This window comes from Actinokineospora iranica, assembly GCF_900101685.1.
In the GTDB taxonomy this organism is placed as follows: Bacteria; Actinomycetota; Actinomycetes; order Mycobacteriales; family Pseudonocardiaceae; genus Actinokineospora; species Actinokineospora iranica.
The window spans coordinates 1-227,055 of the sequence record NZ_FMZZ01000006.1 but is presented as its reverse complement, the minus strand read 5'-3'; the positions used below and the strand labels follow the sequence as shown (position 1 = coordinate 227,055).

General features: G+C 71.2%; 214 protein-coding genes, 1 rRNA gene, 1 other RNA gene and 2 pseudogenes (1 of these 218 only partly in view). 132 read left to right on the top strand and 86 right to left on the bottom strand.

Going from position 1 to position 227,055, the window contains the following annotated elements; all coding sequences use genetic code 11:
- The 4 genes in view from BLS56_RS14770 to BLS56_RS14755 are tightly spaced (at most 57 nt apart) and all read left to right on the top strand, a layout consistent with a single transcriptional unit that may run on beyond the window.
- Nucleotides 1–605, top strand: partial view of a thiamine ABC transporter substrate-binding protein gene (locus tag BLS56_RS14770; RefSeq protein WP_091450633.1) — the 3' portion only. It extends 430 nt beyond the left edge of the window; 605 of the gene's 1,035 nt are visible here — the last part of the coding sequence; the start codon falls outside the window, past its left edge; it ends in the stop codon at nucleotides 603–605.
- A complete protein-coding gene (locus tag BLS56_RS14765) occupies nucleotides 569–2,170 on the top strand; it encodes an ABC transporter permease (RefSeq protein WP_228771644.1) in 1,602 nt (533 codons plus the stop codon). Before BLS56_RS14770 ends, BLS56_RS14765 begins: the two co-directional genes overlap by 37 nt.
- 57 nt (nucleotides 2,171–2,227) lie before the next feature.
- Complete coding sequence (locus BLS56_RS14760; RefSeq protein WP_175482832.1) at nucleotides 2,228–2,881, top strand: VanZ family protein; 654 nt, start codon at nucleotides 2,228–2,230, stop codon at nucleotides 2,879–2,881.
- Nucleotides 2,868–3,872 (top strand): ABC transporter ATP-binding protein, encoded by a 1,005-nt coding sequence (locus BLS56_RS14755; protein ID WP_228771643.1) that lies wholly within the window; start codon nucleotides 2,868–2,870, stop codon nucleotides 3,870–3,872. Before BLS56_RS14760 ends, BLS56_RS14755 begins: the two co-directional genes overlap by 14 nt.
- Nucleotides 3,873–4,075: 203 nt before the next feature.
- Here the strand turns inward: BLS56_RS14755 and BLS56_RS14750 are convergent, their stop codons facing one another.
- The 3 genes from BLS56_RS14750 to BLS56_RS14740 are packed head-to-tail and all read right to left on the bottom strand — an operon-like array spanning nucleotide 4,076 to nucleotide 7,016.
- Nucleotides 4,076–4,933 carry an ABC transporter permease gene (locus tag BLS56_RS14750; protein ID WP_091450626.1) on the bottom strand — a complete coding sequence of 286 codons (858 nt, stop codon included), beginning with the start codon at nucleotides 4,931–4,933 and terminating at the stop codon, nucleotides 4,076–4,078.
- Nucleotides 4,930–5,946 carry an ABC transporter ATP-binding protein gene (locus BLS56_RS14745; RefSeq protein WP_091450624.1) on the bottom strand — a complete coding sequence of 339 codons (1,017 nt, stop codon included), beginning with the start codon at nucleotides 5,944–5,946 and terminating at the stop codon, nucleotides 4,930–4,932. The genes BLS56_RS14750 and BLS56_RS14745 overlap by 4 nt, the downstream gene beginning before the upstream one ends.
- On the bottom strand, nucleotides 5,943–7,016 hold the full coding sequence (locus BLS56_RS14740; RefSeq protein WP_091450622.1) for a LolA family protein: 1,074 nt from the start codon (nucleotides 7,014–7,016) through the stop codon (nucleotides 5,943–5,945). The genes BLS56_RS14745 and BLS56_RS14740 overlap by 4 nt, the downstream gene beginning before the upstream one ends.
- A gap of 129 nt (nucleotides 7,017–7,145) precedes the next feature.
- Here BLS56_RS14740 and BLS56_RS14735 point away from each other — a divergent pair, with 129 nt between their 5' ends.
- From BLS56_RS14735 to BLS56_RS32280, 3 genes are all read left to right on the top strand, one after another.
- Nucleotides 7,146–7,877, top strand: a complete 732-nt coding sequence (locus BLS56_RS14735) for a response regulator transcription factor (RefSeq protein ID WP_175482831.1) — start codon at nucleotides 7,146–7,148, stop codon at nucleotides 7,875–7,877.
- Nucleotides 7,878–7,909: 32 nt separating this feature from the next.
- Nucleotides 7,910–9,214: a sensor histidine kinase gene (locus BLS56_RS14730; RefSeq protein WP_228771642.1), complete on the top strand. Its 1,305-nt coding sequence runs from the start codon at nucleotides 7,910–7,912 to the stop codon at nucleotides 9,212–9,214.
- A 689-nt stretch (nucleotides 9,215–9,903) separates the two neighbouring features.
- The gene (locus tag BLS56_RS32280; RefSeq protein WP_228771662.1) at nucleotides 9,904–10,293 is read left to right on the top strand and encodes a (deoxy)nucleoside triphosphate pyrophosphohydrolase; all 390 of its coding nucleotides are present in this window, start codon (nucleotides 9,904–9,906) and stop codon (nucleotides 10,291–10,293) included.
- Between the two features lie 49 nt (nucleotides 10,294–10,342).
- Here BLS56_RS32280 and trpS read toward each other — a convergent pair whose 3' ends face one another.
- The gene (gene trpS, locus BLS56_RS14720; protein ID WP_091450619.1) at nucleotides 10,343–11,308 is read right to left on the bottom strand and encodes a tryptophan--tRNA ligase; all 966 of its coding nucleotides are present in this window, start codon (nucleotides 11,306–11,308) and stop codon (nucleotides 10,343–10,345) included.
- Between the two features lie 189 nt (nucleotides 11,309–11,497).
- On the opposite strand from trpS, the gene BLS56_RS14715 reads away from it, so the two are divergent.
- Nucleotides 11,498–11,797, top strand: a complete 300-nt coding sequence (locus tag BLS56_RS14715) for a YciI family protein (protein ID WP_091450617.1) — start codon at nucleotides 11,498–11,500, stop codon at nucleotides 11,795–11,797.
- Nucleotides 11,798–11,825: 28 nt separating this feature from the next.
- Here the strand turns inward: BLS56_RS14715 and BLS56_RS31415 are convergent, their stop codons facing one another.
- The gene (locus BLS56_RS31415; RefSeq protein ID WP_175482830.1) at nucleotides 11,826–11,984 is read right to left on the bottom strand and encodes a hypothetical protein; all 159 of its coding nucleotides are present in this window, start codon (nucleotides 11,982–11,984) and stop codon (nucleotides 11,826–11,828) included.
- 214 nt (nucleotides 11,985–12,198) lie between these two features.
- On the opposite strand from BLS56_RS31415, the gene typA reads away from it, so the two are divergent.
- The 10 genes from typA (at nucleotide 12,199) to BLS56_RS14665 (ending at nucleotide 24,755) form a co-directional block, all read left to right on the top strand.
- On the top strand, nucleotides 12,199–14,118 hold the full coding sequence (gene typA / locus BLS56_RS14710; RefSeq protein ID WP_091450616.1) for a translational GTPase TypA: 1,920 nt from the start codon (nucleotides 12,199–12,201) through the stop codon (nucleotides 14,116–14,118).
- Nucleotides 14,119–14,522: 404 nt separating this feature from the next.
- Nucleotides 14,523–16,181, top strand: coding sequence for an ABC transporter family substrate-binding protein (locus tag BLS56_RS14705; protein ID WP_091450614.1), 1,659 nt, complete (start codon nucleotides 14,523–14,525; stop codon nucleotides 16,179–16,181).
- A 235-nt stretch (nucleotides 16,182–16,416) separates the two neighbouring features.
- The gene (locus BLS56_RS14700) at nucleotides 16,417–18,213 is read left to right on the top strand and encodes an ABC transporter family substrate-binding protein (protein WP_091450612.1); all 1,797 of its coding nucleotides are present in this window, start codon (nucleotides 16,417–16,419) and stop codon (nucleotides 18,211–18,213) included.
- A 120-nt stretch (nucleotides 18,214–18,333) separates the two neighbouring features.
- Nucleotides 18,334–19,332, top strand: coding sequence for an ABC transporter permease (locus BLS56_RS14695; RefSeq protein WP_091450611.1), 999 nt, complete (start codon nucleotides 18,334–18,336; stop codon nucleotides 19,330–19,332).
- 52 nt (nucleotides 19,333–19,384) lie between these two features.
- A complete protein-coding gene (locus BLS56_RS14690; protein WP_091450609.1) occupies nucleotides 19,385–20,263 on the top strand; it encodes an ABC transporter permease in 879 nt (292 codons plus the stop codon).
- Complete coding sequence (locus tag BLS56_RS14685; protein ID WP_091450608.1) at nucleotides 20,263–21,447, top strand: ABC transporter ATP-binding protein; 1,185 nt, start codon at nucleotides 20,263–20,265, stop codon at nucleotides 21,445–21,447. The genes BLS56_RS14690 and BLS56_RS14685 overlap by 1 nt, the downstream gene beginning before the upstream one ends.
- Nucleotides 21,444–22,433, top strand: a complete 990-nt coding sequence (locus BLS56_RS14680) for an ABC transporter ATP-binding protein (protein WP_091450606.1) — start codon at nucleotides 21,444–21,446, stop codon at nucleotides 22,431–22,433. The genes BLS56_RS14685 and BLS56_RS14680 overlap by 4 nt, the downstream gene beginning before the upstream one ends.
- A 195-nt stretch (nucleotides 22,434–22,628) precedes the next feature.
- Nucleotides 22,629–23,510, top strand: a complete 882-nt coding sequence (gene mshB / locus BLS56_RS14675; RefSeq protein ID WP_091450604.1) for an N-acetyl-1-D-myo-inositol-2-amino-2-deoxy-alpha-D-glucopyranoside deacetylase — start codon at nucleotides 22,629–22,631, stop codon at nucleotides 23,508–23,510.
- On the top strand, nucleotides 23,507–23,944 hold the full coding sequence (locus tag BLS56_RS14670; protein WP_091450602.1) for a hypothetical protein: 438 nt from the start codon (nucleotides 23,507–23,509) through the stop codon (nucleotides 23,942–23,944). Before mshB ends, BLS56_RS14670 begins: the two co-directional genes overlap by 4 nt.
- Complete coding sequence (locus BLS56_RS14665; protein ID WP_091450600.1) at nucleotides 23,937–24,755, top strand: hypothetical protein; 819 nt, start codon at nucleotides 23,937–23,939, stop codon at nucleotides 24,753–24,755. The genes BLS56_RS14670 and BLS56_RS14665 overlap by 8 nt, the downstream gene beginning before the upstream one ends.
- Before the next feature lie 118 nt (nucleotides 24,756–24,873).
- On the opposite strand, the gene BLS56_RS14660 is transcribed toward BLS56_RS14665, so the two are convergent.
- Complete coding sequence (locus BLS56_RS14660; RefSeq protein WP_091450599.1) at nucleotides 24,874–25,584, bottom strand: GNAT family N-acetyltransferase; 711 nt, start codon at nucleotides 25,582–25,584, stop codon at nucleotides 24,874–24,876.
- A 135-nt stretch (nucleotides 25,585–25,719) separates the two neighbouring features.
- Between BLS56_RS14660 and fdxA the strand changes: the two genes are divergently transcribed.
- The 4 genes from fdxA to BLS56_RS14645 all read left to right on the top strand — a co-directional run bounded on the left by fdxA (nucleotide 25,720) and on the right by BLS56_RS14645 (nucleotide 29,081).
- Complete coding sequence (gene fdxA / locus BLS56_RS32275; RefSeq protein WP_228771641.1) at nucleotides 25,720–26,040, top strand: ferredoxin; 321 nt, start codon at nucleotides 25,720–25,722, stop codon at nucleotides 26,038–26,040.
- On the top strand, nucleotides 26,037–27,146 hold the full coding sequence (gene dapC, locus BLS56_RS14655) for a succinyldiaminopimelate transaminase (RefSeq protein WP_324187523.1): 1,110 nt from the start codon (nucleotides 26,037–26,039) through the stop codon (nucleotides 27,144–27,146). Before fdxA ends, dapC begins: the two co-directional genes overlap by 4 nt.
- Before the next feature lie 85 nt (nucleotides 27,147–27,231).
- On the top strand, nucleotides 27,232–28,413 hold the full coding sequence (locus BLS56_RS14650) for an AAA family ATPase (RefSeq protein ID WP_091450879.1): 1,182 nt from the start codon (nucleotides 27,232–27,234) through the stop codon (nucleotides 28,411–28,413).
- Between the two features lie 41 nt (nucleotides 28,414–28,454).
- Nucleotides 28,455–29,081 carry a class I SAM-dependent methyltransferase gene (locus tag BLS56_RS14645; RefSeq protein ID WP_228771640.1) on the top strand — a complete coding sequence of 209 codons (627 nt, stop codon included), beginning with the start codon at nucleotides 28,455–28,457 and terminating at the stop codon, nucleotides 29,079–29,081.
- A gap of 73 nt (nucleotides 29,082–29,154) precedes the next feature.
- On the opposite strand, the gene BLS56_RS14640 is transcribed toward BLS56_RS14645, so the two are convergent.
- Together BLS56_RS14640 and dapD are read right to left on the bottom strand one after the other, a co-directional pair.
- Complete coding sequence (locus BLS56_RS14640; RefSeq protein WP_091450595.1) at nucleotides 29,155–30,006, bottom strand: CHAD domain-containing protein; 852 nt, start codon at nucleotides 30,004–30,006, stop codon at nucleotides 29,155–29,157.
- A gap of 8 nt (nucleotides 30,007–30,014) precedes the next feature.
- Nucleotides 30,015–31,007 carry a 2,3,4,5-tetrahydropyridine-2,6-dicarboxylate N-succinyltransferase gene (dapD, locus tag BLS56_RS14635; RefSeq protein ID WP_175482829.1) on the bottom strand — a complete coding sequence of 331 codons (993 nt, stop codon included), beginning with the start codon at nucleotides 31,005–31,007 and terminating at the stop codon, nucleotides 30,015–30,017.
- Nucleotides 31,008–31,043: 36 nt separating this feature from the next.
- On the opposite strand from dapD, the gene dapE reads away from it, so the two are divergent.
- The 3 genes from dapE to BLS56_RS14620 all read left to right on the top strand — a co-directional run bounded on the left by dapE (nucleotide 31,044) and on the right by BLS56_RS14620 (nucleotide 33,647).
- Nucleotides 31,044–32,111 carry a succinyl-diaminopimelate desuccinylase gene (gene dapE / locus BLS56_RS14630; protein WP_091450593.1) on the top strand — a complete coding sequence of 356 codons (1,068 nt, stop codon included), beginning with the start codon at nucleotides 31,044–31,046 and terminating at the stop codon, nucleotides 32,109–32,111.
- A 217-nt stretch (nucleotides 32,112–32,328) separates the two neighbouring features.
- On the top strand, nucleotides 32,329–33,111 hold the full coding sequence (locus BLS56_RS14625) for an LOG family protein (protein ID WP_091450592.1): 783 nt from the start codon (nucleotides 32,329–32,331) through the stop codon (nucleotides 33,109–33,111).
- Nucleotides 33,112–33,119: 8 nt separating this feature from the next.
- Entirely contained in the window at nucleotides 33,120–33,647 is a 528-nt protein-coding gene (locus BLS56_RS14620; RefSeq protein ID WP_228771639.1) for an LOG family protein, read from the top strand.
- Nucleotides 33,648–33,654: 7 nt separating this feature from the next.
- Here the strand turns inward: BLS56_RS14620 and BLS56_RS14615 are convergent, their stop codons facing one another.
- Nucleotides 33,655–34,323, bottom strand: a complete 669-nt coding sequence (locus BLS56_RS14615; protein ID WP_091450590.1) for a lysophospholipid acyltransferase family protein — start codon at nucleotides 34,321–34,323, stop codon at nucleotides 33,655–33,657.
- 216 nt (nucleotides 34,324–34,539) lie between these two features.
- On the opposite strand from BLS56_RS14615, the gene folP reads away from it, so the two are divergent.
- Nucleotides 34,540–35,355: a dihydropteroate synthase gene (gene folP, locus BLS56_RS14610; protein WP_407640521.1), complete on the top strand. Its 816-nt coding sequence runs from the start codon at nucleotides 34,540–34,542 to the stop codon at nucleotides 35,353–35,355.
- A 46-nt stretch (nucleotides 35,356–35,401) separates the two neighbouring features.
- A complete protein-coding gene (locus BLS56_RS14605; RefSeq protein WP_091450876.1) occupies nucleotides 35,402–36,307 on the top strand; it encodes a glucosyl-3-phosphoglycerate synthase in 906 nt (301 codons plus the stop codon).
- 17 nt (nucleotides 36,308–36,324) lie between these two features.
- Here the strand turns inward: BLS56_RS14605 and BLS56_RS14600 are convergent, their stop codons facing one another.
- Genes BLS56_RS14600 through BLS56_RS14590 form a run of 3 tightly spaced genes read right to left on the bottom strand, consistent with a single transcriptional unit; the run spans nucleotide 36,325 to nucleotide 37,654 of the window.
- The gene (locus BLS56_RS14600) at nucleotides 36,325–36,678 is read right to left on the bottom strand and encodes a hypothetical protein (RefSeq protein WP_091450588.1); all 354 of its coding nucleotides are present in this window, start codon (nucleotides 36,676–36,678) and stop codon (nucleotides 36,325–36,327) included.
- 3 nt (nucleotides 36,679–36,681) lie between these two features.
- Complete coding sequence (locus BLS56_RS14595) at nucleotides 36,682–37,149, bottom strand: DUF6247 family protein (protein WP_091450587.1); 468 nt, start codon at nucleotides 37,147–37,149, stop codon at nucleotides 36,682–36,684.
- 19 nt (nucleotides 37,150–37,168) lie between these two features.
- Nucleotides 37,169–37,654 carry a GNAT family N-acetyltransferase gene (locus tag BLS56_RS14590; RefSeq protein WP_091450586.1) on the bottom strand — a complete coding sequence of 162 codons (486 nt, stop codon included), beginning with the start codon at nucleotides 37,652–37,654 and terminating at the stop codon, nucleotides 37,169–37,171.
- Between the two features lie 98 nt (nucleotides 37,655–37,752).
- Here BLS56_RS14590 and BLS56_RS14585 point away from each other — a divergent pair, with 98 nt between their 5' ends.
- Genes BLS56_RS14585 through BLS56_RS14575 form a run of 3 tightly spaced genes read left to right on the top strand, consistent with a single transcriptional unit; the run spans nucleotide 37,753 to nucleotide 39,079 of the window.
- Nucleotides 37,753–38,061 (top strand): DivIVA domain-containing protein, encoded by a 309-nt coding sequence (locus BLS56_RS14585; RefSeq protein WP_091450585.1) that lies wholly within the window; start codon nucleotides 37,753–37,755, stop codon nucleotides 38,059–38,061.
- Nucleotides 38,058–38,525 carry an SRPBCC family protein gene (locus BLS56_RS14580; RefSeq protein WP_091450584.1) on the top strand — a complete coding sequence of 156 codons (468 nt, stop codon included), beginning with the start codon at nucleotides 38,058–38,060 and terminating at the stop codon, nucleotides 38,523–38,525. Before BLS56_RS14585 ends, BLS56_RS14580 begins: the two co-directional genes overlap by 4 nt.
- Nucleotides 38,522–39,079: a DNA-3-methyladenine glycosylase I gene (locus BLS56_RS14575; protein ID WP_091450583.1), complete on the top strand. Its 558-nt coding sequence runs from the start codon at nucleotides 38,522–38,524 to the stop codon at nucleotides 39,077–39,079. The genes BLS56_RS14580 and BLS56_RS14575 overlap by 4 nt, the downstream gene beginning before the upstream one ends.
- On the opposite strand, the gene BLS56_RS14570 is transcribed toward BLS56_RS14575, so the two are convergent.
- The gene (locus tag BLS56_RS14570; RefSeq protein ID WP_091450582.1) at nucleotides 39,066–39,845 is read right to left on the bottom strand and encodes an enoyl-CoA hydratase/isomerase family protein; all 780 of its coding nucleotides are present in this window, start codon (nucleotides 39,843–39,845) and stop codon (nucleotides 39,066–39,068) included. The two genes, BLS56_RS14575 and BLS56_RS14570, sit on opposite strands and share 14 nt — an antisense overlap.
- A 22-nt stretch (nucleotides 39,846–39,867) precedes the next feature.
- A complete protein-coding gene (locus BLS56_RS14565; RefSeq protein WP_091450873.1) occupies nucleotides 39,868–40,668 on the bottom strand; it encodes a PaaX family transcriptional regulator in 801 nt (266 codons plus the stop codon).
- 181 nt (nucleotides 40,669–40,849) lie between these two features.
- Here BLS56_RS14565 and BLS56_RS14560 point away from each other — a divergent pair, with 181 nt between their 5' ends.
- Together BLS56_RS14560 and BLS56_RS14555 are read left to right on the top strand one after the other, a co-directional pair.
- Nucleotides 40,850–41,017 carry a DUF3117 domain-containing protein gene (locus tag BLS56_RS14560; protein ID WP_018684035.1) on the top strand — a complete coding sequence of 56 codons (168 nt, stop codon included), beginning with the start codon at nucleotides 40,850–40,852 and terminating at the stop codon, nucleotides 41,015–41,017.
- A 51-nt stretch (nucleotides 41,018–41,068) separates the two neighbouring features.
- Nucleotides 41,069–42,574 (top strand): leucyl aminopeptidase, encoded by a 1,506-nt coding sequence (locus BLS56_RS14555; RefSeq protein WP_091450581.1) that lies wholly within the window; start codon nucleotides 41,069–41,071, stop codon nucleotides 42,572–42,574.
- On the opposite strand, the gene BLS56_RS14550 is transcribed toward BLS56_RS14555, so the two are convergent.
- Entirely contained in the window at nucleotides 42,496–43,011 is a 516-nt protein-coding gene (locus BLS56_RS14550) for a GtrA family protein (RefSeq protein ID WP_139190689.1), read from the bottom strand. The two genes, BLS56_RS14555 and BLS56_RS14550, sit on opposite strands and share 79 nt — an antisense overlap.
- A gap of 36 nt (nucleotides 43,012–43,047) precedes the next feature.
- Complete coding sequence (glgA, locus tag BLS56_RS14545) at nucleotides 43,048–44,226, bottom strand: glycogen synthase (RefSeq protein WP_091450579.1); 1,179 nt, start codon at nucleotides 44,224–44,226, stop codon at nucleotides 43,048–43,050.
- Between the two features lie 128 nt (nucleotides 44,227–44,354).
- Between glgA and glgC the strand changes: the two genes are divergently transcribed.
- Nucleotides 44,355–45,572: a glucose-1-phosphate adenylyltransferase gene (gene glgC, locus BLS56_RS14540; protein WP_091450578.1), complete on the top strand. Its 1,218-nt coding sequence runs from the start codon at nucleotides 44,355–44,357 to the stop codon at nucleotides 45,570–45,572.
- A 33-nt stretch (nucleotides 45,573–45,605) separates the two neighbouring features.
- Here glgC and BLS56_RS14535 read toward each other — a convergent pair whose 3' ends face one another.
- A complete protein-coding gene (locus BLS56_RS14535; RefSeq protein WP_091450577.1) occupies nucleotides 45,606–46,250 on the bottom strand; it encodes an O-methyltransferase in 645 nt (214 codons plus the stop codon).
- Between the two features lie 265 nt (nucleotides 46,251–46,515).
- Here BLS56_RS14535 and sigE point away from each other — a divergent pair, with 265 nt between their 5' ends.
- The 4 genes from sigE to tatB all read left to right on the top strand — a co-directional run bounded on the left by sigE (nucleotide 46,516) and on the right by tatB (nucleotide 49,843).
- Nucleotides 46,516–47,088: an RNA polymerase sigma factor SigE gene (sigE, locus tag BLS56_RS14530; protein ID WP_091450576.1), complete on the top strand. Its 573-nt coding sequence runs from the start codon at nucleotides 46,516–46,518 to the stop codon at nucleotides 47,086–47,088.
- Nucleotides 47,089–47,131: 43 nt separating this feature from the next.
- On the top strand, nucleotides 47,132–47,752 hold the full coding sequence (locus BLS56_RS14525; protein ID WP_139190687.1) for a zf-HC2 domain-containing protein: 621 nt from the start codon (nucleotides 47,132–47,134) through the stop codon (nucleotides 47,750–47,752).
- A 120-nt stretch (nucleotides 47,753–47,872) separates the two neighbouring features.
- Nucleotides 47,873–49,423 (top strand): S1C family serine protease, encoded by a 1,551-nt coding sequence (locus BLS56_RS14520; RefSeq protein ID WP_091450575.1) that lies wholly within the window; start codon nucleotides 47,873–47,875, stop codon nucleotides 49,421–49,423.
- Nucleotides 49,424–49,468: 45 nt separating this feature from the next.
- Nucleotides 49,469–49,843: a Sec-independent protein translocase protein TatB gene (tatB, locus tag BLS56_RS14515; protein ID WP_091450574.1), complete on the top strand. Its 375-nt coding sequence runs from the start codon at nucleotides 49,469–49,471 to the stop codon at nucleotides 49,841–49,843.
- 286 nt (nucleotides 49,844–50,129) lie between these two features.
- Here tatB and BLS56_RS14510 read toward each other — a convergent pair whose 3' ends face one another.
- A complete protein-coding gene (locus BLS56_RS14510; protein WP_091450573.1) occupies nucleotides 50,130–51,275 on the bottom strand; it encodes an Mrp/NBP35 family ATP-binding protein in 1,146 nt (381 codons plus the stop codon).
- Between the two features lie 137 nt (nucleotides 51,276–51,412).
- Between BLS56_RS14510 and BLS56_RS14505 the strand changes: the two genes are divergently transcribed.
- Nucleotides 51,413–51,865, top strand: a complete 453-nt coding sequence (locus BLS56_RS14505) for a MarR family winged helix-turn-helix transcriptional regulator (protein WP_091450572.1) — start codon at nucleotides 51,413–51,415, stop codon at nucleotides 51,863–51,865.
- A 16-nt stretch (nucleotides 51,866–51,881) separates the two neighbouring features.
- Here BLS56_RS14505 and BLS56_RS14500 read toward each other — a convergent pair whose 3' ends face one another.
- The 3 genes from BLS56_RS14500 to BLS56_RS14490 form a co-directional block, all read right to left on the bottom strand.
- Nucleotides 51,882–52,418: a DUF1003 domain-containing protein gene (locus BLS56_RS14500; protein WP_091450571.1), complete on the bottom strand. Its 537-nt coding sequence runs from the start codon at nucleotides 52,416–52,418 to the stop codon at nucleotides 51,882–51,884.
- Complete coding sequence (locus BLS56_RS14495) at nucleotides 52,411–53,670, bottom strand: magnesium transporter MgtE N-terminal domain-containing protein (RefSeq protein WP_091450570.1); 1,260 nt, start codon at nucleotides 53,668–53,670, stop codon at nucleotides 52,411–52,413. Before BLS56_RS14495 ends, BLS56_RS14500 begins: the two co-directional genes overlap by 8 nt.
- A gap of 76 nt (nucleotides 53,671–53,746) precedes the next feature.
- Entirely contained in the window at nucleotides 53,747–54,616 is an 870-nt protein-coding gene (locus tag BLS56_RS14490) for an aminoglycoside phosphotransferase family protein (protein WP_091450569.1), read from the bottom strand.
- 115 nt (nucleotides 54,617–54,731) lie between these two features.
- Here BLS56_RS14490 and BLS56_RS14485 point away from each other — a divergent pair, with 115 nt between their 5' ends.
- The 13 genes from BLS56_RS14485 to BLS56_RS14430 all read left to right on the top strand — a co-directional run bounded on the left by BLS56_RS14485 (nucleotide 54,732) and on the right by BLS56_RS14430 (nucleotide 67,172).
- Complete coding sequence (locus BLS56_RS14485; RefSeq protein WP_091450568.1) at nucleotides 54,732–55,823, top strand: HpcH/HpaI aldolase/citrate lyase family protein; 1,092 nt, start codon at nucleotides 54,732–54,734, stop codon at nucleotides 55,821–55,823.
- Nucleotides 55,816–56,685, top strand: coding sequence for an HpcH/HpaI aldolase/citrate lyase family protein (locus tag BLS56_RS14480; RefSeq protein WP_091450567.1), 870 nt, complete (start codon nucleotides 55,816–55,818; stop codon nucleotides 56,683–56,685). Before BLS56_RS14485 ends, BLS56_RS14480 begins: the two co-directional genes overlap by 8 nt.
- A gap of 55 nt (nucleotides 56,686–56,740) precedes the next feature.
- Nucleotides 56,741–57,862, top strand: coding sequence for an AAA family ATPase (locus tag BLS56_RS14475; RefSeq protein ID WP_091450566.1), 1,122 nt, complete (start codon nucleotides 56,741–56,743; stop codon nucleotides 57,860–57,862).
- Nucleotides 57,855–57,983, top strand: a complete 129-nt coding sequence (locus tag BLS56_RS32270; RefSeq protein WP_228771638.1) for a DUF4276 family protein — start codon at nucleotides 57,855–57,857, stop codon at nucleotides 57,981–57,983. Before BLS56_RS14475 ends, BLS56_RS32270 begins: the two co-directional genes overlap by 8 nt.
- 136 nt (nucleotides 57,984–58,119) lie before the next feature.
- On the top strand, nucleotides 58,120–58,305 hold the full coding sequence (locus tag BLS56_RS14470) for a hypothetical protein (RefSeq protein WP_139190685.1): 186 nt from the start codon (nucleotides 58,120–58,122) through the stop codon (nucleotides 58,303–58,305).
- Nucleotides 58,306–58,471: 166 nt separating this feature from the next.
- Entirely contained in the window at nucleotides 58,472–59,668 is a 1,197-nt protein-coding gene (locus BLS56_RS14465) for an acyl-CoA dehydrogenase family protein (RefSeq protein WP_091450564.1), read from the top strand.
- A 48-nt stretch (nucleotides 59,669–59,716) separates the two neighbouring features.
- The gene (locus tag BLS56_RS14460; RefSeq protein WP_091450563.1) at nucleotides 59,717–60,244 is read left to right on the top strand and encodes a general stress protein; all 528 of its coding nucleotides are present in this window, start codon (nucleotides 59,717–59,719) and stop codon (nucleotides 60,242–60,244) included.
- A 160-nt stretch (nucleotides 60,245–60,404) separates the two neighbouring features.
- Nucleotides 60,405–61,679 carry an ABC transporter substrate-binding protein gene (locus BLS56_RS14455; protein WP_091450562.1) on the top strand — a complete coding sequence of 425 codons (1,275 nt, stop codon included), beginning with the start codon at nucleotides 60,405–60,407 and terminating at the stop codon, nucleotides 61,677–61,679.
- Nucleotides 61,676–62,614 carry a carbohydrate ABC transporter permease gene (locus BLS56_RS14450; RefSeq protein WP_091450561.1) on the top strand — a complete coding sequence of 313 codons (939 nt, stop codon included), beginning with the start codon at nucleotides 61,676–61,678 and terminating at the stop codon, nucleotides 62,612–62,614. The genes BLS56_RS14455 and BLS56_RS14450 overlap by 4 nt, the downstream gene beginning before the upstream one ends.
- Entirely contained in the window at nucleotides 62,614–63,441 is an 828-nt protein-coding gene (locus tag BLS56_RS14445; protein ID WP_091450560.1) for a carbohydrate ABC transporter permease, read from the top strand. Before BLS56_RS14450 ends, BLS56_RS14445 begins: the two co-directional genes overlap by 1 nt.
- Nucleotides 63,442–63,444: 3 nt before the next feature.
- Nucleotides 63,445–64,626: an ABC transporter ATP-binding protein gene (locus BLS56_RS14440; RefSeq protein WP_091450559.1), complete on the top strand. Its 1,182-nt coding sequence runs from the start codon at nucleotides 63,445–63,447 to the stop codon at nucleotides 64,624–64,626.
- 141 nt (nucleotides 64,627–64,767) lie between these two features.
- A complete protein-coding gene (locus BLS56_RS14435; protein ID WP_091450558.1) occupies nucleotides 64,768–65,145 on the top strand; it encodes a peptidase inhibitor family I36 protein in 378 nt (125 codons plus the stop codon).
- 1,067 nt (nucleotides 65,146–66,212) lie between these two features.
- Entirely contained in the window at nucleotides 66,213–67,172 is a 960-nt protein-coding gene (locus BLS56_RS14430) for an acyl-CoA desaturase (protein ID WP_228771637.1), read from the top strand.
- Between the two features lie 49 nt (nucleotides 67,173–67,221).
- Here BLS56_RS14430 and BLS56_RS14425 read toward each other — a convergent pair whose 3' ends face one another.
- From BLS56_RS14425 to BLS56_RS14415, 3 genes are all read right to left on the bottom strand, one after another.
- Nucleotides 67,222–67,677 (bottom strand): SPW repeat domain-containing protein, encoded by a 456-nt coding sequence (locus tag BLS56_RS14425; RefSeq protein WP_091450556.1) that lies wholly within the window; start codon nucleotides 67,675–67,677, stop codon nucleotides 67,222–67,224.
- 247 nt (nucleotides 67,678–67,924) lie between these two features.
- Nucleotides 67,925–68,764, bottom strand: coding sequence for a ParB N-terminal domain-containing protein (locus tag BLS56_RS14420; RefSeq protein WP_091450555.1), 840 nt, complete (start codon nucleotides 68,762–68,764; stop codon nucleotides 67,925–67,927).
- The gene (locus tag BLS56_RS14415; RefSeq protein ID WP_091450554.1) at nucleotides 68,754–69,422 is read right to left on the bottom strand and encodes a metallophosphoesterase family protein; all 669 of its coding nucleotides are present in this window, start codon (nucleotides 69,420–69,422) and stop codon (nucleotides 68,754–68,756) included. The genes BLS56_RS14420 and BLS56_RS14415 overlap by 11 nt, the downstream gene beginning before the upstream one ends.
- Nucleotides 69,423–69,644: 222 nt before the next feature.
- On the opposite strand from BLS56_RS14415, the gene BLS56_RS32755 reads away from it, so the two are divergent.
- The 3 genes from BLS56_RS32755 (at nucleotide 69,645) to BLS56_RS14400 (ending at nucleotide 72,616) form a co-directional block, all read left to right on the top strand.
- Entirely contained in the window at nucleotides 69,645–70,775 is a 1,131-nt protein-coding gene (locus BLS56_RS32755) for a WXG100 family type VII secretion target (protein WP_091450553.1), read from the top strand.
- 597 nt (nucleotides 70,776–71,372) lie between these two features.
- The gene (locus BLS56_RS14405) at nucleotides 71,373–71,795 is read left to right on the top strand and encodes a hypothetical protein (protein WP_091450552.1); all 423 of its coding nucleotides are present in this window, start codon (nucleotides 71,373–71,375) and stop codon (nucleotides 71,793–71,795) included.
- A 5-nt stretch (nucleotides 71,796–71,800) separates the two neighbouring features.
- A complete protein-coding gene (locus BLS56_RS14400; protein ID WP_228771660.1) occupies nucleotides 71,801–72,616 on the top strand; it encodes an ESX secretion-associated protein EspG in 816 nt (271 codons plus the stop codon).
- A gap of 331 nt (nucleotides 72,617–72,947) precedes the next feature.
- Here BLS56_RS14400 and BLS56_RS14395 read toward each other — a convergent pair whose 3' ends face one another.
- The gene (locus BLS56_RS14395) at nucleotides 72,948–74,030 is read right to left on the bottom strand and encodes a magnesium and cobalt transport protein CorA (protein WP_091450550.1); all 1,083 of its coding nucleotides are present in this window, start codon (nucleotides 74,028–74,030) and stop codon (nucleotides 72,948–72,950) included.
- 378 nt (nucleotides 74,031–74,408) lie between these two features.
- Between BLS56_RS14395 and BLS56_RS14390 the strand changes: the two genes are divergently transcribed.
- Both BLS56_RS14390 and BLS56_RS14385 read left to right on the top strand, forming a co-directional pair.
- A complete protein-coding gene (locus BLS56_RS14390) occupies nucleotides 74,409–74,912 on the top strand; it encodes a MaoC family dehydratase (protein WP_091450549.1) in 504 nt (167 codons plus the stop codon).
- A gap of 40 nt (nucleotides 74,913–74,952) precedes the next feature.
- On the top strand, nucleotides 74,953–76,065 hold the full coding sequence (locus BLS56_RS14385; protein ID WP_091450548.1) for a DUF2332 domain-containing protein: 1,113 nt from the start codon (nucleotides 74,953–74,955) through the stop codon (nucleotides 76,063–76,065).
- A 16-nt stretch (nucleotides 76,066–76,081) separates the two neighbouring features.
- Here the strand turns inward: BLS56_RS14385 and BLS56_RS14380 are convergent, their stop codons facing one another.
- The gene (locus BLS56_RS14380) at nucleotides 76,082–76,546 is read right to left on the bottom strand and encodes an NUDIX hydrolase (protein ID WP_091450547.1); all 465 of its coding nucleotides are present in this window, start codon (nucleotides 76,544–76,546) and stop codon (nucleotides 76,082–76,084) included.
- Between the two features lie 101 nt (nucleotides 76,547–76,647).
- On the opposite strand from BLS56_RS14380, the gene BLS56_RS31405 reads away from it, so the two are divergent.
- Genes BLS56_RS31405 through BLS56_RS14365 form a run of 4 tightly spaced genes read left to right on the top strand, consistent with a single transcriptional unit; the run spans nucleotide 76,648 to nucleotide 78,937 of the window.
- Nucleotides 76,648–76,812 (top strand): hypothetical protein, encoded by a 165-nt coding sequence (locus BLS56_RS31405; protein ID WP_175482826.1) that lies wholly within the window; start codon nucleotides 76,648–76,650, stop codon nucleotides 76,810–76,812.
- A gap of 19 nt (nucleotides 76,813–76,831) precedes the next feature.
- Nucleotides 76,832–77,407, top strand: a complete 576-nt coding sequence (locus BLS56_RS14375) for a PH domain-containing protein (protein WP_091450546.1) — start codon at nucleotides 76,832–76,834, stop codon at nucleotides 77,405–77,407.
- 44 nt (nucleotides 77,408–77,451) lie between these two features.
- The gene (locus tag BLS56_RS14370) at nucleotides 77,452–78,315 is read left to right on the top strand and encodes a PHP domain-containing protein (protein WP_091450545.1); all 864 of its coding nucleotides are present in this window, start codon (nucleotides 77,452–77,454) and stop codon (nucleotides 78,313–78,315) included.
- A gap of 1 nt (nucleotide 78,316) precedes the next feature.
- Nucleotides 78,317–78,937 carry a MarC family protein gene (locus BLS56_RS14365; RefSeq protein ID WP_091450544.1) on the top strand — a complete coding sequence of 207 codons (621 nt, stop codon included), beginning with the start codon at nucleotides 78,317–78,319 and terminating at the stop codon, nucleotides 78,935–78,937.
- Here BLS56_RS14365 and BLS56_RS14360 read toward each other — a convergent pair.
- Nucleotides 78,934–79,290 (bottom strand): arsenate reductase family protein, encoded by a 357-nt coding sequence (locus tag BLS56_RS14360; RefSeq protein WP_407640516.1) that lies wholly within the window; start codon nucleotides 79,288–79,290, stop codon nucleotides 78,934–78,936. The two genes, BLS56_RS14365 and BLS56_RS14360, sit on opposite strands and share 4 nt — an antisense overlap.
- Before the next feature lie 74 nt (nucleotides 79,291–79,364).
- Between BLS56_RS14360 and BLS56_RS14355 the strand changes: the two genes are divergently transcribed.
- Together BLS56_RS14355 and BLS56_RS14350 are read left to right on the top strand one after the other, a co-directional pair.
- Entirely contained in the window at nucleotides 79,365–80,171 is an 807-nt protein-coding gene (locus BLS56_RS14355) for a RecB family exonuclease (RefSeq protein WP_091450543.1), read from the top strand.
- Nucleotides 80,168–80,545 carry a hypothetical protein gene (locus BLS56_RS14350; protein ID WP_091450542.1) on the top strand — a complete coding sequence of 126 codons (378 nt, stop codon included), beginning with the start codon at nucleotides 80,168–80,170 and terminating at the stop codon, nucleotides 80,543–80,545. The genes BLS56_RS14355 and BLS56_RS14350 overlap by 4 nt, the downstream gene beginning before the upstream one ends.
- A 283-nt stretch (nucleotides 80,546–80,828) precedes the next feature.
- Here BLS56_RS14350 and BLS56_RS14345 read toward each other — a convergent pair whose 3' ends face one another.
- The 3 genes from BLS56_RS14345 to BLS56_RS14335 are packed head-to-tail and all read right to left on the bottom strand — an operon-like array spanning nucleotide 80,829 to nucleotide 84,828.
- Nucleotides 80,829–81,692, bottom strand: coding sequence for an alpha/beta fold hydrolase (locus BLS56_RS14345; protein ID WP_091450541.1), 864 nt, complete (start codon nucleotides 81,690–81,692; stop codon nucleotides 80,829–80,831).
- Nucleotides 81,693–81,725: 33 nt separating this feature from the next.
- Nucleotides 81,726–83,084 carry an Rv3212 family protein gene (locus BLS56_RS14340; RefSeq protein WP_091450540.1) on the bottom strand — a complete coding sequence of 453 codons (1,359 nt, stop codon included), beginning with the start codon at nucleotides 83,082–83,084 and terminating at the stop codon, nucleotides 81,726–81,728.
- Nucleotides 83,085–83,088: 4 nt separating this feature from the next.
- Nucleotides 83,089–84,828, bottom strand: coding sequence for a DEAD/DEAH box helicase (locus BLS56_RS14335; RefSeq protein ID WP_407640520.1), 1,740 nt, complete (start codon nucleotides 84,826–84,828; stop codon nucleotides 83,089–83,091).
- Between the two features lie 341 nt (nucleotides 84,829–85,169).
- Between BLS56_RS14335 and BLS56_RS14330 the strand changes: the two genes are divergently transcribed.
- Nucleotides 85,170–85,841 carry a ferritin-like fold-containing protein gene (locus tag BLS56_RS14330; RefSeq protein WP_091450539.1) on the top strand — a complete coding sequence of 224 codons (672 nt, stop codon included), beginning with the start codon at nucleotides 85,170–85,172 and terminating at the stop codon, nucleotides 85,839–85,841.
- Between the two features lie 106 nt (nucleotides 85,842–85,947).
- Complete coding sequence (locus BLS56_RS14325; RefSeq protein ID WP_091450538.1) at nucleotides 85,948–86,172, top strand: DUF3107 domain-containing protein; 225 nt, start codon at nucleotides 85,948–85,950, stop codon at nucleotides 86,170–86,172.
- Between the two features lie 484 nt (nucleotides 86,173–86,656).
- Here the strand turns inward: BLS56_RS14325 and BLS56_RS14320 are convergent, their stop codons facing one another.
- A complete protein-coding gene (locus tag BLS56_RS14320; RefSeq protein ID WP_091450537.1) occupies nucleotides 86,657–86,977 on the bottom strand; it encodes a DUF4873 domain-containing protein in 321 nt (106 codons plus the stop codon).
- An 11-nt stretch (nucleotides 86,978–86,988) separates the two neighbouring features.
- Nucleotides 86,989–87,738, bottom strand: coding sequence for a TetR/AcrR family transcriptional regulator (locus tag BLS56_RS14315; protein WP_091450536.1), 750 nt, complete (start codon nucleotides 87,736–87,738; stop codon nucleotides 86,989–86,991).
- A gap of 67 nt (nucleotides 87,739–87,805) precedes the next feature.
- Between BLS56_RS14315 and BLS56_RS14310 the strand changes: the two genes are divergently transcribed.
- Genes BLS56_RS14310 through BLS56_RS14300 form a run of 3 tightly spaced genes read left to right on the top strand, consistent with a single transcriptional unit; the run spans nucleotide 87,806 to nucleotide 90,550 of the window.
- Nucleotides 87,806–88,717 carry an AurF N-oxygenase family protein gene (locus BLS56_RS14310; RefSeq protein WP_091450535.1) on the top strand — a complete coding sequence of 304 codons (912 nt, stop codon included), beginning with the start codon at nucleotides 87,806–87,808 and terminating at the stop codon, nucleotides 88,715–88,717.
- Nucleotides 88,687–89,610: an alpha/beta fold hydrolase gene (locus tag BLS56_RS14305; RefSeq protein WP_091450534.1), complete on the top strand. Its 924-nt coding sequence runs from the start codon at nucleotides 88,687–88,689 to the stop codon at nucleotides 89,608–89,610. The genes BLS56_RS14310 and BLS56_RS14305 overlap by 31 nt, the downstream gene beginning before the upstream one ends.
- Before the next feature lie 13 nt (nucleotides 89,611–89,623).
- The gene (locus BLS56_RS14300) at nucleotides 89,624–90,550 is read left to right on the top strand and encodes an alpha/beta fold hydrolase (RefSeq protein WP_228771636.1); all 927 of its coding nucleotides are present in this window, start codon (nucleotides 89,624–89,626) and stop codon (nucleotides 90,548–90,550) included.
- On the opposite strand, the gene BLS56_RS14295 is transcribed toward BLS56_RS14300, so the two are convergent.
- Nucleotides 90,547–91,242: a hypothetical protein gene (locus BLS56_RS14295; protein WP_091450533.1), complete on the bottom strand. Its 696-nt coding sequence runs from the start codon at nucleotides 91,240–91,242 to the stop codon at nucleotides 90,547–90,549. The genes BLS56_RS14300 and BLS56_RS14295 overlap by 4 nt on opposite strands.
- A complete protein-coding gene (locus BLS56_RS14290; RefSeq protein WP_091450532.1) occupies nucleotides 91,230–91,949 on the bottom strand; it encodes a PP2C family protein-serine/threonine phosphatase in 720 nt (239 codons plus the stop codon). Before BLS56_RS14290 ends, BLS56_RS14295 begins: the two co-directional genes overlap by 13 nt.
- A 497-nt stretch (nucleotides 91,950–92,446) precedes the next feature.
- Here BLS56_RS14290 and BLS56_RS30630 point away from each other — a divergent pair, with 497 nt between their 5' ends.
- The 4 genes from BLS56_RS30630 (at nucleotide 92,447) to BLS56_RS14270 (ending at nucleotide 95,543) form a co-directional block, all read left to right on the top strand.
- Nucleotides 92,447–92,656, top strand: coding sequence for a hypothetical protein (locus BLS56_RS30630; protein ID WP_139190683.1), 210 nt, complete (start codon nucleotides 92,447–92,449; stop codon nucleotides 92,654–92,656).
- Between the two features lie 236 nt (nucleotides 92,657–92,892).
- The gene (locus BLS56_RS14280; RefSeq protein WP_091450863.1) at nucleotides 92,893–93,486 is read left to right on the top strand and encodes an RNA polymerase sigma factor; all 594 of its coding nucleotides are present in this window, start codon (nucleotides 92,893–92,895) and stop codon (nucleotides 93,484–93,486) included.
- A 347-nt stretch (nucleotides 93,487–93,833) separates the two neighbouring features.
- Nucleotides 93,834–94,742, top strand: a complete 909-nt coding sequence (locus BLS56_RS14275) for a hypothetical protein (RefSeq protein WP_139190681.1) — start codon at nucleotides 93,834–93,836, stop codon at nucleotides 94,740–94,742.
- Nucleotides 94,743–94,997: 255 nt separating this feature from the next.
- On the top strand, nucleotides 94,998–95,543 hold the full coding sequence (locus tag BLS56_RS14270) for a hypothetical protein (RefSeq protein WP_091450529.1): 546 nt from the start codon (nucleotides 94,998–95,000) through the stop codon (nucleotides 95,541–95,543).
- A gap of 104 nt (nucleotides 95,544–95,647) precedes the next feature.
- Here the strand turns inward: BLS56_RS14270 and BLS56_RS14265 are convergent, their stop codons facing one another.
- The gene (locus BLS56_RS14265) at nucleotides 95,648–96,283 is read right to left on the bottom strand and encodes a TetR/AcrR family transcriptional regulator (RefSeq protein ID WP_091450528.1); all 636 of its coding nucleotides are present in this window, start codon (nucleotides 96,281–96,283) and stop codon (nucleotides 95,648–95,650) included.
- A 186-nt stretch (nucleotides 96,284–96,469) separates the two neighbouring features.
- Between BLS56_RS14265 and BLS56_RS14260 the strand changes: the two genes are divergently transcribed.
- The 7 genes from BLS56_RS14260 to BLS56_RS14230 all read left to right on the top strand — a co-directional run bounded on the left by BLS56_RS14260 (nucleotide 96,470) and on the right by BLS56_RS14230 (nucleotide 106,390).
- Entirely contained in the window at nucleotides 96,470–97,450 is a 981-nt protein-coding gene (locus tag BLS56_RS14260; RefSeq protein WP_091450527.1) for an alpha/beta fold hydrolase, read from the top strand.
- A gap of 55 nt (nucleotides 97,451–97,505) precedes the next feature.
- Complete coding sequence (locus tag BLS56_RS14255; protein WP_091450526.1) at nucleotides 97,506–98,549, top strand: DUF3152 domain-containing protein; 1,044 nt, start codon at nucleotides 97,506–97,508, stop codon at nucleotides 98,547–98,549.
- A gap of 104 nt (nucleotides 98,550–98,653) precedes the next feature.
- Nucleotides 98,654–99,832 (top strand): adenylyltransferase/sulfurtransferase MoeZ, encoded by a 1,179-nt coding sequence (gene moeZ / locus BLS56_RS14250; protein ID WP_091450525.1) that lies wholly within the window; start codon nucleotides 98,654–98,656, stop codon nucleotides 99,830–99,832.
- A 144-nt stretch (nucleotides 99,833–99,976) separates the two neighbouring features.
- Nucleotides 99,977–100,771: a TIGR02569 family protein gene (locus tag BLS56_RS14245; RefSeq protein WP_091450524.1), complete on the top strand. Its 795-nt coding sequence runs from the start codon at nucleotides 99,977–99,979 to the stop codon at nucleotides 100,769–100,771.
- A gap of 236 nt (nucleotides 100,772–101,007) precedes the next feature.
- Nucleotides 101,008–103,059: a molybdopterin oxidoreductase family protein gene (locus tag BLS56_RS14240; protein ID WP_091450523.1), complete on the top strand. Its 2,052-nt coding sequence runs from the start codon at nucleotides 101,008–101,010 to the stop codon at nucleotides 103,057–103,059.
- A 70-nt stretch (nucleotides 103,060–103,129) separates the two neighbouring features.
- A complete protein-coding gene (locus tag BLS56_RS14235) occupies nucleotides 103,130–104,647 on the top strand; it encodes an FAD-dependent oxidoreductase (RefSeq protein ID WP_091450522.1) in 1,518 nt (505 codons plus the stop codon).
- 201 nt (nucleotides 104,648–104,848) lie between these two features.
- The gene (locus tag BLS56_RS14230; protein ID WP_091450521.1) at nucleotides 104,849–106,390 is read left to right on the top strand and encodes an MFS transporter; all 1,542 of its coding nucleotides are present in this window, start codon (nucleotides 104,849–104,851) and stop codon (nucleotides 106,388–106,390) included.
- 77 nt (nucleotides 106,391–106,467) lie between these two features.
- On the opposite strand, the gene BLS56_RS14225 is transcribed toward BLS56_RS14230, so the two are convergent.
- Nucleotides 106,468–107,235: a hypothetical protein gene (locus BLS56_RS14225; RefSeq protein WP_139190679.1), complete on the bottom strand. Its 768-nt coding sequence runs from the start codon at nucleotides 107,233–107,235 to the stop codon at nucleotides 106,468–106,470.
- A gap of 227 nt (nucleotides 107,236–107,462) precedes the next feature.
- On the opposite strand from BLS56_RS14225, the gene nirB reads away from it, so the two are divergent.
- The 9 genes from nirB to BLS56_RS14180 all read left to right on the top strand — a co-directional run bounded on the left by nirB (nucleotide 107,463) and on the right by BLS56_RS14180 (nucleotide 114,932).
- The gene (gene nirB / locus BLS56_RS14220; protein ID WP_091450519.1) at nucleotides 107,463–109,982 is read left to right on the top strand and encodes a nitrite reductase large subunit NirB; all 2,520 of its coding nucleotides are present in this window, start codon (nucleotides 107,463–107,465) and stop codon (nucleotides 109,980–109,982) included.
- Nucleotides 109,979–110,323, top strand: a complete 345-nt coding sequence (nirD, locus tag BLS56_RS14215) for a nitrite reductase small subunit NirD (protein ID WP_091450518.1) — start codon at nucleotides 109,979–109,981, stop codon at nucleotides 110,321–110,323. Before nirB ends, nirD begins: the two co-directional genes overlap by 4 nt.
- A 20-nt stretch (nucleotides 110,324–110,343) precedes the next feature.
- Entirely contained in the window at nucleotides 110,344–111,477 is a 1,134-nt protein-coding gene (locus BLS56_RS14210) for a uroporphyrinogen-III synthase (RefSeq protein ID WP_091450862.1), read from the top strand.
- Nucleotides 111,474–112,160 (top strand): sirohydrochlorin chelatase, encoded by a 687-nt coding sequence (locus tag BLS56_RS14205; RefSeq protein ID WP_091450517.1) that lies wholly within the window; start codon nucleotides 111,474–111,476, stop codon nucleotides 112,158–112,160. Before BLS56_RS14210 ends, BLS56_RS14205 begins: the two co-directional genes overlap by 4 nt.
- 195 nt (nucleotides 112,161–112,355) lie before the next feature.
- Nucleotides 112,356–113,339 carry a pirin family protein gene (locus BLS56_RS14200; RefSeq protein WP_091450516.1) on the top strand — a complete coding sequence of 328 codons (984 nt, stop codon included), beginning with the start codon at nucleotides 112,356–112,358 and terminating at the stop codon, nucleotides 113,337–113,339.
- Nucleotides 113,336–113,695 (top strand): tetratricopeptide repeat protein, encoded by a 360-nt coding sequence (locus BLS56_RS14195; RefSeq protein WP_091450515.1) that lies wholly within the window; start codon nucleotides 113,336–113,338, stop codon nucleotides 113,693–113,695. The genes BLS56_RS14200 and BLS56_RS14195 overlap by 4 nt, the downstream gene beginning before the upstream one ends.
- A 96-nt stretch (nucleotides 113,696–113,791) precedes the next feature.
- Nucleotides 113,792–114,127 carry an ArsR/SmtB family transcription factor gene (locus BLS56_RS14190; protein WP_228771635.1) on the top strand — a complete coding sequence of 112 codons (336 nt, stop codon included), beginning with the start codon at nucleotides 113,792–113,794 and terminating at the stop codon, nucleotides 114,125–114,127.
- On the top strand, nucleotides 114,120–114,560 hold the full coding sequence (locus tag BLS56_RS14185) for an SRPBCC family protein (RefSeq protein ID WP_091450513.1): 441 nt from the start codon (nucleotides 114,120–114,122) through the stop codon (nucleotides 114,558–114,560). The genes BLS56_RS14190 and BLS56_RS14185 overlap by 8 nt, the downstream gene beginning before the upstream one ends.
- Nucleotides 114,561–114,740: 180 nt before the next feature.
- Complete coding sequence (locus BLS56_RS14180) at nucleotides 114,741–114,932, top strand: hypothetical protein (protein ID WP_091450512.1); 192 nt, start codon at nucleotides 114,741–114,743, stop codon at nucleotides 114,930–114,932.
- Nucleotides 114,933–114,991: 59 nt separating this feature from the next.
- Here the strand turns inward: BLS56_RS14180 and BLS56_RS14175 are convergent, their stop codons facing one another.
- Together BLS56_RS14175 and BLS56_RS14170 are read right to left on the bottom strand one after the other, a co-directional pair.
- Nucleotides 114,992–115,327, bottom strand: coding sequence for an MGMT family protein (locus tag BLS56_RS14175; RefSeq protein WP_091450511.1), 336 nt, complete (start codon nucleotides 115,325–115,327; stop codon nucleotides 114,992–114,994).
- A gap of 3 nt (nucleotides 115,328–115,330) precedes the next feature.
- Nucleotides 115,331–116,101, bottom strand: a complete 771-nt coding sequence (locus BLS56_RS14170; RefSeq protein ID WP_091450510.1) for an alpha/beta fold hydrolase — start codon at nucleotides 116,099–116,101, stop codon at nucleotides 115,331–115,333.
- Between the two features lie 76 nt (nucleotides 116,102–116,177).
- Between BLS56_RS14170 and BLS56_RS14165 the strand changes: the two genes are divergently transcribed.
- The 4 genes from BLS56_RS14165 (at nucleotide 116,178) to BLS56_RS14150 (ending at nucleotide 125,001) form a co-directional block, all read left to right on the top strand.
- Nucleotides 116,178–119,366, top strand: a complete 3,189-nt coding sequence (locus BLS56_RS14165; RefSeq protein ID WP_091450509.1) for an ATP-dependent helicase — start codon at nucleotides 116,178–116,180, stop codon at nucleotides 119,364–119,366.
- 66 nt (nucleotides 119,367–119,432) lie between these two features.
- Nucleotides 119,433–119,990 (top strand): Uma2 family endonuclease, encoded by a 558-nt coding sequence (locus tag BLS56_RS14160; RefSeq protein WP_091450508.1) that lies wholly within the window; start codon nucleotides 119,433–119,435, stop codon nucleotides 119,988–119,990.
- Between the two features lie 307 nt (nucleotides 119,991–120,297).
- Nucleotides 120,298–123,618, top strand: coding sequence for an ATP-dependent helicase (locus tag BLS56_RS14155; protein WP_228771634.1), 3,321 nt, complete (start codon nucleotides 120,298–120,300; stop codon nucleotides 123,616–123,618).
- A 54-nt stretch (nucleotides 123,619–123,672) separates the two neighbouring features.
- Nucleotides 123,673–125,001, top strand: a complete 1,329-nt coding sequence (locus tag BLS56_RS14150) for a ribosomal protein L7/L12 (RefSeq protein ID WP_091450507.1) — start codon at nucleotides 123,673–123,675, stop codon at nucleotides 124,999–125,001.
- Nucleotides 125,002–125,008: 7 nt separating this feature from the next.
- Here the strand turns inward: BLS56_RS14150 and BLS56_RS14145 are convergent, their stop codons facing one another.
- On the bottom strand, nucleotides 125,009–125,386 hold the full coding sequence (locus BLS56_RS14145; protein WP_091450859.1) for a DoxX family protein: 378 nt from the start codon (nucleotides 125,384–125,386) through the stop codon (nucleotides 125,009–125,011).
- A 111-nt stretch (nucleotides 125,387–125,497) separates the two neighbouring features.
- Between BLS56_RS14145 and BLS56_RS14140 the strand changes: the two genes are divergently transcribed.
- From BLS56_RS14140 to BLS56_RS14130, 3 genes are read left to right on the top strand one after another with little or no spacing between them, the layout of a single operon-like run.
- Nucleotides 125,498–126,562, top strand: coding sequence for a potassium channel family protein (locus BLS56_RS14140; protein ID WP_091450506.1), 1,065 nt, complete (start codon nucleotides 125,498–125,500; stop codon nucleotides 126,560–126,562).
- 57 nt (nucleotides 126,563–126,619) lie between these two features.
- Nucleotides 126,620–127,042, top strand: coding sequence for a hypothetical protein (locus BLS56_RS14135; RefSeq protein ID WP_091450505.1), 423 nt, complete (start codon nucleotides 126,620–126,622; stop codon nucleotides 127,040–127,042).
- Between the two features lie 27 nt (nucleotides 127,043–127,069).
- The gene (locus tag BLS56_RS14130; RefSeq protein ID WP_091450504.1) at nucleotides 127,070–127,549 is read left to right on the top strand and encodes a DinB family protein; all 480 of its coding nucleotides are present in this window, start codon (nucleotides 127,070–127,072) and stop codon (nucleotides 127,547–127,549) included.
- Between the two features lie 19 nt (nucleotides 127,550–127,568).
- Here BLS56_RS14130 and BLS56_RS14125 read toward each other — a convergent pair whose 3' ends face one another.
- Nucleotides 127,569–128,732 (bottom strand): neutral zinc metallopeptidase, encoded by a 1,164-nt coding sequence (locus BLS56_RS14125; protein WP_139190677.1) that lies wholly within the window; start codon nucleotides 128,730–128,732, stop codon nucleotides 127,569–127,571.
- 179 nt (nucleotides 128,733–128,911) lie between these two features.
- Here BLS56_RS14125 and BLS56_RS14120 point away from each other — a divergent pair, with 179 nt between their 5' ends.
- From BLS56_RS14120 to nudC, 4 genes are all read left to right on the top strand, one after another.
- The gene (locus BLS56_RS14120; RefSeq protein ID WP_228771657.1) at nucleotides 128,912–130,645 is read left to right on the top strand and encodes a DUF2207 family protein; all 1,734 of its coding nucleotides are present in this window, start codon (nucleotides 128,912–128,914) and stop codon (nucleotides 130,643–130,645) included.
- An 89-nt stretch (nucleotides 130,646–130,734) separates the two neighbouring features.
- A complete protein-coding gene (locus BLS56_RS14115) occupies nucleotides 130,735–132,018 on the top strand; it encodes a M16 family metallopeptidase (RefSeq protein ID WP_091450501.1) in 1,284 nt (427 codons plus the stop codon).
- Nucleotides 132,019–132,541: 523 nt separating this feature from the next.
- Entirely contained in the window at nucleotides 132,542–133,897 is a 1,356-nt protein-coding gene (locus tag BLS56_RS14110; protein ID WP_091450500.1) for a M16 family metallopeptidase, read from the top strand.
- Nucleotides 133,898–133,941: 44 nt separating this feature from the next.
- Nucleotides 133,942–134,922 carry an NAD(+) diphosphatase gene (gene nudC / locus BLS56_RS14105; protein WP_091450499.1) on the top strand — a complete coding sequence of 327 codons (981 nt, stop codon included), beginning with the start codon at nucleotides 133,942–133,944 and terminating at the stop codon, nucleotides 134,920–134,922.
- 42 nt (nucleotides 134,923–134,964) lie between these two features.
- Here nudC and BLS56_RS14100 read toward each other — a convergent pair whose 3' ends face one another.
- Nucleotides 134,965–136,326 (bottom strand): GntT/GntP/DsdX family permease, encoded by a 1,362-nt coding sequence (locus BLS56_RS14100; RefSeq protein WP_091450498.1) that lies wholly within the window; start codon nucleotides 136,324–136,326, stop codon nucleotides 134,965–134,967.
- Nucleotides 136,327–136,385: 59 nt separating this feature from the next.
- The gene (locus tag BLS56_RS14095) at nucleotides 136,386–136,859 is read right to left on the bottom strand and encodes a gluconokinase (protein ID WP_091450858.1); all 474 of its coding nucleotides are present in this window, start codon (nucleotides 136,857–136,859) and stop codon (nucleotides 136,386–136,388) included.
- 105 nt (nucleotides 136,860–136,964) lie between these two features.
- Here BLS56_RS14095 and BLS56_RS14090 point away from each other — a divergent pair, with 105 nt between their 5' ends.
- Nucleotides 136,965–137,657, top strand: coding sequence for a FadR/GntR family transcriptional regulator (locus tag BLS56_RS14090; protein WP_091450497.1), 693 nt, complete (start codon nucleotides 136,965–136,967; stop codon nucleotides 137,655–137,657).
- 6 nt (nucleotides 137,658–137,663) lie between these two features.
- On the opposite strand, the gene BLS56_RS14085 is transcribed toward BLS56_RS14090, so the two are convergent.
- The 6 genes from BLS56_RS14085 to BLS56_RS14060 form a co-directional block, all read right to left on the bottom strand.
- On the bottom strand, nucleotides 137,664–138,377 hold the full coding sequence (locus tag BLS56_RS14085) for a cation transporter (protein ID WP_091450496.1): 714 nt from the start codon (nucleotides 138,375–138,377) through the stop codon (nucleotides 137,664–137,666).
- Entirely contained in the window at nucleotides 138,374–138,724 is a 351-nt protein-coding gene (gene cmtR, locus BLS56_RS14080) for a Cd(II)/Pb(II)-sensing metalloregulatory transcriptional regulator CmtR (RefSeq protein ID WP_091450495.1), read from the bottom strand. The genes BLS56_RS14085 and cmtR overlap by 4 nt, the downstream gene beginning before the upstream one ends.
- Nucleotides 138,725–138,807: 83 nt before the next feature.
- A complete protein-coding gene (locus tag BLS56_RS14075) occupies nucleotides 138,808–140,073 on the bottom strand; it encodes a DUF2399 domain-containing protein (RefSeq protein ID WP_091450494.1) in 1,266 nt (421 codons plus the stop codon).
- Nucleotides 140,070–144,230 carry a TIGR02680 family protein gene (locus tag BLS56_RS14070; RefSeq protein ID WP_228771633.1) on the bottom strand — a complete coding sequence of 1,387 codons (4,161 nt, stop codon included), beginning with the start codon at nucleotides 144,228–144,230 and terminating at the stop codon, nucleotides 140,070–140,072. Before BLS56_RS14070 ends, BLS56_RS14075 begins: the two co-directional genes overlap by 4 nt.
- Complete coding sequence (locus BLS56_RS14065; RefSeq protein WP_091450493.1) at nucleotides 144,227–145,459, bottom strand: TIGR02678 family protein; 1,233 nt, start codon at nucleotides 145,457–145,459, stop codon at nucleotides 144,227–144,229. Before BLS56_RS14065 ends, BLS56_RS14070 begins: the two co-directional genes overlap by 4 nt.
- Entirely contained in the window at nucleotides 145,449–147,017 is a 1,569-nt protein-coding gene (locus tag BLS56_RS14060) for a DUF2397 domain-containing protein (protein WP_228771632.1), read from the bottom strand. The genes BLS56_RS14065 and BLS56_RS14060 overlap by 11 nt, the downstream gene beginning before the upstream one ends.
- Nucleotides 147,018–147,121: 104 nt before the next feature.
- On the opposite strand from BLS56_RS14060, the gene BLS56_RS14055 reads away from it, so the two are divergent.
- Nucleotides 147,122–148,054: a cobalamin biosynthesis protein gene (locus BLS56_RS14055; protein WP_091450491.1), complete on the top strand. Its 933-nt coding sequence runs from the start codon at nucleotides 147,122–147,124 to the stop codon at nucleotides 148,052–148,054.
- Nucleotides 148,055–148,119: 65 nt separating this feature from the next.
- On the opposite strand, the gene BLS56_RS14050 is transcribed toward BLS56_RS14055, so the two are convergent.
- The 9 genes from BLS56_RS14050 to BLS56_RS14010 all read right to left on the bottom strand — a co-directional run bounded on the left by BLS56_RS14050 (nucleotide 148,120) and on the right by BLS56_RS14010 (nucleotide 160,503).
- Nucleotides 148,120–149,463, bottom strand: coding sequence for an ADP-ribosylglycohydrolase family protein (locus BLS56_RS14050; protein WP_228771631.1), 1,344 nt, complete (start codon nucleotides 149,461–149,463; stop codon nucleotides 148,120–148,122).
- Nucleotides 149,460–151,604 carry an ADP-ribosylglycohydrolase family protein gene (locus tag BLS56_RS14045; protein WP_091450489.1) on the bottom strand — a complete coding sequence of 715 codons (2,145 nt, stop codon included), beginning with the start codon at nucleotides 151,602–151,604 and terminating at the stop codon, nucleotides 149,460–149,462. Before BLS56_RS14045 ends, BLS56_RS14050 begins: the two co-directional genes overlap by 4 nt.
- Nucleotides 151,605–151,632: 28 nt before the next feature.
- A complete protein-coding gene (locus tag BLS56_RS14040; protein ID WP_091450488.1) occupies nucleotides 151,633–152,064 on the bottom strand; it encodes a hypothetical protein in 432 nt (143 codons plus the stop codon).
- A 13-nt stretch (nucleotides 152,065–152,077) separates the two neighbouring features.
- On the bottom strand, nucleotides 152,078–152,527 hold the full coding sequence (locus tag BLS56_RS14035) for a hypothetical protein (protein WP_091450487.1): 450 nt from the start codon (nucleotides 152,525–152,527) through the stop codon (nucleotides 152,078–152,080).
- Nucleotides 152,524–158,454, bottom strand: coding sequence for a WXG100-like domain-containing protein (locus BLS56_RS14030; protein WP_091450486.1), 5,931 nt, complete (start codon nucleotides 158,452–158,454; stop codon nucleotides 152,524–152,526). Before BLS56_RS14030 ends, BLS56_RS14035 begins: the two co-directional genes overlap by 4 nt.
- A gap of 56 nt (nucleotides 158,455–158,510) precedes the next feature.
- Nucleotides 158,511–158,831 carry a WXG100 family type VII secretion target gene (locus BLS56_RS14025; protein ID WP_091450485.1) on the bottom strand — a complete coding sequence of 107 codons (321 nt, stop codon included), beginning with the start codon at nucleotides 158,829–158,831 and terminating at the stop codon, nucleotides 158,511–158,513.
- The gene (locus tag BLS56_RS14020) at nucleotides 158,828–159,403 is read right to left on the bottom strand and encodes a YbaB/EbfC family nucleoid-associated protein (RefSeq protein WP_175482824.1); all 576 of its coding nucleotides are present in this window, start codon (nucleotides 159,401–159,403) and stop codon (nucleotides 158,828–158,830) included. Before BLS56_RS14020 ends, BLS56_RS14025 begins: the two co-directional genes overlap by 4 nt.
- Before the next feature lie 99 nt (nucleotides 159,404–159,502).
- Nucleotides 159,503–160,291 (bottom strand): SURF1 family cytochrome oxidase biogenesis protein, encoded by a 789-nt coding sequence (locus BLS56_RS14015; RefSeq protein WP_091450484.1) that lies wholly within the window; start codon nucleotides 160,289–160,291, stop codon nucleotides 159,503–159,505.
- A gap of 41 nt (nucleotides 160,292–160,332) precedes the next feature.
- Nucleotides 160,333–160,503 carry an arsenate reductase/protein-tyrosine-phosphatase family protein gene (locus BLS56_RS14010; RefSeq protein WP_407640515.1) on the bottom strand — a complete coding sequence of 57 codons (171 nt, stop codon included), beginning with the start codon at nucleotides 160,501–160,503 and terminating at the stop codon, nucleotides 160,333–160,335.
- Between the two features lie 127 nt (nucleotides 160,504–160,630).
- Here BLS56_RS14010 and BLS56_RS31400 point away from each other — a divergent pair, with 127 nt between their 5' ends.
- The 3 genes and pseudogenes from BLS56_RS31400 to BLS56_RS14000 all read left to right on the top strand — a co-directional run bounded on the left by BLS56_RS31400 (nucleotide 160,631) and on the right by BLS56_RS14000 (nucleotide 162,149).
- On the top strand, nucleotides 160,631–160,792 hold the full coding sequence (locus BLS56_RS31400; RefSeq protein WP_175482823.1) for a hypothetical protein: 162 nt from the start codon (nucleotides 160,631–160,633) through the stop codon (nucleotides 160,790–160,792).
- Nucleotides 160,789–160,875 (top strand): annotated as a pseudogene (locus BLS56_RS33010) (helix-turn-helix domain-containing protein); the annotation flags it as partial. The gene BLS56_RS31400 and the pseudogene BLS56_RS33010, both read left to right, overlap by 4 nt.
- 401 nt (nucleotides 160,876–161,276) lie before the next feature.
- Nucleotides 161,277–162,149, top strand: coding sequence for an RNA-guided endonuclease TnpB family protein (locus BLS56_RS14000; protein ID WP_175482822.1), 873 nt, complete (start codon nucleotides 161,277–161,279; stop codon nucleotides 162,147–162,149).
- 19 nt (nucleotides 162,150–162,168) lie between these two features.
- On the opposite strand, the pseudogene BLS56_RS13995 reads toward BLS56_RS14000, so the two are convergent.
- Nucleotides 162,169–162,474: pseudogene (locus BLS56_RS13995) on the bottom strand (arsenate reductase/protein-tyrosine-phosphatase family protein); the annotation flags it as partial.
- A 23-nt stretch (nucleotides 162,475–162,497) separates the two neighbouring features.
- Between BLS56_RS13995 and BLS56_RS13990 the strand changes: the two are divergent.
- The 5 genes from BLS56_RS13990 to BLS56_RS13970 all read left to right on the top strand — a co-directional run bounded on the left by BLS56_RS13990 (nucleotide 162,498) and on the right by BLS56_RS13970 (nucleotide 166,564).
- Nucleotides 162,498–162,698 (top strand): hypothetical protein, encoded by a 201-nt coding sequence (locus tag BLS56_RS13990; protein WP_091450481.1) that lies wholly within the window; start codon nucleotides 162,498–162,500, stop codon nucleotides 162,696–162,698.
- A gap of 125 nt (nucleotides 162,699–162,823) precedes the next feature.
- Nucleotides 162,824–163,888, top strand: a complete 1,065-nt coding sequence (cobC, locus tag BLS56_RS13985) for an Rv2231c family pyridoxal phosphate-dependent protein CobC (RefSeq protein ID WP_091450480.1) — start codon at nucleotides 162,824–162,826, stop codon at nucleotides 163,886–163,888.
- Between the two features lie 11 nt (nucleotides 163,889–163,899).
- On the top strand, nucleotides 163,900–164,739 hold the full coding sequence (locus tag BLS56_RS13980; protein WP_091450851.1) for a Nif3-like dinuclear metal center hexameric protein: 840 nt from the start codon (nucleotides 163,900–163,902) through the stop codon (nucleotides 164,737–164,739).
- Nucleotides 164,736–165,473 carry a zinc ribbon domain-containing protein gene (locus BLS56_RS13975; RefSeq protein WP_091450479.1) on the top strand — a complete coding sequence of 246 codons (738 nt, stop codon included), beginning with the start codon at nucleotides 164,736–164,738 and terminating at the stop codon, nucleotides 165,471–165,473. Before BLS56_RS13980 ends, BLS56_RS13975 begins: the two co-directional genes overlap by 4 nt.
- Nucleotides 165,431–166,564: a bifunctional RNase H/acid phosphatase gene (locus tag BLS56_RS13970; protein WP_091450478.1), complete on the top strand. Its 1,134-nt coding sequence runs from the start codon at nucleotides 165,431–165,433 to the stop codon at nucleotides 166,562–166,564. The genes BLS56_RS13975 and BLS56_RS13970 overlap by 43 nt, the downstream gene beginning before the upstream one ends.
- Before the next feature lie 46 nt (nucleotides 166,565–166,610).
- On the opposite strand, the gene ssuE is transcribed toward BLS56_RS13970, so the two are convergent.
- Entirely contained in the window at nucleotides 166,611–167,165 is a 555-nt protein-coding gene (gene ssuE / locus BLS56_RS13965; protein ID WP_228771630.1) for an NADPH-dependent FMN reductase, read from the bottom strand.
- A gap of 117 nt (nucleotides 167,166–167,282) precedes the next feature.
- On the opposite strand from ssuE, the gene rnpB reads away from it, so the two are divergent.
- The 10 genes from rnpB to BLS56_RS32260 all read left to right on the top strand — a co-directional run bounded on the left by rnpB (nucleotide 167,283) and on the right by BLS56_RS32260 (nucleotide 176,346).
- An RNA gene (gene rnpB / locus BLS56_RS13960) (RNase P RNA component class A) lies at nucleotides 167,283–167,665 on the top strand.
- 373 nt (nucleotides 167,666–168,038) lie between these two features.
- Complete coding sequence (locus tag BLS56_RS13955; RefSeq protein WP_091450849.1) at nucleotides 168,039–168,326, top strand: hypothetical protein; 288 nt, start codon at nucleotides 168,039–168,041, stop codon at nucleotides 168,324–168,326.
- Nucleotides 168,327–168,344: 18 nt separating this feature from the next.
- Complete coding sequence (locus BLS56_RS13950) at nucleotides 168,345–168,911, top strand: hypothetical protein (RefSeq protein ID WP_091450476.1); 567 nt, start codon at nucleotides 168,345–168,347, stop codon at nucleotides 168,909–168,911.
- Nucleotides 168,895–171,843 carry an ATP-binding protein gene (locus BLS56_RS13945; RefSeq protein ID WP_091450475.1) on the top strand — a complete coding sequence of 983 codons (2,949 nt, stop codon included), beginning with the start codon at nucleotides 168,895–168,897 and terminating at the stop codon, nucleotides 171,841–171,843. The genes BLS56_RS13950 and BLS56_RS13945 overlap by 17 nt, the downstream gene beginning before the upstream one ends.
- Nucleotides 171,840–171,974, top strand: a complete 135-nt coding sequence (locus BLS56_RS32750; protein ID WP_267463912.1) for a hypothetical protein — start codon at nucleotides 171,840–171,842, stop codon at nucleotides 171,972–171,974. The genes BLS56_RS13945 and BLS56_RS32750 overlap by 4 nt, the downstream gene beginning before the upstream one ends.
- Nucleotides 171,971–174,013, top strand: coding sequence for a magnesium transporter (locus BLS56_RS13940; protein ID WP_175482821.1), 2,043 nt, complete (start codon nucleotides 171,971–171,973; stop codon nucleotides 174,011–174,013). The genes BLS56_RS32750 and BLS56_RS13940 overlap by 4 nt, the downstream gene beginning before the upstream one ends.
- 3 nt (nucleotides 174,014–174,016) lie before the next feature.
- Nucleotides 174,017–174,643, top strand: coding sequence for a hypothetical protein (locus tag BLS56_RS13935; RefSeq protein ID WP_091450474.1), 627 nt, complete (start codon nucleotides 174,017–174,019; stop codon nucleotides 174,641–174,643).
- Nucleotides 174,640–175,647, top strand: a complete 1,008-nt coding sequence (locus BLS56_RS13930) for a C40 family peptidase (protein ID WP_091450473.1) — start codon at nucleotides 174,640–174,642, stop codon at nucleotides 175,645–175,647. Before BLS56_RS13935 ends, BLS56_RS13930 begins: the two co-directional genes overlap by 4 nt.
- Nucleotides 175,648–175,663: 16 nt before the next feature.
- Nucleotides 175,664–176,134: a hypothetical protein gene (locus BLS56_RS13925; protein WP_407640514.1), complete on the top strand. Its 471-nt coding sequence runs from the start codon at nucleotides 175,664–175,666 to the stop codon at nucleotides 176,132–176,134.
- Between the two features lie 2 nt (nucleotides 176,135–176,136).
- On the top strand, nucleotides 176,137–176,346 hold the full coding sequence (locus BLS56_RS32260; RefSeq protein ID WP_091450472.1) for a hypothetical protein: 210 nt from the start codon (nucleotides 176,137–176,139) through the stop codon (nucleotides 176,344–176,346).
- Between the two features lie 254 nt (nucleotides 176,347–176,600).
- Here the strand turns inward: BLS56_RS32260 and BLS56_RS13915 are convergent, their stop codons facing one another.
- A complete protein-coding gene (locus tag BLS56_RS13915; protein WP_091450471.1) occupies nucleotides 176,601–177,674 on the bottom strand; it encodes a M48 family metallopeptidase in 1,074 nt (357 codons plus the stop codon).
- Between the two features lie 243 nt (nucleotides 177,675–177,917).
- Between BLS56_RS13915 and panB the strand changes: the two genes are divergently transcribed.
- The 4 genes from panB (at nucleotide 177,918) to pip (ending at nucleotide 181,114) form a co-directional block, all read left to right on the top strand.
- The gene (gene panB / locus BLS56_RS13910; protein WP_091450470.1) at nucleotides 177,918–178,802 is read left to right on the top strand and encodes a 3-methyl-2-oxobutanoate hydroxymethyltransferase; all 885 of its coding nucleotides are present in this window, start codon (nucleotides 177,918–177,920) and stop codon (nucleotides 178,800–178,802) included.
- Nucleotides 178,803–178,978: 176 nt separating this feature from the next.
- Nucleotides 178,979–179,569: a hypothetical protein gene (locus BLS56_RS13905; RefSeq protein ID WP_091450469.1), complete on the top strand. Its 591-nt coding sequence runs from the start codon at nucleotides 178,979–178,981 to the stop codon at nucleotides 179,567–179,569.
- Nucleotides 179,526–180,155 (top strand): hypothetical protein, encoded by a 630-nt coding sequence (locus BLS56_RS13900; protein ID WP_091450468.1) that lies wholly within the window; start codon nucleotides 179,526–179,528, stop codon nucleotides 180,153–180,155. Before BLS56_RS13905 ends, BLS56_RS13900 begins: the two co-directional genes overlap by 44 nt.
- A gap of 14 nt (nucleotides 180,156–180,169) precedes the next feature.
- Nucleotides 180,170–181,114, top strand: a complete 945-nt coding sequence (gene pip / locus BLS56_RS13895; protein ID WP_091450467.1) for a prolyl aminopeptidase — start codon at nucleotides 180,170–180,172, stop codon at nucleotides 181,112–181,114.
- Here the strand turns inward: pip and BLS56_RS13890 are convergent.
- The 4 genes from BLS56_RS13890 to BLS56_RS13875 all read right to left on the bottom strand — a co-directional run bounded on the left by BLS56_RS13890 (nucleotide 181,107) and on the right by BLS56_RS13875 (nucleotide 186,288).
- The gene (locus BLS56_RS13890; RefSeq protein ID WP_091450466.1) at nucleotides 181,107–181,871 is read right to left on the bottom strand and encodes a helical backbone metal receptor; all 765 of its coding nucleotides are present in this window, start codon (nucleotides 181,869–181,871) and stop codon (nucleotides 181,107–181,109) included. The two genes, pip and BLS56_RS13890, sit on opposite strands and share 8 nt — an antisense overlap.
- Nucleotides 181,871–182,539 (bottom strand): NADPH-dependent F420 reductase, encoded by a 669-nt coding sequence (gene npdG / locus BLS56_RS13885; protein ID WP_091450465.1) that lies wholly within the window; start codon nucleotides 182,537–182,539, stop codon nucleotides 181,871–181,873. The genes BLS56_RS13890 and npdG overlap by 1 nt, the downstream gene beginning before the upstream one ends.
- A 542-nt stretch (nucleotides 182,540–183,081) precedes the next feature.
- Nucleotides 183,082–184,479 carry an RNB domain-containing ribonuclease gene (locus tag BLS56_RS13880; protein ID WP_407640519.1) on the bottom strand — a complete coding sequence of 466 codons (1,398 nt, stop codon included), beginning with the start codon at nucleotides 184,477–184,479 and terminating at the stop codon, nucleotides 183,082–183,084.
- A gap of 72 nt (nucleotides 184,480–184,551) precedes the next feature.
- The gene (locus BLS56_RS13875; protein WP_091450463.1) at nucleotides 184,552–186,288 is read right to left on the bottom strand and encodes an NAD+ synthase; all 1,737 of its coding nucleotides are present in this window, start codon (nucleotides 186,286–186,288) and stop codon (nucleotides 184,552–184,554) included.
- A 147-nt stretch (nucleotides 186,289–186,435) separates the two neighbouring features.
- On the opposite strand from BLS56_RS13875, the gene BLS56_RS13870 reads away from it, so the two are divergent.
- On the top strand, nucleotides 186,436–188,013 hold the full coding sequence (locus BLS56_RS13870; RefSeq protein WP_091450462.1) for an AMP-binding protein: 1,578 nt from the start codon (nucleotides 186,436–186,438) through the stop codon (nucleotides 188,011–188,013).
- Here BLS56_RS13870 and BLS56_RS30620 read toward each other — a convergent pair.
- The 6 genes from BLS56_RS30620 to secA2 all read right to left on the bottom strand — a co-directional run bounded on the left by BLS56_RS30620 (nucleotide 188,010) and on the right by secA2 (nucleotide 192,864).
- Complete coding sequence (locus BLS56_RS30620; RefSeq protein WP_139190671.1) at nucleotides 188,010–188,636, bottom strand: hypothetical protein; 627 nt, start codon at nucleotides 188,634–188,636, stop codon at nucleotides 188,010–188,012. The genes BLS56_RS13870 and BLS56_RS30620 overlap by 4 nt on opposite strands.
- On the bottom strand, nucleotides 188,633–189,331 hold the full coding sequence (locus tag BLS56_RS13860) for a WXG100 family type VII secretion target (protein WP_091450460.1): 699 nt from the start codon (nucleotides 189,329–189,331) through the stop codon (nucleotides 188,633–188,635). Before BLS56_RS13860 ends, BLS56_RS30620 begins: the two co-directional genes overlap by 4 nt.
- 1 nt (nucleotide 189,332) lies before the next feature.
- Nucleotides 189,333–189,656, bottom strand: coding sequence for a hypothetical protein (locus BLS56_RS13855; protein WP_091450459.1), 324 nt, complete (start codon nucleotides 189,654–189,656; stop codon nucleotides 189,333–189,335).
- On the bottom strand, nucleotides 189,653–189,934 hold the full coding sequence (locus BLS56_RS13850) for a hypothetical protein (protein ID WP_091450458.1): 282 nt from the start codon (nucleotides 189,932–189,934) through the stop codon (nucleotides 189,653–189,655). The genes BLS56_RS13855 and BLS56_RS13850 overlap by 4 nt, the downstream gene beginning before the upstream one ends.
- Complete coding sequence (locus BLS56_RS13845; protein ID WP_175482820.1) at nucleotides 189,921–190,280, bottom strand: YbaB/EbfC family nucleoid-associated protein; 360 nt, start codon at nucleotides 190,278–190,280, stop codon at nucleotides 189,921–189,923. Before BLS56_RS13845 ends, BLS56_RS13850 begins: the two co-directional genes overlap by 14 nt.
- Nucleotides 190,281–190,515: 235 nt before the next feature.
- Complete coding sequence (gene secA2, locus BLS56_RS13840) at nucleotides 190,516–192,864, bottom strand: accessory Sec system translocase SecA2 (protein ID WP_228771629.1); 2,349 nt, start codon at nucleotides 192,862–192,864, stop codon at nucleotides 190,516–190,518.
- Nucleotides 192,865–193,003: 139 nt separating this feature from the next.
- Here secA2 and BLS56_RS13835 point away from each other — a divergent pair, with 139 nt between their 5' ends.
- Both BLS56_RS13835 and BLS56_RS13830 read left to right on the top strand, forming a co-directional pair.
- Nucleotides 193,004–194,545: an alpha/beta hydrolase gene (locus tag BLS56_RS13835; RefSeq protein WP_091450455.1), complete on the top strand. Its 1,542-nt coding sequence runs from the start codon at nucleotides 193,004–193,006 to the stop codon at nucleotides 194,543–194,545.
- A 15-nt stretch (nucleotides 194,546–194,560) separates the two neighbouring features.
- Nucleotides 194,561–196,111, top strand: a complete 1,551-nt coding sequence (locus tag BLS56_RS13830; RefSeq protein ID WP_091450454.1) for an alpha/beta hydrolase — start codon at nucleotides 194,561–194,563, stop codon at nucleotides 196,109–196,111.
- A gap of 12 nt (nucleotides 196,112–196,123) precedes the next feature.
- Here BLS56_RS13830 and BLS56_RS13825 read toward each other — a convergent pair whose 3' ends face one another.
- From BLS56_RS13825 to BLS56_RS13815, 3 genes are all read right to left on the bottom strand, one after another.
- On the bottom strand, nucleotides 196,124–197,110 hold the full coding sequence (locus tag BLS56_RS13825) for a DMT family transporter (RefSeq protein WP_091450453.1): 987 nt from the start codon (nucleotides 197,108–197,110) through the stop codon (nucleotides 196,124–196,126).
- An 88-nt stretch (nucleotides 197,111–197,198) separates the two neighbouring features.
- Entirely contained in the window at nucleotides 197,199–197,873 is a 675-nt protein-coding gene (locus tag BLS56_RS13820; RefSeq protein WP_091450452.1) for a PhzF family phenazine biosynthesis protein, read from the bottom strand.
- Nucleotides 197,870–198,724, bottom strand: coding sequence for an AraC family transcriptional regulator (locus tag BLS56_RS13815; RefSeq protein ID WP_091450451.1), 855 nt, complete (start codon nucleotides 198,722–198,724; stop codon nucleotides 197,870–197,872). The genes BLS56_RS13820 and BLS56_RS13815 overlap by 4 nt, the downstream gene beginning before the upstream one ends.
- A 208-nt stretch (nucleotides 198,725–198,932) precedes the next feature.
- Here BLS56_RS13815 and BLS56_RS32255 point away from each other — a divergent pair, with 208 nt between their 5' ends.
- The 4 genes from BLS56_RS32255 (at nucleotide 198,933) to BLS56_RS13795 (ending at nucleotide 204,902) form a co-directional block, all read left to right on the top strand.
- Nucleotides 198,933–199,361: a DUF2000 family protein gene (locus BLS56_RS32255; protein ID WP_407640518.1), complete on the top strand. Its 429-nt coding sequence runs from the start codon at nucleotides 198,933–198,935 to the stop codon at nucleotides 199,359–199,361.
- A gap of 139 nt (nucleotides 199,362–199,500) precedes the next feature.
- Complete coding sequence (locus tag BLS56_RS13805) at nucleotides 199,501–201,102, top strand: PhpK family radical SAM P-methyltransferase (protein WP_175482818.1); 1,602 nt, start codon at nucleotides 199,501–199,503, stop codon at nucleotides 201,100–201,102.
- Between the two features lie 9 nt (nucleotides 201,103–201,111).
- Nucleotides 201,112–201,867, top strand: a complete 756-nt coding sequence (locus BLS56_RS13800) for a thioesterase II family protein (RefSeq protein ID WP_091450449.1) — start codon at nucleotides 201,112–201,114, stop codon at nucleotides 201,865–201,867.
- A gap of 125 nt (nucleotides 201,868–201,992) precedes the next feature.
- Entirely contained in the window at nucleotides 201,993–204,902 is a 2,910-nt protein-coding gene (locus BLS56_RS13795) for a non-ribosomal peptide synthetase (RefSeq protein ID WP_175482817.1), read from the top strand.
- Nucleotides 204,903–205,072: 170 nt separating this feature from the next.
- On the opposite strand, the gene BLS56_RS13790 is transcribed toward BLS56_RS13795, so the two are convergent.
- The 13 genes from BLS56_RS13790 to BLS56_RS13730 form a co-directional block, all read right to left on the bottom strand.
- On the bottom strand, nucleotides 205,073–206,236 hold the full coding sequence (locus BLS56_RS13790; RefSeq protein WP_091450447.1) for a pyridoxal phosphate-dependent aminotransferase: 1,164 nt from the start codon (nucleotides 206,234–206,236) through the stop codon (nucleotides 205,073–205,075).
- On the bottom strand, nucleotides 206,233–206,835 hold the full coding sequence (locus tag BLS56_RS13785; RefSeq protein WP_091450446.1) for a nitroreductase family protein: 603 nt from the start codon (nucleotides 206,833–206,835) through the stop codon (nucleotides 206,233–206,235). The genes BLS56_RS13790 and BLS56_RS13785 overlap by 4 nt, the downstream gene beginning before the upstream one ends.
- Nucleotides 206,832–208,340, bottom strand: coding sequence for a M81 family metallopeptidase (locus BLS56_RS13780; protein WP_091450445.1), 1,509 nt, complete (start codon nucleotides 208,338–208,340; stop codon nucleotides 206,832–206,834). Before BLS56_RS13780 ends, BLS56_RS13785 begins: the two co-directional genes overlap by 4 nt.
- Nucleotides 208,340–208,999, bottom strand: coding sequence for an RraA family protein (locus BLS56_RS13775; RefSeq protein WP_228771627.1), 660 nt, complete (start codon nucleotides 208,997–208,999; stop codon nucleotides 208,340–208,342). The genes BLS56_RS13780 and BLS56_RS13775 overlap by 1 nt, the downstream gene beginning before the upstream one ends.
- Before the next feature lie 289 nt (nucleotides 209,000–209,288).
- Nucleotides 209,289–210,401 carry an o-succinylbenzoate synthase gene (gene menC, locus BLS56_RS13770; RefSeq protein WP_175482816.1) on the bottom strand — a complete coding sequence of 371 codons (1,113 nt, stop codon included), beginning with the start codon at nucleotides 210,399–210,401 and terminating at the stop codon, nucleotides 209,289–209,291.
- 73 nt (nucleotides 210,402–210,474) lie between these two features.
- Nucleotides 210,475–211,818 carry a hypothetical protein gene (locus BLS56_RS13765; protein ID WP_091450443.1) on the bottom strand — a complete coding sequence of 448 codons (1,344 nt, stop codon included), beginning with the start codon at nucleotides 211,816–211,818 and terminating at the stop codon, nucleotides 210,475–210,477.
- Complete coding sequence (locus BLS56_RS13760; RefSeq protein WP_091450442.1) at nucleotides 211,815–212,744, bottom strand: aminotransferase class IV; 930 nt, start codon at nucleotides 212,742–212,744, stop codon at nucleotides 211,815–211,817. The genes BLS56_RS13765 and BLS56_RS13760 overlap by 4 nt, the downstream gene beginning before the upstream one ends.
- Before the next feature lie 34 nt (nucleotides 212,745–212,778).
- The gene (locus tag BLS56_RS13755; protein ID WP_091450441.1) at nucleotides 212,779–213,537 is read right to left on the bottom strand and encodes a TenA family transcriptional regulator; all 759 of its coding nucleotides are present in this window, start codon (nucleotides 213,535–213,537) and stop codon (nucleotides 212,779–212,781) included.
- A gap of 60 nt (nucleotides 213,538–213,597) precedes the next feature.
- Entirely contained in the window at nucleotides 213,598–214,536 is a 939-nt protein-coding gene (locus BLS56_RS13750; RefSeq protein WP_091450440.1) for a beta/alpha barrel domain-containing protein, read from the bottom strand.
- 1,000 nt (nucleotides 214,537–215,536) lie between these two features.
- Nucleotides 215,537–217,039 (bottom strand): hypothetical protein, encoded by a 1,503-nt coding sequence (locus BLS56_RS13745; RefSeq protein ID WP_091450439.1) that lies wholly within the window; start codon nucleotides 217,037–217,039, stop codon nucleotides 215,537–215,539.
- Nucleotides 217,040–217,786: 747 nt separating this feature from the next.
- Nucleotides 217,787–218,554 carry a GNAT family N-acetyltransferase gene (locus BLS56_RS13740; protein ID WP_091450438.1) on the bottom strand — a complete coding sequence of 256 codons (768 nt, stop codon included), beginning with the start codon at nucleotides 218,552–218,554 and terminating at the stop codon, nucleotides 217,787–217,789.
- A 274-nt stretch (nucleotides 218,555–218,828) separates the two neighbouring features.
- On the bottom strand, nucleotides 218,829–220,403 hold the full coding sequence (locus tag BLS56_RS13735; protein WP_091450437.1) for an MFS transporter: 1,575 nt from the start codon (nucleotides 220,401–220,403) through the stop codon (nucleotides 218,829–218,831).
- The gene (locus tag BLS56_RS13730; RefSeq protein ID WP_091450436.1) at nucleotides 220,400–221,110 is read right to left on the bottom strand and encodes an LppX_LprAFG lipoprotein; all 711 of its coding nucleotides are present in this window, start codon (nucleotides 221,108–221,110) and stop codon (nucleotides 220,400–220,402) included. The genes BLS56_RS13735 and BLS56_RS13730 overlap by 4 nt, the downstream gene beginning before the upstream one ends.
- 308 nt (nucleotides 221,111–221,418) lie before the next feature.
- On the opposite strand from BLS56_RS13730, the gene glnA reads away from it, so the two are divergent.
- From glnA to BLS56_RS13715, 3 genes are all read left to right on the top strand, one after another.
- On the top strand, nucleotides 221,419–222,762 hold the full coding sequence (gene glnA / locus BLS56_RS13725) for a type I glutamate--ammonia ligase (RefSeq protein ID WP_091450435.1): 1,344 nt from the start codon (nucleotides 221,419–221,421) through the stop codon (nucleotides 222,760–222,762).
- Nucleotides 222,763–222,852: 90 nt separating this feature from the next.
- Nucleotides 222,853–226,422: an FkbM family methyltransferase gene (locus BLS56_RS13720; RefSeq protein ID WP_139190669.1), complete on the top strand. Its 3,570-nt coding sequence runs from the start codon at nucleotides 222,853–222,855 to the stop codon at nucleotides 226,420–226,422.
- 467 nt (nucleotides 226,423–226,889) lie between these two features.
- A 16S ribosomal RNA gene (locus BLS56_RS13715) occupies nucleotides 226,890–227,055 on the top strand; the annotation flags it as partial.

The following is a 227,055-nucleotide window of genomic DNA, read 5'->3' as shown; positions in this document are numbered from 1 at the left end:
GGAACCTGCCGGTGCCCGCGGCGTACGAGGATCTGGCCGACCCCAGGTACAAGGACCTGCTGGTGGTCGAGGACCCGGCGACGTCGTCGCCGGGGCTGGCGTTCGTGCTCGGCACCGTCGCCCGGTTCGGGGAGCCGGGCTGGGTGGGCTACTGGGAACGGCTCAAGGCCAACGGGGTGAAGGTCGTCAGCGGCTGGGAAGAGGCCTACACGCAGGAGTTCTCTGGCTCGTCCGGCAAGGGGCCGCGGCCCATCGTGGTGTCGTACGCGTCTTCTCCGTCGGCGGAGGTCGGCGCGGACGGGCTGCCGCGCACCGCGGCGGTCCTGGGCACCTGTTTCCGCCAGGTCGAGTACGCGGGCGTGCTGGCGGGCGCGAAGAACCCCGACGATGCCCGCAAGGTGCTGGACTTCCTGCTGTCGGAGCCGTTCCAGGCGCAGGTCCCGGACAAGATGTACGTCTACCCGGCGCGTGAAGGCGTCGCGCTGCCCGAGGCGTGGCGGAAAGCGGCGCCGCTGCCGGAGAACCCGGCAGTGCTGCCCGCGGGCGACATCCAGGCGAACCGGGAGCGGTGGGTCGAGCAGTGGCGCGCGGCCGTCCCGCGGTGATCCTGGCGGCGGCGCTGCCGCTGGGGTTCCTCGCGGTCTTCTTCGTCTGGCCGGTAGCGGCGATCATCCGGCTCGGCTTCACCGGCGGCGGGGTCGGCGCGGTGCTTGCCGACGCGGACACCTGGGACCTCGTGGTGTTCACCCTTGGGCAGGCGGCGGCGTCGACGCTGGTCGCGTTGGTCGCGGGCCTGCCGGTGGCGTTTCTGTTGGCGCGCTGCGCGCTGCCGGGGACCGGGTTCGTGCGGGCGGCCATTCTGGTGCCATTCGTGCTGCCGACCGTCGTCGTCGGGCTGGCTTTCCGGTCGCTGCTGCCCGACGGCGGTGTGGCCGCGATCGTGTTGGCCAACGCGTTCTTCAACGTGGCGGTGGTCGCGCGCACCGTCGCCGGGCTCTGGTCGCATGTGGACCGTCGCGCCGAGGACGCCGCCCGCGCGCTCGGCGCGTCCCGGCTGCGGACGTTCACCTCGATCACGCTGCCCGCGCTGACCCCCGCGATCGGGTCCGCTGCGGCGGTCGTGTTCCTGTTCTGCGCCACCAGTTTCGGCGTCGTGCTGCTGCTCGGCGGCGCGCGGCACCGGACACTGGAGACCGAGATCTACCTGCGCACGGTCGAACTGCTCGACCTGCCGGGCGCGGCGGCGCTGTCCCTGCTCCAACTCGCCGCGGTCGTGGCGGCCCTGGTCGCCGGGGCGGTGGCGCGTCGGCGGCGGGAGACCTCGATGCGGCTGCGCGGGCGGGCGGAGACAGCGCGCAGACCGGTCGGCGGCGAATGGGCCGTGGTGGCCGTCGCGTATGCGGTGGTGGCATTGTTGCTGGTGCCTATCGGTTCCCTGGTCTTGCGGTCGTTGTCCACAAAGGACGGCTGGGGTCTCGACGGATACCGCGCCCTGGCGGGAACGGGATACCGCGGGTCGCTGCAAGTGTCCGGAGTGGACGCCGCGATCAACTCGGTGCGGGTCGCCACCGACGCGACTCTGCTGGCCCTGCTGCTCGGCGTGGTGGCCTCGGTGGTCTTGGTGACCCTGGGCAGGGCGCGATCGCGGCTGGTGGAGGCCATGGACACCGCGCTGATGCTGCCCTTGGGCGTGTCCGCGGTGACGGTCGGGTTCGGCTACCTGATCACTCTCGACGCCCTTCCCGGCGACCTGCGGACCTCGGCGGCCCTGGTCCCGCTGGCGCAGGCGCTGGTGGTGACCCCACTGGTGATCCGCATGGTGCTCCCGGTCCTACGCTCGATAGACGACCGGCTCCGCCAAGCCGCCGCCACCCTCGGCGCATCCCCATGGCGCGTCTGGCGGGAAGTCGACATCCCGTTGGCGGGCCGCTCATTCCTCGCCGCCACAGCTTTCGCCTACGTCGTCGCCCTCGGCGAGTTCGGCGCCACCAGCTTCCTGGTCCGCCCGGACACCGCGACCCTCCCGGTCGTCATCGGCAGACTCGTGTCCCGCCCCGGCGAGCTGAACAACCAGATGGCCTACGCCGCCTGCACCCTGCTGATGCTGGTGACAGTCGCCATAGTCATGCTGGTCGACTGCCTCCGCGTCGGCTCGGTCGGGGAGTTCTGACCAGGTGCTGACCGGAGCGGGCTGGGACGGGACGGTCTTGAGGGGGCGAAGAGTTCGGTGACGTCGTTGCTGCGTTCGTTCGGCAATCCGGTCAGTTTCTCTGCCGGAATCGTGTTGCTGGCGCTGCTGGTTGCCGGATGGGCGTTGGCCCGTCGGTGTCCTGGGGCGGGCTCGGTGCGCGTGGTGGCGGGTGCCGCGATAGTGGTGTGGTTGTCGGTCGTGGTGTACGTGACGGTGGTGCTGCCTTCGACATCGCTGCTTGAGGCCAGGTTCAGCCTCGTTCCCCTCGTGGATACCGTGCGGGGGTTGCTCTCGCCCAGCTTCGGCAATGTCGCGGTGGCCACCGCGGCCAATACCGCCCTTTTCGCGCCACTGGGGGTGGCGCTGGGGCTGATCTCGCTGCCTGAGGGGGTCGCGACCCGTGACTGGGTGAAGCCGGTGGTGTTCGCGCTGGCGGTTTCGGTGGCCGCGGAGTCGTTCCAGGGGTTCGTGACCGAGCGTGGGGCTGTGGCAGCCGACGACCTGATCGCGAATGTGGTGGGGGCGTGGCTGGGGTGGCTGCTGGCGCGCAGGGTGGGCCCGCGCGACGTGTCCCGCGTTCATCGCGGTGCGGGAACTGCCTCCGATGACCTGGAAGGCCCTGTTGTGGGAACCTCGGAGTGCCCCGAGGCCACCCGCGGGGCAGGGGAGGGGCGGCGTGCTGCGGGTTGAGGAAATCACCGTGCGGTATGGGGCGCTGACCGCTGTGTCCGATGTGGACATCGAGGTCGCCGACGGTGAGGTGGTGGCGTTGCTGGGGCCGTCCGGGTGTGGGAAGTCGACGCTGTTGCGGGCGGTGGCGGGGTTGGAGCGGCCTGCCGCGGGGGTGGTGCGGTGGGACGGGGTCGATCTTGGGAGGACTCCCGTGCACAGGCGCGGGTTCGGGTTGGTCTTCCAGGACGGGCAGCTGTTCCCGCACCGGGATGTCGCGGGCAATGTGGCCTTCGGGCTGCGGATGCGCGGGGTCGCCAAGGGGGAGCGGGTGGCGCGGGTGGGGGAGTTGCTGGAGATGGTGGGGCTCGCCGGTTATGGGGCGCGGCGGGTCACCGAGTTGTCCGGTGGGGAGCAGCAGCGGGTGGCATTGGCCCGGGCGTTGGCGCCTCGGCCTCGGTTGCTGTTGTTGGACGAGCCGCTGTCCGCTTTGGACCGGGCGTTGCGGGAGAACCTGGCTCTCGACCTGTCCCGCGTTCTGCGCTCGGCTGGCACCACGGCCTTGCTGGTCACCCACGACCACGATGAGGCGTTCACTCTCGCCGACCGGGTCGCGGTGATGCGGGGCGGGCGGATCAGCCAGGTGGGGCGGCCGGACGAGGTGTGGCGGCGGCCGGTGGACGAGGAGACCGCGCGGTTCCTCGGGTGCGGCATCGTGGTCGACGCTGAGGTCACCGCCGGGCGGGTGACCTGCGAGTTCGGCGCGGTCGGGCTTCCGTGGGCGCCCGACGGCGATGTCCGCCTGGGGCTGCGGCCCACCGGTCTGCGGGTCGGCGGCGGCCCGGTCGAGGGGACCGTCACCGCCCGCGTCCACCGCCGCGACCACGTGCGGCTGGTGGTGGACACCGGGACCCGCGTGGTCGACGCGGTGGCCGGGGTCGCGGGCGCGCCGGAGGTCGGCGCTGCCGTGCGCCTGGCCCTGGACCCGGATGGGCTGGCGATCCTGGGCTGACCGGTGCGCCCGCGACCCCCGGCAAGCGGCCGTGCGGTCGGCTCCCCCCGGTGCCGACCGCACGTCCACCCGCCCTCGGCCCGGCCAGCCTGCCCCGGATTGAGCTGCCCGGATTGGGCCGGGTTGGGCTGAGCCGGTCCCGGGCAGGCCCGCCCGGGTTGAACCGCCCCGGGCTGGTGTGCCAGGGCTGAGCCGCGTCGGGGTCAGCCGTCGCGGGTGAGTATTCGGGACAGCGCCAGTGAATAGCCGATCACGATGTAGCAGGCCGCGCGGAGCAGGCCCTCGGTGATCGAGCCGGTGGGCAGCGGGTCGCGGACGACGTCGCTGACCGACTGCCAGCTTGTGGTGATCAGCACCGGGTCCAGCCAGTCCAGCGCCGGGATGACGCTGAGCACCCCGGACACGATGACCAGCCCCAGCGACACCACCACGACGATCAGCGGGTGCTCGGTCCACGCCGACACCGCCAGCGCGACCGCGGCCAGCGCCCACACCTGCACGGTCACCAGGACCACGGTCAGCAGCACCCGGCCCACGCCGTCGAGGAACGGCAGCTGGGTGCCCGACGAGGTCAGCATCCCCTCGCCGCCGAGCAGCAGGATGCCCGCGATGGTGCCGGTGACCGCCATGAGCAGGGTCGCCAGCAGGCTGACGGTGGCCACGCCGAACGCCTTCACCGCGAGCAGCCGGGCCCGGCCGACCGGGGCGGTGAGCAGGTTGCGCAGGGTGCCGTGCGCGGTCTCGCCCGCGAGGGCGTCGGCGGCCAGCATCGCCCCGGTCAGCGGCAGCAGCATGTTCAGCGACACGACCAGCGCGAACACCGGCAGCAGCAGCCCGTTGCCCGCCACCAGCGTCTCCAGGCCCTGCCCCATCGGCTCGTCGCTGTTGGCGTCGGTGGCGATCGCGATGCCGATGCCCGCGACGACCGGCACCAGGGCCAGCAGGCCGAGGCCGATGAGGGTGCGCGGGCGGCGCAGCATCATCCGCAGCTCCGAGCGCATCAGCCGCGGCAGCGGGGCGCGGCGGGCGGTGAGCGGGGCGGGCACGGTCATGGCGGTCATCGGGCGTCCTCGGGGATCAAGGTGGCCAGGTCGTCCAGGGCGGCGTCTTCGATGACGTTGGTGTCCTCGGTGAGCCGGGCGAACAGGTCTTCCAGGCCGGTGCGCTGCCTGCGCACCTCGTGCACCGGGACGCCCGCGTGGACCAGCGTCTCCACGACCTGCGGCGCGGTGGTCGCGGTGAGGTCGACGCGCAGCCCGTCGGGGACGGCGCGGGCGGGGATGCGGTGGTCGCGCAGCGCCTCCACCGCGCGGGTCACCTCCGGGGTGGTCACCAGCAGGTTCGCGCTGCCCGCTTCCAGCAGCGCGGCCAGCTCGCCCTGGGCGACGACGGTGCCCTGGTTGAGCACCGCGACGTGCGTGCAGGTCGCCTCGACTTCGGCGAGCAGGTGCGAGGACACCAGCACCGTGGTGCCCGCAGCGTGCAGGTCGGCGATGACCGCCCGCACCTCGCGGGTGCCCGCAGGGTCCAGGCCGTTGGTGGGCTCGTCGAGGATGACGAACCGGCGCGGCACCAGCAGCGCCGACGCCAGGCCGAGGCGCTGCTTCATGCCCAGCGAGTACCCCCGGTAGCGCCTGCCCGCCGCGCGGGTCAGCCCGACCCGCTCCAGCGCGTCGGCGACGGCCCCGGGGATGCGCGCGGACGCCAGCAGCGGCTCGGCCGCGGCGACCCGCATCAGGTTCTCCCGGCCGGACAGGAACGGGTGGAACCCCGGGCCCTCCACCAGCGCGCCCACCTCGGGCAGCGCCAGCGCCGCGCCGTCTGGCATCTTCTGGCCGAGCAGCTCGACCTCGCCCGCGGTGGGCGTCACCAGGCCGAGCAGCATCCGGATGGTCGTGGTCTTGCCGGAACCGTTGGGGCCGAGCATCCCCAGCACCGCGCCGGTGGGCACCTCAAGGTCCACGCTGTCCACCGCGACCGTGCCCCGGTAGACCTTGCGCAGCCCCCGCGTGCGGGCGGCGGGCGGGACGGCCGCGGCGGGCGCCGCGACCGTCCCCTCGGAAACGCCGCTCACTTCTGCCCGAGCGCGTCGACGAGCACCTGCTGCGGGACCGCGCCGAGCGCGACCCGGCCGTCGGTGGTGACCAGCGCCGTGCCGACCTTGGTGGTCACCACGTAGCCGGAGCCGAACGGTCCGCTGACCTCCTTGCCGACCTGCTTGAGCAGGTCGAGCCCGGTGGCCGGGCCGCGGTCGCCGCGGCCGTTCTCGGGCGCCTGCCGGGTCAGCGCGTCGGCGGGCAGCTTGCCCGTCAGCACGGTGTCCCAGCCTTCGCCGACGTGCTTGAGGTCGAGGCCTTCGAGCGCGTCGGTGCGCTCCTGCTTGGACGGCCGCTCGCCCCGCTCGCCCTCGGTCACCTTCGCCCCGGCGGGCGGGGTGAACGAGAACAGGCCCGCGTCCTGCGCGCCGGTGGCGAACTCGGTGAAGCCGACCCGCAGCGCGGGCTCGGCCTGGCCGTTGGCCAGCACGTCCAGCCGCAGCGGCAGCCGGGTCTCGGAGTCGACCGCGATCCGCACCTCGCGCAGCAGCGTGCGCTCGGTCGGCTTCGGGGTCAGCACCAGTTGGTAGGCGGGCCGGTCGGCGACGCGGGCGGTGCCGTCCACGGTGACGGTGCTGTCCTTCTGCATCAGCGCCACGAAGTCGCGGGCCGCGGTGGCCGGGTCGGCCATCCTCTCGGCGCGCTCCTCGTCCGGGCCGCCCTCCAACTTCTGCACCGAGCGGGTGGCCGAGTTCCAGATCCAGGTCGTCGACCCGTCGTGCACGATCGTGCGCTCGGAGCCGCCCTCGTCCAGCGACAGCCGGGCGCGGCCCTGGCCGTCGGCGTAGATCCGGGCGACGTCCTCGCCCGGCTTGCCCTGCGGCAGGCCCGGCAGGGGCAGCCCGAGGTCGTTGCGCAGCTCCACCGCACCGGCCATCGCGGGCGCGTCGGCGTCGAGCACGGACTGCACCAAAGCCTCGGCGCTGATGTCCGGCAGCGCGGGCGGGGCCTCGCCCGCGCCTGCCGGGCTCGCGATCAGGACCAGCCCGACCACCCCGGTGGCCGTCCCCGCCGCTGCGACGGCCAGCGCCGTCCTTTTCCTGTTCATTGCTTCTCCCTGTTCGGGTCGTTGTTCCCGCCCTAGAAGAGTGCGCCGGAGGACCTGAGATGGCGCTGAGAGCGCCCTGGCTGCTGAGAGACCGCTGAGAAGCCGTGCCGGGATGCCCGTCGAACGGCCATGATGGCAGACGTGAAGCCTCGGGTGCTGGTGGTCGACGACGAGCTCGGCGTGCGCCGGGCGCTGCAGCGCGGGCTCACCGCGGAAGGCATGGACGTGGTGGTCGCGGGCGACGGGCCCAGCGCCCTGCGGATCGCGATGACCGGCACCTTCGACGTGATCCTGCTCGACATCATGCTGCCCGGCCTGTCCGGCTACCGGGTGCTGGAGCGGCTGCGGCACGAGGGCGTGCGCACCCCGGTGCTGCTGGTCTCGGCCAAGGACGGCGAGATCGACCAGGCCGACGGCCTCGACCTCGGCGCGGACGGCTACCTGGTCAAACCGTTCTCCTTCGTCGTGCTCGTCGCGCAGGTGCGGGCTGTGCTGCGCCGCGGCGCGGAGGACGGCGGGCGCAGGCTGCGGCTGGGCCAGCTGGTGATCGACCGCGGCGCCCGCGAGGTGAGCTTCGCGGGCGCCCCGGTCGCGCTGAGCCCACGCGAGTTCGCCGTCCTCGACGCGCTCGCGGGCCGCGCCGGGGCGGTCGTCACCAAGGACGAGCTGCTGCGCGCGGTCTGGGGCGACGAGCAGGCCGCCACCCGCAACGCCGTCGAGGTCTACGTCGGCTACCTGCGCCGCAAGCTCGACGCGGCTGGCGCGGGCGGCATCGTGCGCACCGTGCGCGGCCATGTCTATCTCGCCTCCACCACGGAGATCGACGCGGCCCTCGACCCGGCGGGCGCGCCGCCGAGGTGATCCGCCCGCGCAGCCTCTGGCTCCGGCGCTCCATGCGCTTCCGGGTCACCACGGTCGCCACCGCGGCGACCCTGGCGGTGCTCATCGGCCTGGCCTGGCTCACCAGCGGCATGATCGGCCCGCTGCTGGTCGGCGCCGCCGACGCCGAGCTCACCGCGGCCATGTCCGCTGCCACGGCCCACGTCGAGCAGGGGAAGCCGGTCGAGCCGGGGTCACCGAACATCCAGGTCCGCGTCCTGGACACCGCGGGCGCCCCGGTCGACGGCGGCCCGCAGCCCGCGCTGGCCCCCGCGGACGTCCGCGTCCTCAAAGCGGGCACCCCCGTGCTCCGCGAAGGCGACACCCCACCAGCGCGCTGGCTTGGCACCGTCGCCACCGCCCCCGACGGCTCCCAGCGGCTGGTCGCGGTCGGCACCGGCCTGGTCGGCTACGTGGCCGCGCAGGGCCACGCGCTGCGCTGGCTGATCGTGGGCGCCGTCCTGGCCGCGGCCACCGCGGCCCTGGCGACCTGGTTCGCGGTCCGCTCGTCCCTGCGGCCGGTCGAGCGGATGCGCACCGCCGCCGCCCGCCTCGGCGCCGGGCGCAGGCTTCCGCTGCCCGAGGCCCAAGACGAGCTGCGCTCCCTGGCGGGCGCGCTCAACGACCTGCTGGCCCGGCGGGACGAGGCCGCCGACCGCCTTCGCCGGTTCACCGGGGACGCAGCGCATGAGCTGCGTTCACCGGTTGCCTCGATTCGGGTGCAGGCGGAGGTCGCCGTCGCCCACCCGGACCCGGAACTGTCCCAGGAAGTGCTGACCGAGGTCGTGCGCGAGTCCGAACGCCTGTCCGCGCTGGTGGACGGTCTGCTCACCCTGGCTCGGTCTGACGCGGGTGAGCTTCCGCCCGCCGAGCCTGTCGATCTCAGCGTCGCGGCGGTTGACGCGGCCGCCCGGTGCTCTGGGGATGGGCCTGCTGTCCAGGTGCACGTGCCGCCGGGGCCGTGCTGGGTGCTGGCCGCTCCGTCCGAAGTGGACCTGGTGCTGGACAACCTGCTGCGCAACGCTTTCCGGCACGCGCGTGCGAGCGTGACGGTCACCGTGCTGGCGGGTGTCACGTCTGCTCGGATCGTGGTGGACGACGACGGGCACGGTATCGCCCCGGAACATCGTGCGCGGGTGTTCGATCGCTTTTACCGGGTGCAGGATGACCGTGCGCGGAGCAGTGGTGGGACAGGGTTGGGGCTGGCGCTGGTCGCTGAGGTTGTTCGGCGGCGCGGTGGGGCTGTGCGGGTGGGGGAGTCGCCGGAGGGTGGGGCGCGGTTCCTGGTGAGCTGGCGGGCCATCGCTCGGCCTCAGTGAGCTGCTTGTGGGGGTCTGCTCGATGGGGTGGAGTGGTTTCTTCGGGGCCCCTACGAAGGAAGATCGCCCGTGTGAAAGAGGGTGGGAAGCCTGCGGCATCACACGCGCGGCCAGCTTAGCGATCTTCCTTCTCCCCCGAAGAAACCACTCCACCCCATCGAGCACTTGGCGGGCGTTGGTTCGGCCTGGCAGGGGGCGGGTTGCTCCTCCACTCCGTCGAGCGCTTGGCAGGTTGGGCGCGGTTGGCAGGAGGCGGGGGTCCTGCGGTCTGGCAGGGGGTGGCAGGTTGGCTGCTCCACTTCATTGAGCACCTGACTGGGTTGGGCTTGGTCGGTTGGCGGCAGGATCTTGGTATGTCCGTTCATCGTGTTTCTGTTTTGGTTCCCGCTCCTGTGCGCGCGGTGTCGGCCGCTTCGGGGGAGGCGGCTGTGGTTGGTCTGTGTGGTGGGGATCGGCTGCTTGCGCCGGGGGACGAGGTGCGGGCGCGGGGCACGCGGTTGCGGGTCGTCGAGGTGGGGGTGGGTGGGTTGCGGGCGGTGGCGGTGGGTGGATTGCCTGGAGTGAGCGCGCTGGAAGTGGTGGTTGAGCCGTTCGGGGCGGGGGCGCGGGTGAGTTGTGTGGTCGACGGGTGGAGGCCGGAGGCTTGGGCGCGTTCGGTGGTGGAGCGGGTCGCCGGGCGGGCGGTCGAACTGGCGTCGGCGGCGGTTGTGGTGGGGGCGGCGGTTGTGCGGGACGGGCGGCTGCTCGCCCAGGAACGCGCGTATCCGGTGGACGCTGCGGGCAAGTGGGAGCTGCCGGGCGGGCGGGTCGAGCCGGGGGAGTCCGATGTGGACGCGGTGCGGCGGGAGTGTGCCGAGGAACTGGGGATCAGTGTGGCGGTGGGGGAGCCGGTGGGGCCGGACGTCGTGCTGACCGACGCTCTGGTGCTGCGGGTCTACGCAGCCACTCTGGCCGGGGGTGAGCCGGAGGCGCGGGATCACCGGAGTGTTCAGTGGCTTACCGAGGGGACTCTTGACACCGTTGACTGGCTTCCGGCAGACCGTGTCCTGCTTCCCGCTCTGCGTGCCCTCTTGCGATAAGAGGGTGGCCTTGACCGGGGCGGGGCGACCCCGGTCAAGGCCATGGCGTTCAGCCGACGCCGGACAGGCGTAGGGCCGCGGCGAGGCGGTGGGCGCCGCGTTCGGTGGCGCGGGCCGCGCCGTGCGCGCGGACTCGGTCCAGTTCGGCCGGGTCCCGCAGCAGATCCATCGCCCGGGTGCGGATCGGCCGCAGTTCCTCGATCACCGCTTCGGCCGCGGCGTTCTTGACCTCCCCGTAGGACCGGTAGGCGGCGGCGGCCTCCCGTGGGGACTTGCCCAGGCAGGCCGCCAGGATCTCCAGCAGGTTCGCCAGGCCGGGCTGCTCATCGGGGCGGTACTCCAGGCGCGCCTCGCCGTCGGTCACCGCGCGGCGGATCTTGCGGCGGATCAGGTCGGGATCGTCTAGGACGAACACCGTGCCCGCCGCGTCCTGTGTGGACTTCGACATCTTCCGGCCGGGGTCGGACAGGTCCATGACCCTGGCCGCGGTCGGCGGGGTCACCGCCGTCGGCACGGTGAAGACCTCGCCGTAGGTGGTGTTGAAGCGCCGCGCCAGGCTCCTGGCCAGTTCGACGTGCTGGGTCTGGTCCTCGCCGACCGGGACCTCGTCCGCGCCGGACAGCAGGATGTCTGCGGCCATCAGGACCGGGTAGGTCAGCAGGCCGAGCCGGACCATGCCCTGGCTGTCGGACTTCTGCTTGAACTGCGTCATCCTGGCCGCCTCCCCGAACGAGCACGCGCACTCCAGCACCCAGCTCAGCGCCCCCAGTTCCCGCACCAGGTCGGACTGGACGAACACCTGGTCGGCGTCGATGCCAGCGGCGACCAGCACCGCCAGCAGCTCGCGGGACAGGGCGCGCAGCCGCGCCGGGTTGTAGGACACCGTCATGGCGTGCAGGTCGCTGACGAAGTACAGGTCGCCGGGACGGCCCTCGCAGGCCCAGCGCCGGACGGCGCCCAGGTGGTTGCCGATATGGGCGTGGCCGGACGGGGTGATCGCGGACAGGCGGGTCATCTTCGGGTTTCTCCTTGTCAGAGCCCACCCGAACAGCGAAAAGGCCGCCCGAGTGGGCGGCCTGGGGTTGCTCAACGCATGGCTGTCAGGGCCGCCGGTCGGCGGCCTGCCACAGGGAGACGTTGAGAGTTCGCATCGATGCGACGTTAGCGCGCGCGGAACCGGAGCGCCACGGTTTACCGTGAAACCATGTTCGTCGTACTGATCACTTACACGGCTCCGCTGGAAGAGATCGACTACGCGCTGCCAGACCACGCGGCATGGCTGAACAGGCAGTACGAGGCTGGCTACTTCCTGGCCTCGGGGCGCCGGAACCCGCGCACCGGCGGGGTGATCATCACCCGGCCGATGAGCCGGGACAAGCTCACCGCCCTGCTGGCGACCGACCCGTTCTCCGAGCGGAGCCTGGCGCACTACGAGATCATCGAGTTCCAGGCGAGCCGCACGTGCCAGGAACTCGCGCTGCTCAACGAGGCGCTGACGGGGTGACGCGACCCTGACGCCGGTGGCGTGCGGCTCAAGCGGCCTTGCGCAGCTCGGCCTTGACCCGCTTGAGGGCCAGGACCGGGCACTTCTTGCAGGCCGACTTCGAGCGGCAGCACTTCTTCTTGACTTTGCCCTTTTTCATGAGCTTCTTCACCGCGTCGGCGGGCGTGCCCGCGTGCTTCGCGCCCATTCCCGCTGCTCCGTTCGTCGGTGAACCGTTCGCCTTAGGGTAGGTTAACCTTCCTTGATCGCCGGGTGGTGCTGGTCACACCGGGCCGGGAGGTATCCTGTTGTAGCCAGTAGCAGCTTGTTTGCTGCGCCGGGCGCCCCCTTCAGCGTCGACCCGCTGTTGACCGGATCTGTGGGCTGCCCTCAACGTCTGAGAAGGAACCAGGAGCACGCGCGTGCCCACAGCGACCGCCAGCGCCCCGCTGACCGCGACCGAAACCCGTAGGAACGATCTTCGCAACGTCGCGATCGTCGCGCACGTCGACCATGGGAAAACCACCCTGGTCGACGCGATGCTCCGCCAGTCGGGGGCCTTCGCCGCCCGCGCCGAGCTTGTCGACCGGGTCATGGACTCCGGCGAGCTCGAGCGGGAGAAGGGCATCACGATCCTGGCGAAGAACACCGCCGTCCGCCGCCAGACCCCAGACGGCCCGGTCGTCATCAACGTGGTCGACACCCCCGGCCACGCCGACTTCGGCGGCGAGGTCGAGCGCGGCCTGGCCATGGTCGACGGCGTGCTGCTGCTGGTCGACGCCAGCGAGGGCCCGCTGCCGCAGACCCGCTTCGTGCTCCGCAAGGCGCTGGCCTCCGGCCTGCCCGTGGTGCTCGTGGTCAACAAGGTCGACCGGCCAGACGCCCGCATCGCCGAGGTCGTCGAGGAAACCCACGACCTGCTGCTCGACCTGGCCTCCGAGCTGGACGACCTGGACGAGTCGGTCCTCGACCTGCCGGTCGTCTACGCCTCAGCGCGCGCCGGGCGGGCCAGCCTCACCCAGCCCGAGGACGGCGGCCTGCCCGACAGCGAAAACCTCGACCCGCTGTTCGACCTGCTGATGGAGAAGGTGCCCGCGCCGCTGGCCGACGCCTCCGCCCCGCTCAGCGCCCTGGTCACCAACCTCGACGCGTCCAGCTTCCTCGGCCGCATCGCGCTCTGCCGCATCCACGCGGGCCGCATCCGCAAGGGCCAGACCGTGGCCTGGTGCCGCGAGGACGGCTCGGTCGGCAACGTGCGCATCACCGAGCTGCTGATCACCGAAGCCCTCGACCGCGTGCCTGCGGAAGAGGCGAGCGCAGGTGAGCTGGTCGCCATCGCGGGCATCCCCGAGATCACCATCGGCGACACCCTGGCCGACCCGGAGCACCCGATCGCGCTGCCCCGGCTGACCGTGGACGAGCCCGCGATCTCCATGACCGTCGGCGTGAACACCTCGCCGCTGGCGGGCCGCAACGGCGGCAACAAGCTGACCGCGCGGATGCTCAAGTCCCGCCTCGACAGCGAACTGGTCGGCAACGTCAGCGTCCGGGTGCTGCCCACCGAGCGCCCCGACGCCTGGGAGGTCCAGGGCCGAGGCGAGCTCGCCCTGGCCATCCTGGTCGAGCAGATGCGCCGCGAGGGCTTCGAGCTGACCGTCGGCAAGCCCGAGGTCGTCACCCGCCAGATCGACGGCAAGCTGCACGAGCCGTTCGAGCGGCTCACCGTGGACGCGCCAGAAGAGCACCTGGGCGCCATCACCCAGCTCCTGGCCGCCCGCAAGGGCCGCCTTGAGCACATGGGCGGCCACGGCACCGGCCGGATCAAGGTCGAGTACGTCGTCCCGTCCCGCGGCCTGATCGGCTTCCGCACCGACTTCCTCACCGAGACCCGCGGCACCGGCATCGCCAACGCCATCTTCGAGGGCTACTTCCCCTGGGCGGGCGAGATCCGCAGCCGCCACTCCGGCTCCTTGGTCGCCGACCGGCAGGGCCCGGTCACGGCTTACGCCATGCTGCAACTCGCCGACCGGGGCACCTTCTTCGTCGAGCCCGGCGCCGAGGTCTACGAGGGCATGGTCGTCGGCGAGAACCCCCGCGCCGAGGACCTGGACGTGAACGTCACCAAGGAGAAGAAGCTCACCAACATGCGCTCCTCCTCCGCGGACGTCATGGAGACCCTGGCCAGGCCCCGCAAGCTGAGCCTGGAAGAGGCCCTGGAGTTCTGCGCCAACGACGAATGCGTCGAAGTCGCCCCCGACGTCGTCCGCGTCCGCAAGGTCATCCTCGACGCCACCACCCGAGGCCGCCAGCGCTCCCGCGACAAGGCCAGGGACCAGAAGTAACTCCCGACTCGCGGCGCAGGCACCCCCTGCGCCGCGAGTTATCCAGCCGCGAGTTGTCCACAGGCAAGATCGTTCCCACCTGGATTGTCGGCCTGCCCCGGTAGACTGGAGCAGGGCAGGCCCCCAGGGTGGGTGGGGTTTGTTGTGGGGGCTGTGGGGCGGCGGATAGAGGTCTTTCGCGGGCATGGTGCGGCCTGCGCGCCTACCCACCTGCCTGGCCTCACCAAGCTCGCCAAGTGCTCGACGGGTGGAGTGGCAATCCCGCCCTCCTGTCAACGAAACCCGGCCCTGCGAGCAGACCCCGCAAGCCGCAGGCAACCAGCAGCAAGCAAAAGGCCACCTGCAACCCCCGCACCCGAATCTGAAAGCATGGTCGGACCTGGGGGAGGAGGACTGACGTGCGGATGAGGACCTGGGCCGCCCTGGCCGCCGCCGCGGCCTGCTTAGCAGGCTGCACCAACGCGCCCCCGCCGCCGCTGGTCACGACCGAGGTGGCCCGCACCGCGCCCACCCGCCAGCCCAACCCCGGCGAAGCCGTCGTCGGCGTCGACAGTCTCCGCGGTGGTTACAACCCGCACAAGCTGTCCGACCAGTCCACGATCACCACCGCGCTCGCCAGCGTCCTGCTCCCCTCGGTGTTCCGCCCGGCCGCCGACGGGACGCCCACCCTGGACCGCACGCTCATGGTCTCCGCCGAGGTCACCAAGGCCGAGCCGTACACGGTGACCTACCGGCTGCGCCCGGAAGCCTCCTGGTCGGACAGCGCCCCCATCGCCGCGGAGGACTTCGTCTACCTGTGGGAGCAGCTTCGCGAAGAGCCGGGTGTGGTCGACGGCGCGGGTTACGCGCTCATCGAGAACATCTCCGCGCGGGAGGCGGGCCGGGTTGTCGAGGTGACCTTCGCCAAGCCCTACCCGGGGTGGCGGAGCCTGTTCACCGGTCTGCTGCCCGCCCACCTGCTCAAGGACATTCCTGGCGGCTGGGCGAACGTGCTGCGTGACGGTTTCCCGGTCAGCGGCGGCCCGTTCGCGATGAAGGGGCTTGACCGCGACCGCGGCGAGGTCGTGTTGGAGCGCAACGACCGCTACTGGGAAGAGCCGGTGCCGCTGGACCGGATCATCTTGCGCCGCGGCGATGTCAACGGCATCGCGGGCGCCCTGCGCGCTGGGCACAACCAGATCGCGCTGACCACGCTCGACGCCGAGGGCAGCGCCGCTTTCGCGAGTCTGCGGCCCGCGGCGACCACGCAGACCGTGCCGCGGCCGACCGTCGCGACGGTCCTGCTCCGGCCGGTCACCTCGGCCATGAGCGACCAGCGGGTCCGCGCCGCCGTCGCCGCGCTGGTCGACCGGGCCGCCGTGGTGCGGGCGGGCACGGACGGGGGGCAGGCGGGCACGCTGCCCGCCAACGCCCAGGTGCTCGCCCCCAGCGCGCCCGGGTACACCGCGACCGCGCCCGCCGGGCCAGACCCGGCGTTGGCGGAGAGCCTGTTCACGGAGGCGGGCTACACCAGGGTCAACGGCAGTTGGGCGCTCGGCGACGCCCCGCTCAACCTGGTCATCGGCGCCCCGGAGGAACAGCCGGAGTATGTGGCGATGGCGCGGGAGGTGCAGCGTCAGCTTTCCGCCGGTGGCGTGCGGTCGCGGCTGGTCACCCCGTCCGGGGAGGGGCTGTTCACCGACCTGCTCGCCCCCCGCGCGACCGCCCCGGCGACCCAGGTCGACCTCGCCGTGGTCCCGCAGCCCGCCGCAGGCGACCCGGCCACGGTGCTCGCCACCCGGTTCGGCTGCGCGCGGACCGAGCCCGCGACCCCGGCCAACCCGGCGGGCTTCTGCGACCCGACCGTCCAGCAGACCATCGACGCGACGCTGACCGGGGCCATGGCGCTGCCGGACGCGCTGACCCAACTGGAGCCCGCCCTGTGGGACCTGGCGGTGGCGATCCCGCTGTATCAGGAAGCTGACACGCTCGTCGTCCGACGCGAGATGACCGGGGTGACCGTGGGGCCGCCGTTCGTCGGCCCGTTCGCGACGGCCCCGCTGTGGCGGCGGACGATCCAGTGAGCTAGCCCACCCAGAGCAGCGCCGGTTTTCGTTACCTACTGTCTGGTAACAGTCGCGTTTCGTGTCCGCACCGGGAGTCACCCTTTGGTCACGATCGACCGATGACCGGTGACCGGGACCACGCTCTGTTCCTAGCGTCCCCCTCTAGTGCGCCGCCCAACGGTCGTTGGGGGCGTGATGGGTTGGGCTCCGATCGGTCGGACCGGCCGTGTTGGGCCCTGTGCTAGGAGGGCACGTGTCGACTAAGCGAAGCTCGCTGCCTATCGCGGCGGTCGTGGGTACCTCGCTCTTACTGAGCGCTTGCGGCGGTACGACGGGGGACGGCGGCGGCGCCACCGAGCCCACGGGCGACGTCGCGGCGATGGCGGTCTCGAAGGGCCAGTCGGGCGACGAGTACACCTCGCCCGAGGTGCCGCAATCCAGCGACACGTTCATCGTGTCGACCGACAACCCGTACACGGCGTACAACAACCAGACCTCGGACGCCAACAACTCCTACAACGCCTTCGCGCTGACCATGGTGCTGTCCGGCGCGTACAAGCTGGACGGCAACAACAAGGTCTTGCTCAACAAGGACGTCATGGAAGGCGTCGAGGTGACCAGCGAGTCGCCGCAGACGGTCTCCTGGAAGATCAAGCCCGGTGTCGTCTGGTCCGACGGCGAGGCGTGGGACTGCGACGACTTCTACCTGACCTGGCTCAGCCAGGCGGGCAAGGCGAAGGGCGCGGACGGCAAGGACCTGTTCCTCGCCGCGGGCACCACCGGCTATGAGCTGGTCGACAAGGTCGAGTGCAAGACCCCGACCGAGGTCGTCACCACCTTCAGCACCACCTACCCGGACTACAAGGGCCTGTTCGGTGTGCGGAACGACATCCTGCCCGCGCACGTCCTGGAGAAGGCGACCGGTGTCGCGGACGTCACCACGCTGACCCCGACCGGCGGCGACCAGGCCGCGCTGGCCAAGGCCGCCGAGTTCTGGAAGACGAAGTGGAACGGCTTCGACGCCGCCCTGATGCCCTCGTCCGCCCAGTACGTCATCACCGCGTTCGAGCAGGACAGCTCGGTCACCCTGGAGCGCAACCCCAAGTGGGCGGGCAAGCCCGGCGGCCCGGCGAAGATCGTGCTGCGCGGCATCTCCGACCAGGTCGCCCAGGCCCAGGCCCTGGAGAACGGCGACGTCCACGTCAACTCCATGGCCCAGCCCGACGTCAACGCCGCCGAGCGGCTGCGCGGGCTGTCCGGCCAGAAGGTGGTCTTCGGCGCGGCCAACGGCCTGTCCTTCGAGCACCTGGACCTGAACTACAAGAACAAGTGGCTCGCCGACGCCGCCGTGCGCAGGGCGTTCATGCAGTGCGTCAACCGCGAAGAGTTGACCGACAAGCTGATCCGGCCGGTGCTGGAGAACGCGAAGCCGCTCGGCTCGCTGACCTTCTTCCAGGGTGAAGAGGGCTACACCGACAACTACGCGCAGTACAAGGGCGACGCGGCCGAGGCCAAGAAGACCCTGGAAAGCGCGGGCTTCACCTTCGGCGGCGACGGCTTCGCGGCCAAGAACGGCGAGAAGGTCACCCTCAAGATCAGCCATACCGCGATCCCGCGCCGCAAGCAGACCGTCGAGCTGATCCAGTCCCAGTGCAAGGCGGCTGGCTTCGAGATCGTGGACGACACCGACTCGAACTTCCTCGACACCCGGGTCAGCAAGGGCGACTACGACATCGCGCTGTTCGCCTGGTCGGCCGCGCCGTTCAAGTCCCAGCAGAAGTCGATCTACGAGACCGGCGGCGGGCAGAACTGGTCGGCCTACAGCAACCCCAAGGTGGACGCGGCGTTCAACGACGGGGTGAGCAACCTCGACGAGGCCAAGAGCCGGGCGGCTTACCAGGAAGCCGACAAGCTCCTCGCCGCCGACAACTACTCGCTGCCGCTGTTCCAGCTCCCGAACATGTGGGCGTTCAAGAGCATCGACAAGGTTTACTTCCAGTCCTACAACGGCGCGCTCTGGAACGCCAACGAGTGGGTCAAGACCTCTTAACCCGCGCCTCTTAGCCGACGGTAGTGGTCGGCGAGTCGTTCCGGACGAGACAGGCGGGGCCGGACCACAAGTCCGGTCCCGCCTTCCGGGCGGAGCGTGCCCCATCCGAGGAGGTCTGACGTGATTCGCTTCATCACCAGACGGCTGCTGATCTCCGTCCCGATCCTGCTGGTCGGCAGCTTCCTGTGCTTCTTCATGGTCGCCGGGGCCGGGAACCCGGTGGCCGAGTTGCGGGCGAAGCCGGGCGTCACCGAGGCCCAGGTCCGCGCCCTGGAGGTCAGCCTCGGGCTCGACCAGCCGATCATCGTGCGCTACTGGACGTGGCTGGTGAACTTCCTGCGGGGCGACTGGGGGCAGAGCATCGCGCTCGGGCAGGCCAAGGTCGACATCTTCGACTCGGTCATGCGCGGCCTGTGGGTCACCGCCCGGCTGGTGATCGGCGCGGAGGTGCTGGCCATCGTCTTCGGCGTCGCGGTCGGCGTGCTCGCCGCCGTGAAGCAGTACTCGATTTTCGACTACATCGCCACGTCCAGCGCGTTCCTGATGTTCTCGATGCCCGTGGTGTGCGTCGCGGTCATCCTCAAGACCTACGGCATCCAGTTCAACAACCTGCTGGAAAGCCTGGGCATGGACCGGTGGCTGACCACCGTCAGCCCGGCTGAGGGCGGGTTCAGCGGCGGCTTCGGCGACTGGCTGTTCTCCTACACCGGCACGTACCTGCTGCCGACGCTGACCCTGACGCTGATCAGCTTCGCCGCCTACAGCCGCTTCCAGCGCGCGTCGATGCTGGAGACGCTGAACTCCGACTACGTGCGCACGGCCCGCGCGAAGGGCATCTCGCAGCGCCGGGTGATCTTCCGGCACGCGTTCCGCAACGCGATGATCCCGGTGACCACGCTGTTCTCGCTCAACGCGGCCGTGCTGTTCTCCGGGGCGATCATCACCGAGACCGTGTTCGGCTGGAAGGGGATGGGCAACTTGCTGGTGCAGTCCGTCCGGACGTTCGACCCCAACATGCTGATGGGTTGGCTGATGGTCACCGCCGCGCTGGTCGTCGTGTTCAACCTGGTTGCCGACCTCATGTACGGCATCCTCGACCCGAGGATCCGCCTTGCCTAGCGACCCGAGAGCCAACCCCTCGCAGCCCAGCGGCGTCCCGGCCGCCGGAACCGTGGTGACCGGCGAGTTCGACGCCACCAAGGCGCGCAAGCAGAGCACCCTGGTGCTGCGCCGCTTCTTCCGCCACCGCCTCGCCGTGGCGAGCCTGGCCGTGTTCACCCTGATCGTGCTGTTCGGCCTGCTGGGGCCGCTGTTCTGGACGATCCCGGTGGACGACACCACCAGCCGCGGCTACCTGCCGCCCAGCCCGGCGCACCCGCTGGGCACCAACCAGACCGGCAAGGACATGCTGGCCCAGCTCATCGTGGGCACCCGGCTGTCGGTGCAGATCGCGTTGGTCGTCGCGCTCGGCTCCACCATTGTCGGCGTCGCTCTAGGCGCTCTCGCCGGATATCTGCGCGGATTCGTGGATAGCGCTATCAGCCGGTTTACCGACCTCATGCTCATCATCCCGCAGATCGCGGTCGCCGCGATCCTGGTACGCGCGTTCGACGGGAGCTGGTACACCGTCGCGTTCATCCTGGCCGCGTTCGCCTGGATGCAGACCGCCCGGATCACCCGGGGCGAGACGCTGTCGCTGGCGCAGCGCGAGTTCATCGAGGCTGCCCGCGCGGCGGGCGCGCGCACCCGGTGGATCATCTTCCGGCACCTGGTGCCGAACATGGTCGGCACGATCACCGTCAACACCACGCTCGCGGTCGCCACCGCCGTGCTGTCGGAGGCGGCGCTGTCGTTCATCGGGCTGGGCGTGCAGCCGCCGGACACCTCGCTGGGGCTGATCATCAACGAGAACTACTCGCAGATCACCAGCAGGCCGTGGCTGTTCTGGGGGCCGTTCGTGGTGATCGTGCTGCTCTCGCTCGCGGTGAACTTCATCGGCGACGGGCTGCGCGACGCGTTCGACCCGAGGCAGACGAAGGTGCGTGCCTGATGACCGCGACCATGACCGACGCGACCATGACCGACTCGGTGCTCGCCGTCGAGGACCTGTCGGTGACCTTCCCGACCGACGACGGCGACGTCCACGCGGTGCGCGGGGTCTCCTACCGCCTGCGCCCGCGCGAGGTGCTGGGCATCGTCGGCGAGTCCGGCTCCGGCAAGTCGGTGTCGTCGATGGCGGTGCTGGGCCTGCTGCCCGCAGGCGCGAAAGTCACCGGCTCCATCCGCTACCGCGACCGCGAGCTGGTCGGTTTGTCCTACAAGGACATGCGGAGCGTGCGCAACAACGGCGTCGCGATGATCTTCCAGGACCCGATGACGTCCCTGAACCCGGTCTACACGATCGGCTGGCAGCTCGCCGAGGCCTACCGCGCCCACCACGCGGTGTCGAAGAAGGCGGCGTGGGCCAAGGCCGTCGAGGCGCTGGACCTGGTCGGCATCCCGCGGCCGGACCGCAGCGCCAAGCAGTACCCGCACGAGTTCTCCGGCGGGATGCGCCAGCGCGTGGTGATCGCCATGGCCATCATCAACGACCCGGACGTGATCATCGCCGACGAGCCGACCACCGCGCTCGACGTGACCGTGCAGGCGCAGATCCTGGAGACGCTGCTGCGCATCCGCGACGAGACCGCGACGGCCATCGTCATGATCACCCACGACCTCGGCGTCGTGGCGGGCATGGTCGACCGGGTGCAGGTCATGTACGGCGGCACGGTGGTCGAGTCCGGGCCCGTCGACGAGCTGTTCGACTACCCGAGGATGCCCTACACCGTCGGCCTGCTCGGCTCGCTGCCCAACCCGGCCGCGCTCGGCAAGCGGCTCACCCCCATCAAGGGCGCGCCGCCGTCGCTGATCAACCTGCCCACCGGGTGCGCGTTCTCCCCGCGCTGCCCGCTCGCCGAGGACGAGTGCCGCACGGCCGAGCCGCTGCTGCTGCCCACCGAACGGGCCGACCACGCCACCCGGTGCCACCGCTGGCAGCACCTGTCGACCCTGAGCCGCCCGCAGTCGCTGTTCGAGCACGAGGAGATCGGCGTGATGGAGAACCCGGCCGCGCTCACCACGGCCGACCCGGACATGCCGGTGATCGAGGAATCCCCGTCCGGTGATTCCGTCGTGGTCGATTCCAATGCGGTTGATTCCATTGCTGCGGAAGAGAAAGGCGGGCGGGCATGACCGGGGAGCCGCTGCTGCGCGTCGACGCCCTGGTCAAGTCGTTCCCCGTGCGCGGCGGCGGGATCATCCCGCGCACGGTCGGGCACGTCCAAGCCGTCTCCGGGGTCAGTTTCGACCTGCGCGAGGGCGAAACACTCGGCCTGGTCGGCGAGTCCGGCTGCGGCAAGACCACCACCGGACGCGCGATCCTGCAGTTGCACAAGCCCACTTCCGGGTCCGTCCGGTTCTCCGGCCGCGAGCTGACCACGCTCACCGCCGCGCAACTGCGCCCGCTGCGCCGCGACATGCAGATCGTCTTCCAGGACCCCTACGCCTCGCTCGACCCGCGCTGGCAGGTCAACGACGTCGTCGCCGAGCCGCTGCGCATCCACGGCCGGGCCACCGGCGTCCAGCACCGGGTGGACGAACTGCTCGAACTGGTCGGCCTCAACCCCGAGCACCGCAACCGCTACCCGCACGAGTTCTCCGGCGGCCAGCGCCAGCGCATCGGCATCGCCCGCGCCCTGGCGCTGGACCCGAAGCTGATCGTGCTGGACGAGCCGGTGTCCGCGTTGGACGTCTCCGTGCAGGCGGGCGTGGTGAACCTGTTGGAGGAACTGCAAGAGCGGCTCGGTCTGGCCTACCTGTTCGTCGCGCACGACCTGTCGGTGGTGCGGCACATCTCTGACCGGGTCGCGGTGATGTACCTGGGAAAGATTGTCGAGATAGGCGACCGGGACGCCATTTACGGCCACCCCAGCCACCCCTACACCCAGGCGCTGCTGTCCGCGGTCCCGGTGCCCGATCCGCGCCTGGAGCGGCAGCGGCGGCGCATCGTGCTCACCGGCGACGTCCCGAGCCCGGTCTCCCCGCCCTCTGGCTGCCGGTTCCGCACCCGCTGCTGGAAAGCCCAGGACATCTGCGCGGAAGAGGAACCGCCGCTGCGCGCGCACGGCGCCACCCTGTCCGCTTGCCACTTCGCCGAGGAACGGGCTGTCTTGCCATAGTCTGTCTCGCCGCAGAGCACTGTTTGCCTTACCGCAGTGTTCTTCCGTGGCGCGGCGTGCGGGCGTAGTACTGTCTGCCAACGGGGGACACCTCCCCCGCCACGGTGCGCGGCGCTCGTTCGCGCGCAGGCGATTGCCCTACCTGTGCAGCGCCCGCCCGCAGCGGCAGGCGAGGAATCGCGAAGGCTGAACCCGATGCTCACTGCCCCACCACGACTGCTGCTCGTCCACGCGCACCCCGACGACGAGAGCCTGTGGACCGGCGGGACCATCGCCCGCTACGCCGCCGCGGGCGTCCAGGTCACCCTGGTCACCTGCACCCTCGGCGAAGAGGGGGAGATCATCCCGGAGTCCCTGGCCCAGCTCGGCGCGGCCGCGGCCGACCAGCTCGGCGGATACCGGGTCGCCGAACTGCGCGCGGCCTGCGCCGCGCTCGGCGTGTCCGACCACCGCTACCTCGGCGGCATGGGCCGCTGGCGCGACTCCGGCATGGCGGGCGTCCCAGCCAACGACCACCCGCGCGCGTTCGTCAACGGCGACCCGGCCGAGCAGACCGAGGCGCTGGCGGCGATCCTGCGCGACGTCCGCCCCCAGGTCGTGGTCACCTACGGCCCCGACGGCGGCTACGGCCACCCCGACCACATCCGCGCCCACGAGATCACCGTGGCCGCGGCGGCGGGTGTGCCCGAGGTCGCCCGCCTGTACTACGCCGTGGTGTCCAGACGTGCCGTCGAAGAGGGCCTGGCCGCCCTCGCGGATGTCGCGGACCTGCCGTTCCGGCTGCCCGAACCCGGCGAACTGTCGGTGGTGGACGACGCGGAGATCACCACCACGGTCGCCATCGCCGACCACCTGCCCGCCAAACTGCGGGCCCTGCGCGCCCACGCGACCCAGGTCAGCGTCTGGCAGGGCCAAGACGGCCTGCACAGCTACGCCCTGTCCAACGGCGTTGCCCACCCGGTCATCGACCACGAGTCCTACATTCTGGCCAACGGCACGTCTGACAGCGTCACCGCGGCCACCGCCGACGTCTTCGGCGGCCTGGCCCCCGTCGAGCACGTGGGCGCCGACCGGTGAACATCGGCGAGGCGGCCCGCTACGGCTGGCTGCTGGTTGTGAGCGCGGTGCTGGCCCTGTTCGAGGTGCTGTTCCTGCCCCTGCGCCTCGACGGCCGGGTGCTGCCGGACCTCGGCGGCATCCCGTTCCCGATCACCATCGTCGTGGCGGCGCTGACCTTGCCGTGGCTGGTCGTCCGCGCGGGCCGGATCAAGCGCAGGGCGGTGGTCGCGGGCGGCCCGCTGTTCGTCTGGCTGGCCACCCTGCTGGCGTTCCTGGTGGTCGTCCCGGGCGGCGACATGATCATCCTCGCCGACTGGCGGACCCTGCTGCTGCTGGCCGGGGGAGCCTTCCCGGCCACGATCAAAATCGGCGACGTGCTCGCCCAATCGGTGCTCGCACCCCCGATCGACAAGACTGGGAGGCGACCGGCGAAGGGAACCACCCGTGGCTGACAGGATCACCGACAAGCAGGTGGTGACGGTGCTGCGCCCGTTCGTCCGCGCCACCACCCCCATGCTCGACGCCCTCCGCGACGCCAACCCCCTGGGCGCAGCCCGCCGCGCGTTACCCACCCACGCGACCCCGGTCGACCACGAAGACGCCCAGGAGTTGGCCAAGGTCAAGCGCGGCCTGCGCAGAAGGCTGCTGCGCGGCCTGGAAAGCGTCCAGTTCCCCGGAACCACGGCCTGGGAAACCATGACCGTCGACCAACGCGACCGCTGGTGGGTCAACCGCGTGGGCCGCGTCACGGTGCTACTGGCGTCCATCCCCGGCCTGGGCGGCGCCCTGGCGGACCGCCTCCCGATTCAAAACGCCCTGGCCACAGCAGGCCAGGCTCTCATGCTCACCGCCATAGCCGCAGAACACGGCGTCACCGACCAAGCCGAACGCGTCCGCCTCATCGCCAAGGTCCTCTTCAACCGCGACATAGACCCCCACCTGGCCGCAGGCCACGGCGACCACCTGACCCCAGCCCAGGAAACCGAAGCGGCCAAGAAACTAACCGAAGACCTGGACGAATCCACCAAACGCCACGGCAAAGTCACGGTCAAGGCCACCGCCCGAGCCCTCCGCCGCCTAGCCCAAACCCTCTGGTCCCTAGGCGACGAACTCGACAAGCGCCCCCAAGGCCGCTTCTACCACCGAGCCCTCGGCTACCTCCCCATAATCGGCATGGCCGCCGACTACCTAGGCGAACGCAGCGCCCTCAAACGCGCCGCCAAAAAAGGCCGCAAATGGCTGGCCGCCCACCCGCCCACCTGACCCACCCTCCTGCCAGCCAAGCCCAACCCTGCGATGTTCCCGACGGCGCGCGGGACGACAGCGAACCCGCCCTCCTGCCAACGAAACCCGGCCCAGCCAACCCACTCAAGCAAGCCCCCTACGAAGCCCCCCAATACCGATAGCAATGCGACCGCCGATACCCCAACCCCGCGTACAACCCCAACGCCCCCACGTTATCCACCGAAACCTGCAACACCCGCCGAACAGCCCCCGCCTCAGCCCCCCAAACATCCAATCCAGCCAACAGAAACCGCCCCAACCCCCGCCCCCGCCACTCCGGCTCCACCTCCAACACCGAGATATGCAGCCATTCCCCCACCACACACCCCCGAGCCACCCCCACGACCCGACCAGCACCCCGCACAGTCGCGAACCCGACCTTCGGCCCACTGGTCAGCACATGCCGCTGCGCCGCCGTCAGCTCACCAGCGGCGGGCCACTCGGCGGGCAGGGACGAAAAGACCTCCGCCCCGGGCCCGGCGACGACGAGCGGACTGGTCAACACCGCTGACTCGGCCCCCTTGGGGTGCGCGAGATTGACCGCCCACCCGGCGGCGGCGAACTCGGCCTCCCAGCGCGACCCGGTGACCACCTGCGCATAGGGCCGAATCCCGTGCCGGGAAGCGAACTCGACCACTGTGTCCAACGCCACTGGCGTCCGCACCCCGGGAGACCCGCAGATCAGCGCGCTGTTCGCCCGCCCCGTGTAGCCCCCGGCCGCCCGCAGGCGCCAGTCGCCGAGTCGGGTCTCTACCAGCGGTGGCCACGCGTCCGCGCACACGGTTTCCAGTTCGTCGATGCTGTCCACCCCTGAAGTGTGCTGACCGCCATGTGAGCTAGGCGGCACCGGGTGCGTGCCCGCGTCCGGCGCGAGAGATACTGTCGAATGGTCGCGCATCCTCCCGAGTGCGCGCTGAACACCATGAAGGACCAGGAGAGCGCAGTGACCTACGTGATCGCCGAGCCCTGCGTCGACGTTCTCGACAAGGCGTGCATCGAGGAATGTCCCGTCGACTGCATCTACGAGGGCGACCGGATGCTCTACATCCACCCCGACGAGTGCGTGGACTGCGGTGCCTGCGAACCGGTCTGCCCGGTCGAGGCCATCTACTACGAGGACGACGTCCCGGACCAGTGGACGGCCTACACCAAGGCCAACGTCGACTTCTTCGACGACCTCGGCTCGCCCGGCGGCGCGTCGAAGACCGGCAAGGTCAGCGCCGACCCGGATTGGATCAAGGCGCTTCCCCCGCAGGGCGAGTGACCGCCATCCCCCGCTTCCCGGACCTCCCGGACTTCCCCTGGGATGCTTTGGCAGGCCACGCCGAGCGGGCGCGCGAGCACCCGGGCGGCGTGGTCGACTTGTCCATCGGCACCCCGGTCGACCCGGTGTCGCCGCTGATCCAGGCGGCGCTGGCCACCGCGTCGGAGATCCCCGGCTACCCCACCACCCACGGGATTCCCGAACTGCGGGAGGCCGCCGTCGCGGCCCTGGCCCGCAGGCACGGTGTCACCGGCATCGATCCGGCCGCGGTGCTGCCCACGATCGGCTCCAAGGAGCTGGTCGCCTGGCTGCCGACCCTGCTCGGCGCCCGCGGCGGCACCGTGGTCATCCCGGAGTTGGCGTACCCGACCTACGAGGTCGGCGCCCGCCTCGCCGGGGCGACGGTGGTCCGCTCGGACAGCCTGGTCGCTCTCGGCCCGGCGGCCCCGGCCCTGGTCTGGGTCAACTCCCCGTCGAACCCGACCGGCCGCGTCCTCCCGGTCGAGCACCTGCGCAAGGTCGTCGACTGGGCGCGTGAACGCGGCACCATCGTCGTCTCCGACGAGTGCTACCTGACCCTGGGCTGGGAAACCGAGCCGGTGTCGGTGCTGCACCCGTCGGTCAGCGGCGGCGACCCCACCGGCATCCTCAGCGTCCACTCGCTGTCCAAGTCCTCCAGCCTCGCCGGCTACCGGGCGGGTTTCGTCACCGGCGACCCGGCCCTGGTCAAGGGCCTGCTGGAGGTCCGCAAACACGCGGGTCTGATCGTCCCCCGCCCCGTGCAGGCTGCGATGACCGCGGCCCTGGCCGACGACACCCACGTCGCCGAGCAGAAGGCCCGCTTCGCCGCCCGCCGGGCCGCGCTGCGTGCCGCCCTGGAAGCGGCGGGCTTCACCATCGACCACTCGGAAGCGGGCCTCTACCTCTGGTCCACCCGAGCGGGCGAGAGCGCGTGGGCGACCCTGGACTGGCTGGCCCAGCGCGGCATCCTCGCCGCCCCCGGCACCTTCTACGGCCCCACCGGCGGCACCCACGTCCGCATAGCCCTGACCGCCACCGACGAACGCATCACCGCCGCCGCCGAACGCCTCCACACCGACCACTGACGTCGGTGAATCTCGGCACGGACAGGCGTGCCGGGTGAGGGTCGAGTCGACCGGTCGGCAAGGATGAACGTCAGGAGGTGTGGTCGTGGATCGTCGTCTGCTCGCGCTGGACGTGGAGAACTTTCGCAGCCTGCGCGACGTGTCCTTGCCGCTGCGCCCGCTCAACGTGCTGGTCGGGCCCAACGGGGCGGGCAAGACGAACGTTCTGGAAGTGTTCCGCTTCCTCTCCGACGTCATCCGCGCTGATCTCGAACCAGCGCTTGCCTGGCGCGGAGGGTTCGACGGTGTCGTGTTTCGCGGCGGGGTCACGCCGCCCGAGTCCATCGGCATCAAGCTGACGGCGACGTGGACGGCGCACAGCACCATCAAGGCGCCCGACAAGTACGTATTGCGCATCGAGCGAGGCGGAGTGGCCCGCCGCGAGAGGTTCGAGTTCACCAGAGCCGGGGGGCGTGGCAGGCGCATTGAAGTCCGTCACACGAAGGTCACCATCGCTGACACCGGCGGGGGCCAGGTCGAGGAGCGGACGGTGGGACTCCATAGGCTCAGCAGCGGACTGTCCACCTTGCCCCGGTTGTCGGATGAGGAGGGCGGCCCGGAGGTAGCGGTGCTCGCAGGCGGTTTCGCCTCGTGTCGAGTTTTTGACGTCGATGTCGCCACGGTAAGGAGGCCCGCCCGGATCGTGGGCGGCACTCAGGAACTTCTTGAGCACGACGCGGCCAACCTCGCTGCTTTCCTGCTGAACATGCGCGGCCGACATGAGACCGCATGGAACGAACTGGTCGATGACGCGGCCCAAGTCCTTCCCCAGTTGCGGGACATCGACTTCGAGTTTCCCTCTGGTGCGGCTCGTGAGGCCATCGTCGTGCTCAACGAGCGTGGGCTGCGCCGTCCGACTCAGTTGGCAGACGCTTCGTACGGCACCATCCGGCTGCTCGGGCTGCTGGCGATGCTCTACGACCCGAATCCGCCCGCCCTGACGTGTGTCGAAGAGATCGACCATGGTCTGCACCCACAGGCATTGGAGTTGTTGGTCCACCGGTTGCGCGAGGCCAGCGCGCGCACCCAGTTCCTCATCGCCACGCATTCACCCGCCATGGCCGATCGGCTGAAGCCCGAGGAATTGGTCATCTGCGAGCGCCACGATGACGGATCCTCAGTGATCCCCGCTATTTCCACCGAGAAAATGCGGGAGATCGTTCGGGAGAGCGAGGACACCCCGCTTGGCGAACTATGGTTCTCCGGCGCGCTAGGCGGTGACCTGTGAGCCGCCGTGGCGGCACTGGCCTCCGCGCGACTCGCAAACCCGTGGTCGTGGTGGCGGGCGAGGACAGCACTGACCGGAAGTGCCTGAGAATCCTCCTTGAAGCGTTCTGCCCCAGCATGGCGGGGCGGATTGTCGAGATCAACGACGCGGTGCGACTGCGACAGGCAGGTGATGCCGCGCTTGCGGCGCGGGTCGACAGCCTGGCCAACAAGGTGCGCGCCCGCGCCGCGCGGGAGGACGCCGAGGTGGCGTGTGTCTTTGTGCACGAAGACTTCGACGCCTGCGACAGTGACCACTTCCCGATTGTGCGTGATCGGGTCCAGCGTGCGTTGGACCAACGGTTCGGCAATGCGCACTACACGCTTGCCGTGTGGGAGATCGAGGCGTGGCTGTTGTTGTTTCCGGGCGCGCTCCACTCCCTGGTGTCCGGGTGGAAGGTGCCCAAGCAGTTGCAGGGAAAGGACACGGGGCGGCTGAACGACCCGAAGCGGGTCCTCAAGACACAGCTTGGCAAGGCCAGAGCCTACCGGGAGACCGACGCTCCCGACGTCATCGAGAAGGCCGTGGATCTCGGGGCGCACACCGCGCCGTTGGGGACGAACAGGTCGTGGGACTTGCTCCGCGGCGATGTTCAGACCTGCTGTGCCCAGCATCTGGGTTCGCGATGAGCGACCGCCAATAGATGACTGGGCATCGGTGGAATGGTGTGATGCCGCCCGCCTGCTTGGCGCGTGTGACCGGTCAGGCCGTGACCGTCGCCGAGGCCAGCACGGCCTGGGCGCAGGTGTCGACCTCGGCCAGGGCTGAGCGCCATTCGGCGCGAGCAACCGTCTTGCGGGCGCGTTGGCGTTCGACCAGGCGGCCCGCGACGAAGACGACGTCGACGGGGATGCCGTCGCCGATCTCGTTGACGAGGCGGCGGATGGTGGCTTCCGCGATGGTGGCGTCCTGGTGGTCGCCGAGGATGTCCTGGAACCTCTTCGTCGCCTTCACCAGCGGGCGGACCTGCTTCTTCGCCGTTTCCTCTGCCATTTCCGCCGCGTAGCGCAAGCGTTTGCCGTGGATTCTGAGTTCGTGCAGGTCGTCGTCCGGCGGGTCTTCGCCGAGGGCGGTCGCGGCCTTCATCAGCTTCCGGTGCGGTTTCCGGATCACGCTCAGCAGCGCCGTGGGGGTCTCCTCCGGTGGAGCCTCCGCCGCGGCCGTGGTGCGCAGGGACTCCAGCAGCGCCTTGTACCGCTTGCTGCGCAGGGTGCCCATCATCCGGCGGCGCGCCGCGCGGCGTTCGGCGACCAGGCCGCGCAGCAGTTCCTCCACCGCGCCCAACTCGTCCGGGGAGAAGCCCTCGGCCTGGGCGCGCAGGTGGTCCAGCTGCACGTCCAGGTCGCGGACCGCGCCGAGCGACGTGCCCAGCCACCGCAGCTCCGCGTCGAGCTCCGGCGCGTCCAGCCCCGCTTTGAGGGCGGCGCGGGCCCGGCGCACGGCCACGCGCATCTGGTGGACGTCCTCCATGGCCTCCGCGCCCTGGTGGCGCACCAGGGCGTCGGCCTGTTCGTGGAGGCGGGCGCGGACGCGGTCGCCGAGGGTGGCTGGCATGGGCGCTCTCAGTCGTTGGCGTGCAGGGCGGCGTTCAGCTCGACTCCGGTGCCCTTGCGGGAGACCACCTCGACGGCGCCGGTGGTGGAGTTGCGGCGGAACAGCAGGCCGGACTCGCCGGACAGCTCACGCGCCTTGACGATGGTGCCGTCGCCGAGGACGACCTTGGTGCCCGCGGTGACGTAGAGGCCCGCCTCGACCACGCAGTCGTCGCCGAGGGAGATGCCGATGCCCGCGTTGGCGCCGAGCAGGCAGCGCTCGCCGATGCTGATCGTCTCCTTGCCGCCGCCGGACAGCGTGCCCATGATCGACGCGCCGCCGCCGACGTCGGAGCCGTCGCCGACCGCGACGCCTGCGGAGATGCGGCCCTCGACCATGGACGCGCCCAGGGTGCCCGCGTTGAAGTTCACGAAGCCCTCGTGCATGACCGTGGTCCCCACGGCCAGGTGCGCGCCCAGCCGCACCCGGTCGGCCTCGGCGATGCGCACGCCTGCGGGCAGGACGTAGTCGACCATGCGCGGGAACTTGTCGACGCCGAACACGGTGACCTGGCCCTTGCCGCGCAGCCGCAGCCGGGTCGCCTCGAAGCCCTCCACCGGGCATGGCCCGTGGTTGGTCCACACGACGTTGGCGAGCAGCCCGAAGATGCCGTCGAGGTTCTGCCCGTGCGGCCGGACGAGCCGGGCCGAGAGCAGGTGCAGCCGCAGGTAGACGTCGTGCGCGTCGGCCGGTGGGCTCTCCAGGTCGTCGATGGCGGTGCGCACCGCGATCACCTCGACGCCGCGGGCCGGGTCGGGGCCCAGCAGCGCGGAGACCCCCGCGCCCAGCTCCTCGACGGCTTCGTGCTCGGAGAGCCGCTGGGTGCCGGGCACCGCGGCCGCGCCGAGCTTGGGGTTCGGGAACCAGGTGTCGAGCACGGTCCCGTCGGTGGTCACCGTCGCCAGTCCGACGCCGTGCGCACCCTTGCTCTCAAACGCCTCTGCACTGCTCACAGTCGACACGTTAGCCAATGCGGCGCCGGAGTAGCGTGACGGGCCGTGACCGTTGAGCTGGATCTCACCACCGACCCCGTCGACCTCACCGCGGCCCTGGTCGACATCCCCAGTGAGTCGGGGGACGAGGCCGCGCTCGCCGACGCCGTGGAACGGGCGCTGCGCGCGCAGGCCCCGCACCTGGAGGTCGTCCGCTCGGGCAACACGGTGCTGGCCCGCACCCGGTTGGGCCGCCCGTCCCGGGTGGTCTTCGCGGGCCACCTCGACACCGTCCCGGCCAACCGGAACCTGCCGTCCCGCCGCACCGACGGCGTCCTGCACGGCTTGGGCACAGTCGACATGAAGGGCGGCGACGCGGTCATGCTGCACCTCGCCGCGACGGTGCCCGATCCCAAACACGACCTGACTTTCCTGTTCTACGACTGCGAAGAGATCGACGCCTCCCGCAACGGCCTCAACCGCGTAGAGCGCGATTACCCGGACTGGATGACCGGCGACCTCGCCATCGTCTGCGAACCATCGAACGGGGTAGTCGAGGCAGGCTGCCAGGGCACGATGCGCGCCGAACTGCGCACCACGGGCGTCCGCGCCCACTCCGCGAGGGCATGGATGGGCGTCAACGCCATCCACGCCCTGGGTGACGCCCTCCGCGTCCTGGCCGCCTACGAGCCCCGCGTGGTCGACATCGACGGCTGTGTCTACCGCGAGGGCCTGCAAGCGGTGCACATCGCGGGCGGGGTGTCCGGCAACGTGGTCCCCGACGAGGCCATCATCCGGGTCAACTTCCGCTTCGCCCCCGACCGAACCCCCACCCAGGCCGAAGCCCACGTCCGCGAGGTCTTCGACGGCTACGACCTAACGGTGGTCGACAGCGCCCCAGGCGCCCTCCCCGGCCTCACCGCCCCCGCCGCCCAAGAGCTGATCGCAGCCGCAGGCGGAACCCCCGTGGCCAAACTCGGCTGGACCGACGTAGCCCGCTTCGCCACCCTCGGCATCCCCGCCGTCAACTTCGGCCCCGGCGACCCGCTACTGGCCCACACCCAACAGGAAAACGTCCCAACAGACCACATAACCCGCTGCGCGGACGTCCTGCGCCGCCTGGTCACCTCCTGACCTACCCCCCCATAAGGAAGAAGGGGGAGGGGAAGGAAGAGCGCCCCCCAACCGCGCCTAACCTGCCAGGTGCTCGATGGCCCGGAGCAGCAAACCCGCCCCACAGACCGCACCGGCCCTGCCGGCAACCCCCGCGACCCAGCCCGGGACCCACTCCACCCCATCGGGCCAACCCACCCAAGCAGACCAGCGACCGACAAACCCTAGACTCGCCGAAGTGACGATCGACGGACCAGAGGTCCCCGCCAACGACGAGCACCCCCGGGAACGCCAACGCGGCCCGGTCACCCTGCGGCGCGGACGCAGCGACGAGGCCACCACCACCGACCAGCGGCTGCTCGACTCCCGCGGCCCCAGCGACTGGGTGCACACCGACCCCTGGCGGGTCCTGCGCATCCAGGCCGAGTTCGTCGAGGGCTTCGGCGCGCTCGCCGAGGTTCCCCGCGCGGTCACCGTCTTCGGCTCCGCCCGCACCAAGCGCGAGGACGCCGAGTACCGCCTTGGCCGGGAGATCGGCGCTGCGCTGGCCAACGCGGGTTTCGCGGCCATCACCGGCGGCGGTCCTGGCGCGATGGAGGCCGTCAACCGCGGCGCGTCGGAAGCGGGTGGGCTGTCGATCGGCCTGGGCATCGAACTGCCTTTCGAGCAGGGCCTCAACCCGTGGGTCGACCTGGGCGTGAACTTCCGCTACTTCTTCACCCGCAAGACGATGTTCATCAAGTATTCGCAGGCGTTCATCTGCCTGCCCGGCGGCTTCGGCACTCTGGACGAGCTGTTCGAGGCGTTGACCCTGGTGCAGACCAAGAAGGTCACCAAGTTCCCGGTGGTGCTGTTCGGCACGGAGTACTGGGGCGGCCTCTACGAGTGGCTGCGCAGTTCCGTCCTCGGCGGCGGCAAGATCGGTGAGAAGGACATGGCCCTGCTGCACCTCACCGACGACGTGGACGACGCCGTCGGCGTGGTCGAGAAGGCGTACCAGGCTTGGAGTGACACGCATTGAGCCGGGCGGTGAGCGTCTACTGCGGTTCCCACTCCTCCGTCCCGCGCGGCTACCTGGACCTGGCGGACGCGGTGGGCTCCGGGCTCGCCGCCCGGGGCTGGTCGCTGGTGTGGGGTGGTTCGCAGGTGTCGATGATGGGCGCGGTCGCCCGCGCCGTCCGCCGCGGCGGGTCGACCACGGTCGGGGTCATCCCGCGCGCGTTGGTCGACCTGGAGAAGGCCGACCCGGAGGCCGACGAGTTGGTCGTGGTCGACACGATGCGTGAGCGCAAGCGCGAGATGGACGAGCGCGCGGACGCGTTCCTGGCCCTGCCCGGCGGGCTGGGCACGTGCGAGGAGCTGTTCGAGGTGTGGACGTCGCGCTACCTGGGGATGCACGCGAAACCGGTGGTCCTGCTCGACCTCGACGACCACTGGGAGGGCATGTTGACCTGGGTCCGCGAACTGCGTGCCCGCGGCTTCGCCAGCCAGCTCGCCCTGGACGCCCTGGTGGTCGCCCGGACCGTGGACGAGGCCCTGGACGCCTGCGCGGCCTGAGCTGGTCTCAGGCCGCGTTGGGCCGCTTGTGGTAGGAGTCGACGTACTCCTGGCCGGACAGCTCCAGGATCGAGTACATGACCTCGTCGGTGACCGCGCGGCGGATCGGCAGTGAGTTGGCCATGCCGTCGTAGCGGGAGAAGTCCAGCGGCTCGCCGAAGCGCACGGTGATCCGGTGCGGGCGCGGCATCTTCTTGCCGGTGGGCTGCACCTTGTCGGTCCCGATCACCGCGACCGGCACGACCAGGGCCTTGTGTTCGAGGGCGAGCTGGGCGACGCCGGTGCGGCCGCGGTGCAGCTTGCCGTCGAGCGAGCGGGTGCCTTCGGGGTGGATGGCGAACGCGCCGCCCTTGTCGAGCACGGCGCCCGCGACCTCAAGGGAGGCGAGCGCGGCGCGGCTGTTGTCGCGCTGCACGGGGATCGCCCCCAGGGCGCGGAACAGCACGGCGGTCATGCGCCCGCGCGGTGAGCGGCCCTCGAAGTACTCGGCCTTGGCCAGGAAGGCGACCTTGCGGGAGAGCATCATCGGGACCACGAAGCTGTCGATCACCGCGAGGTGGTTGATCGCCAGGATGACCGGCCCGTGCGCCGGGACGCGGTCCGCGCCCTCCACGACCGGCCGGAGGAACATCCGGGTGACCAATGAGAGCACGGCACGCAACGCGCGGTAGAACACGACGAGTCCTCCTAGGTCCGCCACCACTGTAGCCAGGGGCGGCCATGGTCACGTTCCCGGCGCGGCGACGTGAGCTGTACGGCCCAGCGGTCTGCCCTGTCCGGCGGAGACACCCCTCACCGTCGGTGGCCCGCCGCGGCGGGCATGGCACCATCGGTAGGCGTGACTGTCCTCCGGTTCGGCGAGCGCCCCGTGGCGTCCGATCGCGCCCTGGTGATGGCGATCGTGAACCGGACCAGGGACTCCTTCTACGACCGCGGCGCGACCTTCGCCGAGTCCGCCGCGCTGGAAGCGGTGGACCGGGCGGTGGCCGAGGGCGCCGACATCGTGGACATCGGCGGTGTCCGCGCGGGCGCGCACGGCGAGCCGGTGGACGCGGCCGAGGAGGCGCGCCGGGTCGTGCCGTTCGTCGCGGCGGTCCGGGAGCGGCACCCGGGGCTGGTGCTCAGCGTCGACACCTGGCGGCACGAGGTGGGCCGCGCGGTGTGCGCCGCGGGCGCGGACCTGATCAACGACACCTGGGCTGGCGCGGACCCCCGGCTGGCCGAGGTCGCCGCCGAGTACGGGGTGGGCATCGTCTGCTCGCACACCGGCGGCGCGGCCCCGCGCACCGACCCGCACCGCGTCCGCTACACCGACGTGGTGGCCGAGGTCGTCGCGGAACTGGTGGCCCGCGCGGAGCGGATGGTCGAGCTGGGCGTGCCGCGCGCGGGCGTGCTGATCGACCCGACCCACGACTTCGGCAAGAACACCTGGCACGGCTTGGAGCTGCTGCGCAGGCTGGACGAGCTGGTCGGCACCGGGTGGCCGGTGCTGATGGCGTTGTCCAACAAGGACTTCATCGGCGAAACCCTCGGCGCGGACGTCGACGACCGGGTGGAGGGCACCCTGGCGGCGACGGCGGTGGCCGCGTGGGCGGGCGCGCGGGTGTTCCGCGCGCACCAGGTCCGCCGCACCCGGCAGGTGGTCGACATGGTCGCAGGCATCGCGGGCACCCGCCCGCCTGCCCGAGCGGTGCGGGCGCTGGCATGAGCGTGATTCGGTGCAGGCGGATTCGCCGGACGTGTGCGGTGGCCGCGTGAGCGGACTCGACCGGACCACCTGGCAAAGTCCAGAGTGGACGGTGTCGGAACTGGTGCGCGCCAAGGGAACGCGCACGGTCAGCGTCGTGCTGCCCGCGTTGGACGAAGAGGCCACCGTCGCGGGCGTCGTCGCGTCCGTCCTGCCGCTGCTGGGGTCCCTTGTGGACGAACTGGTCGTCGTGGACTCCGGCTCCACCGACCGCACCGCCGCCGTCGCCGCCGCCGCGGGCGCCCGCGTCGTCCACCGCGACAAGGTGCTGCCGGACCTGGAACCGCGCCCAGGCAAGGGCGAGGTGCTGTGGCGCTCGCTGGCCGCGACCACCGGGGACCTGGTCGTCTTCCTGGACTCGGACCTGGTGGACCCGGACCCGGCGTTCGTCCCGTCCCTGCTGGGCCCGCTGCTCACCACCTCGGGCGTGCACCTGGTCAAGGGCTTCTACCGCAGGCCGCTGCGCCTGGAGGCGGAGGAGATCGGCACCGGCGGCGGCCGCGTCACGGAGTTGTTGGCCCGCCCCGTCCTGTCCGCTCTCCGCCCCGAACTCTCCGGCGTCATCCAGCCGCTGGGCGGCGAATACGCCGCCACCCGCGACTTCCTGTCCGCGGTCCCCTTCGCCGCGGGCTACGGCGTCGAGATCGGCCTACTCCTCGACGCCCACACCCGCTACGGCCTCGACGGCCTGGCCCAGGTCAACCTCGGCGTCCGCAAACACCGCAACCGCTCCCTGCTCCAACTCGGCGTCATGGCCCGCCAGATCCTCGGCACCGCCCTGACCCGCTGCGGCATCGACTCCCCCTCCGGCGACCTCACCCAGTTCGTCCAGGTGGCCGGAGAATGGCTCCCCGACCGCATCCACGTCCTGGTCGAAGACCGCCCCCCAATGGCAAGCCTGACAACCGGCTGACGTTCCGAGCGTTCTCGCTAGTCCGTCGCTTTCGGATGAGCGGCGCTTGCCTCGACAACCCAGACGATCTTGCGCTCCGGGTCCGGGCAGTACCAGATTCGGCCACCCGAGGTCACCTCGTACTGCCACTGGTCAAGCTCACGTCCGCCCACTGTTCGGCTGCCGAGCACTCCTCGAAGGCGATGCTGCCGGGCGGGATTCTCGGGAGTCACGGGACGCTCCGTGAGGATCACCCACGCTTCCCAGGTGTTGGAGCGGGCCGTCTGGCACAAGTCTTCCCAGCCCTTGGCCGCGTCGTTCGTGGCGAAGCGAGCTTCCCAGCCACCGGTCTTGGCTGGCGGCGCGACGCGGTCACCGCGTTTGGCTCCCACCGTTCACGCCTCCGTGGGAGCGGGGATCGTGCCGAAGTCGTCATCGATCGGACGGGTGAGGTTCGCGGCCAGTTCGGGGTCAGCGTGGATGGCGGCGGTGCTTCGCCACTCCCGAATCGTCTGGTCGAGCAGTGCCCACTGGCCGATCTCAGCCGAGGCGGAGAAGGCTCGCGCGAAGTCGGCGACGAACTGGCGCCGGTCGGCCTCCGGCAGGGCGTCAGCCCAGGGGAACTCGTCGATCAGGGATCGCGCCGCCGCTCCCCACGCGGCTTCGGGCAGGTGCGCGAGCAGGTTGCGCAGTGCCCGGGCGGCCACCACTGCTCCATCCGCTGTCGCAGCCGCGCGATCCACCCTGGTGAGCAGCAGGGCCGCGCCGTCGCGCCGCCGCACCCGCACATCCCCTTGGTCGGCGAGCGCGGCGACGCTCTTGGGGTCGCGTTGCAGTTCGCTCCACTGGACCTCAGTTGTCACAGATCCATTCTGAACTTATTCAGAAGTCCTGGCAAGCGAGGACCGGGTGAACGAGTTCCAGTTCCCGCAGCGCCGGATTATGCGGGTGGTCGTCATCGCGGCCGGTGAGGGTGAAACCGAGCCGTTGGTAGAAGCGCAGGGCGCGGGTGTTGGTTCCCACCGCCCACGCGGTCACCTGGGTCGCGTTGTGGGTGTGGGCCCAGTCGATGACGGCGGTGACGACCTTGGCGGCGAGGCCAGTGCCCCGGGTGTCCGGGTGCGCCCAGACCGAGATCATCTCGACCTCCGTGCCGGGGATGCCCGCGGCGATGGCCGCTGGGCGGTCGGCGAGCCAGCCGAGGAAGACGGCGTGCTTGGCGGGCCACTCGCGCCACCGGGCCTCGTCGAAGCGCAGTTCCGTGGCCAGGGTGGACCCGAAGGCGTAGGGGGCGTCGGTGAGGGCGGCCAGGCGGACGGCGCGCAGGTCTTGCCAGTCCGCGGGGGTCGCGCGTCGCACCGTGGGCATGTGGGCAGGGTCGCTGGGACGGTGGTTCTCGGCAACCGGATTTCCCCGGGTCCGGTGGGCGGTGCGCGTACCCGGGCAGTCGTGACACCATGCCTTGGGTGACCACCGTGCTCATTTACCTCGTCGTCATGGTGCTCGTGGCGGCGGTGGTGTTCCTGCTGGCCTCCGTCGTGTTCGGGCGGGGCGAGGAACTGCCCGCCCTGCCGCCCGGCGCGTCCCCCACCCGGCTGCCCGGGACCGGGGTCACCGGCGACGACCTGCGCGACGTCCGCTTCCAGTTGGTGCTGCGGGGCTACAAGATGTCCGAGGTCGACTGGGTGCTGCGGCGCGCGAGCGACGAGATCGACCAGTTGCGCGCCCGGGTGGCCGAGTTGGAGGCGACCGCCCCGGCGGGCGACGCCAGGTGATCGAGGTCACCGAAAGCGTCGACGTGGCCGTGCCCGCCGCGGCCACCTGGGCGGCTGTGACCGACTGGGACCGGCAGGGCGAGTGGATGCTCGGCACCACCGTCCGGGTCACCGAGGGCGACGGCAGCGGCGTCGGCTCCCGGCTCGCGGCGTTCACCGGGGTCGGCAAGGGGGTCGGCAAGGGGGTCGGCAAGGTCGGGTTCACCGACACCATGGACATCACCGTCTGGGACCCGCCGCGCCGCTGCGAGGTGCGGCACACCGGGAAGGTCGTGCGCGGGTCCGGCGTGTTCGAGGTCGATGAGCGCGGCCCGGCGGCGTCGACCCTGGTCTGGCGCGAGCGGCTGGACCTGCCGTTTGGCGCGCTGGGCAGGGCGGGCTGGGCGGTCGTCGGCCCCGGTTTCCGCCTCGGCCTGCGCCGGTCGCTGCGCCGGTTCGCCGCGTGGGCGGAGCGTGCGGCGTGATCGACCGCCCCCGCTGCGCCTGGGGGGACTCGTCCCCCGACTACGCCGCTTACCACGACGACGAGTGGGGTGTGCCGCTGCGCGGCCGCGACGAACTGTACGAGCGGGTCAGCCTGGAGGCGTTCCAGTCCGGCCTGTCGTGGATCACGATCCTGCGCAAGCGCCCCGCCTTCCGGGCCGCTTTCGCGGGCTTCGACCCGGACAAGGTCGCGGCGTTCACCGAGGCCGACGTGGCCCGCCTGCTCGCCGACGCGGGCATCGTCCGCAACCGGGCGAAGATCGAGGCCACCATCCGCAACGCCCGCGCCATTCTCGACTTGGACCAACCGCTGGACGACCTGCTGTGGTCCTTCGCCCCCACCGGCCCCCGCGTCCGCCCGGCCACCATGGCCGAAGTCCCCGCCGTGACCCCCGAGTCGAGAGCCATGGCCAAGGAACTCAAGCGCCGCGGCTTCGCCTTCGTCGGCCCCACCACCTGCTACGCCCTCATGCAGGCCACCGGCATGGTCGACGACCACGTGGCCACCTGCTGGCGGGCGGTCAGCGGCCGGTGAAGTTCGGCTCGCGCTTGGCGATGAAGGCCTCCACGGCCTCCCGGTGATCGGCCGTGCCGCCCGCTTCGGCCTGGGTGCGGCCCTCGGCGGCCAGGCCGTCGGCCAGGGGGCCGCCAGCGGAGGCCAGCATGGCTTCCTTGATCTTGGCGTAGGCCGTCGTGGGGCCCGCGGCGAGACGGCTGGCCAGGGCGTGGGCGGTGGGCAGCACCTCGGCGGCGGGGACGACCTGGGTGACCATGCCGATCCGCAGGGCTTCGTCGGCGGTGACGGGCTTGGCGAGCAGCATCATCTCCATCGCGCGGCCGTAGCCGATGAGCCGGGGCAGGGTCCACGCCGCGCCTGAGTCGGCGGTGAGGCCGACGTTGGCGAAGGCCATCAGGAACTTGGTCGTGTCGGCCGCGATCCGCAGGTCGCAGGCGTAGGCGAAGGACGCGCCCGCGCCCGCCGCCATGCCGTTGACGGCGGCGATGATGGGCTTGGGCATGGTCGTGATGGCCGTCACAATCGGGTTGTAGTGCTTCTCGACCGTGGACAGCGGCGCCGGGTCGTTCGCGCGGAGCAAGGCGACGTGCTCTTTGAGGTCTTGCCCCGCGCAGAACGCCTTACCGGCGCCCGTCAGCACTACCGCCCGCACAGAGTCGTCCGCGGCCGCTGACGTGAGGGCGGTAAGCAGCGCTTCCTTGAGTTCGGTAGTCAGCGAGTTGAACGCCTCCGGCCGGTTCAAGGTCAGCGTGCGCACCCCGTCGCGATCCTCGGTCAACAGCACGGGCTTCTACCTTCCTGCCGGTTTACGCGGGAGTCCTCTGCTTACCACCTCGGCCCAGGCATTCGTCCAGGAACTCGGTCACAGCGGGGGCCAGCCGCGCGGTGTGCTCGTCGAAGAACGCCGCGGCCGCCGTTCCCGGCCAGTCCGCGGGCAGCAGTTCCGCGGGCAGCCCGGGGTCGCGGAAGAGGAACTTCCGCCACGCGTGCAGCAGTCGCTGGGACGCGGCGAAGGCCGCCGCGGGAGCCGTGCCGTCCACAGCGGACATCACCGGCGTCCACTCGGCGACGAACTCGCGGTACTCCGCGCCCAGCGTGCCCAGGTCCCACGCCCGCGCGGCCAGTTCGGCGGCGGAGCCGTCGTGCGCGCCGAGGAAAACACTGGCCGTGGCGTCCTCGGCGGCCAGCACGTCGGCCAGTTCCGGCGACGGGCGCGGCGCCACCCAGGTCGACGGGCCGAGCGGGCCGTAGCCGAGCAGCCGCAGCGACGACGCGAGCCGGTCGCGCGCGCCGCGTGCCGGGATTTCCTCCAACACCACCACGTGCCACGTCCGCTCCCAAGTGGAGGGACCGGTGCGGTAGATCCGCGCGCCCGCCTCGTCCAGACGCCTTTCCGCGCGGGCGGTAAGCGCGTAGCCGGGGCCGTCGGCCAGCCGCACCGGGGTGAGCCAGCCCTGACGGACCATTCTGGACACCGCGGTCCTGATCGCGGGCGCGCCGAAGCCCAGCGGCTCCAGCAGCCGCACCAGGGCGGCGACGGCGGCGGCGCCTCCCCGCTGCCTGAGGTAGCCGCCGTAGAGGTCGAAGAGGGCGGAACGAGCGCGCACGACCCCCGAGTCTGACAGCCCGCCGGGCGGCCCCGCCACTATCGTGCCCGGTCACGCGACACGCGATGATCGGTTCGATTTCACCGCCGCGAGTCGATAGGGGAGAATGGCCGCGACCCGGTCGGTTCACCACGACGTGGACCGGTGTCGGGTGGGCAGGCTATGACGGAGGGAGCACGCTATGGCGGCCATGAAGCCCCGGACCGGGGATGGTCCCCTCGAAGTGACGAAGGAGGGCCGGGGCATCGTGATGCGCGTCCCGCTGGAGGGCGGCGGGCGTCTGGTGGTGGAGATGACCCCGGAGGAGGCCAGCAACCTCGGGGACGCGCTCAAGTCCGCCGCGGGCTGACCCCGCTCGTTTTTTCCCACGAAGATCGGCCCGAGTAGCACGGAGGAACGCTTGCCCACGCCGGTGCCGACCTTGCCGACGACGCTGCCCGACGTGGAGGTGTCCGCGGGCGCCCGCGGCGGCGTCCCGGTGGCGGTGCTCAGCCGTGCGCCCGAGGGCGACGGCCCGCCGCTGCTCGGTCCCGGTGGGGACGTGCTCACCGCCGACTGGGTGGACAGCGTGGCTCTCACCGGCAAGGCAGGGGAGACCCAGCCCGGTCCAGCGGGGTCGGGCGTGCGGTGGGTCGTCGGCATCGGCGAGGGGCGGGCCGAGCACTGGCGCGCGGCGGGGGCGGCCCTGGTCCGCGTGATCGAGGCCAGACTGGCCGACGAGACCGGGGCCGGGCGCAAGGGGCAGTCGGTCCAGGTCGAGTTGCCGCCGGACGCGGGGCCGGACGAGGCGGCGCAGTTCGTGCGCGGTCTCCTGCTCGGCGGATACCGCTTCCGGGTGACCCGGGACGAGCCGAAGCCGCGCCTGCGGTCGGTGCGGCTGGTGGTGTCCGACGCGGACCGTCGCGAGGGGATCACCGCGGCGGCACGCCGGGCGGGCGCGCTGGCCGCGGCGACCGCCTTCGCCCGTGACCTGGCCAACACCCCGTCCAACGTCAAGGACCCGGCCTGGCTGGCCCGCACGGCGGCCCGCGCCGCGGCACGGGAGTCGGGCCTGGACGCGGTGGTCCGCGACGAGAAGTGGCTGGCCGCGCACGGCTTCGGCGGCCTGCTCGCGGTGGGCGGCGGGTCCGACCGGCCGCCGCGCCTGCTGCACCTGACCTGGTCACCGGCCGGGGCGAGCGGCCCGCACCTGGCGCTGGTCGGCAAGGGCATCACCTTCGACACCGGCGGCATCTCGATCAAACCCGCCGACGGGATGCACCTCATGCGCACCGACATGGCGGGCGGCGCCGCGGTGATCGCCGCGATGCTCGCCATCGCCCGGCTGGACCTGCCGGTGCGGGTGTCCGCGCTGGTCCCGTGCGCGGAGAACCACGTCTCTGGGTCCGCTTACCGGCCCGGTGACGTCGTGCGCCACTACGGCGGCCGCACCACCGAGGTCACCAACACCGACGCCGAGGGCCGCATGGTCCTGGCCGACGCCCTGGTCTACGCCGACACCGACCTGGGCGCCGACGTCCTGGTCGACGTGGCCACGCTGACCGGCAACATGAAGGTCTCCCTCGGTCTGCGCACCGGCGGCCTCTTCGCCACGGACGACGCCCTCGCCACCCGCGTCCGCACCGCGGGCGAGCGCGTCGGCGAGGCCTGGTGGCGGATGCCGCTGCTCGACGAGTACGCCGACGACGTGGCCAGCGAGATCGCCGACGTCCGCCAGTGCCCGCCCGGTCCCGGCGGCATCACCGCCGCCCTGTTCCTGCGCGAGTTCACCGGCAACCGCCCGTGGGCCCACCTGGACATCGCCGGTCCGGCTCGCGCGGACAAGACCTACGACGACGTGGTCCCCGGGGCGACCGGGTTCGCCGCGCGGACGCTGGTCGAGCTGGTGGACTCGTACCGGTCCTGACCGAACACCCGGTCGAGCACGGCGAACTTCGCCACGAACACCGGCAGGCCGCTGAGCACGTAGGTGACGTTCAGCACCAGCGTGCGCAGGTTTCGGTCGGCCACGAGCGGCCCGACCAGCCAGTCCACCGCCGTGGTCAGCCCCACCGACACCGCGCCGCCCAGAGCCGTGACCACCAGGTACCCGACGAGCTGCCTGCTCAGCCGGGGGATGCCGCGCTGCCCCCAGGCCCACCAGCGGATCATCACGAAGTGCGGGAGCGCGCCCGCGGCGAACGCCACCGTGCTGGCGGCCATCGCGTCCATCCCGCCGGAGGCGTAGAGCGCGAACAGCACGAGCTGGCTGATGCCGGTGGCCACCAGCGAGGCGACTGTGTACCGCGTGAAGCGCACCCCGCTTCGGCGGAACCAGCGCCCCATCACGCTAAGACCCTCCACAGTGCTCACACTACGAGTCGGTGGCTGACCGTTCTCTCAGACAGACTGTTCTGACGGAGATTCCCCGAGCGCTGTGCGATACACCTCAACGGTCTGCTCGGCCACCGACGTCCAGGAGAACTCCCTCTCGGCCCGCTCCCGGCCCGCCGCACCCATGGCCGCCGCCCGCGCCGGGTCGCCCAGCAGGGCGTTGACCGCGTCGGCCAGTCCACTGCGGAACGCCGACGGGTCGGCCTCGTCGTAGTGCACCAGCAGGCCGGTCTCGCCGTCGGCGACGACCTCCGGGATGCCGCCGACATCGGAGGCCACCACGGCCGTCGCGCACGCCATGGCCTCCAGGTTCACGATGCCCAGCGGCTCGTACACCGACGGGCACACGAACACCGTGGCGTGGCTGAGCAGCTGCCGCACCTCGGCGGCCTGCAGCATCTCCTGGACCCAGAACACCCCCGGGCGCGCCGCCGCGAGCTCCGCGACGGCCGCCTGGGTCTCCTCCGCGATCTCCGGGGTGTCCGGCGCGCCCGCGCACAGCACGATCTGCGCGTCCGGGTCGACGTGGTGCGCGGCGGCGACCAGGTGGGCGAGGCCCTTCTGCCGGGTGATCCGGCCGACGAACACGACGGTCGGCCTGCCCGGGTCGATGCCGAAGCGGCGCAGCACGTCGTCTTCGGAGACCGGGCGGTAAGCGGCCGCGTCGATGCCGTTGCGCACCACGTGCACCTTGGCCGGGTCGAGCGCGGGGTAGCAGGCGAGCACGTCGGCGCGCATACCGGCGCTCACCGCGATGATCGCGTCGGCGGACTCGTATGCGGTCCGCTCGACCCATGACGACAGCCGGTACCCGCCACCCAGTTGCTCGGCCTTCCACGGCCTGCGTGGCTCTAACGAGTGCGCGGTAACCACGTGCGGCACGCCGTGCAGCACGCCCGCGAGGTGGCCTGCCAGGTTCGCGTACCAGGTGTGCGAGTGGACAAGGTCCACTGTGTCCACCGCCGCGGTCATCGACAGATCCGCCGACAGCGTCCGCAGCGCCGCGTTCGCGTGCTCAAGCGCGGCGGCCGGGTTGTGCGCCGTGGCGTCAGCGCGCGGCCCGCCGAAGCAGTGGACGTCGACCTCCACGAGCTCGCGCAGCCTCGGCACCAGGAAGCCGACGTGCACACCCGCGCCGCCGTAGACCTCCGGCGGGTATTCCCGTGTCAGCAGTCCTATGCGCACCCCGGCTACGTTAGTCGTGGCTAGGCCGCCAAACACCGTGAGGCGCGCGGGTGAACGGCGTGTCAACCAACCCCGACACGGACCGCGACGTCTGGCAGGACTCCCACCGCGACAGTTAGGGTCGGACCGTGAAGGGCCAGCCGCGCGTACTCGGAATCGTGTTGGCGGGCGGCGAAGGCAAGCGGCTATGGCCCCTGACCGCCGACCGCGCCAAGCCCGCCGTCCCGTTCGCGGGCAACTACCGGCTCGTGGACTTCGTCTTGTCCAACCTGGTGAACGCCGGTTTCCACCAGCTCTGCGTGCTCACCCAGTACAAGTCGCACTCGCTGGACCGGCACATCTCCACGACTTGGCGCCTGTCGACGGTCCTGGGCCAGTACGTCACCCCGGTCCCGGCGCAGCAGCGGCTCGGCCCGCGCTGGTACACCGGCAGCGCGGACGCGATCTACCAGTCGCTCAACCTGGTTTACGACGAGCAGCCCGACCACATCGCTGTCTTCGGCGCGGATCACGTGTACCGGATGGACCCCGGGCAGATGCTCGACCAGCACGTCGAGTCCGGGGCGGGCGTCACCGTCGCGGGCATCAGGGTCCCCCGCGCCGAGGCCCGCGCGTTCGGCTGCATCGACTCCGACGAGCACGGCAAGATAACCCGGTTCCTGGAGAAGCCGGCCGATCCGCCGTCTGTCCCCGGCCACCCCGACGTCACCTTCGCCTCGATGGGCAACTACCTGTTCTCCACCAGCGCCCTGATCGAGGCCCTGCGCGCAGACGCGGTCGACAAGGACTCCCTGCACGACATGGGCGGCGACATCATCCCCATGCTCGTCGGGGCGGGTAGCGCGCACGTCTACGACTTCGCGGACAACGTCGTCCCCGGCGAGACCGAACGCGACCGCGGCTACTGGCGCGACGTGGGAACCCTGGACGCCTACTACGACGCGCACATGGACCTGGTCTCGGTGCACCCGGTCTTCAACCTCTACAACCGCCACTGGCCGATCCGCACCGCGACCCCGCCGCTGCCCCCGGCCAAGTTCGTCAACGCGGGCTCCGCGGTCGAGTCCATCGTCGGCCCCGGCACGATCATCTCCGGCGCGTCGGTGGTCGACTCGGTCATCAGCGCCGACGTGCTGATCGAGGACGGCGCCCAGGTCGAGGGCAGCGTGGTCCTGCCCGGCGCGCGGATCGGCAAGGGCGCGGTGGTCCGCAGGGCCATTTTGGACAAGAACGTCGTGGTGGCCGACGGCGTCCGCATCGGCGTGGACCCCGAAGCCGACCGCGCGCAGCACACGGTCAGCGGAAGCGGCGTGGTGGTCCTCGGCAAGGGCGCCAGGGCCGAGTAAGCCTCGCCGGGTAAGCCTCGCCGGGTAAGCCGATCAGCCTGCCTTGGCCGCGACCAACAGGCCGTCGCCCAGCGGCAGCAGCAACGGAACCAGTCTCTCGTCGTCGCGGACAGCGCTGACCACCTCGCGCAGCGCCACGGTCTCCGCGTCCCGTTGGCCCGGGTTCGCGCGGCACAGGACATTGTCGAACGCCAGGACGCCGCCCGGACGCAGCAGGCGCACGCCCTGCTCGTGGTACGCGGGGTACTCGTGCTTGGCGGCGTCGACGAACAGCAGGTCATAACCGCCGTCGGTCAGCCGGGGGAGGACGTCGAGGGCGCGGCCCATGATCAGGCGGGTGCGGCTGGGGGCGATGCCCGCCTGCCGGAACGTGCGCTTGGCGACGGCCTGCACCTCGGGCTCGACGTCGATGGAGGTCAGCACGCCGTCCGGGGCCATGCCCGCGAGCAGGTAGAGGCCGCTGACGCCGACGCCGGTGCCGATCTCGACCACCGCCCGCGCCCGCAGCGCGCTGGCCAGGAAGCGCAGGGCGGCCCCGCAGCCGGGGCCGATCGGCGGGCACCCCTGTTGCCCGCCGTGGGCCCTGGCCGCGGCGATCGCCTCGTCCTCGGGGGCCAGGCCCGCCTCGACGTACTCGCATAGCTCCGCCGAGTGCACGGCAGGCGATTCCGGTCCCACGGAGACGCAGATTAGCGGCGGCGGTGGCCAAACCGGGTGAACCCGCCCGGTAGGTCCCGCCGGACCCTTTTTCTCAGGCTCGTCTCAGCAGGTTCTCACGGTCACCATAAGGGGGTACCCCACAGTTGGACCTATGGCGGGGATGGTCGGGAAAGCGGGGAACGCGGTGAGCGTCGGAGACACGATGGTCGGGAACAACGCGGGGCGCGCGCGCGTTGACGGGGCTAGTGGGCAAGACGGTCTTCAGGAGGTGCCTATCTCCACGATGCAGAGTGTCGCCGAGGTGAAGCCGGTCGACCTCGACGCGGCGGCGTGGACGCCGCCGTCCTGGGACGAGATCGTGCGCGAGCACGGCGACCGCGTGTACCGACTCGCTTACCGGCTCACCGGTAACGCGCACGACGCCGAGGACCTGACCCAGGAGACGTTCATCCGGGTGTTCCGGTCGCTGGCGTCCTACAAGCCCGGCACCTTCGAGGGCTGGCTGCACCGCATCACCACGAACCTGTTCCTCGACATGGCCCGCCGCCGCTCGCGGCTGCGCATGGAGGGCCTGCCGGAGGACACCGACCGCCTCGCGGGCGACGACCCGAGCCCGGAGCAGGTCTACGCCGAGACCCACCTCGACCCCGACCTGCAGGACGCGCTCGACGAGTTGCCGCCCGAGTTCCGCGCCGCGGTCGTCCTCTGCGACGTCGAAGGACTGTCGTACGAGGAGATCGGCGCGACCCTCAACGTGAAGCTGGGTACTGTTCGCAGCAGGATCCACCGGGGCCGGCAGGCCCTGCGCGCGTCGCTGGAGCGGCGCCGGGAACTTGCCCAGGAGGCAACGGCATGACCCGCGTGTGCACCGCGGCCGACTTCCGCCCGGAGGTCGGCCCATGACGTTCGAGCGTGCCTGGGGGCTGCCTGAGCAGCACCTCATGCCCGACGCCGTGGTCGCGTTCGTCGACGGCGAGCTTGGCCGCACCGCGCACGACCGCGCGGTGGCCCACCTGGCTGGCTGCCGGTGGTGCGCGGCGGAGATCAACGCCCAGCGCCAGGCCCGCGCCGCGGTGCGCGCAGCAGACGTCCCCTCGATGCCCGCGGGCCTGCTCGCCTCGCTGCGCGCGATCCCGCAGGAGGTCGAGCTGCCCGCGACGCCGGACGGGCTCGCGGTGACCGAGGACGGCCAGCTGGTGGCCATCCAGCGGCCCGAGCGCGCGCAGACCACCGGCTTCGGCTCCAGCACGCCGCTCGGCTCGTCCGCCAAGCTCGGCGAGGGCCGCGCTGTGCTGGGTCGCCGCTCCGGCAAGCGCGCGGCCCAAGGCGCTGGGGTCGTGGTGTCCGGCCTGGTCCTCGGCGCGTTGGCCCTGGTCAACACCACCGGCGCGGCGCCGACGACGGAACGTGCTGAGCCCGCTGTCCCGATCGTGGGCGGCGGCGTTGAGCCGGTCGGTTTCGTCGGCAACCGCATCGCCCACGTCGTCTCACCGAGCTTCGGCCTGGTCTCGGCCCGCTGACCGGCTTCCGCGAAGGCCCCCCGCAGTGCGAAGGCCCTTCGCACTGCGGGGGGCCTTCGCGCGTGCTGGGGTTGGGGTCGCAACGCTTACTTCACCGTGGGTTTGGCACTCTGGGGAACGATGAACCAGCAGAACTTCGACCCTGAGATCGCGCGGGCTGACGAGCAGCCGCCGCGGAACGGGGTCGTGCCAGCGGGCGCCGAGCAGCGAATCACGCCGCGGCCGTTGGACCGGCCTGCCGTCGATCCCACCATGGCCGCCGCGTTCGGCAGGCCTGCCGGGGTCGCGGGCGCGTTCTCGCCGTCCGCGGCCACGCCACCCGTGCTGGGAGAGTTGACCACCGCCCCGCCGCCGCCGGAGTCCCTGGCCGCCGCGTTCGGGCGGCCACCCGGCGAGACCGAGGTCTTGCAGCGCCCGCCGGGGCAAGGCGCCGAGTCCGACGAGTCCGACGACGCGCTCTGGTCCCCGGACGCCGACCCGTGGCGCGATCCGGCCGCGGGCGCGGTCATCGGGCCGCCCGCGGTCGACCGGCCGGACGAGACTGACCCGGACACGGGTAAGAGGCCGTCCGGGGCCCTCTTGAGTCTGTCCGACGTGCTCTTCGGCAGGCGGGTAAAGCCACTTGCCTTGGCCGCTCTTGGCCTTGTCGCGGTTCTTGTCGGCGCGGCGGGCGGGTTGGTGGGGTGGTTCCTCGCCCGCGGCGGCGACCAGCTCACCAGCGACGTGACCCTCGCCCAGACCCAGCCCGGCAAGGAGCGCCCGGCGGGGTCGGTGTCCGACATCGCCAAACGGGTGCGGCCCGCCGTGGTGTCCATCGAGGTGAAGATGGACCAGGGCGGCGGCACCGGTTCCGGTGTGCTCATCGACGGCGCGGGCTACATCGTCACGAACTGGCACGTCGTCACCCTCGAAGGCCGCGCGGACAAGACCGCCAAGATCACCACCGTGTTCACCGACGGCACCCGGACCGAGGCGGCGCTGGTGGGCGTCGACGCGAAGACCGACCTCGCCGTGATCAAGGTGAACGTCACCAACCCCACCGTGCTCCAGTTCGGCGACTCCGACCAGCTCCAGGTCGGCGACTCGGTCCTGGCCATCGGCTCGCCGCTGGGCTTGGCCGACACGGTCACCGAGGGCATCGTGAGCGCCCTGCACCGCCCCGTGGTGGCAGGCGGCGACAACGGGGAGGCGCCGATCACCTACGACGCCATCCAGACCGACGCAGCGGTCAACCAGGGCAACTCCGGCGGCCCGCTGGTCGACTCGACCGGTTCCCTGGTGGGCATCAACTCCGCGATCCGCAGCAGCGAGGGCAACACCGGCAGCGTCGGCCTAGGTTTCGCCATCCCATCCAACGACGCCAAGCGCATAGCCGAGGCCATCATCCGCGACGGCCAGGTCAAACACGCGGACCTCGGCGCCAACGTCCGGTCGGTGTCCGCGGAGACAGCCGAGGGCGCGCAGGTCGTCAACGTCACCGAGGGCGGCGCGGCAGCGGCGGCGGGTATCGTCGAGGGCGACGTGATCCGCAAGGTCGGCGACCGGCAGGTCCGCAACGCCGCCGAGCTGACCGTGGCGGTGCGCATGTTCCAGCCGGGACAGGTTGTTCCCCTGGTGTTGGCCCGGCAGGGGCGCGAGCTGACCATCGAGGTAACCCTGCGGTCTGATTGACCGGCTACTCTGGTGCGGTAGCGGCCTAGTTCGGAGGTAGCGAGGGTGTTCGAGAGCATCGGCTGGGCCGAGATCCTCGTACTCGGCATCGCCGGTCTGTTCATCCTGGGCCCCGAGCGCCTACCCGCAGCCGCAGCATGGTTGGGCCGCTCCATCCGCAAGGCCCGAGAGTTCGCCACCGGCGCCCGAGACCAGCTCAAAACCGAATTGGGCCCAGAGTTCGACGAACTACGCAAACCCTTGCAGGACCTGCAACAGCTCCGCAACTTCGACCCGAAACAAATCGTCGCCAACCAACTCTTCGGCGACGACACCAACGGCGGCGTCAAACCCAACGGCTACGCGAGCACCCAGCCCCCCGTGCCCAAGCCGGACCCCCCCAAACCAGAACGCCCCCCGTTCGACCCCGACGCAACCTGACCGAGGGTCACTCAGCCACCAGCCCAGCCAGCCGCCAGATAGGCGGACGAGCGAACCCGCCTTCCTGCCAACCGGCACCGGCCCTGCCAGGTGCTCGATGGGGCAGAGCGGCAAACCGGCTCTCATGTCAACCGGCACCGGCCCGCCGGGTGCTCAGTGGGAGCGGACCAGCACACCCGCCCTTCTACCAGGCCGGACCCGGCCCTGCCAGGTGCTCGCGGGAGCGGAACAGCGAACCCACGTTCCTGCCAGGCCGCACCGACGCCCGCCCAGTGCTCGATGGGCCTCAGCGACCAGCAGGAGAGACCGACAGCATCCGCCCGGCAAGCCCCCGGGCCCGAACCGACAGCTTCGTCGCGACGTCGATCAGAACCTTGGCCGCCGCCGCGTCCGGTGTCGACTTGACCAGCGGCTCCCCAGCGTCCCCACCTTCGCGCAGGCGCGGGTCAAGCGGCACCTGCCCAAGCAGCGGAACCTTGGCCCCCATCGCCTTGGACAGCGAATCGGCGACAATCTGACCGCCACCGGAGCCGAACACGTCCATGCGGCTGCCGTCCGGCATCTCCAGCCACGACATGTTCTCGATGACCCCCGCGACCCGCTGCCGGGTCTGCAGCGCGATCGCGCCCGCGCGCTCGGCGACCTCGGCGGCGGCCTGCTGCGGCGTGGTGACGACGAGGATCTCCGCGTTCGGGATCAGCTGGGCCACCGAGATGGCGATGTCGCCGGTGCCGGGCGGCAGGTCGAGCAGCAGCACGTCCAGGTCGCCCCAGAAGACATCCGCGAGGAACTGCTGCAGCGCGCGGTGCAGCATCGGGCCGCGCCACACCACGGGGGTGTTGCCGGGGGTGAACATGCCGATGGAGATGACCTTCACGCCGTTGGCCTGGGGCGGCAGGATCATCTTCTCGACCTTGGTCGGCTTTTCCGCCGTGCCGACCATGCGGGGGATGGAGTGGCCGTAGATGTCGGCGTCGACGATGCCGACCTTCACCCCGCGCGCGGCCATGGCGACCGCCAGGTTGACGGTGACGCTCGACTTGCCCACGCCGCCCTTGCCGGACGCGACGCAGTACACCCGCGTCAGCGAGCCCGGCTCGGCGAACGGGATGCGCGGCTCTTCCGCGTCGCCGCGCAGGGACTTGCGCAGGGCGGTGCGCTGCTCGTCGTTCATGACGTCGAGTTCGACGGTGACCGCGCGCACGCCGGGCAGCGCGGACACCGCGGCCGTGACGTCCTTGGTGATCTTGTCCCGGAGCGGGCAGCCCGCGACGGTGAGGTAGACGCCGACGTCGACCCGGCCGTCCGGGTGCACGACGATGTCCTTGACCATGCCCAGGTCGGTGATCGGCTTGTGGATCTCGGGGTCCTGCACACCGGCCAGGGCCTTGCGCACGGCCTCGACACCGGGAACCTGTTCGGTAGTGGTCACCCCATCATGCTACGGGCGGGTAGCGGGCAGGCGTCGGGCGGATGGCACGCGCCACATCCGATTGTCAAGGGCGCTGTGCGCTCGGGTGGACGCGTTCCGTAACATCGTCCACCTGTTTCGGGCCTCGAGGAGGAACCTTGACCGTGCCGGACCAGTCCGCCCGGCCCACTCGCGAAGAACTCCACGCGTGGCGCACGTTTTTGCGCGCTCATGCTCGGATAACTCGCTCGCTGGAGACCGAACTGGTTGCCGAGCAACGTCTGTCCCTGGGCGGATACGACGTTCTCGTCCAACTCGCGGAAGCTCCGGAACGCAAGTTGCGAATGGCAGAACTCGCTGATGCCGTCCTGCTTTCCAGATCCGGCGTTACCCGTTTGGTCGATCGTCTGGAACGCGCTGGAATGGTCGCGCGGGAACGCGTCGCGGGCGACGGGCGCGGCGTCGTCGCCACGCTCACCGAACATGGCCTCGACGTGTTGCGCACGGCTTCGCGCACCCATCTCGCGGGCATCGTGCGCCATTTCGTCGCCCGATTGGACCGCGACCAACTTCGCTACCTCGGGGAACTCTGCGGAAAGCTGGTGGACTAAGCCTGTCTCGAAAAACCTAGGGCTTGACCTCGTCCCACCTCGGGTCGTCACGCGCCGTGTCCGCCGCGGGCCGTGACTTGCCGCGCTTGCCCTTGAGGTCGCCGCGCAGCTTGTCGAGTTCGCCGCGCAGGTAGTCCCGTGTGGCCACCTCGCCGACGGCGAGCCGCAGCGCGGCGAGCTCCCTGGCCAGGAACTCGGTGTCGGCTTTGGTCTGCGCCGCCCGCGCCCGGTCTTCCTCCAGCGACACCCGGTCCCGGTCGTCCTGCCGGTTCTGCGCGAGCAGGATCAGCGGCGCCGCGTACGCGGCCTGGGTCGAGAACGCCAGGTTGAGCAGGATGAACGGGTACGGGTCCCAGCGCAGCGACACCGCGACCAGGTTCACCGAGATCCACGCCACCACGAGCAGCGTCTGCCAGAACAGGAACCTGCCGGTGCCCAGGAAGCGCGCCAGCCGCTCGGAGAACCGCCCGAAGGCGTCCGGGTCGATGGAGAACCGCAGCCCCCGGGGAGCGCGCGGCTGGTCCAGCCGCCTGCGGTACGTCGGCTCAGGCATCGGCATCCTCCGGCTCGGACGCGCGTTCCCGCCAGTTGTCGGGCAGCAGGTGGTCGAGCACATCGTCCACGGTCACCGCGCCGACCAGGTGGTCCTCGTCGTCCACGACCGGCGCGCACACCAGGTTGTAGGTCGCGAAGAACCGGGTGACCTCGATCAGGGAGTCGGTCGGCCGCAGGCTCGTGAGTTCGGTGTCCACGGCCCCGGCCACCAGCTCGAACGGCGGTTCGCGCAAGAGCCGCTGGATATGCACGCAGCCCAGGTAGCGGCCGGTAGGCGTCGCTGACGGTGGGCGGCAGACGAAGACCATGCTGGCAAGCGCCGGGGGGATGTCGGGGGTGCGCACCCGCGCCAGCGCCTCGGCGATCGGCGCGTCCGGGGTCAGCACGATCGGCTCGGGGGTCATCAGGCCGCCCGCGGTGTCCGACGAGTACGCCAAGAGCCGCCGCACCGGCGCGGACTCCTCGGGCGCCATCAGCTCCAGCAGGCGGTTCTTGTCGCCCTCGGGCAGCTCGGCGAGCAGGTCGGCGGCGTCGTCGGGGTCCATCGCCTCCAGGACGTCGGCCGCGCGTTCCTCGTCCAGGTGCCGCAGCAGGTCCTTCTGGTCGTCCTCGGGAAGTTCCTCGATGACGTCGGCGAGGCGCTCGTCGTCGAGGGCGTCGGCCACCTCGTAGCGGCGCTTCACCGGCAGGTTCTGCAGCGCGGTGGCGACGTCGGCCGCGCGCATGGTGTCGAACACCGCGAGCAGCTGGTGCGCGGCCTGCGGCTGCCCGGTCAGCTCGGTGATCCCCGGCGCCCGGATCTGCGACCAGGCCAGCACCTCGATCGGCCCGCGCCTGCCCAGCCGTCCCGTGCGCTCGCGGATCGCGACCCGGCCCAGCACCCAGTCCCTGGTGCGGGTCGGCTCCATCGCGGTGTCCACCACGACCGCGGACGCGCCGGTCGACACCACCTCGACCCGCGCGTCCAGCAGCTGCCCGACCACCAAGACCTCGTTGGGGCGCTGGGTGAAGTGCCGCAGGTTGACCGAGCCGGTGGCGAGGGTGATCGCGTTCGGCTCGATGCTCGCCACCCGCAGCATCGGCACGAAGATCCGCCTGCGGGTCGCCAGCTCGACCACGATGCCCAGCACCCGCGGCGGCTGCCCGTCGACGCGCAGCCCGGCGACCAGGTCGCGGATCTTGCCGATGGACTCGCCGTCCGGCCCGAACACGGGCAGACCCAGCAGTTGCGCGGCGAAGACCTTGCTCATGCCTGGCACGCGGCCAGGCTAACCGCACCTCGGTAAACCCACCCTTCGACGTGCTTATCAGCACTCAGGCAAGCGGCTAGGCCAGGGCTTTGGCGATGGCCGCCGCGCGGGCGGCGGCCGGGTCGATCGGGTTGTCCTCGTCCTCTTCGGCCCCGAGCCAGTTCTCCACCGCGCGCACGAAGGTCCAGCGCCGGGCGCGGTCGGGGTCGGCGCCGGTCAGGTCGACCAGGTGGTCCAGGCGGTCGGTGACGGCGTCGGTCCAGCGGTTCCACAGCAGCGCGATCAGACCCCACTCCGGGTCGCCCGCGATCGGCTTGGGGTCGATCACCAGCCACGGCTCGCGCTCGCCGCGCAGCACGTTCTCGTAGTGCAGGTCCTGGTTGACCAGCCGGCTCGCCGCGGTCGGGCCGAGTTCGGCGCAGTAGGCCACGGCCTGTTCGACCAGGTCGGGCGGCACGGGGAAGTCCTCTTCTTCGTTGTCCTCTGGCAGCTCGTGGACCATCCGCGCCGCGACGTCGCGCAGGGTCACGACCCGCGGCGGGGCGGGGCGGTCGAGCCTGCGGATCAGGCCGCCGATGACGTCGAGGGCGGTGTCGATCGGCTCGTCGAGCAGCGAGTGGTCGCCGTGCAGGCGTTCGAGCAGCATCGCCCAGTCGCCCGGGTCGTGCTCGAACAGGCGGACGGCGCCCTGGCCGTCCCACAGGGACAGTGCCAGCGCCTCGTGCTCTGCCTCCGGGTGCGGCCATCCCAGCTTGAGGACCGCCGGAGTCCCGTCGGCGCGGCGGACCGGGAGCACCAGGGCGACGAACCCGTGCCACGGGCCGCCGTCGCGGGTCAGGTCCCAGCGGTCGAGCAGGCGGTCGGCGAGACCGGGCAGCCCGGCCAGCCAGCGCAGCTCGCCCTCCTCGGTGAAGTGCTGGCCGAAGGTGGGCGGGACGATCGTCATGGGGGCTGATCCTCACGTGTCGCACTGGCCACAATGGCGGTCCAGTGGGCGGCGTGGTCGACTACAACTCTTACACGGTTACCGGCTGGTTAACCCCGTACCGAACGGAGGCTCGATGCGTTCACCGAAGGACTTCTTCCGCCCGCTCGCGGTAGGTGCGCCCGAGCCGGTGCGGGAGATCCCGTTCCGGCCCTCCCGCATGATCCACTTCTTCGACCCGAGCAACGAGAAGATGGCCGCGAAGGTTCCCGACATGGCCGCGCAGGCCGACGTCGTGCTGGGGAACCTGGAGGACGCGGTCCGCGCCGACCGCAAGGAGGCCGCGCGCGCGGGCCTGGTCAAGATCGCCCGCGCGACCGACTTCGGCGACACCCAGCTCTGGACCCGGATCAACAGCCTCGACTCGCCGTGGGTGCTCGACGACCTGATCACCCTGGTCACCGAGATCGGCGACAAGCTCGACGTGATCATGGTCCCCAAGGTCGAGGGCGCGGCCGACATCCACTACGTCGACCGGCTCCTGGCGCAGCTGGAGGCCCGCGCGGGCCTGACCCGGCCGCTGCTGGTGCACGCGATCCTGGAGACCGCCAGCGGCGTGGCCAACGTCGAGGAGATCGCCACCGCCAGCCCCCGGATGCAGGGCATCTCGCTCGGCCCGGCCGACCTGGCCGCGAGCCGCCGGATGAAGACCACCCGCGTCGGCGGCGGCCACCCCGGCTACCTGGTCCGCGAAGACCCGACCGGCGACGACCTCACCACCGGCCGCGCGACCTACCAGCAGGACCTGTGGCACTACACCGTCGCGCGCATGGTCGACGCCTGCGCGGGCGCCGGAATCCTGCCCTACTACGGCCCGTTCGGCGACATCGCCGACGTCGTGGCCTGCGAGGACCAGTTCCGCAACGCGTTCCTGCTCGGCTGCGTCGGCGCGTGGAGCCTGCACCCCAAGCAGATCGCGATCGCCAAGAAGGTGTTCTCGCCCGCCCCCGCCGACGTGGCGTGGGCGCGCCGGGTCATCGACGCCATGGGCGACGGCACCGGCGCGGTCATGATCGACGGCAAGATGCAGGACGACGCGACCGTCAAGCAGTGCCGCGTGGTGGCCGAACTCGCCGACGCCCTCGCCGCCCGCGACCCCGAACTGGCAGAGGCCTATGTCGCCGAGGCCGCTGCTGTGAAATCTCAGGAGGCTCTGGCCAATGGCTGAACTGCGACCCCGCCGCTCGGTGCTCTACATGCCGGGCGCTAACGAGCGCGCGTTGGAGAAGGCCAAGACCCTCGACGCGGACGCTCTTATCCTTGACCTAGAGGACTCCGTAGCACCTGACGCCAAGGCTGACGGCCGTAAGAGGGTCTGCGAGGCCGCTGCGTCCGGGGAGTACGGCCGCCGCGAGCTGACCATCCGGGTCAACGGCCTGGACACCGAGTGGCACGCCGACGACATCCGGGCCGCCGCCGAGGCGGGCCCGGACGCGATCGTCGTGCCGAAGGTCAACTCCGCGGCCGAGGTGCACGCCATCGAGCGGTCCCTGGAGGCCGCGGGCGCCCCCGACAAGACCGCCATCTGGGCGATGGTCGAGACCCCCATCGCGATGCTGCACGCCTACGACATCGCCGCGGCCAGCGAGCGGCTGTCGGTGCTGGTGATGGGCACCAACGACCTGGCCAAGGAGTTGCACGCCGAGCACGTCCCCGGCCGCGCCCCCCTGCTCGGCGGCCTGTCGCTGGCGCTGCTGGCCGCCCGCGCGACCGGCAAGGTCATCCTCGACGGCGTCTACAACGACGTGAAGGACCTCGACGGCTTCGCCGAGGAGTGCCTGCAGGGCAGGCAGTTCGGCTTCGACGGCAAGACCCTGATCCACCCCGGCCAACTGGAGCCGTGCAACCGGATCTTCGCCCCCTCCGACGCCGAGATCGCCCACTCCGAGAAAATCATCGAGGCGTTCGAAGCCGCCACCCGCGAAGGCCGAGGCGTAGTCACCGTCGACGGCCGCATGATCGAAAACCTGCACGTCGACAACGCCCGCCGAGTCCTCGCCGTCGCCGCCGCCATCCGCGACCGCGCCTGACCCGAACGGCTGGCGGCGAAGCCCAGGCTTCGCCGCCAGTCGTAGAGTTGATCCCATGGCGGACGGCGTGCTCAACGAGATCGAGGTCGAGGGCTACACCTCGATCGAGCACGCCACGATCCGGTTGGGCAGCCTCAACGTCCTGGTCGGCGCCAACGGCGCGGGAAAGAGCAACTTCATCCGCGCGCTGGAACTTCTGGGGCGTATCGCGGACGCCGAGCTAGGGCTGTTCGTCGGCCTTAACGGCGGGGCGTCGGCCCTGCTCAACCGGAAGGCGTCCGACAGGGGCATCAAGCTGCGGCTGGACGGAGCCAAGAACGGCTACGAGGCGCTGCTTGTCCCCGCCGCGAACGATGAACTGATTTTCTTGTCGGAAACGGTGGCCTTCCGGGGCGCAGGTCACCTCAAGCCGTACACGAAGTTGCTTGGGCGCGGCCACCGGGAAAGCCGGCTCTTGGAGGCAGGCGGCGATGGGCCGTCCGTCGCCTCGTACGTGCTCGATCTGCTCCACGACTGCCGGGTGTTCCACTTCCACGACACGAGTCGGGACGCCCCGGTGAAGCAGTTGGTGCCGACCGCGGACAACCTCGCCCTGAGGAACAACGCGGGCAATCTGGCGGCGGTTTTGCTCGCCCTGCGCGACCACGACGACACTGCCTCTCGTGCCGCATACCGGCGCATACTCGCCGCCATCCGGCAGGTAGCCCCCTTCTTCAGGGACTTCGTCCTGGCCCCAGAAGCGGGCGACCGTATCCGCCTCCGATGGCGTCAGACGGACTCGGACGCGGTCTTCTCCGCCGACCAGATGTCGGACGGAACACTGCGCTTCGTCTGCCTCGCGACCCTGCTGCTACAGCCCAACCTGCCAGCTCTCCTGGTGCTGGACGAACCGGAACTGGGCCTGCACCTTTACGCCATCGTGCAGTTGGCCGGACTCCTTCGCCAAGCCGCGACCCGCAGCCAGGTGCTCCTGGCCACCCAGTCGGTCACGCTGATGAACCAGTTCCAGATCGACGACCTGATCGTGGTCGAGCGGGTCGACGGCAATTCCGTGTTCAGCCGTCCGGACCGCGAGCGCCTGAGCGCCTGGCTGTCCGAATACTCCCTGGGTGAGCTGTGGGAGAAGAACCTGATCGGCGGCCGCCCCGGAGCCGGAGGAACCAGCCTCCATGGCTGATCGAGCCAGGCGCCTGCACTTCCTGGTGGAGGGACAGACCGAGGAGACGATCGTCCGGGACCTGTTCCAGCCGCATTTCCACGACCACGGCTGGGTGAGCCGACGATTGTTAACTTTGTAGTGGTCTGCCGCGTTGGCTACGGAATGGTCACGGCGCAGGTCAGGGACGTGACAGCGCGTGAAAGGTTGCGGTGACATAACGCACAGAACACGGAACGGTCTTGCGGTACACATGTCCGGTGATGTGCTCTATGCCCATGGGTAGACACAGCCTTCCCTCCGAGTCGCGCGGAGTCCTCAGCATGTTCAGCGGCCGTCGTCGGCAGCGGGACGACCTGTTCGACCGGAGCTTCCGCTCTTGTGACGACTGCGGCGCCGATGTCTATGTCCTCGCCGAGGACTGCAAGGACTGCGGCACCGCCCTGGAGTTGCGCGCGGGCTGAGGCGTCCCGTCAGATCGTTCCGGCCCGGAGGCCATCGGCTTCCGGGCCGCTTGCTGTCCATACCGCCTGCGTCACGCAGTGGCACGCCCCACTTCCGGGGCGCGAACGACCGTTAACCGGGGGATACTGCCCGGTAACTCACGCGCCGTCTCACTAGGGAGCTCGCATGGCCCGCCTCGCCCAGACCGCTGGACTGACCGATGTCCAGCGCGAAATCCTGTCCACGGTCAAGGACTTCGTGGACAAGGAGATCATTCCGCACGCGCAGGCGCTGGAGCACGCCGACGAGTACCCCAAGGACATCGTCGAGGGCATGAAGGAGATGGGCCTGTTCGGGCTCACCATCCCCGAGGAGTACGGCGGCCTCGGCGAGTCCCTGCTGACCTACGCCCTGGTTGTCGAGCAGATCGCGCGCGGCTGGATGAGCGTGTCCGGCGTCATCAACACGCACTTCATCGTGGCGCACATGGTCAAGCAGCACGGCACGGCCGCGCAGAAGCAGCACTACCTGCCGAAGATGGCCACCGGCGAGATCCGTGGCTCGTTCTCCATGTCCGAGCCGGACCTGGGCTCCGACGTGGCCGCCATCAAGACCCGGGCCAAGCGGGACGGCGACGGCTACGTCATCGACGGCGCGAAGATGTGGCTGACCAACGGCGGCAGCTCCAACCTGATCGCCCTGCTCGCGCGCACCGACGAGGGCGCGGAGAAGCCGCACCAGAACCTCACCACGTTCCTGGTCGACAAGCCCGAGGGCTTCGGCGAGGTCGCCCCCGGCCTCACCATCCCCGGCAAGATCGACAAGATGGGCTACAAGGGCGTCGACACCACCGAGGCCGTCTTCGAGGGCTTCCGCATCGGCGCGGACAAGGTCCTCGGCGAGGCGCCCGGCAAGGGCTTCTCGTACATGATGGACGGCGTCGAGGTCGGCCGGGTCAACGTCGCTTCCCGCGCCTGCGGTATCGCGATCCGCGCGTTCGAGCTGGCCGTGGAGTACGCCCAGCAGCGCAAGACCTTCGGCAAGGCCATCGCCGAGCACCAGGCCATCGCGTTCAAGCTGGCCGAGATGGCCACCAAGGTCGAGGCCGCCCACCTGATGATGGTCAACGCCGCCCGGCTCAAGGACTCCGGCGAGCGCAACGACGTCGAGGCTGGCATGGCCAAGCTCATCGCCTCGGAGTACTGCGCCGAGGTCACCCAGGACGCCTTCCGCATCCACGGCGGCTACGGCTACTCCAAGGAGTACGAGATCGAGCGCCTCATGCGCGAGGCGCCGTTCCTGCTCATCGGCGAGGGCACCAGCGAGATCCAGAAGACGATCATCTCCCGGGGCCTGCTCCGCGAGTACAAGTCGAAGAACTGACACCCCGTCGGGTTCGCAGGGTTCGCCCGGGGTTGGCAGGATAGAGATATGACCGGTGCGTTCTCCGGCCCTGGACGAGCGAACCAGGGTCTGCCCAAGGTGCCCACCCCGCCAACCGGGTGGCCCATCGGGTCCTATGACACCTACCAGGAGGCACATCGCGCGGTCGAGCACCTCGCGAGCAACGAGTTCCCGGTCGAGGAGGTCACCATCGTCGGGGTCGACCTGATGCTGGTTGAGCGGGTGATCGGGCGGCTGAGCTGGGCGAAGGTGCTCGGCACCGGCGCGCTGTCGGGCGCCTGGTTCGGCCTGTTCGTCGGCCTGCTGCTGGGGCTGTTCAACACCCAGCAGGCCTCCTTCGCGCCCATCCTGGTCGGCTTGGCCGCGGGCGTCGTCTTCGGGCTGGTGTTCGCCGCCGTCGGTTACGCGAGCACGCGCGGACGCGGTCGGGAGATCGCGTCCGCCACCCAGCTCGTCGCAGGGCGCTACGACGTCCTCGCCCAGCCGCGCAACGCCGAGAAGGCCCGTGACCTGCTCGCCAAGCTCGCCATGGGGCCGGGCGGGCGCACCGACTGAGCCGCCTGGCCTACTCCTTCCGACCGAATTGCGGCCGGTGATCATCAGGCCTAGTTTCAGTGGACCCGGTCGCGGGCGTGGGAGCACCCTGCGGCCGGTGGCACGTCGACGGGCGAGGGTCAGCTGACGTCCGACGTGTCCGTCGGAAGGAGGCAGGACGATGAGGTCTGGCCATCATCGGGTCCGTGGCCGCCGACGCCTCGGGGTGGCGCTGGGCGCCGCGCTGATCGCGTCCCCACTGCTGGGGGCCTGCGGCTCCGACAGCGGCGGCGTCACGGTCAACGTCTACTACGCGGCCGAAGAGAACTTCGACAAGGTCGTCGCCCAGTGCGACAAGGCGGCGGGCGGGCGCTACCGGGTGATGCTCAACGGCCTCCCGCGCGAGGCCGACGGGCAGCGCGAGCAGATGGTGCGCAGGCTCGCGGCAGGCGACACCGACATGGACGTCCTCGGCCTCGACGTCACCTGGGTCGCCGAGTTCGCCGAGGCGGGCTGGATCGCCGAGTGGACCGGCCAGGACAAGGCCGAGGTCGAGAACGGCACGCTGGCGGGGCCGCTGGAGACCGCGCGGTGGAAGGACAAGCTCTACGCCGCGCCGAAGAACACCAACGTGCAGCTGCTCTGGTACCGCGACGACCTCGTGCCGGAGCCGCCGGAGACCTGGGGCGAGATGCTGTCCACCGCCGAGCGCCTGCGGTCGGAAGGCAAGCCGAGCACGGTCCTGATGACCGGGGCCCAGTACGAGGGCCTGGTCGTGCAGTTCGCCACCCTCGTCGCGGGCGCGGGCGGCAAGATCCTCTCCGCCGACAGCACCCGCGCCGTGGTCGACGACGGCGCGGTGAAAGCGTTGGGGGCGCTCAAGGATCTCGCCACCTCACCGGTCGCGAGCGCGTCGCTGTCCAACGCCAAGGAAGACGACGTCCGGCTCGCGTTCGAGTCCGGCAGCGCCGCATTCCAGCTCAACTGGCCGTTCGTCTACGCCGCGATGCGCAAGGCGAACCCGGAGCTGGCGAAGCGGTTCAAGTGGGCGCCCTACCCGTCGATCGAGCCGGGCAACACCGGCACCGCCACCATCGGCGGCTACAACCTCGCGGTGAGCGAGTACTCCACGCACAAGCCGGAGGCGTTCGAGGTGGCGAAGTGCCTGCGCGACGCGGCCAGCCAGAAGTACTCGGCGATCAACTCCGGTGTCCCGCCGACGATCGAGTCGGTGTACGACGACCCGGAGATGGCCGAGCGGTACCCGATGCGCGACACCATCCTCGCCCAGCTCAAGAAGGCCGCGGTCCGGCCGATCACCCCGGCGTACCAGAACGTCTCGACGCTGATCTCCACAATCCTGTCGCCGCCATCGGCCATCGACCCGCCCGCGACGGCCGCCCGGCTGCGCGCCGAGTTGCAGGACGCCCTCGACTCCAAGGGAGTGCTGCCGTGAGCCACACCGTCCAACAGACCCGGCCCGCCCGGCCGGACAAGGGAAAGCGCGCGGTCAGCGAGGGCAAGAAGGCCGAACGCAAGCTGGGCCTGCTGCTCTGCGCGCCCGCCGCACTGGTGATGCTCGCGGTCACCGGCTACCCGATCGTCTACTCCATCTGGCTTTCCTTGCAGCGCTACGACTTGCGCTTCCCGGACCAGCAGAAGTTCATCGGCATCGACAACTACGTGACGGTGCTGACGAACTCCTACTGGTGGACCGCGTTCGGCGTGACGACCCTGATCACGGTGATCTCGGTGGCGATAGAACTGGTGCTGGGCATGGGTTTGGCGCTGGTCATGCACCGGACCCTGGTGATGCGCGGGCTGGTCCGCACGGTCGCGCTCATCCCGTACGGCATCGTGACCGTCGTCGCGGCGTTCTCCTGGCGCTACGCCTGGACGCAGGACACCGGTTACCTGGCGCGGCTTTTCGCCCCAGAGGCCGCGTTGCTCACCGAGCGCGTGCCCGCGCTGGCGATCATCGTGCTCGCCGAGGTGTGGAAAACCGTGCCGTTCATGGCTTTGCTGCTGATGGCGGGCCTGGCCCTGGTGCCGGACGACCTGCTCAAGGCCGCGTCGATGGACGGGGCGTCGGCGTGGCAGCGGTTCACCAAGGTCATCATCCCGGTGATGAAACCCGCGATCCTGGTGGCGCTGCTGTTCCGCACCCTGGACGCGTTCCGCGTCTTCGACAACATCTTCGTGCTCACCAACGGCGCGCAGCAAACCGGGTCGGTGTCGATGCAGACGTACAACAACCTGATCAAGGGCCTGAACCTGGGCATCGGCTCCACCATGTCGGTGCTCATCTTCCTTGCCGTCGCGGTGATCGCGTTCCTGTTCATCAAGGTGTTCGGCACGTCCGCGCCCGGCGGCGACGGGGGGAAGCGCTGATGGCCGCCATCGGAGCCAAGACCCGCTGGGCGCTGATCGACATCGTGGTGGTGGTCTACGCGCTGGTGCCGGTGCTGTGGATCGTGTCGCTGTCGTTCAAGACCAAGGAAACCCTGACCGACGGCAACTTCGTCCCGCGCTCGTGGACGCTGCAGAACTACGTGGACATCTTCAACACCACCGTGTTCCTGCGCGCGCTGGTGAACTCGATCGGCATCGCGCTGATCGCCACGGCCATCGCGGTCGTGCTCGGCACCATGGCCGCCTACGCGATCGCCCGCCTCGATTTCCCCGGAAAACAGGCGCTGGTCGGGGTGTCGCTGCTGATCGCGATGTTCCCGCAGGTGTCGCTGGTCTCGCCGCTGTTCGAGATGGAACGCGGCCTCGGGCTGTTCGACACCTGGCCGGGGCTGATCCTGCCGTACATCACCTTCGCGCTGCCGCTGGCGATCTACACCCTGTCCGCGTTCTTCCGCGAAATCCCGTGGGAGCTGGAGAAAGCGGCGAAGATGGACGGCGCGACCCCCGCCCAGGCGTTCCGTCGGGTCATCGCGCCGCTGGCCGCGCCGGGGGTGTTCACCACGGCGATCCTGGTGTTCATCTTCTGCTGGAACGACTTCCTGTTCGCGATCTCGCTCACCTCGACCGAGGCCTCGCGCACGGTCCCGGCGGCGCTGTCGTTCTTCACCGGCTCCTCGCAGTTCGAGGACCCGACCGGGACCATCTCCGCGGCCGCCGTGGTGATCACCGTCCCGATCATCCTGTTCGTGTTGTTCTTCCAGCGCCGCATCGTCGCGGGGCTGACGTCCGGTGCGGTGAAGGGCTGAGCCATGGCTGAGATCGTCTTGGACAAGGTGACCAAGCGCTACCCCGACGGCGCCCTCGCGGTGTCCGATGTGGACATCCAGATCGCCGACGGCGAGTTCATCATCCTGGTCGGCCCCTCCGGCTGCGGGAAGTCGACAACGCTGAACATGATCGCGGGCTTGGAGGACATCTCGGCGGGCGAACTGCGCATCGACGGCGAACGCGTCAACGAGCGCGCCCCCAAGGACCGAGACATCGCGATGGTGTTCCAGTCCTACGCGCTCTACCCGCACATGAGCGTCCGGGAGAACATGGCGTTCCCGCTGCGTCTGGCCAAAGTGGACAAGGCGACGGTGACCAGGAAGGTGGAGGAAGCCGCGCGCATCCTCGACCTGACCCAGCACCTGGACCGCAAACCCGGCAACCTGTCCGGCGGCCAGCGCCAGCGGGTGGCGATGGGCCGGGCGATCGTCCGCAACCCCAAGGCTTTCCTCATGGACGAGCCGCTGTCCAATTTGGACGCGAAGCTGCGGGTGCAGATGCGCACGTCGGTGTCGAAACTCCAGAAACGCCTTGGCACCACGACGGTCTACGTCACCCACGACCAGACCGAGGCCATGACCCTGGGCGACCGGGTGGTGGTCATGCGCGGCGGCCACGTCCAGCAGATCGGGTCGCCGCAGTTCCTCTACGAGCAGCCAGCGAACCTGTTCGTGGCGGGCTTCATCGGCTCCCCGTCGATGAACTTCCTCCCCGCCACCCTGGAAAACAGCGAACTCCACACCCCACTGGGCGCCATTCCCCTCACCGACCGCGTCCGCCGCCTCGCCGAGGCGGCCAACGCCCCCCGCGAGGTCATCATCGGCCTGCGCCCAGAGCACTTCGAGGACGCCACCCTCCTCGACGACAACGAGAAATCGCGCGGCGGCACCTTCAACGCGACAGTCGACGTCCTGGAATCCATGGGCTCGGACAAGTTCGCCTACTTCACGGTGGAAGGCGAAACCGCCACCTCAGCGGAACTGGACGAACTAGCCGCCGACGCGGGCTCAGCCGACCTGACCGACGGCGGCGCCCAGATCATCACCCGCCTCTCGGCCGCATCCCAGGCCACCGAGGGCGCCGAAACCACCATCTGGTTCGACGCGGACAAACTCCAGATGTTCGACCCCTCCGACGGCCGAAACCTCACGTACACCGAATAACCCCACCCGGCAACCCCCACCCGAAACCTGTGGACAGTTCCGGGCCATGTGGATAACTCTCCGCACGGCCCGGACTCTTTCGCCACCCTTGGTCCCAACGGCCCTCACCCCGAGGTGCCCACTCCACAAGGGACCAAGCACATGACCAACCGCATCCGCACCACCCAAGCCGTCCTGCTCGCCATCCTCGCCGCCCTGACGGTGGCACTGACCCCCACCACGGCGTCAGCCACCACCCCACCCCCATGCGACAGCGGCGAACTCTGCCTCTGGCCCTCCCCCCAGTACAAGGGCGTCCCGCTCCGAATCAGCCTGACCACCACCAACCCCGGCGAATGCGTCCCTCTACCCGAATCCGACGACACCCGCTCCTTCGCCAACCTCCTGACCCGCCCCGTGACCCTCTACCAGGGCCGCGAATGCGACACCGAAGGCGAGTTCGACACCTATCCGGGCAAGGGAACGTACGTCCCACACTCCCCGTTCGTGGTCCGCGCTATCCAAATCTGGTCCACCTGACCACCCCGGACCGCCACACCCGAACAGCAGGGCCGGGGAACAACTGATTTCCTGGCCCCGCCAGCCCGCCAGCCCGCCAGCCCGCCAGCCCGCCAGCCCGCCAGCCCGCCAGCCCGCCAGCCCGCCAGCCCGCCAGCCCGCCAGCCCGCCAGCCCGGCGGTTCGGCGGTTCGGCGGTCCGCCAGTCCGGGGGTTCGGCGGTCCGGCGGTTCGCCGGGGAGCCAGGAGGGCGGGTGGGAGGTCTGCCCGGCAGACCCCCAGGTGATGGCCCGGCGGTCTGGCAGCTAGCTGGCCCAGCCGGCCGTAACTTCACCTGCTCCGCCGCGCGGCGCGGCGGGCCGACCCACTGGTGGGTCCCGTTAGCCGCTGGGCAAGCCCGCTTGTCTTCCGGCAGAACCGCTTGGCATTCCGCCAGGCCGGCAGCCCGCCAGGCCGCTGGCCTGCCGGTCCGGCGGCCGGTAGTCGGGTGGTTCGTAGTTGGGCGGCCGACGGTTCGGCGGTGGGGTGGTTGGCGTACTCGGGCGGGCACCTGCTCGGGCGGAATGGCGGCTGCTCGGGCAGCAGGCACTTGGACACTCAGTACTTCAGGAAGTGCTGAAGTGCTGAAGTGCTGAGTTCACCGGTCCCCGCCGCTTGCCCAACGGGTTCGCTGGCCGGTCGCCATCCGCGGCTGATCGGCAGACCCACTGGTTCGCCTACCCGCCACCCCGGCCAGCAAAGCCGGCGTAAGTGCTCGCACTCCGGGCCGCGGCAGAGGCAGCGACTCAAGTCAGGAGAAGGAAACATGACCCGCATTACCCACGCCCCTTCCACCGCACACCCCTCCCGCGCACCGTCGGGGAACAGCTGTTCCAGCTCCACCGCACCACGGTTCCGGCACCAGCATGACGACGTCTTCCGCAGGTCAGAGGCCCGGGAGTAGGAAGGGCGGAACGAATCCCGGGCATGGGGCGTTGGGATAGGTATACGAGCGCGTCTTGCTCGCGGGTTCGCGGTCTTCGCGGACATAGTGATCGCTTGGCATCCCGGCGGCACTCAGAACAGCCGAGTTACCGGGAGGTAGCCCACTTGACCAGCACGTTGACGCCCGAACAACCGACAAGCACCGCCGAACCCGTATTCGCGGGGCAGAAATCCGCGACCGAGACCTTCCTGGTCAAGTTGTTCGCGGTGGTGCCGTTCCTGGCCCTGATCGCCGCTGTTCCGCTGGCCTGGGGGTGGGGGCTCGGGTGGGTCGACATCGGTCTCGCCGCGCTGTTCTACAGCCTCACCTGCCTTGGGGTGACGGTCGGCTTCCACCGCCACTTCACCCACGGCGCCTTCAAGGCCAACCGGGGGCTGCGGGTGGGTCTTGCGGTCGCGGGCAGCATGGCGATGCAGGGCCCGGTCATCGGCTGGGTCGCCGACCACCGGCGCCACCACGCCTACGCCGACCGCGAGGGCGACCCGCATTCGCCGTGGCGCTACGGCACGTCCCCGGCGGCGCTCGCCAAGGGGTTCTGGCACGCGCACATGGGCTGGATGTTCGAGCGGGAGAAGACCAATCCCAAGCGGTTCGCCCCCGACCTGCTGGCCGACCGCGACATCGTGGCCGTCGACCGCCTGTTCCCGCTGCTGACCGTCGCGACCCTGCTTGCGCCCGCTGTCCTCGGTGGACTGATCACCATGTCCTGGTGGGGCGCGCTGACGGCGTTCTTCTGGGCCAGCCTGGTCCGGGTCGCGGTGTTGCACCACGTCACCTGGTCGGTCAACTCGATCTGCCACCTCGTCGGTGACCGGCCGTTCGAGGCCAGGGACAAGGCGACCAACTTCTGGCCGTTGGCGATCCTGTCCATGGGCGAGTCGTGGCACAACACCCACCACGCCGATCCCACCGGAGCCCGGCACGGCGTGCTGCGCGGGCAAATCGATATTTCCGCCCGGCTCATCTGGGTCTTCGAGAAGCTGGGTTGGGCCACCAAGGTTCGATGGCCCAAGCCCGAACGTCTCGCGAAACTGGCTCGGACACCGGACCCGCGATCTGCCTGAATCGATTAGTCCGAATGTGGCACTGGGCTGACTGCGAATGCCGCTTTGTTCAGTACGCCCTTCGCTCGGCCGTGCGTAGTCGATAGGTGAACACCGCGCTCATAGTGCCGAGGGCGACCAGGCCGGTGCCGACGACTTCGTTGGAGATAATGGCTCCCACCATGTGCTCCTCCGCGTAATCGAGCACGAAGGGCGCCGCCAGCAGCCACCCGCCCAGCGCCGCGATGATGACGCTCAGTCCCGGAAGGTCGCGCGGAGCGACCATTCTGACCAGCGCCAACGACCCGACGATGAGGGCGACCAGCATGTCGTTCAGGTCGCCGACGCTGGTGCTGGCCGGGAACCGGTAATGCAGGACGAAGGGCGCGAAGCCCAGCCAGACCGATAACAGGAAAGCCAGCGAACTGGGGAGGCTGGGTGTCAGTCGTCCCTCGGTGTCCGGCCCTACCCAAAAGTGTGGTGTCACGGAAATGTTGTGGTCACCGCGCACCTGTTGACCCGCCATGTCGGCTCCTAGGTCGGGGAAGTGAAGAACCTGCCTGTCGGTTATACGCCGCAAGTTTCGTCAAGAACAACGGGCTATCGAGTGATGGGGATCACGCGCTTTGTCACTCGCTGTGTTCGCCGGTAATTCTGGCTCGGAAACGCGCTCAGGGTTCACATTCATTTCGGGCAAATCGCCAATAGTGGTGCTATTTGCCCGCGATGGCAGCGGCTAATATGAAGTGACTTTCCAGTAGGGGCTGGGCGGGTCAGGCGCGGGCGCGCAGGGCGGTGATCACCGCGTCGTCCCAGCGGTGCGTGCGGATGAGCCGGTAGCGCTCGGCGATGACCCAGAGATACGCCTCGGCCTCGGTCTGGCTGGCGATCATCCCGGCCTGCCGCACCATGGTGACCACGGGGACGAACTCCTCGGCATACCAACGGTTCGCCACCGTGGCGCGGTCCAGGAACCGCCGCTCGTCCTGCATGAGCCGGAAGCCCCACGCCTCGACGGCCTCGCTCAGTGCCGCGTAGTCCCACGGGTCCGTCAGGCTGATCGCGTCCCGCGCCTGGTCGTCGAGGGGGACCCGGTCCAGGAAGATCCGCCGGAAGTCCTTGACGATCAGGTCGCCCCGGTACCTGATCCCCTCCGCCGAGATGCGGGTGACGATCTCGGTCACGTACGCGTCGATGGTCCGCAGGCCCATCGCGTGCGCCACCGACACGCGGTGGTGCCCGTCCACGACGAAATGGAGTTCGCCCACCCGGAAGACCTCGATCGGCGGGATCGCCTCCCCGCGCCGCTGCGCCAGCGCCAGGCGCTCCCACCGCTGTCGGGACATGCCAGACGTCGGCCGGAAGCGGCGGTCGAAGTCCCTGGTCCGGTCGACGCTGCCGATGATCGAGTCGAGCGGGATGACCCGCAGCCCCAGCCGCCGCTCGCCGACCCGGCCGAGGGCGGCGACGACCTCGTCGAAGGGCAGCATGATGTTCACGTCGTCCGGCTCCCGGCGCAGCCACGCGCCCAGCCTGCTGAGGACCTGCCGCCTGCGCATCCGCAGGAAGTCGTTCTCGGCGTCGGCGACGGGAAAGCCGGTGTCACGTGGCATGGCTGTTCTCCGGGATGTCCAAGATGCGGTAACCCACAGTGTTGACGACTCGGGTGTCACCCATGTTCCGGTCCGGGACCGGTTCCCCGTGCGGGTGGATGTGCCCGTGCACCAGCAGCGCGGGCCGCAGCCGCCGAACCGTCTCGTGCAGGCAGTCGAACCCCCGGTGCGGTGGGTCCTCACGGTCGCCCACCCCGCGCGGCGGCGAGTGGGTCAGCAGCACGTCCACGCCCCGGCCGTCGCGGAAGCGGCGCGCCGCCGCCCGCAGGCGCAGCCCGCGCGCCCGGCGGGCCATCTGCCGCTCGGTCCACTGGTTGGGGCCGGTGTTGTACCGGATCGACCCGCCCAGCCCCGCGATCCGCAGCCCGGCCACATCCGCGATCCGGCCGTCGACGTTCACCGCGCCCGTCGGCCCCGGGTAGTCGGCGGGCAGCCCGTCGCGGGTCCACAGGCCGTGCGAGTAGACGTAACCGGTGAGGTCCCGGTCGTGGTTGCCCGGCACGAACACGCAGGGCCGGTCGAGCGCGTCGGCCAGGAACTCCAGGTAGTCGAACGGGAGGTCGCCCGCGGCGAGCACCAGGTCGACGTCGTGCTCGCGGACCTTGGTGGTCCACAGCCGCTCGACCACCTCGTCGGAGACCGCGAGCACCCTCGGCATGGCCCGAGCGTACGTGTGCGGACGGCGGGAAGTCCGACGAGCGGCCAGGGCGGGTATCGATCCGGGCTTGGCTGGCGAGGAGTCATGCGGAGGGAACGGTTCGTGCTCGCCGGGCGTCGGACGGCTAGCGTGATCGTCGGAAGCGATCGTCTGCGGGTGCCGAGGGTGCGGCATCCACCACGGGTGCGGTGGCGTGGCCTGCCACCGAGGGGAGTTCGTGCGATGGGAACTGGGCAGGCGGACGACCGGTACGTCACCGGCGGGGTGAACTGGGAGTCCTACTCGCTGGAGGATCTGGTCAAGATGGTCGCCGAGCAGGCGAGCGCGCCCCAGTTGGAGCGCCTCGCCGACGACTGGCGCGCCGCGGGCGCCGAGGTCGTCGACGCGGCCGACGTGCTTTCCGCCGCGCTGGAAGAGCTGATGACCTTCTGGTCCGGCGCCGCCGCCGAACAGGCCCGCACCGACGTGGCGCTCAACGCGCAGTGGGTGGCCGACCTGGGGGAGACCGCCCGCCAGATCGGCGACCCGATCCAGGAGGCGGCCGGAGCGCTCAAGGCGGCGCAGGACGCGATGCCCGAGATCCCGCCCAAGCCCGCCGTGCCACCCGCCCTCGCCGCCGACAGCGCCGCGGCGGGCCTCGACTCCGGCGGACCGCTCGCCTCGGCCATCGCCGGGACCGCGGCGGGCTCCGAGAGCGCGTTCACCGCCCAGCAGGAAGAGGCGCGCCTCAAGGCGATGGCCGTCGAGGCGATGAAGCGCTTCGAGGGCGCGGCCATCGGCATCGACCAGGCCACCCCCCAGTTCGAGGACCGCGGCACCGCGCTGCGCCCCCGCCCGGTGGAGCCGTCCCCACCGCGGTTGCCCCACGACTGGCTGGACACCACGGTCTCGTACACGACCGATGTCGAGATGCGCTGGTCAGCGCTGACCGCGGGTGAGCCCGGCACGTCGGTGCAGGGTTTCGAGGACGCGGGAAGCCGCTATACCGGGGGCGCGGTAAGCGGCTCCGGTGGTTTCGGCGGTGGTGGCTTCAGCGGGGGCGGACTGGGCAGCGCTCCCGGCGCCGGAGAAGGCTCGGGCGGCGCGACCACGCGCCCGCCGCTGCCACCCGGCGTCGCGGTTGGCGTCACGGAGGCGGTGCCCGGCGGCCTCCGGCCCGGCGCGGGCGGCGCCGTGGCCGCCTCGGCGGGCACGCACGGGGGCGGCATGGGGATGGGCGGTATGCCGATGGCCGGTGGCCTGGGCATGGGCCAGGGCGGCGCAGGCAACGAGCACCGCAGGCGCTACCCCTACGACGCCGACGACCCGTTCGCACTGGACCAGAAGGCGTCGCCGCCCGTGATCGGCCTCTAAGGGGAAGCGCAAACGATGCGAGAGCAGTTCGACCAGGTCAGCGCGGTGGAGGACCAGTCGATCGCGGCCAGACTCCACGGGACCGCCGACACCCCGCCCCCCATGCCAGTCCCAGACCCGGCCCCCGCGCCGCCACCGCCGAACCCCTTCCAGCCACCCGACCCCAACCCGGTCCCCACCCCGCCCGCCCCGACCCCGGCGCCCGGTCCCGATCCGATTCCCGTTCCGCCACCGAACCCCGCGCCACCCCCTGCACCCGCACCAAGCCCGACACCCGGGCCGAACCCGGCCCCCGCGCCTGGTCCCGATCCGGTTCCTGTTTCACCAGTTGGCCCCGGGCCAAGCCCGGCTCCCGTGCCTGGTCCAGATCCGGTTCCCGTTGCGCCACCTGTCCCCGGGCCGAGCCCGGCGCACGGCCCGAACCCGCAACCTGTGCCCGGTCCCGGGGCAAGTCCGGTCCACGGCCCCATTCCCCCTTCGCCGCCTGGCCCGGCCGCGGGCCCCGCTCCGCTGCCTGGACCGAATCCCGCGCCCGGGTCGGGTTCCGCGCCGGTTCCGCGGCCCGCTCCCGCGCAGCCCGCTTCCGGGGCTCCGCCAGTGGGTTCGGATAAGCCCGACTACCCGCCCAGCAAGGGCGATCTCGGTAAACCAGGCGGTCCCGCCGACGACACCGGCGCTCAGTCCAAGGGGTACTGGGACGTCGACCTGACCAGGCTGCACGGGTTCAGCCTCGCCGTCGCCTCGGCTCGGTTTGGGTTGGCGGCTGTGCAGGCGCGGGTCGAGCGGATGCAGGGGGAGGCGTACACGCCGCGGTTGGGGACCAGTCCGGTGGGGCGGCAGCTCGCGAAGAAGTTCGACGACCGGCTCAACGGGGCGGAAGGGCTGCGGGGGTTGCTCGCCGAGGCGATGCGGCGCATGGACCAGTTCATCGAGAGCGCCGAGCAGGTCCGCGACCGCTACCGCGAGGCCGAGGACGGCAACGAGGGCGACATCGCCCGGACCGGGGGTGGCCGCACGTGACCGAGATGCCCAGCGGTCTGGGGGCCGACCCGGGGTACCGGGACGCGGCGGGGGCGTGGCTGCATCCGGCGGAGGTCGACCTGCTCTGCGCGTTCGCGGAGGTCGCGCCGCCGTTTCCGTTGCGGGTGCACGCTTACGGCGGCACGCTCGATGAGCGGCGCGCCCATTTCCAGCGGGCGCGCGCCGAGCTTGCCGGGCGCGGGCTGGCCGACCACCGGGGTCCGCGCGGGGTGGCGGCCGATTTCGTGCACCTGCTGCGTGAGGGTGTTGGCTCGGTGGACGTCATGGTGGCGGGCCGCGAGCGGGCGCGTGCGGCGCTGGTGCTGGCCCAGCGCGACGAGGCCCTGCTGGTCAGCCAGGACACGCGCGGCCCGGTGCGCCTGCTGGCGCTGTCGGTGCGCGACGCCGTGGAGCGGCTGGTGGGCATGGTGCCGGACCTGAGTGCGGCGATGGCGGCCCCGTTCAGCCTGCCGCGCCGTGCCGTCGAGGGGGCGCACCGCGACATCCTCGGCGCGACGCACCGGCTCACCGCGGACGAGATGGACCGCGTGTTGCGCGCGCACGGCCTCGACGAGCAGACCGCGCGCCGCATGGTGACCCACCTGCAACCGGTCCTCGGCAACGGACAGGCAGGCGTGGCGGTGCGGCGCGGCTACGCGGGCGAGTGGACGCGGTCGGGTCCGGAGGTGCGCTGGCTGGACACCGCCCGCGGCCGCTTCAGCCTGGGGGCCGACGCGGGCGACTGGATGAGCGTCAACCCGCTGACCCGCGACGACCTTCGCGGCCACCTGCGCGCGCTGGCCCGCGAACTGTGGCTCTGACGCAAAACAAGTGAGCCGCAGAGGACTGTCGCGGCGAATCGCCCGCGCCGCTGGGAATGCGCAGAACGCGTGCGCCCACCGGGACGACGCCATGAGCTGTCTGTCCACAGTGGCCACTCGCGGTGGCGCTCCCGTCGCGGGCGGGTGAAAACCTTATGTCGCAGGGGTTTCCGCGATGATCACGGTCACCACCGTGATCCAGGTGACGATCACCGCGAGGAGCCAGAACTTCACATTGGTCAGCAGCCGGGTCATGGGGAAACCTCCCATCGGAGTACGAACGGGGGACCTTGCGAGAGGGCTGGGCGGCTCGAAGAAAACGAGCCCCCAGCTATAGCCATCGGTTCTTGCGGAAGATTCGATACAGCACGATGCACGCGAAGAAGATGACGATCATCACCAGCGGATACCCGAACCGCCATTTGGTCTCGGGCATGTTCTCGAAGTTCATGCCGTAGACGCCGACCACCATGGTGGGCACGGCGATGATCGCCGCCCACGAGGTGATCTTGCGCATGTCGGAGTTCTGCTGGAGCGTGATCTTCGCCAGCGTCGCGTCCACCAGCGTGGTCAGCAGCTCGTCGAAGCTGGTCACCCGCTCCGACACCGTGGTCAGGTGGTCGTCCACGTCGCGGAAGTAGGAGCGCACCTCGTCCGGGATCAGCGGCGAACACCCTTCCGCCAGCCGCCGCAGCGGGTTGGCCAGCGGGCCGACCGCGCGGCGCAGTTCGAGGATTTCTCGCTTCATCAGGTACATCTGCTCGGCGCTGACCGGGCTGCGCGGGGCGAACACGGCTTTCTCGATGAGGTCTATGTCGTTCTCGAACGCGTCGGCCACCGCGAGGTAGGTGTCCACGACGTGGTCGGAGATGCCGTGCAGCACCGCCGCGGGACCGCCGCGCAGCCGCTCTGGCGCCCGTTCGAGTTCTTCGCGGAGCTGGTGCAGCGCGGAATGCTTGCCGTGCCGGACCGTCACCACGTAGTCCCTGCCGAGGAACGCCATGATCTCGCCGGTCTCCACGATCTCGTTGGCCGAGGTCGGGGACTCGTGCTCGACGTAGCGGACCGTTTTGAGCACCATGAACAGGTTGTCGTCGTAGCGTTCCAGCTTGGGCCGCTGGTGGGCGTGCACGGCGTCCTCGACGGCTAGCTCGTGCAGGCCGAAGGTCTCCGCGACGCCCTGGATCTGGCGCTCGTCGGGCTCGTGCAGGCCGATCCAGACGAATCCCTCGCCGCGCCTGCGCACCTCGGCGATCGCGTCGATGTGCGTCCAGCGGCCGGGCAGCCGCGCGCCGTCGACGTAGACGCCGCAGTCGACCACGTAAGCCGATAGCGGCACGGAGATCGGCGGCGGGGGCGGGCCGACTCGGTTCGTGCGGCCGCGCAGGGCGCCGAACGAGGGAAGGGCGGGCATCGGACCTCCAGCGACTCACGTCGGGGGACCGGAGGGACTCCACGGCCGCTCCGGCGACGGAGCGTCCCAGCCGAAACGGCGAAGCCTGCCTTAGCGGCGGGCTCCTTCGGAGGGGACGCGGGTACTACTGCAACCAGTCGCGTTGTCATGACCATGTGGGTCGCTCATGCGTCCTCACCTCCTTGCCGTAGGCGGCGGTCGGCGCATGGCGCGCGGACCCACCGAGAGCACAGCGTACTCCTCGACCTTGGGTATCCCGTGGCCAGGCGGGGAAACCTGGCGCGGCTCACACCCGGTGCACTCCCTCACAGACCGGTTGCACCGTCCGGTCGGGGGCCGTACACAGTTCTCCTACTCGTCGGTCACCTAGGAGGAACAGTGCAGTTCGGTCGGTACTACGAGGAGTTCGAGGTCGGCGCGGTGTACAAACACTGGCCAGGAAAGACGGTGACCGAGTACGACGACCACCTCTTCTGCCTCATCACGATGAACCACCACCCGCTGCACATGGATGTGAACTACGCGGAGAACACCACCGACTTCGGCAAGAACGTGGTGGTCGGCAACTACATCTACTCGCTGCTGCTGGGCATGTCCGTCCCCGACGTCTCGGGCAAGGCGATCGCGAACCTGGAGATCGAGTCCCTCCGGCATGTGAAGCCCACCTTCCACGGTGACACCATCTACGGTGAGACCGAGGTGCTCGACAAGACGCCGTCGAAGTCGAAGGACGACCGGGGCGTGGTCTATGTCGAGACCCGAGGCTACAAACAGGACGGAACGGTTGTCTGCGTCTTCCGTCGCAAGGTGATGGTGCCCAAGCGCTCCTACGGTGAGGCGCGCGGCGGCGAGCAGCCGGGCCGCCCCGAGCCCAGGGTGTAAGACAGCGTAAGACAGGTAAAATCAAAACGGAGGAAACGCCGTGACCGTGTCCCTGGACGAGATCAGGCAGCGGTTGCGGCGTTTCGCCGAGAGCGAGGCCGCCGGGGTCTCCCCGCTGTACGAGCACCTGGCCGCGCGGGCCGCCGAGGACGACGAGGTGGCAGGCCTGCTGACCGCGGCCCAGCCGGGCGCGGAGAAGGCGACGCTGCTCTTAGCGGCCGTGCATCGCGCGGTCCAGGCCGAGCCGTTCCACGAACTGGTGAACTACTACCCCTCGATGGGCGGCAGCTACGGCCTCGACGCGGGCACCTGGCCGCTGTTCCGGTCGTTCGTGCTGGAGCGCGCGGACAAGATCCGCGGGCTGATCGCCGCGCACACGACGCAGACCAACGAGGTGCGCCGCGCCGCCCTGCTCTACCCGGCGGTGGCGCTGGCCGCGAAGCAGGCGAAGGCCGCGGTGGGCCTGCTGGAGGTCGGGTGCAGCGCGGGGCTGCTGCTCAACCTCGACCGGTACGCCTACCGCTATCAGACAGAGCAGTCCGGCCAGATCGTCGCCGGGCCCCCCAAGACGCCGCTGGGGCTGCACTGCGCCCTGGAAGTGGCCCCGGGCGCGGCGATGCCCGTGATCCCCAAGAAGCTCGCCGTGGCCGAGCGGGTGGGCCTGGACGCCAACCCGGTCGACCTGGCCGACGAGGACGCCGCGGCGTGGCTGGAGGCGTGCGTCTGGGCCGACCAGCCCGAGCGGCAGCGCCTGTTCAGCACCGCCGCCGCGCTCCAGCGCAAGAACCCGCCCCAGTTGGTCCAGGGCGACGCGGTGGCCGACCTGCCCGCCGCGGCCGAGCGGGTCGCCGAGGGCGTGCCGCTGGTCGTGATCACCAGCAACGCGCTGGTTCACCTGAGCCAGGATGAGCGGGTGGCCTTCATCGCCGCGCTCGCCGAACTGGCGGAAAAACGACCTCTGTGGTGGGTGAGCCACGAGTCCTACGGCGCGGCCCTGTGTCACGTGCTGCCAGGGCGTGACGACCTGGTCCCCGCGCAGGGGCGGCCGACCTTCGGCGTGCTGGGCCTCACCCGGTGGGACGGCGGCCGCCCGGACGCGGTCGCGCTCGCCCGCACCGCGATGCACGGCGAGCGCATGGCATGGCTCGTCTGAGCGGCGCTGACCTGCTCTAACGGGGGAGCGCGCCCCACGTCTCCAGGGTCTGGAAAAGGGCCTCCACCAGGGCGTTAGCCCGTTCCAGTGTGGTGAAGATCGCAAGGTCCGCCCAGCGGGCCTCCAGGGCGTCGTCACCGGCCACAAGGTCACCGTCGGTGACGGTGCAGGCGTAGTCGTGGATCTCGAACACGCCGCGCGGGCCGGGGCGCTCGACCGTTCCGACAAGATCGCCCACCGCGACTGTGAGGCCGGTCTCCTCGCGGATCTCCCGGACGACCGCCTCGGGGTCCGTTTCGCCCCGCTCGACCTTTCCGCCGGGCAGGGACCACAGACCCCGGCCCGGATCACGCGCGCGGCGCACTAGCAGGACCCGCCCCGTGCTGTCACGAACGATCCCGCCAACACACCTGATCTTCCGAATGTCGGACGCCCACACGAGCACGTAGAGTAGCTGTGGGACGTCGGTGACGCTCCGCATTGACCCAAGCGCGGGACTAGGCTCCCCAACCGCCGCCGAGTGCGGTACAACGGTTTTCAACAAGCGCCATCTCGGGTGCGTATGGAACGGGGTAGATCGCAGTGGACGTCAAGAAGGTCTTGATCATCACCGGGGCAGCGCTGCTCGTCTTCTTCCTGGTGACGCAGCCGGTCCAGTCCGCGGGCATCGTCAACTCGATCATTCAGACTCTGCGCGAAGGCGCCGAAGCGGTGATCACCTTCGTCCGCACTGTCTTCCAGGGCTGAGACGAAGTAGCGTCGGAGTATGTTCGCGCCCAGGGACCCAGACGAGTACCTGCTCGACTCCGAACGCCGGGTCATCCGGGTGCGCAGGCACTGGGCCAGCCTGGCGTGGGAGGTCTTCGAGGCCGTCGCGCTCCTCGCGGTGTGCGTGATGGTCTCGTACCTGCTGCCCCCGGCGGCATGGCTCGTGCAGAACATCCTCTGGTACGTCGCGCTCGCGGTCGTGCTGCGCTTCACCTACCAGGTGATCGAGTGGTGGGTGGAGCGCATCGTGGTCACCGACAAGCGCTTCATGATGACCACCGGGGTGTTCACCACCCGGGTGCTGATGATGCCCATCAGCAAGGTCACCGACCTCACCTACAAGCGCACGGCCACCGGCAGGCTGTTCGGCTACGGCACGATGGTGGTGGAGTCGGCGGGCCAGATCCAGGCGCTGAACAACATCGAGTACCTCCCGCGTCCCGAGCAGGTGTACGACGCCATCTCGGAACTGGTCTTCGGCGACAAGAAGGCCCAGGCGGAGCGGTTCTCGATGATCAAGGCGCAGCGGCTGGCCCGCGGCACCCGCACCCGCAAGAAGAAGGCCGTGGGCTGACCCGGCCCAGCCCGTGACGCGCGTCATCGTGAACACTGGCTGACGTGCGGATCGACCTCCACTGCCACTCCACGGCCTCCGACGGCACCGACAGCCCGGCCGAGCTGGTCGCCGCGGCGGCGCGGGCGGGGCTCGACGCGGTCGCCATCACCGACCACGACACCACCGCGGGGTGGGACGAGGCGGTGGCGGCGCTCCCGTCGGGGCTGGCGCTGGTCCGCGGCGCCGAGCTGACCTGCGTCTCACCGGACGGCCGCGGCGGCCACTGCACGGTCCACCTGCTCGGGTACCTGTTCGACCCGGTCGCCGAGGCAGTCGTCGCCGAGCACGCGCGCACCCGGGCCGAGCGCCGCACCCGGCTGCGCCTGATGGCCGGGCGGATGGCCGCGGACGGCTACCCGGTCGACGCCGACACGCTGCTGGCCGACCTGCCCGAGGACGTGCCAGCTGGCCGCCCGCACCTGGCGCAGGCGCTCGTGCGCGCCGGTGTGGTGCGATCGGTGACCGAAGCGTTCGCGAAACTCCTGCACGGCAGGAACCATTACTACGTGCCCAGCCACAAGACACCGGTGGCCGACGCCATCGCGATGATCAAGGCCGCGGGCGGCGTGACCGTCCTCGCGCACGGCTTCGCCCACCTGCGCGGTCCCACGGTCACCGCCGAGGTCGTCGCCGACCTCGCCGCCGCGGGCCTGGACGGCGTGGAGATCGACCACCCCGACCACGACGCCGCCGCCCGCGCCGAGCTGCGCGACCTCGCCGCCCGGCTCGACCTGCTGGCCACCGGCTCCAGCGACTACCACGGCACGAACAAGACCACCGCCATCGGCGCGGAGACGACCGCGCCCGCCGTGCTGGAGGCCATCGTCGCGCGGGCCACCGGCGCCCCGCTGATCGTGGGCTCCTGACATGGCCCTGTTCGACGCCACGCTGTTCGCCGAGGCCACCATCACCCTGGTGGTCATCATGGACCCGCCGGGCACCGTCCCGGTCTTCCTGAGCCTCACCGGCCGCAAGACCCGGGCCACCCGCAACCGCGCCGCCCGCCAGGCGGTGCTGGTCTCCCTCGGCGTGATCTCCCTGTTCGCCGTCGGCGGCCACGCGATCCTGGGCTACCTGGGCATCGGCATCCCGGCCCTGCAGGGCGCGGGCGGCCTCCTGCTGCTGCTGATCGCCCTCGACCTGCTGGCCGGCAAGGGCAGCACCGAGCCGGAGGCGGTCGAGGACGTCAACGTGGCCCTGGTGCCCCTGGGCACACCCCTGCTGGCCGGTCCCGGCGCCATCGCGGCGACCATCGTGTTCGTCCGGCAGACCGACGGGGGCATCGGGGACTACCTCACGATGGCCCTGGCGATCCTGACGGTGCACCTGATCCTGTGGCTGTGCCTGCGCTACTCGGGCGTCGTCATCCGGGTCATCAAGGACAGCGGCATCACCCTGCTGGCCAAGATCGCCGGTCTGCTGCTCGCGGCCATCGCGGTGCAGCTGATCGCCGACTCCGTGCGCGGCTTCATCACCGGAGCGGCCTAACCGAGCGCCTCTTGCACCGCTTCGGGAGTCCGGGCGAGGTAAGCGCGGCCGTCGTCGGTGATCACGATGGGCCGCTCGATCAGCACCGGGTTGGCGGCCAAGACCGCGATCCAGTCGTCGCGGTCCCGTGGCCGGTCGGCCAGCCCGAGTTCCTTGGCCAGCGGCTCCTTGAGCCGGGTGATCTCCCAGGGCTCCTTGCCGAGCTTCACCAGCACCTCGGCCAACTCCGCCTCGGTAGGCGGGTTGTCCAGGTAGCGGCGCTCGGTGTGCTCAGGCGCGTTCTCGGCAAGCGCGGACTTCGCCGCGCGGGACTTCGAGCAGCGGGGGTTGTGCCAGATTTCCACGCCGACCATTGTGCCCGGGTGCGGAAAGTGTCGGTGGGACTGCGTACGGTGGGAGCGTGCAAGGTCAGCTCGGGTTCGACAGTATGCCGCGCAAACTGATCAAGGTGACCCCTTCGCGGCTGGGGGTCTGGGCGGACTGCCCCCGCCGGTTCCGGATGACCTACGTCGACCGGCCCACGCCCCCGCGCGGCGGCCCGTGGGCGCACAGCACGCTGGGCGCGGTGGTCCACAACGCGCTCAGGGCCCTGTTCGACCTCCCCGTGGCCAAGCGCACCCCGGAGACCGCAGCTGCGCTGGTGGGCACCCACTGGAAGGACGACGGCTTCGCCGACCAGGACCAGGCGGCCGTTTTCCGCGACCGGGCGGCGGGCTGGGTCCACGACTACGTCAAAGACCAAGACGTCACCGACGACCCGGTGGGATTGGAACGGTGGGTCTCGGCCCCCGTCGGAACCATCGTCGCCGAAGGCCGCGTGGACCGCATAGACCACCGCGACGGCGAGCTGGTCATCATCGACTACAAGACCGGCAGGCACGCCCTGACAACGGACGACGCCCGAGGCTCCCAGGCCCTGGCCCTGTACGTGCTCGCCGCCCGCCGCACTCTGCGCCGCCCCTGCACCAAGGTCGAACTGCACCACCTCCCCACCGGCACCGTCGCCGCCTGGGAGCACACCGAGGAGTCCCTGGCCCGCCACCTCACCCGCGCCGAGGAGACCGCCGACGAGTTCCAACTGGCGATAGACACGGCCAAGGCGGGCGGCGACCCGGAGGTCCTGTTCCCACCCAACCCCGGCCGCCAGTGCGCCTGGTGCGACTTCCGCCGAAACTGCGCGGAAGGCCAGTCCGCTGGACCCCAACTAGACCCATGGGCAATGCTGTCCCCGTGACCGGCCCCACCGAACGCCTCCCCACCGGCGACGACGTGACCACAGTCGAGTTCCCCCGCATCACGGCGGCAGACGTTGCCGACACCGCACCCCGCACCGGCTCCGGCGCGGGCTTCCTCAGAGAACTTTCCGGCGCCTTGGCCGTCGGCCTGTGCGTCCTGGCTCTGGCGGTCCTGGCTCTCCAGATCATCGCCACCACCAAGGGAATGCCCGGCCCCGGCATCGCCGTGCTCATCGGCCACGTCACCGCGGCGGTGGCGGCGGTCGTCGCCCAACGCTTCGCGGACCGCAAGACCGGCCCAGAAGCCGCGCTGGCCGTCCTCCTGGTGGCCATCGCCACGGGAGCGGCCATCTGGTTCTTCTGGTGGGCTTGACAACCAAGCCTGCTCCCTAGACGCACCCGGGCGGCCTAACCGCCACCGCCCTCCTGCCAACCGCACTTAACGCTGCCAGGTGCTCGATGGGGTGGAGTGGTTTCCTTGGGGGTGAAGGAAGATCCCTGAACTCGCCGTGGTCGTGGGGCCGAAGGCTCCCCACCCGTCTTTCCCCGCGACGGGATCTTCCTTCGTAGGGGCCCCGAAGAAACCACTCCACCCCATCGAGCAAACCCACCCAGAGCAACCCCAGCGGAAGCCCGAGCCAACCCCAAGAGCAAGGTCAGGACAGCCAGGCCTTCCACGTGGGCAACAGAACGTCCAACAGATCAGCGGGATTCTCGATAGCCGGAGAGTGCGCCGCCTCGACCACCGAGAAGTCCGCCTCCAGCCGTTCAGCCATGTCCCGCTGCGCCGAAGGCGGCCAAGCGTCGTCCCTGGCCCCGCACACCACCAAGCAGGGAATCGCACGGGCCCGCAGGGCCTTGGCGAGTTCAGCCACCAGGTCCGGCTCCGTGCGCAGCCCGGCGCCCATGCCCAGCAGCGCCTCGGGCCGGTTCCGCAGGAACCGCAGCCGCAGAAAGTCCCGGACCGGCTCCGACAGCGCCAGCCATCGCGGGTTTCCCGCGTTCAGCATCTCCAAGGCCCGGTGCACGGCCGCGACCCCCTGCGCCCGCAGGACAGGCTCACCCAGATCAAGGATTTGCCGCCGAGGCCCAGGCAGGTCAGCGGGCCCACTGCTCATCAGGGTGAGACCCGTTACCGGCGCTCCGGCCAACACAGCCCGCCGAGAGACAAGACCGCCGTAAGAGTGCCCGAGCAGAACAACCGGCCGACCGCCAAGAGCCAGATCACCGACCAGCTCCGCGACGACCTCGCCCAGGCTTTCCGGCAAATACAGAGCCTCGTCGGTGGGCCCAGCCGAGTCCTGCTGCCCGGGCAGGTCGATGGCGACCGGGGCGAACCCGGCCGACGCGATCGGGTCCAGCAGCGGTGCGAAGTCCTCTTTGGACCCCGTGTACCCGGGCACCAGCAGCACGACCGGCCCGTCGACCTCCTGGCGCAGCGCGCCGATCGGGCCGAAGCGGCTTGGGAACTCCACCGGGACGCCGGAATGGGGGCTGAGCTGCGAATACGGGGCCGACATGATTCGAGTGTGCCTCAGCGCGCAAGCGGGGGGTCAGTGCAAAGCGACCAACGTCGCACCGCGCTGCTCCAGCACCATCGGGCCGACCGAGGACATGGTGACCGGGCCGGTGTGGCCCTCGCGGTCGACCGGGATGGTGCCGACGCGGGCGCCGTCGGCCTGGCTGAGGACGGCGATGCCGTCGGGCACGGGGACGAGGGCCCGACCGGCGAAGATCGTGCCCGGGCCGAGCGTGTCCGGGGTCGTCCACAGGGGACGCAGGTCCGCCGCGGACAGCACCACCGTGCGGGAGCCGGTGAACCAGTAGAACGCCCCGGTCGCCGTGGTCACCAGCGGGACGCGGCCGACCGGGTTCTCCCGCAGGTCGCGGTCGCCGAGGTCGATCGGGTGGGTGGCGGTCAGCTTGCCCTTCCCGTCGTAGACGAGGACACGGCCGGGGTCGGGCAGGGCCACGGCGGTGAAGTCGCCGCTCATGGCGACGATCTGCGCGGACTCGCCGGGCAGCACCACGCTGCTGATCACCTCGGGCTTGTCCGAGTCGGTGGCGCTCGCCTTGTAGACGGTGAGCTGGTCGGCGGAGTAGTCGCCGCAGTGCTCGATGACGCCGATCTTGCCGGAGGTGACCTGCACGGACTCGTAAGAGCATCCGGTGCGGGGCTGCTTGTTCGGGTTGACCATGGCCGGGAGTTGGCCGTACTCCATGGTCTTGACCAGGTCGGACCGCAGCGTCAACAGCAGCAGGGAGCCGGTCGCGGTCACGTGGTCGCCGTCGTCGAGCAGGCGGGTGCCCAGCTCGGCGTCGAAGTTGCGCTGCGCGTCGCGTTCACCGCTGTCGGCCTTGAGGGCGGTGACCTCGCTGCACCCGCCGCCCGCGCGCGGATCGCCCTCGGGGAGCCAGTTGCCGTCGGTCCGGTAGACCGCGACGACCTTCTTCCACGCCATCGACACCGTGCACAGGTCGAGGTCGCGCTTGTAGGTCCAGCGGACGTCGCCGGTCAGCGGGTCGCGTCCGGCGACCTCGCCGCCCGCGCCGGTGACAACCGTCGACGCCATGCCGGTGTTCTGGTCTTCCAGCTGCCCGGTAGTGACCGGGGTCCACGTGGCTGGACTGTCCGCCCGCCACGCCTCGGCCAGCGAGGGCGGGAAGAACTCGGGCGCGGGTAAGACGTCGAAGCGGACGTTGCTCGGCTTCGACTCGGTGGCCCGGATGTCGCTGCGCTGCCAGACGACGACGCCGCTCACCGCGAGCGCCACCACGATGCCCGCGAGCAGGACGTAATCGCGCTTGCGGTTGAACCGCGTGCGGGGACCCGCGGCCGGTGTCGGCGGGACGTGCCCGTCCAGCACGTCCTCGCCGCCTACCGTCTCGTCCGTGGTGTCCCCGTGTGTCACGGGCTTAGTCTGCCCCGCCCGATGTGTCGCCCGCGTTGGCCCCCGGGTCCCCGGTCGCGTCCGCGCCCGAGCGCCGCCGCCTGCGCCGGGTCCGCTTGGGCTGGTCGTCGCCCGCGTCCGACGACGGCGCGGCGGACACCGAGGACACAGCGGACACCGACACGCTCTCGGTTGTCCCGGCGGTGTCCTCGCCCGTCTCCGCGCCGCCCCGGCGCCGCCTGCGCCTGCGCGGCCTGCTGTCGCCCTCGCCTGCCTCTTCGCCTGCCGGACGGCTCGTCACCGTGTCCCGCTCACCGCTCGGGCGGCCCCGCCCGCTCGCGCCGGTCGCCCTGGTCCGCTTGGACCGGGTGGTGGCGTTGCGGGGCTTCTTGCCGCCGAAGTCCTCTTCCGGTTCGGCGTCGAGACCCGCGCGGGTCCGCTTGCCGATGGGGAGCCTGCCGGTGGAGCCCTCGGGGATGCCCAGGTCGGCGAACAGGTGGTCCGAGGTGGAGTACGTCTCCACCGGGAGGGGCTTGTCCAGGCCGAGGGCGTCGCTGATGGTCTTCCAGCGCGGCTCCTCGTCCCAGTCGACCAGGGTGATCGCCACGCCGGTCTTGCCCGCGCGGCCGGTGCGGCCGATGCGGTGGACGTAGGTCTTCTCGTCCTCGGGGCACTGATAGTTGATGACGTGTGTGACATCGGTCACGTCGATGCCGCGCGCGGCGACGTCAGTGCAGACCAGCACGTCGACCTTGCCGGAGCGGAACGCGCGCAGCGCCTGCTCACGGGCGCCCTGGCCGAGGTCGCCGTGGACCGCGCCCGCGGCGAACCCGCGCTCGGTCAGGTCGTCGGCGACCTTCTGCGCGGTGCGCTTGGTCCGGGTGAAGATCATCGTCAGGCCCCGGCCCTCGGCCTGCAGCGAGCGGGCCACGACCTCGATCTTGTCCAGCGAGTGCGCCCGGTAGACGAACTGCTCGGTGCGCTCGTGCACCGCGCTCGCGTCGTTCTCCTCGGCCCGGATGTGCGTGGGCTGGGTGAGGAACGTGCGGGCCAGGGTGATGATCGGGCCGGGCATCGTGGCCGAGAACAGCATCGTCTGCCGCTTCTCCGGCACCATGCGCAGGATGCGCTCGATGTCGGGCAGGAAGCCCAGGTCGAGCATCTCGTCGGCCTCGTCCAGGACCAGGCCGCTGACCTTGCCCAGCACCAGGTGCTTCTGCTCGGCCAGGTCGAGCAGCCGCCCCGGGGTGCCGACCACGATGTCGACGCCCTTGCGCAGCGCGGCGACCTGCGGCTCGTACGGGCGGCCGCCGTAGATGGCCAGCACACGCACGCCCAGGTGCTTGCCCGCGTCCCGGATGTCGGCGGTGACCTGCAGGCACAGCTCCCGCGTCGGCACCACGACAAGCGCTTGCGGGGTGCCGTCGCCGGGGGTGGTGACCCGCTGCAGCAGCGGCACGCCGAAGCCCAGCGTCTTGCCGGTGCCGGTGCGCGCCTGCCCGATCAGGTCGTCGCCTGCGAGCGCCAGCGGCAGGGTCAGCTCCTGGATCGCGAAGGTGCGCTCGATGCCCGCCTCGGCCAGCGCCCGCACGATCTGCTCGTGCACGCCAAGCTCGGCGAAGGTAGGCGCCTCCGGCTTGACCGGGGCCCCCGCGGTGAGCGGGTGGGACGTGTCGGTCTCGGGGAGCCCCGCCTCGCTGTGCTCCAGCGTCACGGGGTCCAGTTCGTCTGCCTGCGGGGCGTTAATGCCCTCGCCTGCGGTGATGTCCTGCGTCAGGGTGATCAGCCTCTCTCGTGCCAGCGCGCACTGCCCTGGACGGGCCGCTCGACCGCGCCGGACGCGCCCGGAGTGCCAAGGTCCGGGCGTGGCGCGGGAGGGCCTGCGAGGTATGCGCGCACCCTCATCGACTCGGTCCGCGGCGTGCTTCGCCACGAGTTTCCCGAGGTCTTCCGCGAGCCCGGCGCCGCCGTTCTCGGGGGCGGTGCGGCGCGCTGAGCTGTGCCAATCCGTGTCGATTGACGTCAACGGCCGCGCGCTACCCAACGGCATAGATGCCGGGCGTCCTGTCGAGTCTACCCGCGACACCCGCCGATACGCTGCCAACCATGGAAAACGCGGAGGCAGGGGTGTCGGAGGGCATGCTGACGGCCGGAGTGGTGGACCTGCTGGGCGTGCTGGCCTATGGGGAGCTGTCGGCGTTCGACCGGATGTCGGAGGACGCCCGCTCGGCGCCCACGCTGTCCGGGCGCGCCGCGCTCTCGGAGATGGCCGCCGCGGAGATGGGCCACTACGCCAAGATCGAGAAGTACCTGGCCGAGCACGGCGTCGACATCGAGGACGCCATCCGGCCGTTCATCGGCCACATCGACACCTGGCACGCGTCGACCGCGCCCCGGTCCTGGCTGGAATCCCTGGTCAAGGCCTACGTGGGCGACGGGCTCGCCGCGGACTTCTACCGCGAGATCGGCTCCTGGCTCGACGAGAACACCAAGCGGCTCGTCTTGGACGTCCTCGCCGACACCGGCCACTCCGCCTTCGCCGAGCGCGAGGTCACCGCCGCCATCGAACGCGACCGCACCGTCCGCGACCGGCTCGCCCTCTGGGGCAGGCGGCTGCTCGGCGAGGCCCTGACCCAGGCGCAGTACGTCGTGGCCGAACGCGACGGCCTCGCCGAGCTCATCGTCGCCGGGACCGGCGACCTCGCGGGCATCGCGGCGCTGTTCCGACGGCTCCAACAGCAGCACGGCAAGCGCATGGCCGCCCTCGGGCTGGGCTGAATTACGCGTCTGGTGAACGCGCGCGCCCCTGACGGGTTGGTGCGCGCTCACTGGACTAGCCTTCGTCGGTAAGAGACAACTGTCGTTCGATGCCCGGAGGTTCGGCGTGGAGGTCAAGATCGGTGTCGCGGACACCGCGCGGGAGCTTGTGCTGAACAGCGCCCTGACTCCTGACGAGGTCGAGGCTCTGGTCGCCGACGCACTGAAGAGCCAGCAGGGGCAGCTCACCTTGGTCGATGACAAGGGTCGGCGCTTTGTGGTTCCGTCGGCGCGGGTCGCCTATGTGGAGATTGGTGGGGCGGACGCCCGCAAGGTGGGGTTCGCTCCCTGATCGCTGGATGCGGTGGGGCCATCGTCGGTTTCGGCGGTGGCCCTTTTGCTTGCTTGGCTGCGCCTGGCTGGCTGCCGGGGGCCTGCTCGAATGGGGTGGAGTGGTTTCTTCAGGGCCCCTACGAAGGAAGATCGCCCGTGTGAAAGAGGGTGGGAAGCCCGCGGCATCACACGCGCGGCCAGCTTAGCGATCTTCCTTCTCCCCCGAAGAAACCACTGCACCCCATCGAGCACCTGGCGAGCGTGGGTGCCGGTTGGCAGGAGAGCAGGTGCGAAAGAGCTTTATTTCGCCGCCCCACAGCCGCACAACAAAGCCCCGCCCACCCTGGGGGCTGACCCCGCTCCAGTCTATCGCCGCAGGTCAGCGCGGGGAAGGGGGTGCGGCGGGCCTGTGGATAACTCGCGATCACCGGGGGCTCGGAAGTCCAGCGGGCATCGACAGGTTTGGGTGCGTCCGGGCAGGGGGTGCGGGGACGTCTCTTGGGTCAGAGATCCGCCGAGTCCAGGGTGGTCTGGATGACGAAGGGGGGCGTGCTGGTGCCCATGATGCGGTAGCGGTCCCACGGGTCGGGGTCCGACAGTTCGCCGGTTGCCTCTGCGCCGGGGGTGCGGAGGGTGGCTTGGGTTTTGCGGCCGCCCAGCAGTTCCGACAGGGCCGGGTCGGCGGCGATGCGGCCGTACCAGCGGTAGTAGCCGTCGATCGGCTGGAAGTGGCCGCGTAGTTCGACGGTGACCGCGAACTCGTGCTCGCCTACCAGCAGGGTGGCTGGGCCCTGGTAGCCGTCTTCCTCGTGGGTCTCGGACATCGTTGTCGCTCCTAGCCCGCGGCCGCGTCGCCTGCGGTGGGTTTCTGGTTCAGGGTGACGATTTTGTCGATCTCAAGGGGCTTGTTGGGGTCGATGGTGACGCCGTAGCCGCGCAGGACGCCGTCGATGGCGGCCCAGATGGTCATGGTCAGGTATTCCACGACCGCGTCCCGGCTCATGGTGGGGCGTTCCAGCCACCACTCGCCGACGTTCTGGACCATGCCGACGATGCCGTGGCCCCAGACTTCCGCGCCGCCGGAATCGATCTTGTAGGCGCGCAGGTAGTCGCCCAGGAGCGAAGACAGGGCGTTGGCGATGACCTGCTTGTCCTCGGCCACGATGTCGGCGTCGATGCGGCGGTCGGCGAACTTGCTGCGCACCAGGAGGCGGTAGAGGTTCGGGTACTCCTGGATGATCGAGAAGAACGCGTCGAGGCTCTTGCGGATGCGCGGCAGCGGAGCCTCTTCGCGGCTCATGGCGGGGATCAGGCGCTCGAACAGGATCTCCGTGCCGCGGTGGCCGAGGGCGACGAACAGGTCGGCCTTGTCGGTGAAGTGCCGGTAGAGGACCGGCTTGGTGACGCCCGCCTCCGCGGCGACGTGCTCCATGCCCAGGTCGGGACCGTGTTTGGCGAGGGCGCGCAGCGCCGCCTCCACGAACTCCTCGCGCCGCGCCGCGCGGTGGGACTTCCACCGGTCTCGACGGGCGTCGCCGGAATCGCCTGTGCTGTGTCTCTTGACACGATCCGCCATGCGATTCATGCTACCAGAAGTAACTGTTACCGGAAGTTACGTGTGACAGTCTGACCCCCGAAGGAGTGACTCGTCGATGAGCCGCGCGACGCAGGTAGCCAAGGTAGCCGATCGGGAGAAGACCGCGGGTCGTTTGCTCAAGTCGTCCGCGGACAAGTTCTACGACCCGGACATCGACATCGACTGGGACGCCCCGGTCACCGACGGCCTGCACTACCACCCCGAGCACCGCATCTCGCTCTACGGCACCAAGCTCTGGGACGAGATGACCCCCGAGCAGCGCGTCGAGCTGGGCAAGCACGAGATCGCCAGCATCGCCAGCACCGGCATCTTCTTCGAGGTCCTGCTGATGCAGATGCTGCTCAAGCAGGTCTACAAGCACGACCCCACCACCGACCACGTGCACTACATGCTGGCCGAGATCGCCGACGAGTGCCGCCACTCGACCATGTTCGGCAAGGCGTGCAAGCGCTTCGGCGTGCCCGCTTACGGGCCGCGTTCGTGGATCAAGAAGCTGGCGGTAGTCCTGCCGGTGATCGGCAAGGGCCCCTCGGCGTACGCGGCGATCCTGGTCGCGGAAGAGGTGCTCGACCGGATGCAGCGGGAGAACATGACCGACCCCGCGTTGCAGCCGCTGATCCGCATGGTCAACCGCATCCACGTCCTCGAAGAGGCCCGGCACGTCACCTTCGCGCGCCAAGAGGTCGTGCAGGGCATGGCCAAGGCGAGCTGGGTGGAGAAGCAGTACCACCGCATCCTGACCGCGGTCGTGTCCTACTTCGTGGCGCTGAGCCTGATCAACCCCAAGGTCTACCAGGCCGTCGGCCTGAACCGGCGCCAGGCGTGGAAGGCCGCCAAGGCGAACCCGCACTTCCAGGAGACCATGCGCTACTGGGGCGAGCGGATCATGAAGTTCCTCGGTGAAGCCGACCTCGTCGGCGGCCCCAGCATGGTTCTGTGGCGCCGCTCGATGCTGCTGCCGAAGTGAGCGGCTTCGTCACCTCCGACGGCGTGCCGCTGCACGTCGTGGAGCAGGGATCAGGGCCGGTCACCGTCGTGCTTGTGCACGGCTGGACGATGGACCACACCTCGTGGGACGACATAGCCGACCAGTTGGTCGATCAGTTGACCGGAGTGCGGGTGCTGCGGCTGGACTGGCGCGGGCACGGCGCGTCCGGCCCGGCCCCGGAGGGCACCGGGACGATAGACCGCCTCGCCGACGACCTCGCCGAGGTGATCGCCGCGCGGGTGCCGACCGGGCCGATCGTGCTCGCCGGGCACTCGTTGGGCGGGATGACGCTGATGGCCTTGGCCGAGCGGCATCCCCGGCTGATCGCCGAGCGGGTCAGCGGCGTGGCGTTCGTGGCCACGACCTCGGGCGGGCTGTCCAGACTGACGCTCGGGCTGCCGCGCTGGGCGGCCGCGCCGGTGCTGTACTGCGAGGCGCTGATCAACAAGCGGATCGCGAAGTTCCGGCGGCCGACCCTGCTGGGCCGCTACAGCGCCCTGGCGCGGCCGGGTGTGCGGTGGCTGGTGTTCGGCCGATCGCCGGTAGGCGCGCACATCGCCGCTACCGCCGCGCAGGTAGGACGGTGCAACCCGGCCAACATGGTCGCTTTCCGCAATTCGCTTAACGAGCATGAGCGGGTTCACGCGCTGTCGGCCTACCGGAATGTGCCTGCCGTGGTCATGGCAGGGGAGCGGGACCGCCTGTGCTCGGTAAGCGACGCCAAGACCATCGCGGCAGCACTGCCTGACGCGTTGCTCTTGGTCTACCCGGGCGCCGGACACATGCTCAACTACGAGCGCGCACCGGAAGTCTTGGCCCACATCGCCCGGTTGGCCGCCCAAGCGGCGGTTCGCCAGCTAGCTACTGCGTAGTAGTTTGGTGGCTGTGGCCGACTACTTCCGCACCTCCGACGGCGTGGCGCTCAACGTGGTGGTGACCGGCGCGGCCGACGCGCCGGTCACCGTCCTCATGACGCACGGCTGGACCAGCGACCTGCGCATCTGGGACGAGGTGGCCGCGGCCATCGGCGACCGGGTCCGGGTGATCCGGTTCGACCACCGCGGCCACGGCGGCTCCGGCGCCGCCCCGAAGGGCAGCGCCACCCTGGGCAGGCTCGGCGACGACCTCGCCGAGCTGATCACCGCCCGCGTCCCGACCGGCGCGCTCGTCCTGGTCGGCCACTCGATGGGCGGCATGGCGATGATGGCCCTCGCCGAGCGCCACCCGCGCCTGGTGGCCGAGCGGGTGGGCGCGGCGGTGTTCACCTCGACCTCGGCGGGCCGGATGGGCGAGGTGACCTTCGGCCTGCCCAAGCCGCTGGTCAAGCTGGCCCTCCAGGCCCAGAAGCGCGGCAAGAAGAAGCCCGCCGCCACCCACACGGCCCCCCGCCCGCCGCGCCCGGTCGAGCCGCCGTCACGGCTCAAGACGCTCGGCCAGCTCGCTTTCCTGCGGTGGCTGCTGTTCGGCACCCGCTTCCGCATGATCGACGTCCGCTCGGCGGCCGACCAACTCGCCCGTTCACACCGGTCGAGCGCGGGCAGCCTCCGCCGGGACATCGTCGGTAAGCACTCGCGGTCTGCCGCTCTCGCGGCCTACAGCCAGATCCCCACCCAGGTCCTGGTAGGCGACCGCGACCGCCTGACCCCTCTCGACCACGCCGAGGAAATCGCCAAGGCGCTGCCCGACGCCGAGTTCGTCATCTACCGCTCGGCGGGCCACATGCTCCCGTACGAGCGGGTCCCCGAGGTGACCGCCCGCATCATGGACATGGTCGAGCGCGCCTCCGGCCACCCGGTCGAACTGGCGTCCTAGCTGCGGTGACGGCAGTGCCGGTGCGGCACCAGCCGCTGGTCGTCGGCTACCAGTAGGCGTTCGCGGATGAGGTAGTCGGGGAGTTCGTGGCGGTGGCCCTGTGGCTCGCCCCAGATTTCGGTGACCACCTCGTTCAGGGCGCGTTCCAGGGCGGTGAAGGAGGCCAGGCCCATGCACAGGCGGGTCTGCATCCGGTCCAGCGGCTTGGGGGAGTCGATGCCGGGGGTGAAGTACTCGCGGTAATACGCGGCCAGCACCGCCCGGTGGCGGGGCTTGCGGCTCAGCAGAAGCTGGACCCGCACGGCCGCGCCGTTCAGCCCGATCGAGGTCTCCGGGCCGGTGTAGACCTCCGGCCCGGGCCACTCCGCCGACTCGCGCACGACCAGTCGCACCCGCGCGTCCCAGACGTGCACCTCCGACTCACCGTCGGGCAGTGGGAACGCGCACCGCTCGCCGACAGTGAAGCGCCTGCTCTCGGCGGCGACGTAGACCGCGACCCTGGTCTGCTTGTCGCGCCCGTTGATCAGCCACCAGCGGCCGTCCATGTGCCGCAGGAACGGCGCGTTGGGTGCCCGGGAGATCCGGTCGTCGGTTCCGCCGCTGAGGAAGTCGCGGTCCAGGGAGAGCTGCTCGTCAGACGGGATCACGCGCGGCTCGGGCAGCGCGTGATAGTCGACGATCAGTTCCGCCAACCCACACCCCCGGCCACATCGGCGACAACGGCGGTCACATTGTCCTTGGCGCCCGCCTCGCAGGCAGCCTGAACCAGCGCGTCGACACACCGCGCGGGCTCGGCTGACCGCAGCGACGCCAGCAGGGCGGCCAGCCGCTCGGCCCCGAGCGCGTCGGTCAGCCCGTCAGTGCACAGCAGGTACCGCTCCCCGACGATCGCGGGCCGCTCCCAGACGTCCGGCCGCACCTGGTCCTCCATCCCCACGGCCCGCACCAGCGCGGCCCGCTGCGGATGCCGCGCCCCCTCTTCCTCGGTGAGATGCCCCGCGGCCACCAGCTCGGCCCCCAGCGTGTGCGCGGCCGTGAGCTGAAGCAGCGTGTCCGCCTGCGCGAGCACCACGCTGTCGCCCACGTGCGCGCCGACCATCCACCAGCGCGCACCCCGTCTGACCAGCGCCGCCACGTCCAGGGTCGTGGCCATCCCCGCCGTGTGCGGCTCGGTGCGCGCGTGCGCCCGCACGGCCGCGTTGGCCCGCGCCACCGCCTCGGCCGGGCTCCCACGCCTGGCCGCCACCACCGTCCGCACCGCCAGCGCGGACGCGATTTCCCCCGCGGGCGCCCCGCCGACCCCATCGGCGATCACCAGCATCCGCTTGTCCGCGTGGCAGGAGTCCTGATTCGTCGCACGCCCACCCAGGGCGCTCGCACTCGCCGCAGAAAGCCTCATGCCGACACGGTGCCTGCTTTCGGTCGCCGACGGCAGGGGGAGCCCTCCCCCTTCGCCGCTGGCTAAGAGGCGCCGGCCAGAGCTACCGAGCGCTAAGACAAGGGAACACTATGAGCCAACCAGTAACCCGTTCGAATGTATCTACCAGCGAAAACAGGATTCCGGACTCGGCAACCACTACGTTGGTGTCATGTTGAACGACCACCGCCAACCTCCGCCGCAGGATGTCGGGCAACGAGATCCGCCGAGCCCCTGCCATTGGCGATCCCCGCTCGCGTCCCCAGCGGGGAACGCTGCTCGCGGTCATGCCGCCACTGGCAACGCCGCTCGGCCACTGCCAGCGGGTGGCCCACTCACGTCGCGGCCGTGCCGATCACGCGCCAGAGGCCGGTGCCCTTTCTCGTTTCCGATGTCGGCGGCCATCCCCACGGTTCCACATTTCGATGGCTGGTCCTTCGCGCTATCCGCGTCCAGCTGGTTGGTGGGAGCCTTCCCCGGTGAACGAACGCGAAGCGGAACGGCCCGCCCAGCACGAAAACCTCCTTCGGTTGGGGGTTGTCCGGCCGGTGGGTTCGGCGCCGGTCGATTGCGGTGCGGTGCTCGACCATGGCGCCGAGCGGGGTGGCTGGCGCCTGCCTGAGGGAGGGAGTTGGCAGGCTTATCGGCCGCTCACCGACGACACCCCGGATGACACGCCTGCCGGATGACACGCCTGCGCGGCGCGGGGAACGGCGGTGATTCTCGACGCCACCGTGATCGGCGCCATTCCCGTTTTCCGCTTCGCCTGGCTTGACCGCCCGGCCGCGGCCGACTCGGGGGACCGCGCTCGCTCCGCGTTGATCGGGGCAAGTCGCATCAGGAACGGTGCTGGGCGGTGCAACGTCGTGGGGGATGCCGGCCACATAAGGGTGTGAGAGCCGATCTGGGGAGCGAGGGTGCTGTGGTGAGGGAGCCGTCAGCGCGATGGGTTCGTGCCGCGCCACCGGCCACCGAATCCGACGCGCTGCTGTGGGCCCGTGCCGCTGAGGGTGACCAGGACGCGTTCGGCGAGTTGTTCCAGAGGCATGTCGCGGCGGTGTGGAACTACGGGTATCGGTTGACCGGATCGTGGGAGAGGGCGGAAGACCTCACCTCGACGGTGTTCCTGACCGCGTGGCGACGGCGGCGATCAGTGATTCTGGTGCGGGAGAGCGCGTTGCCGTGGTTGTTCACCGTGATGGGAAACGCGGTGCGGGACGAGACGCGCGGAATGCGGCGGCGCCTGATGCTGGCGCGACGAGTGGGGACGCCGGACGACGTGGCCGACCACGCCGAATCTGTGGCCAGCCGGGTGGACGGAGACCTGAGCATACGTCGGATCGCCGAGATGGTGGCCGGTCTGCCGGTGGCGCAGCGGCGCGTGGTGCAACTGTGCCTGTTCGGGGAGCTTCCGCAGGCACAGGCGGCGGAGATCTTGGGCGTCACGGTGGTCACGGTCCGATCGAATCTTTCCCGGGCGCGGGCCCGGCTTCGTCAACTGATGGAGGGACAGGCGTGAACGGCGATCAGATCGACAAGGGGGACCTGCCCCCGTCGCGAGAGATCCCGGAAGCGGTGCGGGTGCGAATCCATGACACGGTGCTGGCTGGGATCGGCGTCGAGCGCCGTCGCCGGGGCGCGGTGATGGCCTCGGCCGCCGCGGCGGTGATACTCGCCCTTGGTGTGGTGGCGGTGGCGCGACAAGTGGGATCGAGTGCGGATTCCCGGACAGCCGGTGCGCAGGCGCCAGGGGCCGCACAGAGGGTTCCGGACGTCGGCGTCGATTCGCCACTGGATCAGGCGCGGGTTGACGATGAGTTGGATCGGTGCTTCGCCGCGGGCGTCCACACCGGGAATCAGGGACGGGTGCCGCCCAGGGACCAGTGGCAAGCGGTGTTCCAGGTCGGCGACCCCCGAGTGACGGTCACCGCTGTTCGGACTCCCACGACGCCGCTTTTCTGTCAGAGCACCCCGGCGACCGCGACGCTCTCGCAGCCGCTCTCGGCCGCGGACGGTCGCACCGCGGCGATGATGATCACCGGTGAGGGCACTGTGGCGGGGGTGTTGGACCCGACCTGGGAGCAGGCCATGATCGAGATCACCGGCCGCGCCAAGGACAAGTACACGGGACGGGCGCAGCACAAAGACGGCCTATTCGTCCTGCTGTCCCCAGTGTCGCCCTCGGGCGCGGACATCACCGTGCGGCCCGGCGAAGACATCGCCGCGCTCCCCATGCCGCTGGCAGCGCCTGGCTGGAGCTGGTCCGATGCCCCCGCCGCGGACCGATCCACCGATCGGGGACGGCTGCTGGGAGCGTGCCTCGAACGCGCGGAGGAGGGCAACGGAGTCGTGGATTCCGCAACGTGGCGTCCGGGCGCGGTGGCCGAGGCCGAGGGGCAGCGGGTGATCATGGCGGTGAACAGCGGAGGTGTCGGCGCCTGCGTGCGACACGGCGAACGAACCGAGTTCTCCGCCTACCTGCGTGTGCCTGCCGAATCGACGCCCGGCAAACCCGTCCTGCTCGACGTCGCCCCCACTATCGGGGCACGCCCGCTGCTCGCCGGGACGGCGCCCAGCGGCAGTAGGCGCATGAGCCTGCTGCTCCCGGACGGGAGAACGGCGGAGGCGGATATCGCGGATTCGACTTTCGCGGTGCTGCTGCCCGCCGAGATGAGTTCGGGCGCGAAGGGCCCCTTGGTTCCGGAGTTGGGGGCCATCACTGTCCAGGTGTTCGGCGACGGTGACCGTCTTCTCTACGAGGGCCCTGTGATCTGAACGGCGCAACGCACACCAGAATCTTCAGCCGCTAAATGAGCGCTAAATATTCGACGTGATGTTGCCCGCTGTCGAACTCGGCCGATCGGAGGAATGCGAATCTCCGGCGGGTCGATAGCTTGGTCGAGTACATCCTGGTGGGAAGCGGAACATGACGACCTGGAAGTGTGTGTGCTTCCAGGTCGGACGCGGCTGCTGTTTCTGTGCAGCCCGAGTTCCTATTCCTCTGGGTCAATTTTCGACTGGGGAGAAGACATGCGGGTTTTCGCACTAAGAGCCGCCGTCGCCGCGATCGTCGCGGCGACGGCGCTTGCCTTGGCACCTGCTGCCGGGGCTGACACCGGGCAGTCGACCACGCGGGCCGGTGACAACACCAAGGTCGAGGTCGACGCGCTCATTGCCGACAATCCTGGCGCGAAGCGGGTGGCGCACAACAAGGTGATTCTTGCCAACGGCGTTCAGGCCATTTACACGCCTAGTGGGCAATCCGGCAGTGGCTCGGCAGGTGGTGTCTCAGTTTCCGGTTTCGTTTACAAGGGTTGTGACTACTACTATCTGTGCATCTGGGACGAATATCGCAACAAATGGAGCTTCTACAACTGCGGCCAGGTCAACATCGGCAACCACGGATGGAGCGATAAAGTCCGCGATGTCACCAACAACCAGGCAGGCGCCACTTCCTACTTCTACGACTGGAAGGGGTACTGGGACTTCCTCAGTTCGATCCCCCCGCAGTTCGGCACCGGCTACCTGCCTCCCAGCGACCCTCTGCGGCAGACAGACATGATCAACGTCTGCTGACCGGAGGGGGCAGGCGTCACCAGGACAACAGAGCGGACAGCCCCGAGGGTGGGGGCTGCCCGCTCTGTTGTCCTGGGTCGTGCGCCTACGGGAAACGAACTCGGTCAGTCGTGGGGGTGGAGGGGGAAGCCGCCGCCGATGCCGCGCCAGGCGAGGTTGGAGATGAGGCCGATGGCCTCTTCCTTGGGCAGTGTGCGGTTGTCGGCGAGCCAGGCGCGGGCGGCTACCTGGCTGACGCCGACCAGGCCCACGGCCAGCAGGCGGGCGCGGCTCTCGTCCAGGCCCGCGTCGGCGGTGATGGTGGCGGTGATGGCGTCGACACTGGCGTTGGTGGCGCGTTCGACGGCGTCTTGGACCAGGGGTTCGCCGCGGAGGTCGGACTCGAAGACGAGGCGGAACGCCTGGCTCTCGCCGTCGACGAAGTCGAAGTAGGCGGCTACGGCGTTGTGGACCCGGACCTTGTTGTCCGTTGTCGACTCCATGGCCTCGCTCACCCGGCGGGTCAGCTCGTCGACGTGCTTCTCCAGCAGGGCCATGTACAGCTCCAGCTTGCCGGGGAAGTGCTGGTAGAGCACCGGCTTGCTGACCCCGGCGCGCTCGGCGATCTCGTCCATGCCCGCGGCGTGGTAGCCGTTCGCCGCGAACACGTCCTGTGCCGCGGCGAGCAGTTGGGCCCTCCGGGCCGTTCGCGGGAGTCTTGCTCCCCGGCCGACCCCGTTGGACTGAACCGTCTCAGACATGCGCCTCCACCCTCGCTCGATTGCCTCGTTCGGGTCGGGATCGCCAACCCCCAGCGGGTGGTTCGACCTTACTCGGCGGTAGCCCCGTTCGGGGTGCGTGTACTCAGGAACTTCGCTATGCCAAGTATCCCGTGTGACCGTCGTCTCAGTACGGCGAGGCACGCGCAACGTTGGCAAACTGAGCTGATGAATGTCGCGACCACCTCGCGGGTTCCCCTGACCCAGGTTCCCTTCTCCACCGCAGAGCTGCCCCCGGTCGACCCGACCATCCCCGCGTGGCCGGGGGAGGAGATCGAGGCGGCGGGCATCCGGCTGCACGTGCGGCGCACGCCCGGTGTGGGTGAGGTCACCGCCGTCTACGTGCACGGACTCGGCGGTTCGGCGACGAACTGGACCGACCTCGCAGGCCAGCTGTCCGGGCACGCCCCGGGCATCGCGGTCGACCTGCCCGGCTTCGGCAGGTCCTCGCCGCCGGAGGGCTACCCCTACACGATCGAGGCGCACGCCGAGGCGCTCGCCACCTGGCTGCGCGGCATGGCGCTGGGGCCGGTGCACCTGCTGGGCAACTCCATGGGCGGGATGATCTGCATCGTCGCGGCCGCCAAGCACCCCGACCTGGTGCGCACGCTGACGCTGGTCTCGCCCGCGGTGCCCGACCTGCGGCCCAACGTCAACCGCATGTCCGACCCCCGGCTGCCGCTGGCGTTCCTGCCGGTGATCGGCACCTCGGTGCGAAGACAGCTCTCCCAGCTGACCCCGCACGAGCGGGCCATGCAGATGCTCAACCTCTGCTACGCCGACCCGGGCCAGGTGACGCCGGAGCGCATCGAGGAAGCCGCCCGCGAATACGCCGAGCGGGCCAAGCTGGCGTGGTCGACACCCGCCCTCGCGCGTAGCACGATCGGGTTGATCCGGTCCTGGCTCGCGCCGCGGTCGCGGTCGCTGTGGCGGTTCGTTCCGAGGGTGCAGGCGCCGACCCTGGTGGTGTGGGGCGCCGAGGACAAACTGATGACTGTCCGCAAGGCTCCCCGCACCGCCAAGCTGCTGCCGAAGGCCCGATTGCTGATCTTGCCGAGGACCGGGCACGTGGCCCAGATGGAGCGTCCGGCGACCGTCGCCCGCGCCGCGCTGGGCCTGTGGGAGGCCGTGGAGGCGAACCGCTGGTGACGGTGGCCGCCTGGCGAGCCGCGCGTGATGTGGCACCCTTGGTTCCGTGAGCCGAATGACGCAAGGGCGCCGGGAGACCGCCTCCCGTCGGTCACGCTCCGCGTCCGGGGGTGAGCGGGGCGCCGCCGACACGGCCGGTGACCGTTACCGGGCGGGCGCGCGGCGCACAACCGCCGAACCGCTGACCGCGTCCTGGGAGCCGGAGCTGCCCAAGCGGGAGCGCCCGCGCGGGGTGCTGCGCACCTACGGCTGGCGGGTGTACGCGCTGCCGGTGATGCTCGCCGTCACCGGCCTCGTGCTCGTGCAGACCGCGGGGGAGAAGAGCACCCAGGTCACCGCCGACGCGGCGAGCACGGCGAACCAGCTCGCCGCCGACGCGGGCGCCCCGGTCGTCACCGAGCAGCGCGCGACCCCCGTCGACCTGAACATCCCGACCGCGGAGCTGCCGAACGGCGGCGCGTTCACCCAGGCCGGGGCGGGCACCTGGCACGGCGTGCCGGGCAGCGGCCCGAAGGTCGGCACGGGCCAGAAGTTCTACACCTACACCGTCGAGGTCGAGGACGGCATCGACCTGTCCGCCCTCGGCGGCGACGCCGCGTTCGCCACGCTGGTCGACTCGACGCTGGCCGAGCCGCGCGGGTGGACCAGCCTGGGGCAGATCGCGGTGCAGCGCGTCGAGCCCGACTTCCCGAACCCGAGCTTCCGGATCAGCCTGACCACCCCGGACACCGCGCACCGGCCGGACATGTGCGGCCACTCGATCCCGTATGAGGCGTCCTGCTACCTCGGCGGCACTCAGAAGCGGGTGATGATCAACCTGGCCCGGTGGGTGCGCGGCGCGGTCGCCTTCGGCGGCGACATGACCTCCTACCGGCAGTACGCGATCAACCACGAGGTCGGCCACGCCTTCCGCAACGGGCACGTCGGCTGCCCGGAGGCGGGCGCGCTGGCCCCGGTGATGATGCAGCAGAGCTTCGGGGTGGCCAACGACTACGTCGCCCAGCTCAACCAGGCGGTGAACCTGCACGAGGTGAAGGCCGACGGCCTGGTCTGCAAGCCCAACGCGTGGCCCAACCCACAGGCGCGGCCCGCAGGCTGAACACCCGCGTCCCGGATCGTGGGAGCAGGGGAAGACACGGTGGGATGGCCGTGTTGCAACGGGCGACAATCGGATGCAGATCCGACGCGTTCTAGGAGGAGCCGATGCCAGGCACTTTGCCGCCGCTCGTTGAGCAGGCGCAGGAGCTGACCAAGGAAGAGGTGGCCCGGTACAGCCGCCACCTCATCATCCCGGATGTCGGGGTGGACGGGCAGAAGCGCCTGAAGAACGCCAAGGTGCTCGTCGTGGGCGCGGGGGGCCTCGGCAGCCCGGCGCTGCTGTACCTGGCCGCGGCGGGCGTGGGCACGCTGGGGATCGTGGACTTCGACGTCGTCGACGAGTCCAACTTGCAGCGCCAGGTCATCCACGGCGTGTCCGACGTTGGCAAGCCCAAGGCGGTCTCGGCCAAGGAGTCGATCGCCGAGATCAACCCGCTGGTCACGGTGATCCTGCACGAGGAGCACCTGAACTCGACCAACGCGCTGGAGATCTTCGCCGACTACGACCTGATCCTCGACGGCACCGACAACTTCGCCACCCGCTATCTGGTGAACGACGCGGCCGTGCTGCTGGGCAAGCCGTACGTGTGGGGCTCGATCTACCGCTTCGAGGGCCAGGTCAGCGTCTTCTGGGAGGACGCCCCCAACGGCCAGGGCCTCAACTACCGCGACCTCTACCCCGAGCCGCCGCCGCCGGGAATGGTGCCCTCCTGCGCCGAGGGCGGCGTGCTGGGCGTGCTGTGCGCGTCCATCGGCTCGGTCATGGTCACCGAGGCGATCAAGCTGCTCACCGGCATCGGCGAGCCGCTGCTGGGCCGCCTGATGGTCTACGACGCCCTGGAGATGTCCTACCGGACCATCAAGATCCGCAAGGACCCGGAGACCAAGCCGATCGAGGGCCTGATCGACTACGAGGCGTTCTGCGGGGTCGTCTCCGACGACGCGCAGAGCGCGGCGGCGGGCAGCACCATCACCCCGCGCGAGCTCAAGGAGAAGTTCGACCGGGGCGAGGACTTCGCGCTGATCGACGTCCGCGAGCCGCACGAGTACGAGATCGTCAAGATCGAGGGCTCGGTGCTCATCCCCAAGGACCGCATCCTCTCCGGCGACGCGCTGGCCGAGCTTCCGCAGGACAAGCCGATCGTGCTGCACTGCAAGTCCGGGGTGCGCTCGGCCGAGGCGCTGGCCGCGCTGCACAAGGCGGGCTTCGCCGACGCCGTGCACGTCGGCGGCGGCGTGCTGGGCTGGGCCAGCGACGTGGACCCGTCGCTGCCCACGTACTGACCGTGCGATCCCGCGAGTCCCGAGGCGTGATCTGACCGCTCGTCCCCGCGAGTGCCGCTCTCCGGTGTGACGCCGAGGGTGGGACTCGCGGGGTGGGCCGTGTCGCGGCGCGGTTCACGGTGATCAGCGGGGTAGCGTGCGGTCGTGGGTACTCCGCCTCCGCAGCACGTCCGCGCTGCTTTCGGCGCCAAGAACGCCGAGCCGGTGCTGGTCGAGCACGGCCCGGTGTGGCGCTGCGACGACGTCGCGCTGCGCCAGGCGACCGGTCCGGCCGAGGCGTCCTGGGTCGCCCAGACGCTCGGCGACCTCGAAGTGCCCGACCTGCGGGTCGCCAGACCGATCCGCTCCAGCGACGGCCGCTATGTCGTCGGCGGCTGGGTCGGGTTCCGGTTCATCTCCGGGCGCGCCGAGCCGCGCTACGACGAGGTGGTCTCGGCGTCCCTGCGCCTGCACCGGGCCACCGCGGGCCTGCCCCGCCCCCGCTTCCTGCACGCCCGCGCCGACGTCTTCGCGGTGGCCGACCGCGCGGCCTGGGGCGAGGACCGGCGGGTCCAGATGGCGGCGAACCTGGGTGGGCGGCTGTTCGAGTTCTACGCCGAGTTCCGCAAGGAGATCGACCTGCGCCCGCAGGTGGTGCACGGCGACCTGTTCGGCAACGTCCTGTTCGACGGCGACGCCGCCCCCGGGATCATGGACTTCGCCGCGTTCTACCGCCCGCCGGAGTGGGCCGCCGCCGTGATCGTCGTGGACGCCCTGGCCTGGGGCGGCGCTGACGACGGCCTGGTGAAGCGCTGGTCGCACCTGGCGGAGTGGCCGCAGGCGCTGCTGCGCGCGCTGCTGTTCCGGCTGGCCGTCCACGCCACGCACCCGCGCTCGACGTCGCGCTCGATGCGCGGCCTGGAGCGGGTCGCGCAGGAAGTCGGCAGGCTTCTCCTTTAGCGAACGCCGTTCGGGTTTGTGGGCCTGCCCACTACCGGCCGGTAACACGGGCGGAACATGAACCGTCATCCAGCGTGACGGAATGTCCCCGTTACGTGACTCTGATCGCTTCTCACGGGTCGAATATGGCCCCTGCGCAGGCAAGTTCGCATCCACGAAACAAAGCCGCATCATCGGGTAACAAGGCCTACCTACCGTCGACAAGGACCGAACGCCGCCGATCCCAGGAGACGGGCATGACGCAGTTGGCCGCTCCCGTCGTCGACACCCACTGTCCCTATTGCGCCCTGCAGTGCGGGATGCGCCTCACCGGGGCGCAGGTCGAGCCGAGAGAGTTCCCGACGAACCGGGGCGGGCTCTGCCAGAAGGGGTGGACCTCGGGTTCCCTGCTGACCAACCCCGCCCGGCTCACCAGCCCGCTCGTCCGCGTCAACGGCGAACTGCGGCCGGTCTCGTGGGAACTGACGCTCGACTACGTCGCGGGCAGGCTCGCCGGGCTGCGCGCCGAGCACGGCCCGGACTCGGTCGCGGTCTTCGGCGGCGGCGGGCTCACCAACGAGAAGTCGTACCTGCTCGGCAAGTTCGCCCGGGTCGCGCTGGGCACGTCGCAGATCGACTACAACGGCCGGTTCTGCATGTCCTCGGCCGCCGCCGCCGGGATGCGCGCGTTCGGCCTCGACCGCGGGATGCCCTTCCCCGTCGAAGACCTCCGCAAGGCCGACGCGGTGCTGCTCGTCGGGGCCAACCCGGCCGAGACGATGCCGCCGTTCATGCAGCACCTCACCTCGACCGGGCTGATCGTGGTCGACCCGCGCCGCACGCCGACCGCGGAGCAGGCGACGCTGCACCTCAAGCCGCGCCCCGGCACGGACCTGGCGCTGGCGCTGGGCATCCTGCACGCGGTCGTCGCCGACGGGCACCTGCGCCACGACTACATCGCCGAGCGCACCACCGGGTTCGACGCCGCGTGGCGGATCGCCGCCGCATGGTGGCCGGAGCGGGTGGAGCGGGTGACCGGGGTAGCGGCGAGCGACCAGCGCCGGGCCGCCGCGCTGCTCGCCAAGGCGCGCAAGGCTTACATCCTCACCGCGCGCGGCACCGAGCAGCACGCGCGGGGCACCGACATGGTGGGCGCGTGGATCAACCTGGCGCTGGCGCTCGGCCTGCCCGGCACGCCGGGGTCCGGCTACGGCTGCCTCACCGGCCAGGGCAACGGCCAGGGCGGGCGCGAGCACGGCCAGAAGGCCGACCAGCTTCCCGGCTACCGCAAGATCGATGACCCGGCCGCCCGCGAGCACGTCGCCGGAGTGTGGGGCGTGCCACCGGAATCGCTGCCCGGCCCCGGCCGCTCGGCCTACGAGCTGCTGGACGCGCTCGGCAACGAGACCGGTCCGCGCGCGCTGCTTGTCTTCGGCAGCAACATGGTCGTCTCCGCGCCGAGCGCGGGCAGCGTGGTCGACCGACTGTCCAGTTTGGACATTCTGGTCGTCGCGGACTTCGTGCTGTCGGAGACGGCATCGATGGCGGACGTGGTCCTCCCGGTCACCCAGTGGGCCGAGGAATCCGGCACGATGACCAACCTCGAAGGCCGCGTTCTGTTGCGCGGCAAGGCGATCGACGCGCCCGACGGCGTGCGCAGCGACCTTGAGGTGCTGCACGGTCTGGCGACGCGGCTCGGCCAGCCAGCCGAGCGGTTCCCCACCGACGCCGAGACCGTGTTCGAGGAACTGCGCCGCGCCTCGGCCGGCGGGGCGGCGGACTACTCCGGCGTGACCTACGACCGGCTCCGTGACGGTGAGGCGCTGCACTGGCCGGTGCCGTCGGTCGACCACCCCGGCACGCCGCGGATGTTCCTCGACCGCTTCGCCCACCCCGACGGCCGCGCCCGGTTCGCCGCGGTCGACCACACCGGTCCCGCCGAGCCCGCCGACGCGGAATACCCGCTGCTGGCCACCACCGGGCGCGTGTTGCAGCACTACCAGTCCGGCGCGCAGACCCGGCTGGTGCCCGAGTTGCTCGACGCGGTGCCCGAGGTCTTCGTGGAAATACACCCGGACACCGCCGACCGCGCGGGCTTGGCCGAGGGCGCCATCGCCCGGGTCGTGTCCCGGCGCGGGTCGACCCTCGCCCGGGTGCGGCGCGTGGCGTCGATGCGCACGGACACCGTGTTCCTGCCGTTCCACTTCGCGGGTGAGCAGCGGGCGAATCTGCTGACCAACCCCGCTCTTGACCCGACTAGCCGTATGCCCGAGTTCAAGGTCTGTGCGGTTCGAATAGAGGAGGCGTAGTGAGCAACCGTCGTTTCCCTGCTCGCGAAGCCGACCGGGTGCGGGTGTCCCGCATGTCTCAGGAGGTCTCATGAGCGAGCTTGCGAGCGAATCGTCAGCACAGGGCGCGGGCGCGCGAGGCCACCGAACGAGTGAGGTGGCCCCAAGGAACGCGCGCCACGTGGTCGTCGTCGGCTACGGCATGGCGGGCTCCCGGCTCGCCGAGGAAATCCGCCGCCGTGACCGGGCCGGTGAGCGGGTCTCGGTGACCGTGATCGGCGAGGAGCCGCACGCGGCGTACAACCGTGTGCTGCTGTCGTCGGTGGTCGCGGGCACGATGACCGCCGAGTCGACCCGGCTGCACGACGAGGACTGGGCGCAGGCGCACGGGATCGACCTGCGCCTGGGCGTCTCGGTCACCGCGATCGACCGGGAAGCCCGCACGGTGGCGCTCTCCGACGGCGGCGAGCTGTCCTACGACGCGCTGGTCCTGGCGACCGGCAGCCGCGCCTGGGTGCCGCCGACCGAGGGCCTGCGCACCGATTCCGGCGCGCTGGCCGCCGGGGTGGCCACCTTCCGCGACCTCGCCGACTGCGCCGCCATCCTCGACAAGGCCCGCCCCGGCGCCCCGGTCGCCGTCCTCGGCGGCGGGCTGCTCGGCCTGGAGGCCGCGCGCGGCCTGGCCGGGCGGGGGAGCCTGGTGACGGTCGTGCACCCGGCTGGCCACATCATGGAGCGGCAGCTCGACCCGGCCGCCGGTGCGGTCCTGGCCAAGGCGTTAGCCGCGCACGGCATCGAGTTCCGCGTCGGCCGCCTCGCCGCCCGCTACATGCCCGGCGACGGCCTCAAGCTGGACGACGGCAGCCACGTCCCGGCCGACCTGGTCGTCGTGTCGGCCGGGGTGCGGGCCGAGACCACGCTGGCCGCCTCGATCGGCCTGACCGTCGAGCAGGGGATCGTCATCGACGACGCCCTGCGCACCAACGACCCGCGCATCCACGCGATCGGTGACTGCGCGCAGCACCCGGGCACCGTCTCCGGGCTCGTGCAGCCCGCCTGGGAGCAGGCCGAGGTGCTGGCCGACCTGCTGACCGGCGAGAACCCGTCGTCGCGGTACCGGGGCACCCCGGTCGTGACCCGGCTCAAGGCCCGCGACGTCGACCTGGCCGCGCTCGGCGAGGTGCACACCGAGGTGGACAGCCCCGACGCCGAGGTGCTGTGCCTGCACGACCCGGCGCGCGGCCGCTACGCCAAGCTCGTGCTGCGCGAGGACCGGGTCACCGGGGCCATCGTCATCGGCGCCCCCGACGCCGCCGCCACCATCACCCAGCTCTACGACGCCAAGTCCCCCGCCCCGACCGACCGGCTGGCGCTGCTGCTCGGCCGTGCGCTGCCCTCGGTCGGCGCGGTCGCGAGCAGCCCGGCCGACCTTCCCGCGTCCGCGGTGGTCTGCCGGTGCAACACCGTGACAAAGGGCCAGTTGGTAAAAGCCTGGCGGGCGGGTGCGGTCGAAGTCGCCGATTTGGCCAAGGCGACCCGCGCGACCACCGGATGCGGCGGTTGCGGCGACGCCGTCCGCGGAATCGCGGATTGGTTGGCCCGCGCCTGATCGACCATTCGGAGCAGCCGGTTTCGCGCCTTCTGGTTTCGCGAAACCGGCTATGACCAGGATGTTTTCTGTCCAGAAACCTCACAGCGTGATCAACGGGCGCGTGCGGACAACGTGCCTTCGACGTCACCGCGAGCCATATGCGGGAAATCCGCGATTCGTATCTTTTCGCCCAAGCACCAGCTTGAGGAGGACCTCGCCATGAGTCTTGCAGTCGAATCCCCGCCGACCGGTCAGCCAAAGCGCCGGAAGGGGCGCTGGATCGACCACTGGGAGCCGGAGAACGAGGAGTTCTGGGAGAAGACCGGAAAGCCGATCGCGCGCCGCAACCTCATCTTCTCGATCTTCGCCGAGCACCTGGGCTTCTCCATCTGGGTGCTGTGGTCAGTCGTCGTGCTCAACCTGTCGAACGCGGGCTTCGGCGGCGGCACGCCGTTCACCCCGAGCGAGCTGTTCTGGCTGACCGCGCTGCCGAACCTGGTCGGCTCCGCGCTGCGCATCCCCTACACCTTCGCGGTGCCCAAGTTCGGCGGCCGGGTGTGGACCGCGATCAGCGCCGCCCTGCTGCTGGTGCCCACCACCGCGCTCGCGGCGATGGTGCACTTCGACTTCGTGCGCAGCCAGTCGCACGACACCCAGTTCACGATCATGCTGGTCATCTCGGCCCTCGCGGGCGTCGGCGGCGGCAACTTCTCCTCATCGATGGCCAACATCTCCTTCTTCTACCCGGAGAAGCGCAAGGGCCTCGCGCTCGGCCTCAACGCGGCGGGCGGCAACCTCGGCGTCGCCGTCGTGCAGCTGATCACGCCGCTGGTCGTCATCATCGGCGTCCCGTACGCCATCGCGAAGAACCCGGTCCACCCGGTGCACCTGGCCTACGCGGGCCTGATGTGGATGCCGTTCATCATCGCCGCCGTCGTCGGCGCGTGGTTCTGGATGGACAGCCTCACGATGGCCAAGTCGGACACCAAGTCCTACCTGACGTGCCTGTCGCAGGGGCAGACCTGGATCGTGTCGATCCTCTACATCGGCTCGTTCGGCTCGTTCATCGGCTTCTCCTTCGCCCTGCCGCTGGTCATCCGGCTGACGTTCCCCGAGTTCCTGGCGCAGAACCCGTTCATCGGCACGTACCTGGCGGGCCTTGGCTTCCTCGGGGCGCTCATCGGCTCGTTCTCCCGGCCCTTCGGCGGCTGGATCGCGGACAAGATCGGCGGCGCCAAGGTCACCCTGTGGGTGTTCATCTCGATGGCGGCGTTCACGCTGCTCGCGATGTACGGGGTGAACCAGCGCAGCTTCGCGATCTTCTTCGCCTCCTACATGGTGATCTTCGCGCTTTCCGGCGCTGGCAACGGCTCCATCTACCGGATGATCCCCGTCATCTTCGGTGAGCTGGGCCGCAAGGAGGCCGCGACCGGCGCCATCACCCGCGACGAGGCGACCTTGAAGTTCAAGCGGATGGCGGCCGCGGTCATCGGCATCGCCGGTGCGATCGGCTCCTTCGGCGGGTTCCTCATCCAGCAGATCTTCCGGATCGCCAGCGTCCCGGTGGGCTCCGCGGTGAACAGCGCGAAGACGGTCGAGGCCAAGGCCGCGGCGGCCGCCGAGCACGCGACCTGGTCGACCTCGGCGCTGGGCGTGTTCATCGTCGGCTACGTGATCTTCGCCGGGATGACCTGGTTCTTCTACCTGCGCAAGACCACCGAGACCTCGCGCTTCCCGAGCCTGGCCCACGCGGGCGTCTGAGTCTGACCTTCCGCGTCCTCCTCGCGGATGGCTGGCGTGACGGTCGTCTTCCCTTTGTCGTGAGGGGAAGACGACCGTCACGGCGTTTCCGCGGGCGTCTCCGTGGTTTCGGCGGACTCGGTGGTTTCGGTGGTTTCGGCGGTTTCCGTGGTGCGCCGGGGTTTCGGGGCTTCCAGCGGTTCCGGGGTCTGGGTGGTCGCCGAGATCCGCGGCGGCGTCGGGGTTTCCGCGTCGTCCTGGCTCTCCGGCTCCACGTCGGTGAGCCGCTCGAACACCGCGTCGAGGATCTTGCGGGTGACGTCGCAGGCCGAGTCGCCGTAGCTGCCCAGGACGGTCAGGTGCGAGCCGTGCTCATGCGCCTCCAGGTACGGGTCGAGCGCGACGGACAGCCCGCAGGAGTCCTCGCCGTCGCCCTCGCCGACCCGGTAGGCGGTGTTGCCGTAGATCTCTTCGATGTGCCGGTAGCTCGGCGTTCCCGGCGGCTCGGCGCGGAAGAGCACCGACACGCCGGAGGCCGGGCCCGCGTACGGCAGCCGGTAGCGGCACAGCTGGTGCGTCGACTCGTCCTCGACCAGGGACGCCCGCACGCCGGTCGCCTTGGTGACGACGCTGACGTAACCCAGGCAGTCCACCATCGCGGGCACCCGCTTCTGGGTGCTCACCGTCACACCGGGCTGCTTGGGGCGGGTGGTCGTGGTGGGGGACTCGGCCGTCATGACCACACGGGGCTCCGCCGCCGGGCGGTCCGCCGCGCCGCCGCCGTCGTCGGCCGGGTTGGCGCAGGCAGCGGCGATCAGCGTGGCGAACAGCAGGGGCACGAGCAGGCTGGCGCGTCCGGGAAGCACGGCCAAACCGTAGGGCGTGCGGAACGACGATGCCGCATTCCTGGTCCGGATTCCACCTATCGTGGCGGCTCTCACCCCGCACGGCTCTCTGACCTGCGGAGAGAGGTATCCGTAACAGCGGTGAAATCGTTGTGAACCGTGGTCGACATAGGCGGAGCACAGCATTGGACGAACGCCGACGCATCCGGCGGCAACACCAACGCAGGCACCATCGAGGAGGCACACGCATGGCGCGGACACTCGTCGTGGTCGGCAACGGGATGGTCGGACACCGGCTCGTCCAGGCGTTGCGCGACCGGGACGCCGCAGGCGCCTGGCGCGTGGTCGTATTCGCCGAAGAGGCCCGGCCCGCCTATGACCGCGTCGCCCTGACGTCCTATGTGGACACCTGGAACCCGCTGGCGCTGCAGCTTGACGGCGCGGAGTTCGACGGCGACGACCGGGTCGAGCTGAACCTGGGCGACGCGGTCGTCGGCATCGACCGCCAGGCGCGCACGGTCACCACGGCGTCCGGCCGCGTCCAGGCGTACGACACGCTGGCCCTGGCCACCGGCTCGGCCCCGTTCGTCCCGCCGGTCAAGGGCAGCGACCTCCCCGGCTGCCACGTCTACCGCACGATCGACGACCTCGACGCGATCCGGGACACCGCCGAGCGCGCCAGGACCGGTCTCGGCCGCGGTGCGGCCATGGTCGTCGGCGGCGGCCTGCTCGGCCTGGAGGCCGCGAAGGCGCTGCGCGACATGGGCCTGTCGCCGCACGTCGTGGAGTTCGCGCCGCGGCTGATGCCGCTGCAGGTGGACGAGGGCGGCGGCGCGCTGCTCAAGCGGCTCATCGAGGAGCTCGACGTCACCGTGCACGCGGGCACCACCGCCACGGTCATCGAAGAGGACCGCGGCAGGCTCATCGCCAAGCTGACCAACGGCGTCGAGCTCGACCTCGACCTCGTGGTGTTCTCCGCGGGCATCCGCCCCCGCGACCAGCTCGCCCGCGCCGCCGGTCTCACCGTCGGCGAACGCGGCGGCATCGTCGTGGACTCCGGCTGCCGCACCAGCGATCCGCACGTCTACGCCATCGGCGAGTGCGCCAACCTCGACGGCAAGGTCTACGGCCTGGTCGCCCCCGGCTACGCCATGGCCGAGATCGTCGCCGACCGCATCCTCGGCGGCGCGGCCACCTTCCCCGGCGCGGATATGTCCACCAAGCTCAAGCTGATGGGCGTGGACGTGGCCAGCTTCGGCGACGCGCACGCCACCGAGGAAGGCGCCCTCGAGGTCGTGTTCAACGACGCGGTCAAGGGCACCTACCGCAAGCTGGTCGTCTCCAACGACGCCAAGACGCTGCTCGGCGGCATCCTGGTCGGCGACGCGAACGACTACGCCACCCTGCGCCCGATGGTCGGCCGCCCGCTGCCCGGCGACCCCGGCGCGCTGCTCGCCCCCGCTGGCGGCAGCGGCGGCGGCGTCGGTGTCGGCGCGCTGCCCGACGAGGCGCAAATCTGCTCCTGCAACGCGGTCAGCAAGGGCGACATCTCCGAAGCCATCGTCGTCGGCGGCTGCGACGACGTCACCAAGCTCAAGGCGTGCACCAAGGCGGGCACGTCCTGCGGGTCCTGCGTGCCGATGCTCAAGCAGCTGCTGACGGTGTGCGGCGTCGAGCAGTCCAAGGCGCTGTGCGAGCACTTCGACCAGTCCCGCGCCGAGCTGTTCGAGATCGTGCGGGTCACCGGCATCACCACCTTCAGCGACCTGATCGGCAAGCACGGCAGTGGCCGCGGCTGCGACATCTGCAAGCCCGCGGTGGCCTCGATCCTGGCTTCCCTTGGCAACGGCCACATCCTGGCCGGTGAGCAGGCCTCGCTGCAGGACACCAACGACCGGTTCCTGGCCAACATCCAGCGCAACGGCACCTACTCGGTGGTGCCGCGCATCCCCGGCGGCGAGATCACCCCGGAAAAGCTCATGGTCATCGCCCAGGTGGCCCAGGACTACGGGCTGTACACCAAAATCACCGGCGGTCAGCGCATCGACCTGTTCGGCGCCACCGTCGACCAGCTCCCCGGGATCTGGAAGCGGTTGGTGGACGCCGGTTTCGAGTCCGGCCACGCCTACGGCAAGGCGCTGCGCACCGTCAAGTCGTGCGTCGGCTCGACCTGGTGCCGCTACGGCGTGCAGGACTCGGTGGGCCTGGCCGTCGAGCTCGAACTGCGCTACCGCGGCCTGCGCTCGCCGCACAAGCTGAAGTCGGCCGTCTCGGGCTGCGCCCGCGAGTGCGCGGAGGCGCGCGGCAAGGACTTCGGCGTCATCGCCACCGAGAACGGCTGGAACCTCTACGTCGGCGGAAACGGCGGCATGATGCCCAGGCACGCCGACCTCCTGGTGTCCGAAGTGGACAAGGAGACGCTGCTCAAGGTCATCGACCGGTTCCTGATGTTCTACATCCGCACCGCCGACCGGCTGCAGCGCACCTCCACCTGGCTCGACGCCATGGAAGGCGGCCTGGACCACCTGCGCGACGTCGTGGTCGAGGACTCCCTCGGCCTGTGCGCCGAACTGGAGGCGCAGATGGCCGAGCACGTCAAGGGTTACGCCGACGAGTGGGCAGGCGTCCTCGCCGACCCGGAAAAGCTCGCCCGGTTCACGTCGTTCGTCAACGCGCCCGGCACGCCCGACCCGACGATCACCTTCCGCGAGGAACGTGGCCAGCGGGTCCCGGTGCTGCTGGGCACCCCGGAGGTGATCGCCCGATGACCGCTCTCGCCGAAACGGTGTGGGTCGAACTGTGCCCACTGGAGTCCATCGCCCGCGAGCAGGGCGTCGCGGCCCTGCTCCCGGACGGCACCCAGGTGGCGGTTTTCCGCACCCATGATGACGCCGTGTACGCGCTCGGTAACCAGGACCCCTTCAGTGGGGCGTGGGTGCTGTCGCGGGGTATTCTTGGCGACATCGCCGGGGTGCCGGTAGTGGCGTCCCCGATGCACAAGCAGCACTTCGACCTGCGGACCGGCGTGTGCGTCGACGACGAGACCGTGTCGGTCCCCACGTATCCAGTGCGGGTCGTGGATGCGACCATCCTGCTGGGGCAGACGTGACCGCGCTCCTGGAGGTTCCCGTGACCAGCACGCAGATCGCCCCATTGGCGGGTTTCACCATCGGCGTCACCGCCGCGCGCCGCGCGGACGAGCTCGGGGCCCTGATGGAGCGCCGCGGCGCGTGCGTGCTCTACGGCGCCGCCATCCGGATCATCCCCCTGGCCGACGACAGCGAACTGCTCGCCGCCACCACGAGCCTGCTCAAGGGCGGCCCCGTCGACGTGGCCATCGCCACCACCGGCATCGGCTTCCGCGGCTGGATCGAGGCGGCGGAAGGCTGGGGACTGGGCCCGCAGTTGGTCGAGGTGCTCAAGTCCGCCGACGTGCTCGCCCGCGGCCCCAAGGCCAAGGGCGCGGTGCGCGCGGCGGGCCTGGTCGAGACCTGGTCCCCGGAATCCGAGGCCAGCCCCGAACTGCTCGACTACCTGCTGCGCGACGGCGTCGCGGGCAAGCGGATCGCGGTGCAGCTGCACGGCGAGCCGCTGCGCGAGTTCGTCAACGCCCTGCGCGACAGCGGCGCCGAGGTCATCGAGATCCCGGTTTACCGCTGGACCGGCCCGGCCGACCCGGCGCCGCTGGAGCGGCTGATCGACGCGCTGCTGGCGGGGCAGGTCGACGCGGTCACCTTCACCAGCGCCCCGGCCGCGGCCAGCGTGCTGGAGACCGCCGACCGGCTGGGCAGGCTCGACGCCCTGGTCGAGATCCTGCGCGGCCGCGTCCTCGTGGTCGCCGTCGGCTCGATCACCGCGGGCCCGCTCAAGCGCCTCGGCGTCCCCGTGGTGTGCCCGGACCGCGCCCGCATCGGCGCGCTCGTCCGGGAACTGGCCGACGCCCTGCCCGCCCGCGCGACCCGCGTCAAGGTCGGCGACCGCGACCTGGAACTGCGCGGACAGGCGGTGGTGGTCGACGGCGAGCTGCGCCCGATCCCGCCCGCGCCGATGGCCCTGCTGCGCGCGCTGGCCATCTCCCCCGGCCGGGTCCTGTCCCGCCCGGCGCTGGCCGCGGTGCTGCGCAAGCACTCCGGCCGCGAGTCCGGAGTGGACGAACACGCCGTGGAGACCGCGGTGGGCCGCCTGCGCGCGGCCCTGGGCGAGTCCGGCTTGGTGCAGACCGTGGTCAAGCGCGGCTACCGGCTCGCGGTGGCCGCCGCGTGACCCTCGTCCTCGTGGCGCACGGCACGCGGGCAGCCGCTGGCGCCGAGACGACCTACGCCCTCGCCGACGAAGTGCGCGAACTGCTGCCGGAGGTCCCGGTGAAGGTCGCCTTCGCCGACGTCCGCGCCCCGGACGTGACCACCGTGCTGCGGTCCGTGCGCGGCTCCGCCGTCGTCGTCCCGGCCTTCCTGGCGTCCGGGTACCACGTCCGCGTCGACGTCCCAGCCCAGGTCGAGGCGGCGGGCCGGGCCGGGGAAACCGTCATTACCCCGGCTCTGGGCCCCGCCCCCATCCTGGTCGCCGCCATGCACGAACGCCTCACCGACGCGGGCTGGCGCCCCGGCGACGCGGTGGTCCTCGCCGCCGCGGGCTCATCCGACCACCGCGCCCTGTCCGACGTCCGCCGCGCCGCGGTCCTGCTCGGCGCCCGAACCGGCACGGTCGTGCGCATCGGCTACGCGGCCACCGCCACCCCGCACATCGCCGACGTGGTCGCCCACGCCCACGAAACCGCCGACCGGGTCGCCGTCGCCTCCTGGCTGCTGGCCCCCGGCCTGTTCCACCGCGCCGTGGCAGGCTGCGGCGCGGATATGGTCGGCGCTCCCTTGGGCGACCATATCCGCGTCGCGGAACTGATCGTCCGCCGCTACATCGAGGCCCGCGTCTACCGCGCCGTCGCTTGACTCAGGCTCCCTGAACGCCCCCGAGGCTCGCTTCGGGGGCGTTCGGCGTTGACTGACCGCGGTCAGGGGGCGCGCTGGGCGTGGCGGGATTCGACAAGGGGCGGCCGACCCCACGCGGAATAATTCAACTCTCAACCACCTTGTAGGGGGCACGAGGTCGCCGCCCGGGTGGCCGAGGAGTGCAGGAGGCACCCGATGCCTGCTATCACCGCTGACACCTTGACCCTGCCCCGCCTGCCCGACCTGCCCGAGTCCGCGACGGCCTGGCGCGGGGTGCGCAGGATCGTGCGGGCGCAGAAGTTCCTTGAAGGGGAAGGGTTCCAGGTTCGTCGGCCGTTCCCGGGCGTCGACCTCTCGATGGCCGACCCGTTCCTGCTGCTCGACCACATGGGCGCGGTCGAGTACGCGCCGGGCGAGGCCAAGGGCGCGCCGTGGCATCCGCACCGCGGGTTCGAGACGGTCACCTACATGATCGACGGCGAGATGCGGCACACCGACTCGATCGGCGGCGGCGGCGTGATCACCAACGGCGCCACGCAGTGGATGACCGCCGGTAGCGGCATTCTGCACAACGAGATGCCCACGCAGGAGATGGTCACGAAGGGCGGGCTGTTCCACGGCGTGCAGCTGTGGGTGAACCTGCCGCGCTCGCTGAAGATGGCGCAGCCGCGGTACCAGGACATCGAGGCCCGGGACGCGCGGCTGCTCTCCAGCGACGACGGCGGCGCGCTGGTCCGCCTGATCGCCGGGGAACTCGACGGGCACCAGGGGCCGGGGTCGACGTACACGCCGATCACGTACCTGCACGCGACGGTGAACCCCGGGGCGCGGCTGACCATGCCATGGGCCGCCGACTTCAACGCCATGGTCTACGTCATCTCCGGGCGCGGCACCGTTGGCGCGGAACGACGCCCGCTCGACGAGGGCCACTTGGCCGTCTTCGGCGCGGGTGAGGCGCTGACCATGCGCGCGGCGGACACCCAGCCGAGCGCGTCGCCGAACTGGGAGATCCTGGTGCTGGGCGGCAGGCCGATCGATGAGCCGGTCGCGCGGTACGGGCCGTTCGTGATGAACACCCGCGACGAGATCGTGCAGGCGTTCGAGGACTACCAGGCGGGCAGGCTCGGCCAGATCCCGGCCGCGCACCGGTCCGCCGCGGACGAGGAGCTGCCGACATGACCGATGTCACCACCCTGCTCGACCGGGGCCGTCTGTTCCGCGCGAGCGGCGACCCCGCCACCGCGGCCCGCTATTTGCGGGCCGCGGCCGACGCCGCGCCGGACTCGCGCGCGGTGTTGACCGAGTTGGCGTTGGCCCACTTCCAGTCCGCCGCTCTCGGCCCCGCCGAGGAGGTGGCGCGGCGGCTGGTGGAGCTGGACCCGTCCGACGCCTACGCGCGCACGCTGCTGGGCCGGTCGCTGACCCGGCAGAGCAGGCACGCCGAAGCGCTGCCGCACCTGCGGCTCGCGGCCGCGATGACCGCGGACCCGGACGCCGACGCGGCGCTGGCCGCCTGCCGCGCGCGCCTCTCCTGACCCGAGCCCCGGCCGCCGTGCCGGGGCTTTCCCCTTGACGCGGGACGACTCCGGGCCTACATTAAACCAGTCAGTTAATTAACCGAATGGTTGATGATGAGCGACTCCTTGAGCACCGTGTTCGCCGCCCTGGCCGACCCGACCCGGCGCGCGATCCTGGCCCGGCTGGCGGGCGGCGAGGCCACGGTCAACGACCTGGCCGCGCCGTTCGCGATGAGCCTGCCCGCGGTCTCCAAGCACCTGAAGGTGCTCGAACGCGCGGGCCTGATCACCCGCGGCCGCGACGCGCAGTACCGGCCGTGCAGGCTGCACGCCGACCCGCTGGCCGACGCGGCCCGCTGGCTCGACCGCTACCGCGTGTTCTGGGAGGCCAGCTTCGACCGGCTCGACGAGCACCTGTCCGACCTGCGGAAAGGAAAAACCGATGACTGAGCCCAGCTTGACCATCACCCGCGTCTTCGACGCCCCGCCCGCCCTGCTCTACGACGTCTGGACCGACCCGGCCCACCTCGCGAAATGGTGGGGTCCCAAGGACTTCCACGCGTCCTCGATCGACCTCGACGCCACCGAAGGCGGCAAGTGGCGGCACTGCATGGTCTCCCCGGACGGCAGGGAACACTGGTCCCATGGGGAGTTCCGCGTCCTGCAGCCCCCGGAGAAGCTCGCGTTCACCTTCACCTGGGAAGCGGAAGACGCGCTGGCGACCCTGGTGACCATCGACTTCGAGGACCAGGACGGCAAGACCCTGATGACCTTCCGGCAGGGGCCCTTCGCCGACGAGTCCACACGCGACGATCACCGCGATGGCTGGCTGGAGGCCTTCGACGACATCACGGCCCACGTCTCGTCTGTCCACAGTGGATGATCGAGGCCGGTGGTTGCGGTCAGTGACCCCCTAGTGACCTAGGAGATCGCATCCATAAGGAGTCTTGCGGTACCCGGATTGGGCTGAAAGAGTGAATATCACTCCCGGTAGGCCCGCTGTGGGAAATCTCGTGAGCGACCGATGCTCTTCCACCGGCGGCCGCCCCTAGGAAGGTGCTTCATGACGCTTGCCCACGAGGCCGCTCCCACCACCGGTCGAATCGCCGCGGCCCGCGAGATCGAGTCGCTGCACAACGCCGAGCAGTGCAGCAAGGCGGCCCGCACGGTCGCCGACCACGCCGCGGACGCCGCCGACTGCCTGCGCCTGCTGGAGATGCTGGGCCTGGACCCGGCCGCGGGCAAACGCCCCTGACTCACCGCTGATCTGGTCTGTGGCGGCCGACTCCGCCGGAGTCGGCCGCCACTTTCGGCTCAGCCGTCGAACAGGCCCGGCTCCGGCGGCCGCACGGCGTCAGCCCACCGGTCGGCCCACCGGTAAGCCCGCAGATCGACCTTCTCGCCGTCCGCCAGGACGCCCTCGGCGCGCAGCCGCTCCAGCTGCTCCCGCGCCAGATGCGGCGCGGGCGTGCCGTTCGCCCGCAGGACGCGGTGCCAGGGCAGATCGTGCCCGTCCTCGGACAGGATCCGGCCGACCAGGCGGGGCGACGGCGCCCGGGTGAGGTCGGCGATGTCCCCGTAGGTCGCGACCCGGCCTTCCGGGATCGACCTGATCGCGGCCCGCACCCGCTCGTGCAGTTCCTCGTCCACCGGCTACGCCCCCGCGAAGTCGGTCACCAGCGCGCCGATCCGGTCCGGGTCCTCCAGGTACACCATGTGCCCGTTGTCGAGGCCGACCAGGGTGAACTCGTCGGCCAGCGTCGACTCGCACGCCTGGATGAACTCCGGCCCGACGAACGCCTCCCGCAGCGCCCGCACGAGCAGCGTCGGCGTGCCCGGCGGCGGCAGCGGCGTCGCCCGGCACATCTCGCTCCACGCCGTGGCGTTGGCGGCGCGGCTGAACTTGGGCCGCCACTGCCCGTCGGACTCGGCCCAGGCCGCGTCCACCTCCTCATCGATGACGTCGTCGGCCACCACGTCCGGCCAGTCCGCGCGCTGCGCCGCGACCGCCTCCGCGCGGGTCGCGGCCACCTTGGCGGGCGCTTCCGCCCAGGCCAGCGCGTCCTTGGCGCGCACGCTCACCGCCGGGTCGAGCAGCACCAGCCGCCGCACCCGCTGCGGCGCGAGCCGGGCCAGGTGCAGGGCGATCAGGCCGCCGTAGGAGTGCCCGACCACCGGCACGGCGTCGAGCCGGTGCGCGTCGAGCACCGCCAGCAGGTCGGCCGCGTGCTGCTCCAGCGTCCAGGGCGGCAGGCGGGGCGAGTCGCCGCAGCCGCGCAGGTCCGGGGCGATCACCCGGAAGCCGGACAGCCCGCTCTCGGCGAGCCGTCGGAAGCGCGCGCCGTGACCGGTCACGCCATGCAGTGCGAGCAGGGGCCGCGCGTCGTCGGGTCCGAAGACGCGCACGTGGAGTGGGTCGGCCATAGGCCGGATCATTCCATCCCCGGCGCTTGGGCGTGCCGCGTCCGGCGGCGGGCGGCGGGCGTGGTCCAATCCCGGGATGGCCGCCGGGAAGTCCCCGATCGCGCCGCAGCTCGTCCGCCGACCTGCGGCGCCCAACCGCACCACCCGGTGGGACGAGGACGCGCGGCGGGTCCTCGCCGGGGCCGACGGGTTCGTCCGGGTCTTGGGTGGTCCGGGCACCGGTAAGACCACCCTGCTGGCCGAGGTGGCGGCAGACCGCATTCTGCGCGGCGGCGTGGAACCGGAGCAGTTGCTGGTTCTTACCGCTAACCGTCGCGCCGCTAGCGACCTGCGTGGACGCATTACCGCACTGCTCACCGATCACACCAGCGACGGCCCTCTTCGCACTGTCCGTGAGCCTCTTGTGCGCACGGTCCACTCTTACGCCTTCGCCGTCCTGCGCATCCAGGCGATGCTGCACGGCGGCCCCGGCCCCCGGCTGCTGTCCGGGCCCGACCAGGACGCGGTCATCCGCGAACTCATCGAAGGCGACATCTCCTTCGGCGCGAAGCACTGGCCGGAACGGCTGCGGCCCGCGCTGGGCGTGCCAGGGTTCGCCGAGGAACTGCGCGACCTGATCCTGCGCGCGGCCGAACGCGGCCTGGGGCCGGAAGACCTCATCGAGCTCGGCGAGGCGCGCGGCCGCGACGAGTGGGTCGCCGCTGGCCGGTTCGGCCGCCAGTACGAACAGGTCACGCTGCTGCTCGGCACCTCCGACAGCGCCGTCGCGCACACCAGCGCCCCCGCCCTCGACGCGGCCGAACTGGTGGCGAGCGCCCTGCTGGCGTTCCAGACCGACGACGAACTGCTCGCCGCCGAGCGCGCCCGCGTCCGCTACCTGCTCGTCGACGACGCCCAGCACCTCGACCCGCTGCAATACCGGCTGCTGAGCGCGCTCGGCCGCGCGGCCAAGGAGTTCGTGCTCGCGGGCGACCCCGACCAGGCCGTGTTCTCCTTCCGCGGCGCCGATCCCCGGCTGCTGCGCGACGCCGACCCCGCCGCGGGCACGGTCGTGCTGCGCACCGGGCACCGGATGGCCCCCGCCGTCCGCAAAGCCGTGTCGCACCTGGCCGCGCGGCTGCCCGGCGGCGGGCCGCGGCGCGTCGACAAGGGCCGCGACCAGGGCGGCACGGTCACCGTGCGGCTGCACCCGTCCGCCGCGGCCGAGGCGAGCTGGGTGGCCAACCAGCTGCGGCGCGCGCACCTGATCGACGGCGTGCCGTGGGCGGACATGGCCGTGCTGGTGCGCTCGGCCACCCGCTCGGTTCCCGTGCTGCACCGCGCTTTGGCCGCGGCCGGGGTGCCGGTGGCCGCGCCCGGCGACGAGCTGCCGCTGGCGCAACAGCCCGCGGTGCGGCCGTTCCTGGCGCTGCTGCGCTGCGCGGCCGTGCCGTCGCTGCTCGACCCGGCGATGGCGGCGGCGCTGCTGTCCTCGCAGCTCGGCGGCGCGGACCCGTTGGCACTGCGGCGGTTGCGGCGCGGGCTGCGCAGGCTGGAGCTGACCTCCGGCGGCGACAAGTCCAGCGACGACCTGCTGGTCGAGGTGATCGAGGACGAAGACCGGCTCAGCGCGCTCGCCGACGCCGAGGCGGGTCCGGTGCGGCGCGTGTCGAAGCTGCTCGCGTTGGCGCGCAAGGGAATCGCCGAGGACGCGGGCATCGAGCAGATCCTCTGGGACCTCTGGCAGGCCAGCGGGCTGGAGGCGCGCTGGGTGGGCGTCGCGGCGCGCGGCGGCCCGGTCGGCGCGCAGGCCGACCGCGACCTCGACGCCATCGTCGCGCTGTTCCACACCGCGCAGCGGTACGCCGAACGGCTGCCCGGCGCAAGCGTCGCCGGCTTCGCCGATCACCTGATCAGCCACCGCATCGCGGGCGACACCCTCGCGCCATCGGCTCCGCATGGCGACGCGGTCGCGGTGCTCACCGCGCACGCCGCCGTCGGTCGCGAGTGGACAGTCGTCGCCGTGCCGGGCGTGCAGGAGGGCGCGTGGCCGGACCTGCGGCTGCGCGGGTCGCTGCTCGGCGTCGAAAGGCTGGTCGACGTTCTGTCCGGTGTGGACAGCACGGACCAGATTTCGGCCACCGCGCCGCTGCTGGCCGAGGAACGCAGGCTGCTGCTCGTCGCCGCTTCCCGCGCGCGCGGCAAGCTCCTGGTGAGCGCCGTGCGCGGCGAAGAGGAACAGCCGTCGCGGTTCCTCGCCGAACTCGCCGGAGCCGAAACCGCCGACGGCGAGCCGGACACCCCCGTGCCGATGGCCGAGCCCGAACGCGCCCTCGTCCTGGCCGACCTGGTGGGCGAGCTGCGCCAAGTCGTCTGCGACGGCGCCGCCGACCCGGCCCGCAGAAGCCTTGCCGCGCGCCAACTCGCCCGGCTCGCCGCCGCGGGAATCCCCGGCGCGCACCCGGACGGCTGGTACGGCCTGCCCGAGCTGTCCAGCCTGGAACCCCTGCGCGGCAAGGACGACCCGGTCCGCGTGTCACCGTCCACTGTGGAAATACTGGCCAAGTGCCCGCTGCGCTGGGTCGTCGAACGCCACGGCGGCCAAGACCCGGCCGAACTGGCCGCCGTCACCGGAACCCTGGTCCACGCCCTGGCGCAGGCGGCCGCCGCGGGCGCGAGCCGCGAAGAGCTGATGCGGGAACTGGACGTCGCGTGGGCCGCGGTCGACGCGGGCGCCCCCTGGTTCTCCCGCCGCGAGCGCCAGCGCGTCCGCGCCATGGTCGACACCTTCCTGACCTGGATGAGCACCACCCGCGCCGAACTCACCCAGGTGGCCGTCGAGCAGGACATCACGGTGGACCTCCCCGACGGCATCACCGTCCGCGGCCGCGTGGACCGCCTTGAGGTCGACAACGAGGGCCGCCCGGTGATCATCGATATCAAGACCGGCAAGGCCCCCATCAGCGCCAACGACGCCCAGGAGCACCCCCAGTTGGCGGTCTACCAACTCGCCGTCGCCTACGGCGCCTTCGCGGACCTGAGCCGCGAGCCCGGCGGCGCCCGCCTGCTGTACGTCGCCAAGGCGAACAAGAAAACCGGCGCGACCGAACGCACCCAGTCCCCCGTCCGCGGCGAGGCGGCGGACCACTGGCTCAAGATCGTCCGAGACGCCGCCGCCTCGACGGTGGGGCCGGAGTATTCCGCTTTCGAGAATCCGGATTGCCCCCGCTGTCCCGTGCGCACGGCATGTCCACTGCACCCCAGCGGCCGCCAAGTCACCGAATAACCACTCGAACGTGTGATCGACTGGCGCGCGCCCCAGTTCCCGCTTTTCCGCGAGTAGATTGGCCTCATGAGCAAGAATCCCGCCCACGACGAACGGCGCCTCTACACGGCGCAGCAGGTCGCATCGCTGCCGACGGATCGCTCGCACCGATACGAACTCAGCAGAGGCGTAGTCACCGTGAGCCCCCGTCCCATACCCCCGCACTCCTCAGTGCTGCATGACCTGTACTCGCAGATCCGCCCACAACTGCGGTCTGACCTCCGCGTTTACGGCGAGATCGACGTGGACCTGGAGTTGACGCCGCCGGTGGTGCGCGTCCCCGACCTGTGCGTCACCTCAGCCGACGCCTGGACAGGAAAGGGGATGGTGAAAGCGGACGCGTTGTTCGTCGCGGTCGAGATCCTGTCTCCAGGTTCGCGGACAATGGATAGCCTCTTAAAGGCGTTGGACTACGCTGAGGCGGGAATCCCGCAGTATTGGCTCGTCGATCCCGAGTTGCCGGTCACCATGACCGTCTACACGCTCGTGGATGGCCACTACGAGGAATCCCAGCGCGCCGAACACAAGTTGATCGTCACCGACCCGTGCCCGTTGAGCATCGACCTGGACACACTCGGCACCTGAGCCCACGACCGCAAGATGATCAATTCTCGGGAGGTAGATTGGCCGCTGTGCGCTCGCGTCCCGACCCCCGTCTTCGGCCCGCACGGGCGGAGTTCCGGGCGTCGCCATCGGACCGCGATCCAGTGGGTGAGGCGTGCGGTCCCGTTGGCCGGGTGTTTGGCGGGACCTTCCTGCCGTTCGGTCCCGCTGGTCGGGTGGCTGCCGATCACGCCCTCGCTCTCGGCTGTGCCGCGTCGCGAGCAGCCTTGGTGACCGACGTCGGCATTGTCCGGCTTGGTGCGGGGGACCGCTGGTCGGTGATGGGGGCGTGAGTCTTCCCCTGCCGGGGCTGGCGCTGGTCAGTCCGCGCGAGCTTGCCCAGGAACTCGGGCTGCCGCCGCCCACCCGGGAGCAGGCCGAGGTCATCGCCGCGCCGCCTGATCCGGCGCTGGTTGTCGCCGGGGCGGGGGCGGGGAAGACCGAGACCATGGCTGGGCGGGTCGTCTGGCTGGTGGCCAATGGGCTGGTCACGCCGGAGCGGGTGCTGGGGCTTACCTTCACCCGGAAAGCCGCCCGGCAACTCGCCGACCGGGTCCGGTCGCGGCTGCGCAGGCTTGCCGGGTCGCGGTTGCTGGATCGGCTTGATCCGACCGGGGATCGGCGGGCGGCGGTCTTCACCGGTGAGCCGACGATCCTGACCTACCACGCCTACGCGGGGCGGTTGGTCGCCGAACACGGGCTTCGGCTGCCGGTCGAACCGGGCGCCCGGTTGCTCAGCGAGACCGCGTCCTGGCAGGTGGCGCACCGGGTGGTGGCCACCTGGGGGCACGACCTCGACACCGACTACGTGCCCGCGACCGTCACCCAGTACGTCCTCGCCCTCGCCGGTGAGCTGGCCGAGCACCTGGTCGACGAGGAAGCGCTGCGGCGGCACGCCGAGGCGATCTGCGCGGCCATCGAGAACGCGCCCAAGGCCAAGGGGCAGCGCGCCGAGCCGTCCCAGGAGTTGCGGAAGGTCATGGTCACCCAGCGGTTCCGGGTGGCCCTGCTCCCGCTGGTCGCCGCGTACGCCGACCGCAAGCGCCGGGAGGGCGCCCTCGACTTCGGCGACCAGATGTCGCTCGCCGCGCGGCTGGCCGCCGGGCACGCCGAGGTGGTGGCGGGGGAGCGCACGCGGTTCGGGGCGGTCCTGCTGGACGAGTACCAGGACACCGGCCACTCCCAGCGGGTGCTGCTGCGGTCGCTGTTCGGCAGTTCGCTGGAATACCCCGACGCCGAGCCGATGCCGGTCACCGCCGTCGGCGACCCCGCCCAGGCGATCTACGGCTGGCGCGGCGCCAGCGCGGCCAACCTGCCCCGGTTCACCACAGACTTCCCGCGGAAACACGGCGGCAGGCGCCTGCCAGCCACCCGCTACGGGCTGCTCACCAGCTTCCGCAACCCGCCCGAGGTGCTCGACCTCGCCAACGCCGTCTCCGCCCCGCTGCGCGCCTTCGGGCTGGAGGTGGACGAGTTGCGCGCCCGCGACGGCGCGCCGCCCGGGGACATCCGGCTCGCCCTGCTGTCCGATGCGGACACCGAGACCCAGTGGGTGGCCAACCAGATCGCCGACCGGTGGCACGCCGCCGTCGAGGAGCGGGACAAGCCGCCCACCGCCGCCGTCCTGGTCCGGCGGCGGGCCGACATGGCCGAGCTGGCCACCGCCCTGCGCGACCGGGGCCTGCCCGTCGAGGTCGTCGGGCTCGGCGGGCTGCTGGACGAACCCGAGATCCGCGACCTGGTCAGCGCGCTGCGCGTGCTCATCGACCCGCTCGCGGGCACCGCCGCCGCCCGCCTGCTCACCGGTTCCCGCTGGCGCATCGGCGCAGCCGACCTCGCCGCCCTGTGGCGGCGCGCCGGGAGCCTCGCGGGCGCGTATTCCGACAAACCCGCCGACCCGAGCGCCCTGGACGCGCTGCCCGGGGAAGGTGCGGAACAGGCGGGCCTGGTCGACGCCATCGATGACCCCGGCCCGCCGGAGGCCTACTCCGAACTCGGCTACCAGCGCGTCCGCGCCCTCGGCCACGAGCTGACCATGCTGCGCCGCAGGCTCGACCAGCCGCTGCCCGAACTCGTCGCCGACGTCGAGCGGACCATGCTGCTCGACATCGAGGCCACCGCCCGGCGCGGCGGCGCGGGCCGCGCCCACCTCGACAAGTTCGCCGACGTCGTGGCCGACTACGCCCAAGCCAGCCCCTCGGCCAGCCTGTCGGCGCTGCTCGACTACCTCGCCACCGCCGAGAGCGCAGAAGACGGCCTGGAGCCGGGTGAGGTCGAGGTCGCCGAGGACCGCGTGCAGATCCTCACCGTGCACTCGGCGAAAGGCCTGGAATGGGAGATCGTCGCCGTGCCGAACATGGTCGGCAAGGTCTTCCCCAGCGCGCGGCGCGGCGGAAGCTGGCTGCGCACGGTCACCGAGCTGCCCGCCGACCTGCGCGGCGACGCCGTCGACCTGCCGAAGCTGAACCTGTCCGGCGCGGCCAACCGCAAGGAAGTCGAGGTCGCCCTCACGCTGCACACCGAAGAGTTCGCCGAGCGCGGCCTGATCGAGGAACGCCGCCTGTTCTACGTCGCGCTCACCCGCTCCGAGCGCACCCTGCTGGTGTCCGGGCACTGGTGGGGGCGCGCGAGTTCGACCCCGGCGGGCCCGTCGGAGTTCCTGACCGAGCTCGCCGACTACGTGACCGCCCAGGAGTGGCCCGCGGAAGTCCTCGACGTCTGGGCCCCGGAACCCGAGGAAGGCGCGGAGAACCCGCTGGCCACGGCCGTGAAGTCCGCGCGGTGGCCCGCTGATCCACTGCGCGACCGCCGCTCAGACGTGGCCACCGGAGCCGCGCTGGTCCGCGCGGAGCTGGCCGCCCTGCGCGAGGGCGATGACGTCGCCGACACCCCGGACGACCCCGACGGCTGGGTCCGCGACACCGACGTCCTCTTGGCCGAACGCGCCGCCGCGTCCGCCCGCCGCGAGCAGGTGACCCTGCCCGACCAGCTTTCGGTCAGCCAGCTCGTAGAACTCGCCGCCGACCCGGAGGCACTGGCCCGCCGCCTGCGCAGGCCGCTGCCGTTCCCGCCGAACCCGGTCGCCCGGCGCGGCACCGCGTTCCACGCCTGGCTGGAGAAGCGGTTCGGCTCCCGCGCCCTGCTCGACCTGGACGAGCTTCCCGGAGCCGCGGACGACGACGCCGCCCCGGACACCGACCTCGACACCCTTCGCGAAGCCTTCTTGCGCAGCGGCTGGGCCGACCGCACCCCGCACGAGGTCGAGGTCCCGTTCGCCACCGAGATCGACGGCGTCGCGGTCCGGGGCCGCATGGACGCGGTCTTCCTCGACCCGGACGGCGGCTGGACGGTCGTGGACTGGAAAACCGGGCGCGTGCCCGAAGACGACCGATTGCCCGCCCTCGCCGTGCAGTTGGCCGCTTACCGCCTCGCGTGGGCGGGACTTTCCGGCGTCCCGTTAGACAAGGTTCGCGCCGCTTTCCATTACGTGCGGCACGACACCACCCTGCGTCCCGCCGACCTCTTGGACGCGGACGGCCTCCGCGCCCTCTTGCGATCCGTGCCCGACCGGTCCGAACCCGAGCGGTCCGAACCCAAACCGGTCACGTAACAGCCGTCACCTCCAGGCGATCTACGATGAGGTATCCGGACTGGGGGAGGTCGTGTGTCGTTTGGCATCCGCAATGACGAACCGGCGATCGAGGACGCGCTGGACCGCGACAAGATCGCGCTGGCGCTCGCCAACGCGGTCCAAATTTGCGACACCCCGCTCGTCGTCGGCCTCTACGGTTCGTGGGGCAGCGGTAAGACCTCGCTGATGAAGCTGGTCCAACGGCACCTGGACAGGACTGACAACTGCGTCACCGTCTGGTTCGACGCCTGGCAGCACCAGTTCGACGAGAATCCCGCCGTCGCCCTCTTGCACACCATGGTCGAAGAGGCCGGACTCGGCGAAGAGGGCCGCAAACTGCTCTACGCCATCGCGGGCGCGCTGGGCAACGCGGCGCTCAAGGCGATGACCCTCATGTCCGCGGCCACCGACTTCCGCAAGTTCGAGGAGAAGTACGAGCAGGAGCGCTTCCTGGTCCGCGAGAAGCAGGTGCGGCTGCGCCAGCACTTCGAGGAACTGCTGGGCAAGGTCACCAACAACGGCGAGATCCGGCTCGTCTTCTTCATCGACGACCTGGACCGCTGCGTCTCCGAGCACATCCTCAAGACCCTGGAAGCGCTCAAGCTGTTCCTCAACATGAAGGGCTGCGTCTACGTCCTCGGCGTCGACCGCGAGGCGCTGGAGCGCAGCATCCGCCACCGCTACGGCGACGAGGACGTGAGCGAGGCCCAGTACCTCGACAAGATCGTCCAGGTCCCGTTCACCATCCCGCCGGTGACCGCTGACTCGACCACCGGATTCGTCCGGTCCCTGCTGACGCCCAAGCTGCACGACATCGCCGAGGACATCGTGGCCGGGCTGGGCACCAACCCGCGCCAGATCAAGCGGTTCGTCAACTCGTTCATCCTCAACGACGAACTCGCGAAGCAGACCTTCGACTCGGCCGACTACGACGCCAAGATCCTGGTCGCGCTGCTGGTCGTGCAGTACCAGCGGCCCGCGTTCTACAAGGAGATCGTGGACGACCGCGACGTCCTGCTCGCGCCGTCCGACGCCAACGCGCACCTGTTCGCCGACCCGGCCGTGCTCCGGCTCAGCGGCGTGATCAAGGGCGACCCCAGCGGACTGGACGGCTATATCCACCTGTCGCAGGTCGCGGGCGTGCGGCCGACCGAGTTCGACGTGCGGGTCACCCAGGTCGGCGAGTTCAAGATCAACCTGGTCAAGGTCGTGCGCGAGCACAACAACATCAGCCTCAAGGAGGCCAAGGACCTCGTCGAGGCGGGCCCGCCCATCCTCGCGGGCGCCGGTCTCAGCCGGGAGGCCGCCGAGGACCTGCTGGAGAAGGTGCTCGGCACCGGCAGCCGCGCCGAACTGGTCTGAGCGCCGGTCAGGCCGAGTCCCGCACCCGCAGCGCCCACGCGACCAGCGGCCACTGCAACGGCAACCGGCCCCACGCGACCGCCCGCCACACGGCGGGCTTACCCGCGCGCTGGTAGTCCAGCGCCATCTTCACGTTCCCCGGGAACACCGCGACGAACAGCAGTGCCGCCGCCAGCGCGCCGAGCCGCCGGGTCCTGGGCACCGCCACCGCGAGCCCGCACGCCGCCTCCGCGACACCCGACAGGTGCGTCCACCGCCGCCGCCCGCCGGGCAGCCACTTCGGGACCAGCGCGTCGAACGGCTTGGGGACGGTGAAGTGCAGCGTGCCCGCCGTGCCGAGCAGGACGGCGAGCGCGACGGCGCGGCGGGAGTCGGTCGTGGCCATGGCGCCACGATGCCACGCCGCGACCGGCGCGGCGATGAGCCTCACCACAGCTTCGGTGGCGGCTGCGGCTAACCTCACGCGCGTGAGCCGAATGATGTTGGGACGCTCCCGGTGATCCGGCCCAAACGCAAGACCGACAGCCTCATCGAGCGGCCGGAGCACGACCTGGTGGGCGTCATCCGGATGCCCGAGAGCAGCGTCAGCCCGGTCACCTCGATCGTCCGCCGGATCATCTGGGCGGTGCTGGCGCTGTTCGCCGCTGTCCTGATCGTCTACCTGGACCGCGACGGCTACCGGGACGTAAACGAGGACGGTGTCTCGTTCCTCGACGCGGTCTACTACGCCACGGTGTCGCTGTCGACGACCGGCTACGGTGACATCGCCCCGGAAAGCGATTCCGCGCGGCTGATCAACATCCTGGTGATCACCCCGCTGCGCATCCTGTTCCTCATCGTCCTGGTCGGCACCACCCTCGCGGTACTGACCGAGCGCTCACGTCAGGCTTTCAAGATCCAACGGTGGAGGTCGAAGGTGCGAGACCACGTGGTGGTCGTCGGCTATGGCACCAAGGGCCGCTCCGCGGTCAGCGCCGTGCTCTCCGACGGGGTGGAGCCCAGCCGGATCGTGGTGGTCGACACCGACCAGGCCATGCTCGACGCGGCCTCGCTGCTCGGCCTGGTGACCGTGCACGGCTCCGGCACCCGCTCCGACGTGCTGCGGGTCGCCGGGGTGCCGCGCGCGAAGTCGGTCGTGGTCGCGGCCAACCGCGACGACTCGGCCGTGCTGATCACGCTCACCGCCCGCGAGATGGCGCCGAGCGCGCAGATCGTCGCCGCGGTCCGCGAAACCGAGAACGTGCACCTGCTGCGCCAGTCCGGCGCCAACCAGGTCGTGGTCTCCAGCGAGACCGCGGGCCGCCTGCTCGGCATGGCCACGCACACCCCGACCGTGGTCGACATGGTCGAGGACCTGATCACCCCGGACGCGGGCCTGGCGATCGCCGAGCGCGAGGTCGAGCCAAGCGAGGTCGGCGGCTCGCCCCGGCACCTGCCCGACATCGTGCTGGGCATCGTCCGCGCCGGGACGCTGCACCGCGTCGACTCGTCGGAGGCCGACGCCATCGAGTCCGGAGACCGCCTGCTCTACATCAGGAAAGTCACCCCGGCGTCCGACTGATTCACCCGGTAGACCGCAGGGTGGCTGGTATTCGCCCCGGTCTGCGACCATCCGGAGGTGCGCGTCCCGTTCGCCGTCCAGGCGTCTGCCCTCAAGCTGGCGGGCGTCGCGGTGTTCAGCGTCCTGGTCGCGCTGGTGTTCGCGTTCGCGGGCGCTTTCCGCGACTGGTCGCACGCGCCCGAGCAGCCGGTGACGGTGTCCGCGACCGTGCTCATCGGGGTGCCGTGCGCCCGCTCCGGCGTCGAGCAGGTCGCCTACACCCTCGACGGCGTCGAGCACCACGCCCCACTCGACGCCTGCGGCCACGAGCAGGGCGAGACCATCGAGATCACCCTCGGCGCGGGGGAGACCGTCCACCTGGCCCAGGCCACCTCGGGGGCCACGCTCGACGCCCGGCCGGTCGGGGTGGTCCTGATGGTCTTCGCGGGGATGGCGGGCGCCGGTTTCGCCGAGCTGTACCGGCGCCGTGCGCCTGCCTAAGACCTAGTCTCAGGATAGGAGATTCTGATGGGTTCGTTCGATGTGCCGCTGGACGACGAACGCATTCAGCTCGACGCGTTCATCGAGGAGTACCGCGGCGCCATCGAGGCGACTCTCGACGGTCTCACCGAGGGACAGGCCCGCCGCGGACTCGTCCCGTCGGCGACGACGCTGCTCGGGCTGCTCAAGCACGTCACGTGGATGCAGCGGGTGTGGTTCGAGGAGTGCGTCGGCGGCACGTCCCGCCGCGAGCTCGGCCTGGTGCGGAGCCCGGACGAATCCTTCCGGCTCTCCGACGACGACACCATCGCCTCGGTCACGGCGGCCCACCGGAAAGCCTGCGCCACGGCCCGGACGGTGATCGCGGACCTGCCGCTGGACGCCGTCGTGACCGGCCACCGGGCCGGGCCGCGCACGCTTCGCTGGGTGTGCCTGCAAGTGCTGCGGGAGCTGGCCCACCATTGCGGACACGCCGACATCCTGCGCGAACAGGTGCTCGCCGACTGAGTTCTCAGTCCAAGAGCCGTCAAGAGACGTCGGCGGAGTTGGCCGCCCAGGTGTTGCACGGCGCTGTTCGGTTGTTGGTAAACCCGTGTTCCTGCCACGCGCCGTAGTGCTGGGGGGAGCCGTGGTCGGGCGGCGCGCCCTGCTTCCAGTCGCCGCGGGTGTAGCCGTCGGCGAGCATCTCGCGGATCACCTTGTCGTTGATCGACGCCCCGCCGTGCTGCCCGCCCGCGAACCACATGCCGCCGAAGCACTGCGCCTGCAACTCCGAGCGCCGGGAAAGCTCCAACCCGAGCGCGGTTTGGTCGCCCGCCTCGTACCGGGCGTCCCAGTAGGCCTCGTTCACCCCGGACAGCTCCTGGATGTGGTGGCCGAACTCGTGCGCGAACAGCGCCAGGTAGTTGCCGGTCGCGGTGCCGTTGACATCGGTCTGCAGGCCCTCGAACGGCATGTAGATCGTGTTGTTGCTCGGGCAGTAGAACGCCGCCCATGTCCCCTGGTTCGCCGAGCCGCACGGGCTCTCCCAGGTCGTCCCGCCGGGGAACTCCAGGCCGGGGGTGAAGTACGGCAGGCCCGCCCGCTGCATCACCGGCGCCCAGCCCTGCTCGAAGCACGGCAGCGCCGCGGTGAAGAACGCCTGCGCGGACTGCGGGTCGCTGCGCCACGCGGGCAGGCCGCAGGTGACGACGTTGACGCCGTTGCCGGTGCTGAACAGCGGGTTGTCGGCGAGCGTGTAGACCGGCCGCGGGCCCGTCGGGGTGGCGCTGGTGGTCGTGGTCGTCCTGCTCGTCGTGGTGGTGGTCGCCGACGTCGTGGTGGTGGTGGTCGTGGTCCGCGTCGTGGTGGTCGTCGTGGTCGAGATCGGCGCGTAAGTGCTGCCCGGGTAGTCGTAACCGGTGTCGCTGGACGAGCGGCTCTTAGCCGCCGTCGACCGGATGACACCGGTCACGGCGACGCCCGCGATCAGCAGCACGACGAGCGAGAGCGACACGATCAGGCCGGTGTTCGACTTCGGCCGCATCGGCGGGCCCCACCCCGGCGGCGGACCGCCGTAGCCGGGCGGCGGGCCGTAGCCGGGCGGGGGCGGCGGACCGTACGGGCCGGGGAACGGCGCGGTCCCCTGTGCAGGGTGGTAGCCGGGGGCGGGCGGCATCGGGCGCGCCTGCGGCGGCGGAGCCACCGGCATCGGCGGCGGATACGGCCCGTGTGGACGCCAGGGCCCCATCGGCGGCTGGTTCATCGTTGCCCCGCTGTCATCGTTGCCCCGGCTGTCATCGTTCCCCCGTGTCGAGATCGCGGTCCGGGCAGTTCGCCCAGACCGCGGGTGAGCATATGGGCGCTCGGCTATCGTTCGCTGCCGTGTTCATGAATTGGGGGGTCGCCGCGGCGACAGCGGCGGCGGGCATGGCTCTCGCGGCAGGTCAGCCGTCGTTTCCGTCGCCGCCGCCGAGCGCGCCGAGCATCGAGTTCCCGGTGCCCAAGCCCGGCCCGACCGGCTCGGCGACGCCACCGACCATCGACCCGATCCCGCCAAGCGGACGCCCGGGCAGGCCGACGCGCCCGCCGGGCGTCGGGCAGCCGGTGCTGCCGCGCAGCGTGAACGTGCAGCTCAAAGTCGAGCGCGACGGCAGCCTCACGGTGCTGGAACAGGTCGTCGTGCAGGCGAGACAGACGATGACCCGCACCGCGCCGCTGCGCATCGGCGACCGCGTGTTCGCCGTGCGCGACGCCTCCGTCGACGGGAACGGGACCGCCGCGGTCAACGGTGAGACGTTCGTCATGTCGCTGGGCGAAGGCGCGTCCACGGTCAAGTACACCGTGGACGGCGCCATCGCCGACCTGGGCGACCACCTCCAGTTCCGCTGGCAGGTCGCGGGCGGCTGGGACACCAGGCTGGTGTTCCTGCGCGCTTCCCTGCTGACCCCCAAGCGCGGTTCCAACTTCGTCTGCCTGGCCGGTCCTTCCGGCACAGAGGACCGCTGCGACTCCGCGGTCACCGACGGGGGCGGCGTCCTGCGGGTGGTCCAGTCCGATCTGGACACCGCGGCCCGGGTCGACCTCGCCGCCGACCTGCCCGCAGGCCTCGTCCCGGCCAACGCGCGGTTCGAGCGGGCCGGTGGCGCGGCTGGCCCGTTCGCGCTCACCCCGCTCACCGGCGCCGGTCTTGGCCTGCTGACGCTGCTGCTGCTCGGCGGCTTCGCCGCGCTCTGGCTGGCCCGGGGGCGCGACGCCAAGGCGCTGGTCACCGAGGTCGCGCCAGTCGACCTGCCGGCCAAGGACGGCGACCGGGTCACCTTCGCCTCCCCGGACGGCGTGCTGCCCGGCCAGGCGGGCACGGTTGTCGACGAGAAGGTAGACGCCCGGGACCTCAGCGCGACCGTGGTCGACCTCGCGGTGCGCAACTACCTGTGGATCACCGAGTCCGGCGGCGACTGGCAGATCGTGCGCCGCAATCCCGCCGACGACTCACTGACCTCTTACGAACGCGCGCTCTACGACGCGCTCTTGCCCAGCGGCGCCGAGTCGGTCACCCTGTCCGCCCTGCGCGCCACCCCGCCGGACCTCGCGCCTGTCCGGTCGGCGCTCTACGCGGACGCGATCGGCCGCGGGTGGCTGGGCAGGCATCCCGACAGCTTCGGCCGCTGGGGCGTCGCGGGCGCGGCCGTCGTCGTCCTCGGCGCGGCCGCCACGGTGCTGCTCGCGCTCACCGGCGGGCCCGCGCTGCTCGGCGTCGCCCTGGTCATCGGCGGCGTCGCGCTGATGCTCGGCGCGCGCCTCATGCCGGTGCGGACCGAGCGCGGCAGCGTCCTCGTGCAGCAGGTCCGCGGCGTCTTGGGCTACCTGCGCGAGGCCCGCCCGGACGCCGTGCCTGTCGCGGACCGCGAGATGGTCTTCTCCCGGTCGCTGCCTTACGCGGTGGCGTTGGGGGAGACCGAGCAGTGGTTGACCCGCTTCGCGAACCTGGACTCATCGGCCGACGGCACGCCCGGCATGTACTGGTACGCCACCCAGGACGAGGCAGCCGCCCGCGACCACCGGCGCTTCACCGCCCAGTTCCAGGCGTTCCTCGCGGCGCTGGACGAGGTCTGCGCCAACTGAGCCCCCGCTGACCAGCCAAGATCCGAAGTTATCCACAGGCGGGCACCGTGCGCTGTCCGCCTGTGGCCGACCTCCCGTAGGCTCGCCCTGTGACCGTTTCCCAGCTGCACAGGCACACCCTGCCCAACGGCCTCCGCGTCGTTCTCGCCCCCGACTCGACCTCACCGGTCGTCGGCGTCAGCGTGCACTACGACGTGGGTTTCCGGTCCGAGCCCGAGGGCCGGACCGGCTTCGCGCACCTGTTCGAGCACTTGATGTTCCAGGGCAGCGAGAGTCTGGAGAAACTGGCCCACTTCCGGCACGTGCAGTCATCGGGGGGCACCTTCAACGGCTCGACCCACCCCGACTACACCGACTACTTCGAGGTCCTGCCCTCGGCCGCGCTGGAGCGCGCCCTGTTCCTCGAAGCGGACCGGATGCGCGCGCCGAAGCTCACCGAGGAGAACCTCCGCAACCAGATCGACGTGGTGAAGGAGGAGATCCGGCTCAACGTGCTGAACCGCCCCTACGGCGGTTTCCCGTGGATCCTGCTCCCCCCGGTGCTGTTCGACACCTTCCCCAACGCGCACAACGGCTACGGCGGCTTCGAAGACCTCGAACAGGCCACGGTCGCCGACTGCGCCGCGTTCTTCGACACCTACTACGCCCCGGCCAACGCCGTCCTCACCGTCGCGGGCGACTTCACCGTCGAGACCGCCCTGGCGCTGATCGAGAAGCACTTCGGCGACGTCCCGGCCCGCCCGCGCCCGCAACGCCCCTCGTTCGCCGAGCCGCCGCCCGCCGTCGAGATCCGCGCCGACCACCCCGACCCGTTGGCCCCCCTGCCCGCGGTCGCCATCGGCTACCGCATCCCCGACCCGATCGATGAGCTCGACTCCTACATCGCCTACCTGGTTTTGGCAGGCGTCCTCACCGACGGCGACGGCTCCCGCCTGCAACAGCGCCTGGTCTACGGCGACCAGTTGGTCACCGAGGTCAACGCGGGCTGCGGCATGTTCGGCCCCTTCGAGGCCCGCGACCCGGACACCTTCACCATCACCGCGATGCACACCCCCGACGTCGACGTCGACACAGTCCTCTCGGCCATCGACGACGAACTGGACAAACTGGCGAGCACCCCGCCCGCCGCAGCCGAACTGGCCAAGGTCACCGCCCGCTGGGCCGCCAGCCTCCACAAGGAACACGACCGCATAGTCAGCCGCACCCTGGCCCTGGGCGCCTTCGAACTCCTCTACGGCGACCCGTCCCTGGTCTACGAGCTCCCCGACCGCATCAGCGCCGTGACCCCAGACGCCGTCGCGGCCGCCGCCAAGGCCCTGCGCCCCGACTCCCGCGCCGTCCTCACCGTCTCCCCAGCCGGAGACCACGAATGACGCCGCCCGCACCCCCGACCCGCCACCGCCCCACGCCCCATAGCCCCACCACCCAGCCCCGCACCAGCAAGCCCCGCACGCCATCGCGCGCCACGGTGTCTGCCGCGTGCGCGACCGAGCCTCCGGCGTCACCTCCCGCTGCCAGCGCCGTGCCTGTCAGCGCCGTGCCTGTCAGCGCTGCCGGGTTGCCCGCGCCTGCTCGACCCACTCGGTCCGCCGCCGGATCGCATGTCAGCGGGCTTGCCGGTCCGCCGTGCGCCGCCCAGCCCGCCGCAGTGCCTCGCGGTGGCGGACCCGCCGCGCCGAAGCCCTCCGCGCCCAGGCCCGTGTCCCACCCCGCCGAGGCCGCGCTGTCCTTGTTCTCCGAGTCAGCGCCCGGTCCGTTCCCGCGGCAGGCGTCATCCATTTCCGCGCGGCCCGCGCCAAGTCTGATCGTCCAGCCCGGACCGGGCATGGTCGCGTCGCTCGTCCGCGCCACCCTTTCGCATCCCGTTCGCCTTGTCTCGTTCGCAGGAGGAAGCCAGTGAGTCGCACCGCCGAGGAGATCGGGCGCACCGCCGTGGGGCCGCGCCCCCTCCCGCCGCTTGGCGAGCAGCGGGCGGCAGCCAATCTGTCCTCAGTGGACACCGTGCTGGACAACGGGCTGCGGGTCATCGCCGTGCACCTGCCGACGGTGCCGATGGTCGAGGTGCGGCTGCGCATCCCGTTCGCGGGTGAGGACCCGATGCACGCGGCGCGGGCCGAGGTCTTGGCCGCGGCGATCCTGACCGGCACCGAGAAGCGGGACCGGGTGGGGGTCGACACCGAACTGGCCCTCGCCGGGGGCGAGTTGTCCGCCATGGTCGACCCGGAGTTGCTCGCGATCGGCGGCAACGCGCTCGCCAGCGGGTTCGAGACCCTGCTCGACGTCCTGGCCGACGCTCTCACCGGCGCGGTCTACCGCGACGACGAGGTGGCGGGCGAGCGGGACCGGCTGGTCGAGCGGATCACCGTCGCCCGGTCGCAGCCCAACGTGATCGCGCGGCAGGCGCTGCAGAAGCACCGCTACGGCGACCACCCCATCACCCGCGAGATGCCAGAAGCGGCCGACGTCGCCACGGTCGAGCCCGCCGACGTGCGCGCGCTGCACGCCGCCGCGGTGCTTCCGCGCAACTCGGTCCTCGTCGTGGTCGGCGACATCGAGCCCAAGCGGGCCGTCGCCGGGATCGACGCGGCGCTGTCCGGGTGGAAGTCGGACCAGGCCGCCGCGATCCTGCCGCCGCTGCCCGAGTTGACCCCGGGCGACCTGCTGCTGGTCGACCGGCCCGGCGCCGTGCAGTCCCAGTTCCGCCTTTCCGCGCAGTCGATCACCCGCACCGACCCGCGCTACCCGGCCCTGCAACTGGCCAACCTCGCCTTCGGCGGCTTCTTCTCCTCCCGCCTGGTCGAGAACATCCGCGAGGACAAGGGCTTCACCTACCACGCCCGCTCCTACCCGGAGTTCACCCCGCACGGCGCGACCCTGCTGATCGACACCGACACCGCCAGCAAGGTCACCGCCGCCGCTCTCCTGGAGATCCGCTACGAGCTGGGCAGGCTCGCCCTGTCCCCGCCCACCGAGTCCGAAGTGGACACCGTCCGCCAGTACGCGATCGGCTCGCTGGTCACCAGCACGTCCTCCCAGGGCGGCCTCGCCTCCCAGTTGGCCGCGCTCGCCGTCCTCGGGCACGGCGTCGACTGGCTGGTCCAGCACCCCGAGCGACTCAAAGCCGTCACCGTCGACGACGTCGCCGCCGCGGCGGCCGAGTTCTTCGCCCCGACCAGGTTCACCGGCGTCATCGTCGGCGACGCGCGCGAACTCGACAGCCTGCGGCTGCTCGGAGGTGTCCGATTCCCATGACCACGAGCGGCTGAGGCGATGCGCCCGCGCCAGGGGGTGCGCCCGTGACCGCGGAGCCATTCGGACTCGCCACGCTGCCCGCGCTTTCCCGCTCCACCATCGAACGGGACGAGACCGCCCGCAAGGACGACGCCCGGCTTGACCGGCTCTGGAAGGCGGGCCAGGTCCTGCTGGTCGACCGGCACGGCCGCACCCCGGTCCGGGACGACGCCACCGCGCTGGCCCTGCGCCCGTCGTCCGCGATCGGCGACGAGCGGCCCGTCCAGGCGAGCCTGCTCGGCGAACAGGGCGACCTCGCGTACTGGACGATGCCAGCCCGGGAGCCGTTCCGCGACGGCGCCGTGCCGCCGCCGAACGGCTGGGGCCTGTGGCCGGGCGCGGTCTCCGCGACCGGCGAGCAGTGGCACGACCTGCGTGGCGTCGGCGCGCTGCTCGACGACACCGACGCAGGCCTGTTCACCACCGCGGTCGCCCTCGCCAACTGGCACGCCCGAGCCAGGTTCTGCGCTGCCTGCGGCTCCCCGGTCGAGGTCACCGCGGCCGGGTGGGCGGCCACCTGCACCGGGTGCCACCGGGAGGAATACCCGCGCACCGACCCGGCCGTCATCTGCCTCATCCACGACGGCGTCGGCGTCAACGGCGAGCACGTCCTCCTCGCCCGCCAGCCGGTCTGGCCCCCGGGCCGCTACTCGGTTCTCGCGGGCTTCGTCGAGGCGGGGGAGTCCTTGGAGGCCTGCGTCGAACGCGAGATGGCCGAGGAAGTCGGCGTCGGAGTCACGGGCATCCGCTACCTGGGCAGCCAACCCTGGCCGTTCCCCCGCTCGGTCATGATCGGCTTCGCCGCCGTCGCCGACCGCGATGCCCCGCTGGTGCTCGCCGAAGGCGAAATCGAGCGCGCCCGCTGGGTCCCCCGCGCCGAAGTCCGCGAGGCCCTGGCAGGCGACGGCGAAACCGGCGACCTGATCCTCCCCGGCGCCACCTCGATAGCCCTGCAGATGCTGCAAGGCTGGGCGGCGGCCGGGTAGCACCCGCGGATTCGTCGGCTGGAGGCCGTGGAGCGGAGATGCCTAGAGCAGCAGGCTCAGCGGCATGATCAGGGCGATCGCGGTGACCGAGATGATCGTCTCCATGATCGACCACGTCTTGATCGTCTGCCCCACTGTCATGCCGAAGTACTCCTTGACCAGCCAGAATCCCGCGTCGTTGACGTGTGAGAAGAACAGGGAGCCCGCGCCGATGGCCAGCGCCAGCAGGGCCGACTGAGCCGGTTCCATGCCCGCGGCCAGCGGGGCGATGATGCCCGCGGCCGAGATGGTGGCGACGGTGGCCGAGCCGGTGGCGAGGCGGATGGCGACGGCGATCAGCCAGCCCAGCAGCAGCGGGGAGAAGTTCGCGTCCGTGGCCAGGGACGTGATCACGTCGCCGACGCCCGCGTCGATCAGGGTCTGCTTGAAGCCGCCGCCCGCGCCGACGATGAGCAGGATACCCGCGATCGGCGGCAGGGACGCCGCGATCGACGTCGACAGCCGGTCCCGGCCGAAGCCCGCGCCCCGGCCGAGGGTGACCATGCCGACGAGCACCGCGGCCAGCAGCGCCACCAGCGGGCTGCCCAGGAAGTCCAGCGCCCGCCGCACGGTGTTTTCCTTGTCCAGCAGGATGTCCGCGAGCGCCTTGCCCATCATCAGCACGACCGGCAGCAGCACCGTCGACAGCGTCGCGGCGAAACTCGGCCTGCGCGCGTGCGCCTCGGTGGGCTTCGGCACCAGGTGTTCCGGCACGGTCGCGGTCACCCACCGGGACGCCAGCTTGGCGAACAGCGGCCCCGCGACGATCACCGTCGGGATCGCCACCAGCACGCCCAGGCCGAGCGTCAACCCGAGGTCGGCGTTCAGCGCGTCCACCGCGACCAGCGGACCCGGGTGCGGCGGCACCAGCCCGTGCAGCACGGACAGCCCCGCCAGCGCCGGAATCCCCAGCAGCATCAGCGGTTGCCCGCTGCGCCGCGCGGTGAGCAGCACCACCGGGATCAGCATGACCAGGCCGATCTCGAAGAACATCGGCAGCCCGATCAGCGCCGCCACCAGCGCCATCGCCCACGGCAGCCGCGCCCCCGACGCCTTGCCCATGATGGTGTCCACGATCTGGTCGGCGCCGCCGGAGTCGGCGAGCAGCTTGCCCAGCATCGCGCCCAGCGCGATCAGCACGCCCACACCGGCCACAGTGGACCCGACGCCCTTGGTGAAGCCCTCGATCAGCTTGTCGACCGGCATCCCGGCCGCCAGTCCCAGCAGCCCCGAGCCCAGGATCAGGGCCAGGAACGGGTGCAGCTTGGCTTTGGTGATCAGCACGACGATCAGCGCGATGCCCACCAGCGCCGCGCCGATGAGTCTGGTGTCGTGGCCAGTCCAGCCCGCGGCAAGCGTGGTCACGGGTTCTCCGTTCGTGATGGACCGACGGCGGTCGTCGGAATGCCCATGGCGTCGGCGGGCTATCGGGCGGGGAGGGCGGCGGCGGCCAGTTCCTCTGGGGTGTGGGTGATGTCGAGTCGGACGCCGGGCTCGTCGGGGCCCAGTGGCTCCAGGTCGGCCAGTTGCGAGTCGAGCAGGCTGGCGGGCATGAAGTGGCCGGAGCGGCGGGTGATCCGGTCCGCGAGCACCGACTTGTCCCCGTGCAGGTGGACGAACCAGACGTCGTCGGGGGCGGCGCGGCGGAGCAGGTCGCGGTAGGGGCGTTTGAGCGCGGAGCAGGTCACCACCCCGCCGCCGGTTCGCGCGCGCTCGGCGATCCAGTCGGCGATGGCCGCCAGCCAGGGACAGCGGTCCTCGTCGGTCAGCGGGATGCCCGCGGTCATCTTCGCGATGTTGGCGGGCGGGTGGAACTCGTCGGCCTCGGCCAGGGGGACGCCAAGGCGGGCGGCTAGCAGGGCGGCCACGGTGGTCTTGCCGGACCCCGAGACACCCATCACGACCACAACGGTGTGCTCTGTCACGCTGGTCAGTGAAACCCAAAAGTACTACTTATTCAAGAGCTGGCCACAGATTGGTCATACGAGTGGGATAGTGGCCCGGTGACCTCAGGACTTCCCGGCCAGGTGCTCGACCAGCTCGGCGCGGCCATCGTGAACGGCGAGTACCCGCCCGGCGCGGTCCTACGCACCGAGGAGCTGGAGCGCGCCTTCGCCGTGTCCCGCACCGTCGCGCGGGAGGCGCTGCGGGTGCTGGAGGCGATGCGGCTGGTCACCAGCAGGCGCCGGGTGGGCATCACCGTGCAGCCGCTGGCGGCGTGGAACCTCTACGACCCGCTGGTCATCCGCTGGCGGCTCGCCTGCGAAGCCCGCGCCGACCAGCTGCGCTCGCTGAGCGAGTTGCGCTCGGCCACCGAGCCGGTCGCCGCGGCCCTCGCCGCGCGCCGGGCCACCCCGGAGCAGGCGGGCGAGCTGACCGTCCTCGCGGTCAACCTGCGCGCCACCGCGAAGGCCCGCGACCTCGACGCCTTCCTGGTCCACGACATCGCCTTCCACCGGCTCGTCCTGGCCGCGTCGGGCAACGAGATGTTCACCCAGTTAGGCGATGTCGTCGGGGAGGTCTTGACCGGCCGCACCCACTACCACCTGATGCCGGAGGAACCCCAGCCCGCGGCCGTCCGCCTGCACATCGAGGTCGCCGAGGCCATCGCGGCAGGCGCCCCGGACCGCGCTGAGGCCGCCATGCGGGCGATCGTCACGCAGGCGATGGAGGAAATGGAGCTCGGCCTGCCGTGAGGGGCGTCAGCAGCAGTGCTCGCCGCGCCAGGCTTCGCGGCCTTCCCTGACCGCGACGGCGGCGATGGCCAGTGCGACGACCGGGTCCGCCCAGGACCAGCCGAACAGGGAGTTCAGCAGCAGGCCGACCAGCAGCACGCCGGACAGGTACGTGCACAGCAGGGTCTGCTTGGAGTCGGCCACGGCGCTGGCCGAGCCCAGTTCGCGGCCCGCTCGGCGCTGCGCCGCCGAGAGTATCGGCATGACCAGCAGCGACACGGCCGCCAGCGCGATGCCGACGGAGGAATGGCCCGCGGCTTCGGCGCCCAGCAGGGAGCGCGCCGATTCGACGGTGACGTAGGCGGCGAGCGCGAAGAACGACACGGCGATCGCCTTCAGCGCCGCGCGCTCGCGGGCTTCGGGGTCGGAGCCGGAGAACTGCCAGGCCACCGCGGTCGCGGAGGCGACCTCGATGACCGAGTCCAGGCCGAAGCCGACCAGCGCCGTGGATGAGGCGACCGTGCCCGCGGTGATGGCGACAATGGCCTCGATGACGTTGTAGGTGATGGTCACGGCCACCAGCAGCCGCACCCTGCGGGTCAGCGCCGCCCGCAGGGTCGGGGCCAGGGCGGAACTCTTGGTGGCCTTGGGTGTGCAGCACCTGTCCGCGCAGCCGTCTCCGGCCTGCGCGGGGGCGGGCGGCAGCGTCGGTGACGGGTCGACCCGGTCGTCAGTGCTCATCTGCCTGCTTCCGGCGTGGTCGCGGGCCGCTTGTCGTTGGCGCAGGGCTCGGTGGTGTCCACGGCGAGCACGACCTTGGCCAGTTCGCCTAGGGCCCGCGCCAGGTGGGCGTCGGCCAGGGCGTAGTGAACCTGGCGGCCCTCGTAGGTGGCCACGACCAGGCCGCAGCCGCGCAGGCAGGACAGGTGGTTGGACACGTTGGAGCGGGTCAGGCCCAGGCGGTCGGCGAGCTGGGCGGGGTAGCGGACGCCGTCCAGCAGGGCCACGAGGATGCGGCAGCGGGTCGGGTCGGCCAGCGCCTTGCCCAGCCGGGCCAGCGCGTCCGCACGGGTCTCACACTTCAACATAGCCGCAACAGTACAGCTCTGGCTGTACTACAGTCACGGCTGAATCGTCGGGTTCTTCAGGACGAGGTGCGCGGAAGGCGCGCTCAGGCTGCCGCCAGGCCTGCCTTGAGGTCGGCGAGTAGCAGGTCGAGGACGACTTCCTCCTCCACCGCCCAGCCCGCGCGCATGGCTTCCGGCAGGGTCGGGTCCCACGGGGTCGGGCCGGGTTCCGCGCCCAGCGGCGGGAGGTCGACCTCGTCGGCGCGGGCCAGATCCAGGGCTTCGCGGTAGTCGTCGGCGCCGAGGCGCCAGGGGGCGCCGCCGGTCAGGTCGAGGACCTGGCGGGCGATCAGGAGGCCGTCGCGGTCGAAGTCGCCGTGGTGGCGGATGGCCGCGCCCGCGTCGGCGAGGTGGGCCAGGAGTTGCCGCGCGACGGTGTTCAGGTGGCCTGACACGCACACCAGGGGATGGGTGGCGCCCGCGTCCACGGCCGCCTCGACCACGCGCGGGTTCTCGCACACCGCGACCACGGTTCCCTTGGGCGCCACCAGATCCGCCGCCCGCAGGTCGCGTAGCGTCAGGTGCGTCGGGAAACCAGCCGCCGTGCGGTCAGCCATGGCGGGGACCGGGAGCGCCCAGCACAGCACGGTCGCGGAAACGCTGTCGAGCGCGACACCGCAGCGCTCCCACAGGGTCCGCTCGTCGCGCGCCGAGCGTGGGAACTCCACCCCGTGCGCCAGCGCCGCCGCGCGCAGCACCAGCCCGGCCAATTTCTGGCCCCGGTCAAGGGAATGCGCGCCGCCGCCGTGGCGGGCGGCCAGATCGGCCCGCGCGGACCACGTCTCGGGAATGGCGTTCGGGTCCAGAGTCAGGCGGGCCAGGATCGCCGCAGCGCGGGAAGCCGGTTCCGCCAGGCGTTCCGGGGGGATCTTGGCGTAGCGGCGCACGTGGTCGACCCAGTACGGCGCCCACGCGCGCGATTGCAGGCCCGCCGAGGCCAGCGCGCCGGTCAGGATCTCGTTGACCCACTCCCGCCGCGACGCGTCCACCGACGCCTGCACTGGGTTGAACTCCGCGGGCTCGCCGTGCACGGCGGCCAGCACCTCGGCCAGTCCACAGTGGAATTTCCCGGCCCGCAGCCGGGTGTCCAGGTCGGCCACCACGATCGTCGTGCCGATCCCGGCGGCCAGCCGAGCCCGCGCGGGCGGCTCGTCGAACGCGCCGAGCAGCGCGGACACCGCGTCCGCCGCCGAGTGGTCCGGCGGCTTGTAGCCGAGCTTGACCTGCCCGCGCGCCACCGCTTTGCGCGCCTGCCGCCACAGCACCTCGTACTCGGGCCGCCCGTATTCGCGGGCCAAGTCGCCGGTCACGGGTCGTCCCGGTCGAGGCCCGCGCCGTCCCAGGTGGTGTGCGTGCAGGCGACGCCGTGGCCGGACTTGGGCCGCAGCACGTCGTAGATGTGCATCCGGGGAATCCGGTCGGACACGCCCCAGCCGCTGGGCCAGGTGATGATCCAGTCCATGTCCAGGTCGACCAGCAGGCCCAGCATCCGCGCGATCGTCGGGTCGTCCAGCCGCTCGAACGCCTCGTCCAGCAGCACCAGCCGCAGCGGCGCCATCCGCGAGGTCGCCGACACGCCCGCGGTGATCGCGCCGTAGAACGCCGCCGCGGCGGCGAACAGGGTCACATACGAGATCAGCCGCGTCTCACCGGAGGAAAGCTGCCGCAGCCGCCGCGAGCGCGGCTTGCCGTCGGGGCCGGTGTCGCGGACCCGCACGGTGAAGGAGAACCACGACCGGTAGTCCAGCGCCCGCGCCAGGATCTCGGTGTACCCGCCGGACGCGGTGTCCCGCTCGGCCTCGATCCGCTCGGTGAACACCTGCTGCAACCGGGTGTCCTGCTCCTCGGTGCGCTGCGCGAACGGCATCCGCAGCAGCCGCAGAGCCTCCACAGTGGACTCGTCCAGCCACGCGGCGGGCTGCCATTCGAGCTGCACGTGCACGCCCTGGCTGGAGCGCGCCGAGTCGAGCACGTCGTTCATCCGGCGGGTCAGGTCCTCGGCGACCGAGACCTGCGTCGACAGCCGCTCGGCCAGCTCCCGCACCAGGTGCAGCGCGAAGATCCCCTGGTACTGCTCGGTCAGAAACCCGCGCCGCTCGGCCAGCCGCTCGGCGACCCGCCGCGCCGCCACCGCGACCGGGGCCGGACCGTCCTCAGCGGACACCACGACGGTCAGGATGCCCGCGTGCCGCTCGGGCAGCACGTTGTGCGTGCCCGCGAGAGAAGCCTGCAACGCTTGCAGCTTGGTCAGCACGTTCTCTTCCGAAGGCAGCCGCTTCGCTTGCGCCACCGCGTTTTCCAGCAGCGCGTACGCCTCTTCGTCGTCCTCGGGCCGGTCGTCGGCCACCGCGGCCTCCCACACGCCGGGCGCGCCGAGGGCGTCGGCGAACGCCCGCGCGGCGGCGTCGGCTGCCGCGCGCTTGCCGTCGATCTCGGCCATGCGGGTGTCCAGCAGGGTCTGCGTCTTCACGACCTGGTTGGACAGCTCGGTCGCGGCCTTGCGGGTCTCGGGCAGCTCCTGGCGGGTGGCCCGTCGCTGTCGCTCCAGGTCGCCGAGCTGGCGGGAGACTTCCTCGGCCTCGCCGCCGACCGCGGCCGTCAGCTCGGCCAGGGCCGCGGCTTCCCGGTGGAAGGCAAGGCATTTCTCGTCGGCGACCCGCTCGGCCGTGGCGCGGTCGTCGGCGGCGGCGTTGTGGTCGTGCAGCGCCTCGACCAGGTCGCGCACCGTGCCGACGCACCGCTTGGCGAGCGCGTCGCGCAGGCTCAGCGCCGACCCGCGCGCCTGGGTGGCCGCGCGGTGCGCCTGCCGCAGCGCCTCGGTGTCCGGCGCGATTCCCGCCGCGCCCGCGTCCTGGGCGAGTTCGGTCACCATCGCCTGGACCCGGCCGTCGGCGGCCACGTGCTCGGTCCGCAGCCGCTCGGCCTTCGCGGCGGCATCCTCGGCCTGCCGGGCGGCCTGCTCGACGGTCACCCGCGCGCCGATCAGCTCGCGGTCGTCGGGGAACGCGTCGAGGTGCCGGTCCCACACCTCCACGGTCGCCGTGCGCTCCCGCAGCTCGGCTTCCGCGGCGGAAAGCTCTTCGTGCAGCCGTTCCAGCGCGGCCGCCAGCTCGGCGATCGCCCGCTTGCGCGCGGCCTCCCGCGCGCCTGCCCCGACGAACTCGGCGTCTTGTTTGGACAGCGCGCCGCGCAGCACGCCCGCGCGCCACCGGCCGGAAGGCCACACGGCCAAGCCGCCATGGTCGGCGGCATAGGAAACCGCCGCCAGCAGCCTCGACACCGCTTCCGCAGACACCGGGCTGTCCGGCTCCACGGCCGGGACAAGCGCCGCGGCCAACGACTTCGGCGCGGTCGGAGCGTCCACTGAAGCGTCCACTGAAGCGTCCACTGGGCCGTCCACACTGGCCAGAACGTCCGCGAGGTCCGGGTCGGCCACCACGCCGTCCGCGCTCACCCACGCCGTCAGCAGCCCGCTGGCCTGCAACGCCGCTTCGAGCCCGGCCCGCGCGGCGGCGTCGATGCCGTCGGCGAAGTCGACCAGCCGGTAGAACGGCGCACCTGCCCCGGGATCGCGCTCGGCGCTGGCGTACTGCGGCGGCGGGGGAGCGGCGTCGACGCCCTTGCGCAGCTCGATGAGCCGCCGCTCGGTGTCCTTGATCTGCCCGACCAGCCCGTCCACGGACTGCCGCGCGGCCACGACCCGCTGCCGCAGCCCGGAAATGTGCGGCGCGGCCCACTGCCGGGCCGCGTCACGCGCCTCCCGGGTCCGGTCCGGGCCCGCCTGCACCTCGGCGGGCGTCGGCGGCTGCGGCGGGCGGGGCGCGTGGTCCTCGGCGAACGGCCCGGCCGCGGTCCACGCGACCGCCTTCTCACACCACACTTCCGCCGCGACCATGAAGCGCTGCCAGGCCTCGTTGCGCCGCCCGGCCGACTCGGTTGCCTCGATCTGCGCGTCGCGGGCCTTGGCGCGCAGCTTGTCCAGCTCCTGCCGGTCCGCGTCGAGGCTCTGCGACCGCTCGTGCAGCGACATCGCCAGCGCGCCGCGCCGGGAGAGCACGGCCGCGACCTCGGCAGCCTGTGCTCCGGCGGCGGAGAAACCGGCGTCGAGCTCGTCCGGGGCGAGCGCGGGCGGGGTGCGGCGCTGGATCTCCAGCGGCTCGGCCTCCGGGTCGGGCTTGGCGCGCACCTGGTCGGACTCGGTGCGCGGCAGCGGTTTCGGCGCCGCGGGCACCTTCGGGCTCAACGCCGGGTCGAGTCCGGCGGCGGCCAGACCGTCCCTTGTGGACTGGGCGAGCTCGGTGGCGTCCTCGACGTCCCCGCCGAGCCTGCGCAGCACGGTCAGCACCGTCTCGACCGCGCGATCGGCGTGGTTGCGCTGCACAGCGGCGTTGTCGAGCGCGGCGGTCGCGGCCTCCCGGGTGCGCTCGACCAGCTTCTCCCGGTCCTGCAAATCGCGCAGCCCCTGGTATGCGGGCAGCGACTTGAGCGAGTCGATGCTGTTCTCCAGCTCGACGTCGCGGTCCTCCAGCGCCCGCACCCGGTCCTCGGCCTCGGCGTGCCGGGCGTCGTCGGCGGTGAGCTTCCCTTGCAGTTTCCGGATTTCGGCGTGCGCGCTGTCCAGCGCGCGGTTCGCCGCCTGCGCCCGCCCACCGGCGGCGTGCAGCGCGCCGAGGGCGTAGCCGGAGTAGCCGGACAGGAACGCGCTCATCGCCGCGTCGGCCGCGCCGAGCCTGCCGATGTTCTCCCGGATCGACTCCAGGTCCTCGAACGAGGTGGCCAGCTGCTCCACCACGCCCGCGTCCAGCGGCGGCAGCGCGTCGGACAGGATCTGCTCAAGCTGCCCGTCCTGCACCTTCAACCCGATGTCCGGGTTGCGCAGCGTTCGCTGGAGGTGCAGGAGGTCGCCGTAGCGCCCGCCGGGCACGCCGTAGACGGTCTCGGCGACCTTCGCGCGGAACGCGGTCTCATCGTAGACCCGGTCCGCGCCAAGGACTTCCCGCAGCGCGGCCGGACCGAGCGGCACGCGGTCCGGGGAGGCGAGCTGGAAGTGCGTGCCCACCCGCGACGGCGTGACGAACCGCCACGAGTCGCTGATCTGCTGCGAGGTCGCCGACGCCTTCACCCCGATGCCGCAGGTCAGGTACTCGTCGCCGCCGCGCGCAGTGGTGCGGTGCAACTCGATCCAGGCGTAGCCGATGCGGTTCGGGCCGCCGTCGTAGTCGTCGAGCATCAGCCGCCGGATCGACACCGTGCCCGCACCCTTGGAGCCCAGGTAGCGCAGATCGCCGTCCAGACACAGCGGCAGCAGCAGTTCCAGCGTGCGCGACTTGCCGGACCCGTTGGTGCCCTGGAAGATCGCGCGCCCGCCGGAGAAGTCGAACGTCTGCTCGCGGTACTGCCAGATGTTGACGATCCCGCCCCGGTGCAGCCGCCAGCGGCCGAACACCTCGTGTTCCTGCTCGCTCACACGCCACCTTCCTCGTCGAACAGGGACCAGCCCGGCTCCGGCGGCGCCTCGGGCGCACTCGGCCGGGTCGGGGTGTCGTCCGGCTGCGGCAGCCAGCGGTGCGCGGCCGGGCTGATCAGCCAGCCGTCGCCGTCGGGCAGCGCCAGACTCAGCCGGGACAGCAGTCCCGTCACCGAGTCCACCAGCGCGTCGACGTCCTCGGTCGCCTGCCGCGACCACGCCGCCGGGTATTCCGCCACCAGCCGCTCGCACACCTCGCGCAGCGCGGCTCTGGTGACCGGAACCCGGCCGTCACGGCGCGGCTCACCGTCCTCTTCGGACTCTCCGGACTCCCCGGACAGTAGGTCGGGCAGGGCCAAAAGCGCGATCCGCGCCACCGTGCCGGTGGACGGGAACAGGACGTCGGTCAGGTATTCCTCCGGGTCGGTGACCGCGACGCCCTCGGCGCGGGTCTCGGTGATCAGGCCGAAGCACCGCTCCAGCACCACGGACTCGCGGCGCTGCCTGCGCAGCAGCCAGTCCGCCTCGTCGGCGGGCAGGTCGGCGTGCAGCGTCACGGGATTCTCCACCAGCCGCCGCCGCACCGCGTGCTCGGTGCCCAGTTGGCCCGGCGATGCCGCCGACTCGATCAGCTCGTCGGCGGACTCGGCTTCGGCCAGCGGACCGGCGAGCAACTGGCCGAGCAGATCGGTGTGGATGGTGATCAGCGCCTCCGCGGTCGCCTCGCCGATCAGCCCGGCGACGCTGCCGTCGGTCTCGGTGATCACGCCCAGCCCGATCAGGTGGCGCAGCGCCGCGGTCAGCGCGCGCCGGTCGCCGATGTCGTCGGCCACCGCGACGCCCGCTTCGGCCGCCGTCGCCCGCACGTCCGCGACCAGGCGCGACAGCAGCACCTGCTTACCGACGCCGGTCAGCGCCGCCATGGTCAGGCAGACATACGCGTAGGCGCGCGGCGACAGCGCAGGCTCGCCGCGGGTGGCGTCGCGGCCCGGTCCGGCTTTGTAGAGGCGCGCGAACCGCCGCTCGACCACGAGCCGGTAGCCGAGCAGGCTCGCGAACATCTCCTGCAACGCCACCCGGTAGCGGTAGACCAGCGGCAAGAGGTCGCCGTCAGGCCCGCCGGGGCGCAGGAGCGGGTGCCGCAGCAGCACCTTCGCGCAGCGGGCGACGTTGCCCGCGTCGATGTCGGACAGGTCGGCGAGCACGTCGACCCGGGACTTAACGGCCATCGCGCACCTTCCTCCCCGTCTCGACCCGGCTGATCCCCAGCGCGGTGTCGCGCAACGTCAGCGTGCCCGACGAACTGCGGATGCGGGTCATCCGGCCAGGCTCGGGGGTCAGGGTGAGGGAGAGCCCGCGCACCTGGTCGGTGGCCGTGCCCGGGTCGGCCGCGCCCTCCCGCTGCGCCATGGCCAGCGTCAGCAGCTCGCACAGCGCGCCCAACGCCTCCCCGGACAGCGTCACCTCAGCCAGGTTGGTCGACGCGGCGGCAAGCTCCGCCGAGGCCGCCTCCCGCCGCTCGTCGGCCTCGCGCGCCTGGGCGAGCAGCCCCTGCTCGGTGATCGGGTCGTCCATGATCCGCGACGTCCGGCCGCGCGCGCCCCGGTCGCCCCGGCCGCGCACGCTGACCGACACGTCCAGCGCCGGGCCGTCCTGCCATGGCGTGTGCTCGTCGTCGCCGTCGTGCTCCGGCGCGGGCACCAGGTTGCGGGCCGAGTACAGCCCGAACGCGGCCGCGTAGATCGCGTGCGCCTCGTCGGCGGTGGCCTGGTCGAACCAGCCCGCCAGCTTCACCAGCTCCGCGCGCCTGCTCGGCAGCAGCCCGCCGCCCGTGGTCGCCCGGCGCACCGTGGCCAGCAGCGCGCCGATGGCCCGGGTCGTCGCGTCGCGCAGGGCGGTCACCTGGCTGGGGTTGCCCGGCCGGTCGGCGAACCAGTCGGTCAGCTCCTGCCAGTCGGCCTCGCTGCGCCCCCGAGTGCGCTCCACCGCAGCGCCCAGCTGCTCCGCGGGCCGCAGCAGCCGCACCAGCTCGCCCCGGGCGCCGCGCAGGGTGGCGAGGGCGGCCGCGATCGCCGGGGTGTGCCGCAGCACGTCCTCGACCACGAGCTGGATGTACTCGACCAGCAGGTTGCGGAACCCGGAGATCTCCTCCGGCGCCAGGTGGTGGCGGGTGAGGACCTGCCCGAGGTAGGCGTAGAAGTCGCGGACCGTGGCGGCCAGCTCGGCGTGCTGCAGGAACAGCGTCGTCACCCGCTCGGCCAGCTGCTCCCGGGCCCGGCGCGCGGGCAGCGACGCCGCGTCCTGCTGGCTGCGCGCCGATGCGGTGGCCAGCGTCTCACCCAGCTCGGACAGGCCGCGCTCGATGGCGGGCAGCAGCTCCCGGGACACCTCGCGGGCGCCCTCGGGCACCCGCAGCAGCTCGTCGACGTCACGCTGGACGCGCACGGCGAGCTTGCTGACCTGGTAGCGCATGGAGCCCTGCTGGAACTCCGCGATGCTCGCCGCGATCGTCTCCCGGCGGCCGTGCACCAGGTTGCCCCACTCCACAAGCTGCCGCAGCCGGGGGATCACCACGTCGATGTGCGACTCGCCGATGTCGATCCGGCCGTCCCGCTCGGCCGCCGCCAGCGCCGAGGACACCTCGCCCGCGGACAGATCGGCCAACAGCGTCGAGGTGAACAACCGCATGATCGCCAGGTACGTGCGGTGGTGCTCACGGGGTTGCAGGTAGGCGTACAGCTGGAGCCTGCGCTGGGCGTCGGCGCTGCTGTCCTGCTCGTCCTCCACGGCGGGCCACGATAGCCCGCCGCTCCGACAACCGGAACGGACACCCGCGCACACCGCCCGCGCCGCGCGATACCGTTCACCCGCACTGGGGAAGGAGAGCGCCTGTGTCCGCGGCACGTGCTATCGGGCTGTTGCTGGGAGTCGCCGCCGACGTCGCGCTGGGCGACCCGCGCCGCTGGCACCCCGTCGCCGGGTTCGGCCAGCTCGCCAAGAGGGTCGAGAAGGCCGTCTATAGAGACAACCGCGCGCCAGGGGTTCTGTATACGGCGCTGCTTACCGGCGGCGCGGTAAGTCTCGGCCTCGTGGTCGAACGCGCCCGCAACCCGCTGCTCCGGACGGCGGGAACCGCCCTGGCCACCTGGGTCGTCCTCGGCGGCCGCTCGCTGGCCGCGGAAGGCACCCTCATCGGCCGCCACCTGGACTCCGGCGAGGTGGAAGCCGCCCGCGACCGCCTGCCGAACCTGTGCGGCCGGGACCCGCAAGCGCTTGACGCCAAGGCCCTGGCCCGCGCCACGGTCGAATCGGTCGCCGAGAACACCTCCGACGCGGTCGTCGCCCCCCTGGTCTGGGGCGCGGTCGCGGGCGTCCCCGGCCTGCTCGGCTACCGCGCGGTCAACACCATGGACGCCATGGTCGGCCACCGCTCCCCCCGCTACCAGCGCTTCGGGTGGGCGTCGGCCCGCCTGGACGACCTGGCCAACCTCGTCCCCGCCCGCCTCGCCGCCGCCCTCACGGTCGTCGGCGCCCCCGTCGTCGGCGGCAACCGGCGCGGCGCCTGGATCGCCTGGCAGCGCGACGCGTCGGCGCACCCGAGCCCCAACGCGGGCCGGGTCGAGGCCGCGTTCGCCGGAGCCCTGGAAGTCCGCCTGGGCGGCCGCACGGTCTACCCCTACGGCGTGGAAGACCGCCCCGTCCTGGGCGACGGCCGGATGCCTGACGCTGGGCACGTCACCCGGGCGGTGGAGCTGTCCCGCGTCGTGGGCGGCCTCACGGCGGCGGTGGCGGCTGTCGTCGCGCTGCTGGTCCGTCGGCGCTGAGGCCCCTCCGCTCCGCGAACGCGTAGATGAACTGTTGCGGCGCGTTGGCCTGCTGAGCTGTGGGCTCACACGGCCGGTTTGGCAGCCGGGTAGCGGAACACCCATTCGCCATTGTTCGGGGGAGTCGGGCCGAACTCGGCCAAGGCGTCGTTTGCCAGGCGCTCGATGACGTCGCGCAACTCGAGTTGGGACAGCCACCCCTGGTCGATGGCGTCTTCGCCGTAGAGGGCGCCGACGATGTTGCCGCAGACCGCGCCCGTCGAATCGCTGTCGCCGCTGTGGTTCACCGAGAGCAGCAGGGCCGCGTTGAGGTTGTCGGCGGCCAGGGCCGCGTAGACCGCGATCGCCAGCGCGGACTCGCCCACGGCTCCGGTGCCGAGGGTTTCGACGCGCTCCGGGGTCGGCGGGCCGCTGGCGGCCAGGGCGATGGCCGCGTCCAGGGCCGCCGAGGTCTCCTCGTGCCGCTCCCAGCGGGCCAGGTGCGCGCGGACCGCGTCCAGCGCTGGCCGCAGCGGCACGCCGCGCAGCAGGCCGTGGACCAGCATCGCCAGTGCCCCGGCCGACAGGTACCCGCTCGGATGCCCGTGGGTGACCGCCGCCGACATCGCGGCGACATCGAACACCACCGCCGGATCGTCGGACCACAGCGCCGCGGGGGCTGCCCGCATGACACCGCCGCAGCCCTTGGAGTCGTTGACCGGCGCGGCGAGCGTCCCCGCCCGGCCGGTCGCGCCGTACTCCTGGAGCGTGAAGAAGCACGTGGCGCCCGGCGCGCGGCGCTTGAACAGGCCGGGAACGCCGATCAGCCAGCCGTCCGGGGTCTCGGCGGTGTCCCGGGGGCCGCGCGCCTTCGCCCACGGGACACCCTGGGTGTGCAGCCACCGCTGGTACGCCATCTGGAGCGCGTAGCCGACGTCGCTCCGGCCTTCCCGGCGCTGCTGGGCGTGGGCGCGGATGAGCGCGTCGAGGGTGAACAGCGTCATCTGCGTGTCGTCGGTGATCCGGCCGACGCCGTTGTAGGCGGGAATCATGGCGGTGATGCCCGCGGGCCCGGCCAGGCCCCGGATCTGGTCCAGCGGCTTCCCCTCGATCGGCGCCCCGAGCGCGTCCGCCACCGCCCCCGCCAGCACACACCCGCGCCATCGCCGCGGGTCGACCCGCGCGACCACCGGCCGCAGCGAGTCGGGATCAGCGGGCGCCACCGGATTCCGGGTGACGAACCACCGACCCGCCGCGTCGGCCCCGATGTGCACCTCGACCCGCAGCGTCTTCGCAGGCCCAGGCGGGATCGGCCGCGCGTCGGCGGCCTGTTGCAGGCGCAGCAGCCGCGCGAGCACGGCGAGGTCGGCGTCGGTCAGGTTGGGATCGGTCAGGTTGGGATCGGTCAGGTTGGGATCGGTCACTGTCACGTCCGGGGGTATCGGGTTGTCCAGGTGCCCGCGTCCATCGGCGAGGCGCGGTGGTAGCGGCGGTAGGCGTCGGTGGCGAGGGTCTCCACCAGGTGACGCAGGTCCAACTGGTCCACCCAGGCGCGAGGCAGGCCGGGGATGCCGGTGCGCGCCCCGAGCAGCGCGCCCGCCAGCGCCCCGGTGAGCGCGCTGCGGCCGGAGTGGTTGACCGCGCGCAGCAGCGCCACCTCAGGTCGGTGCTCGAACCCGGAGATCGCCGCGAGCGCCTGTCCGAGCGCGGTGAGCGAGTCCCGGCCTGCGCCCAGGTTCTCCGGGGTGCGCACGTCCGGGAGACCGAACTTCTTGAAGTCGGGCAGCGCCGCCGTGGCCGCGGGGGTCACCTCGGGCACCTGCACCTTTCGCCCGGAGATCCACACCGGCATACTGCCGATGTTCACGGCCAGGACTTGCTCGAAGAGCCTGGCCAGGTACTCGGTCGCGGCGATGTCGATCCCCGCCGCGTGGGTCAGCCCGGCGAGCAGCCGCGCCGCGATCGGGACGCCCTGGTCGAGCCCGGTGCCGGGGCCGCCCACCGTGAGCGCCGCGGGCAGAGCGGCCAGCAGCGCGCCCGACCCGGAGCCGGTTCCCCGGTTTCCGTCGGCAAGAGCGCGGATCGCGGCGAGTTCGTCGGGGTCGGGCAGCCGGTCGGCGTAGAGGTCGGCGACCTTCACCAGCCACCCGTCGACCTCGATGGGCACCCAGTCGCCCTGGGTGTGCAGCCAGCGCAGCAGCCCGCCGGCCGCCGCGTCGGCGAACACCGCGTGGTCGGCGGCGTCGACGTCGCGGTGCGGGCTGCGGATGACGCCTTCGGTGAGGAAAAGCAGCCGCTGAGTCAGCGGACCGATCTGGCCCGGCCGCTCGTACGCGGGCTGTAGGCCCAGCACGCCGGGGACGCCGTGTCGCGCGTGGATCTCATCCAGGCTGAGCCTGTCCACCGCCGCGCCCAGCGCCTCGCCCAGGGCGAACCCGACGAACGCGCCGGACACCCGCCGCCAGTTGAACCGGAACCCTTTCGGCGCGTCGGCGCAGTACTTGCCGAACGTGTCCTTGGTGGGGATGGGCTTGCCGTTGTCGTCGTAGGTCCAGGTGAGGCCGTTGGCGGCCAGGTCGTCCGGCCACCTCGGCTCCTTCGTCTCATAGACCAACTGCCGCCACGACTTCGCGAGGACGGTCTTGCGGATCTCGTCGTCGGTCAGTTCGACGTCGTTGATTCGCGCGTACCGGGCCTCGTGTTCGGGCGACCGCGCGGGCTTCGCCAGCCCCAGCCGGGCCGCGGTCTCCTCGGTCAACCGCTCCACTTCCGCGCTGAACTCGAACCTCGACCCTTCCATGTCGACCGGCGGCTGGACCCGGGGAAACCGCGCCAGCGCCGCGGCGATGTCGCCCGCGCGCAACTCCAGGGGACCCTCGCCGCCGTAGAAGAGCACCCCCATGTCGTCGGGAAGCTCGCCGACGAGTGTCGCGACGTCGACCCGCCGCCACGTGGTCGTGTCCGCGGGCAGCCGCCGCGTGGACGAGTAGACGGGGCAGAAAGTCGTGTGCCCTCCGGAGGTGAAGACCACCGCCTGCGTGAGCGCGATGGCGAGCTTCTCGTCGTCGAACCAGCCGACGGCGCGAAACGCCATCATCCAGTCGACCGGGTTCTCCAGCCACTCGATTCCCATGCGCCTGGGCCCGGGCCGGTACCCCGGGTTTTCCCGTTCCACCCCGGTCGACGTGCCGTCAGGAAGCACCTTCCGCCAGCCGCCGATCGCCCTCGCGGGCACCCCGAGATACCCCAGCCCGGACAACGCGACCTCCGGGTCGATGATCTCAGCCCAGTACTCCTGCCCCGGCATCCGCGCCGGAACGCTCACCCCACCGGGCTGCGGACTAGGCTCCCGCAACTCCCCGTCGGGCTCCCGAACGATGAGCCGAGGTGGCGGAAAGATCTCCTTCCCGGCGTCCCCCCCATCGAGGTAGGCCACCGAGTTGTAGGGCACCGACCACCCCTCGGGAACGAGCCGCACCTTCTCGTGCTCCACCCGCAGCCCCGCCATCTGAGGCCCGTGGACGGCGCGTAGCCACTCCTCGACCTTGGCCACCGCGGCCGTCGCTTCCACCTGACTCAGCCCTTTCCCCTTGACTCACTCACCTGCGTGTGACACTGAGCGACGGCTGCTCACCCGCGGCCCGCCGCGCGGCTTCCGCTTCCCACATCGCGAAAGTCCGACGGCGAATGGATTTGATCAGCGCGAGTTCCTCGTCGGTGATCTTGCGGTTTTCCGCTTCCGCTTGTGCGAACAGCGTGTGGATCGTGTCGTAGAGGGCGAAGATCGGGCCGTCGCCACGGAGGTGGTAGGCCCGGATTCCTTCTGTTTCCTGCACGAACTCGTCTTTGTCGAGGCGCGAGATGTCGCTTGTGGAGGTCGCGCTCAACACCGCCATGATCGGGTCGTTGTCGATCTCGAATTCGCCGGTGCTCCAGTTGAGCAAGTACCCGATCCACTGGCCGTCGGGGGCGGTGTCGAGCTTGAATGTGCGGCCGAAGTGCAGGAAGTAGTCGGGTGTTTTTGCGGTCATGTGGTCGCCCCTTTCATTGCTCGACGTCCCACCTATGTCTGACGCTGAAGGTCGGTGGTTCGCCTGCGGCTCGGCGTGCGGTTTCCGCTTCCCACATCGCGAATGTCCGGCGGCGAATGGATTTGATCAGCGCCAGTTCCTCGTCGGTGAAAAGTTTGCGTCCCTCGCTCTCGCGCTGGGCGAACATCGCGCGGATGGTGTCGTAGAGGGCGAAGATGGGGCCGTCACCGCGAAGACGGTAGGCCCGGATTTCTTCTGTGCGCCAGATGAAATCCTCTTTGTCGAGGGCCCAGATGTCGCTGCTGGAGGTGGCGCCGGAGATGGGCATGATCGGGTCGTTGTCGATCTCGAACTCGCCGGTGTCCCAATTGAGCAGGTAGCCGACCCACTGGCCGTCGGGGGTGGTATCGAGTTTGAATGTGCGGCCGAAGTACATATAGTATTCCGCTGCCCGTGTTGTCATTGCCCGCTCCTGTCGTTCGGCTGGGCGTCGCCGCGTACGATGCCGCCACCCAGCGTGAAGGCTGCCGCGAATCGATTTTTTTCCTCATTGAGGATAGACGCATGCAGCGCTCGTTCTTCCGGGGTCAACGCCCGGTTCTTCCCATCGGGGCTCAGTGGCCTGTTGAGATCTTCGTTGGCCACTGCCTGAAGGTCTCTGCGTACCTCGAACAGGGCGTGTTCGTAGTCGGCCACATCATCGATGGACTTGAGGTGCAGGCGTAGCTCGGCGACATGGTGCCCACCGCCGGGCAGTTCCATCCGGACGCTCATCTGCAGGTCGCGGTACCCGCTCTTCTGGGGGGTTGTGAATCTGTCGGAGAACTCGACGATCTCGATCTTGGACTCTGGTTTTTGGGTCTCGGTGAGCAGCACGGAAAGGCCACGGTAGGCGTCATCGATCGTGTCATATTGGATCTTTGACCCGACCAGGTCGGTCAATCTGCTTGCCACGCCGTTGTATCCGTCCACCTTGTCGTTCGCGCGAACGCGGCTCTTCTCGGTTTTCCGGGACTCAGCGTGGCCGCCCGTTGCCGCCGCGACCCGTTCGGCCAGTTCGTGCAACTGCCGCTGTTTGCCGGACCAGTTGTCGTAGAGGCGGTCCATGTACTCGCGGCGGTATTTCAGGTCGTCCTTGCGGGCTTCATCGAAGTCCGGTTGGTCACGGTATTCATCCAAGATAGCGCCCGCGATGGCACGCGCCAGGGCAGAGGTCTCCGCCTGCTCCGGGGGCAGTGCCGCAGGTGGGGGCTTGGGGTCGGCCTCGTAGGTCTCCGCGAGGTCGGCTGGGCCCTGCGGGTGGTCTTGGACCTCGCGCACGCAGTCTTCGAGGACGTCGATCGCCTGGGGGTGGGTCAGCAGGTTGGCCAGGGTCTGCGGCCGGGCCAGCAGCGAGTTCTCCAGGAACGGCACGTCGCGCAGCATTCGGGCCAGGGCGGGATGACGCGGCAGCAGCGCGGCGATGGCCTCGCCGATGTGGACCTTCTCGCCGTCGACCTTGATTCGGGAGTCGGGGTCGCGGTGGCTGATGGCGTCGGCGACGCGCATGGCCTCCTGCGGGCGGGGGTGTCGCAGGTACCTGTCGATCTCCGCGCGGGTCGGGAGCGGGCGCTCGCCCGCGGGGTCCTGGTCGCGCGGGGGCGGGTCCGCGGCGCCATAACCACCCTGGTCGGACTGGGCCGAGGCCGTGTCGGTGTGGGTGTTCGCGGCGTGGCGTTCGGCGACCGTGGCGGGGTCGTAGGGGAGCAGGTCCAGCTTGGTGGGCGGGTGCGGCAGTCGCATCAGGGAGTTGTTCTGCGGATCGATGAACGCCACGCCCTCCCGGGTGTGCGCGACCTCTGCCACGTGGCCGTACTCGGCGCCGTCCGGGCCGAGGTACTTCACCGCGATCACCGCGCGTGAGCCGACGGGCTGCTCCCGCATCGCGCGGATGACGTCGTCGTAGCCCGCGTGGGCCTGCCAGTCGCCGCCCAGTCGGTCGCGGACGTGGTCGAGGGTGCCCGCCGACATCATCTCGTGCGGCCGCAGCGGTCCGGCCTCGGTGTCGATGCCCAGTTGCCGCAGCGCGCTCGCCACGACACCGCGCGTGCAGTTGGTCTGGTAACCCTGGTCGAAGGCGTCGGCGTCGTGGAAGCGCGGGTTGACCCCAGCCAGGTGCGGGTGCCGTTCCGCGACGTACTTGGCCGCCTGGTTGTCGTTGGCCGTCTCGGCGTGGATCGCGGCTTCGCTCGGCGGGTTCGTGGCATGTGACAGCGGCGACCAGTCGTGGTCGCCGACCTGGCCGTCGTCGAGCGTGAGCCGTTCCGCGGTGAGATCCGCGCCCGCGTACCCGGGGGCGGAGCCGTCGAGCCGGTTGTTGATGTGGCTCGGATCGTGCGGCGCGGGCGCCGTCTGGTCCGCGCCCGTGCCGAGGGCGTCGCCGATATCCTCCTGCTTCTGCGCCTCGACCGGCCGGTCGGACGCCCCGGTGCCTAGTACGTCGCCGATCTTCTTGTTGTACTTGTCGAAGATGTTCTTGTTGGCGTTGTTGGCGGCCCGCCGATCGGCGATCTCCCGCTCCGCCGCGTCCTTGTCCAGATACCGGGGATCGCCCGGCAGGACCTCTTCGACCCTGATGATCGTCTTCTGCTTGACGACTCCGCCGCGTTCGACCTCGACGGTCACCTTCTCGTGGGTGTACCACTGGGTGCCCGGCGGGCTGACGCCTTCCCGCTCGGCGCTGTTCTGCGACAGCTCGTGGATGTCGCGGACGGACTTCGCCTGGATGTGCAGCTCGACGTCCTCGCCGAACTTGGACACGAAGTCCGGGGACTCCTTGAACGAGGCGCTGACGATCGTCGGCTCGACCGTCGTGCGGCCCGGCACGTACTGGTCGGCGATGAGCTTCGCCAGCAGCGGGTTGCCACCGACGTTGATGCCCCGCAGCATCTCCGCTTCCCTCGGCGGCAGCTCGTTGATCGCCGAGACGATGGCCCGCACCTGCAGCCTGGCCCGGGTGAAGTCCGCGAGCTGCTCTCGCGCGTCCTCCGGGGTCGCGGTGGCGAGCGCGTCCGGCCCTACCCGATGCGCGGTGTTGGCCGCGTCGAACAGGTCGTGCCCGGTGTAGCCGTGCAACGCGACGGCGCCGCGGTCGGACAGGACTGCCAGCGACTCCGCGGCGTCGCGCTTGGCGAGCGCCACGGCCCTGACCTCGTTGTAGCGGTTCTCGTCGGCGAAGCCCGCGATGAGGGCGGCGTCGTCTTCCGGGGTGGCCCGATGGTCCGGGTCGAAGAAGTAGTCCTCGCTCAGGTGGTCCCGTTGGGACGACGGCTCCTCCGCGTCGGGCGCGGGCTTCTCGGCGTCCGGTGGGGGAGTCGGCTGGTCGGGTTGAGCGTCAGCCTGCTTGTCGGTGGGCGGTTGCTCGTCGGCGGGTGCCCGGTCTGGTTGTGCGACGTCGGCCGCGGTGTCGGGCGCCTGTTCCCGGACCGGCGACTCGGATTGCCGCGCGCTGACCGGGTTGTTCGCATCCGGTGCGGGGGACACCGGTGGCTGGGTGGGTGAGTCCTGCCGGGGGGCGGGGACCTGCGCGAGGTCGTCCGGGCGCGGTCCGGTCTGCGCCTGGCTGGGATCGTGCGGCCGAACCGGTGGCTCCTGCGGCCGAGTCGGCGTGCGGTTCGTGTCCGGCGGAGTCGGTCCTTGCGGAGCGGGGCTGCGCGGGGTGAGCGCTTCGGCCGGTGTGGGTCCCGCTGGTTCGGTCGGGCGTCCCGGTGGCGCGGACATCGGCGCCTGCGGGTGGGAGCCGCCGGGCGGGTGCGGGCGTGCGGGTGCCTGCCCCGGGGGAGGCACCCGCGGACGCTGAGGCGGCGGGCCCTGCGGACGGGAGCCGTCCGACGGCATCGGCCGCTGGTCGGGTCGGGGGTGATACCCCTGCGGCGGCATTGCCCTCGGGTCGCGCCGCGGCGAGTTCGGCGGGGGAACGGGGCCGCGCGGCGGGGCGCCGCCAGGTGCGTGTCCGCCAGGCGCGTGGCCGAGGGGCGGCATCGGCGGACGGCCCCCTCGCGGCGGCGGCATCGGCGGAAGCGGCGAGCGGGACGGGACCGGGGGCGGAAGCGGGCCGCGCTGTGGTTGCTGGCCCTGTCCTTGGGGATTGGGGCGGTACGCGGGCGGCGGCGGGCCGGACGGTTGCGTGGGGTGCGGCGGCCCGCCCTGGGGGCGCGGCGGCGGCGCGCCGTGCGGACCCCGGGGCGGCGCACCGCGCTGCCCTTGGGGCGGTGCCGGGTACGCCCCCTGGTCGAAACGCGGCGGCGTGCGGTGCGGGCCTTGGTCGGAGCGAGGCGGGGGTGCGTGGTGCGCCCCCTGGTCGGAGCGCGGCGGCTGTGGTCCATACGGCCCCGGCCTGCCGGGCAGGCCGCCGTGCGGGCCCGCGGGTGGGTACCCGTTCCCGTGTTGCTGGGGCGGCAGGGGCGGGCCGTCCGGCCTCGGTGGCGCGTCGGGGCGTGGGCCGAAGTGGCCGTTGCCCACGAAACCAGCGGCGTTGACGGCGTCGCCGCGTGGTCCCGGCTGCCTGCCCGCGTCGAATGCCTGGTGTCCTGGGCCGCCCGCGTTCGTCGGGGGTGGCGGCGCCATGCCGTACCCGCCCGACGCCGCGGGCACGGGTCCCCCGCTGGACGGCGAGCCGTGCGAAGGCGCGGCCGAGGACCCGCCTGACGGTGCTTGCCCGTACCCGCCCGCGGGCGATGGCGAAGCGGGCCCGGACCCGCCGCCCACCGAGGATGGCGGGTTACCACTGTGCGACGGTGTGCCGCCCGACTGCGTGGGCGAGGACCCGACCCCCGCTGAACCACCCGTGGGCGCGGCGCCCGGCGAGCTGACTGGACTGCTTGCCGGTGGGCCGCCTGCGGGGGAGCCGCCTGCGCTGTTTGCTGGGCTGCCGGTGGGGGCGGCGCCTGGTGTGTTGGATGGGCTGCCTGCCTGCGGGCCGCCAGCGGGGGAGCCGGGGCTGTTTGGTGGGCCGCTGGCGGGGGAGCCGCTTGGCGTGCTCGGCGGTGGCCCGCCTGCCGAGGAACCGCCCGGTGAGCCAGGCGCCGAACCTCCTGGCGAACCTCCTGGCGAACCTCCTGGCGAACCTCCTGGCGACCCGGCTGGCGAACCGGAATCGGAACCAGGGCCGCCCAGGCCCGCGGCGGCCTGCTGAGCCGGGGGGCCGCCCGCCGACTGGCCGCTGTTTCCGGGCGCGCCGCCGTCTACCCGGTCCGCGGTGGGCGCGGACGACAGCACCGAGGCCTGCGGCGCGTCCACCCTGCCCGCGGCAGGAGCGGAGCCCGCACCGGCCGAAGGAGAGTCCGGTATGGACGGTGCGGCGTCGGAGTCCCCCGCCGCGCCGGGGTCCAAAGTGGACCGAATGGCCGAGTTCCCCGGCGCGGCGGAATCGGGCCGGGCCAAGGGTTCCGGGCCAGGTCGGGGGCCGCCCGTGTCCGGGGCGGTGAAGCCGTCCATGGTGTCCTTCGCACCGCCGACGCCCCGGTCGACCGCGCCGCCGGAGGCACCCATCAGCACGTCCCCGGCCGAGAGTTCGTCGAGTTTCCCGGTCACCGCCGCTTCCCCGACGGTGGTGGCCATTCCCTCCACCGCGCCCCGCGTCGCTCCGCGGACGGCGCCGTCGACCACCTGCCCGCCGACGGTGTCGGACAGGCCGCGGGTCGCGCCCTTGGGGACGGCGTTGGCCGCGGCGCCGACGACGCCCTCGACGGCGCCGCCGATCCCGGCGTCCTTGGTCTTTTCCCAGTCCCAGGACTTGCGGTCGCCCGAAGCCATCTGCACGGCCTGGATGCCCGCGTCGAGGGCGATCCCGCTGACGACGTTGCTCGCCACTTCGCGCAGCACCCGTTTGAGGACCTGCTTCGCGACCTGCTTGAGCCCCTGCTGCATCAGCTTCTGCAGCAGTTGCCTGAAGAGCATCTGCACGGTGATCCGGGTGGCCACCTGGGCGGGGACGATGCCCGCCGCCGAGCCGCCGAAGGTGAACGGCGCCGCGGCGAGCATACTCGCGATCGAGATCGCGAGCATGACCAGCGAGGCGATGATCATGTACTTCGTGTATTCGACGTCCAGGGCGGTGGCGTCGCAGGAGTCGCCGAGGGCCTGGCAGGCCTTGACGAGGGAGTTCAGGTACGCCTCGTCGCCCTCGGCGAACTTCTTCCACATCTGCTCGAAGGCGTCGGCGCTCGCGCCGGTCCACACGTCGATGACGTCCGAGGCGCCCTGCTCCGCGGTGGCGGTGACCTGCGGAATGGCCTGCGCCGCCTGGTGCCAGGCGTCCCGGAGCGCGCGGAGTTTGTCCTCGTCGCCCTCCGGCCAGCTTTCCCCGACGACGATGGGCAGCAGCCACTTGACCTCGTCGGGCATCTCCATTCCCACGGCGCTACCCCAGCCGCGTGAGGATCGGCGGTCGACCTGTTCGCACGGGTTCAGCTCTCCTGGGCGTCGAGACCGTGGCGGTTGGTGTCATCGACGTTGCCGTAGGCGGCCACCGCGTCGGTCACGCCGCTTTGCAGCCCGCGCAGCCCGTCGACCAGGGAGGTGAACGCCTTCACCGTGTCGTCGGAACCGGGCACGTAGTCCTTGGCGAACTCCTGGCCGGAATCGTCGTTGCCCCAGCAGGCGCCCTCGGCGGCGAGAGCGTCGGCGAGGGTTTTCCCCACGGCCGCCAGTTGGTCTGCCGCCGAGCCGAGTTTCGTGGCGGCGCGGGCCGCGACGTCCGGCTCGATGCTGAAGCCACCGGCGGTCACGAGCGGCCCCGGTCGAGCCAGCTGTCCGGCTGTTCGTCGGCGTCCTCGGGTTCGGGTCGCGGGGTGCGGCGCGGTTGTGCCGCCGGGGTGCTCTCTTCGCGCCGGTAGACCGCGCTCTGGTCCTCGTAGGACTCTTCGTCGACCGGGGCGGCAGGCTGCGGTTCGGGCGTGCTGAACTGGGGGAGCAGCCCCGACAGCGACGGCGCCCCCTCCACGAGGTCGGACAGGTCGGGCAAACCGTCGGTGAGTGGCGACATGACGTCGGCCACCTGCTGCTTGACCTTTGCCGCGCCTTCCCGGGCCAGTTGCAGCGCCGAGCGGGCCAGCGTCTCGGGGGTGGACCGCTCGAACGCGGACGGCGCGAACTCCAGCCGGGTCAGCATCCCCGAGGCGTCGACGGACACGCGGACCAAGCCGTCTTTGGACGTCAGCGACGCGGTTGCCTGTGCGGCTGCGGCCTGCGCGTCGCGGAGCATCTCGGTCTGCCGGTGGAAGGTGTCCAACAAGCTGTGCACTTGTTCCTTCATCGCGGCGTTGCGGGCGTGCAGACTCGCCTGATCGTCGCCGGACATGACTGCGTGCCCCCCATGTGCGCATCTGGCGTGAGTCCCGACCCTATCGCCTTGCCGGTTGCAGTCGTCGGCGATCGGAAAGATCCGGCACGTGGTGTCTCAGGTGGCGGCGCGTTCGCGGGCTTCGTCTTCGGCGAGGATCTCGGCGACGGAGCGGCGGCGGGGTTTGTCCGGGGCGTCGAGGACGCCGCCGGGCTGGATTTCCCGCCAGGTGAAGTAGAGCAGGCCCAGGAGGGTCATGACGCCGAAGGCGATCCACTGCAGGGCGTAGGACAGGAACGGGCCCGCCTCCAACTGGGGCAGCGGGAGCGCGCCGAGGACACCGGGGGAGCCCGCTTCGAGTTGCAGGTAGCCGGGGCGGATGTCGAGGTTCGCGGCCGCGCCGACGACGGCCGGGTCGATGGCGTAGACCTGCCGGTGCCCGTCGTCCTGGAGGATCGAGCGGTCGCCTGCCTGGGTCTCGCCCGCGCGCAGGCGGGCGGTGAGGTCGACCTGGCCAGTGGGGGCGGCGGCGAACGGGGGGACGCGCACGCCCTCCACCGGGCGGATGAAGCCGCGGTCGACCAGGACCACCGAGCCGTCGGTGAGGCGGAACGGGGTGAGGACCTCGAAGGCGGCCACGCCCTGGACGGTGCGCAGCCGGGCTAGGGCCTCGGCTTCGGGCAGGTACGTGCCGGTCAGCGTCACCCGCCGCCACTCGCCGGTGACGGAGCCGTAGGGGGCCGGTGGAGCGGTGAAGGAGGCCTCTACGGCCGCGTTGGTGGCCTTGCGGTCGGCGTGCCGCTGGAACTGCCATGGGGCGAGCAGCGTGAAGCACGCCATGGCGAAACACACCACGACGAGCGCCGACAGCAGCCATCCCGGGCGTAGCAGCAACTTCAACCGCACTCCCCAACGGTAGGCCAGTGCGCGCGGGCCGAGCGGCCGGGCTAGGCCTGGGTGCGGTCGGTCACACGCTGGCGGACCCAGGCCAGCAGGCCGGGGGTGGCGGCCTCGACCATGGCCAGGACTTCCGTGAAGCCTTCCGCGCCGCCGTAGTAGGGGTCCGGTATGTCCAGATCGGGTCCGGCGGCCGGGTCGAAGGACCGCAGCAGCGTCACGCGTTCGGGATTGTCAATTGTTGTCTATTGAGTAGGCGGTAGCGTGTGTTGGTGAAGTTGAAGGAGTGGGCGCTGGAGCGGGGCATCCCGTGACGGCGTATCGCTGGTTCCGGGAGGCGGACTCCCGGTGTCTGCGGGCACCGTGGTGGCCTGCGCGACCCAGCGGGGCCTGGCAGTGGGCGAAGTCGTGTCCGAGGTTGGGTCGGGCATGAACGGACATCGCCGCAAGCTCACCCGGATTCGGGCGGCTCGGGTGGTCGCGGCCGCCACCGCGGACGAGGTGCCATGAGGAGATTTCAGCCCCGTGAGGATTTCGTGGTGGCCGCCTACAAGTTCGCCCTCGCCCCCACCCCGGAGCAGGAACAGGCCCTGCTGCGGCAGTGCGGCGCGGCGCGATTCGCGTTCAACCACATGCGCCGCCGAGTCCTGGCAGTGGCCTCCCAGCGGGAAGCGGAATCCTCCTACGACCTCGCCGAGTCCGACCTCACGCCCTGGCAGGGCTGGTCCTTGGCGGAGCTGCGCCGGACCTGGAACCAGATCAAACCCGATGTCGCACCCTGGTGGGCCGACTGCTCGAAGGAGGCGTTCAACACCGGCCTGGACGGGTTGTCCCGCGCCCTGGGCAACTGGCGGGCCGCACGTACCGGTCGGCGGGGTGGACACCCCGTCGGGGTGCCGCGTCACAAGACCCGCCGCAGGACGACTCCATCGTGCCGGTTCACCACCGGGGTGATCCGGGTGGAGGCCACCCGCCGGCACGTCACCCTGCCCCGGTGGGCGGGATCCGCACCAGTGAGTCCACCCGCAAACTCGCCCGCCGCCTGGACTCCGACACCGCCCGCGTCCTGTCTGCCACGGTGCGCCGGGAACGCGGGGGGCGCTGGTTCGTCGCCTTCCAGTGCGAGGTCCAGCGCACCGACCGGCCCGCGCGCAACCCGGAGGCCGTCGTTGGCGTGGACCTGGGGGTGTCGATGCTGGCGGTCACCAGCCGGGGCCGGTTCCACCCCAACCCCCGCCACCTCGCCCACGCCGAGAAGGAGTTGCGGTCGGCCTGCCGTGCCCTGTCCCGCCGACAGGGGCCGGACGTGCGCACCGGCCAACACCCCTCCGGCCGGTGGGAGGCTGCCAGGAATGTGGTGGCCCGTCGGCATGTCCGGGTGGCCGACCTCCGCCGGGACGGGCTGCACAAACTCACCACCGGGCTTGCTCGTGGTTTCGGCACGCTGGTGGTCGAAGATCTCAATGTGGCGGGGATGCTGCGCAACCGCCGCTTGGCCCGCCAGATCGCCGATGCCGGGTTCGGCGAGTTCCGCCGCCAGCTCACCTACAAAACAAGCTGGCGTGGTGGCGAGCTGGTGGTGGCCGACCGGTGGTTGCCTTCCTCCAAGACCTGTTCGGGCTGCGGCTGGGTGAACCCCAAGCTCCGCCTCAGTGACCGGATCTATCGCTGCAAGTGTTGTGGTCTTGTGCTCGACCGGGACCTCAACGCGGCACGCAACCTGAGACAGTACGTCGCCCGGAGTGGCCGGGAGACGGTAAACGGACGTGGAGCCGACCAGAAGACCACCCGCGCCAGAGTGGCAGGTGGCGTTGAAACGTCTACCAACCCCAGTCTCACAAGGCTGGTGCACGTGGGTACTCACTAGAGTTCACTCACCTGCAACGGTCTGGCACTCGGGCCCGCAATGCGCGAGCGTGCCCTTCGTCCATCGCGACGAGCAGGTCGGCGTCGAGGTGGTCGCTTCCCAGCCGACTGGCTACGTGGTCGGTCGGGTAGCCGCCGCGGGCCAGGACGTGCCCGGTGCGCGGGTCGGCGGGGTCGCCGACGTGCCAGCCGCCCGTGCCCGCGCTGCTGACCCGCACCCGGTCCAGCAGGCCCGCCCGGCGCAGGTGCTCGCCGAACACCAGCGCGGCCATCGGGGAGCGGCAGATGTTGCCGGTGCAGACGAAGCAGATGTGGCAGATGTGCACGGGACCGGGGTAAGGAGCGTGCTGTGGACGACGAGCCGTGGTGGTCGGCCGAGTCGGTGTGGCGGCTGCCCGCAGCCGACCAGGAGGTGGCGTTGCTGCGGATCTCGACCGCGGTCGAGCAGCACATGGTCCTGCGCACCTCGCCGGACGAACTCGCCCGGCGCCGGGCCGACCGCTGGCTGCGCGCGCACGGCCTCGCCGTGCTCGCCGACGGTGAGCCCTGACTGGCGCGGCGACCGGAAACGCCCACCGCGTTCGCCCCCACCCCCGACCTGGCTGACTCGCCGATCACAGCGAGCGGGTCCGGCCACAGCGTTGGCGATCGACCGTCGCCCCATAGAATCCTGCGGTGACCAGCACCGGACCCGACGATCACGCGCTCCTGCGCCACCACGGCGACGTCGACGCGCGCCCGGGGCTGCTCGACTTCGCCGTCAACGTGCGCGGCGGCCGCCCGCCGACCTGGCTGCGCGACCGGCTCGCGGGCGCGCTCGACCGGCTGGGCGCCTACCCCTCCGCCGACGACGACCGGCGCGCGCGGGCGGCCGTGGCCGCGCGGCACGGGCGCGACCCCGACGAGGTGCTGATCCTCAACGGCTCGGCCGAGGGGTTCGCGCTGCTGCCCACCCTGGCCCCGGCCGCGGCCGCGCTGGTCCACCCCTCGTTCACCGAGCCCGAGGTGGCGCTGCGCACCGCCGGGGCGCCGGTCCACCGGGTCCTGCTCGACGCCGCCGACGGCTACGCGCTGCACCCCGAACGCGTGCCGGACAACGCCGACCTGGTCGTCCTCGGGAACCCGACGAACCCCACCTCGACGCTGCACCCCGCCGACACCGTCCGGGCGCTCGCCGGGGACGGCCGGACGCTGCTGGTCGACGAGGCGTTCATGGACGCGGTCCCCGGCGAGCCCGAAACCCTCGCGGGCGACAGCGAGACACCTGGGTTGCTCGTCTTCCGCAGCCTCACCAAGACCTGGGCGCTGCCAGGCCTGCGCGCCGGTTACGCCCTGGGCCACCCCGACCTGCTCGCCCGCCTCGCCCGCAACCGTCCACAGTGGCCGGTGGGGGCGCTGGTGCTGGAGGCCGTCGTCGCCTGCTGCGAGCCGCCCGCGCTGGCCGAGGCCGAGGTCGCCGCCGTCGACGCCCGCGACCACCGCGAAGCCCTCGAAGCCGCCCTCGGCGCGCTCGGGATCGCCGTGAACCGGCCCGCGACCGCGCCGTTCCTGCTGCTGGAGGTCGCGGACGGCCGCGCGCTCCGCGAGGCCCTGCGCGGGCGCGGCATCGCTGTCCGGCGCGGCGACACCTTCCCCGGCCTGGGGGAGAACCACCTGCGGGTCGCCGTCCGCTCTCCGGAAGAGTGCGCGCCGCTGCTGGCCGCGCTGCGCGCAGAGCTTCCTATGGGGGTCTCACAATGACAATGAAAGCGGTGACGACAGTCGCCGACGCGGTGGCGGCGCTGGAATCCGCCTACCCGCCCGCCCTCGCCGAAAGCTGGGACGCGGTCGGCCTGGTCTGCGGCGACCCGGCCGACGAGGTGACCAAGATACTCGTCTGCGTCGACCCCGTGGAGTCCACAGTGGACGAAGCGATCGAGGTGGGCGCGCAGCTTCTCGTCGCCCACCACCCGCTGCTGCTCAAGGGCGTGCACGGCGTCCCAGCCGACACGGTCAAGGGCGCGCTGGTGCACCGCATGATCCGCGCGGGCGTCGCCCTGTTCTGCGCGCACACCAACGCCGACGCCGCCGACCCCGGGGTGTCCGACGCCCTGGCCGAGGCCATCGGCCTGCGGGTCACCGCGCCGCTCAACCCCAACCCCGACGGCCGCACCGGCATCGGCCGCGTCGGCGACCTGCCCGAGCCGGAGCCGTTCGCGGCGTTCGTGGAACGGGTGGCCCGCGCTCTGCCCGCCACCGAGGGCGGCGTCCGCGCGGCGGGCGACCCCAACCGGCGCATCCGCCGGGTGGCTGTCTCCGGTGGCGCGGGCGACTCCTACCTCGCCACCGCCGCGAAGGCGGGCGTCGACGCCTACGTCACCGCCGACCTGCGCCACCACCCCGCGAGCGAGCACATGGCCACCGCCGCCGCGCCCGCGCTGGTCGACGTGGCGCACTGGGCGAGCGAGTGGCCGTGGTGCGGGCAGGCGGCGGGGGTTCTGCGCGCCGCCCTCGGCGGTACCGTCAGCGTCGAAGTGTCCACTCGCCGCACCGATCCCTGGACCGCCCAGTCCGCCGGGGCGCCAACCCGAACCGGGAGGTTCACCGGGTGAAAGCCGATCCCGCCGCCCAACGCCGACTGCTCGACCTCGCCGAGGTCGACGCCGAGCTGGCCCGTGTGCTGCACCGGCGCCGCACGATGCCGGAGCTGGCCGAGATCACCGAGGCGGAGAAGACGGTCCGCGCCAAGAGCGACGCCCTGGTGGCCATCCAGATCCAGCTGGACGACCTCGACCGCGAGGTCGCCAAGCAGGAGAAGGAGATCGACGCGGTCCGCGCCCGAGAGGACCGCGACCGCAAGCTCCTGGCGGGTGGCACCCTCAACAGCAAGCAGTTGACGGACATGGAACACGAGCTGGCCACCCTTGAACGCCGCCAGTCGGTCCTGGAGGACGACCTCCTGGAGCTGATGGAACGCCGCGAGGCGATCGACATGGACGGCAAGCACGCCGGCGTCGAACTGGCCAAGGCCCAGGAAACCCTCGCCGAGGCCACCGGCAGGCGCGACGAGAACCTGGCCGACCTCGACACCAACCAGGCCCGCCGCGAGGCCGAGCGAGCCAAGCTCATCCCCACCCTCCCCGCCGACTTGCTCGCCTTCTACGAGCGCAGGCGCGCCCAGCGCGGCATCGGCGCGTCCCTGCTGCGCGCTCGCCGCTGCGGCGCCTGCCGCATCGAGATCGACACCCGCGAGATGTCCCGCATCCGCGAAACCCCGGCGGACGAGGTGGTCGAGTGCCAGGAATGCGGCGCGATCCTCGTCCGCACCCCGGAGTCGGGCCTGTGAAGGTCCTCATCGAGGCCGACGGCGGTTCCCGGGGCAACCCGGGCCCCGCCGGTTACGGCGCGGTGGTGCTCGACCCCACCACCCGCGAAGTCCTGGCGGAACGCGCGGAAGGCATCGGCGTGGCCACCAACAACGTCGCCGAATACCGTGGCCTCATCGCGGGCCTGCGCGCGGCGGCGGACCTGGGCGCGGACACGGTGGAAGTGCGCATGGACTCCAAGCTCGTCGTGGAGCAGATGTCCGGCCGCTGGAAAGTCAAACACCCCGCGATGCAGCCCTTGGCCCAGGAAGCACGCGCCCTGGCCAAGCACTTCACCGCGATCACCTACACCTGGATTCCCCGCGAACGAAACAAACACGCGGACCGCCTCGCCAACGAGGCCATGGACACCCAGGCAGGCGAGCCGCAACGGAAAAAGCCCGAGCCCCAGAACCGCGTTTCCCCAGCCCGCTGGTCCGGAGCCCAAGGGGCCCCCACCAAGCTCCTACTCCTGCGCCACGGCCAAACCCCCATGTCCGTCGACCGCCGCTACTCCGGCCGAGGCGACGTCCCCCTGACGGCCCTAGGCCAAACCCAGGCCGAAGCCGCCGCCCGCAGAATCGCCAAACTCGACGGAATCGACGCCGACACCCCCATCATCGCCTCCCCTCTGACCCGCGCGAAGCAAACAGCGGAGGCCCTGGCAACAGAAACCGGCGGCACGGTGGAAACCCACCCCGGCCTCCTGGAAACCGACTTCGGCGACTGGGAAGGCCTAACCTTCACAGAAGCGGCGGAACGAGACCCGGCCCTACACTCCCGCTGGCTCTCCGACACCTCAATCCCCGCCCCCAACGGCGAAAGCTTCGACGCGGTCCACCACCGAGTCCGCAAAACCCGAGACGAACTACTACTCCGGTACGCCGACCGCACCCTGGTCATAGTCAGCCACGTAACCCCCATCAAGTCCCTACTGAGAATGGGCTTGGACGTAGGCCCCTCACTACTATTCCGCCTACACCTAGACCTGGCATCCCTCTCAATAGTCGAGTTCTACCCAGACGGAAACGCCTCAGTACGCCTGGTCAACGACATCTCCCACCTGTCCTGACCCCACCCCACCCACACCACCCCATCGAGCGAACCCACCCAAGCGATCAACCAGTGAGCCTGGTGTGCCGAGCGGCGACGCGCCGCACAGCCACAGAGAACCCGCCCAACACCTCCGCCAGGGCAGCCGCAGCCAACGGCCGAACCACCCCACCCTCCTCCCGAGGCGCAATCTGCTGATCAAGCAGAAAATGCCCAGGCAGCACCCGAGTGGCCCCCATAGCCGTCAACAACGGCCGCAACACAAAGTCGATAGCCACCAGATGCCCCTGAGTCCCCCCAGTAGCCAGCGGCAACACAGCCTTCCCAGCCAACGACCCAGCAGGCAGCAGATCAAGCAGCGACTTCACCAGCCCGCTGTAAGCAGCCCGATACACCGGACTGGCAACCACCACCCCATCGGCACCAGCCACCAACTCCACGGCTCGGCGAATCGCCGGGTTCCCCAGATCCTCGGCAAGCAGCGCCACGGTCGGCAGATCCCGCACAGCCAGCACCGTCACCTCATGCCCCAGCCCGCGCAAGACCTCAGCGGCGTGCTCGACCAGCACCCCAGCCCGAGCCCCGGCCGACGGACTGCCGGAAACAACCAGAATCCCCACGGTCCACTCCCATCGCCTACCGGCGAGTAGATCAGCCCAGGTCCAGCCACTCAACGCCGTCCAAGCCATGGGACGTGCCGGTCCGAACCGGTCCCCCCGTATCCTTGCTCCTGCGGGCGAGTCGGCAGGGCGGCCGCGCCGGTGCGACCCACCGGCGAGGAAAGTCCGGACTCCACAGGGCAGGGTGGTTGCTAACGGCAACCCGGGGCGACCCGCGGGACAGTGCCACAGAAAACAGACCGCCTGGCGGCAAGCCAGGTAAGGGTGAAACGGTGGTGTAAGAGACCACCAGCACCCCGGGTGACCGGGGTGGCTCGGTAAACCCCACCCGGAGCAAGGCCAAGAGGGAGCCCCTGGGCTCCTGCGCAGACGTTCGAGGGCTGCCCGTCCGAGTCTGCGGGTAGGCCGCACGAGCCTGTCGGCGACGGCAGGCCTAGATGGATGGTCGCCGCCGGGACGCGAGTCCCGGCACAGGATCCGGCTTACGGCCGGCTCGCCCGCCCCCTGTCGGCGACCCCGGTTGGCCGTACACCGATCGGAGTAACTTCGCACGCGACGCGCCCGCGACTTTACTGTGACTTGTCACACCGACTGTGAAGATCGGTTTCGCGGGCGGGTGAAACAGGGCCGTGACGAGGAAAATCCGGTCGACGCGGGGCATGGCCGCCCGCCCGGGGATGATGATGGATGTGGTCAGATGGCATCCGGACGCGCGCAGGAGGCTCGGTTGGACGTACGGACAGCAGTGTCATAACTACGTTTCGTAATGACAATCATGTGCCTTTCGTGCTGTACTCGACAGCGCACAGCACGAACCTGCCGCGCAGGAGCACGAAGACGCCCCCGACCGCTCCGCGCACTTGGGAGATCGACATGACTACCCCGACCCTCGCCGCCCTCATCGACCTCGCCCAACAGCAAGACCCGTCGACCAAGGTCGACACCAACAACCTGCGGTCCTGGATCCTCGACAACGTCATCCCGCTGCTGCTTCTCGTGGTCGCGCTGCTGCTGCTGTGGCTCGGCGGCGGCAAGGGCGACAACGCGGGTGTGATGCGGCGCCTCGGCGGTGTGATCGTGGCGCTGGGCATCATCGGTCTCGCGGTGACCAACGCGGGCGAGGGCATCGGCCGGTGGCTGGCCGGCCTGTTCACCGGCTGACAAGGCCGGTGAACTGACGTGCGAATACGCACCGACGACGAGGTGTACCGGGTCGACGCCGTGTGGCTCGGCCCGCCCAAGGCCACGTTCCCCTGGCGGGCCAGGTACGTGGCCTGGGGTGTGGGCACCGTGGTCTTCCTGATCGCCCTCACCGTGCTCCGCAACGTGGGCATCGGCCTGTTCTGGTCCTTCGCCTGGGGCATGGTCGCCACCATCGCGCTCACCATGGTGATCTGCTCGCGGATCAGCCACGAGCGCCCGCTGGGCGCGGTGCTCACCATGTGGGTCCGCGAGTTGACCGCGCCCCGCGAGGTCTCCACCGGCAACGGCGGCGCGGTCAGCGCCGCGCACGTGCGGGTTCGGGCCGAACTGCCCCGCAAGAAGCCGCGCGGACAGCGCCGCCGCGAGAAGATCGAGCGCAGAGCGCAGAAGGCGCGCTCGTCGAGCAAGGCGCGCCGGGCGGGCACCGCCCGGCGGCCCGAGGCCAGAACCGGCGGGAACGCCAGGCAGCGGGGCGGCGGACAGGCGCGGGCGGGACACAGGAACGTGGGAAACAGGGAGGTCAGCGGTGTTCGGACGCCGTAAGCGCGAGCCGGAAGGGCTCGCGCAGCACCCGGCGGGACACCCGCAGGCCCAGGCGCACGCGCGGCACAGCGCCCGCTACACCCAGCCGCAGCGCAAGCGGGGCAAGCGCTTGCCTGGCGAGCAGGCCATCCCCAGCTACACCCCGGAGATCGCCGCCCGCAGCATCGACGGGCACCTGCTGCGCACCGGGGCCGACGTCTACGCCTGGTACCGGCTCGCGCCGCAGCGCTGGTCGTTCCGGTCCGACTCGCAGCGCCAGGACCTGATCGCGGCCATCGCGGGCCAGTACGCCGAGCTCGCCGGGCGCTGGATGCACCTGCGGGTCACCACCCGGCCGTACCCGATCCGCATGTGGGCCGAGGCGCACGTGCACAACGCGGTCAACCGGCTGCCCGACGTGCCCGGCGCGCTCAGCTTCGACGACTACCTCGTCGGCGAGCAGCAGCAGCTGCTCGGCCGCTCCATGGCCGAGAAAGAGGTCTACCTCGGCGTCCAGGTGCAGACCCGCAACGTGATGGACCGCGCCGTCGAGCGGGCCGCCCCGCTGCTGCGCAAGGTCTTCCCGGACGCGGTCGACGCCGAGCTGCTGGCCATGGAGAGCGAGGTCGAGCACCTCGACCAGGTCATCGGCTCAGCCGGGCTGGAAGGCCGCCCGGCCACCGCCGAGGAGATGTCCTGGCTGATGCACCGCTCGTGCTCGCTTGGCCTGCCCGCGCCGCGCAACCTGCCCGCGGTGCCCGGCGCCGCCTGGGAGCCCGAGGACCTGGCCAGCTTCACCGACGCCGCCGACTTCCACCAGGACCCGTACGCCCCCACCGTCACCGTGCGCGGGCGCACCGGCTCCAACGCCGGGGTCACCCGGCACGTCTGCGTGCTGACCGTCGGCATGATGCACGGCCTGCAGATCCCCGAGATCGACGACCCGTGGGTGCAGCGCGCCGACCGGCTGCCCGCGGCGGTCGAGTGGTCCGCGCGCATCTACGTGCGCCGCCCGGAAGAGGTCCAGGGCGAGCTGGCGCGGCAGATGAACAAGGTCCGCTCGCAGGTCAAGCACTACACCGACGAGCACGAGCTGGAGCCGCCGCAGTCGCTGGCCCGGCAGGCGAGCCGGGTGCTGGAAATCGACGACGAGATGACCTCGGGCTTCACCGCCCTGGCCACCCGGGTGCGCTCCTGGTGGCGGCTGGCGGTGTCCGGCCCCACCGACCGCGACGCGCTGCGCCTGGCCCAGCAGCTGCTCGACCTGTACAAGCCGAAGGTCGCCATCGAGCACCCCGAGGCGCAGTACGCCATGGCCCGGGAGTTCATCCCCGGCGAGCCGCTGGCCTCCACCGCCTACCTGCGCCGCGGCTCGGTCGTGTGGGCGGCCTCCGCTGTCCCCACGGCCACCGCCGAGGTCGGCGACCGGCGCGGCATCCTGCTCGGCGAGACCGTCACCGCCACCCGGCGCCCGGTCGCCTGGGACCCGTGGATGGCCCAGGAGATCCGCGACGCGTCCGGCCTGACCGCCATGGTCGCCGGGCTCGGCGGCGGCAAGTCGTTCCTCGGCGGCGGCATCGTCTACAAGACGCTGCGCGCCGGGGCGCACTGGACGATCCTCGACCCGTCCGGCCCGCTGGCCCGGCTGTGCGACCTGCCCGAGCTGCGCCCCTACGCGCGGCCGATCAACCTGCTCAACGCGCAGGCGGGCATCCTCAACCCGTACCGGGTGGTCGCCGAGCCCAAGATCGACCACTTCCTGGACGAGGACGACCCCGAGCGCGCCTGGCGCCGGGAGAAGGCGCTGGCCGCGGCCACCCGCCGCCGCCTCGTGCTCGACGCGCTCTCCGGCCTGCTGCCGTACGAGGTCGCGCGCCTGCCGCAGAGCCGCATCGTGCTGCTGCGCGCCGTGCGCACCGTCGGCGGCCGCGCCGACGCCGACCCCAGCCTGGTGTTCGACGCGCTGCGCCGCGACGCCAGCGAGCACCACGAGCACGCCGTCGTCGTCGCCGACTTCCTCGACGAGATGCGCGAGCGGATGTCGCTGCTCATCCCCGAGCGCGGCGCCGACCCCTACGACGAGCAGCGCGACGACCGGATGACCGTGCTCACCATGGCGGGCCTCACCCTGCCCAAGGACGGCGTCGGCCGCGAGCACTGGACCGACGCCGAGGCGCTCGGCGTGGAGATGCTGAACCTGGCCGCCTGGCTCACCCAGCGCTCCATCTACGAGAAGCCCAAGGACATGCGCAAGGGCGTCTGGATCGACGAGGCGTTCTTCCTCTCCGAGGTCCCGACCGGCCGCGTCCTGATGAACCGCTTCGCCCGCGACTCCCGCAAGTGGAACGTCCGGGTGCTGCTGTCCTCGCAGATCCCGGCCGACTTCCTCAAGATCCAGGGCTTCGTCACCCTGCTCGACTCGGTCTTCATCGGTCGCCTGGACGACGACCAGGCCCAGGCAGACGCGCTGCGCCTGCTCAAGGTCCCCGTCGGCGCGGGCTACGAGCAGGTCGTCGCCAGCCTCGGCCGCCGCCCCGGCGTCCAGCGCGGCCTGGTCGAACGCGACACCGCCCCCCGCCAGTTCATCTTCGGCGACGGCGCGGGCGGCGTCGAGCGCATCCGCATCGACCTGTCCGGCGCCCACCTCGACCACCTGCGCGCGGTCATGGACACCACCCCCGACGCCCAGCGCGAAGGCGCCCGCAGGCTGCTGCCCGAACTCCAGGAGCCCACCCCGCCCCAGCGCAGCGAGCCCGACTTCGTCCCGGCCGCGGGCTCCACCATGCCCAGCGACGAGGAGTTCGAACGCGCCGCCGAGTTCGAACTGGGCCTCACCGAAGACGACTTCATCGGCGACGACCCCCACGGCGACGCTGCCCACGGCGGCGAGCGCGAGCAGGTGGAGGGCGGCCAGGACCCGGAGAAAAAGCGCGGCCGTGAGGACGCGGCATGAACGACACGGTCAGCCCTGTCGTGACATCCGTCCTGTTGGCTACCTTGCTCAAGGCCGCGATGATCAAGGCCAAGTTGATCGAGCTAGTGCCCGGTGACCCGAGTGCGGCGAGGTTGGTGGACGTCAAATGATCACGTTCCTGGTGGTGGCCTTCGCCGCGCTGCTCATGGCGGCCCGGTGGCGGCGCAAGCGGCTCGGCGCGCAGGCGGGCGAACCGCGCAAGCGGTACGCGATGCTCACCGTGGTCGGCATCCTGGCGTTTCAGGGCATCCTGGGCAGCCCGGCGATGGCGCAGGACGCCAACAGTTGCGTCCCCAACCCCGAGCGGCCCGGCTCCGGCATGGTGGGCGCGCTCGACCCGCCGCAGGGCCGCGGCGGCGAGGCCGACAGCCCGTACAAGGTCTACAGCTACGCGGGCATGGTCTGGCACGTCTATGACGAGTCGTGCGGCGGCCTGGTCCCCTCTGGGGTGACCGACCCGGGCGCCACGATCGACAACTGGGCGGGCAACGAGCTGTTCAACGTCGCCAAGAACATCGTCGGCGCCACCAACTCGCTGCACTACACGCTGTTCGACGGCGGTGTGCTCGGCGGGCTCAACGCGCAGATCGGCAAGGCGGCCGAGGCGATCTTCGACAACATCTACACGCAGCTGTTCAGCCTGGCGATGCTGGTGCTGGCCATCCTGATGTTCCGCCAGATATGGAAGGGCGACCTGGCCACGGTCAGCAAACGCGCCCTGTTCGCCCTCGCGGGCATGTGGCTCGCGGCGTCGTCAGCGGTGCTGGTCAGCAACTACGACCGCATCGACGACACGATCGAGCGGGTCACCACCGGAATCCAGGCCGGGTTCGTCGACCCCGAGGACGCCGACGTCGCCGCGCAGCACATCCTGCCGCTGAGCCTGCACCAGAAGATCGTCTGGGAGAACTGGGAGCGGGGCGAGTTCGGCGCGCCGGACACCCCGCAGGCCAAGGAGTTCGCCCGCAGGCTGCTCGACGCGCAGGCGTGGACCATCGATGATGTCGAGTCCGGCCGGGACGCGGACAACGCGGCGGAGCAGGCGAAGAAGAACGAGTACAAGAACATCGCCACCCAGCTCGGCCCGGCGACCGGGTACTTCAAGGGCACCGACGGGTCGCGGACCGGGGCGGGCATCCTGGCGCTGTTCCAGTCGATCGTGTACTCGATGTTCCAGCTGTTCGCCAAGCTCGCCGTGCTGCTGGCGCAGCTGCTGCTGCGGATTCTCGCGCTGACCGCCCCGGTGATCGGCCTGGTCGCGCTGATCCACCACGACATCCTGCGCAAGGTGGGCCGCGCGGTCGGCGCGGTCGTGCTGAACGTGCTGGTCCTGGCGGTGCTCGCGGGCATCCACTTCAAGTTCCTGGAGCTGATCTTCTCGCCGGAGGCGAAGCTCTCGCTGCTGACCCAGATGCTGCTCGCGGCGATTGTGACCCTGGTGTTCTTCCTGGTGGGCCGCCCGATGCGGCGCATGTGGCAGATGCTGGAGCTGTCCGTGGGCGCGGCGGGCGCGTCGATGCCGGGGGCGGGCGCGGGGATCTTCTCCCGGTTCCGCCGCAACAAGCACGACGGCCCGACCCCGCAGGACGACTTCTGGGAGACCGTCCGCGAGGGCGAGGAGGCCGAGACCGGCGCGCTGGTCCCCAGTGGCGGCGGTCGCAGGCCGCGGCCGGAGGCCAGCAACCCGGTGACGGTGACCGCCGAGCGGATGGACACCCGCCGCGCCGCCGCGGTCGGCGGGTCCCGGCCGGGCATCGAGGCGAGCAAGCCGGGCGCCGACGGCGAACTGGTGCTGTCCGACACGGGTGGGCCCGGTCGCGGTGGCCCGGCGCGGTTGGCCATCGGCGGCGGCGGCAAGCCCACCAGCAGGCTCGTGGACACCGTGCCGGTCGCCGACCGGGGCTGGGACCGCGGCGAGGACGCCGTGGTCATCCCGTCGATGGTGCCCAGCAGGCGCGGCGATTTCGACGCGCCGGTGGAGGCCCAGCCCACCCCGACGCCGCGGGTCGCCGACGTGGAGATGGTCGCGGGCCGCCCGGTCCACGTCGTCTACCGGCCCTCGCGCGGCCTGGAGGTCGCCGACAACACCCCGCCGCGCCGGATGCCGTTCAACGACGGCCCCCGCGAGACCGACGCGGTGGTGAGGTGACCCGTGCCGATCCGCACCAACCGCGGCCGCGCCGCGGTCTACCGCAAGCTGTGGGGCTGGCCGCTGCGCTCGCCCCGGCACCTCGCGGTCGCGGCGTTCGTGGTGGCCCTGCTGCTCACCGGGGCCGGGATCGTCATCCCCAAGGTCGTCGGCAAGAACGGCGGCCAGGTCGCCGCGGGCGGCAGTTCGACGGCGGCCACGACCACGGCCCGACCCGGCCAGCGCCCGGACGCCGGACCCGGCGGCAACAACCTGCCGACGTCCTCGCTGCCCAACCGGCTCACCTCGACACCCCGCCCGACCAGCACCGTCCCGCCCGCGCCTGACGCGCTCAACACGGTGCGCGACTGGGCGCAGCGGTGGGTCGACCACCCCGAGGGTCTCAGCGCGCAGGAGTGGCTGGAGCGGCTGCGCCCGTTCACCACGCGGGAATACATGGCGATCATGGCCTCGATCGAGCCAGCGAACATCAGGAGCACCCGGCTGACCGGCGACATCCGGGCCATCACCTCGTTCGAGAAATCGGTCGAGGTCGAGGTGCCCACCGACGGCGGGGGCATCCGCGTCATCGCGATCAGGACCGACGACGGGTGGCGCGTGGCGAACTACGAGCAGGTGGAGGGCCGATGAAGTCGGCGGTGATCATCGGCACCGTGGCGGTCGCCGCGCTGACGGCCGTTATCGGCACCGGAGCGCTCACCTCCGTCGTGCAGAACGAGCAGGCCGCGCAGGCCCGCCAGGTGCGGCTCGCCTCGTGCAACGCGACCCTCGGCCCGGCCAGCACCGGCCCGGCGGGCTCCGGCGCGGGCGACGCGGGCAGGCTCACCGACGAGCAGCGCGGCACGGTCGCGCTGATCATCAGCATCGGCAAGCAGCGCAACCTGTCCCCGCGCGCCTGGCAGGTCGCCATCCAGGCCGGCATGACCGAGTCCGGCCTGCGCAGCCTCAACTACGGCGACCGCGACTCGCTGGGCATCTTCCAGATGCGCCCGTCCATGGGCTGGGGCTCCCCAGCCGAGGTCACCGACCCGACATACGCGGTCAACAAGTTCTACGACGTGCTGCTCGACGTCCCCAACTGGGAGTCGCAGCGCCCCGGCGAGTCCGCCCAGGACGTCGAGCGCTCGGCGTTCCCCGACCGCTACCACCGCTGGGAGGCGATGGCGGCGCACCTGATCGGCGACCTCGGCCAGGTCGTCAACGCCACCGGCTGCGGCCAGGGCGTCGGCAACCTGCTGCCCGCCCCCACCCCCGCCGCCGGTGACGCCATCCGCTGGGCGCTGGGCCAGCAGGGCAAGCCCTACCAGTGGGGCGCCCTTACCACCCACCAGAACTCGTTCGACTGCTCAAGCCTGATGCTCCAGGCGTACCGTTCCTCCGGTATCACCCTGCCGCGCACCTCCCGGGAGCAGTACCGGGCGGGCGCCCTGCTGCCGGTCGAGCAGGCGCAGCCCGGCGACCTGCTGTTCTGGGCCTACGACGAGTCCGACCCGCGCACGATCCACCACGTGGCCATGTACCTCGGCGACGGGAAGATCGTGGAAGCGCAACAGGACGGCGTGCCGGTCCACATCCGGCCGGTCCGCTGGACCGAAGGCGAACTGATGAATCAGGCCGTGCGACCCGGGGTCTGATGAGAAAGGGCAGATCATGAACATGTACAGCCCGGGGCCCATCCCGCGCCACGCAGGCCCGCCCGCGTCCAGCACGCCGATCACGGACTTCCTGCGCGCCCCCCGGCCCGGGGTGAGCGACGGGTATGTGGTGCTGCCCCGGTCGCTGGCCGAGGCCATGCCGTTGCCGTGGCAGCAGCAGATGACGCACCTGCTACACGAGTTCCACCAGGTGTACGCGCATTTGAACTGGCCGGAGTACCGGGTTGTCCCGTCCCGCAAGGAGCGCTTGGTCGATCTTGACGAGGAGCAGCTGGCTGAGGTCGGGTGCTTCGTGGAGATCGACGCCGATGGTGAGCTGGTCTACCGGGAGCGCAACGGGCGGCGGATCGAGGACCCGGAACGGCATGAGGTCTTCGTGTCGTGTCTTGATCCGATTCCGAGCCAGCATCAGAATGCCAATCAGGACACGCCGCCGCGTGGGTTTCCTGCTCCTACTTGGGGGTAGTTATGCGTGACGACAATCCGGCCCCTGGGTGGTACTACAACACGCGCACGGGTGAGGTCGAGCATGGGACGCTGTCCCGTGCCATTGATCGGCTCGGGCCTTATCCGGATCGGGCCACGGCTGAGCGGGCTCTGGAGATCGCTCGGGAGCGGACTCGGGCTGCTGACAAGGCTGATGAGGCCTGGCGTGGGGAAGACTCGGACTCGGACTAGGTCTGTGGCGCTTCGTGGGGCTGCTCGTTTGGGTGGAGTGGTTTCTCTGGGGCCCCTATGAAGGAAGATCGCCCGTGTGAAAGAGGGTGGGAAGCCTGCGGCATCACACGCGCGGCCAGCTTAGCGATCTTCCTTCTCCCCCAGAGAAACCACTCCACCCAAACGAGCACTCGGCGGGCGCGGGTTCGGTCTGGCAGGTGCGCAGGTCCGCTACTTCACCCCGTGAAAGCTTTGGTGGGCGGGTGTTCGCCTGGTTAGCGCAGGGCGTTGGTGATCGCCTGGGTGAAGGGGGCCAGTTCGGTGTCTATGAGGTCGGATTCGCCCTTGCCGCAGATGACGGCTGGGCCTCCGTAGTCGCGGCTGGCTAGGGCTGCTATTCGCAGGGATGTGGCTGGGTGGGTGGCGTCGATGCGGTGTTTCTCGGTGGGTTTGGTGGGGGTTCGGGTTTCCTGCCAGGTTCGTGATGCCGCCCAGATGTCCGGGTCTCCGCGGACCAGGGCGGTGCGGATGGCGGCCATGGCGGCCGTCGCCTCGTCGAGTTTTTCCAGGGTTGAGCAGGCCGCGTCGGCTCCGGCCAGTCTGGCTGACAGGTGGTCGGCGAAGTATTCGGCGTGTTGCCCTGAATGGGCCAGGAGGCGTTCCTGGATGGTCAGGATGCCTCGTACCGGCAGTGCGAGGACGCCCAGGGCGATCCGGGCCGCCAGGGGTGTGCGGACCTGCATCGCCTGGTGCAGTTCGGTGAGGCTGTGCAGGGACGATCCGACCACCAGGCCCCGTCGGGAGTCGCCGTTGACGCCGTGGCCTAGTTCGTGGCCGAGCAGGGCTACCCGCTCCTGGGGTTCCAGGAGGTTCCACAGGGGGTAGCCGATCATGAGCACGGGCCTGCGCAGCAGGCCGACGCTGGCGTAGCCCGCGTTGTAGTCGGGGGTCAGGATGATCCGCCAGACCGGTTCGGCGTCGAGGCTGTCGGTGACCCGGTCGACCAGGGCGTGCAGGGTGGGGGCCGCCGCGCGGTCGACAGCTATCGCGTCTCGGGGGAGTTTGCCCAGGCGGGGGCGCATCAGGATGGACAGGCCGACCAGGGCGGCGCCCAACACGATGGGGAGCAGGGGGAAGCCGGGGTCGGCCAGCGCGACCACCAGCACGCCCAGCACCGCCAGGCCCAGGGTGAGCAGGTGGACCGCTGCCGCGACCGCCGTCGCGAGCCAACTGGCCGCGTCTCTGGCTGGGCGCAGCATGGGGCGGGAGGTCACCTCGGTGTAGAGGCGGGCGGCCACGCGGTCGGCGAAGGTGGCCCGTGGGTGGCCTGGCGCGATCCCCGAATTCATGTACACGTAACCCTATCGCCACAAGATCGCGCGGCGTTTCTGTCACTTCCGAACAGTACTGCGGGAGATGGGCTGGTCGCGGATGGTGATCGGCGTCGCTGGGTGGGGGTGTCCCGCGTGTGAAGTCCGTCGCAGGGGGTCGCCGGTGGGGGAGGCTGGTGTCACGCTTTCGGGGTAAGCCATCCGCGTAGAACCCGGGGACCCGCGATGACGCGGGCTTCGAGGGAAGGACGGTAGACAGCGATGTCCGCTGAGCTGAACTCCGCTGGCCAGAACCCGGAAACCACCGCTCCCTACGGGACGGGCGCCGCAGCGCAAGGCGACAAGCCTGTGCAGCGAGTACGCGTCCACCACCTGCGGGAACTCAAGGAGCGGGGCGAGCCTTGGCCCATGCTCACCGCCTACGACATGTACACGGCCGAGCTGTTCGACGAGGCGGGCATCCCGGTGCTCCTCGTCGGCGACTCCGCCGCCAACAACGTCTACGGGTACGACACCTCCCTGCCGGTCACGGTGGACGAGCTGATCCCGCTGGTCCGCTCGGTCACCCGGGCCGCCCGGCGGGCGCTCGTCGTCGCCGACCTGCCGTTCGGGTCCTACCAGCTCTCGCCGGAGCAGGCCGTGGCCACGGCGGTGCGGTTCATGAAGGAGGGGCGCGCGCACGCGGTGAAGCTGGAGGGCGGCAAGGCGTTCGCGCCGCACGTCCAGGCGATCACCACCGCGGGCGTCCCGGTGATGGGGCACATCGGGTTCACCCCGCAGAGCGAGCACAACCTGGGCGGCTACCGCGTCCAGGGGCGTGGGGACGCGGGGGACACTGTGGTCGCCGACGCGCTGGCCCTGCAGGAAGCCGGGGCGTTCGCGGTGGTCATGGAGATGGTGCCCGCCGAGGTCGCCAAGCGGGTCACCCATGAGCTTCGGGTGCCGACGGTCGGGATCGGCGCCGGGCCCGACTGCGACGCGCAGGTTCTGGTGTGGCAGGACATGGCGGGGCTGCGCCGGGCGAAGGCGCCCCGGTTCGTCAAGCGCTACGCCGATGTGGCGGGCGTGCTGCTGAACGCGGCCGAGCAGTTCGCCGCCGATGTGCGCGGGCGCGAGTTCCCCGCTCCCGAGCACGCCTTCCACTGACGGACCCGCGACGCGGTCGGCGATTCCACGGCCGGCCGCGTCGCGCCCGCCGGTCGGCCTGGGCCGAGCGAGTGAACTTGACCTTGGCGTGCGTGCGGCCCGCCGTCTCTGTCTACCCCCAGGTGTGGCGAATGGGGCTTCGCCACACGTGCAAGCACAGAGACAAGGGGGACTCGATGCGTCGCGCCTTCACCCGCATCGCCGCCGGAGCCGCTGTCGCGGCACTGGCGGTGACCACCGGCCCGGCCGCCAGCGCGGACCCGGCCCCCGGTTTCGACTTCGACCCGGCCAAGCTCGACGCCCGGATGGACGACTGCATGGCCTACGCCGTGGACGAGCAGTTCCTGCTGATGGGCTGGATCAACGTCAGCACGGGGGAGACCCGCCAGTGGCGGTGCAGTTCGCTGCGGCACATGCTGCTCGACCCGCGCCCGTCCGGTCCGCACGACCCGAACGTCCACGTCAACGACTTCATGCGCTGCGCCGACCGCGTCGTCAGCTACGGCTTCCCACGGCCGGGCGACCCGGGGAACACCCGCTACATCTTGCAGTACCGGGGCACAGAACGCCGGGGCAACGTCGTCGTCAATGACGCCAACAGCGACATCGCCACCATCTACACCGAACCCAACAACGACTGGACCGAATGCGCCTACTGGCAGCCCGCCGTGACCGACCGCGTGGACCAGCGGAGCCCCTGGCGGCTCACCTACGCTGGAACACATGCGACCACTGGGAGTAGCGCAGCGGATCAGGCAACTCCATGAGGACGGCGAAGAGCACGCGCGGGCGCACCCGGAACAGGCTCTGCGCCGCGCGCTGACCGAGTTCATCCACGGCTGCGCCCTGCTGGGCTACGGCGGCGAAGGCGCCAGCGCCGTCATCGAGGCCTATCGGACGGTCTTGGCGCACTGGGACGACCCCGCCCAGCGGCGCACCGGAAGCGAGTTGGAGAAAGCCAGCTTCGCCTGTGTGACCGCGCTGCGGGAGCCGTTGGCCGAGCAGGCCGAGGACCCGCGGCGGCACGCCACCCGCGACGACGAGATCGCCGGGCCCGTGCTGTCGCGGGTCCCGCCCCGCACCCTGGTGGGCCGGGACGGCGCGTATTTCCCGATGGCCTGCTTCAACGCCGCCGGTTCCTGCCTGGACGGGGTGGTCACCCCGTATCACGCCACGTCCCTCATCGCCGCCGTCGGCCACTACGACCCACCGGAGGAACGCGACCTCCTGGACGCGATGCGCGCCCTGCGCGTCCGCTACGAGGACGAGCCCGACGCCCGCCCCGCCATCGCCGACGAGATCACCCGCCGCCTGCGAACCTGGCTTCTGACCTCGGTGCCAGGCCCGGCATAGGGCAGCATGGGGGTATGCGCGCCCTCTACCCGCCGATCGAGGCGTACGACCGCGGGATGCTCGACGTCGGCGACGGGCAGCGGGTGTACTGGGAGGTCAGCGGGAACCCGGCGGGGAAGCCGGTCGTGGTGCTGCACGGCGGGCCGGGGGCAGGGTCCACTCCGGTGCAGCGCAGGCACTTCGACCCGGCCGCGTACCGGATCGTGCTGTTCGACCAGCGCGGCGCGGGCCGCAGCACGCCGCACGTGAGCGCGCCCGGGGTGGACCTGGCGGCGAACACGACCTGGCACCTGGTCGCCGACCTCGAACGGCTGCGGGAGCACCTGGGCGTCGACCGGTGGCAGCTGTTCGGCGGCTCCTGGGGCGCGACCCTCGCCGTCGCGTACGCGCAGACCCATCCCGAGCGGGTCACCGAGATCATCCTGCGGGGCGTGTTCCTGTTGCGCGGCAAGGAGTTGGACTGGCTGTACCGGGGTGGCGCTGGCGCGTTGTTCCCGGAGGCGTGGGCGAAGTTCCGCGCGCTGGTGCCCGAGGGACGCGACCCGCTGGCCGCCTACCAGGACATGATCACCAGCCCGGACCCGGGCACCCGCGCCGCCGCGGCCAGCGCGTGGAGCAACTGGGAGGGCGCCGCGGTGTCCCTGCTGCCCAACCCCGCGCTGGTCGCCCAGTACGCCGCGGCCACGTTCGCGGTGCCGTTCGCCCGGATCGCGCTGCACTACTTCACCAATCTCGGCTGGCTCGCGGAAGACCAGCTCATCCGCGACGCGGGCGCGCTCGCGGGCATCCCGGGCCGCATCGTGCAGGGCCGCTACGACGTGGTGTGCCCGCCGGTCACCGCGTGGGAGCTGAGCCAGGCGTGGCCGGACGCGCGGCTGACGATCCTGCCCGCCGGGCACGCCGCGTCGGACCCGGGCGTGCTCGAAGCCCTGCGGGACGCGACCGACGAGTTCAGGTGAGCGCGGCGCTGACCGCGGCGTCGAGTTCGGCGCGGGCGGGGACCAGCGACGGTCCGTACCAGGTGAGGTAGCGGCCGTTGACCAGCACGAACCGCTTGCCGGGAAAGGCTTCCGGGCCGTCGGTCGCGGTGAACGCGTACGGCTCGTCGGGCAGCACCACCAGGTCCGCTGGCGCCGCGTTCAGCTCGGCCAGGGGCGGACGCGGGTAGCGGTCGGGGTGGTCGGCGTAGGCGTTGGCGACGCCGAGCCTGCGCAGCAGGTCACCCGCGAAGGTGTCGCGGCCGACGACCACCCAGGGTTTGCGCCACACCGGGATGATCGCGGTGGCGCGCACCGGAAGCGTCTCGTGCCAGGCGTCCTCGGCCGCGAGCAGCCAGTCCGGCTCGGTCAGCCCGAGGCCCTGGGTCAGCAGCCTGCGGGTGGACGCCAAACCGGCGGGCACGCTCGCCGGGGCGTCGGTCACCCACACCGGAACCCCGTTGGCGCGCAGCCGTTCCACGTCCTGCGGCCGGTTCTCTTCCGCGTTGGCGATCACCAGGTCCGGGCGCAGGTCCAGCACCGCGTCGACCGTCGGGTACTTCGACCCACCGACCCGCGTCACGTCCAATGTGGACGGGTGGGTGCAGTAATCCGTCGCGCCGACCAGCAATCCGGGCGCGGTGGTCTCCACCGCGTCGGTCAGCGACGGCACCAGGCTCACCACGCGGCTCGGCGGGCCGGTCAGCGGGACCGGCTCGCCGAGGTCGTCGACAAGCACTAGACGTCCGTGACGCGGATTCCGGCGTGCGCCTTGTACCGCTTGTTGATCGCGATCAGGTTGGCGGTGAACGCCTCGACCTGGTGAGCGTTGCGCAGCCTGCCACCGTAGACACCGCGCATCCCGGGGATGGCGTCGGCGAGCGCGCGCACCAGGTCGGTGGCCTCCCGGTCATCGCCGAGGACGAGCACGTCGGTGTCCACTTCGGACACCTCCGGGTCGCTCAGGAGCACCGCGGACACGTGGTGGAACGCGGCGGTGACGCGGGAGTCCGGCAGCAGGCGCTCAGCCTGCCGCGCCGCGCTGCCTTCCTCGACGGGCAGGGCATAGGGGCCCTGCTTGTCGAAACCCAGGGGGTTGACGCAGTCGATGACGATCTTGCCCGCGAGTTCGTCGCGCAGGGACTCCAGGAGTTCCCGGTGGCCATCCCACGGGACGGCGACGAGAACGACATCGGCGTCAGCGGCGCAGGCCGCGTTGTCGAGGCCGGTGATGGCTGCGCTCCCGGTGGCCTTGCGGAGGTGTTCCGCCGCTGCTTCGGCTCGCTCGGGGGAGCGTGAGCCCAGGACTACGGGGATGCCTGCCTTGGCCCAGCGCAGCGCCAGGCCTCGACCTTGGGGGCCGGTCCCGCCGAGCACGCCGACCTTGAGCTGACCGATCTCAGTCACGTCGTTTCCTTCCACGGGGACTCTCTAGCGCACGGTAGCGACAGATCGCTGACGCTGGTTACTGGGGGCGTGGCTGTGGGGGTTGCTCGCTGGCTTCTGCGGGGGCTGGGTTTGGTGGTCTGCTCGATGGGGTGGAGTGGTTTCTTCGGGGCCCCTACGAAGGAAGATCCCGTCGCGGGGAAAGACGGGTGGGGAGCCTTCGGCCCCACGACCACGGCAAGTTTAGGGATCTTCCTTCACCCCCGAAGAAACCACTCCACCCCATCGAGCACTGGGCGGGCGCTGGTTCTGCCTGGCAGGGGGGCGGGTGTGCTCCTTGCCCCCACCCTGCTGGCACTGGTAGGACTGGGCTCGGCAGGCAGGGGGCGCTGCTCCACCCCCGTCTGACACCTGGCAGGCCCTGGGTGCAGGTGGGTGGTGTGCCGTTCCGCCCCCCGTTGCACACTGGCCCAGCCCTGGGGGCCTGGCCGGGTCGCGGACCCGGTTGGAAACCCGAGACACCACTTTGGTTCCACCCGATCCAGCCCACCCAGGGCAGTCCCTCACACCCGCTCGAAGGCCACCTTGCGCCGTACCTCGTCGGCCTCTGTCAGGCGCACTCGGATGGTTTCGCCTTCAGGGAGGGATGTTCCGGTGCACCTGGCCAGGACTGGTGGGTTGGCGATGAAGATTTCCGCTGTCGCAGGCTCCGCGCGTAGGGCCACCGCGTCGAACTCCTGGCCGATCTGGTCGTGGAGGACCCAGGCTTCCACCTGGTCCAGGCAGGCTCGGTCGACCTTGCTTGCCAGGCTGTCGGAGGATTCCATCAGAACCGGCAGGCTGGGGAGGGCCTCCCGCACCCAGGCCGGGATTTCCTTGCCCGCGCAAACCGCCAGGCAGATTTCGGTGCCGAAACGGTCTACCAGTCTGCGTAGTGGGGCGGTGACGTGCGCGTAGGAGGCAGCGACGCCTGCGTGGGTGCTCAGGGGTGGCACCGCGCCGTCGAAGACGGTGTAACCGGCGCCGCGTAGGAGGCGGGTGGCGTCCATGAAGAGGGCCAAGGCCGCGGGCTGGGTCGGGTCCAGCTCGGACAGCAGCTTGGCGGTGCTCTTCTCCTTCGGCCAGGTGATGCCCAGCGCCTTCGCCGACCGGCGCAGCCACTGGACCGCGCTGGCGTCGGGGTCGGGCAGGGTGCGCAGGACGCCTACCCGGACGTCCAGCATGATCTTTGCCGCCGCCATGCCGGTCAGCAGGGAGATCTCGGCGTTCCATGCGTCCACCTGGGTGCGCGGGCGCAGCACCAGGCGCCAACCGGCGCCGTCAGGTTCGACTTCCTGCTCGGGGAGCTGCAACTCCACCGCGCCGCGTCGGATCGCCAGGGCGCGGCGTAACCGGCCCAGGTCGGGGAGGGCCGCCACCGAGGGGTGGGGGTTGCCGTGGTCGAAACCCGCCTGGACGGTCTCGTAGTCGAACTGCGCCACCGACCGCACCAGGGCCCGTTCCACGCGGGCGTCGACGGGCTCGCAGGCGGCGTCCAGGTCGATCGTCCACAGCGCGGCTGGGCTCACCTGGTTCGGGAGGAGGCTCGCGATGCCTTCGGACAGGACAGTCGGGTGGAGGGGGACGTTGCCGTCCGGTAGGTAGATCGTCTGGCCGCGTTTGCGGACCTCGGCGTCGAGCGCGCCCCCGGGCACGACGAACGCCCCGAGGTCGGCGATCGCGTAGTGCAGCCGGTACCCATCGCCGCGCCGGTTGATGGCCACGGCCTGGTCCAGGTCCTTCGCCCCGGGCGGGTCGATGGTGACCAGCGGCAGGTCGGTCGCGTCCACCCGGGCGCCGCGCGCGCCGTCGGAGACGGCCTGCTCTGCCTCGGCCAGCGCGGCTGCGGGGAACTGTTCGGGCAGTGCGAAGTCTTGGCGGACCCGGGCGAAGTCCACGGCCGCACCGTCCGTCCCGATCACCCTGGAGTTCACGCTGGCACCCTAACCGGTGAACGCCGTTCGTGGCCGGTGCGCGCGGGACCTCTTCCTGTCTTATGGCAGGTCCAGCGGGGCGCCCTCGCGCCAGGCGTTGGTGATCGGGAGCCTGCGGTCCCGGCCGAACGCCTTGAAGCTGATCTTGGTGCCCGGCGGGTACTGGCGGCGCTTGTACTCGGCCCGGTCGACCATCCGCAGCACCCGGTCGACCAGCTCCGGGGCGAACCCGGCGTCGATCAGGTCGTCGTAGCCGCGGTCGCCTTCGATGTAGTCGTCCAGGACGTCGTCAAGCAGTTCGTAGTCCGGCAGCGAGTCGCTGTCCATCTGACCCGGCCGCAGCTCGGCCGAGGGCGGCTTGCTGATCGAGCTCTCCGGGATGGGCGGGGCCTCGCCGTGCTTCTCGGCCTCGGCGTTGCGCCAGCGGGCCAGGGCCCACACCAGGGTCTTGGGCACGTCCTTGATCGGGGCGAACCCGCCGACGGCGTCGCCGTAGATGGTGGAGTAGCCCACGGCCAGCTCGGTCTTGTTGCCGGTGGCCAGAACCAGGTGCCCGTGCTGGTTGGACAGTCCCATCAGCGTCACACCCCGGCAGCGCGCCTGCACGTTCTCCTCCGCCAGCCCGGTCAGGCCAAGCTGGTCGACGAACACCTCGACCATCCCCGCGATCGGCTGCTCGGTGTAGTGCAGCCCGGTCCGCTCGGCCAGGTCGCTGGCGTCCGAACGCGAGTGGTCCGACGAGTACACCGACGGCATGGACACCCCGTAGACCGCGTCCGCCCCCAGCGCGTCCACCGCCAGCGCCGCGCACACCGCCGAGTCGATCCCCCCGGACAGCCCCAGCACCACCGACCGGAACCCGTTCTTCTGCGCGTAGTCGCGCAGCCCGGTGACCAGCGCCGCCCACACCTCGGCTTCCTCCGGCAGCGGCTCGGCGAGGCTGCCCGCGTGCTGCGGCTCATAGCCGGGCACCGCCTCCGCCGACACGGTCACCCGCCGCACCGAGAAGTCGTCAACGGCCTCGGCGTCGCTCTTCGCCGCACCCCCCGGCAAGTCGAGGTCAACCAGCGCCAGATCCTCGACAAACTGCGGCGCGCGTGCGAGCAGCGTCCCATCAGCACCGACGACCATCGAGTCACCGTCGAAAACCAGATCGTCCTGACCGCCAACCTGGTTCACATAGACCAGCGGCGCACCAGCCTCTTGCGCCCGCCGCGCGACCAGCGGCAACCGCGCGTCGTCCTTCTTGCGCTCATACGGCGAAGCATTGGGCGAGACCACCAGATCGACCCCAGCCCGCCCCAGCGCGGCGATCGGCCCGCCCTCCTGCCAGATGTCCTCGCAGATGACCATGCCCACCTCCAGCCCCCGCACCCGCACGATGTCCAGGGACCGCCCAGCCTTGAAGTAGCGGCGCTCATCGAACACGCCATAGTTCGGCAGGTGGTGCTTGTACTGCCGGGCAACAACCTCACCACCGTGCAGGACAGCGGCCGCGTTGCGCGCGCCAACCTCATCCCGGTCGAGATAACCGACATACACGGCGATCTCCCCGCACCCGTTGTCGGCCAGCGTCTCAGCCAGCGCCGCCAACGCCGTGCGCGCGGCATGTCCGAAGGACTCCCGCAGGGCCAGGTCCTCCACCGGGTAGCCGGTGAGCGCCATCTCCGGGAACACGACCAGGTGCGCCCCCGCCTCAACGGCCTTGCGGGTCCAGGCGAGCACCATGGCCGAGTTGCCGGACAGATCCCCGACAGTGGGGTTGACCTGGGCCAAGGCGATACGAAGCTGCGGCATGTCACCATCCTCCACCATGTTTTCGCCTTAGAGGCGAAAATGTGACGGGGGTCAGCCTACGTCCCCAACGGACACCCTAGGTCCACCGGGCCGCCCCGACGTGCGACACCCACGGACGAGTTCCCGCTCCCTATGTACTGTGCGGCTGTGAGCCGGATCGTGACAGCCATGCTGACCAGCGGAAACCGGCGCGATCGGGGAATCGTGGTCGGGGAACCCAGGGCAGCGGAGCGGTTCGCCTGGTCTCAGGTGCACGAGCGAGCCAGGCGGATCGCCGGGGCGCTGGTCGGCGGTGGCGTCCCGGCCAGGGCGACCGTGGCGATTCTCGCCGGAGAGCCCGCGGTGATCGCGCCTGCCGTGCAAGCGGTCTGGCTCGCGGGCGGGACCGTCGCCATGCTGCACCTGCCGACCTCGCGGACAGGACTGCGGACGTGGTCCGAGACGACCCTGGAGGCCCTTCGCCTGGTGTCGGCGGACGTCGTGCTGATCGACCGGCCGTTCGCCTCGTTCGCGGCGAAACTGGCAGACGTTGGCATCCCGTTCATGATGATCGCCGACCTGACCGGGAAACCGCTCGCCGACGTCGTGCCGAGCGGGGACGACGAACCGGCGCTGCTGCAACTGACCAGCGGTTCGACGGCGGAACCCAAGGCCGTGGTCCTCACCCACGCGAACATCCACGCCAACGTGATCGCGATGCTCGCGGCTACCCGCACCGATGTGGAACGGGAGGTCTTTCTCTCTTGGCTGCCGCTGTTCCACGACATGGGCATGATGGGATTCCTGTTGCTGCCCATGGCGTTCGGCGCCGACCTGGTCAGCGTGACGCCGCGGGACTTCCTGTTCCATCCGCTGATCTGGGCCGAGCTGATAAGCAAGCACCGGGCCACCGTCACCGCCGGGCCGGACTTCTCCTACGGGCTGCTCGGCCGGGAACTCGCGGCTGTCCCGGATGGCACCTACGATCTGTCCAGCTTGCGCATCGCGCTCAATGGCAGCGACCCGATCGACCCGCGGTCCGTGGACTCGTTCGTCACCGCGGGCCGTCGCTTCGGCCTGGCCGAGCGCGTGGTGCTCCCGGCCTACGGGTTGGCCGAGGCCACCGTCGCGGTGTCGTTCTCGTCACCGGGCACGGGCCTGCGGCTCGATGCGGGCCTGGCGCTGCTCGGCCCGCCGCTGCCCGGCGTGGAGGTGCGCGTCAGCGGCGAAGACGGCCGCGAATGCGGCGACCGCGAGGTGGGGGAGTTGTGGATACGGGGCCCGTCGGTGTCCCGGCGCTACCTGACGGTGGACGGCCCGGTGCCAACCCACCGCGACCAGGGCTGGCTGCCCACCGGCGACCTCGGCTACCTCGCCGACGGCGAGATCGTCATCCGCGGCCGAATCACCGATGTGATCACCATCGGCGGCAGGCGCGTCTATCCGACCGACGTCGAACGCGCCGCCGCCTCGGTGCCTGGCGTGCGCGCGGGCAACGTGGTGGCGCTGCGGCTGGACGAGGGCGCCCGCCGAGAACGGTTCGCGGTCGCCTTCGAGTCCACCCTGGCAGGCGACGCGGCCGAGGAGCGGCGACTGTGCGACGAGGTGGCCGCCGCCGTCGTCCACGCTGTCTCAGCGTCCCCGGCCGCGGTCATCGCCGTGCCGCCCGGCGCTCTGCCCAAGACCTCATCAGGCAAGCTACGCCGGGCGGCCGCCAAATCCCGCTTCGTCGCCCGTCTTCGTTAATCCCGCAGCAGGCGCGCCGCCACGGCGGCGGCGAACCGCTCGGCTGGCTCGCGCAACCGGCCGGGGATCTCCTGCCATCCCACCGTGGTGTTGTCCGTGGCGTCAGGAGCGTAGTCCCGGCCGCCTACCGTGATATCGGCGATCATATTGCTGACCCGGATCTCGACGTTCCACCCGATGTCGAGAACCCCGTCTCCCGGCCAGCTCGCGTGCTCGTCGCCGATTGGCGGTCCGTTTGGGGACACGACATCCGACCGGGGCAATGTGGGATTGCGGAAATCTCGAACCGCGTTCGCGACGGCCGAATCGCCATGGTAAAGGCGGTATGTCACCGAAATGTCTCGTTCATAGGGCCCACGACTTTGCCTCAACGAGTAGTGAGTGTCCATAAACCGGACCGTGCACGATATGTAGACATCATTTACCGGACCGAGAACGGGTGCGGCGTTCCGTTGGAGACCATACAGCGGGCCGGTCGTTTCCCGCAGACCTTCTTCAAGGCCGTCGAAACACCGATCCTTGTCGGGCAGGTCTGAGAGTCGCGGCCGCTCCGCGCTGCTCGCGCAGGATGCGAGCCCCAGGACGACCAGGATGGCCATGGCGACTCTGGCGATCCGGCTCATGTCGCGGGTTTGACCTTCCAGTTGCCGTTTTCCCCGACCGAGGCAGGCGCCGTGTCCGGGATCTTCAAGTCGACTGCCTTGCTTTCGAGGTCGAACGCGCTTTTGCTGTACCCGTCCATGACGTCCAACGCCTTCTGTGCCAGCGTCGACGTACTGGTCACGAACCTACCGAGCAGGGTGAGCACACCCTCGGCCACGGCACCCCACAGCTTCGCCCAGTTTCCGGCGATCCCGCCCGCCGCCGCGAGAATATCCGCAGCGCACTGGCCGATGAACTGAATCCCCGACTTGTAGGTTTCGGTGATGTGCTTGTGCATCTCCTGAATCAATTTGCCCATTTCCGTCAGCACCTGGGCGTTCGCTTTCACCACCTCTTGGACCTGTCCGATGTACCCGGCGAAGGAGTCGAACGCGGGCCCCTGCCAGTACGCCTTCACGTCCAACAAGCACGAGGTGAGCCCACCGGAGGATTGATCCATGTGATGCTTCGCGTCGACACCCCACTGGTGGGCGAGGCTGGTCACGATCTCCGGATGCCCTAGCCAGTCGCGAACCTCGTCCACCAACTTGCGGACGAGTGGATTGCCCGCCTTGTCGCCCCAGTACACCACGGTTGCCGCGCTGTCATACGGAAACACACGATTGTCCGCACCCGCGGGTACCGGGTACCCGCCGACGACCTCGGTCCCGCCCATCTCAACGCCCCAGTTTCTCGTCTATGTAGTTGAACTTGCGGTATTCGTCCGCGTCCACCGACTCGTAATGCTTGGCCACCTCGTTCAGGGTGGAACCGGCGTCGGTGAGTCGCTGGCTGCCTTCGCCCAGTCTGTTCTGCACCGTGTCCAAGGCGCGGTTGTACGCCTCGTGCGTGTTCTTCAGCCGACCGAGCAGGCCCAGTGTGTCCTGGCCCATGTAGTGATCCCGGATCGCGCCGTGTGCCGATCCCCAGTGCCCCGCCGCCTCGTCCAGTTTGGTCACCGCGTTGCGAAGAGCGGCAGGCACGACGTGGTAGTCGGTCATTGTTCGCTCCCCACCTGACGGTTCGCTCGGGATTCGGCGCGCGTGATGGCGTCCACCACGGCGGCCGCCAGCACGGCCTCGGTGCTGACCTGGATGTTTCGCTGGTCGAGATCGATCGAGAGCAGCGCGCCGTATCCGTTCACTCGCACTGTGCCCAGTTCTGGCCGGATTTCTTCCTCGATCGTCCGTGCCGCTTTCGCGGCGGCGTCCGCGCGGGCCCGTGCGGTGGTCGCCTCGATCTCGCTGACCAGTCGGTAGATTTCCTCAATACCGGACATCGTCGAGGCCCTCGGAACCGGCGTAACGGGCGAACAGGTGGTTGTACTGCTCGGCTGTCATCTCATCCTGCCGTTGGCGTGCGGTGTCGATGGCTTCTTTGATCTCGGCGGCGAGCGTGGCCGCGGGCATCGACCTGACCGATCCGCGGGCGATGCGCAACTCCAGGATCGTGCCCTCGCCGTCGACGGCGCAGGTCACCTTGCCGGTCTCGGACTGCGCCTGGCTTCGTAGGTCTCGCAGGTTCGCCCGTAGCGTTGCCAATTGCCCGAGTTGTTCCTGAATCTCACGCTGCGCTCGCGCGAGTTCGTCGTGGTTTGTCGGTCTCAACGCTGCCCCCAGTGGCATTGTGGAATCCGTCTTTTTGACAGACAGATTGGCTATTCCGCGCATTCGTCGTATCGGAGGCGCGGAATGAGCATAGTGCGAGCTAGCAGTATGGCTCTCGCGTCGCGCGATGTGTTCCACTAACCGGGTGAACGGTTAGCGGTCCATTTGTCCGCAAGCTGGGTGCGGTGTGGCGGAATGTAAGCGTTCGAATCTGACCTGATCGCCCAATCGGGTTGATCGCCAAGTGGTCCGCTCACGAACGCCCGGCCTTCACCTTTCGCATCGAAGCCCGAACCCGTTGCAACGCCTGCTCGGCATCGGAGTCGAACGGATTGTCGTGGACCATGTAAGTCCACGTAGACGTAGGCCGCCGCAATCCAGCCGTCTCCAGGTCAACCCCGTCCGCGCCGATCTCCGCGCTCTCCAGCGTCTCGCCGGAAAGCTCGCCGACCTCCTTCAAGATCCCCCGGAACTCGCCGATCGCCGCCCGGTGGAACTCGTCAATCGGCGTTTCCCTGGCCAGCGCCCGCAGATGGATCGTCTCCCGGACGTCCGACAGGAACGCCAGGTGCCGCGACCACCGCTGATCCAGGTGGAACAGCACGATCTGCCGCGCCACCTTCGTCAACATCTCGTCGTCCAGTTTCTCGGCCAGCTCTTTCCAGCGTGCCGGTGAGCGCTCGGCGAGCTGACGCGCCGCGAGGTCGGTGCGCAGCACGTCGTCGCGGTAAGCCAGCACCAGGTCGCGCTGGTGTTCGATCAGCCTGGTGTACCGCCAGGTGTTGCGGTGGATGTCGAGGTGCACGCCTTCGGCGACTCGCTGCGCGTGCTCGATGAACCGCTGCGCGGTCACGTCGTCGTCGTAGCGGCCGTCGTCCTCGGGGTCGGACCCGGCTTCGGCTTCCGGCGCGTACTGGACGACCAGTTCGTCGGCGAGGCTGGCGAACACCACCGACCCGCCCGGGTCGCCTTGGCGGCCGGAGCGGCCGCGGAGCTGGTTGTCGAGCCTGCTGCTGGGGTAGTGGCCGCAGGCGATCACGTACAGGCCGCCCAGGTCGGCGACCTTGTCGTGGTCGTTGTCGTCGCCGTCGGCGCCGCCGAGGCGGATGTCGGTGCCGCGTCCGGCCATCTGGGTGGACACGGTGACCGCCGCGTGCGCGCCCGCGTCGGCGACGATCGCCGCCTCTTGGGCGTCGTTCTTCGCGTTGAGCACCACGCTCTCCACGCCCGCCTCGGTCAGTTTCTCGGCGATCCGCTCGGACTCGGCGACGTCCATGGTGCCGACCAGGATCGGCCGCCCGGTCTTGTGCTGGGCGACGATCTCGGCGACCAGCGCGGCTTCCTTGCGCTCGACCGTGTCGTAGATCCGGTCGGGTTCGTCCTCGCGGACGCACGGCTTGTTCGGCGGGATCACCGACACCTTGAGCTCGTAGAACTCGCGCAGCTGCTCGGCGACGGCCTGCGCGGTGCCGGTCATGCCGCAGACCCGCTGGTAGCGGCCGACCAGGCCCTGCACGGAGATCGAGTCGAGCACCTCGCCGCTCTCGGTCGGCTTGAGCCGCTCCTTGGCCTCGACGGCGGCCTGCAACCCGTCCGGCCAGCGCTGCAGCAGCGCGATCCGGCCGCGGGAGGTGTTGATCAGGTGGACCTTGCCGTCGCGGACGATGTAGTCGACGTCGCGTTGCAGCAGCGCGTGCGCGTGCAGGGCGGCGTTGACCGCGGCGAGCCGGTCGGAGTGGTCGCCGGAGTAGAGGTCGATGTCGCCGAGCGCTTTCTCGACCACCTTCGCGCCGCGGCTGGTCAGCCAGGCGTTGCGGTTGTCCTCGTCGCGCTCGTAGTGCTGCCCGGGGCGCAGCGTCCGCACGATCTTGGCCACCTCCGGGTCGCCCTGGGCGTCGTCGGTGGACCCGGCCATGACCAGCGGCACCCGCGCCTCGTCCACCAGCACCGAGTCGGCCTCGTCGACCAGCGCCACGTCCGGCGGGGTCTGCACCAGGTCGGCGGAGTCCACGCACAGCCGGTCGCGCAGGACGTCGAACCCGATCTCGCTGACCGCGCCGTAGGTGACCTCGCAGCGGTAGGCGGCGCGCCGCTGCTCGGGCGTGGACTCCTGCTCGACCCAGCCGACGGACACGCCGAGCAGCTCGTAGACCGGCCGCATCCACTCCGCGTCGCGCCGGGCGAGGTAGTCGTTGACCGACATGACGTGCACCGACCGTCCCTGCACGGCGTACCCGGCAGCGGCCAGCGCGCCCGCGAGGGTCTTGCCCTCGCCGGTGCCCATCTCCACGACCCGGCCGTGCAGCAGCTCCATCGCGCCGACGAGCTGCATGTCGTAGGGCCGCTGGTCGAGCCCGCGCCGCGCCGCCTCCCGGCCCAGCGCGCACAGCTCCACCATGCCCTGGGCGTCGAGGCCCTTCGCGGCCTTGCCACGCAGCTCCTTCGCCGCCTCGGTCAGCTCGGCGTCGGAGAGCTTGGCGACCCGCTCTTCCCGCCACTGGATCGAGGCCAGCACCTCGGCGTACTTCTTGAGGTCGACGGTCGACGGCCGCTCCAGCAGGCGCTGGAACCGGCTCTTGACCCGTGTCAGAAACGCAGCCACGTCTCCGGCCACCTCTCCCTCGTCCAACAGTGACGCAATTCTCGCCTTGCAGGTAACGGTGCAGCACGGCAGGTGAGTTCCGCATTCGGGTGGCAGGATCGGCCCGGTGCGGAGGTCGAGCGGTGTCGTGCTGGTTGTCATGCTGCTCGCCGTGCTGGCGGGCTGCTCACCGGCCGGGCCGCAAGCGCCGGAAACCGAGCGCAACGGCCCGACCGGCGCGGTCCCCGCAGGCCTCGACCGGTTCTATGGGCAGCCGCTGACCTGGGAGAACTGTGCGGGATACGCCAAGGCCGACGTCGACCGGGGTCCGCTGACCACCACCGCGGGCGTGCGGTGCGCCCGGCTGACCGTCCCGCTCGACTACGCCGAACCCGACGGCGACACCATCACCATCGGCGTCCTGCGCAAGCCCGCCACCCGGCCCGACCAGCGGATCGGCTCGCTGGTGATCAACCCGGGCGGGCCGGGCGCTGCCGGGCTGGCCACGGCGGCGCGGCTGTCCGGGGCGAGCACGCTCGACGAGCGGTTCGACTTCGTCGGCTTCGACCCGCGCGGCGTCGGGTCAAGCGAGCCGACCGTGCGCTGCCTGACCGACGCCGAACGCGACGCCGAGCGCGCCGACGACGACGAACTCGACACCTCCCCGTCCGGGGTCGCCAAGGTCGAGGCGGACGAGCGGGACTACGCCGCCAAGTGCGCCCAGCGCACCGGCAAGGGCGCGGCGATGCTGGCCAACATCGGCACCCGCGACGTGGTGCGCGACATCGACGTCCTGCGTTCCGTGCTCGGCGACGAGAAGCTCACCTACCTGGGCTACTCGTACGGCACCCGCATCGGCAGCGTCTACGCCGAGACCTTCCCGGGCAATGTGCGCGCCATGGTCCTCGACGGCGCCCTCGACCCCACCCAGGACGCGGTCGCCGAACTCGTCGCCCAGGCCGAGGGCTTCCAGCGCGCGTTCACCGATTTCGTCGCCTGGTGCGTGCAGCGGCAGGACTGCGCTCTCGGCCGGGACGCGAACCGCGCCCAGGCCCGCTACCAGGAACTCACGCGCCCGTTGGGCGAGCGCCCGGTAGACGTCGGCGACGGGCGGCGGCTGTCGTACTCGGACGCCACCACCGCCGTTATCCAGGCCCTCTATAGCGAAGACCTGTGGGAACTGCTCAACACCGGTCTCAACGAACTGCGCCAGAACCGGGCCCGCACTCTTATGCTGCTCGCCGACTCTTACCTGGAACGCGGCCCGGACGGCCGGTACTCCACCACCCAGGACGCGTTCACCGCCGTGCGCTGCGTGGACGACCCCCGGGTGACCGACAAGGCCGTCGTCCGCGAGGCGCAGCGCCGCTACAAGGCCGCCGCGCCGTTCCTCGACGACGGCCGCCCGCCGACCGACTCGCTCGACGCGTGCGCGTTCTGGCCCGTCCCCAACAGCGGTCAGCCGCACCTGCCCGCCGCAGGCGGCCTGCCGCCGGTCCTGGTCATCTCCACGACCGGCGACCCGGCCACCCCGTACGACGCTGGCGTCGCGCTGGCCAAGGCGCTCGGCGGTGCCCTGCTCACCTACGAGGCCACCCAGCACACCGCGTTCCTGCAGGGCTCGGCCTGCGTGGACGCCGCCGGGGCGGCCTACCTCACCGACCTGCGGCTGCCGCCGGAGGGGACCCGCTGCTCGGCGTGATGCGAGGATGGGCGGGTGTCGAGATTCCGCCTGGTCCCGCTGCTCGCGCTTCTGGTGGCCCTGCTCAGCGCCTGCACGGTCTCCGTCTCCGGGACGGCGGTCATCGGCACCGTCGAGCAGGTGGGTCCGAAGGGCCCGGTGCCCGCCGGGCTTGAGCGCTTCTACAGCCAGCCGCTGACCTGGAGCGACTGCCGCGCCTACATCCACGACGACGAGAGCCGCACGGCGTTCGTCAAGCGCGACATCCGCTGCGCCCGGCTCACCGTCCCGCTCGACTACGCCAATCCGGGCGGCCGGGAGATCACCATCGGCGTGCTGCGCAGGCAGGCGGCGAAGGCCCGGCTGGGCGCGCTGGTGCTGAACCCGGGCGGTCCGGGCGGGTCCGGGATGAGCGCGGCCGTGTCGGTCGCGACCAAGGCCAAGCGCACCGAGCTGGCCGACCGCTTCGACATCGTCGGCTTCGACCCGCGCGGCGTCGGCGCCAGCGAGCCGCGCGTCCGCTGCCTCACCGGCCCCGAGATGGACGCCGACCGCATCGACCCGCCGGAGACGACCGTCGCCGACGCGGAGGCGGAGAACCAGGACTTCGCCGCCAAGTGCGCCGAGCGCACCGGCGTCGACGTGCTGGCCAACATCGGCACCCGCGACGTCGTGCGCGACATGGACGTCCTGCGCTCTGCGCTCGGCGAGGAGAAGCTGACTTACCTGGGCTACTCGTACGGCACGCGCATCGGCACCGCCTACGCCGAGGCCTTCCCCGGCAACGTCCGCGCGATGGTCCTCGACGGCGCCGTCGACCCGCTGGAGGACCCGGCGCAGCAGGCCATCGGCCAGGCCCAGGGCTTCGAGAAGGCCCTCGCCGACTACTTCGCCTGGTGCGCAGAGCGGCCCGCGTGCGTGATCAAGACCAAGGACGACCTCCGCGCCAAGATCGACGCTTTGGAAACCGCCCCCCTCTCCGTCGGCGGCAGGCGGCTGTCCGCGTCGGACGCCACGACCGGCATCGCCGCCGCCCTCTACTCCGACGACGTGTGGCCGGTCCTCTCCGACGCGCTCGCCGGGCTGGCCAAGGGCAGCGGCGTGACCCTGATGCTCCTGGCCGACCTCTACCTGGGCCGGGCCAGCGACGGCGAGTACTCCGGGTCCATGGACGCCCTGATCGCCGTCCGCTGTGTCGACGAGCCCCGGCTCACCGACCGCGCCAAGCTGGCCGAGGTCGCCACCCGGGTCGCCGAGGCCACCAAGGGCTCCTTCCTCACCGACACCGACCCGCCGCTGCCCGCCCTGGACCCGTGCGCGTTCTGGCCCGCGCCCAACACCACCGAGCCCCATCAGCCCGTCGTCACCGGCGCTCCCCGGCTCCTGGTCGTCTCCACGACCGGCGACCCGGCCACGCCCCACCAGGCGGGCGTCAACCTGGCGAAATCCCTCGACGCCCGCCTGCTGACCTACGAGGCCACCCAGCACACCGCGTTCCTCCAGGGCGACGAGTGCGTGGACTCCGTCGGCATTCGCTACCTGGTCGACCTGTCCCTGCCCGCCGCCGACATGACCTGCGAGGGCTAGGACCAGCCCGCGTCAGGTGGTGGCGTCGACCGTGGCCTTGGCCTCGGCAGCGGGCTTGGGCTCGGGCTCGGGCTCGGCCACCGGACGGTTGCGGCGGGGGAGCTTGCCGTTGGTCACGGCCAGGACCGCGCCCACGAGCATGACCGCCGCGCCCACGCCCTGGAGCAGGCTGAACGTCTCGTGCAGGAAGACCACCGAGCAGATCGCGCCGAAGACGGGCGAGGTGAACATCATGATCGAGGCCGTCGTCGCGCCCAGCGACCGGATGCCGCTGTAGTACAGGATGTAGGCGACCACCGTGGGGCCAAGCACCAGGTAGCCGACGTTGAGCCAGACCGCTGTCGGGACCGTCTCCCACGCGACGTCCGGCACGGACGGGGCGGCGAACAGGGCCAGGGCCACCGCGCCCGCCACGGTGGCGTAGGTGGTGGCGCGCAGGGACTCGATGCCGCGCATGGTGTGCGGGACGGTCAAGGTGTAGGCCGACCAGCAGACCGCGCCGAGCAGGTAGACGAAGTCGCCCAGCAGCCGGTCCGTGCCGCCGCTGAAGTCGCCGCCGACGCCCATGAAGAACAGGATCGCGCCGCCCAGACCGGCCGACAGGCCGATCACCCGGGCGGTGGAGACCTTCTCGCGGCCGGACAGGACGACGAACGCGGTGGTCAGGATGGGGCTCAGGACCGGGACGATGATCGTGCCGTCCAGGGACGGGGCCAGTGACAGGCCCCAGAAGAAAAACGTGTTGTACCCGAAGACGCCGAGCAGGCCCGCCAGTCCCGCGCGGGTCTTGGCCCTGGGCGGCTCGCCGCTGCGGTCACCGCCGAAGAGCTTCAGGACCAGCAGCAGCACCAGCGCGCCGCCGCCGAACCGCAGCACCGCCGCGACGCTGTGCGGCACGGCGTCGACCACGATTTTCGAGCTCGCGAAAGCGCTCCCCCACAGCGCCATGGTGGTGACGAGCTGCAAATAGGCACGGCCATACCCAGGACTGTCGATCATTCTCATCCCCCACAGATGATTTTCTTGCCCCCGGGACGCGGGAACGCGTCCTGGTACCAGTCTTACTATCCCCCCAAATGGGCTAACACTAAAGGGCGCGCCGCATGTCGTACACCACACGGCCGCCGACCTCGCCCAGGCCTGGGCCTGCGGGACGGGCCAGCACCACGGACCCCTCGCCGTGACGCACCGTGATCGGCCGACCCAGTTGGGCGGCCAGCATGAGGGTAGCCGAGCCGCAGGCCTCGTCCTCCGCGACGCCGAACGCGCGGGCGAAGACCCGGGCCCGGACCACGCCTGCCCGCTCGTCCAGCCAGGCCCACATCTGGACCTTCTCGTCGGCTGTCGCCGGGTCGGCGGCCTCCACCTCCGCCGCCTCGGCCAGGCGCAGGTGGTCCCAGGGCGGGGCGTCGGCCACGGTGGCACGCACCCACGTCGCGCCGTCCTCGACGAAGGTCGGCACCGGCTCGGCGAGCAGGACGGGCCGCAGGAAGTCCTGCGCGCGCCCGGTTTCCCTGGCCAGCAGCCAGCTCACCCCGACCAGTGGGTGCCCGGCCAGCGGAAGTTCCACGGCCGGGGTGTAGATCCGCAGCCGGGCCGAGCCCACGTCCTCGACGAAGACCGTTTCGCTGTAGCCGAGTTCGGCGGCGATGGCCTGCTGGTCGGCCTGGCTGAGTCCGGCCGGGTCGAGCACGACGCCGAGCGCGTTGCCGTGGCGGCCGTGCTCGTCGGCGAAGACCCGGACGACGTCGACCTCGGTCACGGCGCCAGCCTGCGCGGCCGGTTCGCGCGGGCCGCCTGGGCGAACTGCCCGGGGGTCACGCCGGTGTAGCGCTTGAAAACCCTGGTGAGGTGTGCTTGGTCACAGAAGCCCGCCTCGCTGGCCGCCGTCGCCACCCGGGCGCCGGATTCCAGCAGCCGCCGGGCCAGCCGGACGCGCAGTTCGACCTGGTAGGCGTGCGGCGGCATCCCCAGTTCGGCCGCGAAGAGCCGGACCAGCCGGTACGGGCTGGTCGAGGCGAGCCAGGCCAGTTCGGTCAGCGAGATCCTGGCCGCCGGGTCGGACTCCAGGTAGTCACGCACCGTGGCGACCGCGCGGTGGCCCCGGCCGGACGCGCGGGCCACCGGCGGCGCGTCGGCGAAGCGCCGCAGCGCCAGGCCCAGCCGCAGCAGCGACTCCTCCTGCGCCAGGCGCTGCCCGCTCATGGCCAGCACGCGGTTCGTGTGGTCGAGCGCGGTCAGCAATTCCCGGTCCTGCACGACCGTGTGCCGCGCGGGAAAGGTCAATTTGCCCGGTTTGCCCGGAAGGAGCGTGGAAAACGCCTCTTCGGTGAGATAGAGGACGCGATACCGGTATCCCTCCGGGGTTGCGGACCTGCCGGTGTGCACCGCGCCGGGATTGATCATGAATGCGCTGCCCGCAGGCGCGGCGAATTCGGCGCCTTCGCACTGGAAGGCCGCCGTGCCGCTGTCCATCAGCGCTACCGTGGTGGCGTCGTGGGCGTGGCGCGGGTAGGCGTGCCTGCGGAAACGGGCATGGAGGACCTCGACCCCGGGGATGTCCGGCCGCCACAGCCGCGCTGTGTCCCGATCCGCTCGCACCCCAGGAGCCATAAACGCAGGGTACCCGAAACGCGACGATCCGTACCCGTCCGGGTGGTCCTGGGGTCGACGGCAAGTTCGTACAAGACCGTGCGGAACTTCGGCGGGAATAGTGGGGCGCACCCCTGCGGGCAGCGCGCTGACCCGGGCGGGACGGCGCGGTGATCGGAATCCGCCGCGCCGACACAGTGTTGATGAGGAGACGAAGAAGTTGACTGAGGTGCACGAGGCGACTCCGGTCGTGTGGGACACCAAGATCGCCGTGGTGCTGCGGGACGATCTCAAGGACTGGCAGAAGCTGAACGTCACCGCGTTCACCGTCAGCGGCATCGCCGCGACCGTTGACAACGTGGTCGGCGAGCCCTACCTGGACGCCTCCGGCGTCGAGTACCTGCCGATGTTCCGCCAGCCGGTGCTGGTGTTCATCGCCGACGCGGAGACCATGACCAAGATCCACGAGCGGGCGCTGCGCCGCGAGGTGAAGTGCGCGGTCTACACCGAGGAGCTGTTCGCCACCAACAACGACGAGGACAACCGCGCGGCGGTGGGCAGCGTCGAGAGCGACAAGCTGGCCTTGGTCGGGGTGGCGATGCGGGCGGACCGCAAGGTCGTGGACAAGATCGTGAAGGGCGCCAAGCTGCACCACTAGCCCGCGCCCGCCCTCCGCGCCTCGGTCGAGCGATTCGTCATCGCGGTCGAACACCTTCGCAGTCGAATGCAAAGCAGTCGAACAGCAGTCGCACATCACCTTGTCCGGTGCACGAATATCGACTTCGGGGAGCACAGGCGTGACAAATCTGGATTGCGTACTCATCGGCTTCAACGAGATCGACTTCGCTGATTTCGCCACGGCGCAGGAGGTGTTCCAGGAATCCTCCGGCGCTTACCGGGAACTGGTGACCAACTCGGTGCTGGTGGGCGACCGGCGGCTGACTTACATGGACCTGCTTAACAAGGCCATGGAGCGGACGACCGGTCGCCCGTCGGCGCTGACCGCGTTCGAGATGCCCAGCCTCGGCGTCGCCTACCTGGCCAGCTTCCTGATGCGCCGGGGCTTCGGCGTCGGCGTGGTCAACTTCTTCAACACCGGCCGCGACGAGTTGGCCGCGATGCTGGCCGAGTCGCCGCGCGCGGTGGCGATCACCACCACCTACTACGTGGACGACGAGCCCATCCGGCAGATCATCCGGTTCATCCGCGAGCACAACCCGGCGGTGCCGATCGTCGTCGGCGGTCCCCGGGTGCACAACCTGTGCAGCGGCCAGCCCCCCGCGGTGCAGGACATCCTGCTCGATTCCATTGGCGCGGACGTCTACATCGATGAGTCCCAGGGCGAGGCGACCCTGGCCGGGGTGCTGACCGCGCTGCGCGAGGGCGGCGACCTGTCGAAGGTGCCCAACCTGATCTACCGCGGCGCGCCGGGGCAGCGGTCGATGGACCGGACCCTCAAGCGCCCGGAAAGCAACGACCTCAACGAGAACGCCGTCGACTGGTCGTATTTCGAGCCCGGCTTCTACACGCCCACGACGTACCTGCGCACCGCCCGAAGCTGCTCGTTCGGCTGCGCGTTCTGCAACTACCCGGCGATGGCGGGCCCGCTGACGCTCAGCGACCTGTCCACCATCGAGAACGAGCTTCGGTACCTGTGCGAGCACGGCGCCCAGAACCTGATCGTCGTGGACGACACGTTCAACGTGCCGCTGCCCCGGTTCAAGCAGATCTGCCGGATGATGATCGAGAACAAGTTCGACCTGCGCTGGGTGTCGTTCTTCCGGTGCTCCAACGCAGACGACGAGGCGTTCGACCTGATGGCCGAGGCGGGCTGCATGGGCGTCTTCCTCGGCATCGAGTCCGGCGACCAGCGGATTCTCAAGAACATGACCAAGTTCGCCAAGACCGACCGCTACGAGTACGGCATCGAGCAGCTGACGAAACGCGGGCTGGTCACCCTGGCGTCGATCGTGCTCGGCTTCCCCGGTGAGAACGAAGAGAGCGTCCAGAACACCCTCGACTTCGTCAACCGGACCCAGCCGACCTTCTACAACGTCCAGCTCTACTACCACGACGTGCTGGCGCCGATCGAGAAGCAGCGGGAGAAGTACGGCATCGAGGGCAGCGGCTACTCCTGGCGGCACTCGTCCATGAGCTGGCAGGAGGCCGTGGAGCACAAGGACGACTTCGTCCGCGGCGTGACCGGCTCGGCGCTCATGCCGCTCTACGGCCTGAGCATCTGGTGCATCCCCTACCTGCTGTCCAAGGGGCTGACGATGTCCCAGATCACCGAGTTCACCCGCGCGGCGACCCAGCTCGTCGTCAAGGGCCTCAACGCCGACTATCTCGACCCGGAGGAAGGAATCGACAGCGTCGTGCGCGCGCTGGCAAGCGCTTAGGGGACCGCGATGTGGCTTCGACGCTGGACGCCCCGGCCGGGCGCGACGCTGCGGCTGCTCTGCCTGCCGCACGCCGGTGGCTCGGCCGCGGCGTTCCGTTCCTGGGCTGACCTGCTTCCGCTGACGGTGGAGTTGGTCGCGGTCGAGCCGCCCGGTCGCGGCGACCGCTTCGGCGAGCCGTTCGCCGCCGGGGTGGACGACGTCCTCGACGGCGTGCTGACCGGGTTGGCTGCGCTGCCGCGCAAGCCGCTGGCCGTGTTCGGGCACAGCCTGGGCGCGCTGCTGGCCCTGCGGGTCTGCCGTGAGCTGCGGCGGCGCTCGTCCATGAGTGGGCAGGGGCCCGCCGCGCTGCTGGTGTCGTCGTGTCCGGCGCCAGCGGCCGCGGCCGAGCGGATGGCCGGTCAGCGCGGTTGCGACGACGACGGGCTGCTCGCCCAGGTGCGCGGGCTCGGCGGGCCGGCCGTCGATGCCGGGCCCGATGTCCTTGCCGCTGTGCGCGCCGATCTGGCCTTGTTCGCCGACGGCGTCGGCGAAGCGCCGCCGCTGAACAGCCCGCTGCGGGTCTACGCGGGCGACGGCGACGACTCGGTGTCCCCGGCGACACTGGCGGCGTGGCGGCGGGAGAGTCCGGGCGACTTCCGGCTGACCATGCTGCCCGGCGGCCACTTCTTCTTCTCCGACCGGGAACCGCTGTTCCTCGCCCGGCTCGCCGCCGACATCGGCCAACTGTCCACTGTGGAAACAACGAACGGGATACCGCGATGAACCCACCCACCGCGCCCATCACCGCCTCCACTCGGGCGTCCACCGCTGAGCCCACTGCCGAGTCCGCCACCGCACCGGCTGCTGAGTCTGCTGCCGCGCCCACTTCTTTGTCAGCGGCTCCGCCCGTGCCGGACCTCGACCAGGTCTGGCTGGCCGAGCGGTTCCAGCCCGGCACCCCGGCCAACATCGTCGCGGTGGCCGCCTCCGTCGACGGGCCGGTCGACCAGGCCGCCCTGCGCACCGCGTTGCGCGTGGTGGGCGCGCGCCGCCCGGTGCTGCGGAGCAGGCACGCCGTCCGCGACGGCGCGCCCGCGCGATCGCTGGTCGAGGTGGCGGACCTGCCGCTGGCCGTCATCGACCTGCGCCACCAGAGCGCGGCCGACCAGGCCGAGGCGCTGGCCGAGGTGCTGGCCGAGTTCGCGACTCGCCCCTTCGACCTGGAAAGCGCTCCGCCGATCCGCTGCGGCCTGCTTGTGCTGCCCGACCGGACCCTCCTCGTCCTCGCCGCGCACCGGATCGCGGTGACCGAGGCGGCGCTGGGCGCGGTGCTGGCCGACATCCGCCTCGCCTACGACGGCCGCCCCCTGCCCCCGGTCGAGGACGCGCCCGCGTCCGAAGGCGCCCAGTCCACTGTGGACCTCCCCGCCGCCGAGCTGCCCACAGACCGGCCGCGTTCCCCGCTGCCCGCCTCGATCGGAGCCCGCGTCCCGGTCGAGTTCCCCGACGGGTTCGCCGACGCGGTGCGGGCGTTCGCCCCGTCAACCGACCCCCGCACGGTGCTGCTGGCGGGCTGGCAGACCCTGGTGTCCCGGCTCAGCGGCGGCACGGAGGTCGCGGTCGCCCTCGCCGACACCGGTCGCGTCGCGCGTGTCGACCTGTCCGATGACCCCGGTTTCCGTGCCGTGGTGGCCCGTGCGGCAGCCCCGGCTCGGGCCGACGCCTACCGTGCCCTGGCCTTCCTGGCGCGGGACACGCCGCTGGTGCCGGAGACCTTCGGCGGCAAGCCGATGACGCCGGTCCCGTTGGCCCGGTTCGGCATCGACCGCGAGATGCGGCTCGTGGTCGAGCCAGACGGCGACCGGTGGCGCGCGGCGGTGGAGTACGCGGCCGACCTGTTCGACCAGGCGAGCGCGGCGCGGATCGCGGCCCGGTACCCGCTGCTGCTCACCGCCGCCATGGCCGAGCCGGACCGGCCGGTCTCGGCGCTGCCGGTGCTCGTTCCCGGCGAGGCGGACCTGGCGATCACCGAGTGGAACGCGACCGAGACGCCGCTGCCCCGGGCTTGCCTGCACGAGTTGATCGCCGAGCGGGCGCGGGTGTCCCCGGACGCGGTCGCCGTGGTCGACAACGGCCGCGAGGTGACCTACGGCGACCTCGACGCCCGAGCCGACCGGCTGGCGCACGTGCTGCGCGGCCACGGCGCGGGCCCCGAGCGGCTGGTGGGCATCTGCGCTTACCGGGGCGCGGAAGTGGTCGTGGGCGTGCTTGCCGTGCTCAAGGCAGGCGCGGCGTACGTGCCTCTCGACCCCGCCTACCCGGCCCGGCGGCTGGATTACCTGTTGGACGACAGCCAGGTAGACGTGGTCCTGGCCGACGAGCGGTCGGCGGACCTGCTGCCCGAGCGGGCGACCGTGGTCCGGCTCGACCAGCCGCACCCGGACGCGGACGGGCCGCCGGAGTCGGGCGTCGAGCCGGAGAACCTGTGCTACGTCATCTACACCTCCGGCTCGACCGGCGAGCCCAAGGGCGCGGCGAACACCCACGTCGGGGTCGTGAACACCATGGCCGCCCTGGTCTCCCGGCTGCGCCTGGACTCGACAAGCAGGCTGCTGCAAACCTCGTCGCTCAACTTCGACATGTCCGCGTTCGACATCTTGGCCACGCTGCTCGCGGGCGGCGCGCTGGTGCTGCCCGACTCGGCGACCGCTGGCGACCCGCGCCGACTGCTCGACCTGGCGCACGAGGCCGGGGTCACGGCGTGGAGTTCCACGCCCGCGCTGTTCACCGGCGCCATCGACCACGCCTACGAGACCGGCGCGGGCCTGCCACCCGGCCTGCGGCTGGTCCTGCTCGGCGGCGACCGGTTCCCGCCGTCGGTGCCCGCCGCGCTGGCCGCGCTGGCCCCCGGCTGCCGGGCCTACAACTTCGCCGGGGTGACCGAGGCGTCGTTCACCACCACCGCGTACCGGGTGCGGACCGAGGACGGCCACGGCGTGCCCTGGGGCAGGCCGCTGCCGAACCAGCGGATGTACGTGCTGGACGCCTACCAGCGGCCGGTCCCGATCGGCAGCCCGGGCGAGCTGTACCTCGGCGGCGCGGGTGTGGGGCGGGGGTACTGGCGCAGGCCGGAGCTGACCGCGCGACGGTTCCTGGCCGACCCGTTCTGGCGGGCGGGCGCGCGGATGTACCGCACCGGCGACCGGGTGCGCCAGCGCGGCGACGGGACGGTGGAGTTCCTGGGCAGGCTCGACGACCAGGTGAAGGTGCGCGGGTTCCGGGTCGAACTCGGCGAGGTCGAGGCCGTGCTGGGCGCGCACCCGCTGGTGCGCGCCGTCGTCGCCGGGGTGCGCGGCGACCGGCTCGTCGCCTACCTGGTCTTCGGCGACCCGGTGCCGGTGGAGGACCTGCGCGAGTTCCTGCGCGCCCGGGTGCCCGACCACCTGGTGCCCGCCGCGTTCGTCGCGCTCGGGCGGATTCCGCTGACCCCGGGCGGGAAAATCGACCGGGACGCCTTGGCCGCCATCGAGATCCCGGCGGGCAGGCCCGACCTCGCCACCCCGTACCTGCCGCCCCGCGACGAGCTGGAGCGCGCCATCGTCGCCGAGTGGACCCGGGTCCTGGGCGTGGACGGCATCGGAGCCGACGACGAGTTCGCCGCGCTGGGCGGGCACTCGCTGCTGGCCACGCCGATGATGTCGGCGCTGTCGGCGGTGCTGGGCGTGCCGCTCTCGGCCAGGGACCTGTTCGAGGCGGCCACCCCGGCCCGCCTCGCTCAGCGCATCCGCCGGCGCGCCCCGGAGCGGTTCGGCGACTGAGCGGCGGCGGCCCGGTCGCGGGCGACCAGCGTCGCCTGGGCGGAGCGGGATCAGGCCGTTCCCGCCTCGGCGCCGTTCGACGGCCTCTGGCCAGCAGCGCTAGGTCCAGGAATCCCACGGCCCGGCGGTGTGCTCGGTGGGTTTGAACCTCCCGTCCACTGTCGCGCAGCTCAGCGGGACGCACACAGCGCCTCGACGGCGGCGGCGAGGACTTCCGGCCGCTTGCAGAAGGCGAACCGCACCAGGGAGCGGGGTGGGTCCGCGCCCTGGTAGAAGCCGACCGTCGGCACCGCGACCACCCCGGCTTTGGGCAGGTCGCGGCAGAACTCGACGCCGTCGGCGTAGCCCCAGGAGCGGGCGTCGACCTGGAGGAAGTAGGTGCCCTCGGCCCGGAACGCGGTCAGCCCGGCCTTGGCCATGCCCTCGGCCAGCAGGTCCCGGCGGGCCGCGAGGTCGGCGCGCAGGTCCGCCACCCAGCCCATGTGCTCGCGCAGGCCGTGCGCGACCGCGACCTGGAAAGCCGTGCCGGAGTTGAACGTCAGGTACTGGTGGGCGGCGCGCACGGCGGCCACCAGCGGGGCGGGCCCGCAGACCCAGCCGACCTTCCATCCGGTGACGCTGAACGTCTTGCCCGCGCCCGAGATGGCCAGGGTGCGGTCGCGCATCCCCGGCCACTGGGCCAGCGAGCGGGTCACCGCGCCGTCGTAGACCAGGTGCTCGTGGACCTCGTCGGTGACCGCGATCAGGTCGTGCTCGCGGCAGCATTCGGCGATCAGGTCGAGTTCGGCCGCGGTGAAGACCTTGCCGGTCGGGTTGTGCGGGGTGTTGAGCAGCAGCATCCGGGTCCGCGGCGTCACCGCAGCGCGCAACTCGTCCGGGTCGAACGCGAACCCGGTTTCCTCCGCGCGCAGGCGCACCGGCCGCAGCACCCCGGCCGCCATCGCGATGCCCGCGGCGTACGAGTCGTAGCACGGGTCGAACACGATCACCTCGGCGCCGGGCTCGCACAGCGCGAGCAGGGCGGCGGCGATGCCGCAGGTGGCCCCGGTGGTGATCAGGACTTCCTCGTCGGGGTCGTACGGGGTGCTGTAGTGCCGCGCCCGGTGCTCGGCGACGGCGGCGCGCAGGTCGGCGACGCCGCGCACCGGCGGGTACTGGTTGTGGCCAGCGTCGACCGCCGCGCTGGCCGCGGCGAGCAGGCCGGGCGGCCCGCCGGTGTCCGGGAAGCCCTGGCCGAGGTTGATCGCGCCGGTCCGGATGGCCAGTTCGGTCATCTCGACGAAGACCGACGACCCGAAGCCGCGCAGCCGGGCGGCGAGCGGATCACCGGTCATGTCGCGGTCCCGGCCCTGGGGAACAGCGGGGTGACCGCGCCCTGCGGGGTGAGCTGGGACAGCCGGTCGCGGGCGTCGAACGCGGGCCGGGGCGCCGGGATGGACACCGGGTCGGGGGTGCCGACGAACAGCCAGCCCAGCGACCGCTCGCCGGGCGCGAGGCCCAGGACCGCGCCGACAGCAGACGAGCGGCTGGCGGGTCCCGTCCGCCACATCGCCCCCCAGCCGCGCACGTGCAGCAGCAGCACCAGGTTGTGCACCATGGCGCTGGTCGCGGCGAGCTGCTCCCACTCGGGGACCTTCGGGTTCTCCCGCGGCGTGAACACGATCGAGAGCAGCAGCGGCGCGCGCAGCGGCTTGGCGGCCTCCCGGTCGCGGCCCGCCTCGTCCTCTGGCGGCAGGTCCGCGGCGGCGGCCCGCCCGAGGGTCGAGCGGGCGGCGCCGCGCACCGAGATCAGCCGCCACGGCCGCATCAGCCCGTGGTCCGGCCCGGTCGCCGCGGCGGCGACCAGGTCGAGGACGTCGTCGTCGGTCGGGGCTGGGCCGGTGACGCGGGCCGCGCTGCGCCTGCGCCGGATGGCTTCGCTCAGGTCGGTCATCTCGTCCTTTCCTTCTCGCTGACGGATATCTCGCTGAGGGGGCGGTATACGGCCGCGGCGTCCATCGGCCAGCGGGCCGCGGTCGGGCCGCCGCGCGGCACGCTGGCGATGTCGCGGCTGAGCGGCCCGGGGGCGTCGGCGACCAGCAGCCGCGCGGCGATCCCGGCGAACCCGGCCCGGAAGTGGTTCACCGACTTGACCGCGACGATCTCGTAGCGGTCCGGCTGGATGCCGTGCAGCAGCAGGATCTCCGGGTCGAACACCTGGCTGCGCTTGCTGGACACGACCACGTCGACCTTGCCCACCGCCAACCGCACGCTGCGGCCGAACTCCAGCGCCTTGCCCCGGCGCATCGCCTGGTGCACAACGTGTCCGTCGGTGATCGCCCGGACGGTGGCGGTCGCGGTGACCGGCGGCCCGCTCGCCCAGCCGTGCCTGCCGCCGAGGGCCACCGTCAGCCGCCCGCCCACCCTGGCGGCGACGGCGGCGGCCACGGTGTCCGGGTCGTGCAGCGCCGCGTAACAGGCGCTGGCGCCGCTGTCGAGCAGGGCGCGCAGCAGGTGGGTGCTGTCGGCGGGCGCGCCGCAGCCGGGATTGTCGGTGCCGTCGCCGATCACCACCGGGTGCGCCTCGTTCGCCCGCGCCAGCGCCACGGCCTCGGCGGGGGTCAGCGTCGCGATGCGGAACCCGTCGCGGTTGTCCCACAGCCAGTCCCCGATCCGCCGGTTCACCGCGTCGGCCGCCGCCGGGTCGCCGTCGACGACGGTGACGACCGAGGTGGCGGCCTGCGGGGTGTCGGCGTAGGGGAAACCGTGGAAAACGGTGCACGCCAGCACGTCAGCGCTGTCCTGCGCGGCTCGGGCGAGGTCGCGGGCCAGCCGTGCCTGCCCGGACCCGGTGTCCGACGGCGGCACCAGCATGGGCAGGCTCAGCACCCGCGTGACCGGCCTGGTGCGCCCGCGCGCTTGCGACACCGCGATTTCGGCCGCGCGCTCGGCGCGCTCGCCCATGTCGGTGTGCGGGTACTCCAGGAAGCCGACCACCGTCTCGGCCAGGTCGGGCAGTTCGGCCGGGATGTTGCCGTGCAGGTCGAGGGTGGCCGCGACCGGAACGTCCGGGCCGACCACGGCCCGCACCGCGCGCAGCACGGCCAGGTCGACACTTTCCCCGGACACCAAGGCGCCCGCGCCGTGCAGGTCGAGCAGGACCACGTCGACCGGGCCCGCCGCGGTGGCCCGCGCGACGAGCCGGTCCACCAGTTCGGCGCACGCGGCCGGGTCGAGAGCGGCGCCGGGCTCGGCGCGCGCGTGCAGCGCGGGCACCGGCTCCACCCCGAGCCGCGCGCAGGCCGCCAGGTAGCCGCCGACGCAGGTGTTCGTCCCGGCGAACTGGGCGGTCAGCGCCGCCCCGGTGTGCACGTCGAAGTCCGCGAGCCGGGTCGGGCCGACGTACTCGACCATGAGCGTGCTCGACTCGTGGACGATCCCGGCGATGAGCGCGCGCATCAGCGCCCGTCCGCATCGGCCGACGAGAGAGCGGCCCGGTTGTAGCCGTGCCGCCGCCTGGCCTCCCGCAGCGGCATCCCCTTGGCGGCGTCGGCGCGCACGGCGGCCTCCATCACGGCGATCCGGTCGGCCTCGGCGGCGACCCGCTCGGCCGCGGCCGCGGGGACGACCACCGCCCCGGCCGCGTCCGCGCACACCACATCTCCCGGCGCGACAACCGTTCCGCACACGGTGACCGGCCGCTGGGCCGCGATCATCCGCACGCGGTTCTTGCCGGACTTCATGTAGCTCCCGAGACTCCACAGTGGATAGTCCAGGGCCTGGATGTCGCCGAGGTCGCGGCACAGGCCGTCGATCACCGTGCCGGCCACGCCGCGGCGCAGCGCGACCTCGCTGAGGATGTCGCCCCACACCGTGCAGTGCGTGCGCCCCGCGTTGGCGAGCACCAGCACCGCGCCCGCGGGCACGTCATCGATGTAGTCGGCCGCGGGCGCGGGCGTGCCGGGCTCGACGGTCTCGAACCGCACGGTGAACGCCGGTCCCGCCACCGCGGCGGCGCCGGAAAGCCGCCGCAGGCCGGGAAGCCCGCCGTTCACCCCGATCAGATCGAGCGCGTCGCTGACGGTCGCGGTGCCGTGGCCACGCAGAACCGCGACCAAGTCCGCCTCCCCGGAATTGCTGGTCCGCCTCTCCGGAATTAACCGTGGTGGGCGCGTTGGGTTGGTATTGGTTGGTTGGCGGGGCTTCGGTGGTTGGGGTGCGTCTCGGTCCCCTTGGGTGCGGCGGACGGCCACTAGTCCGCCTCTCCGGAATTAAACGTGGTGGGCACGTTTGGGTTGGTATTGGCTGGTTGGCGGGACTTCGGTGGCTGGAACACGTCTCGTTCCCCTTGGGTGCGGTGGACGGCCGCGCGGCATTGCCCGGCGACCGGAGATAGACCACCGGGTGTCATCGCGCCTCCTTGGCTGTGATTTCCAGTTCCCGCACCACTTCCACGTTCGCCGCCTGTTCTGCGCCCAGGCCGGGGCGGTCGGCGGGGGCCACCCAGCCGGGGCGGACGAACTCCACCTTGGGGTCGGCGCCGTCGTCTAGGTAGTAGTGCCCGCTGGGGCCTACGTCGCTGGGCAGGGTCATGCCGGGCAGCGTGGCCAGGGCGACCGCGCACCACCGCCCCAGCCCCTGGTCCCACTTGCCGCCGACGAACAGGTCGATCCCCTCGGCCCGGCACAGGTCGTGCACGCGCCGCGCCTCGGCGAGCCCGCCGACCCGGCCGACCTTGATGTTGACCATTCGGCCCGCCTTCATCCGGCACGCCTGCCGGGTCTCGTGCAGGGAGTGGATCTGCTCGTCCAGGCACACCGGGGTGGCGATTCTGGCCTGGAGGGCCGCGGTGGTCTCGATCAGGTGGCGCGGGAAGGGCTGCTCGATCGCCATCAGCCCCAGTCCGTCCAGCGCGACCAGGTCGTCCAAAGAGGACTCCGGGTACGCCGCGTTGGCGTCGGCGACGACCGGGAGGCCGGGGAAGGCCGCGACGATCCGGGCCAGCGGCTCGACGTCCCAGCCGGGCCGGATCTTCACCCGCACCCGCTGGTAGCCCGCGTCCCTGATCCGGGCGATGTTGGCCAGCAGCTCATCGATCGTGGGTTCGATGCCCACGGTGGCCCCCGCGGGCACCGGCCGGACCGCCCCGCCCAGCTCCGCGCACAGCGGCCTGCCCGCGCGCCGGGCCCGCAGGTCCCACAGCGCGCATTCCAGCCCGCCCTTGGCTTCCTCGTGGCCGTTGACCTCCGCCCAGGTCGCCATCGCGGTCTCCGGATCGTCGGCTCCCGCGCGCAGCAGCATCGGCGCCAGGTACCGCTCGGTGATGTGCCACGCGGTCTCGATGGTCTCGTAGTTGTAGAACGGGGTCTCCATCGCCGCGCACTCGCCGAGCCCGACCGCGTCGCCGCCGTCCACGGCGACGACGAGTTTGGTCCAGGTGTGGTAGCGCTGCCAGCGGTTCTCAAACGGGTGGGTGAGGGTCGTGGTCACAAAGCGCAGGGTGATCCGCTCGATGGTCACTGCCAGCCGTCCTCGCTGCTCGGTGTCCTTGCTCGCCAAATGTCCTGAAAGGACAGTCCTTACTCGACAACCGTCATTCGGCGGCCGGCTCGGCCGGGGGCGCGACGACGTGCACGGCGAGCTTGCGCCCGCCGCGGAAGACGTTGACCCGGGCCTGGAAGCTCGCCTTGGCGCCGAATCCGCCGACCCGGCCGCCGAAGAGGTAGGTGTCGAAGCTGATCGGCATCGCGGCCACCATCGGGTCCTGGCCCGCGCGCACCACCGGGTAGGCCGCGGGCGGCACGTGCCGCTGCACCAGCATCCGGTCCCGCAGGGCGCGCTCGACGGCGGCCCGCCACTGGGCGCGCCTGGTCGCCCGGCCGACCGTGACCCCGTCGCCGCGGATGTCGTAGGGCTCCTTGAGCACGTAGTCGGCGGGGTTGTCGAGCAGGTCGTCAGTCAGCGGCCGGTCGCCGTCCTCGGTGCGGGCGCCGGGGGCCAGCCGGACCGACCACGGCACCAGTCGGTCGACCAGGGCGTGCTCGTCGGCGTCGAACAGCCCGGCGAAGCGCGGGTCGCGCGCCAGGCCGAGGGTGAACTTGCTTTCCGCGACATAGCGCGCGCCGAACGGGTTGACGTGCCGAAGGTTCCCGCTCGACACCGCCGCCGCCCAGGCGCGGACCAGGTCCGGGTCGGACTCGACAGCGGAGCGCCACCCGGCGGTGTTCACCTTGTTCCAGCACGCGTCGGCCTGCTCGGTCCCGAAGTACGTCCGGCCGCCGCGCACCCGCACCGCGCGCGGGTCGGCGACGAACACCTCGGCCCCGGCGAGCCGGAACCGGTGCGCCATCTCCTGGCTCTCCGCGGTGACTCTGCCCGCGAACTGCAGGATGGCGACCCGCGACCCGCCCCCGGCGAGCAGCACATCGAGCAGCGCGGTCTCGTCGGCAAAGGTTGGCGGCGTCCACTCGGGCGCGGCTACTCCCGCGCGGGTCACCGCGTCGCGGACGATGTGGTTGATCCGCGGCGTGAACAGCGTCCCGGCTGGCGCGTCTGCGTTGTTCTCCAGCAGTCGCAGCCGCTCGGTGCCCTGTTCGAGGTACCCGTCGAGCCTGCACACCGCGACCGCGTCGCCCATGCCCCGGTCGGCGTCGATCAGCGTGTCCGCGGCCGGACCGAGCCCGTACCAGTCCCGCACCTCGGGCACTTCCCGGTGGAGCCGCACAATTCTGGCCAGCAGCGCGACATACCGCTCCAGCGCGGGCACGACCTCGGCGACCGCCGTGCTCTTGGCGAAAACCGGCAGGGGCGAGAGCGGGAACTCGGTGTTCTGGAAGCACCGGGCCGCCCCGGTGGCCTCGACCAGCGCCTTGGCGGCCCGCTCCGGCCGCTGCGCCAGGGCCGCCGCGCAGCGGCCTGCCCGCACCCAGTCGATCATCCACCGGCTCCCGTCATCGCCGGGTCCGGTTCCGGTTCCCTGGCCTCGTCGCCGCCGCGGGCGGCGGTGAAGTACTGCATGATCAGCCTGCGGGTGACCGGCCGGGCGGGCCAGTCCGCGCACGGCCGCCCGTCGAACTCGCGGACCGGCGCGATCTCGATGCCGGTGCCGCACAGGAACGCCTCGTCCGCGGTGTAAGCGTCCTCCCGCGTCAACTCGGCCTCCGCGACCGGGATGCCGTCGCTGGCGGCGCGGGCCAGCAGCCACGCCCGGGTGATGCTGGGCAGGACGTCCTCGGACAGCGCGGGCGTGCGCAACACTCCATTGTGGACCAGGAAGAGGGCCGCGGTGGGCGCCTCGCACAGCCTGCCCGCCTGGTTGGTCAGCACGCACCCGTCGAAGCCCGCGTCGCGCGCGGCCAGCAGCGCCAGCCGCGGCCCGGCGTAGTTGGAGATGTTCTTGGCCGCGGCCGGGAACGCCGCGCCGGGGGCGCGCTGCCAGTCGCTGACGGTCAGGGCCATGCCGGTGCCCTTGGCCAGCCACTGCTTGCGCCCCATCGGCGCGGCGGTGATCGTCAGCGCCGGGTCGGCGCCGTCACCGAGGCCGCCGGGGTTGAGTGGGGTGACCGCCACCCGCACGTAAGCGTCCGCGTCGATCGCGTTGCGCTCGATGAGCTCGTCGATCAGCTCCGGGACCCGCTCGATCCCGGGGTCGGGCAACCGCGTCAGCGCCAGGGAGTCGGCCAGCCTGCGGACATGCTCGGCGAGCAGGAACGGCCGCGGCCGGGCCCCGTCGAGTCCCCGGTAGAGACGGATGCCCTCGAAGACCGAGAGCGCATAGCGCATCGCCAGGCTGCCCAGCGGCACGGCGGCGTCGGCCGCGGCGCCCCAGCGATCGGCGAAGAACACGTGTGGATAGGCGGTCACCCGCACCTCCTGGTCGATTCCGGCGGTGACCCGGCTAACCGGCGTAGTGGAACACCGGCTCGGCCGGGTCGTACGCCTCGCGCAGGATGGCGTCGAAGTGCGCGTGCCGCAGCTCGATGGCCCGCGCCAGCGAGCGCTTCGCCGCGGCCTGCAACTCCGGGGTGTCGCAGTAGCGGGCCAGCATCACCCGCAGCGGCTCGGTGTGCTCGTCCTCAAGCTCGCTGACCCCGGACTCGCCCGCGTCGGCCGACGCGTGGTGCTTGAAGAACTCGTAGCCCCACTCGGGCAGGCCGTAGCGGTCACGCATCACCGCCATCATGCTGGCGCCGCCCTCGTCGGTGATCGGCGGCTGGCCCTCCATCAGCAGCAGCACCGAGGCGACGCCCTCGGTGAAGTGGACGTTGGTGTCGTTGCACGCGGTGCGGTTGTGCTCGATGACCGCGACCGTCTCCGGGAACAGCTCCAGTTCCGGCAGGCGCGCCGGGTCGACGCCGACGGCCTTGCCGAAGTCCTCGAAGGTCTCGACGTGGCGCTTGGAGTTCGACAGCGCGCCGAACTCCTCCTCGTAGGCGTTCTCGATCAGCGAGCGCCGGATCGCCAGGTCGTCCATCCGCGCCGCGACCCCGGTGAGGTTCCTGGTCCACCAGCTCTTGATCGGCCAGCGCTGCTCGACAAAGGTCCGCAGCAGCCGCTCGGTCGCCTTGCCCGCCAGGATCGTCTGGTAGAGCGGGCTGGTGGTCTTCGCCCGCGCGTGGATCATTTCCTCGAGTTCGGCTACGAACTGCTCGGACATGTTTCACTCCTTTGAGGGGAAAGGGGTTTTTCGAGCCGGAAGCGCACTGGGGGAGGATTGTCAGCTTGCCGCGACCGGGCCGCTCGGCCGGGCGTCGACGAGCGCGACCAGCTCCCGTTCCTCGTTCTTGACGAGTGCGGTTTCCTCCATATTGAGGTCGAGCAGACCACTGGCCATCGAATCGAATCGGGCGGCCGCGTCGCGGTCGCAGCGGCGCAGCACGGTCGGCGCCACCCGGGTCAGCGGCGCCATCGTGAACCGGGCGTTGCGCCGCGTCCGCAGATATCCGGCGACCAGTTCCAGGGAAAGGTTGCCGCCGCCTTTCCCGACTCCGCCGATGGAGGCGTCGAGGTAGCGGCAGCCCGCCTCAAGCGCGGTCAGGGAGTTGATGAACGCCAGGCTTAGCCCGTCGTGGGCGTGGAAGCCCAGCGGCACGTCGGTGGCCTCGGCCGCCAGCGCGAACAGTTCGGTGACCTGCGCCGGGAACAGGCTGCCGTTGGAGTCGGCGAGGTAGAACGCGTCGACGCGGTGCCGCTGCGCGAGTTCGGCGGCCGCGCGGACCTGGGCCGGGGCGACCTCGCTGACCCTGATCAGGTTCAGCGTCACCCGCAGCCCGGCGTCCTGCGCGGCGGCGAGGTGTTCGCCCAGGTCGGGCAGCAGTCGCGGGGTGGCGGGGAAGCGGACGACGCTCGCGCCCCCCTCGGCGAGCGCGCGGTAGTCGGCCGGCTCGACGTCGGCGGGCCGGGCCATCACGGTCATGACCACCTGCGGGAACCGTTCCCGCAGTTCGACCAGGTAGTCCGGCGGTGAGCAGTAGGCCGGGCGGGATTTGCCCTCCGCGGTGTGCAGTCGGGGTCGGAAATAGCCGACCTCGCAGAGGAGGATCCGCGCCTGCTCGCACGCCTCGACGACCATGGCCGAGTCTTTTCTCGTCCAGGAGTGCTCGTTCATATATCCGCCGTCGCGCAGGGTCACATCGACCAGGGAAATCCTGTCCATATCGCTCGACACCGTCACCCCCACAGCACCCACCCTCCCGCTCACATCCGAGCGAGTCCGCGCGTAGGGACATTCACGGCGGCATCGCTATTGTCCGGCGGATTCTCCAGTCCACAAAGCGCGGTCTTTCCAGGGAAACACCGCGAAGTTCGCCCACGGCTCTGGAGGCTGAATCTTTCGCGGTTGACCGAAGCTATGCTAAGTGAGCGCCATGGCCCGCTATACCGCCGGACAGGTGTATGGCCGCCGCCGTCCCAAGGGGGAATTCCCACCGAAGGCGGCCTTTGCCCGCGCGGCCGGGGCGGCCTGCCCGGCGAAATGCGAGTCGCTTGACGCGCGGTCAATCGATGGCGGAAAACAGTCGTCGTTCGAGGTCTTCGACCTGCCGACGCGCACCCCGGTCCGAAAAGGACTGATCAACGCCCGCGCCACCAACCGCCAATCACGCAGAGTGATAGCCACCAAGCGGCATGTCGGAAACACGCGTCCGCCCAAAGGAAGCGGAGATCGGGCGAACGTCGCTTTCCGGTCACCCGGTGGTCCTGGGCTGCCCGGTTCCCGCCCGCGCCACCGGCTGACCGGAAGCAGTCGCCGCCCGCCCACCCCACCGGCCAACTGGTCGGGAGTCGGCGGCCAGTTGCGATGCGCGGCCGCGCCCGCACTTCGGGCAGGCAAGCGGGCATCCTCCCCGCCACCAAGCCCCTCACCACCCTCGGCGAACCATCCACGCTGGTCGATTCGGCAGCCCGACACCGACTGCTGACCGGTAAACGGCAGCCACCCAACCACCACACCCGCCTCACCCGCCTGGGGCGAACCGGTGGCGTGGGCGTGGATCGCCTGGCGGTGGCTGGGTTCGCCGAGGCCGTGAGGGGCTTGGTGGTGGGGCGGATCGCTTTCCGGTCAGCCGGTGGTGTGGGCGTGGGCGTGGATCGCCTGGCGGTGGCTGCGTTCGCTGAGGCCGGTGAGGGCCTCGGTGGTGGGGTGGACCGCTTTCCGGTCAGCCGATGGCGCGGGCGCGGCCGGGGACCGGCCAGCGGTGCACGGGTTCGCCGAGGTCGGCGAGGTCGGCGTACCGGCGGACGACGTCGGCCAGTGCCTCGCGGTGCGTGCGCCGTTCCTCGGCCGCTGCCAGCGCGCGGCGCTGCCAGACGGCGCCGGTCTGCCCGGAGCCCACCCGCTCGGCCACGGTCGCCAACAGTGGGTCGCTGTCTTCCGGCGCGGTGCCCGCCCGCCGCAAACCCTGCGCGGCCAAGGGAATCAGCCGCGTGACCAGGTCCGCCGCCGTCCACTTCTCACCCGGCAGCAGGCCCGATGGCCAGGCCAGCGTGCTGCCGATGCCGTCGCGCGCCGCGGCCCGGAAGTTGCCGCGCGCCGCGGCGAACGGCAGCCGGGCGGCCATGTCCGGCAGTTCGTCGCCGAGCCAGATGAGCAGCCCCACCAGGAACGCGGCGTTGGCGGTCATGTCGGCCGCGGTCGGCCCGGACGGCAGCGCGCGCATCTCGACGCGCACGTGCCCGCCGCCCGCCGGGTCGTAGACCGGCCTGTTCCAGGTCCACACCGTGCTTTGGTGCAGCCGCAACTCGTTCAGCGCGGGGACCGCGCCCGCGCGCAACTGGCGCTCGGGGTCCTCTTCGGACAGTTCGCCGAGCGTGGGCCCGTGTTCGCGCACCGTCTCGGCGAACAGCCCGACCACCCCGTCGGTGAGCCAGTCGCGGCCGAACGACACCCGTCCCGGGCGTCCCTGCGCCCGCGCGCGGCGGTCGCGGTCGTCGAGGACTTGCTCGCACAGCGGGATTCGGGACTCGTGCCACAGCCGCTTGCCCAGCAGCAGCGGCGAGTTGCCCGCGGCGGCCAGCGCGGGCCCGGTGGCGAGCTGGGCGGCGTTGTAGTACCGGGTGTAGTCGGCCGGGGCGACGGCCAGGTGGACCTGCCACGAGCAGGTCGCGCCGACCAGGGCGATGCTGCCCCAGTCCAGCCGCACCGCGTCCTCCCCGGCGATGTCGATCGCGAACGGCTCGCCCCGGCGGCCCACCAGCGCGGCGTCGATCGCCGCGTAGCGGGGCAGCGCGGTCAGCGAGTCCGCGGTGAGGTCGGCCGGGCGCAGCGTGGGCAGGGTCCCGATGGGCACGATCCGGGCGCCGAACTGTGCCGCTGCGGCGGCGAGCACGGCCACGCAGTGGTCCATCTCGGCGCGCATCGCCCGGAACGGCGTGTCCGCCAGCGGCGCGGGCGACAGGTTGATCTCGGTGAGGTGGCTGTTGCCCTCGACGACCACCCGCCGGTCACCGGCGGCCTCGACCACCGCGATGTTGGCGGGCAGCGGGGCGCCCCGATCGTCGCAGAGGAACAGTTCGAGCTCCGCGCCGACCGTGCCCGCCCCACCCCCGAACCCCGGCCGCTCGACCAACTCCCGCAACACCGCCAACGACTGGTCCAGCCGCCGCCGGAACAGCGGATCGACTTCCGACACCGCGGCGCGCCCGCTGACTTGAGTACCCATGCCTGTGCCTGCCGATAGGTCGAGGGGAACCCGCGCGCTCCCGAGACGGGAGACCGGGGGTCCAACGGTGCCGGCGGCGTCCCCGCACGGGCGAGCCGGCCGGGCCGGAATCACCCTGTCGCATGAAAGCGTGTTGCCATCCGGCCCCTTGACATTCCCCGTTCCCGGAGCAGACGACGCGCTCCGTCATCCAGCCGTTACGAAGCCAACGGCGATTCGAGTTACCTAGTTCGCCTACCTTGCGTACCCACTTTCCGGCGCGGGCAAGCACACCGAGCCCAGACAGCGCCCCCGTTCCTACCGGGCCCCACCATGGCCGACGGACCTGCCCGTCCGGCCAAGTCCAAGACGGACATCGGCCACCTGCCGTCTAGTTCGACGAGCGGCCGGAATACGCGATGCGGTGTGGCGTGGTCGCAAGATCGGTGAGGCGGGAGCTGGTTGCCGCCCAGCGCGGCCATCGGTCGTGTGGGGAGTGGTCGCAGTGATGTGGGGTGGTCGCAAGGCCAGTGAGGCGGGAGCTGGATGTCGCCCAGCGCGGCCATCGGTCGTGTGGGGAGAGCTGGTTGCCGCCCGGCGCGGCCATCGGTCGTGTGGGGAGTGGCCGCAACGTGGTGGCGTGGTCAGGAGGCCGCAGGCTGGGGAGTCGCTCGCCTGAGCGGGTGGGGAGGCCGCCGCCGAGATCGGGAGGGTGGTCACCTGCCGGTTGGCTGGTTAGCGGCCGGGACGGTGTCAGCCGCCGACCGGTCAGAGGAGGCGCTGGAACACGTGCGCCTGCGCGATGTCCCGGTAGCCCATCCGCCGGTACCACGCGCGCGGCCAGCCGGTGGCCTCGGCGATCAGGTACCACAGGTCCGCCCCCGCGTCGTGGGACCGGTGCAGCGCCTCGGTCACCAGTTGCCGCCCGAGGCCCCGTCCGCGGCTTTCCGGCCGGGTGACGACGTTCTCGAACTGGGCCACCCCGTCGGCGACATACAGCTCGCCGCGCGCCAACACGTCCCCGAGTTCGTCGCGCACAGCCAGGAACGTGACGTCGGCCCCCAGGGAGCACAGCAGCACCCGGTCGGTGAGCTGCGCGATCTGCTCGTCGGTGTCCTCGGGGTAGTCCGCCCGCCAGTCCCGCAGCAGCGACGGCCGAAGCTCGTCGAACGCGACCGCCTCGACCTGGCCGCGCCCCCGTTCCGGCAGCACCCCCGAGTGCGCCATCGTCACGATCCGCTCGTGCGTCTGGTACCCCGCCGCCGCGAACACCGCCGCCGCCGCTGCCCCCTGGGCGTCGTCGATCACCTGCACCAGCCGGTGGGAGTACCCGGCCAGCACGTCGTCGGCCGCCGCCACCACTTCCTCGGGGTCGACGGGCTCGGTGACCACGACCTGATTGTGCTGCCACGAGGCGGGATAGTCGCTCTGCACCAACGCGTACCCCCACCCCAGGTCGACCACCCCGCTCGCCTGGGCCTTGGTGAAGCGCTCCTCGAACCCCCGGATCCGGCTCCCCACCGCGCTCGTCTGCATAGCCCCGATGATGGCCGCAGCGGCCTCCCGCACGCCATCGGATTGCCACGGGAGCGGCCGCCGTCACGTTCGCCCCCTCTGGGAAGCGACCCCGGTTGTCCACTGTGGACAAGCTGCCAGGGGCGCGTCGCCGACCCTGGACCTCGCGGCGACCGGTCGCCGCCGTCCTACGCCCCGGCCGGCCCGGCGCGGGCCGAGCCTGCCCGCGGGGGCGGGACGTGGACGATGGCGACCGCGCCGCCGAGTCCGTCGTGCTGCTACTTCGCGACCGGCATCAACCCGCCTCGGGTTGATCGGCGCTGCCCCCGCCCGGGACAGCTGCCCGACTGGTGATCAGGAGAGCGACGAGCGCTCCCGCCGCGCACACGATCGCGGTGATCAGGAAGATGTCGGTGTACTGGGTGAGCAGCGCGTTCTTCACCGCCGCCTGGTAGTCGGCGATCTCCCGGGCGGCGACCGCGGGGTCCTTGCCGAACGGCAGAGGGACGTTCAGGTTCGCGGTCAGGCTGTGGAACCGGTGCAGTCCCCACGCCGACAGGGCCGCGACGCCCACCAGCATCCCGGTCATCCTGGCCACGACAACGCCTGCCGAGGCCACGCCGTGGCGCTCGGACGGCACGACGCGCAGGACGGCGGCCGACAGCGGCGCGATGACCAGGCCGAGCCCGAGGCCCGCGATCACCAGGTCGGTGTCGACCCGGGGCAGGCCCAGGGCGTGCGGTGACGACAGCGGGTCCATCGGCCACGCCGACATCAGCAGGTAGCCCGCGCCCGCGATCAGCATCCCCGCGACCGACACCCACCGGTCGCCGAAGCGCCCGGCCAGCGTCCCGCCAAGAACCGCGCCGACGGGCAGCGCGACCAGGAAGCGTAAAAGCAGCAGGACGCCGCCCTGGTCGTCCGCGCCGAGCAGGGTCTGGGCGAACAGGTCGACGTTCACCAGCGTCACCATCAGCGCGGCCCCGGCCGCCACCGACACGCCCAGCGCGGCCAGGAACGGGCGCATCTCGACCCCGGCCGGGTCGATCAGCTTCGTGCGGGCGCGCCGCTCCCACAGCAGGAACGCCACCAGCGCGACCACGGCCCCGGCCAGCAGCGGCGGCCCCCACGGCGGCAGCACCGCCGTGCGCGGGTCCGGGTTGTAGAGCCCGATCACCGCCAACCCGAGCGTGACCGCCAGCAGCAGCCCGCCCACGACGTCCACCCGCACCGGGTCCGCCGCCTTCCGGTGGGCGGGCACGGTGACCTGGATCGCGGCCATCGCCAGCACCGCCAGCGGCACGTTCACCCAGAACACGCCCCGCCACCCGCTGACCCCGAACGCGTCGCCCCACAGCGGCAGGCTCGCGACCGCCACGCCGTAGAGCGGCCCGAGCACGCTGCCCAGCTCCTGCGCCGCGCCAACCGTCCCGAGGACCGTCGACCGGCGCCGCTCGCTCCACAGGTCGGCGGCCAGCGCCATCGTCACCGGCAGCAGCGCGCCACTGGCGACGCCCTGCACGACGCGGCCGGTCACCAGCACCGTCAGGTCGGCGGACAGCGCGGTGATGACCGACCCGGCGAGGAACCCGAGCAGGCACAGCTGCAGCAGCAGCTTGCGCCCGAACCGGTCGGAGGCCTGCCCGAGCAGCGGCATCGCCGCGATGTAGCCCAGCAGGTACCCGGTGACGATCGGGGTGACCTTCTCCAGCCGGTTCACCGGGATCTGCAAGTCCTCGATGATCTGCCGGATGACGCTGACGACCACGTAGGTGTCGAGCGCGCCCAGCAGCACGGCCAGCCCGCCCGCGCCGATGGCGACGGACCGACCGCGCCTGCCGGTGGCGGTGGCGGTGTCGACGAGGGTCATGGCGCGGTGATCGTGACTGGCTTGCCCACGTCGGACAGCGTCAGGTCGACGGAGGCGGGCTTGCCTTCGCCGCCGGGCAGGGTGACCGTCGCCCGGACCGGCTGCTTGTTGTCCTCGCGTACCCAGACCGACACGTCCACGTCGCTGCTCACCCCGGGCACGACGACCGAGACGACGTCCTTGGCGACCTTGCCGGACACCTTGAACGCCGAGACGCCCTCGACGGTCTCCTTGGCCTCGGTGCGCGGCTCCTGGACCTGCTTGAGGACGTTCGCGATGCCCTTGTCCGGGTTCAGGATGGCCGACGGGTCGTAGATGGACGAGCTGAGCGCGGCCGGGTACTTCTGGAAGCCCCCGGTCGGGCCCTTGATGTAGAGCGAGCCGTCGACCAGCACGAACTCGCCCTCGATGAGCTGCCCGAGCAGCGTCAGCCGGACGGTGCCCTTCGCAGCCCCGGACGGCCCGCCCTCGCGGGTCAGGTCGCCTTCGGCGTTCTGCACCGGGATCGCCGGGACCGTCCCGTTGACCGTGAGGGTGAAGTGCGCGCTCTTGACGTCGCGGGTCGCCGCCGAGGCGTCGCTCAGCAGCGACGCCCCGTCGGGCAAGGTGCTCGTGTCGCCCGCGGGCGGGCTGTCCGACGATGTGCAGCCCGACGCGAGCACGGCGACGAGTGCGAGGGCTCCGAGGAAGATCCGGCGCATGACCATGAGCGAATCGTAGGCTGCCCGCGAAGGGGTCCTCGAAAGTTATCCACAATCCCCAGGTCAGCGGGCCAGAAAAGCCGTCCGGCCGGGTGCCGGGACACCTGGCGGTCGACGTTCGGCATGGCCGACCCGATCGTGTGCGGCTGGCGCGCGCCGCTCACTCAGGGGGAGACCCGCGACGACCTGCGCGGTCGCGTCCGCGCCTGACACGAGTGCGGGCCTCCGCGTGTCGCCGAGTCGAGGGTCACTGCGGACCACGTCACAGGGACTCGGTAAAGCGCGCGGGGGCGGTTGATGTCTACGCTGCGCACATGGATCGCCAGCAAGAATTCGTCCTTCGCACGCTCGAAGAGCGAGACATCCGGTTTGTCCGGTTGTGGTTCAGCGACGTGCTCGGCTTCCTCAAATCGGTCGCCGTCGCGCCAGCCGAGCTGGAGGGCGCGTTCGCCGAGGGCATCGGCTTCGACGGCTCGGCGATCGAGGGCTTCTCCCGGGTGTACGAGTCGGACATGATCGCCAAGCCCGACCCGGCGACCTTCCAGGTGCTCCCGTGGGAGACCCCGGAGGGCGAGCCGTACTCCGCGCGCATGTTCTGCGACATCGCCATGCCCGACGGCTCGCCGTCCTGGGCCGACCCGAGGCACGTCCTGCGCCGCACCCTGTCCAAGGCCAGCGAGGCCGGGTTCACCTGCTACGTGCACCCCGAGATCGAGTTCTTCCTGCTCAACGACCTGCCCGACGATGGCCGCGAGCCAACGCCCGCGGACAACGGCGGCTACTTCGACCAGGCCAGCCACGCGACCGCGACGCACTTCCGGCGGCACGCCATCGAGACCCTGGAGGCCATGGGGATCTCGGTCGAGTTCAGCCACCACGAGGGCGCCCCCGGCCAGCAGGAGATCGACCTGCGCTACGCCGACGCGCTGACCATGGCCGACAACGTCATGACTTTCCGGTACGTCGTGAAGGAGGTCGCGCTCACCCAGGGCGTCTACGCGTCCTTCATGCCCAAGCCGTTCTCCAACCAGCCCGGTTCGGGGATGCACACCCACGTGAGCCTCTTCGAGGGCGACCGCAACGCGTTCTACGACAGCGAAGACCCGTACCAGCTCTCCGCCACCGGCAAGGCGTTCGTCGCGGGCCTCTTGCGGCACGCCCGGGAGATCTCGGCGGTGACGAACCAGTGGGTCAACTCGTACAAGCGCCTGATCGTCGGCGGTGAGGCGCCCACCGCGGTCTGCTGGGGCCACGCCAACCGCTCGGCTCTTGTCCGGGTGCCGAACTACTCGCCGAGCAAGGCGTCCTCGCGCCGCGTCGAGATCCGCTCCCTGGACTCGGCGTGCAACCCGTACCTCGCGTACTCGGTGATCCTCGCCGCTGGCCTCAAGGGCGTCGCGGAGGGCTACCCGCTGCCGCCCGCCGCGGAAGACGACGTCTGGTCGCTGTCGGAGGCCGAGCGCCGCGCCGCCGGTTACGCGAACCTGCCGCAGAACCTGGGCGAGGCGCTGGCCGAGATGGAGAACTCGGAACTGCTCGCGGAAACCCTCGGCGAGCACGTCTACGACTACTTCTTGCGCAACAAGCGCACGGAGTGGGACTCCTACCGCCGCAGCGTCACTCCGTACGAGCTGCGCACGCTGCTGCCCATGCTCTGAGCGGCGGCGACGCGAGATGACCACGCTCCGGGATCGACTTCGCTCGACCGGGTGGCGCAACGGAGAGCGTGGAGCCGTTAGGTTGGCGCCGTGCCCGACGCGCCCCCCGCAGACGCCGTGACGCCATTGCTCGACTGTCCCATGGTCGCTTGCACGGTGGTCGCCGCCGCGGACTTACCGGCGGCGCGAGTCACCGCCCGCTCGTTCCTCGACCACCACCCGTCCGCCCGATTCGTCACTCTCCTGGTGGACGGTGAACGGCAGGCCGAGGACCGGGCGGACGAGGTCCTGGTCCCCGAAGACCTCGGCATCGGCCCGGCCGAATTCGCCGTCCTCGCCACCGGCCACACGGCCCGCGAGGCGTGCGCGGCGCTGCGCCCTCGACTGCTGGAGTGGCTGCTAGGCAAGCACACCGCCCCGGTGCTCTACCTCGACCCGTGGGTTCGCGTCTACGGCCCGCTCATCGGCTCGCTTACCGCGGCGCTCACCGACGCGGTCGTGGTCCTGGTCCCCAAGGTGCTGCGCCCGCTGCCATCGGACGGCCTGCGGCCCACGCAGGAAGACCTGCTCGCCGCGGGCGTCTACGACGAGGGCTTCGTCGCCGTCGCGCGCGGAGCCGAGCAGTTCCTGCACTCGTGGGCCGAGGTCTGCCGCACCGAGCCCGCCCGCGCGGGCGGTTTCCTCGACGGCGCCCCCGCCCTGGTCGACCACCGCGTCCTGCGCGATCCCGGACTGGGCCTGTCCCGCTGGAACGCGGGCCAGCGCCCGCTCGCCAAGGACCCCGAACGCGGGCTCACCGCGGGCGGCTCGCCGCTGCGGGTGGTCAACTTCGCGGGCTTCGACCCCGACCGGCCCTGGCTGCTGACCGCCGAGTTCGCCGACCACCCGCGGGTGCTGCTTTCCGAGCACCCGTTGCTCGGCAGGGTCTGCGCCGACTACGCCGCCGAACTCGGTGACGACGAGGGCCCGCCGCCGAGCGTCCGCTTCGGCAGGCTCGCCGACGGCACGACCTTCCCGGCCCCGCTGCGCGCCGCTTACCGCGCCGCGCAGAGCGGCCCCGCCGACGCCCGTCCGGCGGCGGCGGGCGCCGACCCGGCCGCGTTCCTGCTCTGGGCCTGCGCGCCGGTCCCGGACCTCCCGGACGCGACGCGCTGGGCCGTCGCCCTCTGGGAGGACGACCCGGGCCTGCGTGAACGCTTCCCCGACCCGTTCGGCGAAGACGCCGCCGCCTACCGCGACTGGTGCGCTACCGATGCCATCTTGGCCGGGCGCCTGCACCAGCGCGCGGTCCCCGGGCAGCACGGTTTGGACGTCGCGCTGATAGACCAGATCGGCGTGTCGGTCATCGGCGCGGGCCCGCTCGCTGACCGGGTTCGTCTTGCCGCGGAGGCGTCAGGGCTACCGGTGTCCAACGAGCCCGTCTACCCGGTAGTGCTTACCTGCAACGGGATAGGCGGGGTCCCCCGGAACCGGCATGTCATCACCGTGCGTGACGAGTTCGCCCCGGTCCCGTTCCGCGCCGACGAGCGCTGGCTGGTCTGGCCCGCCGCCGCCCCGGCCCCCGACGGCGTCGCAACGCACATCGTCCCGCTGCCGGTCGCCGACCCCGGCGCCCGCGACGACATCGCCCGCGACGACGCCAGGCACGCCCTCGGCTTCGGGGCCGAACCAGCCTTCGTCGCCATGGCCGACCACGCCGACGACCTGCTGGCCGCCTTCGCGGCCGCCTTCCCCCAGCGCGCCGACGTGCGGCTGATCCTGCTGGTCCCGGCCTCGATCGCGCGTACCGGAGCCGCGGAACGGCTCCGGCTGAGCACCGCGGCCGAACCCAGGGTGCGGCTCGTGGTCGACGAGTCCGCCTTCCCCCGCGCGATCGACGCGGCGGACTGGGCGGTGTCGGTGCACGAGCCGAACGGCCCGGACTCCGCGCGGGTGAACCGCTGGCTTACCGACGTCTCGCTACGCGGAGTCCCGATCATCACCGTCGCGGGCGGGACCGCGGTCGAACTCCTCGGCGCCGACACCTGCGTCGCTCTCCCGGTGGACGAGTTCGCCGCCGACACCATGGTCGCGGGGGCGATCCGGGACCTCGCCGACGACATCGCCACGGCGGACAAGATCGGCTCGGCCGCGCGTGCCCACGTGCTGGAAAGACTCGCTCCCACCGCTACCGGGGCCGCTGTCCGCAGACGGGTAGAGCTGGCCTACCGGAGTTGGCGGGCGGGCCGCGCCCTCACCTCGGCCGCCGAGGACGACCCGCTGCACGCCCTGCGGGCGGCCAGGCACGCCCTGCACCGCAGGCCGGACCCCGACGTCGGGCACAAGATCCCGATGGCCCCGCAGATGCGCCGGGCCGTGCTGCGCGTGCTCAACCACTACGACGCGCACCTGACCTCGGTCCTCGCGTCGCTGATCGACGGCATCGAGCGCACAGCCGTCGAGCTGGTGGAACGCCAGGAGCGGCTTTCCACCGCCGGGGCGGGGCTGGACGCCGACCTCTTGCGCGCCGACCTCGACCTCGTCGTGGAACGCACGACCCAGGTCGCGAAACAGGCGTCGGTTACCGGCGAAGAGGTCGCGCGCCTGCGCGGGGAGCTCGCCGGTAATGCCCGAGCGGTGGGGGAGCTGTCCGGCCAAGTGCGGGAAGTGGCGAGCCGGGAACGCGCGGACACCGGCGACGAGGTGCGCAGGCTCGCCGACGCGCTTGCCGCGAGCACCGCGCGCATGGACGCCCTGGAGAAGCGCCTCGCCGAACAGCGGGCCGAGCAGGAGAGCAGGCTCGTCCAGGGCTCGTGGTCGGCCGAGCAGGCCCTGCGCACGACCGACGCGCTGCGCCGGGTGGTGGTCCGCCAGCACGAACGGGGGACCGCCGCCGAGGTGCCCAGCTCGCTGGTGCTGTGCGACGCGGGCCTGCTCAGGCTGCCCGCGCAGGACAGCGTCATGTCCGCGGTCTTGTCGAGCAACGGGGTGTGGGAGCCGGAGGTCGCCGAGCTGGTCGACTCGCTCATCGAGCCCGACAGCGTGTTCCTCGACGTGGGCGCCTACGTCGGCTACCACGCGATCCGGGTGCTGAGCAGACTCGGCTCCAGCGGCACCGTGGTCGCGGTGGAACCCGACCCGGACGCGGTGAAACTGTTGCGGCACAACGTGTCCGAGAACATCGCCGACCCGGTGGCCGAGCACCTGGTGGTGGTGCGGGCCGCGGCATGGGACAGCCAGTCCGCCCTGGTGGGGGCGCCTGCGGGCGGGGGCGGCTACGCCGTCCGACCCCAAGATCCAAAAACAGTGACCACCACCACATCAGGTGAAGTCGCCGTGCCGGGCGTGCGGCTGGACCGCGAACTGGAGGCGCTGGCCGCCACCCGGGAGCGGCGCCTGTCGGTCGTGAAAGTGGACGTTCCCGGCCGCGGCCACCGGGCTCTGGGGGGTCTCGTGCGCAGGCTGCGCAAGGACCGGCCGCACGTCGTCTGCGCCGTCGACGCCGCTCTGACCAGCGGTTTCGGTGACGACCCCGCTGTGGTCCTGCGCGAGTTCCGCACCTGGGGCTACGAGCTCGTGCGCCTGGGCGAACAGCGGGCCGTCGCGGTCGATGACGCGGTCGACGAGGTGGTCTCCGGGCAGCTGCGCACCCTGTGGCTGCGACCCCTCACAAGCCGCTGACCAGCCGATTTGACTTCGCGTTTGCGCCTGAGTAACTTTCTCCATGTCGCACGGAGCGCCGGACGGAACAGGACGCAAGAGCCTGGCGGGGACGGACTCGGGAGACAAGGCCTCTGGTAGTCTTCAGAGGCTTGGAACTTCCACCGGGTCGAGCGGGTTGACACCGCGAAGCGAACCGGGTAACGTTCTGCGGCGTTGCCAGCACCGAGACTCCCTGCCAAGGATCTTCCGATCCAACGCGGGCCGCCCCGGTGCGGCGAATACAAAACTTGGAGCAATATCAGCCTCGGATGAGGTCGCCTTGTTTGGCGGTTGATTCGGATGTGCGTGTGTTGTTTGAGAACTCAACAGTGTGCCGATTTAAGCCAGTAGAGCTTGAATGATTGAACCCCTTTTGTGGGTTCCTTTGAGATGATGGATTGATGCCAGTTTTTGGTGTCGTTTGTCAGGATGTGCCAAACAATTCATTATTGGAGAGTTTGATCCTGGCTCAGGACGAACGCTGGCGGCGTGCTTAACACATGCAAGTCGAGCGCTGAAGCCCTTCGGGGTGGATGAGCGGCGAACGGGTGAGTAACACGTGGGTAATCTGCCCTGCACTCTGGGATAAGCCTGGGAAACTGGGTCTAATAC

Coding starts and splice junctions, on each gene's coding strand:
- BLS56_RS14125 (WP_139190677.1), bottom strand. CDS start 128,732: ATGCCGGTGGCTCCGCCGCCGCAGGCGCGCCCGATGCCGCCCGCCCCC.
- BLS56_RS14715 (WP_091450617.1), top strand. CDS start 11,498: ATGTTCGTCGTACTGATCACTTACACGGCTCCGCTGGAAGAGATCGAC.
- nirD (WP_091450518.1), top strand. CDS start 109,979: ATGACCGCTCTCGCCGAAACGGTGTGGGTCGAACTGTGCCCACTGGAG.
- BLS56_RS14735 (WP_175482831.1), top strand. CDS start 7,146: ATGATGGCAGACGTGAAGCCTCGGGTGCTGGTGGTCGACGACGAGCTC.
- panB (WP_091450470.1), top strand. CDS start 177,918: ATGTCCGCTGAGCTGAACTCCGCTGGCCAGAACCCGGAAACCACCGCT.
- BLS56_RS13800 (WP_091450449.1), top strand. CDS start 201,112: ATGTGGCTTCGACGCTGGACGCCCCGGCCGGGCGCGACGCTGCGGCTG.
- moeZ (WP_091450525.1), top strand. CDS start 98,654: ATGCCAGGCACTTTGCCGCCGCTCGTTGAGCAGGCGCAGGAGCTGACC.
- BLS56_RS14085 (WP_091450496.1), bottom strand. CDS start 138,377: ATGAGCACTGACGACCGGGTCGACCCGTCACCGACGCTGCCGCCCGCC.
- BLS56_RS14260 (WP_091450527.1), top strand. CDS start 96,470: ATGAATGTCGCGACCACCTCGCGGGTTCCCCTGACCCAGGTTCCCTTC.
- BLS56_RS14750 (WP_091450626.1), bottom strand. CDS start 4,933: ATGACCGCCATGACCGTGCCCGCCCCGCTCACCGCCCGCCGCGCCCCG.
- BLS56_RS14680 (WP_091450606.1), top strand. CDS start 21,444: ATGACCGGGGAGCCGCTGCTGCGCGTCGACGCCCTGGTCAAGTCGTTC.
- BLS56_RS13940 (WP_175482821.1), top strand. CDS start 171,971: ATGATCACGTTCCTGGTGGTGGCCTTCGCCGCGCTGCTCATGGCGGCC.
- BLS56_RS13825 (WP_091450453.1), bottom strand. CDS start 197,110: ATGATCGACAGTCCTGGGTATGGCCGTGCCTATTTGCAGCTCGTCACC.
- BLS56_RS14465 (WP_091450564.1), top strand. CDS start 58,472: ATGGCCCGCCTCGCCCAGACCGCTGGACTGACCGATGTCCAGCGCGAA.
- BLS56_RS14490 (WP_091450569.1), bottom strand. CDS start 54,616: ATGACGATCGTCCCGCCCACCTTCGGCCAGCACTTCACCGAGGAGGGC.
- pip (WP_091450467.1), top strand. CDS start 180,170: ATGCGCGCCCTCTACCCGCCGATCGAGGCGTACGACCGCGGGATGCTC.
- BLS56_RS14360 (WP_407640516.1), bottom strand. CDS start 79,290: ATGGTCGGCGTGGAAATCTGGCACAACCCCCGCTGCTCGAAGTCCCGC.
- BLS56_RS13955 (WP_091450849.1), top strand. CDS start 168,039: ATGACTACCCCGACCCTCGCCGCCCTCATCGACCTCGCCCAACAGCAA.
- BLS56_RS14525 (WP_139190687.1), top strand. CDS start 47,132: ATGACGTTCGAGCGTGCCTGGGGGCTGCCTGAGCAGCACCTCATGCCC.
- BLS56_RS13785 (WP_091450446.1), bottom strand. CDS start 206,835: ATGACCGACCTGAGCGAAGCCATCCGGCGCAGGCGCAGCGCGGCCCGC.
- BLS56_RS14420 (WP_091450555.1), bottom strand. CDS start 68,764: ATGCCACGTGACACCGGCTTTCCCGTCGCCGACGCCGAGAACGACTTC.
- BLS56_RS14730 (WP_228771642.1), top strand. CDS start 7,910: ATGCGCTTCCGGGTCACCACGGTCGCCACCGCGGCGACCCTGGCGGTG.
- BLS56_RS14190 (WP_228771635.1), top strand. CDS start 113,792: ATGAGCGACTCCTTGAGCACCGTGTTCGCCGCCCTGGCCGACCCGACC.
- BLS56_RS13835 (WP_091450455.1), top strand. CDS start 193,004: ATGCTGCTCGCCGTGCTGGCGGGCTGCTCACCGGCCGGGCCGCAAGCG.
- BLS56_RS13815 (WP_091450451.1), bottom strand. CDS start 198,724: ATGGCTCCTGGGGTGCGAGCGGATCGGGACACAGCGCGGCTGTGGCGG.
- BLS56_RS13925 (WP_407640514.1), top strand. CDS start 175,664: ATGAACATGTACAGCCCGGGGCCCATCCCGCGCCACGCAGGCCCGCCC.
- nirB (WP_091450519.1), top strand. CDS start 107,463: ATGGCGCGGACACTCGTCGTGGTCGGCAACGGGATGGTCGGACACCGG.
- BLS56_RS14040 (WP_091450488.1), bottom strand. CDS start 152,064: ATGACCGCAAAAACACCCGACTACTTCCTGCACTTCGGCCGCACATTC.
- BLS56_RS13750 (WP_091450440.1), bottom strand. CDS start 214,536: ATGGACAGGATTTCCCTGGTCGATGTGACCCTGCGCGACGGCGGATAT.
- BLS56_RS14145 (WP_091450859.1), bottom strand. CDS start 125,386: ATGGCCACGACCGACTCCCGCCGCGCCGTCGCGCTCGCCGTCCTGCTC.
- BLS56_RS14240 (WP_091450523.1), top strand. CDS start 101,008: ATGACGCAGTTGGCCGCTCCCGTCGTCGACACCCACTGTCCCTATTGC.
- BLS56_RS14330 (WP_091450539.1), top strand. CDS start 85,170: ATGGAAAACGCGGAGGCAGGGGTGTCGGAGGGCATGCTGACGGCCGGA.
- BLS56_RS13905 (WP_091450469.1), top strand. CDS start 178,979: ATGCGTCGCGCCTTCACCCGCATCGCCGCCGGAGCCGCTGTCGCGGCA.
- BLS56_RS31415 (WP_175482830.1), bottom strand. CDS start 11,984: ATGGGCGCGAAGCACGCGGGCACGCCCGCCGACGCGGTGAAGAAGCTC.
- BLS56_RS14480 (WP_091450567.1), top strand. CDS start 55,816: ATGGCTGAACTGCGACCCCGCCGCTCGGTGCTCTACATGCCGGGCGCT.
- BLS56_RS13735 (WP_091450437.1), bottom strand. CDS start 220,403: ATGACCCTCGTCGACACCGCCACCGCCACCGGCAGGCGCGGTCGGTCC.
- BLS56_RS14415 (WP_091450554.1), bottom strand. CDS start 69,422: ATGCCGAGGGTGCTCGCGGTCTCCGACGAGGTGGTCGAGCGGCTGTGG.
- BLS56_RS13875 (WP_091450463.1), bottom strand. CDS start 186,288: ATGCCGCAGCTTCGTATCGCCTTGGCCCAGGTCAACCCCACTGTCGGG.
- BLS56_RS14395 (WP_091450550.1), bottom strand. CDS start 74,030: ATGCCCGCCCTTCCCTCGTTCGGCGCCCTGCGCGGCCGCACGAACCGA.
- cmtR (WP_091450495.1), bottom strand. CDS start 138,724: ATGTTGAAGTGTGAGACCCGTGCGGACGCGCTGGCCCGGCTGGGCAAG.
- BLS56_RS14455 (WP_091450562.1), top strand. CDS start 60,405: ATGAGGTCTGGCCATCATCGGGTCCGTGGCCGCCGACGCCTCGGGGTG.
- BLS56_RS14520 (WP_091450575.1), top strand. CDS start 47,873: ATGAACCAGCAGAACTTCGACCCTGAGATCGCGCGGGCTGACGAGCAG.
- BLS56_RS14475 (WP_091450566.1), top strand. CDS start 56,741: ATGGCGGACGGCGTGCTCAACGAGATCGAGGTCGAGGGCTACACCTCG.
- mshB (WP_091450604.1), top strand. CDS start 22,629: ATGCTCACTGCCCCACCACGACTGCTGCTCGTCCACGCGCACCCCGAC.
- BLS56_RS14170 (WP_091450510.1), bottom strand. CDS start 116,101: ATGGCCGACCCACTCCACGTGCGCGTCTTCGGACCCGACGACGCGCGG.
- BLS56_RS14020 (WP_175482824.1), bottom strand. CDS start 159,403: ATGTCCGGCGACGATCAGGCGAGTCTGCACGCCCGCAACGCCGCGATG.
- BLS56_RS32260 (WP_091450472.1), top strand. CDS start 176,137: ATGCGTGACGACAATCCGGCCCCTGGGTGGTACTACAACACGCGCACG.
- BLS56_RS13745 (WP_091450439.1), bottom strand. CDS start 217,039: ATGGGTACTCAAGTCAGCGGGCGCGCCGCGGTGTCGGAAGTCGATCCG.
- BLS56_RS14460 (WP_091450563.1), top strand. CDS start 59,717: ATGACCGGTGCGTTCTCCGGCCCTGGACGAGCGAACCAGGGTCTGCCC.
- BLS56_RS14705 (WP_091450614.1), top strand. CDS start 14,523: ATGAGGACCTGGGCCGCCCTGGCCGCCGCCGCGGCCTGCTTAGCAGGC.
- BLS56_RS14640 (WP_091450595.1), bottom strand. CDS start 30,006: ATGCCAGCCACCCTCGGCGACCGCGTCCGCGCCCGCCTCCACGAACAG.
- BLS56_RS14265 (WP_091450528.1), bottom strand. CDS start 96,283: ATGTCTGAGACGGTTCAGTCCAACGGGGTCGGCCGGGGAGCAAGACTC.
- BLS56_RS14435 (WP_091450558.1), top strand. CDS start 64,768: ATGACCAACCGCATCCGCACCACCCAAGCCGTCCTGCTCGCCATCCTC.
- sigE (WP_091450576.1), top strand. CDS start 46,516: ATGCAGAGTGTCGCCGAGGTGAAGCCGGTCGACCTCGACGCGGCGGCG.
- BLS56_RS14195 (WP_091450515.1), top strand. CDS start 113,336: ATGACCGATGTCACCACCCTGCTCGACCGGGGCCGTCTGTTCCGCGCG.
- BLS56_RS13855 (WP_091450459.1), bottom strand. CDS start 189,656: ATGACCGACTACCACGTCGTGCCTGCCGCTCTTCGCAACGCGGTGACC.
- BLS56_RS14400 (WP_228771660.1), top strand. CDS start 71,801: ATGCCCAGCGGTCTGGGGGCCGACCCGGGGTACCGGGACGCGGCGGGG.
- BLS56_RS14160 (WP_091450508.1), top strand. CDS start 119,433: ATGAGCAAGAATCCCGCCCACGACGAACGGCGCCTCTACACGGCGCAG.
- BLS56_RS13740 (WP_091450438.1), bottom strand. CDS start 218,554: ATGCAGACGAGCGCGGTGGGGAGCCGGATCCGGGGGTTCGAGGAGCGC.
- BLS56_RS32270 (WP_228771638.1), top strand. CDS start 57,855: ATGGCTGATCGAGCCAGGCGCCTGCACTTCCTGGTGGAGGGACAGACC.
- BLS56_RS14310 (WP_091450535.1), top strand. CDS start 87,806: ATGAGCCGCGCGACGCAGGTAGCCAAGGTAGCCGATCGGGAGAAGACC.
- BLS56_RS14185 (WP_091450513.1), top strand. CDS start 114,120: ATGACTGAGCCCAGCTTGACCATCACCCGCGTCTTCGACGCCCCGCCC.
- BLS56_RS14120 (WP_228771657.1), top strand. CDS start 128,912: ATGAATTGGGGGGTCGCCGCGGCGACAGCGGCGGCGGGCATGGCTCTC.
- BLS56_RS14590 (WP_091450586.1), bottom strand. CDS start 37,654: ATGCCCACGGTGCGACGCGCGACCCCCGCGGACTGGCAAGACCTGCGC.
- BLS56_RS14030 (WP_091450486.1), bottom strand. CDS start 158,454: ATGGAGATGCCCGACGAGGTCAAGTGGCTGCTGCCCATCGTCGTCGGG.
- BLS56_RS14445 (WP_091450560.1), top strand. CDS start 62,614: ATGGCCGCCATCGGAGCCAAGACCCGCTGGGCGCTGATCGACATCGTG.
- BLS56_RS13970 (WP_091450478.1), top strand. CDS start 165,431: ATGCGGCGCGATCCTCGTCCGCACCCCGGAGTCGGGCCTGTGAAGGTC.
- BLS56_RS14470 (WP_139190685.1), top strand. CDS start 58,120: ATGGGTAGACACAGCCTTCCCTCCGAGTCGCGCGGAGTCCTCAGCATG.
- BLS56_RS14500 (WP_091450571.1), bottom strand. CDS start 52,418: ATGCCTGAGCCGACGTACCGCAGGCGGCTGGACCAGCCGCGCGCTCCC.
- BLS56_RS14740 (WP_091450622.1), bottom strand. CDS start 7,016: ATGAACAGGAAAAGGACGGCGCTGGCCGTCGCAGCGGCGGGGACGGCC.
- BLS56_RS13930 (WP_091450473.1), top strand. CDS start 174,640: ATGAAGTCGGCGGTGATCATCGGCACCGTGGCGGTCGCCGCGCTGACG.
- BLS56_RS14425 (WP_091450556.1), bottom strand. CDS start 67,677: ATGGCGGGTCAACAGGTGCGCGGTGACCACAACATTTCCGTGACACCA.
- BLS56_RS13860 (WP_091450460.1), bottom strand. CDS start 189,331: ATGGGCGGGACCGAGGTCGTCGGCGGGTACCCGGTACCCGCGGGTGCG.
- BLS56_RS30620 (WP_139190671.1), bottom strand. CDS start 188,636: ATGAGCCGGATCGCCAGAGTCGCCATGGCCATCCTGGTCGTCCTGGGG.
- BLS56_RS14495 (WP_091450570.1), bottom strand. CDS start 53,670: ATGAGCAAGGTCTTCGCCGCGCAACTGCTGGGTCTGCCCGTGTTCGGG.
- BLS56_RS14355 (WP_091450543.1), top strand. CDS start 79,365: ATGCCGCGCAAACTGATCAAGGTGACCCCTTCGCGGCTGGGGGTCTGG.
- BLS56_RS13790 (WP_091450447.1), bottom strand. CDS start 206,236: ATGACCGGTGATCCGCTCGCCGCCCGGCTGCGCGGCTTCGGGTCGTCG.
- folP (WP_407640521.1), top strand. CDS start 34,540: ATGGCGATCGTGAACCGGACCAGGGACTCCTTCTACGACCGCGGCGCG.
- BLS56_RS14315 (WP_091450536.1), bottom strand. CDS start 87,738: ATGAATCGCATGGCGGATCGTGTCAAGAGACACAGCACAGGCGATTCC.
- BLS56_RS14270 (WP_091450529.1), top strand. CDS start 94,998: ATGCGGGTTTTCGCACTAAGAGCCGCCGTCGCCGCGATCGTCGCGGCG.
- BLS56_RS14065 (WP_091450493.1), bottom strand. CDS start 145,459: ATGGCCGTTAAGTCCCGGGTCGACGTGCTCGCCGACCTGTCCGACATC.
- BLS56_RS14375 (WP_091450546.1), top strand. CDS start 76,832: ATGTTCGCGCCCAGGGACCCAGACGAGTACCTGCTCGACTCCGAACGC.
- BLS56_RS14345 (WP_091450541.1), bottom strand. CDS start 81,692: ATGTCGGCCCCGTATTCGCAGCTCAGCCCCCATTCCGGCGTCCCGGTG.
- BLS56_RS14165 (WP_091450509.1), top strand. CDS start 116,178: ATGGCCGCCGGGAAGTCCCCGATCGCGCCGCAGCTCGTCCGCCGACCT.
- BLS56_RS14320 (WP_091450537.1), bottom strand. CDS start 86,977: ATGTCCGAGACCCACGAGGAAGACGGCTACCAGGGCCCAGCCACCCTG.
- BLS56_RS13915 (WP_091450471.1), bottom strand. CDS start 177,674: ATGAATTCGGGGATCGCGCCAGGCCACCCACGGGCCACCTTCGCCGAC.
- BLS56_RS13850 (WP_091450458.1), bottom strand. CDS start 189,934: ATGTCCGGTATTGAGGAAATCTACCGACTGGTCAGCGAGATCGAGGCG.
- BLS56_RS32755 (WP_091450553.1), top strand. CDS start 69,645: ATGGGAACTGGGCAGGCGGACGACCGGTACGTCACCGGCGGGGTGAAC.
- BLS56_RS14380 (WP_091450547.1), bottom strand. CDS start 76,546: ATGCGGAGCGTCACCGACGTCCCACAGCTACTCTACGTGCTCGTGTGG.
- BLS56_RS14560 (WP_018684035.1), top strand. CDS start 40,850: ATGGCGGCCATGAAGCCCCGGACCGGGGATGGTCCCCTCGAAGTGACG.
- BLS56_RS13900 (WP_091450468.1), top strand. CDS start 179,526: ATGCGACCACTGGGAGTAGCGCAGCGGATCAGGCAACTCCATGAGGAC.
- BLS56_RS14440 (WP_091450559.1), top strand. CDS start 63,445: ATGGCTGAGATCGTCTTGGACAAGGTGACCAAGCGCTACCCCGACGGC.
- BLS56_RS14095 (WP_091450858.1), bottom strand. CDS start 136,859: ATGGGTGTCTCGGGGTCCGGCAAGACCACCGTGGCCGCCCTGCTAGCC.
- BLS56_RS14180 (WP_091450512.1), top strand. CDS start 114,741: ATGACGCTTGCCCACGAGGCCGCTCCCACCACCGGTCGAATCGCCGCG.
- BLS56_RS14130 (WP_091450504.1), top strand. CDS start 127,070: ATGGGTTCGTTCGATGTGCCGCTGGACGACGAACGCATTCAGCTCGAC.
- BLS56_RS13765 (WP_091450443.1), bottom strand. CDS start 211,818: ATGATCGACTGGGTGCGGGCAGGCCGCTGCGCGGCGGCCCTGGCGCAG.
- BLS56_RS14685 (WP_091450608.1), top strand. CDS start 20,263: ATGACCGCGACCATGACCGACGCGACCATGACCGACTCGGTGCTCGCC.
- BLS56_RS14365 (WP_091450544.1), top strand. CDS start 78,317: ATGGCCCTGTTCGACGCCACGCTGTTCGCCGAGGCCACCATCACCCTG.
- BLS56_RS13780 (WP_091450445.1), bottom strand. CDS start 208,340: ATGCGCGCGCTCATCGCCGGGATCGTCCACGAGTCGAGCACGCTCATG.
- BLS56_RS14200 (WP_091450516.1), top strand. CDS start 112,356: ATGCCTGCTATCACCGCTGACACCTTGACCCTGCCCCGCCTGCCCGAC.
- BLS56_RS13755 (WP_091450441.1), bottom strand. CDS start 213,537: ATGTCCGAGCAGTTCGTAGCCGAACTCGAGGAAATGATCCACGCGCGG.
- BLS56_RS14035 (WP_091450487.1), bottom strand. CDS start 152,527: ATGACAACACGGGCAGCGGAATACTATATGTACTTCGGCCGCACATTC.
- BLS56_RS32750 (WP_267463912.1), top strand. CDS start 171,840: ATGAACGACACGGTCAGCCCTGTCGTGACATCCGTCCTGTTGGCTACC.
- BLS56_RS14255 (WP_091450526.1), top strand. CDS start 97,506: ATGACGCAAGGGCGCCGGGAGACCGCCTCCCGTCGGTCACGCTCCGCG.
- trpS (WP_091450619.1), bottom strand. CDS start 11,308: ATGACCCGCCTGTCCGCGATCACCCCGTCCGGCCACGCCCATATCGGC.
- BLS56_RS13845 (WP_175482820.1), bottom strand. CDS start 190,280: ATGCCACTGGGGGCAGCGTTGAGACCGACAAACCACGACGAACTCGCG.
- BLS56_RS14230 (WP_091450521.1), top strand. CDS start 104,849: ATGAGTCTTGCAGTCGAATCCCCGCCGACCGGTCAGCCAAAGCGCCGG.
- BLS56_RS14290 (WP_091450532.1), bottom strand. CDS start 91,949: ATGAGGCTTTCTGCGGCGAGTGCGAGCGCCCTGGGTGGGCGTGCGACG.
- glnA (WP_091450435.1), top strand. CDS start 221,419: ATGGATCGCCAGCAAGAATTCGTCCTTCGCACGCTCGAAGAGCGAGAC.
- BLS56_RS14485 (WP_091450568.1), top strand. CDS start 54,732: ATGCGTTCACCGAAGGACTTCTTCCGCCCGCTCGCGGTAGGTGCGCCC.
- BLS56_RS13730 (WP_091450436.1), bottom strand. CDS start 221,110: ATGGTCATGCGCCGGATCTTCCTCGGAGCCCTCGCACTCGTCGCCGTG.
- BLS56_RS14235 (WP_091450522.1), top strand. CDS start 103,130: ATGAGCGAGCTTGCGAGCGAATCGTCAGCACAGGGCGCGGGCGCGCGA.